This is a genomic window from Pseudomonas shahriarae (genome assembly GCF_014268455.2).
GTDB lineage: Bacteria > Pseudomonadota > Gammaproteobacteria > Pseudomonadales > Pseudomonadaceae > Aquipseudomonas > Aquipseudomonas shahriarae.
This window is the reverse complement of sequence record NZ_CP077085.1, coordinates 5,768,126-5,992,548: the sequence shown is the minus strand read 5'-3', so window position 1 is coordinate 5,992,548 and position 224,423 is coordinate 5,768,126. Positions and strand designations below refer to the sequence as shown.

The 224,423-nt window shown below is 61.5% G+C and carries 213 protein-coding genes, 1 other RNA gene, 1 pseudogene and 1 riboswitch (2 of these 216 running past the window's edge); of the genes and pseudogenes, 116 read left to right on the top strand and 99 right to left on the bottom strand.

Annotation, left to right across the window (positions count from 1 at the left end; translation table 11 throughout):
• From trxA to HU773_RS26990, 4 genes are all read left to right on the top strand, one after another.
• Positions 1–246, top strand: partial view of a thioredoxin TrxA gene (trxA, locus tag HU773_RS27005; protein WP_029289563.1) — the 3' portion only. It extends 84 nt beyond the left edge of the window; 246 of the gene's 330 nt are visible here — the last part of the coding sequence; its start codon lies off the left edge, out of view; the stop codon is at positions 244–246.
• 232 nt (positions 247–478) lie between these two features.
• The gene (rho, locus tag HU773_RS27000) at positions 479–1,738 is read left to right on the top strand and encodes a transcription termination factor Rho (RefSeq protein ID WP_003176825.1); all 1,260 of its coding nucleotides are present in this window, start codon (positions 479–481) and stop codon (positions 1,736–1,738) included.
• A 159-nt stretch (positions 1,739–1,897) separates the two neighbouring features.
• Entirely contained in the window at positions 1,898–3,364 is a 1,467-nt protein-coding gene (gene ubiD / locus HU773_RS26995; protein ID WP_029289556.1) for a 4-hydroxy-3-polyprenylbenzoate decarboxylase, read from the top strand.
• Entirely contained in the window at positions 3,364–4,332 is a 969-nt protein-coding gene (locus HU773_RS26990) for a CDP-6-deoxy-delta-3,4-glucoseen reductase (protein ID WP_057960948.1), read from the top strand. Before ubiD ends, HU773_RS26990 begins: the two co-directional genes overlap by 1 nt.
• A gap of 152 nt (positions 4,333–4,484) precedes the next feature.
• Here the strand turns inward: HU773_RS26990 and HU773_RS26985 are convergent, their stop codons facing one another.
• Positions 4,485–4,961 carry a hypothetical protein gene (locus HU773_RS26985; protein WP_057960947.1) on the bottom strand — a complete coding sequence of 159 codons (477 nt, stop codon included), beginning with the start codon at positions 4,959–4,961 and terminating at the stop codon, positions 4,485–4,487.
• Between the two features lie 396 nt (positions 4,962–5,357).
• On the opposite strand from HU773_RS26985, the gene HU773_RS26980 reads away from it, so the two are divergent.
• On the top strand, positions 5,358–6,023 hold the full coding sequence (locus HU773_RS26980; RefSeq protein WP_057440451.1) for a gamma-glutamylcyclotransferase: 666 nt from the start codon (positions 5,358–5,360) through the stop codon (positions 6,021–6,023).
• On the opposite strand, the gene glpT is transcribed toward HU773_RS26980, so the two are convergent.
• Together glpT and HU773_RS26970 are read right to left on the bottom strand one after the other, a co-directional pair.
• Positions 6,007–7,344: a glycerol-3-phosphate transporter gene (gene glpT / locus HU773_RS26975; RefSeq protein ID WP_057960946.1), complete on the bottom strand. Its 1,338-nt coding sequence runs from the start codon at positions 7,342–7,344 to the stop codon at positions 6,007–6,009. The genes HU773_RS26980 and glpT overlap by 17 nt on opposite strands.
• Positions 7,345–7,632: 288 nt before the next feature.
• Positions 7,633–8,613 (bottom strand): NADPH:quinone oxidoreductase family protein, encoded by a 981-nt coding sequence (locus tag HU773_RS26970; RefSeq protein ID WP_170059878.1) that lies wholly within the window; start codon positions 8,611–8,613, stop codon positions 7,633–7,635.
• Between the two features lie 149 nt (positions 8,614–8,762).
• On the opposite strand from HU773_RS26970, the gene HU773_RS26965 reads away from it, so the two are divergent.
• Positions 8,763–9,170: a flagellar basal body-associated protein FliL gene (locus HU773_RS26965; RefSeq protein WP_186624981.1), complete on the top strand. Its 408-nt coding sequence runs from the start codon at positions 8,763–8,765 to the stop codon at positions 9,168–9,170.
• A gap of 491 nt (positions 9,171–9,661) precedes the next feature.
• On the opposite strand, the gene HU773_RS26960 is transcribed toward HU773_RS26965, so the two are convergent.
• The 5 genes from HU773_RS26960 to HU773_RS26940 all read right to left on the bottom strand — a co-directional run bounded on the left by HU773_RS26960 (position 9,662) and on the right by HU773_RS26940 (position 15,581).
• Complete coding sequence (locus HU773_RS26960) at positions 9,662–10,102, bottom strand: hypothetical protein (protein WP_152987978.1); 441 nt, start codon at positions 10,100–10,102, stop codon at positions 9,662–9,664.
• Positions 10,103–10,247: 145 nt separating this feature from the next.
• Positions 10,248–11,366: an ABC transporter permease gene (locus HU773_RS26955; protein ID WP_057960944.1), complete on the bottom strand. Its 1,119-nt coding sequence runs from the start codon at positions 11,364–11,366 to the stop codon at positions 10,248–10,250.
• Positions 11,366–14,083: a ribosome-associated ATPase/putative transporter RbbA gene (rbbA, locus tag HU773_RS26950; RefSeq protein WP_186624980.1), complete on the bottom strand. Its 2,718-nt coding sequence runs from the start codon at positions 14,081–14,083 to the stop codon at positions 11,366–11,368. The genes HU773_RS26955 and rbbA overlap by 1 nt, the downstream gene beginning before the upstream one ends.
• The gene (locus HU773_RS26945; RefSeq protein ID WP_057440447.1) at positions 14,080–15,045 is read right to left on the bottom strand and encodes an HlyD family secretion protein; all 966 of its coding nucleotides are present in this window, start codon (positions 15,043–15,045) and stop codon (positions 14,080–14,082) included. Before HU773_RS26945 ends, rbbA begins: the two co-directional genes overlap by 4 nt.
• An 86-nt stretch (positions 15,046–15,131) precedes the next feature.
• Entirely contained in the window at positions 15,132–15,581 is a 450-nt protein-coding gene (locus HU773_RS26940; RefSeq protein WP_057960942.1) for an EVE domain-containing protein, read from the bottom strand.
• A 195-nt stretch (positions 15,582–15,776) separates the two neighbouring features.
• On the opposite strand from HU773_RS26940, the gene HU773_RS26935 reads away from it, so the two are divergent.
• The gene (locus HU773_RS26935) at positions 15,777–15,926 is read left to right on the top strand and encodes a hypothetical protein (protein WP_143110453.1); all 150 of its coding nucleotides are present in this window, start codon (positions 15,777–15,779) and stop codon (positions 15,924–15,926) included.
• A gap of 2 nt (positions 15,927–15,928) precedes the next feature.
• On the opposite strand, the gene HU773_RS26930 is transcribed toward HU773_RS26935, so the two are convergent.
• The 4 genes from HU773_RS26930 to HU773_RS26915 all read right to left on the bottom strand — a co-directional run bounded on the left by HU773_RS26930 (position 15,929) and on the right by HU773_RS26915 (position 17,354).
• Positions 15,929–16,564 carry a 5-formyltetrahydrofolate cyclo-ligase gene (locus HU773_RS26930; RefSeq protein WP_057960941.1) on the bottom strand — a complete coding sequence of 212 codons (636 nt, stop codon included), beginning with the start codon at positions 16,562–16,564 and terminating at the stop codon, positions 15,929–15,931.
• Between the two features lie 57 nt (positions 16,565–16,621).
• Positions 16,622–16,800: non-coding RNA, 6S RNA (gene ssrS / locus HU773_RS26925), on the bottom strand.
• 30 nt (positions 16,801–16,830) lie between these two features.
• Positions 16,831–17,148, bottom strand: a complete 318-nt coding sequence (locus HU773_RS26920; protein ID WP_053127819.1) for a cell division protein ZapA — start codon at positions 17,146–17,148, stop codon at positions 16,831–16,833.
• A complete protein-coding gene (locus tag HU773_RS26915; RefSeq protein ID WP_057440444.1) occupies positions 17,145–17,354 on the bottom strand; it encodes a TIGR02449 family protein in 210 nt (69 codons plus the stop codon). The genes HU773_RS26920 and HU773_RS26915 overlap by 4 nt, the downstream gene beginning before the upstream one ends.
• Positions 17,355–17,491: 137 nt before the next feature.
• Here HU773_RS26915 and HU773_RS26910 point away from each other — a divergent pair, with 137 nt between their 5' ends.
• The 9 genes from HU773_RS26910 (at position 17,492) to gcvH (ending at position 26,898) form a co-directional block, all read left to right on the top strand.
• On the top strand, positions 17,492–18,049 hold the full coding sequence (locus HU773_RS26910; protein ID WP_057440443.1) for a YecA/YgfB family protein: 558 nt from the start codon (positions 17,492–17,494) through the stop codon (positions 18,047–18,049).
• A 20-nt stretch (positions 18,050–18,069) separates the two neighbouring features.
• Positions 18,070–19,392 carry a Xaa-Pro aminopeptidase gene (gene pepP / locus HU773_RS26905; protein ID WP_057960940.1) on the top strand — a complete coding sequence of 441 codons (1,323 nt, stop codon included), beginning with the start codon at positions 18,070–18,072 and terminating at the stop codon, positions 19,390–19,392.
• The gene (gene ubiH, locus HU773_RS26900) at positions 19,389–20,576 is read left to right on the top strand and encodes a 2-octaprenyl-6-methoxyphenyl hydroxylase (protein WP_057960939.1); all 1,188 of its coding nucleotides are present in this window, start codon (positions 19,389–19,391) and stop codon (positions 20,574–20,576) included. The genes pepP and ubiH overlap by 4 nt, the downstream gene beginning before the upstream one ends.
• Positions 20,569–21,054: a DUF4442 domain-containing protein gene (locus HU773_RS26895; RefSeq protein WP_057444198.1), complete on the top strand. Its 486-nt coding sequence runs from the start codon at positions 20,569–20,571 to the stop codon at positions 21,052–21,054. The genes ubiH and HU773_RS26895 overlap by 8 nt, the downstream gene beginning before the upstream one ends.
• A gap of 9 nt (positions 21,055–21,063) precedes the next feature.
• On the top strand, positions 21,064–22,281 hold the full coding sequence (locus HU773_RS26890; protein ID WP_164844859.1) for a 2-octaprenyl-3-methyl-6-methoxy-1,4-benzoquinol hydroxylase: 1,218 nt from the start codon (positions 21,064–21,066) through the stop codon (positions 22,279–22,281).
• A 127-nt stretch (positions 22,282–22,408) separates the two neighbouring features.
• Positions 22,409–23,413 (top strand): extracellular solute-binding protein, encoded by a 1,005-nt coding sequence (locus HU773_RS26885; RefSeq protein WP_057440441.1) that lies wholly within the window; start codon positions 22,409–22,411, stop codon positions 23,411–23,413.
• A gap of 193 nt (positions 23,414–23,606) precedes the next feature.
• Positions 23,607–25,223, top strand: coding sequence for an ABC transporter permease (locus HU773_RS26880; protein ID WP_186624979.1), 1,617 nt, complete (start codon positions 23,607–23,609; stop codon positions 25,221–25,223).
• A 156-nt stretch (positions 25,224–25,379) separates the two neighbouring features.
• Complete coding sequence (gcvT, locus tag HU773_RS26875; RefSeq protein WP_186624978.1) at positions 25,380–26,465, top strand: glycine cleavage system aminomethyltransferase GcvT; 1,086 nt, start codon at positions 25,380–25,382, stop codon at positions 26,463–26,465.
• A gap of 49 nt (positions 26,466–26,514) precedes the next feature.
• Positions 26,515–26,898 (top strand): glycine cleavage system protein GcvH, encoded by a 384-nt coding sequence (gene gcvH, locus HU773_RS26870; RefSeq protein ID WP_057440440.1) that lies wholly within the window; start codon positions 26,515–26,517, stop codon positions 26,896–26,898.
• A gap of 42 nt (positions 26,899–26,940) precedes the next feature.
• On the opposite strand, the gene HU773_RS26865 is transcribed toward gcvH, so the two are convergent.
• From HU773_RS26865 to HU773_RS26840, 6 genes are all read right to left on the bottom strand, one after another.
• A complete protein-coding gene (locus tag HU773_RS26865) occupies positions 26,941–28,080 on the bottom strand; it encodes a DegT/DnrJ/EryC1/StrS family aminotransferase (protein ID WP_186624977.1) in 1,140 nt (379 codons plus the stop codon).
• Between the two features lie 164 nt (positions 28,081–28,244).
• Entirely contained in the window at positions 28,245–28,562 is a 318-nt protein-coding gene (locus HU773_RS26860; protein WP_057440438.1) for a DUF2388 domain-containing protein, read from the bottom strand.
• Between the two features lie 69 nt (positions 28,563–28,631).
• On the bottom strand, positions 28,632–29,078 hold the full coding sequence (locus HU773_RS26855) for an NfeD family protein (RefSeq protein WP_120734313.1): 447 nt from the start codon (positions 29,076–29,078) through the stop codon (positions 28,632–28,634).
• Between the two features lie 10 nt (positions 29,079–29,088).
• On the bottom strand, positions 29,089–30,009 hold the full coding sequence (locus tag HU773_RS26850) for an SPFH domain-containing protein (protein ID WP_027608388.1): 921 nt from the start codon (positions 30,007–30,009) through the stop codon (positions 29,089–29,091).
• Positions 30,010–30,084: 75 nt separating this feature from the next.
• A complete protein-coding gene (gene tfpB, locus HU773_RS26845; protein ID WP_186624976.1) occupies positions 30,085–31,836 on the bottom strand; it encodes a type IV pilus assembly ATPase TfpB in 1,752 nt (583 codons plus the stop codon).
• A gap of 84 nt (positions 31,837–31,920) precedes the next feature.
• Positions 31,921–32,256: an ACT-like domain-containing protein gene (locus HU773_RS26840; protein ID WP_057960933.1), complete on the bottom strand. Its 336-nt coding sequence runs from the start codon at positions 32,254–32,256 to the stop codon at positions 31,921–31,923.
• Between the two features lie 127 nt (positions 32,257–32,383).
• Here HU773_RS26840 and HU773_RS26835 point away from each other — a divergent pair, with 127 nt between their 5' ends.
• Positions 32,384–32,854 (top strand): Lrp/AsnC family transcriptional regulator, encoded by a 471-nt coding sequence (locus HU773_RS26835; protein ID WP_057440435.1) that lies wholly within the window; start codon positions 32,384–32,386, stop codon positions 32,852–32,854.
• A 94-nt stretch (positions 32,855–32,948) separates the two neighbouring features.
• Here the strand turns inward: HU773_RS26835 and HU773_RS26830 are convergent, their stop codons facing one another.
• Positions 32,949–34,316: a CYTH domain-containing protein gene (locus HU773_RS26830; RefSeq protein ID WP_120734311.1), complete on the bottom strand. Its 1,368-nt coding sequence runs from the start codon at positions 34,314–34,316 to the stop codon at positions 32,949–32,951.
• A 160-nt stretch (positions 34,317–34,476) separates the two neighbouring features.
• Between HU773_RS26830 and argE the strand changes: the two genes are divergently transcribed.
• Together argE and argA are read left to right on the top strand one after the other, a co-directional pair.
• Entirely contained in the window at positions 34,477–35,625 is a 1,149-nt protein-coding gene (gene argE / locus HU773_RS26825) for an acetylornithine deacetylase (protein ID WP_169960088.1), read from the top strand.
• 135 nt (positions 35,626–35,760) lie between these two features.
• Positions 35,761–37,059 carry an amino-acid N-acetyltransferase gene (gene argA / locus HU773_RS26820; protein ID WP_169989459.1) on the top strand — a complete coding sequence of 433 codons (1,299 nt, stop codon included), beginning with the start codon at positions 35,761–35,763 and terminating at the stop codon, positions 37,057–37,059.
• A gap of 71 nt (positions 37,060–37,130) precedes the next feature.
• Here argA and tauA read toward each other — a convergent pair whose 3' ends face one another.
• Positions 37,131–38,117, bottom strand: coding sequence for a taurine ABC transporter substrate-binding protein (gene tauA, locus HU773_RS26815; protein ID WP_120734310.1), 987 nt, complete (start codon positions 38,115–38,117; stop codon positions 37,131–37,133).
• A gap of 369 nt (positions 38,118–38,486) precedes the next feature.
• Between tauA and HU773_RS26810 the strand changes: the two genes are divergently transcribed.
• The 8 genes from HU773_RS26810 (at position 38,487) to HU773_RS26775 (ending at position 45,722) form a co-directional block, all read left to right on the top strand.
• Positions 38,487–39,812: an OprD family porin gene (locus HU773_RS26810; RefSeq protein ID WP_186624975.1), complete on the top strand. Its 1,326-nt coding sequence runs from the start codon at positions 38,487–38,489 to the stop codon at positions 39,810–39,812.
• 281 nt (positions 39,813–40,093) lie between these two features.
• Positions 40,094–40,732 carry a peroxiredoxin gene (locus tag HU773_RS26805; protein ID WP_057960929.1) on the top strand — a complete coding sequence of 213 codons (639 nt, stop codon included), beginning with the start codon at positions 40,094–40,096 and terminating at the stop codon, positions 40,730–40,732.
• Between the two features lie 316 nt (positions 40,733–41,048).
• Complete coding sequence (ssuE, locus tag HU773_RS26800) at positions 41,049–41,642, top strand: NADPH-dependent FMN reductase (protein WP_186624974.1); 594 nt, start codon at positions 41,049–41,051, stop codon at positions 41,640–41,642.
• Between the two features lie 93 nt (positions 41,643–41,735).
• Positions 41,736–42,704 (top strand): sulfonate ABC transporter substrate-binding protein, encoded by a 969-nt coding sequence (locus HU773_RS26795; RefSeq protein WP_057960928.1) that lies wholly within the window; start codon positions 41,736–41,738, stop codon positions 42,702–42,704.
• A 25-nt stretch (positions 42,705–42,729) separates the two neighbouring features.
• Complete coding sequence (gene ssuD / locus HU773_RS26790) at positions 42,730–43,878, top strand: FMNH2-dependent alkanesulfonate monooxygenase (protein WP_057960927.1); 1,149 nt, start codon at positions 42,730–42,732, stop codon at positions 43,876–43,878.
• 9 nt (positions 43,879–43,887) lie between these two features.
• A complete protein-coding gene (gene ssuC / locus HU773_RS26785; RefSeq protein WP_029289469.1) occupies positions 43,888–44,676 on the top strand; it encodes an aliphatic sulfonate ABC transporter permease SsuC in 789 nt (262 codons plus the stop codon).
• The gene (ssuB, locus tag HU773_RS26780; RefSeq protein ID WP_057960926.1) at positions 44,673–45,479 is read left to right on the top strand and encodes an aliphatic sulfonates ABC transporter ATP-binding protein; all 807 of its coding nucleotides are present in this window, start codon (positions 44,673–44,675) and stop codon (positions 45,477–45,479) included. Before ssuC ends, ssuB begins: the two co-directional genes overlap by 4 nt.
• Before the next feature lie 27 nt (positions 45,480–45,506).
• Entirely contained in the window at positions 45,507–45,722 is a 216-nt protein-coding gene (locus tag HU773_RS26775; protein WP_003213899.1) for a TOBE domain-containing protein, read from the top strand.
• Between the two features lie 106 nt (positions 45,723–45,828).
• Here HU773_RS26775 and HU773_RS26770 read toward each other — a convergent pair whose 3' ends face one another.
• Both HU773_RS26770 and HU773_RS26765 read right to left on the bottom strand, forming a co-directional pair.
• On the bottom strand, positions 45,829–46,461 hold the full coding sequence (locus tag HU773_RS26770; protein ID WP_057440428.1) for a TetR/AcrR family transcriptional regulator: 633 nt from the start codon (positions 46,459–46,461) through the stop codon (positions 45,829–45,831).
• 210 nt (positions 46,462–46,671) lie between these two features.
• A complete protein-coding gene (locus HU773_RS26765; protein WP_057440427.1) occupies positions 46,672–48,048 on the bottom strand; it encodes a glutamine synthetase family protein in 1,377 nt (458 codons plus the stop codon).
• Positions 48,049–48,326: 278 nt separating this feature from the next.
• Here HU773_RS26765 and HU773_RS26760 point away from each other — a divergent pair, with 278 nt between their 5' ends.
• From HU773_RS26760 to HU773_RS26725, 8 genes are all read left to right on the top strand, one after another.
• Complete coding sequence (locus HU773_RS26760; protein ID WP_057960925.1) at positions 48,327–49,115, top strand: gamma-glutamyl-gamma-aminobutyrate hydrolase family protein; 789 nt, start codon at positions 48,327–48,329, stop codon at positions 49,113–49,115.
• Between the two features lie 39 nt (positions 49,116–49,154).
• The gene (locus tag HU773_RS26755) at positions 49,155–50,513 is read left to right on the top strand and encodes a glutamine synthetase family protein (RefSeq protein WP_029289457.1); all 1,359 of its coding nucleotides are present in this window, start codon (positions 49,155–49,157) and stop codon (positions 50,511–50,513) included.
• A gap of 55 nt (positions 50,514–50,568) precedes the next feature.
• Positions 50,569–51,933 (top strand): aspartate aminotransferase family protein, encoded by a 1,365-nt coding sequence (locus tag HU773_RS26750; RefSeq protein WP_057960974.1) that lies wholly within the window; start codon positions 50,569–50,571, stop codon positions 51,931–51,933.
• A gap of 178 nt (positions 51,934–52,111) precedes the next feature.
• Complete coding sequence (locus HU773_RS26745) at positions 52,112–53,224, top strand: polyamine ABC transporter substrate-binding protein (RefSeq protein WP_057960973.1); 1,113 nt, start codon at positions 52,112–52,114, stop codon at positions 53,222–53,224.
• A gap of 241 nt (positions 53,225–53,465) precedes the next feature.
• The gene (locus tag HU773_RS26740; RefSeq protein ID WP_057440426.1) at positions 53,466–54,560 is read left to right on the top strand and encodes a polyamine ABC transporter substrate-binding protein; all 1,095 of its coding nucleotides are present in this window, start codon (positions 53,466–53,468) and stop codon (positions 54,558–54,560) included.
• 67 nt (positions 54,561–54,627) lie between these two features.
• Positions 54,628–55,770 (top strand): ABC transporter ATP-binding protein, encoded by a 1,143-nt coding sequence (locus tag HU773_RS26735; protein WP_029289449.1) that lies wholly within the window; start codon positions 54,628–54,630, stop codon positions 55,768–55,770.
• Entirely contained in the window at positions 55,767–56,687 is a 921-nt protein-coding gene (locus HU773_RS26730; RefSeq protein WP_057960924.1) for an ABC transporter permease subunit, read from the top strand. Before HU773_RS26735 ends, HU773_RS26730 begins: the two co-directional genes overlap by 4 nt.
• Positions 56,684–57,568, top strand: a complete 885-nt coding sequence (locus tag HU773_RS26725) for an ABC transporter permease subunit (protein ID WP_057440425.1) — start codon at positions 56,684–56,686, stop codon at positions 57,566–57,568. Before HU773_RS26730 ends, HU773_RS26725 begins: the two co-directional genes overlap by 4 nt.
• Positions 57,569–57,698: 130 nt before the next feature.
• On the opposite strand, the gene HU773_RS26720 is transcribed toward HU773_RS26725, so the two are convergent.
• Entirely contained in the window at positions 57,699–58,340 is a 642-nt protein-coding gene (locus HU773_RS26720; protein WP_057960922.1) for an HD domain-containing protein, read from the bottom strand.
• 258 nt (positions 58,341–58,598) lie between these two features.
• On the opposite strand from HU773_RS26720, the gene HU773_RS26715 reads away from it, so the two are divergent.
• On the top strand, positions 58,599–59,564 hold the full coding sequence (locus HU773_RS26715; RefSeq protein WP_186624973.1) for a GlxA family transcriptional regulator: 966 nt from the start codon (positions 58,599–58,601) through the stop codon (positions 59,562–59,564).
• A 25-nt stretch (positions 59,565–59,589) separates the two neighbouring features.
• Here HU773_RS26715 and HU773_RS26710 read toward each other — a convergent pair whose 3' ends face one another.
• Positions 59,590–61,959: a penicillin acylase family protein gene (locus tag HU773_RS26710; RefSeq protein WP_057960920.1), complete on the bottom strand. Its 2,370-nt coding sequence runs from the start codon at positions 61,957–61,959 to the stop codon at positions 59,590–59,592.
• 27 nt (positions 61,960–61,986) lie between these two features.
• Positions 61,987–62,562, bottom strand: a complete 576-nt coding sequence (locus HU773_RS26705; RefSeq protein ID WP_057960919.1) for a DUF6436 domain-containing protein — start codon at positions 62,560–62,562, stop codon at positions 61,987–61,989.
• Positions 62,563–62,673: 111 nt separating this feature from the next.
• Here HU773_RS26705 and bipL point away from each other — a divergent pair, with 111 nt between their 5' ends.
• Positions 62,674–63,615 carry a phospholipase BipL gene (gene bipL, locus HU773_RS26700; RefSeq protein WP_057960918.1) on the top strand — a complete coding sequence of 314 codons (942 nt, stop codon included), beginning with the start codon at positions 62,674–62,676 and terminating at the stop codon, positions 63,613–63,615.
• Between the two features lie 41 nt (positions 63,616–63,656).
• On the opposite strand, the gene HU773_RS26695 is transcribed toward bipL, so the two are convergent.
• A complete protein-coding gene (locus HU773_RS26695) occupies positions 63,657–64,409 on the bottom strand; it encodes a DUF2059 domain-containing protein (RefSeq protein WP_057440422.1) in 753 nt (250 codons plus the stop codon).
• Between the two features lie 131 nt (positions 64,410–64,540).
• Between HU773_RS26695 and HU773_RS26690 the strand changes: the two genes are divergently transcribed.
• Both HU773_RS26690 and HU773_RS26685 read left to right on the top strand, forming a co-directional pair.
• Positions 64,541–65,173 (top strand): 2OG-Fe(II) oxygenase, encoded by a 633-nt coding sequence (locus tag HU773_RS26690; RefSeq protein ID WP_057440421.1) that lies wholly within the window; start codon positions 64,541–64,543, stop codon positions 65,171–65,173.
• Between the two features lie 2 nt (positions 65,174–65,175).
• Positions 65,176–65,670 carry a 2-thiouracil desulfurase family protein gene (locus tag HU773_RS26685; RefSeq protein WP_057440420.1) on the top strand — a complete coding sequence of 165 codons (495 nt, stop codon included), beginning with the start codon at positions 65,176–65,178 and terminating at the stop codon, positions 65,668–65,670.
• A gap of 34 nt (positions 65,671–65,704) precedes the next feature.
• Here the strand turns inward: HU773_RS26685 and HU773_RS26680 are convergent, their stop codons facing one another.
• Positions 65,705–66,334, bottom strand: a complete 630-nt coding sequence (locus HU773_RS26680; RefSeq protein ID WP_120734304.1) for a transporter substrate-binding domain-containing protein — start codon at positions 66,332–66,334, stop codon at positions 65,705–65,707.
• Positions 66,335–66,468: 134 nt separating this feature from the next.
• On the opposite strand from HU773_RS26680, the gene HU773_RS26675 reads away from it, so the two are divergent.
• Positions 66,469–66,906: a DUF4399 domain-containing protein gene (locus HU773_RS26675; protein ID WP_057440418.1), complete on the top strand. Its 438-nt coding sequence runs from the start codon at positions 66,469–66,471 to the stop codon at positions 66,904–66,906.
• Positions 66,907–66,969: 63 nt separating this feature from the next.
• Here the strand turns inward: HU773_RS26675 and serA are convergent, their stop codons facing one another.
• Positions 66,970–68,199: a phosphoglycerate dehydrogenase gene (gene serA, locus HU773_RS26670; protein WP_029289418.1), complete on the bottom strand. Its 1,230-nt coding sequence runs from the start codon at positions 68,197–68,199 to the stop codon at positions 66,970–66,972.
• Between the two features lie 205 nt (positions 68,200–68,404).
• Here serA and HU773_RS26665 point away from each other — a divergent pair, with 205 nt between their 5' ends.
• The 4 genes from HU773_RS26665 to HU773_RS26650 all read left to right on the top strand — a co-directional run bounded on the left by HU773_RS26665 (position 68,405) and on the right by HU773_RS26650 (position 72,722).
• Complete coding sequence (locus tag HU773_RS26665; protein WP_057960917.1) at positions 68,405–69,799, top strand: D-2-hydroxyglutarate dehydrogenase; 1,395 nt, start codon at positions 68,405–68,407, stop codon at positions 69,797–69,799.
• A 24-nt stretch (positions 69,800–69,823) separates the two neighbouring features.
• Positions 69,824–70,489, top strand: coding sequence for a fumarylacetoacetate hydrolase family protein (locus tag HU773_RS26660; protein ID WP_057440416.1), 666 nt, complete (start codon positions 69,824–69,826; stop codon positions 70,487–70,489).
• A 264-nt stretch (positions 70,490–70,753) separates the two neighbouring features.
• The gene (locus HU773_RS26655) at positions 70,754–71,680 is read left to right on the top strand and encodes an SdiA-regulated domain-containing protein (protein ID WP_057960916.1); all 927 of its coding nucleotides are present in this window, start codon (positions 70,754–70,756) and stop codon (positions 71,678–71,680) included.
• A 121-nt stretch (positions 71,681–71,801) separates the two neighbouring features.
• Positions 71,802–72,722, top strand: coding sequence for an SdiA-regulated domain-containing protein (locus HU773_RS26650; protein WP_057960915.1), 921 nt, complete (start codon positions 71,802–71,804; stop codon positions 72,720–72,722).
• Between the two features lie 7 nt (positions 72,723–72,729).
• On the opposite strand, the gene HU773_RS26645 is transcribed toward HU773_RS26650, so the two are convergent.
• Positions 72,730–74,676, bottom strand: coding sequence for an autotransporter domain-containing protein (locus HU773_RS26645; RefSeq protein WP_057960914.1), 1,947 nt, complete (start codon positions 74,674–74,676; stop codon positions 72,730–72,732).
• A 362-nt stretch (positions 74,677–75,038) separates the two neighbouring features.
• The gene (gene rpiA / locus HU773_RS26640; protein WP_057960913.1) at positions 75,039–75,710 is read right to left on the bottom strand and encodes a ribose-5-phosphate isomerase RpiA; all 672 of its coding nucleotides are present in this window, start codon (positions 75,708–75,710) and stop codon (positions 75,039–75,041) included.
• A gap of 136 nt (positions 75,711–75,846) precedes the next feature.
• On the opposite strand from rpiA, the gene ilvA reads away from it, so the two are divergent.
• Complete coding sequence (ilvA, locus tag HU773_RS26635; protein WP_057440412.1) at positions 75,847–77,361, top strand: threonine ammonia-lyase, biosynthetic; 1,515 nt, start codon at positions 75,847–75,849, stop codon at positions 77,359–77,361.
• Between the two features lie 40 nt (positions 77,362–77,401).
• The gene (locus tag HU773_RS26630) at positions 77,402–77,815 is read left to right on the top strand and encodes a DUF2269 family protein (protein ID WP_057960912.1); all 414 of its coding nucleotides are present in this window, start codon (positions 77,402–77,404) and stop codon (positions 77,813–77,815) included.
• 112 nt (positions 77,816–77,927) lie between these two features.
• On the opposite strand, the gene HU773_RS26625 is transcribed toward HU773_RS26630, so the two are convergent.
• Positions 77,928–78,584: a histidinol-phosphatase gene (locus HU773_RS26625; RefSeq protein ID WP_057960911.1), complete on the bottom strand. Its 657-nt coding sequence runs from the start codon at positions 78,582–78,584 to the stop codon at positions 77,928–77,930.
• Between the two features lie 143 nt (positions 78,585–78,727).
• Between HU773_RS26625 and HU773_RS26620 the strand changes: the two genes are divergently transcribed.
• The gene (locus HU773_RS26620; RefSeq protein WP_053128161.1) at positions 78,728–79,207 is read left to right on the top strand and encodes an RNA pyrophosphohydrolase; all 480 of its coding nucleotides are present in this window, start codon (positions 78,728–78,730) and stop codon (positions 79,205–79,207) included.
• Between the two features lie 22 nt (positions 79,208–79,229).
• Positions 79,230–81,509, top strand: a complete 2,280-nt coding sequence (gene ptsP, locus HU773_RS26615) for a phosphoenolpyruvate--protein phosphotransferase (RefSeq protein WP_057960910.1) — start codon at positions 79,230–79,232, stop codon at positions 81,507–81,509.
• 99 nt (positions 81,510–81,608) lie between these two features.
• On the opposite strand, the gene HU773_RS26610 is transcribed toward ptsP, so the two are convergent.
• Positions 81,609–82,355 carry an NRDE family protein gene (locus HU773_RS26610; protein WP_057440409.1) on the bottom strand — a complete coding sequence of 249 codons (747 nt, stop codon included), beginning with the start codon at positions 82,353–82,355 and terminating at the stop codon, positions 81,609–81,611.
• Positions 82,356–82,568: 213 nt separating this feature from the next.
• Between HU773_RS26610 and lgt the strand changes: the two genes are divergently transcribed.
• Both lgt and HU773_RS26600 read left to right on the top strand, forming a co-directional pair.
• Positions 82,569–83,381, top strand: a complete 813-nt coding sequence (lgt, locus tag HU773_RS26605; RefSeq protein WP_057440408.1) for a prolipoprotein diacylglyceryl transferase — start codon at positions 82,569–82,571, stop codon at positions 83,379–83,381.
• Between the two features lie 51 nt (positions 83,382–83,432).
• Entirely contained in the window at positions 83,433–84,404 is a 972-nt protein-coding gene (locus tag HU773_RS26600) for a thymidylate synthase (protein ID WP_057960909.1), read from the top strand.
• Between the two features lie 114 nt (positions 84,405–84,518).
• On the opposite strand, the gene cadR is transcribed toward HU773_RS26600, so the two are convergent.
• Positions 84,519–84,968: a Cd(II)/Pb(II)-responsive transcriptional regulator gene (cadR, locus tag HU773_RS26595; protein ID WP_057440406.1), complete on the bottom strand. Its 450-nt coding sequence runs from the start codon at positions 84,966–84,968 to the stop codon at positions 84,519–84,521.
• An 85-nt stretch (positions 84,969–85,053) separates the two neighbouring features.
• Here cadR and HU773_RS26590 point away from each other — a divergent pair, with 85 nt between their 5' ends.
• The 7 genes from HU773_RS26590 to HU773_RS26560 all read left to right on the top strand — a co-directional run bounded on the left by HU773_RS26590 (position 85,054) and on the right by HU773_RS26560 (position 94,142).
• Positions 85,054–87,372, top strand: coding sequence for a heavy metal translocating P-type ATPase (locus tag HU773_RS26590; RefSeq protein WP_186624972.1), 2,319 nt, complete (start codon positions 85,054–85,056; stop codon positions 87,370–87,372).
• 16 nt (positions 87,373–87,388) lie between these two features.
• Positions 87,389–88,252: a LysR family transcriptional regulator gene (locus tag HU773_RS26585; protein WP_057960907.1), complete on the top strand. Its 864-nt coding sequence runs from the start codon at positions 87,389–87,391 to the stop codon at positions 88,250–88,252.
• A 237-nt stretch (positions 88,253–88,489) separates the two neighbouring features.
• Positions 88,490–89,554 (top strand): putative 2-aminoethylphosphonate ABC transporter ATP-binding protein, encoded by a 1,065-nt coding sequence (locus tag HU773_RS26580; RefSeq protein WP_057440403.1) that lies wholly within the window; start codon positions 88,490–88,492, stop codon positions 89,552–89,554.
• 1 nt (position 89,555) lies between these two features.
• Complete coding sequence (locus HU773_RS26575; protein ID WP_057440402.1) at positions 89,556–91,280, top strand: putative 2-aminoethylphosphonate ABC transporter permease subunit; 1,725 nt, start codon at positions 89,556–89,558, stop codon at positions 91,278–91,280.
• Between the two features lie 26 nt (positions 91,281–91,306).
• Positions 91,307–92,332, top strand: coding sequence for a putative 2-aminoethylphosphonate ABC transporter substrate-binding protein (locus tag HU773_RS26570; protein WP_057440401.1), 1,026 nt, complete (start codon positions 91,307–91,309; stop codon positions 92,330–92,332).
• A gap of 122 nt (positions 92,333–92,454) precedes the next feature.
• On the top strand, positions 92,455–93,588 hold the full coding sequence (locus HU773_RS26565; protein ID WP_169989455.1) for a TIGR03364 family FAD-dependent oxidoreductase: 1,134 nt from the start codon (positions 92,455–92,457) through the stop codon (positions 93,586–93,588).
• On the top strand, positions 93,588–94,142 hold the full coding sequence (locus HU773_RS26560) for a phosphonate degradation HD-domain oxygenase (RefSeq protein ID WP_120734300.1): 555 nt from the start codon (positions 93,588–93,590) through the stop codon (positions 94,140–94,142). Before HU773_RS26565 ends, HU773_RS26560 begins: the two co-directional genes overlap by 1 nt.
• Here HU773_RS26560 and HU773_RS26555 read toward each other — a convergent pair.
• A complete protein-coding gene (locus HU773_RS26555; RefSeq protein ID WP_057440398.1) occupies positions 94,139–95,506 on the bottom strand; it encodes a DUF3482 domain-containing protein in 1,368 nt (455 codons plus the stop codon). The genes HU773_RS26560 and HU773_RS26555 overlap by 4 nt on opposite strands.
• Entirely contained in the window at positions 95,499–96,878 is a 1,380-nt protein-coding gene (locus HU773_RS26550; protein ID WP_186624971.1) for a DUF2868 domain-containing protein, read from the bottom strand. Before HU773_RS26550 ends, HU773_RS26555 begins: the two co-directional genes overlap by 8 nt.
• 69 nt (positions 96,879–96,947) lie before the next feature.
• Between HU773_RS26550 and HU773_RS26545 the strand changes: the two genes are divergently transcribed.
• A complete protein-coding gene (locus tag HU773_RS26545) occupies positions 96,948–97,460 on the top strand; it encodes a dihydrofolate reductase (RefSeq protein ID WP_057440396.1) in 513 nt (170 codons plus the stop codon).
• 95 nt (positions 97,461–97,555) lie between these two features.
• Here HU773_RS26545 and HU773_RS26540 read toward each other — a convergent pair whose 3' ends face one another.
• Positions 97,556–98,947, bottom strand: coding sequence for an L-cystine transporter (locus tag HU773_RS26540; protein WP_057960902.1), 1,392 nt, complete (start codon positions 98,945–98,947; stop codon positions 97,556–97,558).
• Positions 98,948–99,189: 242 nt separating this feature from the next.
• Here HU773_RS26540 and HU773_RS26535 point away from each other — a divergent pair, with 242 nt between their 5' ends.
• The 3 genes from HU773_RS26535 to HU773_RS26525 all read left to right on the top strand — a co-directional run bounded on the left by HU773_RS26535 (position 99,190) and on the right by HU773_RS26525 (position 101,847).
• Positions 99,190–100,248, top strand: coding sequence for an HAD family hydrolase (locus HU773_RS26535; RefSeq protein ID WP_057960901.1), 1,059 nt, complete (start codon positions 99,190–99,192; stop codon positions 100,246–100,248).
• Between the two features lie 125 nt (positions 100,249–100,373).
• Positions 100,374–100,628: a helix-turn-helix domain-containing protein gene (locus tag HU773_RS26530; RefSeq protein ID WP_057960972.1), complete on the top strand. Its 255-nt coding sequence runs from the start codon at positions 100,374–100,376 to the stop codon at positions 100,626–100,628.
• Entirely contained in the window at positions 100,612–101,847 is a 1,236-nt protein-coding gene (locus HU773_RS26525) for a type II toxin-antitoxin system HipA family toxin (RefSeq protein WP_057960900.1), read from the top strand. The genes HU773_RS26530 and HU773_RS26525 overlap by 17 nt, the downstream gene beginning before the upstream one ends.
• A gap of 65 nt (positions 101,848–101,912) precedes the next feature.
• Here the strand turns inward: HU773_RS26525 and ilvD are convergent, their stop codons facing one another.
• The 3 genes from ilvD to HU773_RS26510 form a co-directional block, all read right to left on the bottom strand.
• Entirely contained in the window at positions 101,913–103,754 is a 1,842-nt protein-coding gene (ilvD, locus tag HU773_RS26520) for a dihydroxy-acid dehydratase (RefSeq protein WP_057440393.1), read from the bottom strand.
• 229 nt (positions 103,755–103,983) lie between these two features.
• Entirely contained in the window at positions 103,984–105,183 is a 1,200-nt protein-coding gene (locus tag HU773_RS26515) for an MFS transporter (RefSeq protein WP_169989453.1), read from the bottom strand.
• Between the two features lie 186 nt (positions 105,184–105,369).
• Complete coding sequence (locus HU773_RS26510) at positions 105,370–106,566, bottom strand: class I SAM-dependent rRNA methyltransferase (RefSeq protein ID WP_057960898.1); 1,197 nt, start codon at positions 106,564–106,566, stop codon at positions 105,370–105,372.
• A 279-nt stretch (positions 106,567–106,845) separates the two neighbouring features.
• Between HU773_RS26510 and HU773_RS26505 the strand changes: the two genes are divergently transcribed.
• Together HU773_RS26505 and mutM are read left to right on the top strand one after the other, a co-directional pair.
• Positions 106,846–107,658, top strand: a complete 813-nt coding sequence (locus HU773_RS26505; RefSeq protein ID WP_169960163.1) for an HDOD domain-containing protein — start codon at positions 106,846–106,848, stop codon at positions 107,656–107,658.
• A gap of 21 nt (positions 107,659–107,679) precedes the next feature.
• Complete coding sequence (gene mutM, locus HU773_RS26500; protein WP_057440389.1) at positions 107,680–108,492, top strand: bifunctional DNA-formamidopyrimidine glycosylase/DNA-(apurinic or apyrimidinic site) lyase; 813 nt, start codon at positions 107,680–107,682, stop codon at positions 108,490–108,492.
• Positions 108,493–108,614: 122 nt separating this feature from the next.
• Here mutM and HU773_RS26495 read toward each other — a convergent pair whose 3' ends face one another.
• The 5 genes from HU773_RS26495 to HU773_RS26475 form a co-directional block, all read right to left on the bottom strand.
• On the bottom strand, positions 108,615–108,866 hold the full coding sequence (locus HU773_RS26495) for a YfhL family 4Fe-4S dicluster ferredoxin (protein WP_003213796.1): 252 nt from the start codon (positions 108,864–108,866) through the stop codon (positions 108,615–108,617).
• 103 nt (positions 108,867–108,969) lie between these two features.
• Complete coding sequence (gene coaD / locus HU773_RS26490; protein WP_003176711.1) at positions 108,970–109,449, bottom strand: pantetheine-phosphate adenylyltransferase; 480 nt, start codon at positions 109,447–109,449, stop codon at positions 108,970–108,972.
• Between the two features lie 114 nt (positions 109,450–109,563).
• Complete coding sequence (locus HU773_RS26485; RefSeq protein WP_057960897.1) at positions 109,564–111,159, bottom strand: GMC family oxidoreductase; 1,596 nt, start codon at positions 111,157–111,159, stop codon at positions 109,564–109,566.
• Between the two features lie 57 nt (positions 111,160–111,216).
• The gene (locus tag HU773_RS26480; RefSeq protein WP_057960896.1) at positions 111,217–111,762 is read right to left on the bottom strand and encodes a hypothetical protein; all 546 of its coding nucleotides are present in this window, start codon (positions 111,760–111,762) and stop codon (positions 111,217–111,219) included.
• 28 nt (positions 111,763–111,790) lie between these two features.
• Positions 111,791–113,218: a coniferyl aldehyde dehydrogenase gene (locus HU773_RS26475; RefSeq protein WP_057960895.1), complete on the bottom strand. Its 1,428-nt coding sequence runs from the start codon at positions 113,216–113,218 to the stop codon at positions 111,791–111,793.
• Between the two features lie 147 nt (positions 113,219–113,365).
• Between HU773_RS26475 and HU773_RS26470 the strand changes: the two genes are divergently transcribed.
• Positions 113,366–114,037 (top strand): TetR/AcrR family transcriptional regulator, encoded by a 672-nt coding sequence (locus HU773_RS26470; RefSeq protein WP_029300622.1) that lies wholly within the window; start codon positions 113,366–113,368, stop codon positions 114,035–114,037.
• Between the two features lie 33 nt (positions 114,038–114,070).
• Positions 114,071–114,925: a sulfurtransferase gene (locus HU773_RS26465; RefSeq protein WP_120734295.1), complete on the top strand. Its 855-nt coding sequence runs from the start codon at positions 114,071–114,073 to the stop codon at positions 114,923–114,925.
• A gap of 23 nt (positions 114,926–114,948) precedes the next feature.
• Here HU773_RS26465 and HU773_RS26460 read toward each other — a convergent pair whose 3' ends face one another.
• From HU773_RS26460 to HU773_RS26445, 4 genes are all read right to left on the bottom strand, one after another.
• Complete coding sequence (locus HU773_RS26460) at positions 114,949–115,947, bottom strand: hydrolase (protein WP_057960894.1); 999 nt, start codon at positions 115,945–115,947, stop codon at positions 114,949–114,951.
• Between the two features lie 193 nt (positions 115,948–116,140).
• Entirely contained in the window at positions 116,141–116,758 is a 618-nt protein-coding gene (gene rsmD, locus HU773_RS26455; RefSeq protein WP_057960893.1) for a 16S rRNA (guanine(966)-N(2))-methyltransferase RsmD, read from the bottom strand.
• Complete coding sequence (locus tag HU773_RS26450) at positions 116,758–118,248, bottom strand: M16 family metallopeptidase (RefSeq protein ID WP_057440386.1); 1,491 nt, start codon at positions 118,246–118,248, stop codon at positions 116,758–116,760. Before HU773_RS26450 ends, rsmD begins: the two co-directional genes overlap by 1 nt.
• A complete protein-coding gene (locus HU773_RS26445) occupies positions 118,241–119,596 on the bottom strand; it encodes a M16 family metallopeptidase (RefSeq protein ID WP_057440385.1) in 1,356 nt (451 codons plus the stop codon). Before HU773_RS26445 ends, HU773_RS26450 begins: the two co-directional genes overlap by 8 nt.
• Positions 119,597–119,937: 341 nt before the next feature.
• Between HU773_RS26445 and ftsY the strand changes: the two genes are divergently transcribed.
• The 4 genes from ftsY (at position 119,938) to rpoH (ending at position 124,036) form a co-directional block, all read left to right on the top strand.
• Positions 119,938–121,365, top strand: coding sequence for a signal recognition particle-docking protein FtsY (gene ftsY, locus HU773_RS26440; RefSeq protein ID WP_186624970.1), 1,428 nt, complete (start codon positions 119,938–119,940; stop codon positions 121,363–121,365).
• The gene (ftsE, locus tag HU773_RS26435; RefSeq protein WP_003213784.1) at positions 121,362–122,033 is read left to right on the top strand and encodes a cell division ATP-binding protein FtsE; all 672 of its coding nucleotides are present in this window, start codon (positions 121,362–121,364) and stop codon (positions 122,031–122,033) included. The genes ftsY and ftsE overlap by 4 nt, the downstream gene beginning before the upstream one ends.
• The gene (gene ftsX / locus HU773_RS26430; RefSeq protein ID WP_057440383.1) at positions 122,030–123,052 is read left to right on the top strand and encodes a permease-like cell division protein FtsX; all 1,023 of its coding nucleotides are present in this window, start codon (positions 122,030–122,032) and stop codon (positions 123,050–123,052) included. Before ftsE ends, ftsX begins: the two co-directional genes overlap by 4 nt.
• 129 nt (positions 123,053–123,181) lie before the next feature.
• Positions 123,182–124,036 (top strand): RNA polymerase sigma factor RpoH, encoded by an 855-nt coding sequence (gene rpoH / locus HU773_RS26425; RefSeq protein WP_003176698.1) that lies wholly within the window; start codon positions 123,182–123,184, stop codon positions 124,034–124,036.
• Positions 124,037–124,184: 148 nt separating this feature from the next.
• On the opposite strand, the gene mtgA is transcribed toward rpoH, so the two are convergent.
• Complete coding sequence (gene mtgA, locus HU773_RS26420) at positions 124,185–124,907, bottom strand: monofunctional biosynthetic peptidoglycan transglycosylase (RefSeq protein WP_057960890.1); 723 nt, start codon at positions 124,905–124,907, stop codon at positions 124,185–124,187.
• 74 nt (positions 124,908–124,981) lie between these two features.
• Between mtgA and HU773_RS26415 the strand changes: the two genes are divergently transcribed.
• From HU773_RS26415 to trmB, 4 genes are all read left to right on the top strand, one after another.
• Positions 124,982–125,362 carry a DUF423 domain-containing protein gene (locus tag HU773_RS26415; protein WP_057440381.1) on the top strand — a complete coding sequence of 127 codons (381 nt, stop codon included), beginning with the start codon at positions 124,982–124,984 and terminating at the stop codon, positions 125,360–125,362.
• Between the two features lie 71 nt (positions 125,363–125,433).
• Positions 125,434–125,634, top strand: coding sequence for a sulfur carrier protein ThiS (gene thiS, locus HU773_RS26410; protein ID WP_162947777.1), 201 nt, complete (start codon positions 125,434–125,436; stop codon positions 125,632–125,634).
• A 55-nt stretch (positions 125,635–125,689) separates the two neighbouring features.
• Positions 125,690–126,484, top strand: a complete 795-nt coding sequence (locus HU773_RS26405; RefSeq protein ID WP_017845016.1) for a thiazole synthase — start codon at positions 125,690–125,692, stop codon at positions 126,482–126,484.
• Positions 126,485–126,493: 9 nt separating this feature from the next.
• Positions 126,494–127,219, top strand: coding sequence for a tRNA (guanosine(46)-N7)-methyltransferase TrmB (trmB, locus tag HU773_RS26400; protein ID WP_057440379.1), 726 nt, complete (start codon positions 126,494–126,496; stop codon positions 127,217–127,219).
• Positions 127,220–127,357: 138 nt separating this feature from the next.
• Here the strand turns inward: trmB and HU773_RS26395 are convergent, their stop codons facing one another.
• The 9 genes from HU773_RS26395 to HU773_RS26355 form a co-directional block, all read right to left on the bottom strand.
• A complete protein-coding gene (locus HU773_RS26395) occupies positions 127,358–127,681 on the bottom strand; it encodes a DUF3392 domain-containing protein (protein WP_029300493.1) in 324 nt (107 codons plus the stop codon).
• Positions 127,682–127,699: 18 nt separating this feature from the next.
• On the bottom strand, positions 127,700–128,902 hold the full coding sequence (gene hemW, locus HU773_RS26390; RefSeq protein ID WP_225923823.1) for a radical SAM family heme chaperone HemW: 1,203 nt from the start codon (positions 128,900–128,902) through the stop codon (positions 127,700–127,702).
• Positions 128,899–129,495, bottom strand: a complete 597-nt coding sequence (rdgB, locus tag HU773_RS26385; RefSeq protein WP_027606096.1) for an RdgB/HAM1 family non-canonical purine NTP pyrophosphatase — start codon at positions 129,493–129,495, stop codon at positions 128,899–128,901. The genes hemW and rdgB overlap by 4 nt, the downstream gene beginning before the upstream one ends.
• Positions 129,492–129,926: a DUF4426 domain-containing protein gene (locus HU773_RS26380; protein ID WP_029300487.1), complete on the bottom strand. Its 435-nt coding sequence runs from the start codon at positions 129,924–129,926 to the stop codon at positions 129,492–129,494. The genes rdgB and HU773_RS26380 overlap by 4 nt, the downstream gene beginning before the upstream one ends.
• A 21-nt stretch (positions 129,927–129,947) precedes the next feature.
• On the bottom strand, positions 129,948–130,568 hold the full coding sequence (gene metW, locus HU773_RS26375) for a methionine biosynthesis protein MetW (protein ID WP_029300485.1): 621 nt from the start codon (positions 130,566–130,568) through the stop codon (positions 129,948–129,950).
• Positions 130,569–130,575: 7 nt separating this feature from the next.
• A complete protein-coding gene (metX, locus tag HU773_RS26370) occupies positions 130,576–131,715 on the bottom strand; it encodes a homoserine O-succinyltransferase MetX (protein ID WP_057440377.1) in 1,140 nt (379 codons plus the stop codon).
• Between the two features lie 154 nt (positions 131,716–131,869).
• Positions 131,870–132,460, bottom strand: a complete 591-nt coding sequence (locus HU773_RS26365) for a YggT family protein (RefSeq protein ID WP_057440376.1) — start codon at positions 132,458–132,460, stop codon at positions 131,870–131,872.
• A gap of 9 nt (positions 132,461–132,469) precedes the next feature.
• Positions 132,470–133,288, bottom strand: a complete 819-nt coding sequence (gene proC / locus HU773_RS26360; protein WP_057960886.1) for a pyrroline-5-carboxylate reductase — start codon at positions 133,286–133,288, stop codon at positions 132,470–132,472.
• A 33-nt stretch (positions 133,289–133,321) separates the two neighbouring features.
• The gene (locus tag HU773_RS26355; RefSeq protein WP_057960885.1) at positions 133,322–134,008 is read right to left on the bottom strand and encodes a YggS family pyridoxal phosphate-dependent enzyme; all 687 of its coding nucleotides are present in this window, start codon (positions 134,006–134,008) and stop codon (positions 133,322–133,324) included.
• 57 nt (positions 134,009–134,065) lie between these two features.
• Here HU773_RS26355 and HU773_RS26350 point away from each other — a divergent pair, with 57 nt between their 5' ends.
• Positions 134,066–135,100: a type IV pilus twitching motility protein PilT gene (locus HU773_RS26350; RefSeq protein ID WP_170059529.1), complete on the top strand. Its 1,035-nt coding sequence runs from the start codon at positions 134,066–134,068 to the stop codon at positions 135,098–135,100.
• Positions 135,101–135,218: 118 nt separating this feature from the next.
• Here the strand turns inward: HU773_RS26350 and HU773_RS26345 are convergent, their stop codons facing one another.
• Complete coding sequence (locus HU773_RS26345; protein ID WP_057440373.1) at positions 135,219–135,854, bottom strand: C40 family peptidase; 636 nt, start codon at positions 135,852–135,854, stop codon at positions 135,219–135,221.
• Between the two features lie 249 nt (positions 135,855–136,103).
• Between HU773_RS26345 and HU773_RS26340 the strand changes: the two genes are divergently transcribed.
• A complete protein-coding gene (locus HU773_RS26340) occupies positions 136,104–136,532 on the top strand; it encodes an NINE protein (RefSeq protein ID WP_057440372.1) in 429 nt (142 codons plus the stop codon).
• 162 nt (positions 136,533–136,694) lie between these two features.
• On the opposite strand, the gene HU773_RS26335 is transcribed toward HU773_RS26340, so the two are convergent.
• From HU773_RS26335 to gshB, 7 genes are all read right to left on the bottom strand, one after another.
• Positions 136,695–137,966 (bottom strand): dihydroorotase, encoded by a 1,272-nt coding sequence (locus HU773_RS26335; RefSeq protein WP_057440371.1) that lies wholly within the window; start codon positions 137,964–137,966, stop codon positions 136,695–136,697.
• Positions 137,963–138,967 carry an aspartate carbamoyltransferase catalytic subunit gene (locus HU773_RS26330; RefSeq protein WP_057440370.1) on the bottom strand — a complete coding sequence of 335 codons (1,005 nt, stop codon included), beginning with the start codon at positions 138,965–138,967 and terminating at the stop codon, positions 137,963–137,965. Before HU773_RS26330 ends, HU773_RS26335 begins: the two co-directional genes overlap by 4 nt.
• Before the next feature lie 24 nt (positions 138,968–138,991).
• Positions 138,992–139,498 (bottom strand): bifunctional pyr operon transcriptional regulator/uracil phosphoribosyltransferase PyrR, encoded by a 507-nt coding sequence (gene pyrR, locus HU773_RS26325; protein WP_057444186.1) that lies wholly within the window; start codon positions 139,496–139,498, stop codon positions 138,992–138,994.
• A gap of 82 nt (positions 139,499–139,580) precedes the next feature.
• The gene (gene ruvX / locus HU773_RS26320) at positions 139,581–140,018 is read right to left on the bottom strand and encodes a Holliday junction resolvase RuvX (protein WP_005792259.1); all 438 of its coding nucleotides are present in this window, start codon (positions 140,016–140,018) and stop codon (positions 139,581–139,583) included.
• Complete coding sequence (locus HU773_RS26315; protein WP_057960883.1) at positions 140,018–140,587, bottom strand: YqgE/AlgH family protein; 570 nt, start codon at positions 140,585–140,587, stop codon at positions 140,018–140,020. The genes ruvX and HU773_RS26315 overlap by 1 nt, the downstream gene beginning before the upstream one ends.
• Positions 140,588–140,687: 100 nt before the next feature.
• Positions 140,688–141,587, bottom strand: a complete 900-nt coding sequence (locus HU773_RS26310; protein WP_115129202.1) for an energy transducer TonB — start codon at positions 141,585–141,587, stop codon at positions 140,688–140,690.
• A gap of 77 nt (positions 141,588–141,664) precedes the next feature.
• Positions 141,665–142,618, bottom strand: a complete 954-nt coding sequence (gene gshB / locus HU773_RS26305; RefSeq protein ID WP_029300457.1) for a glutathione synthase — start codon at positions 142,616–142,618, stop codon at positions 141,665–141,667.
• Positions 142,619–142,856: 238 nt separating this feature from the next.
• On the opposite strand from gshB, the gene pilG reads away from it, so the two are divergent.
• The 17 genes from pilG to madM all read left to right on the top strand — a co-directional run bounded on the left by pilG (position 142,857) and on the right by madM (position 161,605).
• On the top strand, positions 142,857–143,264 hold the full coding sequence (gene pilG / locus HU773_RS26300) for a twitching motility response regulator PilG (RefSeq protein ID WP_032858786.1): 408 nt from the start codon (positions 142,857–142,859) through the stop codon (positions 143,262–143,264).
• 44 nt (positions 143,265–143,308) lie between these two features.
• A complete protein-coding gene (gene pilH / locus HU773_RS26295) occupies positions 143,309–143,674 on the top strand; it encodes a twitching motility response regulator PilH (protein WP_057440367.1) in 366 nt (121 codons plus the stop codon).
• Between the two features lie 12 nt (positions 143,675–143,686).
• Positions 143,687–144,223: a chemotaxis protein CheW gene (locus HU773_RS26290; protein WP_057960881.1), complete on the top strand. Its 537-nt coding sequence runs from the start codon at positions 143,687–143,689 to the stop codon at positions 144,221–144,223.
• A complete protein-coding gene (locus HU773_RS26285; protein WP_057960880.1) occupies positions 144,220–146,271 on the top strand; it encodes a methyl-accepting chemotaxis protein in 2,052 nt (683 codons plus the stop codon). The genes HU773_RS26290 and HU773_RS26285 overlap by 4 nt, the downstream gene beginning before the upstream one ends.
• 110 nt (positions 146,272–146,381) lie before the next feature.
• Positions 146,382–152,237, top strand: coding sequence for a hybrid sensor histidine kinase/response regulator (locus tag HU773_RS26280; RefSeq protein ID WP_186624968.1), 5,856 nt, complete (start codon positions 146,382–146,384; stop codon positions 152,235–152,237).
• Positions 152,230–152,685, top strand: coding sequence for a chemotaxis protein CheW (locus HU773_RS26275; RefSeq protein WP_057440365.1), 456 nt, complete (start codon positions 152,230–152,232; stop codon positions 152,683–152,685). The genes HU773_RS26280 and HU773_RS26275 overlap by 8 nt, the downstream gene beginning before the upstream one ends.
• A gap of 565 nt (positions 152,686–153,250) precedes the next feature.
• Positions 153,251–153,502 (top strand): DUF6124 family protein, encoded by a 252-nt coding sequence (locus HU773_RS26270; RefSeq protein ID WP_186624966.1) that lies wholly within the window; start codon positions 153,251–153,253, stop codon positions 153,500–153,502.
• A gap of 121 nt (positions 153,503–153,623) precedes the next feature.
• Positions 153,624–154,346: a hypothetical protein gene (locus tag HU773_RS26265; protein ID WP_186624964.1), complete on the top strand. Its 723-nt coding sequence runs from the start codon at positions 153,624–153,626 to the stop codon at positions 154,344–154,346.
• 99 nt (positions 154,347–154,445) lie between these two features.
• On the top strand, positions 154,446–156,116 hold the full coding sequence (gene mdcA / locus HU773_RS26260) for a malonate decarboxylase subunit alpha (RefSeq protein WP_120734282.1): 1,671 nt from the start codon (positions 154,446–154,448) through the stop codon (positions 156,114–156,116).
• Entirely contained in the window at positions 156,117–156,974 is an 858-nt protein-coding gene (locus tag HU773_RS26255) for a triphosphoribosyl-dephospho-CoA synthase (RefSeq protein ID WP_057960875.1), read from the top strand. It begins immediately after the preceding gene.
• On the top strand, positions 156,974–157,273 hold the full coding sequence (locus HU773_RS26250) for a malonate decarboxylase subunit delta (protein ID WP_057960874.1): 300 nt from the start codon (positions 156,974–156,976) through the stop codon (positions 157,271–157,273). Before HU773_RS26255 ends, HU773_RS26250 begins: the two co-directional genes overlap by 1 nt.
• Positions 157,266–158,108, top strand: a complete 843-nt coding sequence (locus tag HU773_RS26245) for a biotin-independent malonate decarboxylase subunit beta (protein WP_057440361.1) — start codon at positions 157,266–157,268, stop codon at positions 158,106–158,108. Before HU773_RS26250 ends, HU773_RS26245 begins: the two co-directional genes overlap by 8 nt.
• Positions 158,105–158,884: a biotin-independent malonate decarboxylase subunit gamma gene (gene mdcE, locus HU773_RS26240; protein WP_128593394.1), complete on the top strand. Its 780-nt coding sequence runs from the start codon at positions 158,105–158,107 to the stop codon at positions 158,882–158,884. Before HU773_RS26245 ends, mdcE begins: the two co-directional genes overlap by 4 nt.
• The gene (locus HU773_RS26235; protein ID WP_128593395.1) at positions 158,878–159,474 is read left to right on the top strand and encodes a malonate decarboxylase holo-ACP synthase; all 597 of its coding nucleotides are present in this window, start codon (positions 158,878–158,880) and stop codon (positions 159,472–159,474) included. The genes mdcE and HU773_RS26235 overlap by 7 nt, the downstream gene beginning before the upstream one ends.
• Positions 159,471–160,376: a malonate decarboxylase subunit epsilon gene (gene mdcH / locus HU773_RS26230; protein WP_057960870.1), complete on the top strand. Its 906-nt coding sequence runs from the start codon at positions 159,471–159,473 to the stop codon at positions 160,374–160,376. Before HU773_RS26235 ends, mdcH begins: the two co-directional genes overlap by 4 nt.
• A gap of 66 nt (positions 160,377–160,442) precedes the next feature.
• Positions 160,443–160,835, top strand: a complete 393-nt coding sequence (gene madL, locus HU773_RS26225) for a malonate transporter subunit MadL (RefSeq protein ID WP_057960869.1) — start codon at positions 160,443–160,445, stop codon at positions 160,833–160,835.
• Positions 160,836–160,840: 5 nt separating this feature from the next.
• Positions 160,841–161,605 carry a malonate transporter subunit MadM gene (gene madM, locus HU773_RS26220; protein WP_057960868.1) on the top strand — a complete coding sequence of 255 codons (765 nt, stop codon included), beginning with the start codon at positions 160,841–160,843 and terminating at the stop codon, positions 161,603–161,605.
• Positions 161,606–161,738: 133 nt separating this feature from the next.
• Here madM and HU773_RS26215 read toward each other — a convergent pair whose 3' ends face one another.
• Positions 161,739–162,653 (bottom strand): LysR family transcriptional regulator, encoded by a 915-nt coding sequence (locus HU773_RS26215; protein WP_057440356.1) that lies wholly within the window; start codon positions 162,651–162,653, stop codon positions 161,739–161,741.
• 164 nt (positions 162,654–162,817) lie between these two features.
• Here HU773_RS26215 and trhA point away from each other — a divergent pair, with 164 nt between their 5' ends.
• Positions 162,818–163,435, top strand: coding sequence for a PAQR family membrane homeostasis protein TrhA (gene trhA / locus HU773_RS26210; RefSeq protein WP_057960867.1), 618 nt, complete (start codon positions 162,818–162,820; stop codon positions 163,433–163,435).
• Between the two features lie 138 nt (positions 163,436–163,573).
• Here the strand turns inward: trhA and HU773_RS26205 are convergent, their stop codons facing one another.
• Positions 163,574–164,476 carry a LysR family transcriptional regulator gene (locus HU773_RS26205; protein WP_057960866.1) on the bottom strand — a complete coding sequence of 301 codons (903 nt, stop codon included), beginning with the start codon at positions 164,474–164,476 and terminating at the stop codon, positions 163,574–163,576.
• Between the two features lie 106 nt (positions 164,477–164,582).
• On the opposite strand from HU773_RS26205, the gene HU773_RS26200 reads away from it, so the two are divergent.
• The 3 genes from HU773_RS26200 to HU773_RS26190 are packed head-to-tail and all read left to right on the top strand — an operon-like array spanning position 164,583 to position 167,114.
• Positions 164,583–165,824, top strand: a complete 1,242-nt coding sequence (locus tag HU773_RS26200) for a D-amino acid dehydrogenase (RefSeq protein ID WP_057960865.1) — start codon at positions 164,583–164,585, stop codon at positions 165,822–165,824.
• A 9-nt stretch (positions 165,825–165,833) separates the two neighbouring features.
• Positions 165,834–166,187 carry a RidA family protein gene (locus HU773_RS26195; protein ID WP_057444181.1) on the top strand — a complete coding sequence of 118 codons (354 nt, stop codon included), beginning with the start codon at positions 165,834–165,836 and terminating at the stop codon, positions 166,185–166,187.
• Between the two features lie 24 nt (positions 166,188–166,211).
• A complete protein-coding gene (locus HU773_RS26190; RefSeq protein WP_057960864.1) occupies positions 166,212–167,114 on the top strand; it encodes a transporter substrate-binding domain-containing protein in 903 nt (300 codons plus the stop codon).
• A gap of 68 nt (positions 167,115–167,182) precedes the next feature.
• Here the strand turns inward: HU773_RS26190 and HU773_RS26185 are convergent, their stop codons facing one another.
• Entirely contained in the window at positions 167,183–167,902 is a 720-nt protein-coding gene (locus HU773_RS26185) for a 16S rRNA (uracil(1498)-N(3))-methyltransferase (protein ID WP_057440352.1), read from the bottom strand.
• Positions 167,903–167,991: 89 nt separating this feature from the next.
• Entirely contained in the window at positions 167,992–169,398 is a 1,407-nt protein-coding gene (locus tag HU773_RS26180) for an adenosylmethionine--8-amino-7-oxononanoate transaminase (RefSeq protein ID WP_186624962.1), read from the bottom strand.
• Between the two features lie 274 nt (positions 169,399–169,672).
• Here HU773_RS26180 and HU773_RS26175 point away from each other — a divergent pair, with 274 nt between their 5' ends.
• Both HU773_RS26175 and HU773_RS26170 read left to right on the top strand, forming a co-directional pair.
• Positions 169,673–170,224: a cytochrome b gene (locus HU773_RS26175; protein ID WP_120734276.1), complete on the top strand. Its 552-nt coding sequence runs from the start codon at positions 169,673–169,675 to the stop codon at positions 170,222–170,224.
• 32 nt (positions 170,225–170,256) lie between these two features.
• Positions 170,257–170,835 (top strand): YceI family protein, encoded by a 579-nt coding sequence (locus HU773_RS26170; protein ID WP_057440349.1) that lies wholly within the window; start codon positions 170,257–170,259, stop codon positions 170,833–170,835.
• Positions 170,836–171,063: 228 nt separating this feature from the next.
• Here the strand turns inward: HU773_RS26170 and rhlE2 are convergent, their stop codons facing one another.
• The 4 genes from rhlE2 to ahcY form a co-directional block, all read right to left on the bottom strand.
• Positions 171,064–172,944, bottom strand: coding sequence for an RNA helicase RhlE2 (gene rhlE2, locus HU773_RS26165; RefSeq protein ID WP_169989446.1), 1,881 nt, complete (start codon positions 172,942–172,944; stop codon positions 171,064–171,066).
• Positions 172,945–173,167: 223 nt separating this feature from the next.
• A complete protein-coding gene (locus tag HU773_RS26160; RefSeq protein WP_057960862.1) occupies positions 173,168–173,971 on the bottom strand; it encodes a substrate-binding periplasmic protein in 804 nt (267 codons plus the stop codon).
• Between the two features lie 129 nt (positions 173,972–174,100).
• Positions 174,101–174,946, bottom strand: coding sequence for a methylenetetrahydrofolate reductase [NAD(P)H] (metF, locus tag HU773_RS26155; protein ID WP_057440341.1), 846 nt, complete (start codon positions 174,944–174,946; stop codon positions 174,101–174,103).
• A 175-nt stretch (positions 174,947–175,121) separates the two neighbouring features.
• Positions 175,122–176,531: an adenosylhomocysteinase gene (gene ahcY, locus HU773_RS26150; RefSeq protein WP_038444076.1), complete on the bottom strand. Its 1,410-nt coding sequence runs from the start codon at positions 176,529–176,531 to the stop codon at positions 175,122–175,124.
• Between the two features lie 21 nt (positions 176,532–176,552).
• A riboswitch (S-adenosyl-L-homocysteine riboswitch) is annotated at positions 176,553–176,660 on the bottom strand.
• A gap of 198 nt (positions 176,661–176,858) precedes the next feature.
• Here ahcY and HU773_RS26145 point away from each other — a divergent pair.
• From HU773_RS26145 to HU773_RS26135, 3 genes are all read left to right on the top strand, one after another.
• A complete protein-coding gene (locus HU773_RS26145; RefSeq protein ID WP_057440220.1) occupies positions 176,859–177,263 on the top strand; it encodes an acyl-CoA thioesterase in 405 nt (134 codons plus the stop codon).
• Positions 177,264–177,361: 98 nt separating this feature from the next.
• The gene (locus HU773_RS26140) at positions 177,362–179,293 is read left to right on the top strand and encodes a patatin-like phospholipase family protein (protein ID WP_120734274.1); all 1,932 of its coding nucleotides are present in this window, start codon (positions 177,362–177,364) and stop codon (positions 179,291–179,293) included.
• Between the two features lie 71 nt (positions 179,294–179,364).
• The gene (locus HU773_RS26135; RefSeq protein ID WP_057440222.1) at positions 179,365–180,252 is read left to right on the top strand and encodes a formate/nitrite transporter family protein; all 888 of its coding nucleotides are present in this window, start codon (positions 179,365–179,367) and stop codon (positions 180,250–180,252) included.
• A 1-nt stretch (position 180,253) separates the two neighbouring features.
• Here the strand turns inward: HU773_RS26135 and HU773_RS26130 are convergent.
• A pseudogene (locus HU773_RS26130) lies at positions 180,254–180,391 on the bottom strand (cation:proton antiporter); the annotation flags it as partial.
• A gap of 107 nt (positions 180,392–180,498) precedes the next feature.
• Here HU773_RS26130 and HU773_RS26125 point away from each other — a divergent pair.
• Together HU773_RS26125 and HU773_RS26120 are read left to right on the top strand one after the other, a co-directional pair.
• Complete coding sequence (locus tag HU773_RS26125) at positions 180,499–181,332, top strand: EamA family transporter (protein WP_057440225.1); 834 nt, start codon at positions 180,499–180,501, stop codon at positions 181,330–181,332.
• A 31-nt stretch (positions 181,333–181,363) separates the two neighbouring features.
• Positions 181,364–181,750 (top strand): MAPEG family protein, encoded by a 387-nt coding sequence (locus HU773_RS26120; protein ID WP_057960859.1) that lies wholly within the window; start codon positions 181,364–181,366, stop codon positions 181,748–181,750.
• A gap of 78 nt (positions 181,751–181,828) precedes the next feature.
• On the opposite strand, the gene mltA is transcribed toward HU773_RS26120, so the two are convergent.
• Positions 181,829–183,010 (bottom strand): murein transglycosylase A, encoded by a 1,182-nt coding sequence (gene mltA / locus HU773_RS26115; RefSeq protein WP_186624960.1) that lies wholly within the window; start codon positions 183,008–183,010, stop codon positions 181,829–181,831.
• Between the two features lie 127 nt (positions 183,011–183,137).
• Between mltA and HU773_RS26110 the strand changes: the two genes are divergently transcribed.
• Complete coding sequence (locus HU773_RS26110; protein WP_057440228.1) at positions 183,138–183,587, top strand: c-type cytochrome; 450 nt, start codon at positions 183,138–183,140, stop codon at positions 183,585–183,587.
• Positions 183,588–183,606: 19 nt separating this feature from the next.
• Here HU773_RS26110 and HU773_RS26105 read toward each other — a convergent pair whose 3' ends face one another.
• The 5 genes from HU773_RS26105 to HU773_RS26085 all read right to left on the bottom strand — a co-directional run bounded on the left by HU773_RS26105 (position 183,607) and on the right by HU773_RS26085 (position 188,663).
• Positions 183,607–184,002 carry a DUF1090 domain-containing protein gene (locus HU773_RS26105; protein WP_057440229.1) on the bottom strand — a complete coding sequence of 132 codons (396 nt, stop codon included), beginning with the start codon at positions 184,000–184,002 and terminating at the stop codon, positions 183,607–183,609.
• An 80-nt stretch (positions 184,003–184,082) separates the two neighbouring features.
• Positions 184,083–185,762 carry an NAD-dependent DNA ligase LigB gene (ligB, locus tag HU773_RS26100; protein WP_437181150.1) on the bottom strand — a complete coding sequence of 560 codons (1,680 nt, stop codon included), beginning with the start codon at positions 185,760–185,762 and terminating at the stop codon, positions 184,083–184,085.
• A gap of 98 nt (positions 185,763–185,860) precedes the next feature.
• Positions 185,861–186,208 carry a DUF1090 family protein gene (locus tag HU773_RS26095; RefSeq protein WP_057440231.1) on the bottom strand — a complete coding sequence of 116 codons (348 nt, stop codon included), beginning with the start codon at positions 186,206–186,208 and terminating at the stop codon, positions 185,861–185,863.
• Between the two features lie 249 nt (positions 186,209–186,457).
• Entirely contained in the window at positions 186,458–187,648 is a 1,191-nt protein-coding gene (gene metK / locus HU773_RS26090) for a methionine adenosyltransferase (protein ID WP_057960856.1), read from the bottom strand.
• Between the two features lie 19 nt (positions 187,649–187,667).
• Positions 187,668–188,663 carry an ArsR/SmtB family transcription factor gene (locus HU773_RS26085; protein ID WP_057960855.1) on the bottom strand — a complete coding sequence of 332 codons (996 nt, stop codon included), beginning with the start codon at positions 188,661–188,663 and terminating at the stop codon, positions 187,668–187,670.
• 260 nt (positions 188,664–188,923) lie between these two features.
• On the opposite strand from HU773_RS26085, the gene tkt reads away from it, so the two are divergent.
• The 6 genes from tkt to fba all read left to right on the top strand — a co-directional run bounded on the left by tkt (position 188,924) and on the right by fba (position 195,189).
• Positions 188,924–190,921: a transketolase gene (gene tkt / locus HU773_RS26080; protein ID WP_057440233.1), complete on the top strand. Its 1,998-nt coding sequence runs from the start codon at positions 188,924–188,926 to the stop codon at positions 190,919–190,921.
• Between the two features lie 138 nt (positions 190,922–191,059).
• A complete protein-coding gene (gene epd, locus HU773_RS26075) occupies positions 191,060–192,145 on the top strand; it encodes an erythrose-4-phosphate dehydrogenase (protein ID WP_057960854.1) in 1,086 nt (361 codons plus the stop codon).
• Complete coding sequence (locus tag HU773_RS26070; RefSeq protein ID WP_057440234.1) at positions 192,142–193,305, top strand: phosphoglycerate kinase; 1,164 nt, start codon at positions 192,142–192,144, stop codon at positions 193,303–193,305. The genes epd and HU773_RS26070 overlap by 4 nt, the downstream gene beginning before the upstream one ends.
• 29 nt (positions 193,306–193,334) lie before the next feature.
• Complete coding sequence (locus HU773_RS26065) at positions 193,335–193,559, top strand: hypothetical protein (RefSeq protein WP_057440235.1); 225 nt, start codon at positions 193,335–193,337, stop codon at positions 193,557–193,559.
• 60 nt (positions 193,560–193,619) lie between these two features.
• On the top strand, positions 193,620–193,955 hold the full coding sequence (locus HU773_RS26060; protein WP_057960853.1) for an MliC family protein: 336 nt from the start codon (positions 193,620–193,622) through the stop codon (positions 193,953–193,955).
• Positions 193,956–194,124: 169 nt separating this feature from the next.
• A complete protein-coding gene (gene fba, locus HU773_RS26055; protein ID WP_029297347.1) occupies positions 194,125–195,189 on the top strand; it encodes a class II fructose-bisphosphate aldolase in 1,065 nt (354 codons plus the stop codon).
• 286 nt (positions 195,190–195,475) lie between these two features.
• Here the strand turns inward: fba and HU773_RS26050 are convergent, their stop codons facing one another.
• The gene (locus HU773_RS26050) at positions 195,476–195,826 is read right to left on the bottom strand and encodes a hypothetical protein (protein ID WP_169990364.1); all 351 of its coding nucleotides are present in this window, start codon (positions 195,824–195,826) and stop codon (positions 195,476–195,478) included.
• A gap of 508 nt (positions 195,827–196,334) precedes the next feature.
• On the opposite strand from HU773_RS26050, the gene HU773_RS26045 reads away from it, so the two are divergent.
• Positions 196,335–196,796 carry a hypothetical protein gene (locus tag HU773_RS26045; protein ID WP_169990365.1) on the top strand — a complete coding sequence of 154 codons (462 nt, stop codon included), beginning with the start codon at positions 196,335–196,337 and terminating at the stop codon, positions 196,794–196,796.
• Between the two features lie 269 nt (positions 196,797–197,065).
• Here HU773_RS26045 and alr read toward each other — a convergent pair whose 3' ends face one another.
• Together alr and HU773_RS26035 are read right to left on the bottom strand one after the other, a co-directional pair.
• Positions 197,066–198,295, bottom strand: a complete 1,230-nt coding sequence (gene alr, locus HU773_RS26040; RefSeq protein WP_120734271.1) for an alanine racemase — start codon at positions 198,293–198,295, stop codon at positions 197,066–197,068.
• Between the two features lie 131 nt (positions 198,296–198,426).
• Positions 198,427–199,092, bottom strand: coding sequence for a polysaccharide lyase family 7 protein (locus tag HU773_RS26035; protein ID WP_057440238.1), 666 nt, complete (start codon positions 199,090–199,092; stop codon positions 198,427–198,429).
• A 318-nt stretch (positions 199,093–199,410) separates the two neighbouring features.
• On the opposite strand from HU773_RS26035, the gene HU773_RS26030 reads away from it, so the two are divergent.
• The 3 genes from HU773_RS26030 to HU773_RS26020 are packed head-to-tail and all read left to right on the top strand — an operon-like array spanning position 199,411 to position 202,394.
• On the top strand, positions 199,411–201,531 hold the full coding sequence (locus tag HU773_RS26030) for a putative bifunctional diguanylate cyclase/phosphodiesterase (RefSeq protein WP_186624956.1): 2,121 nt from the start codon (positions 199,411–199,413) through the stop codon (positions 201,529–201,531).
• Positions 201,532–201,573: 42 nt separating this feature from the next.
• Positions 201,574–202,080: a M48 metallopeptidase family protein gene (locus HU773_RS26025; protein WP_057440240.1), complete on the top strand. Its 507-nt coding sequence runs from the start codon at positions 201,574–201,576 to the stop codon at positions 202,078–202,080.
• Positions 202,081–202,097: 17 nt separating this feature from the next.
• Complete coding sequence (locus HU773_RS26020) at positions 202,098–202,394, top strand: winged helix-turn-helix domain-containing protein (protein WP_038444032.1); 297 nt, start codon at positions 202,098–202,100, stop codon at positions 202,392–202,394.
• A gap of 96 nt (positions 202,395–202,490) precedes the next feature.
• On the opposite strand, the gene HU773_RS26015 is transcribed toward HU773_RS26020, so the two are convergent.
• Entirely contained in the window at positions 202,491–202,943 is a 453-nt protein-coding gene (locus tag HU773_RS26015) for a GNAT family N-acetyltransferase (protein ID WP_057960849.1), read from the bottom strand.
• A gap of 257 nt (positions 202,944–203,200) precedes the next feature.
• Between HU773_RS26015 and HU773_RS26010 the strand changes: the two genes are divergently transcribed.
• Positions 203,201–203,938 carry a substrate-binding periplasmic protein gene (locus HU773_RS26010; protein WP_057440242.1) on the top strand — a complete coding sequence of 246 codons (738 nt, stop codon included), beginning with the start codon at positions 203,201–203,203 and terminating at the stop codon, positions 203,936–203,938.
• 78 nt (positions 203,939–204,016) lie between these two features.
• Here HU773_RS26010 and yccS read toward each other — a convergent pair whose 3' ends face one another.
• From yccS to betI, 11 genes are all read right to left on the bottom strand, one after another.
• Positions 204,017–206,200, bottom strand: coding sequence for a YccS family putative transporter (yccS, locus tag HU773_RS26005; RefSeq protein WP_057440243.1), 2,184 nt, complete (start codon positions 206,198–206,200; stop codon positions 204,017–204,019).
• A 219-nt stretch (positions 206,201–206,419) separates the two neighbouring features.
• A complete protein-coding gene (locus tag HU773_RS26000) occupies positions 206,420–207,598 on the bottom strand; it encodes a BaiN/RdsA family NAD(P)/FAD-dependent oxidoreductase (RefSeq protein WP_057440244.1) in 1,179 nt (392 codons plus the stop codon).
• A gap of 158 nt (positions 207,599–207,756) precedes the next feature.
• Positions 207,757–209,094, bottom strand: a complete 1,338-nt coding sequence (gene dbpA, locus HU773_RS25995; RefSeq protein ID WP_232545553.1) for an ATP-dependent RNA helicase DbpA — start codon at positions 209,092–209,094, stop codon at positions 207,757–207,759.
• Positions 209,095–209,225: 131 nt separating this feature from the next.
• On the bottom strand, positions 209,226–210,653 hold the full coding sequence (mdtD, locus tag HU773_RS25990; RefSeq protein ID WP_057960848.1) for a multidrug transporter subunit MdtD: 1,428 nt from the start codon (positions 210,651–210,653) through the stop codon (positions 209,226–209,228).
• 36 nt (positions 210,654–210,689) lie between these two features.
• On the bottom strand, positions 210,690–211,580 hold the full coding sequence (locus HU773_RS25985; protein WP_057444320.1) for an alpha/beta fold hydrolase: 891 nt from the start codon (positions 211,578–211,580) through the stop codon (positions 210,690–210,692).
• 255 nt (positions 211,581–211,835) lie between these two features.
• Positions 211,836–213,152 carry a TldD/PmbA family protein gene (locus HU773_RS25980; protein WP_186624954.1) on the bottom strand — a complete coding sequence of 439 codons (1,317 nt, stop codon included), beginning with the start codon at positions 213,150–213,152 and terminating at the stop codon, positions 211,836–211,838.
• A complete protein-coding gene (locus HU773_RS25975) occupies positions 213,152–214,594 on the bottom strand; it encodes a TldD/PmbA family protein (RefSeq protein ID WP_186624952.1) in 1,443 nt (480 codons plus the stop codon). Before HU773_RS25975 ends, HU773_RS25980 begins: the two co-directional genes overlap by 1 nt.
• A 127-nt stretch (positions 214,595–214,721) precedes the next feature.
• Positions 214,722–215,417, bottom strand: coding sequence for an RraA family protein (locus HU773_RS25970; protein WP_029297314.1), 696 nt, complete (start codon positions 215,415–215,417; stop codon positions 214,722–214,724).
• 246 nt (positions 215,418–215,663) lie between these two features.
• Complete coding sequence (betA, locus tag HU773_RS25965; protein WP_057440344.1) at positions 215,664–217,364, bottom strand: choline dehydrogenase; 1,701 nt, start codon at positions 217,362–217,364, stop codon at positions 215,664–215,666.
• A 124-nt stretch (positions 217,365–217,488) separates the two neighbouring features.
• Positions 217,489–218,961 (bottom strand): betaine-aldehyde dehydrogenase, encoded by a 1,473-nt coding sequence (gene betB, locus HU773_RS25960; RefSeq protein ID WP_057444317.1) that lies wholly within the window; start codon positions 218,959–218,961, stop codon positions 217,489–217,491.
• A gap of 111 nt (positions 218,962–219,072) precedes the next feature.
• Positions 219,073–219,666, bottom strand: coding sequence for a transcriptional regulator BetI (betI, locus tag HU773_RS25955; RefSeq protein ID WP_057440248.1), 594 nt, complete (start codon positions 219,664–219,666; stop codon positions 219,073–219,075).
• A 378-nt stretch (positions 219,667–220,044) separates the two neighbouring features.
• Between betI and HU773_RS25950 the strand changes: the two genes are divergently transcribed.
• Positions 220,045–221,982, top strand: a complete 1,938-nt coding sequence (locus tag HU773_RS25950) for a BCCT family transporter (RefSeq protein ID WP_225923893.1) — start codon at positions 220,045–220,047, stop codon at positions 221,980–221,982.
• 152 nt (positions 221,983–222,134) lie between these two features.
• On the opposite strand, the gene choV is transcribed toward HU773_RS25950, so the two are convergent.
• The 3 genes from choV to HU773_RS25935 form a co-directional block, all read right to left on the bottom strand.
• Positions 222,135–223,313, bottom strand: coding sequence for a choline ABC transporter ATP-binding protein (gene choV / locus HU773_RS25945; RefSeq protein WP_029300678.1), 1,179 nt, complete (start codon positions 223,311–223,313; stop codon positions 222,135–222,137).
• Positions 223,310–224,155, bottom strand: coding sequence for a choline ABC transporter permease subunit (gene choW, locus HU773_RS25940; RefSeq protein ID WP_057440251.1), 846 nt, complete (start codon positions 224,153–224,155; stop codon positions 223,310–223,312). The genes choV and choW overlap by 4 nt, the downstream gene beginning before the upstream one ends.
• A 66-nt stretch (positions 224,156–224,221) precedes the next feature.
• A protein-coding gene (locus HU773_RS25935; protein WP_057960844.1) for a choline ABC transporter substrate-binding protein crosses the window boundary here: on the bottom strand, positions 224,222–224,423 show its final stretch. Its footprint extends 746 nt past the window's final position; only the last 202 of its 948 coding nucleotides appear in the window; its start codon lies off the right edge, out of view — the gene reads right to left on this strand; it ends in the stop codon at positions 224,222–224,224.

The following is a 224,423-nucleotide window of genomic DNA, read 5'->3' as shown; positions in this document are numbered from 1 at the left end:
TACTGGGCTGAGTGGTGCGGTCCTTGCAAAATGATCGCTCCGGTCCTGGACGACATCGCAACCACCTACGAAGGCAAACTGACCATTGCCAAGCTGAACATCGACGAGAACCAGGAAACCCCGGCCAAGCATGGCGTGCGTGGTATCCCGACGCTGATGCTGTTCAAGAACGGCAACGTCGAAGCGACCAAGGTCGGCGCACTGTCCAAGTCGCAACTGGCTGCATTCCTCGACGCCAACATCTAAGCGTCGTCAAAAAGCCCCGCAAATTGCGGGGCTTTTTCGTAAAGCAGGGCTAGACGCTCTGAAATTCAGGTGGTACATTCGGCCCCGCACTGGTTTCTCCACTGCCCCCTGCAAGCCGTCGCCGACGCATTCCTTTCGATTAGTACGCGATCCTGTCGCCTTCTCTGCGGCGCGGCCTCATTAAGCCAAAAGCTTAATTCCCCCCCTCTATAAATGATTACGTCATTCCTATATGAATCTGACTGAACTCAAGCAAAAGCCGATTACCGACCTGCTCCAACTGGCCGAAGAAATGGGCATAGAAAATATGGCCCGTTCGCGCAAGCAGGACGTGATTTTCTCCCTGCTGAAAAAGCACGCGAAAAGCGGCGAGGAAATCTCCGGTGATGGCGTGCTGGAGATTCTCCAGGACGGCTTCGGCTTCCTTCGCTCTGCAGACGCGTCCTATCTCGCCGGCCCAGACGATATCTACGTCTCGCCGAGCCAGATCCGTCGCTTCAACTTGCGCACCGGTGACACCATCGTTGGCAAGATCCGCCCTCCAAAGGAAGGTGAGCGTTATTTCGCCCTGCTCAAGGTCGACACGATCAACTTCGATCGTCCTGAGAACGCGAAGAACAAGATTCTCTTCGAGAACCTGACGCCGCTGTTCCCGACCGTGCGCATGAAGATGGAAGCCGGTAACGGTTCCACCGAAGACCTGACCGGTCGTGTGATCGACCTGTGCGCTCCGATCGGCAAAGGCCAGCGTGGCCTGATCGTCGCACCGCCGAAAGCCGGTAAGACCATCATGCTGCAGAACATTGCAGCGAACATCGCGCGTAACAATCCTGAAGTTCACCTGATCGTGCTGCTGATCGATGAGCGTCCGGAAGAAGTCACCGAAATGCAGCGCACCGTGCGCGGCGAAGTGGTTGCCTCGACGTTCGATGAACCGCCAACCCGCCACGTGCAGGTTGCCGAAATGGTGATCGAGAAGGCCAAGCGCCTGGTCGAACACAAGAAGGACGTGGTGATCCTGCTCGACTCCATCACCCGTCTGGCCCGTGCCTACAACACCGTGATCCCGAGCTCCGGCAAGGTATTGACCGGTGGTGTCGATGCCCACGCCCTGGAGAAGCCGAAACGTTTCTTCGGCGCCGCGCGTAACATCGAAGAAGGCGGCTCGCTGACCATTATCGCCACCGCGCTGGTTGAAACCGGCTCGAAGATGGACGAAGTGATCTACGAAGAGTTCAAGGGTACCGGCAACATGGAACTGCCTTTGGACCGTCGCATCGCTGAAAAGCGTGTGTTCCCGGCCATCAACATCAACCGCTCCGGCACCCGCCGCGAAGAGTTGCTGACCGCCGACGACGAACTGCAGCGCATGTGGATCCTGCGCAAGCTGCTGCACCCGATGGACGAAGTGGCAGCCATCGAGTTCCTGATCGACAAGCTGAAAACCACCAAGACCAACGACGAGTTCTTCCTGTCGATGAAACGTAAGTAATACGACGTTTCAGGTCCGAAAGAATGGCGCCCCCAGGGGCGCCATTTTTTTTGCCTGAAATCTTTAACCACAGCTGGTGGGCAATTGCGCCGTCGATAGGGCTGCCAGCCGCCCTCAGAGCAGGTACGATGTACGCCTATTTTACGGGTGGCATGGTTAATGAAATTCAAGGATCTTCGGGATTTCGTGCAGCAACTTGAGCAGCGCGGAGAGTTGAAACGTATTCAGGTGCCGGTTTCCCCGGTCCTGGAAATGACTGAGATTTGCGACCGCACCCTGCGTAACAAGGGGCCGGCGCTGCTGTTCGAAAACCCCACAGGCTTTGATATCCCCGTGCTGGGCAACCTGTTCGGCACGCCCGACCGGGTGGCGTTCGGCATGGGGGCCGAGTCGGTCAGCGAACTGCGCGAGATCGGCAAGCTGCTGGCCTTCCTCAAGGAGCCCGAGCCGCCCAAAGGCCTGAAGGACGCGTGGTCGAAGCTGCCGATCTTCCGCAAGATCATTGCCATGGCGCCCAAGGTGGTCAAGGACGCGGTCTGCCAGGAAGTGGTCATTGAAGGCGATGATGTCGACCTGGCGATGCTCCCGGTGCAGACCTGCTGGCCCGGCGACGTCGGCCCGCTGATCACCTGGGGCCTGACCGTCACCAAAGGCCCGAACAAGGACCGCCAGAACCTGGGGATCTACCGTCAGCAAGTGATTGGCCGCAACAAGGTGATCATGCGCTGGCTGAGCCACCGTGGCGGCGCCCTCGACTTCCGTGAGTGGTGCGAGAAGCACCCCGGCCAGCCGTTCCCGGTTTCCGTGGCCCTGGGGGCCGACCCGGCCACCATCCTCGGCGCTGTGACGCCGGTGCCCGACAGCCTGTCCGAATACGCTTTCGCCGGCCTGTTGCGCGGCAATCGCACCGAACTGGTGAAATGCCGTGGCAACGACCTGCAAGTGCCGGCCACCGCCGAAATCATCCTCGAAGGCGTGATTCATCCGGGCGAGATGGCCGATGAAGGCCCTTACGGCGATCACACCGGCTACTACAATGAAGTCGACAGCTTCCCGGTGTTCACCGTCGAGCGCATCACCCACCGGGTCAAACCGATCTACCACAGCACCTACACCGGCCGGCCGCCGGATGAGCCGGCGATTCTCGGCGTGGCGCTGAACGAGGTATTCGTACCGATCCTGCAGAAGCAGTTCCCGGAAATCACCGACTTCTACCTGCCGCCCGAGGGCTGCTCGTACCGCATGGCCATCGTGACCATGAAGAAGTCGTATCCGGGCCATGCCAAGCGCGTGATGCTCGGTGTGTGGTCGTTTTTGCGACAGTTCATGTACACCAAGTTCGTTATTGTCACCGACGACGACATCAACGCCCGGGACTGGAACGACGTGATCTGGGCGATTACCACGCGCATGGACCCCAAGCGCGATACGGTGATGATTGATAACACACCCATCGACTATCTCGACTTCGCCTCGCCGGTGTCGGGCCTGGGTTCGAAGATGGGCCTGGATGCCACCCATAAATGGCCGGGTGAAACCACCCGTGAGTGGGGCCGGGTGATCGTCAAGGATGAAGCCGTGACGGCGCGTGTCGATGCGATGTGGAAAGAATTGGGAATAGATTGATGCGTGTAACCCTGCAACCTTCCGGCGCGGTCCTCGACTTGCAGCCGGGCGAGCGGATTCTTGAAGGTGCGCGGCGCCTGGGCTACGACTGCCCGCAGGCGTGCCGTAACGGTGTGTGCCATGTGTGCGCGGCGCTGTTGGTCGAGGGCCGGGTGCAACAGGCCGGCGAGGTGCGTGACCATGGCGAGTTCTACACCTGCATCGCCGAGCCGCTGGAGGATTGCATCGTGCTGTGGGATGGCGTGCTGGCGCCGGGGGAGTTGCCGGTGCGCACGCTGGCCTGCCAGTTGAGCGAGTGCGTGGAGCTGGGTGGCGATGTGTGGCGCGTGCGCCTGCGGGCCCCGGCCGGCAAAGCGGTGCGTTACCACGCTGGCCAGTACCTGATGATTGAGCGCGAAAACGGCGAGAAGTCGGCGTTTTCCCTGGCCTCGGCGCCCCACGCCGGGCGCGAGCTGGAATTGCATGTGCTGGTACGCGAAGACAGCGCCCGCAGCCTGATCGAGCAGTTGCAGCGTAACCAGATGGCGCGGGTCGAGCTGCCGTTTGGCGATACCCACCTGGCCGAGCTACCCGACGGCCCGCTGGTACTGATCGCGGCCGGCACCGGCATGGCGCAGATGCACAGCCTGATCGAACATTGCCGGGCCACGGGGTTCAAGTATCCGGTGCACCTGTACTGGGGCGTGCGTCGTCCTGAGGATTTCTATCAGGTCGAACATTGGGAACAGTGGCAGCAATTGCCCAATCTGTTCCTGCACAAAGTGGTCAGCGACCTGTGTGGTTGGGAAGGGCGCTGTGGCTTGTTGCACGAGGCGGTGTGCGAAGACATAACCGACCTCAAGGCCGTGCATGTGTATGCCAGCGGATCGCCGGCGATGATTTACGGCACGCTGGACGCGCTGGTGAATGCCGGGATGGATGCGCACCAGATGCGCGCTGACGTATTTGCCTACGCCCCTCGCTCCTGACCGCTACGAAAACATTCTCGTAAGCCGATCAAACTGTGGGAGCGGGCTTGCCCGCGATAGCGGAGTGTCAGCCAACAAATCTGGCACTGATACACCGCCATCGCGGGCAAGCCCGCTCCCACATTGAACTGTGTCTACTCAGGTGTGCGGCGTCAGAACCGCACGCCCGTGGTCACCATCGCCGCATTGAACCCCAGCAACACAAACTCCGCCGCCACCGGCCCGTAGTGCGCACCCACCGACGGAATGATCACCGGTGCCACGCCGTAGCGGTTCAGCGGGATCTTGTCGCGGTACTTGCCGCGATAGCCCTGGATCGCCCCGCCGGTCAGTTTCAGATACACCGGATAGTCGGCCATGTCGAAGCGCTTGCCGGCGTAGGCGTAGTACGAGCGTTGGCGAAACGAGTTGCGAAAGGTCGCACCGCCATACACCCACCCCGCAGCGTCATTGCGCTCCAGGCCGATCAGGTCTTGATGGTTATTGTGCTCGGGGTCCGGCGCAAAGTGCCGGGTGTAGACGCTGGTCTGGGCGTACCAGAAGCCTTTGTCGTCGTTGGCCGGCGCTTCGGCGGCCAGGGCGGTGGTGGCCAGCGCCAGGAGCAGCAGGCCGGAAAGTCGGTTTTTCATGGTGCGACCTCGATAGTCGGTGAATGCGCGGCTAAGTGGGTCGTGACGTGACGCTATTTTGAGGTCCCGTCGGGCATAAAGGCTGAACGGGCGCTGAAAATAGCGCGGTTTTGCGCGGCGAACCTGACGAATGGGGCCTATTGCTTATGCTTTTTCATATTTTTAAAAGGTATTGATTGCAAGGGGAGCGGTATGGGGAGCGGTCGACATATTGAAGTGCTGCGCGAGGGTGCGTCGGCCCGCTACGGGTCTGACGCGGTGGCCGGGGTGATCAACCGCCAGCAGTGGCGGCAACCTGGCCCATAGTACTTTTTCGCCTTACGGTTACAGCGGCGCGTTCTATTACGGTAAAGTCGCCTATAACTGGTAGTACACAGGAGACCTAAGCGATCTGCCATGACCGTTCTCGAATCCGAACTTCTGCAATTGGCTTACCCGCCGCGGCTTGATCTGGGGCCGCAACTCACTCACGAACAATTGATGAGCTCGATGCAGGCCACCATGGGTCTGCACAAGGGTGGGCCGGTCTGGCTGTTTGCCTATGGCTCGCTGATCTGGCGCCCTGAGTGTTCGGCAACCCAGCGCCTGCGCGCCCGGGTCCATGGCTATCATCGAGGCCTGTACCTGTGGTCCCACGAGCACCGGGGTACGCCGGAGTTACCGGGGCTGGTGTTTGGCCTGGATCGCGGCGGCTCGTGCAGCGGCTTTGCTTACCGCCTGCCGGAAGATCAACTGGAGGCCTCGCTCTATGCCTTGTGGCAGCGCGAGATGCCTTACCCATCCTATCGGCCACACTGGCTCAGTTGCCGGCTTGAAGACGGCAATCAGGTGCAGGCATTGGGTTTTGTGCTGGAGCGACACCTGCCCAGCTATGCCGGTAACTTGCCCGACAGCGTGCTGAACCAGGTGTTTGCCAGCGCTTGCGGGCGTTACGGCACCACTCGCGATTATGTCGAGCAGACCGTCAACGCCCTGCGTAGCCACGCCATGCCAGACAAGAATCTGGAGGCGCGGCTCAAGCGATGTGCCAAAGGCATCGCGGCGATTAACGTGCCGAGCTGACGCTATTGGTGTGCCACAGGGTTGGGATCAGGAACGCGATGGCCAGCAGGCACGCGCCGATCAGCAGCACAAAGCCGCCGTCCCAGCCGAAGTGGTCCACGGTGTAGCCCATGGCTGCACTGGCTGCCACCGATCCACCCAGGTAACCGAACAGGCCGGTAAAACCTGCGGCTGTACCTGCGGCTTTCTTCGGCGCCAGTTCCAGGGCCTGCAGGCCGATCAGCATCACCGGGCCGTAGATCAAAAAGCCAATGGAGAACAGCGCGATCATGTCGACCATCGGGTTGCCTGGCGGGTTGAGCCAGTACACCAGGGTCGCCACGGTCACCAGAGCCATGAACACAATGCCGGTCAGGCCACGGTTGCCACGGAAGATCTTGTCCGACATCCAGCCGCACAGCAGCGTGCCGGGGATCCCTGCCCACTCGTAGAAGAAGTACGCCCAGGACGACTTGTCGACGGTGAAGTGCTTGGCTTCCTTGAGGTAGGTCGGTGCCCAGTCCAGCACGCCGTAGCGCAGCAGGTAGACGAACACGTTGGCGAAGGCGATGTACCACAGCATTTTGTTGCGCAGCACGTATTTGACGAAGATTTCCTTGGCGCTGAATTCGTCTTCGTGGCTGGCGTCGTAGCCTTCCGGGTAGTCGTTCTTGTACTTCTCGATCGGCGGCAGGCCCACCGATTGCGGGGTGTCGCGCATGGTGATGAAGGCAAACGCCGCCACTGCCAAGGCCACGGTGGCCGGGACGTAGAACGCTGCGTGCCAGTCGTTGAACCAGGCCATGCCCAGCAGGAACAGCGGGCCGATCAGACCGCCGCCGACGTTATGCGCCACGTTCCACACCGACACCACGCCGCCGCGTTCTTTCTGCGACCACCAGTGCACCATGGTCCGCCCACTTGGCGGCCAGCCCATGCCCTGGGCCCAGCCGTTGATGAACAGCAGAATGAACATCATGGTCACGCTGGAGGTTGCCCAAGGCGCGAAACCGAAAATGAACATCACCCCGGCCGATACCAGCAAGCCAAACGGCAGGAAGTAGCGCGGGTTGGAGCGGTCGGACACCAGGCCCATGAGGAACTTGGACAGGCCGTAGGCAATGGCGATTGCCGACATGGCCAGGCCCAGTTGACCACGGGTATAACCCTCGTCGATCAGGTACGGCATGGCCAGGGAGAAGTTTTTGCGCAGCAGGTAGTAACCCGCGTAGCCAACGAAAATACCGGCGAAGATCTGCCAGCGCAGTCGTCGGTAGGTACTGTCGATCTTTTCTTCAGGCAGGGGTGCCTGGTGGGGGGCAGGACGAAAGAAAGCAAACATTCAAGAGCTCCAAATTTCTTGTTTTGACTGCGGATGCGAATGTTACAGTTTCGTTACCGAAAATAGCATCGCCTCTTATCTGCAAACACAGGAAACGGGAGTAATTGCATGTTCTTTTACGAACATGTCGCGAATAGATAAGTATAGGGCGTGATCAGATTCCTCACGGCACTTGAGATCAAATGTAGGAGCTGGCTTGCCTGCGATGGCGGTGGACCAGTTACCAAAGACGTAGCTGACCCACCGCCATCGCAGGCAAGCCAGCTCCTACACTAATTGCATTTCAAATCACTGGCGGACCTGCACGACCACCTTGCCCACTGCCTTGCGCTGCCCCAGGTCATTGATCGCCTGCGCCGCGTTGTCCAGCGGATACACCTGCGACACCAGCGGCTTCAACTTCCCCTCGGCATACCAACCAAACAGCTGCTGGAAATTCGCCGCGTTATCCTGCGGCTGGCGCTGGGCAAACGAGCCCCAGAACACCCCGACCACCGCTGCGCCCTTGAGCAGCGCCAGGTTCACCGGCAGCTCGGGGATACGCCCGCTGGCAAACCCCACCACCAACAGACGGCCGTTCCAGGCAATGGCGCGGATGGCCTGGTCAAACAGGTCGCCCCCTACCGGGTCATAGATCACATCGGCACCGTTGCCATCGGTCAGGCGCTTGATCTCATCCTTGAGGTTGCTTTCGCTGTAGTTGATCAATTCATCGGCGCCCGCCGCCTTGGCCACGGCCAGCTTGTCGGCACTGCTGGCGGCGGCAATCACCCGGGCACCCATGGCCTTGCCGATCTCCACGGCAGCCAGGCCCACGCCACCGGACGCGCCCAGTACCAGCAGGGTCTCGCCAGCGGCCAGGTGGCCACGCTGCTTGAGGGCGTGCATCGAGGTGCCGTAGGTCATGCTGAAGGCGGCAGCGGTGTTGAAATCCATGCTCGGCGGAATCGGCAGCACGTTATAGCCCGGTACCGCGACCTGCTCGGCAAAGCTGCCCCAGCCGGTCAGCGCCATGACCCGGTCGCCGACCTTCAGGTGGCTGACCTTTTCCCCGACTTCGCTGACCACCCCAGCCGCTTCGCCGCCCGGCGAGAACGGGAAGGGCGGTTTGAACTGGTACTTGCCCTCGATGATCAGCGTGTCCGGGAAATTCACCCCGGCGGCATGGACGTCCAGCAGGATCTCGTTCTTCTTGATCGCCGGGCTTTCGACGTCTTCCAACACCAGGGTTTCGGCAGGGCCGAAGGCTTTGCACAGCACGGCTTTCATCGGACTATTCCTTTTGGCGTATTGGCCGATAAGTGTAGGTGGGTAAGGTCACGGGTCAACGAGCATGCCCCGGCCTGATAAGTCGCCATAAGCTTGTGCTCTGCCTTGCTAGCGTTATGCTACTGGCAACCGAATGTGAGGAATGAACTGTGAAAGCGTGGATCCTGTTGATGCTGGCCCTGATGTTGCCGATGGCAGCCCATGCCGAAGAAGCCAAGGAAGGCGAAGCGCCGAAGGTCAGCTACTACAGCCTGACGCCGCCTTTTGTGGGCAACTACGCCCTGGATGGCGGTCCGAAACTGCGGGTGTACAAAGCGGATGTGGCCCTGCGTGTGACCGGCCCCGAAGCGGCGGCGGCGATCAAGGCCAATGAGCCGTTGATCCGCAACCAGCTGGTGGCGTTGTTTACCCAGCAGACTGTCGAGAGCATGGGCAGTGTCGAGGGTAAGGAAAAGTTGCGTCAGGAAGCGTTGAAGCAGACGCAACAAGTGATGAATGACGAGACGGGCAAGCCGGTGGTTGAGGATTTGTTGTTTAACAATCTGATTATCCAGTAACGCCCATCCTGTGGGCGTCGGCTTGTTGGCGATGGGGCCTTGAAGCTATCGACGCTCACCAGACCGTCACCGTCAGCAACCCGAACTTTGGCGCCAACCTCAGGAGGGGTAACGCCTCTGCACGATGATGATAAAGATTCAGAGGGTCGGTTGGTTTCTATTGTGGAGGTTTTTCTATCGCAAACGTTATGCTTTGGAGACGGAAATTGTGGGGCCTCCGCCTGATCCAGGATTATCGAATATAAAAGTAAAACGATAAGTTGTTCCTTTTGAAATATGGGTATCCTCGGAGGATATCCAGCTGTGCCAATTACCGCCCTTTATAGGTACTCTTGCCAGTACCACCCCACTGGGGCATATAACTTCAAATATCGGATTTCTGCTTTGGTTGAGTCCACTAAATTTATACTGGATCGTGGAGACAAGTCCGGATGGGCGGGAGTTCAATGAGTTTGGAAAACCAGCAACTAAGTTGCTGGTTATAATAGGGCTTATATATAGATTTTCACTCTTTTTCTATCCGTTCGCCATACCCCGTCGGGGGGCGCGTCGAAGACAAAGTAGAACTCGAATGTGTCTACTGTGTTAGATGTTGTGTATTTTGTTGACGACCCCCAAACGCGCCATTGGCCATCTTGTGGAGGGTGGACTGCTAGTATCGGGCCGCCGAAGGTAACAGAGTGAATCTCGAAACGCGGGTTTTTTCCCGTCACCGCACCTCGCTCAAACATATAGCGGAGCGCATGTATGATGTAAATGCCATTACTCCAAGTGGCTTCAACCTCGATGGCTCCTTTGTATCCATGTAATGAATATTCCCCTCTCACTGTTGTTACGCTGGTTGGGTTATTTCGGTCGACCTTAATCTCTATTGTTTCTGAGGGGGCTTCGTCGCTGGAGCCCTTCTTGTCCGAGTCTGATATGTCGCTCATTTTTTGCTCTCCCGAGAGTCTCGATGCAATGAATTTGCGGTCGATTGTTATAGTTAATAACGAGAGATAAACGCCGGCTACTGTCAGAATTGACAGTTTTTCATTTTGTTTTTTAATAAGCTCAGTGATTTTTATAAGTGAAAGTTTAAGAGGCCAGACTCTTCCTGAACCGCGCCAACGCCACCGCAAAAAACAACAAGCCAATCCCCGCCAGCGCTAGCAAATCCGGCCACACCACGCTCACCCCCGCATCGCGAAACAGAATCGCCGCACTCAAACTCACAAAATGTGTGGATGGCGAGCCCTGCATCACCCATTGCAACCATTCGGGCATGCTGTCCAGCGGCGTACTGCCGCCTGACAACAGCAGCATCGGAATAATCACCGGGATCGCCAGCAAGCCAAACTGCGGCGTCGAGCGGGCGAGGGTAGCGAGGAAGATGCCCAGGGCAGTGCTGGCAAACAGATACAGCGCGGTTACCAGCAGGAACAGACTCAATGAGCCGGCCAGCGGCACGCCGAGCATGCCCTTGACCACCACTTCCAGTGACAGCCAGGTACACAGCACCACCACCAGCATGTTGCTCCAGATTTTTGCCAGCATGATTTCCAGGGCGGTCAGCGGCAGCACCAGCAAATGGTCGAGGGTGCCATGTTCGCGTTCGCGCAGTAGCGCGGTGCCGGTCAGGACGATGGCGAGGATGGTGATGTTGTTGACGATCTGGATCACCGCCAGGAACCAGCCGCCTTCCAGGTTGGTGTTGAACAATGCCCGGGTGGTGAGGGTCGCCGGTGCGCGCTGGCTGGTGTCCGCCTGGCCGCTGTAGGTCAGCAATTCACGCTGGAAGATCCGCCCGATATAGCCCGCGCCCATAAAGGCCTGGCTCATCGCCGTGGCATCCACATTGACCTGAACGCTCGGCTGGCGGCCGGCCAGGAGGTCGGCCTGGAAATTGGCCGGCACGTTGATCACGAAAGTGTACTGGCCGCTGTCCATGACCTTATCCAACTGGTCGTAGGCCAGTGGCACGGCGGGCTGGAATTCTGGTGGTTGCAGGGCTTCGGCCAGTTGGCGTGACAATTGGCCATGGTCTTCATCGACAAAGGCCACGCTGGCGTTATGCACGCCAATCACTGAACCGGCCGCTGGCATATAAATGGCGACGGTGAAGGCGTAGAACAGAAACAGCAGCAACACGCTGTCGTGGCGCAAGCTGGTGAGCTCTTTGATTCCCAGGCGCAGGATATGGGCGAACTTATGCATCAGGCCTCCTGCTTCTTGAGCATCACCAGGCTCAGCCCGGTGAACCCCAGGAAAAACCCGAACAGCGCCAGGCACTGTGGCCACAGCTGGCGCAGGTCCAGGGCTTTGGTAAAGGTGCCGACGGCGACATCCAGGAAGTAGCCGGCGGGAAACAGCATGCCCATCAGCGCGGCCGCCCCTTCCAGGGACGAGCGCGGCACGATCAGCCCGGAGAACTGGATGGTCGGTAGGCTGGTGATGATCATGGTGCCGAGAATCGCTGCGATCTGGGTGCGGGTGAACGCAGAAATCAGCAGGCCCATGCTGGTGGTGGCCAGCACATACAGCAGGCCGCCAAACGCCAGGGTCACGCCACTGCCCTTGAACGGCACGCCGAACAGCCAGCGGTTCATCGCCACCAGCAGCGCCAGGTTGATCAGGCTGATAACCAGATACGGCGCCTGCTTGCCGAGGAGAAACTCCAGGCGGGTCAGCGGTGTGGCGTAGAAGTTAGTGATCGACCCCAGCTCCTTCTCGCGCACGATGCCCAGGGCGGTGAGCATGGCCGGGATAAACGCCAGGATCAGTGCCATCACGCCGGGGCCGATGGCATTTACGCTGACCACGTCCTGGTTATAGCGAAAGCGCGTCTCCAGTCTGGCGGCGGCGGGCTGGGCTCGCGGGGAGCTGTTGAGTTCCGCCAACTGCTGCAGATTGGCCTGGTGTACCGCTTCGACATAGTTGCGGCTGGTCTCGGCGCGAAACGGCATGCCGCCATCCAGCCAGGCGGCCACTGCCGGTTGGCGCCCGGCGTACAGGTCGCGGCCAAATCCGGGAGGAATCTCCAAGGCGAGTTTGATTTCCGAGCGTTGCAGGCGCCGGTGCAGCTCGGCCGAATCGCTGATCGACGGTTGTTCGGCGAAGTAGCGCGAACTGCGAAAGGCCTCCAGATAGGCGCGGCTTTGTGGCGTCTGGTCCTGGTCATACACGGCGAAGGCGAGCTTCTCCACGTCAAGGGAAATGCCGTAGCCGAAGATCACCATCATGAAAATCGCCCCGAGCAGGGCAAAGGCCATGCGCACTTTGTCGCGCAACAACTCCTTGCCTTCGCGACTGGCCACTGCCAGCAGGCGGGCCAGGCTGAAGCCGCGCTTGCTGACTGGCGGCGTGGTCGGAGTGCTGACGGTTGCGCTGGGCGCGGCGGCTTCTGGGGCTTCCTGGGCTTGTTCCAGACAGGTGACAAATGCGGCTTCCAGGGTCTCGCCGTGGAAGTGTTGCTGCAGGGCGTCCGGGGTGTCGCAGGCCAGCACCTTGCCGGCGTGCATCAACGAGATGCGGTCGCAGCGCTGGGCTTCGTTCATAAAGTGGGTGGAGAGAAAAATCGTCACCCCTTGCTCGCGGGACAACTCCACCAGCAAACGCCAGAAATCGTCGCGCGCGGCGGGGTCCACACCGGACGTGGGTTCGTCGAGGATCAGCACTTCCGGGCGATGCAACACCGCCACGGCCAGGGACAGGCGCTGGCGCAAACCCAGGGGCAGCTCGCCGGAGGGTTGTTCGGCGACACTGCCCAGGTCAAAACGCTGGATCAATTCTTCGATGCGCGGGCCGCTGTCGGCCTTGGGCAGGTCGAACAACTGTGCGTGCAGCACCAGGTTCTGGCGCACGCTGAGCTCGCCGTACAGCGAGAAGCTCTGGGACATAAAGCCCACGCGCTTGCGGGTTGCCAGGTCCTTGGCATTTACCGGGTTGCCCAGCAGTGTGGCGCTGCCTTCACTGGCCGGCATCAGCCCGGTGAGGACTTTCATGGTGGTGGTCTTGCCGCAGCCGTTGGAGCCGAGAAAGCCGAAGATCTCGCCACGGCCAATGGCGAAGCTGACCTTGTTGACTGCCGTAAAGTCGCCAAAGCGCAGGGTCAGGTCGTGGGCTTCGATGGCGATGTCGGTGTTGTCGTTTGCCCGAGGAGGGATCACCAGCGGCTGGTTGTTGTGCGCGCTGTCGCCCTGGAAATGGGTGAAGGCCTCATCCAGCTTGCCGCTGGGCGTGACCGCCGCCAGTTCGCGGCTCAGGCCATCGGCGATCAGCTTGCCGCGGTCGAGCATCAGGCAGTGCTCGAACTGCTCGGCTTCTTCCATGTAGGCCGTGGCCACCAGCAGCGTCAGTTGCGGGCGTTCGCTGCGTACGGTTTCTACCAGTTCCCAGAAGCGCCGGCGTGACAAAGGGTCGACGCCGGTGGTGGGTTCATCGAGGATCAGCAAGTCCGGGTCGTGGATCAGCGCGCAGCACAGCCCCAGTTTTTGCTTCATCCCGCCCGACAGTTTGCCCGCCGGCCGGTCGGCGAAGCGTGCCAGGTCGGTGGCCAGCAGCAGGTTGTGCATGCGCTGCTCGCAATCGGCTTTGGACAGGCCAAACAGGGTGGCGAAAAAACGGATGTTCTCGCTGATGGACAGCTCGGGGTACAGGTTGCCGCCCAGGCCCTGGGGCATAAACGCGATCAGCGGGTACAGGCTGTTGCGGTGGCGGCGGTCTTCGATGGAGCCGCCCAGCACCTGCAAGTCACCGTCCTGCAGTTTTTTCACCCCGGCGATCAAGCCCAACAGGCTCGACTTGCCCGCGCCATCCGGGCCGATCAACCCGCAGCGGGTACCGGCCGGCAGGCTGAAGGCGATGTCGATCAGCGCCTGTTGCTTGCCGTAGCGGTGGTTGATGCCCGTGGCGTGCAGCGCCAGCCCGGTCATTGCAGGTTGGCCGGCCAGTCCAGGTCGGCGGTGCGCACATAGCCGGCGCCGGGCATGCCGGGCTTGGCCTGGGGCACGGCGCTCGGTTGAGTCAGGCGCAGTTTGACGCGGAACACCAGTTTCTGGCGCTCGTCGCGGGTTTCCACTTCTTTGGGGGTGAACTGCGACTTGGCGGCGACAAAGCTGATTTTCGCCGGCAGGGGTTGATCCGGCAGGGCATCGAGCACGATCCGCGCTTCACTGCCCACGGTCAGGCGACCGGTGACGGAGGCGGGCAGGTAGAGGTTCATGTACTGGTCATTCGGATCTATCAGCAGCAACACGCGCCCGCCGGCACCGAGCACTTCGCCAGGTTCGGCCAGGCGCAACTGGATGATGCCGTCGATGGGCGCGCGCAGGCTGCTGTCTTCGATCTCGCTGGTCAGTTGTGCCACCTGGGCCTGGGCCGCACCGATGGCGGCCTTGACCGCATTGACCTGGGCCTGGGCTGCCGTCACCGCCGCATTGCCGGTGTTCTGCCGTGCCTGTTGCTGGTCGATCAGCTGTGCGCTGGCGAAGCCGCGGCGGTACAGCTCCTGGGTGCGCTTGAGTTCCTGGCTGGCCAGCAGGTTTTCGCTCTGGCGCAATTGCACGTTGGCTTCGGCGGCGGCGAAGTTCTCCTTGGCGCGCAGCACTTCGGCCTCGGCCTGGGAACGCTGGGCTTCGAGGGTGCGGGTGTCGATACGCGCCAGCAGTTGGCCCTTGAGCACTTTGTCGCCTTCATCGACCCGCACTTCAGCCAGGCGGCCGGGGATCTTGGTGGCGATCTGCACTTCGGTGGATTCCAGCCGGCCATTGCCCATGTTCAAACCTTCCGGCAGGCGGTCCAGGGTGGACTTCCAGTAGCCGAAGCCACCGGCGGCCACCAGCAATAGAATCAGGAGAAAGGCAAAGAAGTGCGAACTGCGATGTGACGTCGACATGGGTGCATCCTGCGGTGTTAGCGTCCTAGTTTGCCGGGATCGTAACCGATAGCCGTTGATACCGGTCAAATGAATACCGTTAGGCGTTAACGCAAGGCCATTACCGCCGCCCATTGCTGGGCCGTCACCGGCATCACCGACAAACGACTGCCTTTTTGCACCAGCGGCAGTTCGGCCAGGGCCGTCTGTTGCTTGAGGTAGCCCAGCCCGAGAACGTTGGGGAAGGTCTCGACATGCGCCACTGTAATGGCGCTCCATGGATTTTTTTCCGGGGTGGCCTTGGCATCGAAGTAATGGCTGTCAGCTTCCAGCGCTGTCGGGTCCGGATAAGCCGCCTCAATGATTTTCCCTACACCGGCAATCCCCGGTTCGGGGCAACTGGAGTGGTAAAAGAAGAACGCGTCACCCACGGCCATGGCCCGCAGGAAGTTGCGTGCCTGGTAATTGCGCACGCCATCCCAGCGCGCCTCGCCGAGTTTCTCCAGGCCCTTGATGGACAGCTCATCGGGCTCGGACTTCATCAGCCAATAGGCCATGGTTTTGCTCCTTTGCAGGGAATTGGGCAGGTTGTCTGTCAATTTCATGACAAACCGACGGTCGGTTGACGTCAAGGTTTGCGTGTTGGTTCACGTTACCGCAGAATGCCGGGATTTTAAGCTTGACGCAGCTGGAACGGACTACTTTGGAACGTTGCTGTCATCGTGTGTGATAGGCCTGAAGGGGGGCAATCGATGAAACGCAAACCGGATTTACTATGGATTTTGGTTATTTTGTTCGGTCTGGGCGTCGTGACCACCGGGTATGCGCAAAGCCTGTGGTCGAACAAGACCGAAGCCCCGGTTGAATTTGCACAGCAGCAGCCACAAACCTTCAAGCGTTGATGCTATTTCGGCGCCGTTGATTCCAGCGGCGTCCCCTCTGCGATATACCACTTCTTATCGGTAACGGTGCCATTCAACGGCACGTCCCAGCTGGCCTGTGCCAGTCGTTCGACTTTCTGACATTCATGGGCCAGGCCCAGCAGCGTCGGCTTGCGCCACGACGAGCGGCGCGCCAGGTACGCCAGGCTGCGATCGTAAAAGCCGCCGCCCATGCCCAGCCGCCCGCCCGCATCATCGAAACCCACCAATGGCAGCAGCACCAGGTCCAGTGCCCAGACCTTGCGCTGGCGCCCGATATTGACCTGTGGCTCAAGAATGCCGAAGCGATTGGGCGCAAGTTTTTCCCGGGGACGTACCCGTTGGAACACCATCTTGGTCCGTGGCCAGGCGCTGAGCACCGGCAGGTAGGTGGCCTTGCCCCGGCGCTGGGCAGCGCGCAGCAGCAAGCGCGGATCGATTTCGCCATCCGTTGGTAGGTATAAAGCAATATGTTTGGCCCGGCGAAACAGCGGGTGCTGTGCCAGTTGCCGATACAGGCCAAGAGCTGCCTGGCGCTGCTCGCCCGGCGTCAGGGCGCGGCGGGCATTGCGCAACATGCGTCGAAGTTGCGGACGGGAAAGCGGCGCAGGTTCGGTCATGGTGTTCGGCTCATAAAACAATGCCAGTCCGGGGACTGGCATTGAGTTTGGGAATTCAGGCTCCCCGACAGAACCGCTGTCGACTAAGCCCTTGAACCCGAAAGTTCAAGGTGGAAGAAGCAGTAGGCTTTAAGGCTTTCCGTCTAGCGGACATGCACACCAGCCCAACGTGCAACTTCCAGGGTAGTGCGAATCGGCTCCGGGACATCGCCGACTGGCAAGCACGCCAGGGAGTGGGGCGAGTATACCCCAAACAGACTCGGCAATCAGCCCTTGGGTACGTCTGAATCGCTGGAAAGCACCAGATCCACACGTTCCAGCAGGTCACGCACCTGCTCGCGTGTCGAGCCGCTGGCCTGTACGTCAGGGCGCTCCTGCTTATGCAGCAAATCGTGGGTAATGTTCAGGGCGGCCATCACGGCGATACGGTCGGCACCGATGACTTTGCCGCTGCTGCGGATTTCACGCATCTTGCCATCCAGGTAGCGGGCGGCGCTCACCAGGTTGCTGCGCTCTTCCTGGGGGCAGATGATCGAATACTCTTTGTCGAGAATCTGCACGGTGACGCTATTGCTTGAACTCATGAGTCTTGCTCCAGGGCCTTCAGGCGCGAAATCATCGACTCGACCTTACGCCGGGCGATTTCGTTTTTTTCAATGAGGTGAGCGCGTTCCTCGCGCCAGGTCTTTTCCTGAGCTAATAGGAGTCCGTTTTGACTCTTTAGTTGCTCGACCCGGGTAATTAGCAATTCGAGTCTGGCCATCAGCGCTTGCAAGTCGGCGTCTTCCATAGGGTTCCACTGGATTTGTCTGATGAATGGCAACTGCAGGATAAACGATCTGACGCCCTTGATAGTCGGGTGCGTCTGCCGGTGCTAGGATACAGCGCTTCATTCTAGACATCGCGCCGCCTGGCGCCTAGCTCATCATGCCTATTCAGAATTCCCCGTACGACGCTTTTTCCAAACTGCTGAGCTCCAGCGGTCACCCTTGCTCGCCTGCCGAACTGCATGGCGTGCTGCTGGGCCGTAGCTGCACCGGTGTCGGCTTTGACGCCGACAACTGGCTGGCCGACGTCGCCGAGCTGCTGGAAACCGAGCCTACCGAAAACGTGCGCAACGCGTTGATCGGCTTGCAAGAAATGGTTAAAGGCGAGCTGACCGGTGATGACGTCACCGTAGTCCTGCTGCTGCCAACCGATGATGCGCCGCTCACCGAGCGTGCTGCTGCACTGGGTCAATGGTGCCAGGGCTTCCTCCATGGCTTTGGCGTGAACGCCGGCGGCCTGGAGTTGAGCACCGACGCCAAGGAAGTGTTGCAGGACCTGGCAGCCATCTCCCAGGTGCAAGACGCCCTGGAAGAGTCCGAAGACGGCGAAGGCGACTATATGGAAGTCATGGAATACCTGCGCGTCGCGCCGCTGCTGCTGTTCACCGAGACCAAAAAGTCTGCTGAACCCGCAGCAGTCAAGCCGTCGCTGCACTAAGAGAGGGAACCCACCTGCCCATGATCCATATCCCCAAAGCGGAATACACCCGCCGCCGCAAGGCGCTCATGGCGCAGATGGAACCCAACAGCATCGCGATCCTGCCGGCCGCCGCCGTGGCGATCCGCAACCGCGATGTCGAACACGTCTACCGCCAGGACAGCGACTTCCAGTACCTGAGCGGCTTCCCCGAGCCCCAGGCAGTGATTGTGTTGATGCCTGGGCGCATTCACGGCGAGTACGTGCTGTTCTGCCGTGAACGCAATGCCGAGCGCGAATTGTGGGACGGCCTGCGCGCCGGTACCGAAGGCGCGATTCGCGAATACGGCGCCGACGATGCCTTCCCGATCACCGATATCGACGACATCCTGCCCGGCCTGATCGAAGGTCGCGACCGGGTGTATTCGGCCATGGGCAGCAATGCCGAGTTCGACCGGCACCTGATGGAGTGGATCAACGTGATCCGCTCCAAGGCGCACCTCGGTGCGCAGCCGCCGAACGAATTCGTTGCCCTGGATCATCTGCTGCACGACATGCGCCTGTATAAATCCGCCGCAGAAGTGAAGGTCATGCGCGAAGCCGCACGGATTTCCTGCGCGGCCCATATCCGGGCAATGCAGGCCAGCCGCCCGGGGTTGCATGAATTCAGCCTGGAAGCCGAGCTGGACTACGAGTTCCGCCGGGGCGGGGCGAAGATGCCGGCCTATGGCTCCATCGTCGCTTCGGGGCGCAACAGCTGCATCCTGCACTACCAGCAGAATGATGCGGTGCTCAAGGACGGTGACCTGGTGCTGATCGACGCCGGTTGTGAAATCGACTGCTATGCCAGCGATATCACCCGTACCTGGCCGGTCAACGGCAAGTTTTCCGCCGAGCAGAAGGCGATCTACGAAGTGGTGCTGGCCTCCCAGGAAGCCGCCTTTGCGCAGATCGCGCCGAACAAACACTGGAACCAGGCCCATGAGGCGACGGTGCACGTCATCACCGCCGGGCTGGTGAAGCTGGGCTTGTTGCAAGGTGAGGTGGACGAGTTGATCGCCAGCGAAGCCTACAAGGCGTTCTATATGCACCGCGCCGGGCACTGGCTGGGCATGGATGTGCATGATGTGGGCGAGTACAAGGTCGGCGGCGAGTGGCGGGTGCTGGAAGTGGGCATGGCCCTGACCGTGGAGCCGGGCATCTACATTGCCCCGGATAACCAGAATGTGGCAAAGAAATGGCGTGGCATAGGCGTGCGCATCGAGGATGACGTGGTGGTGACCAAGCAAGGCTGTGAAATTCTGACCGGTGGCGTGCCCAAGACCGTGGCCGAGATTGAAGCACTGATGGCGGCCGCCCGATGAGCCGGGTCAACCTGGCGATTATCGGTGGCGGCCTGGTGGGCGCCAGCTTGGCGCTGGCGTTGCAGGCCGGGGCCAAGGCTCGCGGTTGGAAGATCGTGCTGATCGAACCCTTTGCCCCCGGCGACAGCTACCAGCCGAGCTACGACGCACGTTCCTCGGCACTGTCCTTTGGCGCGCGACAGATCTACCAGCGCCTGGGTGTGTGGCAAGACATTTCCCGGCGCGCCGAGCCGATCAAGCAGATCCATGTTTCCGACCGTGGGCGCTTCTCTACCGCGCGCTTGTCGGCGCTCGAAGAGGGCGTACCGGCCCTGGGCTATGTGGTGGAAAACGCCTGGCTCGGGCAGTGCCTGTGGCAAGGCCTGGACAAGGACGTGATCAGTTGGCGTTGCCCTGCAGAAGTCAGCCGCATGGAACCGCTGGCCGACGGCTACCGCCTGACCCTCAACGATGAAACTGTCATCGAGTGCGATCTCGCGGTACTGGCCGATGGTGGCCGCTCCGGCCTGCGCGAGCAGTTGGGCATTGGCGTCAAGCAACGGCCTTACAACCAGAGCGCCCTGATCGCCAACATCACCCCCAGCGAAGCCCATAACGGCGAGGCTTTCGAGCGTTTCACCGACGAAGGCCCGATGGCCTTGCTGCCGCTGGCAGACAACCGTTGCGCACTGGTCTGGACCCGCGTCGGCATGGACGCCCAGCGCTTGGCGCAACTGGATGAACGCAGTTTTCTCAGCGAGTTGCAGGGCGTGTTTGGTTATCGCCTGGGCACCTTGAAACAGGTTGGCGCGCGCCACTTGTATCCGCTGACCCTGGTGGAGGCCGAGGAGCAAGTGCGCTCGCACCTGGTGATCCTCGGCAACGCGGCCCACAGCTTGCACCCGATTGCCGGCCAGGGTTTCAATCTGTCGCTGCGCGATGCCTATGCGCTGGCCGAGGCCCTGTTGGCCGGGCCGCAAGTGCCGGGTGACCTGGCGACCTTGCAGGCCTACCGCGAACGCCAGCGCCTGGACCAGCAGTTGACCGTGGGCTTTTCCGACCAGGTCACCCGCCTGTTTGGCAGCGGCCAGCCGCTGGTCGCCATGGGCCGCAACCTCGGCCTGCTGGGCCTGGACCTGTTGCCGCCGGCCAAGCGCTGGTTCGCCCGGCAGGCCATGGGCCTGGGCACGCGTCCCGATGCGTAAGTGGCTGACGGAGCGCCTGGGCAAGGCGCGGTTGTTGCGCTGGATCATGACCCTGTATCCGCCGTATCTGGGCGCAGGCGTCCGTGTGCAGCACATGAGCGCTGATTTTCGTCAGGTGAAGGTGCGCATGGGCCTGGGCTGGTACAACCGCAATTACGTCGGTACGCAATTTGGCGGCAGCCTGTACTCGATGGTCGACCCGTTCTACATGCTGATGCTGATGGAGAACCTGGGGCGCGACTACATCGTCTGGGACAAGGCCGCGACCATTGATTTCATCTCGCCGGGCAAAGGCCCGGTGTTTGCCGAATTCTCCATCGACCAGGCCTTGCTCGATGAGGTGCGACGGCAGACCGAGGGCGGCGAGAAATACTTGCCGCACCTCAAGGTGCAGATTCACGACGGCTCCGGCACCCTGGTGGCGCGAGTCGACAAAACCCTTTACGTGCGGCGCAAGCCGCCAGCGAGACAGGCATAAAGCATGGACATGCGCGCAGATGTGCTGATTGTCGGGGCCGGAATGGTCGGAAGCGCCCTGGCGCTGGCGTTGCAGGGCAGTGGCCTGCAGGTGCTGCTGCTCGACGGCAGCCCAATGAGCGTCAAGCCATTCGACGCCGATGCGCCGTTTGAACCGCGGGTGAGCGCCTTGTCGGCCGCCAGCCAGCGCATCCTCGACCGCCTGGGTGTGTGGGATGGCATCGCCAGCCGCCGCGCCAGCCCCTACGGCGAGATGCAGGTGTGGGATGGCAGCGGCACCGGGCAGATCCACTTTTCGGCGGCCAGTGTGCATGCCGAGGTGCTGGGGCATATCGTCGAAAACCGCGTGGTCCAGGACGCCCTGCTTGAGCGCCTGCACGACTGCGACCTGGGCCTGCTGGCCAATGCACGCCTGGAGCAGATGCGCCGCTCCGGCGATGACTGGCTGCTGACCCTGGCCGATGGCCGCACTTTGCGCGCGCCGCTGGTGATCGCCGCCGACGGCGCCAACTCGGCTGTGCGTCGCCTGACCGGCACCGCCACCCGCGAATGGGATTACCTGCACCACGCCATCGTCACCAGCGTACGCAGCAGCCAGCCGCACCAGCGTACCGCCTGGCAGCGCTTCACCGACCATGGTCCGCTGGCGTTCCTGCCGCTGGTACGAGATGGCCAGGAAGATTGGTGCTCGATCGTCTGGTCGACCACGCCAAGTGAGTCCGAACGCCTGATGGCCCTGGACGACGACAGCTTCTGCCGCGAACTGGAGCGCGCTTTTGAAGGGCGCCTCGGCAGCGTGGTCAGCGCCGACCCGCGTCTGTGCGTACCGCTGCGCCAGCGCCACGCCAAGCGCTACGTCGCCGAAGGCCTGGCGCTGATTGGTGATGCTGCCCACGTTATCCACCCATTGGCGGGGCAGGGGGTGAATCTGGGGTTCCTCGATGCCGCCGTGTTGGCCGAGGTGCTGCTAAAGGCGTGCGAGCGCGGTGAGCACTTGGCGGATGTGAAGGTGCTCAGTCGCTACGAGCGTCGACGCATGCCGCACAACCTGGCGCTGATGGCGGCGATGGAGGGCTTTGAACGGTTGTTCCAGGCTGACCAGTTGCCATTGCGCTGGTTGCGCAATGCGGGGCTGAAGATGGTCGACCAGATGCCCGAGGCCAAGGCGCTGTTTGTGCGCCAGGCATTGGGCTTGACCGGAGACCTGCCGGATCTGGCCAAGGCCTGAGGCCTTCTGTCGCACCTTAAATGGCATTCGTGCAACATCTCGTAACTCCTCCGGCCAGTGTTCGGTTGAGATGCTAAATGTGAGTCCTTATCATTTGCGCTCACTTTTCCTACGAGAGACCGCACCTATGTTGGCACCCAAGCGCCTCCTGACTGCCCTGGCACTCACCCTTATCGCCAGCACCACCGCCCAGGCGGCTGACGAAGTGGTGGTCTACTCCTCTCGTATCGACGAGTTGATCAAGCCGGTGTTCGACGCCTACACCAAGAAAACCGGGGTGCAGGTGAAGTTCATCACCGACAAGGAAGCGCCGCTGATGCAGCGCATCAAGGCCGAAGGCCAGAACGCCACCGCCGACCTGCTGCTGACCGTCGATGCTGGCAACCTCTGGCAAGCCGAGCAGATGGGCATCCTGCAGCCGTTCACCTCCAAGGTGATCGACGCCAACATCCCTGCGCAATATCGCGCTTCCAGCCACGCCTGGACCGGCTTGAGCCTGCGGGCGCGGACCATCGCGTACTCCACCGACCGCGTGAAACCGGCAGAGCTGACCACCTACGAAGCCCTGGCTGACAAGCAATGGGAAGGCCGCCTGTGCCTGCGCACCGCTAAAAAGGTCTACAACCAGTCGCTGACCGCCACCCTGATCGAGACCCATGGCGCAGAAAAGACCGAAGAACTCATTAAGGGCTGGGTCAATAACCTGTCCACCGATGTCTTCTCCGATGACGTCGCGGTATTGCAGGCAATCAACGCCGGGCAGTGCGACGTGGGGATCGTTAACACTTACTACTACGGCCGCCTGCACAAGCAGGACCCGAAGCTGGCAGTCAAATTGTTCTGGCCGAACCAGGGCGATCGTGGCGTGCACGTCAACCTGTCGGGCATTGGCCTGACCAAGTACGCCCCGCACCCGGAAGCCGCCAAGGCTCTGGTGGAGTGGATGACTACGCCTGAGGCGCAGAAGATCTTTGCCGACGTCAACCAGGAGTTCCCGGCCAACCCGGCGGTAGAACCCTCGGCTGAAGTGGCGAGCTGGGGCAAGTTCAAGGCTGACACCCTGCCGGTGGAAGTGGCGGGCAAGCGCCAGGCCGAGGCGATTCGCCTGATGGATCGTGCGGGCTGGAACTGAGTACAATTTGTAGGACGCCGCAGTTCTAGTGTGGGAGCGGCTTGTGTGGGAGCTGGCTTGCCTGCGATAGCATCACCCCGGTATCGCTGATAAACCGAGGTGTCTGCATCGCAGGCAAACCAGCTCCCACACAAGCCCGCTCCCACAGTGCTTTGTGCAGGTTTCCACATCATCCACTGCTTGAGAATTCCTTTTGGCCCACCCCGCCCAACGCCGCTGGTACCTGCCAGTCTTCACTGTCGCCGCCCTGGTGCTGCTGCCGTTGAGCGTGTTGTTGCTGTCCTGGCAAAGCATCGACACGCAAATCTGGTCGCACCTGTGGGACACCCAGATGCCGCGTCTGCTGGGCAACACCTTGACCCTGGTGCTGGGCGTCGGGGTCGGTGTAACGGTGCTGGGCGTGAGCCTGGCGTGGCTGACCAGCCTCTGTGAGTTCCCCGGCCGGCGTTGGCTGGACTGGGCGTTGATGCTGCCGTTTGCCATCCCGGCCTATGTCCTGGCGTTTGTCTTCGTCGGCCTGCTGGACTTCTCCGGGCCGGTACAAACCCTGCTGCGCGAGTGGTTCGGCACGGGCCTGCGCCTGCCGCGCGTGCGCTCCACCAGTGGCGTGATCATCGTGCTGGTGCTGGTGTTCTATCCCTACGTCTACCTGCTGGCGCGCACCGCCTTTCTGGCCCAGGGCAAGGGGTTGATGGAAGCGGCGCGGGTGTTGGGCCAATCACCCTGGCAGGCGTTCTGGCGGGTGGCCCTGCCCATGGCGCGCCCGGCCATCGGCGCCGGCGTGGCCCTGGCGTTGATGGAAACCCTGGCGGATTTCGGCGCGGTGTCGGTGTTCAATTTCGACACGTTCACCACCGCCATCTACAAGACCTGGTATGGCTTTTTCAGCCTGTCCAGCGCCGCGCAACTGGCGAGCCTGCTGCTGTTGGTGGTGATGCTGGTGCTCTACGGCGAGCGCCGGGCCCGTGGCGCCAGCCGCCCGAGCAACGAGCGACCGCGGGGCAAGGCGCTCTATCACCTGAGTGGCTTCAAGGCCGCCGCCGCCACTGGCTGGTGCGCCCTGGTGTTTGCCTGCGCCTTTGTCATCCCGATGCTTCAGTTGCTGGCCTGGTTCTGGCAGCGCGGGCGTTTCGACCTCGATGAGCGCTACGCCGGGCTGATCATGCATACCCTTTACCTGGGTGGCATGGCCGCGTTGATCACAGTGAGCGTGGCGTTGCTGCTGGCGTTTGCCAACCGCCTGGCGCCAACCCGCGCCATCCGCGCCGGGGTCAGCCTGGGCAACCTGGGCTACGCCTTGCCGGGTTCGGTATTGGCGGTGTCGATCATGCTGGCGTTCAGCTATTTGGATCGCGAGTTGGTGATCCCTGTGTCCAGTTGGCTGGGCGGTGCTGGCAAACCGTTGCTGTTGGGCAGCCTGTCGGCGCTGCTGATGGCCTATCTGGTGCGCTTCCTGGCCGTGGCCTACGGTCCACTGGAAAACAGCCTGGCGCGCATCCGCCCGTCCTTGCCGGAAGCAGCGCGCAGCCTGGGGGTCAGTGGGCCACGACTGTTTTGCAAAGTGTATCTGCCACTGTTGTTGCCCGGCACCTTGAGCGCCGCGCTGCTGGTGTTTGTCGATGTGCTCAAGGAAATGCCCGCGACCCTGCTGATGCGCCCGTTCGGCTGGGATACGCTGGCGGTACGCATCTTTGAGATGACCAGCGAAGGCGAGTGGGCGCGCGCCTCCTTGCCCGCCCTGACCCTGGTGTTGGTCGGCCTGTTGCCGGTCATCGGCTTGATCCGACGTTCGGCGCGACGAATCGGTTAGGTGTCAGTCCTACGGCTTGAGGCTACAATGCGCGGCATTCGGTGCGGCCCGTCTTTCGGGTTGGGTTGCTGATTGTGGCTGCAAGCCTTGTATTTCAAGGTGTGTAGCCCGAACAGCAACCGTCCGCACCTTCGCCACGCCCGGAAGGAGAAACCCATGGGACAGCGTACGCCTCTGTATGACCTGCATCTCGCCCTTGGCGCGAAAATGGTCGATTTTGGCGGTTGGGATATGCCTCTGCACTACGGCTCGCAAGTCGAGGAGCACCATCAGGTGCGCCGTGACTGCGGGGTGTTTGATGTTTCCCACATGACCGTGATCGATATCTCGGGCCTGCAGGCCAGGGAATGGCTGCAGTACCTGTTGGCCAATGATGTCGATCGTTTGCATGGCTGCGGCCATGCGTTGTACAGCGCCATGCTCAACGAGCAGGGCGGGGTGGTGGACGACATGATTGTCTACCGCACCGAAGAGGGTTGTTACCGGCTGGTGGTCAATGCGGCCACCCGCGACCAGGATATCGCCTGGATGCAGAGCCAGTTGGGCAGCTACCAGGTGCTGATGCGCGAACGCCCGGACCTGGCCATGCTGGCGATCCAGGGCCCCCAGGCCCGGCACAAGATTGCCGAGTTGGTCACCCAGTCTCGCGGCGTGTTGATCCAACAGCTCAAGCCTTTCGAGGGGCGTGCCGACGGTGACTGGTTTATCGCGCGCACGGGCTATACCGGCGAAGATGGCCTGGAAATCGTCCTGCCTGCCGATCAGGCCCCGGGTTTTTTCAACGACCTGGTAGGCGCGGGCATCTCGCCCATCGGCCTCGGTGCTCGCGATACCCTGCGCCTGGAGGCCGGCATGAACCTCTACGGCCAGGATATCCACCTGAATGTGTCACCGTTGGCCGCCAACATGGCCTGGAGCATCGCCTGGGAACCCGTCAGCCGCGATTTCATCGGGCGCGCCGCCCTGGAAGCCGAGCGTGCGGCCGGGGTGCAGCTCAAACTGGTAGGCCTGGTGCTGGAAGAACGCGGGGTTTTGCGCGCTCATCAAGTGGTTCGTATCGCCAATGTTGGCGAAGGAGAGATCACCAGTGGTAGTTTCTCTCCTACGCTAAGCAAATCCATTGCCCTGGCGCGTGTACCGATGGCAACCGCCGACCGTGCCGAGGTAGAAATTCGCGGTAAGTGGTACCCGGTGCGAGTGGTCAAACCGACCTTCGTGCGCCATGGTAAAACCTTGATCTAATCTTTTCCGGGCCAATGGCCGCTGACATTTCTTTTTGAGGACACAGACTATGAGCGATATCCCTGCCGCACTACGTTTTGCTGAAAGCCACGAATGGGCACGCCTGGAAGCTGACGGCAGTGTGACCGTCGGGATCTCCGATCACGCCCAGGAAGCATTGGGTGATGTGGTTTTTGTTGAGTTGGCTGAGGTGGGCAAAGTGTTCGCTGCAGGCGACGCAGCAGGCGTTGTGGAGTCGGTGAAGGCTGCTTCGGATATTTATTCGCCAGTGTCGGGCGAAGTGATTGCGGTCAACGAGGCCTTGGCCGATGCCCCTGAGTCGCTCAATGACAAGCCGTACGAGGCCTGGATCTTCAAGGTCAAGCCAAGCAATGCCGCCGAACTGGACAAGCTGCTGGATGCCGCTGGCTATAAAGCCGCCATCGGCGAATAACACCGCCCCCTGCAGGAGCCGGCAAGCCGGCTCCTGCAAAGGTCAGGGCTTGAGCGCCTGCTTCACCGCTGCGACAGCACGCTCCACATCCGCCTTGGTCATCGCTGTAAACATCGGCAACGACACAATCAAACGCCCGACTTTTTCCGCTACCGGGAACATGCCTTCCCTGAATCCCTGTGCCCGATACAAACTCAGCAAGTGGATCGGTGGGTAGTGATAGCCGATGCCCACGCCCTGAGCCTGCATGCGCTCCATAAACGTGGCGCGGGCCGGCAGGCCATCCCCACGCTCAGGCAGTACCAGTTGGAACAGGTGCCAGTTGCTGTTTTCAAAGTCCGCAGGCGGTAATTGTGCGCCGTACGTTGTCTCGAAGTCGCTGCCAAAACACTCGAAATAATGCCGGGCCAGCGCTTGGCGATGGGCAGTTATCTGCTCGATATGGGCAAACTGGCCCAGGCCAATGGCGGCGGCGATATCGGTCATGTTGAACTTGCCGCCCAATACATCCACGTCCAGGCCATCAAACCCGCTGCGGGTCACGCCTTGCAGGCGGTACTTCTCTGCCAGGCGCGCCTCCTCAGCATTGTTCAATACCAGGCAACCGCCTTCGGAACAGGTGATGTTCTTGTTCGCCTGGAAACTGAACGAGACAAAATCCCCGGTGGCGCCAATGCGCTGGCCATCCCAACGGGAGCCCAGCGCCTGGGCGGCATCCTCGATGATCCGCAGACCGTACTTGTTGGCCAGCGCGTAAAGCATCGGCATGTCCAGCGGCAGGCCGGCCAGGTACACCGGGATGATCGCCTTGGTGCGCGGCGTAATAGCCGCTTCCAGTCGGGCCAGGTCGATATTGCGGGTCACCGGATCAATATCGGCAAACACCGGCGTGGCGCCCACCTCCAGAATCACATTGGCCGTTGCCACCCAGGAAATCGGCGTGGTGATCACTTCATCCCCCGGCCCGACACCGGCGATGCGCAAGGCAATCTCCAAGGTGCAGGTGCCGGAGTTGAAGGTGCGTACCGGCCGGCCGCCAAAATATTCCGACAGCTGCGCTTCGAACGCCTGCACCTTGGGCCCGCTGGTGATCCAGCCGGAACGCAACACATCACCGACCGCCGCGATGGTGGCTTCATCAATGGTAGGTTTTGAAAACGGCAGGAAGGGCAGTTGGCTCATGACGTTGAAGGCATCCGTTTTAAGAAGAACTAAGAATAAAAGCTCATATCAACCCCGGCATCGTCGCACGGGGCAACTGAATATAGCCTGTCGTCCGTGAACGAATCGTCGAACGACGAGCGCAAAAAAGCCGCTTCATAAGCGGCTTTTTTGCGTGTCGTGTATTACTCGGCGGCGATGGCGTTCTTCGCCAGGATGGCGTTGGCCAGTTCCATGTCAGTGGCCTTCAGGCCGGGGTTGTCGGCACGCACTTTCTGCATGGCGGCTTCCAGGTAAGGGCCACGGATGCCGCCGTCGCTGGCGACGAAGCTACCGGCGTCGTCCTGGGCGGCGACTACCAGCTTGTGGTCCTTGAAGGTCAGGTACGTGGAGCCGGTGGTGGCGCCGGACGAGATGACATTACGCCAGAAGCTGTCGGCCATGGCCGATCCAACTGGGAGAGAGAGCACGGCGAGGGTGGCGACAGCATATTTGAGACGCATGATGGGTGACTCCGACTGGGTTATCTGAACGGTTTGATTGTAGATAACCCAGCCTAGTTCCATGACTGACTAAACAGTTTCGATCCGTAAAATCACGCCGTCCTGACCAATCACCCGTACTTGAGCCCCTGCAGGCGCATCGGGGCCGGTGACCATCCAGACGCCGTCACCGACCTTGATCTTGCCCCGGCCGTCGATAATTGCCTGATGCACCACAAAGGTGCGGCCAACCAGCTCCGATCCGCGCATATTCAGCCCTGGCTGGTCGCTGGCCTTGGCACTGCTGCGCTGGCGCTTCCACCAGTACACCGCCGTCAGTATGGACAGCACGGCAAACAGTAGCAGTTGCAGTTCCAGCCCAAGCCCCGGAATCAGGAACTTGAGTACGCCAACGGCCGCCGCCGCGATCCCCATCCACAGCAGATAACCGCCGGCACCAAACACTTCAAGAATCAACAGCACCGTGCCCAGCGCCAGCCAATCCCAGAACGACAGGTGTTGCAGGAATTCCCACATGGTGCCGGCCTCAGGCTTTCTTGTTGTCGAAGGTAGCCTTGACGATTTCGCCGATGCCGCCCACTGCGCCGATGACCTGGCTGGCCTCCAGCGGCATCAGGATCACTTTGCTGTTGTTGGCCGAGGCCAGCTTGCCCAGGGCATCAATGTATTTCTGCGCGACAAAGTAGTTGATGGCCTGCACGTTACCGGTGGCAATCGCTTCCGACACGACCTGCGTAGCGCGGGCTTCCGCCTCGGCCTGACGTTCACGGGCTTCGGATTCGAGGAACGCGGCCTGACGCCCCCCTTCAGCCTCGAGGATCTGCGCCTGTTTCTTGCCTTCAGCGGTCAGGATTGCAGAAGCCCGCAGGCCTTCGGCTTCGAGGATCTGGGCACGCTTGATCCGCTCGGCTTTCATCTGACCGGACATGGCAGCCATCAAGTCGGCAGGCGGGCTGATGTCCTTGATCTCGATACGGGTGATCTTGATGCCCCAGGGAGCAGTGGCTTCATCGACCGTGCGCAGCAGCTTCTCGTTGATGCCGTCGCGCTGGCTGAGCATGGCGTCCAGTTCCATGGAGCCGAGCACCGTACGGATATTGGTTTGCAGCAGGTTGCGGATCGCATGTTCGAGGTTGTTCACCTCGTAGGCCGCCTGGGCGGTGTTCACCACCTGGAAGAAACACACTGCGTCGATCTGCACCGTGGCGTTATCGGCGGTAATCACTTCCTGGGGTGGAATATCCAGCACGCTTTCCATGACGTTGATCTTGCGACCGATGCGGTCCATCACCGGAATGATGATATTCAGGCCCGGCTTGAGCGTATTGGTGTAGCGGCCGAAGCGCTCCACTGTCCACTGGTAGCCCTGGGGTACGACCTTGAAGCCCATGAATAGGATGGCAATGGCCAAGCCTACGAAGAGAAGAAGCACTGTTCCGATCTGCATAACGATTCCTTGTCTGGTGGTGGCGGTAACGCGAGGTCTGTCGATTGTAACGGGCTTGTCGCAGATAAGAACGGTTTACTCGTTCGCAGGCGTGACCCTTAACACTTCTTCCAGGGTGGTCAGCCCCGCCGCAACCTTGTGGGCGCCCGACAATCGCAGGCTGTGCATGCCGCCCTTGAGCGCCTCGCGACGCAATGCCTGCAGATCGGTATCGGCGCTGACCAGGGCCTTCGCCGCGTCATTCATCAGCATGATCTCGTAGACCCCGATGCGTCCACGATAGCCACTTTCCCGACACTCTGCGCATCCGTTGGCCCGGTATACGCTGGCGGGGGGCGGCGTGCAGGACTGGGTGGCGCTGCGCCAATCGTCCTGGTTCAGTGCCACCGGGCTTTTACAGTGCGGGCACAACCGGCGCACCAGACGCTGGGCCATGACCCCAATTAATGTGGCCTTGATCAAGTAATGGGGGATGCCCAGTTCCAGCAGGCGACTGATCGCGCTGGGGGCGTCGTTGGTGTGCAGGGTCGACAGCACCAGGTGGCCGGTCAATGCCGCCTGGATCGCCATTTCAGCGGTTTCCAGGTCGCGGATCTCGCCGATCATGATGATGTCCGGATCCTGGCGCATCAGCGCGCGGATGCCGCTGGCAAAGGTCAGGTCGATATTGTGCTGGACCTGCATCTGGTTGAAGGCGGGCTCCACCATCTCGATCGGATCTTCCACCGTACACAGGTTGACCGTGCGGGTCGCCAGCTGTCGCAGGGTGGTATAGAGCGTGCTGGTCTTGCCTGATCCGGTGGGGCCTGTGACCAGGATGATACCGTTGGCCTGGCCGGTCATATGTTGCCAGCGCTGCAGGTCATCGGCCGACAATCCCAACTGCGGGAAGTCCTGAAGCAGCACCTGGGGATCGAAAATCCGCATCACCAGCTTCTCGCCGAAGGCCGTGGGCAGGGTCGCAAGGCGCAGTTCCACTTCGATACCCGTGGGCGTCTTGGTCTTGACCCGGCCGTCCTGGGGTTTGCGCTTCTCGGCGACATTCATCCGGCCGAGGCTTTTCAGGCGGCTGACCACGGCGGTCGTGACCTGGGGCGGAAACTGATAGACATCGTGCAGCAACCCATCAATACGGAAGCGCACGCGGCCCTGGTCGCCGCCAGGTTCGATATGGATATCGCTGGCGCGCTGGCCAAAGGCAAATTGCAGCAACCAGTCGACAATGTTGACGATGTGCGCATCGTTGGCATCGGGCTCCCGGTCGCCGGCACCCAGGTGCAGCAGTTGTTCGGCAGGGACCGCCGTGGGGGTGGTCTGGTCGGCCCCGCTGACCGACCGGGCCAGCCGGAAGAACTCCTGGGTACAACTGCGGATCGTCTGGGGGTTGGCCAGTACGCGCTTGATCGAGCGTTTCAACACGTGGGCCAGGCCGGCCTCCCACTCTCGCAGGTACGGTTCGGCACTGGCCACCGTCACGCTGTCGCGATCAAGGGCGACGGCAAGGATATGGTGGCGCTGGGCGAAGGCGTGGGACATCAGGGGCACCATGCTTGCTACGTCGATTTTCAGCGGGTCGATGCGCAGATAGGGTTGCCCCACATGACTGGCGAGCCATTGCGTCAGTTGCTCCAGGGACAGCGCCATGCCGGGCCGGGCGGGATCGGGCAGTGACTGGTTGGCAAGCAATTCCAGCGGGTGCAAGCCATTGCCCGGGGTGCGCCGCAAGCGCTCGGCCAGGGCGTTGTCGAGCATGCCGTGGGCGGTGAGGGCGGGCAGCAGTTCGTCGAGGCAAAGCCTGCGATCCTGAAGTTCTGGCGCAGCGGGCATGGTGGTTTCCTGGGCGGTTTCAAGTGGTAGCGCCAAGGCTAGTCCGGTCCTGGTTGCTGTCGCCCCGAGGGTTGTTGCCGCTTTTTACTGCGCCACTGCCTGTACGGTTTGCAGCCTCGTGGATTCAACGGGTTGCAGTTCGAGCGAGCACACGCTGATCAGGTTACGAAGTTTTTCGCCGATCACCTGGGCGCGGTGCCAGCTCAGGCCATCCATCACCACGTCGATGTTCAGCAGGTCTTCGTCGCGTGTCACGCTCACCTGTTGTGGCACCAAAAACTGCAAGGCGAAGTAATTGAGGATCCGACACAGCACATCGGGTTCAGCCTCGGCGAGGATCTGATAGCGCGCCTGGCAATGGCTGTTGCTGACTGCCCAGGCGTCGAGGCGCGTGGCTGGGCTGGCGGGGACTGAATGCATGGCCGTTCTCCGAGTTTGACTGGAGAAATTTTTACATGGGCTGTGGGGTATTTCTTATCTATGTTGGAGTGATATGCCTTATAAATGAATCAGGCAATTCGCAGAATATGGATTGAAAGGTATTTTTATGCACAGTGAGTTGGATATCTACGACCGCCGGATTCTGGCGCTGCTCCAGGAAGACGCATCGCTCTCCAGCGCGCAGATTGCCGAACAGGTCGGCCTGTCGCAGTCGCCCTGCTGGCGACGGATCCAGCGGCTCAAGGAGGAGGGGGTGATTCGAGGCCAGGTGACGTTGCTCGACCGCAAGAAAATCGGCCTTAACACGCAGATCTTTGCCGAGGTCAAACTCAACGCCCACGGGCGTTCCAACTTCACGGAATTCACCGAGGCGATTCGCGGGTTCCCGCAAGTGCTGGAGTGTTATGTGCTGATGGGGTCGGTGGATTTTCTACTGCGCATTGTCACCTCGGATATCGAGGCATATGAGCGTTTCTTCTTCGAGAAACTGTCGATGGTGCCGGGGATACAGGAGGTCAACTCGATTGTGGCACTGTCGGAGATCAAGTCCACTACCAGTCTGCCAGTGTTGCGGTGAGAGGGCGGGTGTCATCGCGGGCAAGCCCACCTTCAAACCGGTCTACTTTAGAAAGCTCGGTCAAATGTGTGTGGGCTTGCCCGCGAAAGCAATCTTACATGCGCAACAAGGTCTTCCAGGCACGGTTCTGATACACCGCAATCACCTGATGCATCCGCGCATCCAGCGACTCATCGGTGATCGGCTGGTTGGCCAGTACCGCCAACTTGTTCAGTTCACCGTACAAGCGATCCAGTTCTGGAACCTCCAGCAGGTGACGGGCATGGTGCAGCCAGGCCTGCAGACGCTCGATGCGCGGCAGTTGCTCGGCCAGGTCTTCCGGCTGTTGCTGGTAGCGCGGCAGGCGCAGGGCGACGGCTTCGTCGGCCAGCAGACGTGGCAGCCAGTTGGCGACCTGGGCCGCACCTTGGCGGTTGCCGCGCACATTGCGCTCCAGGGTCCAGGTGCGGGCCAGCAGCCAGCGGGACGTGTTCAGTGAGAACAGGCCCCAGCGCACGTCGGTCAATTCTTCGAGGAACTGTTCCGGCGCGGCCTTGCGCACGTCTTCATCGTCTTCACCGGCCTGGACCAGCGGGCGCCAGTCTTCCAGCAGGGCGTCGAGGGCGCTGCGCAGTTCGCTGGTGGATTGGCGTGGCGCGGCCTGGCCAAGGCTGCCGATCAGGGCGCGCATTTCGGCGAGGTTGTCTACCCAGTCCTGCAACAGGCGCCAGTGCCCGTTGAAACGGTACTGTTCGGCCAGGCGCTGGCTGCTGCCCAGCAAATGCCAGGTCAGCGCGGCGAAGGCGTCGTCCAGGGGCATTTCTGGTTGCAGTTGCGGGGCCGGCAGGCTCAGGGAATAGCTGTTGGCGTCGAACAGGCGATAACCGCGCTCGGCCTTGCTGATATCGCAGGGCATCAGCGCCAGGGTCTGGGCCAGTTCGGCAGCCAGTTCCAGCAGGGCGGCAGGTTCGCCTTCGCGCAGCTCCAGCTCCAGCTCGCAGATTTCTTCCTTCTGCTTGCCGGCAATCACATGGCCCAGGTCCAGGGCGGCTTCGATCACCACCTTGGCCTTGCCACGGCCCCAGGCGATCTCGGCACGTTCACGCACGAAGTCGGTGGTGAAGATCGGCTTGAGGGTCTTTTTGTCCAGCTCGGCCAGTTGCTCGGGCCAGCATTCGCCGTCGAGTTTTTTCACGTCGAGCTTGGCCTTGGCCAGTTTCCAGTCGTATTCATTACGCTCCGACAAGCCGGCAACGCTGTGGCCGCGGGTCTTGAGGGTCTGGATCACTTCGTCGCCATCCTTGCGCAGGCGCAGGGCAACCTTGGCCTGGGCCAGGTCGCGCTCGGGGGTGTCGAAGTACTGGTTCATCAACTCACGGCGTTCCCAGCCACTTTTGTTGCGTTTTTTCAGGAGCGGGTGCTCACGCAGCGCGGCGAGGGTCTCGCGACTGACGCGGAGCTTGATTTCGGTTTCTTTTTGCATGGCCGGAACATCCAGGATCGGGAGTGCAGCCGGGAGAATAGGTGGCTGCCAAGGTCGTGCAGTGTACAGGACTGAGCCGGGCAACGTGCCGCAACGGGTTTATTGTGCAGCGCAGATGGTTCTATGATGGGTTTCATCTGTGGAAGTTGAGAGACAGCGCATGCCTTTACCGTCCATGAAAGAACAATTTGCCGCCCTGATTGCCGCGCCCTCTGTCAGTTGTACCCAAGCGTCTCTCGACCAGACCAACCGCCCGGTGATCGACTTGCTTGCCACCTGGCTCGGCGACCTGGGTTTTGCCTGCGATATCCAGCAAGTCAGCCCCGGCAAATTCAACCTGTTGGCCAGCTTCGGCAGCGGCCCCGGTGGCCTGGTGCTGGCGGGGCACAGCGATACGGTGCCGTACGATGAAGCGCTGTGGCAGACCGATCCGCTGAAGCTGACGGAAGTCGACGGCCGTTGGGTAGGGCTGGGTAGCTGCGACATGAAGGGGTTTTTCGCGCTGGCCATCGAAGCGGTCCTGCCGCTGTTGGATCAACCGTTCAAGCAGCCGCTGCTGATTCTCGCCACCTGTGATGAAGAAAGCTCCATGGCCGGCGCCCGCGCCCTGGCTGCAGCCGGACGCCCGCTGGGGCGTGCCGCGGTGATTGGCGAGCCCACAGGCCTCAAGCCGATCCGCCTGCACAAAGGCGTGATGATGGAACGCATTGATATCCTCGGCCGCAGCGGCCATTCGTCGGACCCGAGCCTGGGCCACAGCGCCCTCGAAGCCATGCATGACGCCATGGGCGAGCTGCGCGGCCTGCGCCTGGCCTGGCAACGGGAGTACCGCAACCCACAGTTCAGTGTGCCCCAGCCGACCTTGAATTTCGGCTGCATCCACGGTGGCGATAACCCCAATCGCATTTGCGGCCAGTGCTCCCTGGAGTTCGACCTGCGGCCCTTGCCCGGCATGGATCCCCAGGTGTTGCGCGAGGCCATCCGCCAGAAACTGCGGCCCATCGCCGAGCGCCATCAGGTGCAGATCGACTACGCGCCGCTGTTCCCCGAAGTACCGCCCTTCGAGCAGCCTGAAGACGCCGAACTGGTGCGGGTCGCGGAACGATTGACCGGTCATCGTGCCGAAGCAGTAGCGTTCGGCACTGAAGCGCCTTATCTTCAGCGCCTTGGTTGTGAAACCCTGGTACTCGGCCCTGGGGACATCGCCTGCGCCCACCAGCCGGGCGAGTACCTTGAAATGTCACGCTTGACGCCTACAGTGCGTCTATTGCGGGAATTGATTGAACATTACTGCCTCAAGCCTGCATAAATTAACCCCATTGCATCCCGTACTTAAAAGGAGAGCGAGCGTGTCGCCAAGCCTGTTCCGACGATAACCATCAGCCCGCTGTGCGTTTAGCGATTCATCCTTTTTTGGCTGCTTTTTATTACAGGCCCAGGTTTTATGCCCGAATACGTCAATTGGCTTCGCCACGCTTCGCCCTACATCAATGCCCACCGTGACTGCACCTTTGTGGTCATGCTGCCGGGTGATGGTGTGGATCACCCCAACTTCGGCAATATCGTCCATGACCTGGTGCTGCTGCACAGCCTCGGCGTGCGCCTGGTACTGGTGCATGGTTCGCGCCCGCAAATCGAAACCCGCCTCGCCGCTCGCGGCCTGACCCCGCATTACCACGATGGGATGCGCATCACCGATGCCGCGACCCTGGAGTGCGTGATCGACGCGGTCGGCCACCTGCGTATCGCTATCGAAGCGCGGCTGTCCATGGACATGGCGTCCTCGCCGATGCAGGGCTCGCGCCTGCGGGTGGCCAGCGGCAACCTGGTGACCGCGCGGCCTATCGGCGTGCTGGACGGCATCGACTACCACCACACCGGCGAAGTGCGCCGGGTCGACCGCAAGGGTATCAACCGCCTGCTCGACGAACGCTCCATTGTCGTCCTGTCGCCCCTGGGCTATTCGCCGACCGGGGAGATTTTCAACCTGGCCTGTGAAGATGTGGCCACCCGCGCCGCCATCGACCTGGGCGCCGACAAGCTGCTGCTGTTTGGCGCAGACCTGGGCCTGATCGACGAAAACGGCCGGCTGGTGCGCGAACTGCGCCCGCAACAAGTACCGGTGCACCTGCAGCGCCTGGGCAACAATTACCAGGCCGAACTGCTGGATGCGGCGGCCGAGGCCTGTCGTGGGGGCGTGGGGCGCAGCCATATCGTCAGTTATGTCGAGGACGGTGCGCTGTTGACCGAGCTTTTTACCCGCGACGGCGGCGGTACCCTGGTGGCCCAGGAGCAGTTCGAACTGGTGCGTGAGGCGGCGATTGAAGATGTCGGCGGCTTGCTGGACCTGATCAGCCCACTGGAAGAACAGGGCATTCTGGTACGCCGCTCCCGGGAAGTGCTGGAGCGGGAAATCGAGCAATTCAGCGTAGTGGAACGCGAAGGCATGATCATCGCCTGCGCTGCGCTGTACCCGATTGCCGACTCGGATGCTGGCGAACTGGCGTGCCTGGCGGTCAATCCGGAGTATCGCCATGGCGGCCGTGGCGATGAGCTGTTGGAGCGCATCGAAACCCGCGCCCGCACCCAAGGCTTGAAGACCTTGTTCGTGCTGACGACCCGCACCGCCCACTGGTTCCGCGAGCGCGGCTTTGTGCCGAGCAGCGTGGATCGCCTGCCGTCGGCGCGGGCCTCGTTGTACAACTTCCAGCGTAACTCGAAGATCTTCGAAAAGACCCTGTAAACACGGTATTCGGTACACCCAATACCTAATGTGGGAGCGGGCAAGCCCGCTCCCACATTCTTTGTCCGGGTTTATTCTTTGATGAATTTTCCGGTCACATAGGCCGAATAGTCCGGTAACACGGTCTCTACTTTCCCTTGTTCCTTAAGAAACTTCGCCGTCTCCCCAATGGCCTTGGCTGTCCCACCATTGAGCAAGGCGTCGGTTCGCTGCGCCTGTGCATCGGGGAAGGTGCTGCCTTCCAGCAGTTCCGGGATATCCGCAGCATTTGCACCTGTCAACCGAGCGATCTTTTGCACCGGGGCGGAATCCACCGTCCAGCTGCTTTTATTGGCGGCATAGTCGGCAAACGAATCCAGGGTGATCTTGGCAAACTTGGCCACGACCTCCGGATGTTTCTCGGCAAAGTCCTTGCGCACTACCCACACCTCGAACGTCGGCGCGCCCCATTGGCCCACCTCGGTGGCGTCGGTCAACGTCTTGCCGGTCTTGCGGATTTCTCCCAGGGCCGGCGACCAGACAAAGGCGCCGTCGATATCCCCGCGTTTCCAGGCTGCGGCAATTTGCGCCGGTTGCAGGTTCACCACTTTCACCTGGCGGGTGTCCAGGCCCCAGTGTTTCAAGGCCCCGAGCAGGCTGTAGTGGGATGTGGAGACAAAAGGAGTGGCAATGGTTTTGCCGATCAGGTCCTTGGGTGCGTCAATTTGGCTACCGTTACGCACTACCAAAGCTTCAGAACTATTGATTTGAGCCGATACGATGAACGCCACAATGGGTAGATTACGGGATGCGGCGGCCGCCAACGGGCTGGAGCCGAGATTGCCGATCTGCACATCGCCTGAGGCAATCGCGGTGATGACTTGCGGGCCACTGTTGAAGCGGCGCCAGTCGATTTTCTCGCCAATGGCTTGTTCGTAAAGACCATCGGCCTGGGGCACTTTGCTCGGATCAATGCCGGTCTGGTAGCCGATGGTGAGGTTGGCTGCCTGCACGCCAATAGAAAGTGTAAGCGATAGTAAAACTGTAACAAATTGACTAGAGGATGCGCGTTTGGCCATGATGGCGTCGCCTTTTTGATCGTGAGTGACGTGTGCAAGATTCTGCTCACACTAAACGATCTAAAAAATGGCCAACAAATACCCTTTGGGAATTAGCTTATGGAGCGATACCCCACTGCGGGCTAGTTGCTCCATGGAAAGTGTTATTCCTGAATAGTATGAAAAAGGATGAAATAATTCTTTTTGGGTGTATGAAAAACTCATTACCCTGCAAGGACCAAATCAACTGCGGTTAGACGAAAGTAGTAGACACACAAGGTTACGATTGACTTGTCAGTCACTATCTGGCGCTAATCGCGCATCTGTGGATCGAGGGCGTCAGACCCGAGACCAAAGAACTACAAAAATTAGAAACGAGAGGAGCGGTACATGAAGAAGTCCACATTGGCGTTCGCCATCGCGGCTGGGGTTTTGGCTCAGCAAGCAGGCGCCGCTGGTTTTGTTGAAGACACCAAGGCATCCGTCAGTTCTCGGACCCTGTATTTTGATAACGATCAACGCGAAGGCGGTGCTGACCAGCGCGAAACGGCCACTGGCCTGAAGTTCAACGTCCAGTCTGGTTTCACTGAGGGCACCGTTGGTTTTGGTATTGATGCCCAGGCATTGGTCGGCATTCACCTGGACGGTGGCCGTGGTCATCACCCAGACAACAACTCTTTCGTTCCAAGCGACACCGACGGTTCGGCTGTGAGCAATTGGAGCAGCGCGAGCGCCAACGTCAAAGCCCGCTTCTCCAAGACCGAAGCCCACCTGGGTGGCGCTCTGGCGCCAAACCTGCCGGTCGTGATCGCAAGCGATGGTCGTCTGCTGCCACAAACCTTTGACGGTGGCACTATCACCTCCAAAGAAATCGACAATGTAACGTTCAACGCCGGTCAGCTTGAGCACGCTACCGGGCGTGCTTCGACCAACAGCACGGGCCTGTCTGTTGCCGGTGCTAGTCAGGAAAGCAACCAGTTCCGTTATGGTGGTGCTGACTGGAAGGTCACCAAAGACCTGACCTTGCAGTACTACTACGCCAACCTGGAAGACTTCTATAAGCAGCACTTCCTGGGTCTGGTTCACGTCTACCCGATCACCGAAGGCCAGTCGTTCAAAACCGACGTGCGCTACTTCGATAGCAGCTCCGACGGTAAGAACGGTCAGGCTGGCTACCAGTTCAACAACAATGGTGGTTACGCGAAGGATGCTGGCGAGGTTAATAACAAAACCTGGAGCGCCATGTTCACCTACTCCCTGGGTGGCAGCGCGTTCATGGTCGGTCATCAGCGTGTCAACGATGACGGCGGTTTCGTTTGGTTGAACCAGGGCGGTGTGGTTGACGGCAATGGCCGTAACGAAGGTGCCGGGGGTTCCAGTTTCTACCTCTTCACCGACAGCATGATCAACTCCTTCGTGCGTGCGGGTGAAAACACCACCTTCGGCCAGTACTCCTATGACTTCGCTGCATTGGGCGTTCCAGGTTTGAAAACCTCGATTGCTTACCTGCATGGCGACAACATCAAAGCCAAGAACGGTGGCAGCGATCAGTCCGAGTGGGAACGCGATATGCGTGTCGACTACACCATTCAACAGGGCGCGCTGAAAGGTTTCGGTACTACGCTGCGTCATGGTGTCTACCGCGGTAGCGGTACCGGCATTCAGGATCAGGATCAGACTCGTCTGATCTTTAACTACACTTACAGCTTCCTGTAAGCCAAGTTAAGAAAAAAACCTCGCGATAAACGCGAGGTTTTTTTTTGCTCGTTTTGCACAAGTCAGGCTCACCCCCGCAAGCCCTTCCTGAATCCCTCTTTTTTACAGCGTCTCAAGGCCTTCTCGAACCATGGGTGCATGTTGGTCTACGCTTCTGCCGCGGTCCAGTGAACAGACTTTTAATATTCCTATATCGTCTAAATAAATTGATATTTATTCTTTTTAAAAATTCTTCAGCACAGGCACAGTGGTTCCCATAAGCACTCATCAGGAGCCACACCATGAGCCTCAGACTGGGCGATATCGCCCCCGACTTTGAACAGGATTCCAGCGCCGGCAAGATTCGTTTCCACGAGTGGCTGGGCGACAGCTGGGGTGTGTTGTTTTCCCACCCGGCGGACTTCACCCCGGTGTGCACCACCGAGCTGGGTTTTACCGCCAAGCTCAAGGACGAGTTCGCCAACCGTGGGGTCAAGGCCATTGCCCTGTCGGTGGATCCGGTGGACTCCCACCACAAGTGGATCGAGGACATCAACGAGACCCAGCACACCGTCGTCAACTTCCCGATCTTGGCCGATGCCGACCGCAAGGTCTCGGACCTGTACGACCTGATCCATCCCAATGCCAATGACACGCTTACTGTGCGTTCGCTGTTCGTGATCGACCCGAACAAAAAGATTCGCCTGACCATCACCTACCCGGCCAGCACCGGGCGTAACTTCCATGAAATCCTGCGGGTCATTGACTCGCTGCAACTGACCGACAACTACAAGGTCGCGACGCCGGCCAACTGGCAGGACGGTGATGAGGTGGTGATCGTGCCTTCGCTCAAGGATGAGGACGAGATCAAGAAACGCTTTCCCAAGGGCTATCGTGCGGTTAAGCCCTATCTGCGGCTGACCCCGCAGCCCAACCGGTAACCCGAATCCAATGTGGGAGCGGGCTTGCTCGCGAATGCGGTGGTTCAGCAAGAAATGTGCTGACTGATACGCCGCAATCGCGAGCAAGCCCGCTCCCACAAGTTAATCGCATTTCAGGACTTACATAGCAGGGGTTTTCAGGCCGTTTCGACGGCCTTTTTTTTCGCCCGCCGAATGCTCTTTCTCATATGCAATTTAAGAATAAACAAATGAATAAATAAGATTTATAGATATATAAATCTGCTGATATGGTCTGTTCCATCTTGGCGCCATCGCTGCACTGCGAACCGCCGACACTTGCTCAAGGAAACTCCAGATGCTGGTCGTAACACTTGGTGGCAGTCCCAGTCAGCGTTCCCGCTCCGGGGTCTTGCTGGATCATTCCCGGCGCTGGTTGCAGCAGCAAGGCGTGGAAGTGGTGAGTTATCAGGTGCGGGACTTCCCGGCCGAAGATTTGCTGTATGCCCGCTTTGACAGCCCGAAGGTGCTCGACCTGCTGGCCCAAGTGGCCAATGCCGATGGTCTGGTGATTGCCACGCCGGTGTACAAGGCCTCGTTTTCCGGCGCGTTGAAAACCGTCCTCGACCTGCTACCGGAACGGGCCCTGGCCCACAAAGTAGTGTTGCCCATGGCCACCGGCGGCAGCATTGCCCACATGTTGGTGGTGGATTACGCCTTGAAACCAGTGCTGTCGGCGCTGAAAGCCCAGGAGCTGCTGCACGGGATTTTTGCCGAAGACAGCCAGATCGCCTACGGCGAAGGCAGTGCCCAGGCGCAGTTGGTGCCGATCCTTGAGCAACGCTTGAGCGAAGCCCTGGAGCAGTTCTACAGCGCCATGGCTCGCCGCCCGCAACCGCTGGACCCCCATGTGTTGAATGAACGTTTGTTGAGTGCTCGCTGGAGCATCTAAGCCGAACCCGAATACCAGAAACCCTCACCTTACTCAGCCGCCAACGGCCAAGCAGGTGCAGCCACAACCCTCATCGTCAATTTGGAGAGCGCCATGCGCACTGTCATCTTGCGTCGGGGCCTGGTCGCACTGTTTGCTGCGGCTGTGTCCTTCGGCGCCACTGTTCAAGCCCAAGCCGCAGAAACCCTGCGGATCGGTTATCAGAAGTACGGCACCCTGGTGCTGCTCAAAGCCAAGGGCACCCTGGAAAAACGCCTGGCTGACCAGGGCGTGAACGTGCAGTGGACCGAATTTCCCGGCGGCCCGCAGTTGCTGGAAGGGCTGAATGTGGGCTCCATCGACTTTGGCGTCACCGGCGAGACTCCGCCGGTGTTCGCCCAGGCCGCCGGTGCCGATCTGCTCTATGTGGCCTACGAACCGCCAGCGCCGACCAGCGAAGCCATCCTGGTACACAAGGACTCGCCGATCACATCGGTGGCCGAGCTCAAGGGCAAGAAAGTCGTGCTCAATAAGGGCTCCAACGTGCATTACCTGCTGGTGCGCGCCCTGGAAGACGCAGGCCTGAAATACACCGACGTACAGACCGTGTTCCTGCCGCCCGCCGACGCCCGTGCCGCCTTCGAGCGTGGCAGTGTCGACGCCTGGGTCATCTGGGACCCGTACCAGGCGGCTGCCGAGAAGCAACTGCAAGCCCGCACCCTGCGTGACGCCACCGGCATTGCCGATAACCACCAGTTCTACCTGGCCACCAAGCCTTACACCGAAAAACACCCCGAGGTGATCAAGGCGCTGATTGAGGAAGTGCGCGCCGTGGGCGAATGGTCCAAGGCCAACCCCAAGGAAGTCACTGAGCAAGTCGCACCGCTGCTCGGCCTGCCGGCGGACATCACCCTGACTTCGGTGAAGCGCCAAGGCTACGGCGCGCTGTTCCTGACCCCGGCAGTGGTCGCCGCCCAGCAGAAAATCGCCGACAGCTTCTACCAACTCAAATTGATTCCCAAGCCCTTGAGCATCAAGGACGTGATCTGGACGCCACCTGCGAGCGTTGCCAAAGCGCCGTAATCCGATTTCTTCAGGAGACAACTCCATGAGCCTCACTATTTTCTGGTTCCTGCCTACCCATGGCGACGGCCATTATCTGGGCACCGCTGAAGGCGCTCGTGCCGTGGATCACGGCTATCTGCAACAGGTGGCCCAGGCCGCTGATCGCCTGGGCTTTGGCGGGGTGTTGATCCCTACCGGACGCTCCTGCGAAGACTCGTGGCTGGTGGCCGCCTCGTTGATCCCGGTGACCCAGCGTTTGAAGTTTCTTGTCGCTCTGCGCCCCGGGATCATTTCCCCGACAGTGGCGGCGCGGCAGGCGGCGACCCTGGACCGGCTGTCCGGTGGCCGGGCGCTGTTCAACCTGGTGACCGGCGGTGATCCGGAGGAGTTGGCCGGCGACGGTCTGTTCCTCAGCCATGAGGAGCGTTACCAGGCCTCGGTGGAATTCACCCGCATCTGGCGTCGCGTGCTGGAAGGCGAAACCGTGGACTACGACGGCCAGCACATCAGCGTCAAAGGCGCCAAGCTGCTGTACCCGCCGATCCAGCAACCTCGGCCGCCGCTGTATTTCGGCGGCTCTTCCGAAGCGGCCCAGGACCTGGCAGCCGAACAAGTGGAAATGGTCCTGACCTGGGGCGAACCGCCGGCTGCGGTGGCGGAAAAAATCGAACAGGTGCGGGCCAAGGCGGCCAAGCTCGGGCGCACCGTGCGCTTCGGTATTCGCTTGCATGTGATCGTGCGTGAAACCAACGAGGAGGCATGGAAAGCCGCCGACAAACTGATCTCCCATCTGGACGACGACACCATTGCGCGGGCCCAGGCATCCCTGGCGCGCTTTGATTCGGTGGGCCAGCAACGCATGGCCGCCCTGCATGGTGGCAGTCGCGACAACCTCGAAGTCAGCCCCAACCTGTGGGCCGGCGTCGGCCTGGTACGCGGCGGGGCCGGCACGGCGCTGGTGGGCGACGGGCCGACCGTGGCGGCGCGGGTCAAGGAGTACGCGGACCTGGGCATCGACACCTTTATCTTCTCTGGCTATCCCCATCTGGAAGAGTCGTACCGGGTCGCGGAGCTGCTGTTCCCGCACCTGGATATCGAACGTCCCGAGCTGCCGAAAAGCGCCGGCTACGTCAGCCCGTTTGGCGAAATGGTGGCCAACGACATTCTTCCCAAAGCCGCGTCGCAGAGCTGAGGCGCCGTCATGAACAGTCAGCGGATTTTGCATCGACTGGCACCGTGGGCGCTGCCGATCCTGTTGCTGGCGGTGTGGCAGTTGTCGGTGTCGGCGGGCTGGTTGTCGACACGGATTCTGCCGGCCCCCAGCGCGGTGATTGCAGCCGGGGTGCACCTGGTCAGCAGCGGTGAAATCTGGACGCACCTGGCCATCAGCGGCTGGCGCGCCGGCCTCGGTTTTGTGATCGGCGGCGGCATCGGCCTGGCCCTGGGGTTTATCACCGGCCTGTCGAAATGGGGTGAGCGCCTGCTGGACAGCTCGGTGCAGATGATTCGCAACGTGCCGCACCTGGCGCTGATCCCGCTGGTGATTCTGTGGTTTGGCATTGATGAAACGGCGAAGATTTTCCTGGTCGCCCTCGGCACGCTGTTCCCGATCTACCTCAACACCTATCACGGTATCCGCAACGTCGACCCGGCGCTGGTGGAGATGGCACGCAGTTATGGTTTGTCGGGCTTCAGCCTGTTTCGCCAGGTGATCCTGCCCGGGGCCTTGCCCTCGATCCTGGTGGGGGTGCGTTTTGCCCTGGGCTTTATGTGGCTGACGCTGATCGTTGCGGAAACCATCTCTGCCAGTTCCGGTATTGGCTACCTGGCGATGAATGCCCGGGAGTTCCTGCAAACCGACGTGGTGGTGCTGGCGATTGTGCTGTACGCGGTACTCGGCAAGTTGGCGGACCTTGCCGCGCGTGGCCTGGAGCGGGTTTGGCTGCGCTGGCATCCGGCCTATCAAGTGCATAAAGGAGGTGCGGCATGACCGCCCAACAACCTCCACGTCTGCTGCGGGGCATCCCGTTGGCGGTGCGCACATTGCGCAAGGCATTTGGCGCGCGGGAGGTGCTCAAGGGCATCGACCTGCATATTCCGGCGGGTCAATTTGTCGCCGTGGTCGGGCGCAGCGGCTGCGGCAAAAGTACCTTGCTGCGCCTGCTGGCCGGCCTGGATGAAGCCAGCAGCGGCGAGTTGCTGGCCGGCTCTGCAGCGTTGAGCGAAGCCCTGGAAGACACGCGGCTGATGTTCCAGGAAGCGCGCCTGCTGCCGTGGAAAAAGATCATTGATAACGTCGGCCTGGGCCTTAAGGGCAACTGGCGACCCCAGGCCATGGAGGCCTTGGAAGCGGTCGGCCTGGCCGAGCGTGCCGATGAATGGCCAGCGGTGTTGTCCGGTGGCCAGAAACAACGGGTGGCCCTGGCCCGCGCCTTGATTCACCAACCGCGCCTGTTACTGCTGGATGAACCCTTGGGCGCGCTGGATGCCCTGACCCGGATCGAGATGCAGCAACTGATCGAGAACCTGTGGCGCAAACACGGGTTTACCGTGTTGCTGGTGACCCATGACGTCAGCGAAGCCGTGGCCATTGCCGATCGGGTGATCCTGATCGAAGACGGCGAAATCGGCCTCGACCTGCACGTCGAACTACCGCGCCCGCGGGTCCGTGGCTCCCATCGCCTGGCGGCCCTGGAAACCGAAGTGCTTAACCGTGTGCTGTCACTGCCCGGCACGCCGCCTGAGCCGGAACCTGTTTCACCGTTGCCTACGCAGTTGCGTTGGGCGCACTAACTCACTTGTCCCTTGAGGAATAACACCATGACTATCAAAGCGATCAACGTGCGTAACCAGTTCAAAGGCACCATCAAGGAAATCGTCGAAGGCGACGTACTGTCGGAAATCGACGTGCAGACCGCGTCCGGTATCGTCACGTCGGTGATCACCACCCGCTCGGTGAAAGAGCTGGAGCTGGTGATTGGCAGTGAAGTGATTGCCTTTGTGAAATCCACCGAGGTGTCGATCGCTAAACTGTGATGATCGTTCCCACGCTCTGCATGGGAATGCACCCCGTGACGCTCTGCGTCACAAGAGCGGACGCAGAGCGTCCTATGAGGCGTTCCCACGCAGAGCGTGGGAACGATCATTGAGGGCGCTTGGGCAAAAACACCGGCAAATAAAGCCCCACATACGCATCAAACACCCGCATCCCTTCCTCCGCCATGCGCGGGGTGATCTGCCCATGCTGATGCACCGAGCGTGCATACACGCGGTCGCTCAGCTCCAGCGCCAGGGCAAACACGTCCACATCCGCCGGCAGCACCGGCACTTCAAAGTGGCGGTTGAACACTTGCTGCATCAAGTCCCCCAACTCCAGGTCATGCTGGCGGTCGGCCTGGGTCACTTCGGTGAGGCCGTGCTGGGCGAGGATCAGTTGGCGGGCGGCGGCGTCCTTGCTGTAGATCGCCAGCATGCGCAACTCCACCAGGCGCGACAGGTCGCGCCAGTGGTGCAGGCTGTCGTGGTCGATGGGGGCTTGCAGCGCGGCGCGGAAGGCGGCGTGAATGTCAGCGGTCAGGGCTTCGAGCAAGGCCGGGACGCTGGCGAAAAAGTGATACACCGATGACGGCGGAATCTGCGCCCGTTCGGCCACGCTGTAAATCGACAGACTGGCCACGCCTTCGGCGGCCAGCAGGGTGCGGGCAGCATCGAGGATCGCGTCGATCCGGGCCTGGCTGCGGGCGCGGGGTTTGCGAGGGGCGGCGGGGCGGGTCATGGATGTCTCCTACAGGGCAGCGGGCATTGTACGCGACCTTGATCGTTCCCACGCTCTGCGTGGGCACGCCTCTTAGGACGCTCTGCGTCCGCTGTTGTGACGCAGAGCACCACGGGCTGCATTCCCACGCAGAGCGTAGGAACGAGATAGCAGGCCATAAAAAACGCCGCAGGCCATAAGCCTGCAGCGTTCATTTGTTGCAGCATCCGCTTACACGGTATGCAGGTACCAGTTGTACTCAAGGTCGGAGATGGAGTGTTCAAACTCCTCCAGCTCACTTTCCTTACAGGCGACGAAGATATCGATGTATTTCGGGTCGATGTACTTGGCCATCACCTCGCTGTCGTCCAACTCGCGCAGGGCATCGCGCAGGTTGTTCGGCAGGCTTTGCTCGTTCTGCTCGTAGCTGTTGCCTTCCACCGGTGCGCCAGGTTCGATCTTGTTGGTCAGACCGTGGTGCACGCCCGCCAGGACCGAAGCCATCAGCAGGTAAGGGTTGGCATCGGCGCCGGCCACGCGGTGTTCGATACGGACGGCGTCGGACGAGCCGGTCGGTACGCGAATCGCCACGGTGCGGTTGTCCAGGCCCCAGCACGGCGAGTTCGGCACGTAGAACTGTGCGCCGAAACGACGGTAGGAGTTGACGTTGGGGCACAGGAAGGCCATTTGTGCAGGCAGGGTCTCCAGCACACCGCCGATCGCGTGACGCAATGCGGCGTTCTGCTCGGGATCCTCGCTGGCAAAGATGTTCTTGCCGTCTTTGTCCAGGATCGAAATATGCACGTGCAAACCATTGCCGGCCTGGCCTGGGTAAGGCTTGGCCATGAAGGTGGTGTCCATCTCATGGTCGTAGGCAATGTTCTTGATCAAACGCTTGAGCAGTACCGCGTAGTCGCACGCCTTGATCGGGTCGGCGACGTGGTGCAGGTTCACTTCGAACTGCGCCGGGGCACTTTCCTTGACGATGGCGTCAGCCGGGATGCCTTGCTCTTTGGCACCTTCCAGAATGTCCTGGAGGCAGTCGACGTATTCGTCGAGGTCGTCGATCAGGTAGACCTGTGTCGAGTGCGGGCGTTTGCCGGAAATCGGCGAGCGGGGAGGTTGTGGCCGGCCGTTCACGTTCTCCTGGTCGATCAGGTAGAACTCAAGCTCGAAGGCGGCGCAGATGGTCAGGCCCATGTCGTCAAACTTGGTTACAACTTGGCGGAGCACTTCGCGCGGATCGGCGAAGAAAGGTTCACCTTCAAGTTCGTGCATGGTCATCAGCAGTTGCGCGGTAGGGCGCTTTTGCCAGGGTTCATTGCACAGGGTGTCGGGGATTGGATAACAGATTCGGTCAGCATCACCGATGTCCAGACCCAGGCCGGTGCTTTCCACCGTTGAGCCATTGATATCCAGGGCAAATAAAGAGGCCGGCAAGTTGATGCCTTTCTCGTAAACCTTGTGGAGGCTGGTGCGTTCGATGCGCTTACCGCGCACCACACCATTCATATCCGCAATTAGAAGGTCTACGTACAGAACCTCAGGATGATCCTTAAGGAACGCGTTCGCTTCGTTAAGCTGAACGGCACGCGGGGGTACCGACATGATGCAACACCTTTGTTGTTAAAAATATCAATCATTGATCTTTTCTGGTTTCAGTCAACCCGAACGGCTTGCCGAAGTCAAGCGAGGCCTTTTTTGCCCTAAAAAAGCGCCTTGAGGGGTTTTTTGCGGCTTTTTTGGGCAGTTTTTCCAGTTTGACCGGCTTGGGACTAGCAGGCTTGAGCGGGCCGTGTTGTATTTTTTACGGGGGTGTTGTGTAAAAAAATGAACAAGGCTAAGCTCGATTCAAACCCATAACAGCAATAATACCGGGGTGCTTCATGTCTGGCCTGCCGTTAATCGGCGTCACCGCCTGCTCCAAACAGGTTGGTCTGCATGCTTATCACATCAGTGGCGACAAATACGTCCGCGCCGTGGCAGTCGCTGCCAAGGGCCTGCCATTGATTATTCCGTCCCTGGCGGAGCTGTTCGAACCGGCCAATATTCTTGACGGTCTGGATGGCATTCTCTTTACCGGCTCCCCTTCCAATATCGAACCCTATCATTACGACGGTCCGGCCAGCGCGCCCGGGACTGCTCATGATCCTGCACGGGACCAGAGCACCCTGCCGCTGATTCGTGCTGCGATTGCCGCAGGTGTGCCGGTGCTGGGGATCTGCCGGGGCTTCCAGGAAATGAACGTGGCCCTGGGCGGCAGCCTGCACCAGAAGGTTCATGAGTTGCCGGGTATGCTTGATCATCGCGAAGACGATACCCAGCCGCTGGATATCCAGTACGGCCCGGCGCACGCCGTGGCGATCACGCCGGGCGGGGTATTGGCGGGCCTGGGCTTGCCGGCCACGATCCAGGTCAATTCGATCCACAGCCAGGGCGTTGAGCGCCTGGCGCCGGGCCTGCAGGTCGAAGCGACCGCGCCGGATGGCCTGATCGAGGCTTTTTCGCTCAAACAGGGCAAGGCATTTGCAGACGCTTTTGCATTAGGAGTGCAATGGCACCCCGAATGGCAGGTAAGCTCCAACCCGTACTACCTCGCGATCTTCCAGGCATTTGGCGATGCCTGCCGAACGCGGGCGAAACAAAGAGACGCACACGCGTCAAACAACGCCTGACCTTTAATGGATGTCAGGAAACCCAGCCCAGAGGCATTTATGAGTAACAACCTCGACCAGCTCACCGATTGGTTGAAAGACCACAAGATCACAGAAGTCGAATGCATGATTGGCGACCTCACGGGGATCACCCGGGGCAAGATCTCGCCGACCAACAAGTTCATTGCCGAAAAAGGCATGCGCCTGCCCGAGAGCGTTCTGTTGCAGACCGTGACCGGCGACTATGTCGAAGACGACATCTATTACGAATTGCTCGACCCGGCCGACATCGACATGATCTGCCGTCCCGACCAGAACGCGGTGTTCCTGGTGCCCTGGGCCATCGAGCCCACCGCCCAGGTGATCCACGACACCTACGACAAGCAAGGCAACCCGATCGAGCTGTCGCCGCGCAACGTGCTCAAGAAAGTCCTCAAGCTCTACGCCGACAAAGGCTGGCAGCCCATCGTGGCGCCGGAGATGGAGTTCTACCTGACCAAGCGCTGCGAAGACCCGGACTTCCCGTTGCAACCGCCGATTGGCCGTTCCGGCCGCCCGGAAACCGGTCGCCAGTCCTTCTCTATAGAAGCGGCCAACGAATTCGACCCGCTGTTCGAAGACGTCTACGACTGGTGCGAGCTGCAGGAGCTGGACCTGGACACCCTGATCCACGAGGACGGCACGGCGCAGATGGAAATCAACTTCCGTCACGGCGATGCCCTGTCCCTGGCCGACCAGATCCTGGTGTTCAAGCGCACCATGCGTGAAGCCGCGCTCAAGCACAACGTGGCCGCCACCTTTATGGCCAAGCCGATGACCGGCGAGCCCGGCAGTGCCATGCACCTGCACCAGAGCATCATTGATATCGCCACCGGCAAAAATGTGTTCTCCAATGAGGACGGCTCCAAGAGCGAGCTGTTCCTGCACCACATCGGTGGCCTGCAGAAGTTCATCCCCGAGCTGTTGCCGCTGTTTGCGCCCAACGTCAACTCGTTCCGCCGCTTCCTGCCCGACACCTCGGCGCCGGTGAACGTGGAGTGGGGCGAAGAGAACCGCACCGTGGGCCTGCGCGTGCCGGATGCCGGCCCGCAGAACCGCCGCGTGGAAAACCGCCTGCCGGGCGCCGATGCCAACCCGTACCTGGCCATCGCCGCCAGCCTGCTGTGCGGTTATATCGGCATGGTCGAAGGCATCAGCCCGAGCGCCCCGGTGGTCGGTCGTGGCTACGAGCGACGCAACCTGCGCCTGCCGTTGACCATCGAAGATGCACTGGAACGCATGGAAAACAGCAAGACCATCGAGAAATACCTGGGTCACAAATTCATCACTGGCTACGTCGCGGTCAAGCGGGCCGAGCATGAAAACTTCAAGCGCGTGATCAGTTCGTGGGAGCGGGAATTCCTGCTCTTCGCCGTCTGATGCGCCGGGTGCGGCCAGGATGGGCCGCACCTTCACCTACTTTTTGGAGATTGGTATGTCCAGCAACAACCCGCAAACCCGTGAATGGCAAGCCCTGAGCAACGATCATCACCTGGCGCCGTTCAGCGACTTCAAGCAGTTGAAAGAGAAAGGCCCGCGCATCATCACCAACGCCAAGGGCGTTTACCTGTGGGACAGCGAAGGCAACAAGATCCTCGACGGCATGGCCGGCCTGTGGTGTGTGGCCATCGGTTATGGCCGCGATGAGCTGGCTGACGCCGCCGCCAAGCAGATGAAACAACTGCCTTACTACAACCTGTTCTTCCAGACTGCCCACCCGCCGGTGCTGGAACTGGCCAAGGCCATCGCCGATATCGCCCCGGCCGGCATGAACCACGTGTTCTTCACCGGCTCCGGCTCCGAAGGCAACGACACCATGTTGCGCATGGTCCGCCACTACTGGGCGATCAAGGGCCAGCCGAACAAGAAAACCATCATCAGCCGCAAGAATGGCTACCACGGTTCCACCGTGGCCGGCGCCAGCCTGGGCGGCATGACTTATATGCACGAGCAGGGCGACTTGCCGATCCCGGGCATCGTGCATATCGCCCAGCCGTACTGGTTCGGCGAAGGCGGCGACATGAGCCCTGAAGAGTTCGGGGTGTGGGCCGCCAACCAACTGGAAGAGAAAATTCTGGAACTGGGCGTGGACAACGTCGGAGCCTTTATTGCCGAGCCGATCCAGGGCGCCGGCGGTGTGATCGTGCCGCCAGCCAGCTACTGGCCGCGCATCAAGGAAATCCTCGCCAAGTACGACATCCTGTTTGTCGCCGACGAAGTGATCTGTGGCTTTGGCCGCACCGGTGAGTGGTTCGGTAGCGATTTCTACGATCTCAAGCCGGACATGATGACCATCGCCAAGGGCCTGACCTCGGGCTATATCCCCATGGGCGGCCTGATTGTGCGCGACGAAGTGGTGGCGGTGCTCAACGAAGGCGGCGATTTCAACCACGGCTTCACCTATTCCGGGCACCCGGTGGCTGCTGCGGTGGCCCTGGAAAACATCCGCATCATGCGCGATGAAAAAATTGTCAGCCGCGTCCATGACGAAACGGCACCGTATTTGCAGAAGCGTCTACGCGAGTTGGCGGATCATCCGCTGGTGGGCGAAGTGCGCGGTGTCGGCATGTTGGGTGCGATCGAGCTGGTCCAGGACAAGGCCACGCGCAAGCGTTATGAAGGAAAGGGCGTGGGTATGATCTGCCGCACCTTCTGCTTCGAAAATGGCCTGATCATGCGCGCCGTGGGCGACACCATGATCATTTCGCCGCCGCTGGTGATCAGCAAGGCCGAGATTGACGAGCTGGTGACCAAGGCTCGCCATTGCCTGGACCTGACTTTGGCGGCATTGCAGGGCTAAGTGCTAGGCTCAGGATGCAGCGGCTGCGGCTGTTGCATTCGGGTAATGATAAATGCGGGGCTTTGGTTGAAAGCCGGCCCCTGAACTTGCCAGACTGTCGCCCTGTTTTGTCGCCCTTCGACGGGCCATGAAACGTAGAAAAATGTGGCCCAAAAAAGAAAAATTGGAGCATGACCGAATGAAGGCATTAGGTTTGAAGAACGCCGGCAAGACCCTCCTGGCCTTGTCCCTGATGGGCGCAATGGCCGGCACGGCCCAGGCTGCCGACAAAGTGCTGCACGTCTACAACTGGTCCGACTACATTGCACCGGACACCGTAGCCAACTTTGAGAAAGAGTCCGGCATCAAGGTGGTGTACGACGTTTTCGACAGCAACGAAACCCTGGAAGCCAAGCTGCTGGCGGGCAAGTCCGGCTACGACATCGTCGTACCGTCGAACAACTTCCTGGCCAAGCAGATCAAGGCCGGTGTGTATCAGGAGCTGGACAAGTCCAAGCTGCCAAACTGGAAGAACCTCGACACCGACCTGCTCAAGGCCGTGGGTGATGCCAGCGACAAAGGCAACCTGCACGCATTCCCGTACATGTGGGGCACCATCGGCATCGGCTACAACCCGGACAAGGTCAAGGCTGCGCTGGGCGTCGACAAGATCGATTCGTGGGATGTGCTGTTCAAGCCCGAGAACATCGAAAAACTCAAAAGCTGTGGCGTGAGCTTCCTCGACTCGCCAACCGAAATGATCCCGGTGGCCCTGCACTACCTGGGCTACCCGACCGACAGCCAGGACAAGAAGCAACTGGCTGAAGCCGAAGCGCTGTTCCTCAAGATCCGTCCTTCGGTGGGTTACTTCCACTCCTCCAAGTACATCTCGGACCTGGCCAACGGCAACATCTGCGTGGCCGTGGGTTACTCGGGTGACCTGGAACAGTCCAAATCCCGCGCGGCTGAAGCCGGTGGCAAGGTTAAAGTTTCCTACGCCATTCCCAAGGAAGGCGCAGGCAGCTTCTACGACATGGTCGCCATCCCCAAAGATGCCGAGAACCTGGACGCCGCCTACCAGTTCATGAACTACCTGCTCAAGCCTGAAGTCATGGCTGAAATCACCAACAGCGTACGTTTCCCGAACGGTAACAAGGCTGCCACGCCGCTGGTGAGCAAGGATATCTCGGGTGACCCGAGCATCTATCCGACGGATGCAGTGAAAGCCAAGCTGTATGCAATCAGCGATCTGCCGGCCGCTACCCAGCGCTTGCTGACGCGCAGCTGGACCAAGATCAAGTCGGGTAAATAAGCCTTGATAGGTGTGGGAGGGGGGTTGGATGGGAGCGGGCTTGCTCGCGAAAGCGGCGTGTCAGTAGAGGCATATGCAGGCTGACACGCCGCCTTCGCGAGCAAGCTCGCTCCCCCACAAGCCCGCTCCCACCCATTAAATGACAGAAAGCTTTGCCGGATCGGTTTATCGAGGGTAAGTTGCGCGCCGGTTTTGTTGTCGGGCAACAACTTTGGGCCCAACTATTTAAGAGGACCTCCACTTGCCAATTTCTTTATTTCGCAAAGCCTTGCTGGTAGGGGCGGGTCTCACGTTGGCAGTCAGCGTGCAGGCGGCTTCGACTGTGCATGTTTATAACTGGTCGGACTATATCGGCCCCGACACCCTGGCCAACTTTGAAAAGGCCACCGGCATCAAGCCCGTCTATGACGTGTTCGATTCCAACGAAACCCTGGAAGGCAAATTGCTGGCCGGGCGCACCGGGTATGACGTGGTGGTGCCGTCCAACCACTTCCTGGGCAAGCAGATCAAGGCGGGCGCGTTCCAGAAAATCGATAAGGCGCAGTTGAGCAACTACGCCAACCTCGACCCGGCGCTGCTCAAGCGCCTGGAAAAGAACGACCCGGGTAACCAATACGCCGTGCCTTACCTGTGGGGCACCAACGGCATTGGCTACAACGTCGACAAAGTCAAAGAAGTGCTGGGTGTCGACAAAATCGACTCCTGGGCCGTGCTGTTCGAGCCGGAAAACATGAAGAAGCTGGCCAGTTGCGGCGTGTCCTTTATGGACTCGGCGGATGAAATGCTGCCAGCGGTGCTCAACTACATGGGCCTGGACCCCAACAGCACCAACCCGGCCGACTACAAGAAGGCTGAGGAAAAACTCCTGAAGGTGCGTCCCTACGTGACCTACTTCCACTCATCCAAATACATCTCGGACCTGGCCAACGGCAATATCTGCGTGGCCGCCGGGTTCTCCGGCGATGTGTTCCAGGCCAAGGCCCGCGCCAGCGAGGCAGGCAAGGGCGTAAACATCGCCTACGCGATTCCGAAAGAAGGCGGCAACCTGTGGTTTGACGTGCTGGCGATCCCCAAGGACTCGACCAACGTCAAGGAGGCCCACGCCTTCATCAACTATTTACTGCAACCTGAAGTGATCGCTCAGGTCAGTGATTACGTCGGCTACGCCAACCCTAACCCAGGGTCGGATACGTTGATGGAGCAATCAATACGCACCGACGAAGCGGTTTACCCACCGCAGGCGGTTCTCGACCGGACATTTGTCAACTTCGAGCTACCCCCGAAAGTGCAACGCTTGATGACCCGTAGCTGGACCAAGGTCAAGACGGGCAAGTAAGGCTCACACTATCTAAGGTTCGTCTGTATTGGACGTTCTGCACTCTTTTTTTCTGGGAGTTTCGTAAATGGCAGTTGCCTCCGGCGCCTATAAGAAAGCCCTCGAGGGCGACCAGACACCGAAAAAGGTGTTGGTCAAAATCGACCGGGTCACGAAGAAGTTCGACGAGACGATTGCCGTGGACGATGTGTCCCTGGAAATCAAGAAAGGCGAGATCTTCGCCTTGCTCGGCGGATCGGGTTCGGGCAAATCCACCTTGCTGCGCATGCTCGCAGGTTTCGAGCGCCCGACCGAAGGGCGGATTTTCCTCGACGGTGTTGATATCACCGATATGCCGCCCTACGAGCGGCCGATCAACATGATGTTCCAGTCCTACGCCTTGTTCCCCCACATGACCGTGGCGCAGAACATCGCCTTCGGCCTGCAACAGGACAAGATCCCCAAGGCCGAAGTCGAGGCCCGCGTAGCCGAGATGCTCAAGCTGGTACAGATGAGCCAGTACGCCAAGCGCAAGCCGCACCAGTTGTCTGGCGGCCAGCGTCAGCGGGTGGCCCTGGCCCGTTCCCTGGCCAAACGCCCGAAACTGCTGCTGCTCGATGAGCCGATGGGCGCCCTGGACAAGAAGCTGCGTTCGCAGATGCAGCTTGAACTCGTCGAAATCATCGAGCGCGTCGGCGTGACCTGCGTGATGGTGACCCACGACCAGGAAGAGGCCATGACCATGGCCGAGCGCATCGCGATCATGCACCTGGGCTGGATCGCGCAGATCGGCAGCCCGATCGACATCTACGAAACCCCCACCAGCCGCCTGGTGTGCGAGTTCATCGGCAACGTCAACATCTTCGACACCGTGGTGGTGGATGACGCCGAAGGCCACGCAGTGCTCAAGTGCGCCGACCTGGACCGCGATATCTACGTGGGTTATGGCATCGCTACGTCGGTGGAAGACAAGTCGGTGACCTACGCTATCCGCCCGGAAAAGCTGCTGGTCACCACCGAGATGCCGACCTGCGAGCACAACTGGTCCAGCGGCAAGGTGCATGACATCGCCTACCTGGGCGGCCATTCGGTGTTCTACGTCGAGCTGCCGAGCGGCAAGCTGGTGCAGTCCTTCGTCGCCAACGCCGAACGCCGTGGCGCGCGGCCGACCTGGGGTGACCAGGTCTACGTGTGGTGGGAAGACGACAGCGGCGTGGTACTTCGCTCATGAACATGAAGAAATTCAAACGGCGATTGCACCGAATAATTCCCAGCGGCAAGCAGGTGGTCATCGGGATTCCGTTCCTGTGGCTGTTCCTGTTCTTCATGCTGCCGTTCTTCATCGTCCTGAAGATCAGCTTTGCCGAAGCGGACGTGGCGATCCCGCCCTACACCGAGATCTACACCTACATCGAGCAGAAGCTGGAGGTGGTGCTCAACCTGGCCAACTACAGCCTGCTGGCCGGCGACGAGCTGTACATCGCCGCCTACCTGGGCTCGTTGAAGATGGCGTTTTTCAGCACGGCCTTGTGCCTGCTGATCGGCTACCCGATGGCCTACGCCATCGCCAGTGCGCGCAAAGAGATGCAGACCGTGCTGGTGCTGCTGATCATGATGCCGACCTGGACCGCGATCCTGATCCGCGTGTATGCGTGGATGGGCATCCTCAGCAACAACGGCTTGCTCAATGGCTTCCTGATGTCCATCGGCCTGATCAACGAGCCGTTGCAGATCCTCAACACCAATATCGCGGTGTATATCGGCGTGGTCTATTCGTACCTGCCGTTTATGATCCTGCCGCTGTACGCCAACCTGGTGAAGCACGACCAGAGCCTGCTGGAGGCCGCGTCGGACCTGGGTTCGAGCACCTTCAACAGCTTCTGGAAAATCACCGTGCCGCTGTCCAAGAACGGCATCATCGCCGGCTGCATGCTGGTATTCATCCCGGTGGTGGGCGAGTTCGTGATCCCGGAACTGCTGGGCGGCCCGGAAACCCTGATGATCGGTAAAGTGTTGTGGCAAGAGTTCTTCAACAACCGTGACTGGCCGGTGGCTTCTGCGCTGGCGGTGGTGATGCTGGCGATCCTGATCGTGCCGATCATTCTGTTTAACCGCAGCCAAGCCAAAGAGATGGAGGGCAAGGTATGAAGCGCTTCAGTTTCTCCAGCTTCATGCTGGTCGTAGGGCTGCTGTTCATCTACCTGCCGATGCTGATCCTGGTGATCTATTCGTTCAACGAATCGAAGCTGGTGACGGTGTGGGGCGGTTGGTCGATCAAGTGGTACGTGGGCCTGTTGGACAACACCCAGTTGATGGGCTCGGTGGCGCGCTCCCTGGAAATCGCCTGCTACACGGCAGTGGCCGCGGTGGCGCTGGGTACGTTGGCAGCGTTCGTGCTGACCCGTATCAGCCAGTTCAAGGGCCGCACGCTGTTTGGCGGCCTGGTGACCGCGCCACTGGTGATGCCGGAAGTGATCACCGGTCTGTCGCTGTTGCTGCTGTTCGTGGCCATGGCGCAGATGATCGGCTGGCCCCAGGAGCGTGGCATCGTCACCATCTGGATCGCCCACACCACGTTCTGTGCGGCGTATGTGGCGGTGGTGGTGTCGGCGCGCTTGCGTGAGCTGGACCTGTCGATCGAAGAGGCGGCCATGGACCTCGGTGCGCGGCCGTGGAAGGTGTTCTTCCTGATCACCATCCCGATGATCGCGCCGTCGCTGGCGGCGGGCGGCATGATGTCCTTCGCGTTGTCCCTGGATGACCTGGTACTGGCCAGCTTCGTCTCGGGCCCGGGTTCGACCACCTTGCCGATGGAAGTGTTCTCGGCGGTGCGCCTTGGGGTCAAACCCGAGATCAACGCCGTGGCCAGCCTGATTTTGCTGGCGGTGTCGCTGGTGACGTTCCTGGTGTGGTTCTTCAGCCGCCGTGCTGAAGAGCGGCGCAAGAAGGCCATCCAGCAAGCCATCGAAGAAGCGGCAGCGGATGGCTGGAAACAGCCGGATGTACGCCGGGCGCCAGCACCGGTCTAAACGCCGGAATAGGCTCAAAATGTGGGAGCTGGCTTGCCTGCGATAGCAGAGTGTCAGTCACTGAAGATGTGACTGAACCACCGCTATCGCAGGCAAGCCAGCTCCCACATTTGATTGCATTTCAAGTTGATTAAGCCGTCCACGGCGACTGGCGAATCACTTCGACAAAGTTCATCGGCTTGAACCCCGGTTCCTGATCCACCAGCACATCGGTCTTCACGTTGCCAAACGTGGTCTGCGGGCGATGGCGCAAACCGTCGGCAAACGCGCAGATGATGCACTCCTTGAACCCTTCACCCCGTGGATGCGCATGCACCACCGCCTCGCGCTGCACGTGGGTAAACGCGGCGTAGTCCATGCCCAGCACGTCCATCTCCACGCCAGCGGTCACCAGGGCGACGGTAGGGCGCAGGTGCTTGGGCACGCCTGGCGTGGTGTGCAGGGCGATGGACAGCCATACTTGCTCGATATCGTCATCGCTCAAGCCATAGGGCTTGAGAAAGGCGGCGGCCGCGTTGGCGCCGTCCACTTCAAAACGCTCGTCATCGCTGCGGTGCCCGTCCATCAGGCCCAGGTCATGGAACATCGCGCCGACGTACAGCAGTTCCGGGTTATAGGCCATCTGCTTGCGCTCGCCGCTCAAGGCACCAAACAGGAACACCCGGCGGGAGTGGTGGTAGAGCAGGTCGGATTCAATGTCGCGGATGTATTCGGTGGTGGCCTTGGCCAGGGCGCTGTCGGGGATTTGGATGCCGGCGATGGTGGTGCTCATGGTCATGATCCTCAAGAAAACGCGGGGTTGGCGCTGATGAGTGCAGTCTGATCGCCCAGTTGCCAGGCAACCACCACCGCAGGGGCGCGATCCCGGCCAATGTGCCTTCATATCGCGCCATGGTTGTACACGATCCAGTGTGGGAGCTGGCTTGCCTGCGATAGCATCGCCTCGGTACATCAGGTATACCCAGGGGATGCCATCGCAGACAAGCCAGCTCCCACAGGGTTTTGCGACAGTCCAGAGGAAGGTTTACCCATGCACAAGACCGTCGCGATCCTGATCTTTCCCGGCGTCCAGTCACTGGATGTGACCGGTCCCATGGATGTGTTCTGCGAGGCCAATCGCTTCCTGGCGCCGGAGGATCATTACCAGCTCGAAGTCATCGGCCAGGTCCAGGGTCAGATCGCCTGTTCCAACGGTCTGTCCTTGCAGGCCCACACCCATTACAGCGAAGCCCTGCAAGCCTATGACCTGCTGTTGGTCGCTGGCGGCCCGCAGTTGCCCTTCGAGGATTTCGGCCTGGCGTTCAATCAATGGCTGCAGTACGCCAGCGCCAGGGCCCGGCGCTTCGGTTCGATCTGTAACGGCGCCTTCATGCTGGCCCGGGCCGGATTGCTGGATGGCAAAACCGTTACCACCCACTGGAGCGACGCGGCTGATCTGGCGCGCCTATGCCCCTCGACTCAGGTCGACGCCGACCGCCTCTACGTGCAGGACGGCAACCTCTACACGTCGGCCGGGGTCACGGCGGGTATCGACCTGTCGTTGTACCTGCTGGCCCAGGACCACGGCCCGGAAGTGGCCCTGAGCGTGGCCAAGCGCCTGGTGGTGTTTACCCAGCGCAGCGGCGGCCAATCGCAGTTCAGCCCGTTTCTCACGCCCCACGCCGAAGCCACCTCGGCCGTGGCACAGGTGCAGTTGTATGTGCTGGCGAACCTGACCGGCGACCTGGGCATTGCTGATCTGGCCCGCGCGGCCAATATGAGTGCGCGCAATTTCTCGCGGGTATTTGCCCGCGAGGCGCGGATCACTCCGGCGGAGTTTGTCGAGCGGGCGCGGGTGGATGCGGCGCGGGTGCTACTGGAAAGCAGCACGGCGCCGCTGAAGACCGTGGCCTACCAATGCGGCTTTCGCGACGCCCAGCACCTGCGCAGTGTGTTCAATCGCCGGCTGGGGGTGACGCCGCAGCAGTTCCGACTCAACTTTGCGGCGCTGGTTTGAGCTCCCACATGTTTAGTGTGTTTCTTCAGGGCTGTTGTGGGGGGCGGGAGGGCAACAGTTTGAGGGTGCCACGGGTATTGGCCTGGACCTCTTCTTCATCAAAATGCGCCTGTTCGTACCCGCCTTCGATATAGGTCTCGGCCTGATCGGCATAGTGCTTGTCGAATGGCACGCCGCTTTGGCCCACCGGGTTGATGGTCAGGGCGTGAGCGGCGTCGGCGAAGTCCACCAGGCGCCGGGTGGACGGGCCGTAAGTCACCGGCCACGGCGCCGGGCCAATGATTGCCGACAGGTTGTTCGGCACTTCGTGGCTGCCCGGTGCGGCAAACGGCCCGACATTGACGATCTGGTCCAGCGGCTGCTTGATGCCCAGCGGATGGCCGTGGGTCAGGGTATGGGCCTTGCCCCACTGCCATTGTGCAGGGTCGTCGCCGAAGGTGCTTTTCAGATGGGCCAGGCTGTTGTCCCAGGCGCGCTTGACGGTCGCGGCGCGCTGCCCGTTCCACCACGGCGAATCGGCAGCGGCGGCCAGGCGCGGCAAGGCGGCGTCGACCACACGGGTGGTGATCAGGGTCTTGAACATCTCGTCACCCAGCTTGGGACGAAAGGCCGCGTCGGTCAGGTCGTATAACAGTTGGTTGAACAGCGTGGCCGGGATCGACTCCACCGGGTAATCACCTTTCCACGCGGCCAACTGTTCCAGCAACTTGAGTTCGGCGGGATCCTTGACCATCTCGCGCAGCACCGGCAACAGCGGCGCCAGCAGGCGTGGCCCGTAGGCGGTGGTGGTGCCCAGTTGCAGGGCCTGGCTGTTGTCCAGGTCCCATTTGACCTGGCTGTCGCTCAATTGCGCGTTCAACTGTTGGCCACGGTCCGCCAGGTTGTAGTAGCCGGGGATCTGCACGCCAGTAGGCGACACCGGCTGGGCATTGGCCGAGACCACGTAGCCACGGGCCGGGTTTTCTTCCTGGGGGTTGGCGCTGAAAGGGTAGAAGCCCAGCTTGTCGGCCTGGGCCGTGCTGCCATCGAGGATGAATCCGGCGTTGGCCCCGGCCGGGCGGATCGGCAACTGCGCTGCAGCCCACCAGCCAATATCGCCCTTGGCATTGGCCCACACGATATTCAGCCCCGGCGCATGCACCTTGGCCACTGCCATGCGGGCCTTGGCCAGGGTGTCGGCGCGGTTGAGCTGGTAGAAACCATCGAGGATCGGGTTTTCGGTATCGAGGAACGCCCACCACATGGCAATCGGCGTGGTGCCGGCATTGGCGCCGAGCACGTCGTTGATGATCGGGCCGTGGGGCGACTGGCGCAGGGTCAGCGTCACCGGGGCCTGGCCCTTGACCGCGATCTGTTGCTCGCTGGTCGTCATGTCGACCCACTGGTCGTGGTAGCGCACCTGGTTGGGGTTGTCCGGGTTGACCTGCTCGGCGATCAGGTCGAGGTCATCGTTCTGGAACATCGTCAGGCTCCAGCCGAACGCTTTGTTGTGGCCCAGGAACGCCACCGGCACCAGGGCGTTGTGATAGCCGTAGAGTTCAAAGCCGGGCGCCGACAGGTGCGCCTCGTACCACACCGACGGCACCGAGAAGCGGATATGCGGGTCGCCCGCCAGCAGCGGCTTGCCGCTCTTGGTGCGGTTGCCGCTGATGGCCCAGGCGTTGCTGCCTTCGAACTGCGGCAGGCCATTGTCGGCCAGGGTCTGCTCGCTGAGGCGGGCGATGGCACTCAAGCCCTGCCAGTCGGCGGCGGCCAGGCTCAGGTCGCCCTTGGGTTTCCAGTCGAGGTCAAACACCTTCAGGTAGTCGCTGCCCAGTTGGTCGCGCACGTAGGTCAGCAAGGGCTCTGTGCGAAAAGCCGCGGCAAAGCTGTAGGCCAGGTAGCCGGCGATGCTGATGGTGTCTTCGGCGGTGAACGGACGCTTGGGGATGCCCAGCACGTCAAACTCCATGGGGCTGGCGTGGCGGTCCTGATATTGGTTGATCCCGTCCAGATAGGCTTGCAGGGCCTTCCAGTGCGGTGACTGGCGGTCCATTTGCGCCGCGTAGGTGGTGGCGCGCTCGCGGATGCGCAGGCTGCGGAATAGCTTGTCGGTGTCGAGCAACTTGGCGCCGAGCACCTCGGCCAGCTCACCGCGCGCCAGGCGGCGCATGATTTCCATCTGGAACAGGCGGTCCTGGGCATGCACATACCCCAGGGCACGATACAGGTCGGCCTCGTTCTCGGCGCGGATATGCGGCACCCCACGGTCGTCGTAGCGCACCGTCACCGAGCCTTGCAGGTTGGCCAGCTCCACCGTGCCCTGGCGGGTCGGTTGCTTGCTGTAGACGTACCAGCCAGCCCCGAGGGCGATCAACACCAGCAGGGCCGCGAGACCCGACAAGACGCGCTTCATGAACGATCCTTATTATTAGAAGTTGGGCTAGGAGCCTTTTGGCCAGGAACAATAGCAGCCCACCGCCAGGGTGTGGGTCGCATTCACCGCCCGGCCGCCGTTGAGCGCCTGCAGGATCGGTTCGATAAAGCTGTTGCTCGAATTACAGGTCAGGCCCTCGCTGTACGGGCCGAAATACGCCAGTTTGCCGTTGCGGTCCCAGATGCCCACCGCTGGGCTGGCGGGCACCTGGTCGGCGCCGGGCAGGGCGGTGATGATTTTCATCGCGCCGAGGTTCTCGGGCAGTTGGCCGTGGCTGCCGGTTTTTTGCAGGGCATAGAACTCCACGCCCTGGGGCGCGTATTGCTCGATCAGTTCGCTCAGGTGCTGCTGGTTGCCGACATTGCACGGGCAGGCCGGGTCCCAGAAGTGCACCAGGCGGATCGGGCCGGGCCCGGCGAGGTCGTCGGGCAGGCGCAGCAGGTCGCCGGAGAACACCGCCGTATGCTCGCTGAATGCCCGCAGGTAGCGGCCCTGGAACCAGTCATACGCGGCCCACAGCACGGCGGCGCAGATCAGCAGGATCAGGCTGGCGAGCAGGGCAGAGCGGTAGGGTTTTCGCATTCAGAACAATCCTCGACGGTGGCGTAGCTTGCCATGCTTGCCCTGACAGATGAATATCGCGACTCGATATTCATCTGTTCACTGCTGTGAAGCCCTAGTCTGGAAGTACTTATGCCCGTTACCTTTGACCCCGATCATCTGCGCGAAAGCTTGCGGCCCCTGGTGGACGCGCAGCCGCTTTCGGCTGAGGCCAGGGTCTACCAGCGCTTCTACGGGCTGGACCTGGCCGCGCGCAAAACCCTGGTGGCCAGCCGCCTGGGGCGCTTCGAAGTGGATGGGTTCGAGGTAGTCAGCCAGGTCTGGTGGCCGGCGCAACCTGTGGCAACACTGTTTATGTTCCACGGTTTCTACGACCACATGGGGTTGTACCGCAGCGTGGTGGAATGGGGTCTGGACCAGAGCTTCGTGGTGATTGCCTGCGATTTGCCGGGCCATGGCCTGTCCAGCGGTGAGCGCGCCAGTATCGACGACTTCGCGGTGTACCAGCATGTGGTGCAGGGCTTGTTCGCACAGGCCGACGCGCTGCAGCTGCCCAAGCCCTGGCATCTGTTCGGGCAAAGCACTGGCGGGGCGATTGTAGTGGACCATCTGCTCAACCAGGGCGCCAGCAGCCCGGCGCAAGGCCAGACCTTCCTGTTGTCGCCACTGGTGCGGCCGCGTGCCTGGGGTTGGTCGCAACTGAGCTATTACCTGCTCAAGCCGTTCGTCAAAGGCATCGCCCGACGTTTCAGCGATAACAGCAATGACCCGGCGTTCCGTCCGTTCCTCGAAGCCGATCCGCTACAGCCCCGGCAGTTGCCGACCGCCTGGGTGGGCGCGCTGGCGCGCTGGATCAAACGCATCGAGGCCGCGCCGCGCAGCACGCGGCGGCCCCTGATCGTGCAGGGCGAGGAGGATATGACGGTGGATTGGCAGCACAACCTGCAGGTGCTGCGCGGCAAGTTTGATCAGCCGCAGATCCTGATGTTGCCCAAGGGCCGGCATCATCTGGCCAATGAACTGCCGCAAATTCGCGAGGAATACTTCAAGTTCCTCAGCGACCATCTGACCTGACGCAATCAAATCTGGGAGCAGGCAAACCCGCTCGCAGATTGTTACGGGGCCAGGCTTGAAGTGCTTTGCCCCACCGCCAGCCCGGCGCGGATCGCCGCCAGTGCCGCCTGGTAGTAAGCCTTGCCTTCTGGCGATTCGGCAAAGGTGGCGAACTCTTCCAGCTCCGGGTCCGACAGATCCCGATAGACGTACAGCAAAGTGTTGTTCAGGTCATTGCCGATCTGCTGCATCAAGCGCTCGCGCTGGCCGTTGAGCATGCTTTGCGCCTGACCGCCGCCCAACAGGCCGGGGATCATCTGGCTCAGGCTATCTGCGGCCACGCCGGCAATCGCCAGGCTGACCTCGGCCCCGGCTTCGCGGGCGGGCAGGGCCTGGGCCAGGTGGCCGATGATCAGGCTGCGGGTGGCGTCGGCCTGGATCTGCGGCAAACCCTGGGCGTTCTTGGCCAGCTGGTCACGGCGGGTCGCCAGCAACTCGGCGGCGACAATCTTGCGCCCCAGCGGCGATTGGAAAAACGCCAGCGCCGGTTTGGGGTCCGCCAGGTTCTGGCGCAACTGGGCTTCGGCGCGCTGATCCATGGCCTTGGGGGCGAAGCGTTTATTGCTGTTGTCCACCAGCGCCTGGTACACCGCCGGCGGCAAGCTGTTGCGGTAGCGCTGCTGGGCAGCACTCAAGGCGTCATTAAAATGCGCGCGTTGTTCCGGCCAGCCGGCGACCGCATACAACTGGTCATGGCTGTCTGCCCAGGCGGGCAATACGCAGAACATCAGCAAGGATAAAAACAAACGACGCATAGGGACTCCTGTCAGTCGGCCACTATTGTCCGTGTCGGGCGTAGGATTTGTCGAGAAGTCCTATCAGTCACCTGACTAAAGTGTGTTTAGGCGCTAGGCGGCGCTGTCGGTTTGCCAGGCGTATGGATACTATGCGCGCCATGCAAATATCCCCTGATGACCCGCTGCTGCTACGCATTGTCGACGACCTGGCCGTGAAGGGCTGGTCGCAGCAGAACATCTTCCTGCCAGAGGCTCTGACCCTGGAACTGGCGGCTGAGTGCCATAAACGTGCCGCTGAAGGTGAATTGGCACCGGCCGCTGTCGGACGCGGCCCGGCCCAGGAGATTCGCGAGGGGATCCGTGGCGACCATATCCAGTGGCTGGAGCCCGGCCAGGCAGCTATCTGCGACCGCTATCTGGCGTTGATGGACAGCCTGCGGCTGGCGATGAACCGTGGGCTGTTCCTCGGCCTGGAAGAGTTCGAATGCCACTTCGCCATGTACCCGCCGGGGGCGTTTTACCTCAAGCACCTCGACCGTTTTCGCGACGATGACCGGCGCATGGTCTCGGCGGTGGTCTACCTGAACCAGGACTGGCTGCCCGAGCACGGCGGCCAGTTACGCATGTACCTCAAGGACGGCGTTGAGCACGATGTGGACCCCGCCGGCGGTTGCCTGGTGGTGTTCCTGTCGGGGGAAGTGCCCCATGAAGTCCTGCCTGCCCACCGCGAACGCTTGTCCCTGACCGGCTGGTTTCGCCGGCGGGGCAACGAGCCGTTTTGAGCATGCAAAAGATTCTGGTCAGCCGCTGCCTGCTGGGGCATCGCGTACGTTACGACGGTGGGGCCAGCGGGCCGTTTGACCAACTTGCGACCTGGCAAGCCGAGGGCCGAGTGGTCGCGGTGTGTCCGGAAGTGGCCGGTGGCCTGCCTACCCCACGGCCATCTGCCGAGATTCCGGGCGGGCAGGGCATGGATGTGTGGGAAGGCCGCGCCCAAGTGTTGACCGCCAATGGCGAGGACTTCAGCGAAGCCTTCCTTGACGGCGCGCGCCAGGCCCTGGCTTTGGTGCAGCTTCATGGCATCCGCATCGCCGTACTCAAGGCCAACAGCCCGTCATGCGGCAACCTGCTGACGTATGACGGCACCTTCAGTGGGGTGAAAGTCACGGGCGAAGGCGTGACGGCCGCGTTGCTCAAGCGCCATGGGGTACTGGTGTTCAGCGAGCTGGAGCTGGTTGAGGCGGCTGCCGCCCTGGCCCAGCTCTCAAACCCGACCTAGATCCAATGTGAGGTTAGGCTTGTGCCCACATTGCTTATTGGGTGGGTTTGCTGGTGTCAGCCTCAAACCACTTTTCCGACAGCGCCGTCAGCCGCCCATCGGCCTTGATCCGCTCCAGTGCTTTGTCCAGGCTCGATTTGAACGCCGGGTTGCCCTTCTGGAAGGGGATCGCCAGGGTCAACGTCGCGTTGGCATTCACCGGGCGGCGCAGGTCCACACCTTCAGCGGGCTGCGCCTTGGCTATGAACTGGCTGCTCTTGAGCGCATCGAGGCTGCCCAGCAGGGGCTTTTGCTGCTTGTGTGCAATCAAGCTTGCGCTGGAATAGCTATACGGCGCGCTGAAATCGAAACGATCCTGCAGTTCAGGAGTCACAGCGATGTGGTTGATCGCCACGTCGTACTTGCCGCTTTCCACGCCGGGCAGCAAGTCGCTGTCGTCGGTGGTGATAAAGGAGGCGCGTACGTCCATTTCCCGAGCCAGTAACTCACCCAGTTCCACTTCAAAACCGGTGAGTTTGTCGCCTTCCTTGAAGTTGAAGGGCGGCGTGTCCGCTTCCAGGGCAATGCGCAGCTCCCCACGGTCAAACACGTCGTCGAACAGTTCGGCGTGAGCCAGGGGGCTCAGCAAAGGCAGCACAAGTAACAGGCCAGGCAGAAAACGCATGGTCACTCCTAAAGAATTCGAAGGTGCGAGACGCGGTTAAGGCTCGCTTTGCTATGGTGTCGAGTGCCTTGGACAACGTTTCGTCACTAAGTTGTCATAACCCTACAGATTTCACAGAAAAACTGGAGAAGTTAATGAAAGCCATTTTGTCTCGTGCAACCCTGGCCAGCCTGCTGCTGGGGGCTTCAATGCTGGCGTCTGCCGCAGATATCCCACGTACACCGGCGCCAAAGGGTGCTGAAGTGTTCATTGTTTCACCCAAGGATGGTGCTACGGTCGATAAGACCTTCACCGTCGAGTTCGGCATCAAAGGCATGGACCTGGAACCCATCGACAAACAGGTGCCAGGCGCAGGCCATCACCACCTGCTGGTCGACCAGACCCAATTGCCTGACCCAAGCCAGCCGATTCCGGCCACCGATACCGTGATCCACTTCGGCAAGGCGCAAACCAAGACCGAGCTGACCCTGGCCCCAGGCAAGCACACCCTGCAACTGGTGGCGGGCGATAACCTGCATCGTCAGTTCGAGCCTACTGTAGCCTCAAAAGTGATCACCGTTACCGTCAAGTAAGATTTGTTCAGACGAAAAAAAGGGAGCCCCGAGGGGCTCCCTTTTTCGTACACGCTTGAAACCTTAGAACAACACGCGGCTACGAATAGTGCCGCTGATGTGCTGCAGCTTCTCTTGCGCCAGGTCCGAGTACTCGGCGTCGACGTCGATCACCACGTAGCCGACCTTCTCGTTGGTCTGCAGGAACTGACCGGAGATGTTGATGCCGTTTTCCGCGAAAACCTTGTTGATCTCCATCATCACACCCGGGATGTTCTGGTGGATGTGCAGCAGGCGGTGCTTGCCAGGGTGAGCCGGCAGGGCCACTTCCGGAAAGTTGACCGAGGACACCGACGTACCGTTGTCGCTGTACTTGACCAGCTTCTCTGCCACTTCCAGGCCGATGTTGGCCTGGGCTTCAGCGGTGGAACCGCCGATGTGCGGGGTCAGGATGACGTTGTCCAGGCCGCGCAGCGGGCTTTCGAAGATGTCGTCGTTGGAGCGCGGCTCCACCGGGAACACATCGATGGCGGCGCCGATCAGGTGCTTGTCCTTGATCGCGTCGGCCAGGGCATCCAGCTCGACCACGGTGCCGCGTGCGGCGTTGATCAGGATCCCGCCCTTCTTGATGGCGCGGATTTCTTTCTCGCCGATCATCCACTGGGTCTCAGCGGTTTCCGGCACATGCAGGGTAACGATGTCGGACATGCCCAGCAGTTCGGTCAGGCTCGACACCTGGGTGGCGTTGCCCAACGGCAGCTTGGTCAGGGTGTCGTAGAAGAACACCTGCATGCCCAGGCCTTCAGCCAATACCGACAGTTGGGTACCAATGGAGCCGTAACCGACGATACCCAGCTTCTTGCCGCGGATTTCGAAGGAGTTGGCCGCGCTCTTGATCCAGCCGCCACGGTGGCAGGAAGCGTTCTTCTCAGGGATACCGCGCAACAGCAGGATGGCTTCCGCCAACACCAGCTCCGCCACGGAACGGGTGTTGGAGTACGGGGCGTTGAACACCGCGATACCGCGCTCGCGCGCTGCATTGAGGTCGACCTGGTTGGTGCCGATGCAGAAACAGCCGACCGCCACCAACTTCTTGGCGTGGTCGAAGATCTCTTCGGTCAACTGGGTGCGGGAGCGAATGCCGATAAAGTGCGCGTCGGCGATCTTTTCCTTGAGCTGGGATTCCGGCAGAGAACTGGTGATGTACTCAATGCTGGTGTACCCGGCGGCCTTTAGGACGTCGACGGCCGATGGGTGGACGCCTTCCAGAAGAAGGAACTTGATCTTGCTCTTATCGAGAGAAGTCTTGCTCATCTGCGTAAACCTGTATCCCGGAGAAAAATGGCAGGGAATCGGATCGCTTAAGCTGACCCGGACGGCAGGAAAGCCGTCACCGCAGAAACGCCCTTGGGCTCTGTCCTGCGGGGGCGGTATGCTAGCATACGCGCCCCGCTAAACACTCATTCCTGCGACGTGAAGCGTTCTCAGGATGACCATGAATTGTTCGAGAGTTCTGTCGATGACCCATCCTGCCCTGATTGATGAGCTAAAGACCCTGGTTGAGCCCGGCAAAGTGCTGACCGATGCCGACTCCCTGGAGGCTTACGGCAAGGATTGGACCAAGCACTTCGCCCCCGCGCCGACCGCTATCGTCTTCCCCAAGACCATTGAACAGGTGCAGGCCATTGTCCGCTGGGCCAACACGCACAAGGTGGCGCTGGTGCCATCCGGTGGGCGTACCGGTCTGTCGGCGGCCGCCGTGGCGGCCAATGGCGAAGTGGTGGTGTCGTTCGACTATATGAACCAGATCCTCGACGTGAACCTCACCGATCGCACCGCCGTGTGCCAGCCGGGTGTGGTCACCAAGCAGTTGCAGAACGTCGCCGAAGAAAACGGCCTGTACTACCCGGTGGACTTCGCCTCGTCCGGTTCCAGCCAGATTGGCGGCAATATCGGCACCAATGCCGGCGGGATCAAGGTCATTCGCTACGGCATGACCCGTAACTGGGTGGCGGGCATGAAGGTCGTCACCGGCAAGGGCGATGTGCTGGAACTGAACCGCGACTTGATCAAGAACGCCACCGGCTACGACATGCGCCAGCTGTTTATCGGCGCCGAAGGCACCCTGGGCTTTGTGGTCGAAGCCACCATGCGCCTGGACCGGGCGCCGAAAAACCTCACCGCCATGGTGTTGGGCACTGCTGACTTCGACTCGATCATGCCGGTACTGCACGCGTTCCAGAGCAAGCTGGACCTGACCGCCTTTGAGTTCTTTTCCGACAAGGCATTGGCCAAAGTCCTCGGCCGTGGCGATGTGCCGGCGCCGTTCGACACCGAGTGCCCTTTCTACGCCCTGCTGGAATTCGAAGCCACTACCGAAGAAGTGGCCAACCACGCCCTGGAAACCTTCGAACACTGCGTCGAGCAGGGCTGGGTGCTGGATGGCGTGATGAGCCAGAGCGAAACCCAGTTGCACAACCTGTGGAAGCTGCGCGAGTACATCTCCGAGACCATCTCCCACTGGACGCCGTACAAGAACGACATCTCGGTCACCGTGTCGAAAGTGCCGGCATTTCTCAAGGAAATCGACGCGATCGTCGGCGAACACTACCCAGACTTCGAAATTGTCTGGTTCGGCCATATCGGTGATGGCAACTTGCACTTGAACATCCTCAAGCCGCAAAACCTGTCCAAGGACGAGTTCTTCGCCAAGTGCGCCACCGTCAACAAGTGGGTGTTCGAGACCGTCGAGAAGTACAACGGCTCGATCTCCGCCGAGCATGGCGTGGGCATGACCAAGCGCGACTACCTGACGTACAGCCGTTCTCCGGTTGAAATCGAATACATGAAGGCAGTGAAAGCGGTGTTCGACCCGAACGGGATCATGAACCCGGGCAAGATCTTCGCTGTTTAACCATCACGAAAGAGGAAGCGGGCCATGAGCTATCAGCACAAGTACGTCGACGGCACCAACATCCACTTTCCACTGGGTAAAGTGGTCTGCATCGGGCGCAACTACGCCGAACACGCGAAGGAACTGGATAACCCGGTGCCGACCGAGCCTCTGCTGTTTATCAAGCCGGGCAGTTGCGTGGTGCCGTTGGAAGGCGGCTTTGCCATTCCAGCCGAGCGCGGTTCGGTGCATTACGAAGCGGAAATCGCGGTGCTGATCGGCAAACCCCTGTCGAAAACCCCGAGCCGTGAAGAAGTGCTGGACGCCATCTCCGGCTTCGCCCCGGCCCTGGACCTGACCTTGCGCGACAAGCAGGCCGAACTCAAGGCCAAGGGCCTGCCGTGGGAAATCGCCAAGTCCTTCGACGGCGCGGCGGTCATTGCCCCGTTCGTGGTGGGCAGCACCTTCCCGGACTTTACCGATATCGGCATTCGCCTGACCATCAATGGCCAGGTGCGCCAGGACGGTAACAGCGCGCAGATGCTCAACCCGATCGTGCCGATGATCCAGCACATGGCCGGTTGCTTCTCGCTGCAGGCCGGGGATGTGATCCTGACCGGCACCCCTGTGGGCGTGGGCCCGCTGCAAGTGGGTGACGAACTGGTGCTGGAATTGCCGGGTGTCAGTCGCTTCGAAAGCGCCGTACGCTAACCCCATCTCTCTGTAGGAGCCGGCTTGTGTGGGAACTGGCTTGCCTGCGATAGCATCCCCGCGGTGTGCCTGATACACCACGGTGCTTGCATCGCGGGCGAGCCCGGCTCCCACACAAGCTCGTACACAGATTATTTGTGCGTGCTGCGCACATCAGGGCTTTGCATTTTTTTCACACGCCATCCGGATAATCCTCGGCCATATGGCACCCAGGCGCTCTGAGCCCTGGGCCATCACCGACAGCCGATTATCTGGAATGCCTCCATGGCCGTACCCCTTTCTTCTGCGAATCCCACCCCGCGCCCGCGCCTGAATATGCGCTGGTACTCCTGGCTGTTGCTGGCCGGGGTGATCATGTACGGGGTTTCCTGGTTGATGCACTGGGATGACCGGGGCGCGTTATGGGTGTTGGAGCGCTTTGAAAGCCCGGTCGAACGCCGAGAAAGCGTCTGGCTTCCGGACTACCAGACGGTGATCGACGCCAAGCCATTGCCCGGCATGGAAAAGGACGAAGCGTCGGACCTGGCCTACAACCCGCAGACCAAAACCTTATTCGCAGTGATGGGCCGCAACCCGTTCCTGGTGGAACTCAGCCTGCAGGGCGATGTGCTGCGCAAGATTCCCCTGGTGGGCTGGAGCAACCCGGAAGGCGTGACGGTCATGGAAAACGGCGTGATAGGCATCGTGGATGAGCGCAGGCACAACGTGACGCTGGTCAAGGTGGATGCCGACACCCACGAACTGGCTTTCGCCGACTTCCCAAGCTACGACCTGGGCCCCTCCGAGAACCAGAACAAGGCATTCGAGGCCATCACCTGGGACAAACGCAATCAACAGCTGGTGCTGGGTATCGAGCGCCCGGCGCAGTTGTTTACCTGGGCCAGCGATGGCGGCCAGGTCCTGGCGGGCGACAAGCGGAAGTTGCCCAGCTCCGAACTGGATATCCGCAACCTCTCGGCCTTGAGTGTCGATCCGCGTACCGGCCACCTGTTGGTGCTGTCCGCCGACTCTCATCTGCTGCTGGAGCTGGACGAAAAGGGTCAGCAGGTCAGCTTCATGACCGTGCTGGGCGGCTTCAATGGCCTGAAAAGCACGATCCCCCGCGCCGAAGGCGTAACCATGGACGAAAACGGCACGCTGTACATGGTCAGCGAGCCCAATCTGTTTTATCGGTTCGATAAGCAGAAATAGCTGATTGATTACGTCGGACTCTTCTCTATGCGCGGCATTCCCCAGACATTGAGCTGCGTTTAAGTTTAAATTCAGACGGCTGTGATATTCATTTGCCAGTTTTGACTTTGAGCCAGCCTCCATGCGCCGATTTGCCCGCCCCAAACCTGCCCTTCTTATCCTACTGTTGATCGCCCTGGTTGCCGTGGGCGTGGTTGCCCAGCAGTTTCGTTTATTCGAGCGCGCCTGGTTCAACTGGCAGACCTGGCGCCAGCCGCTGGATGAACGCTCCATTGGCCTGGCGGACTATGAGGTGGTGCTGGAAGCCCAGGTGATTGAGGGCCTGGATGATGATGTCTCGGCGTTGACCTACGACCCGGTGCGCAAGAGCCTGTTTACCGTGACCAATCAAAACGCCGAACTGGTTGAACTGTCCCTGGACGGCAAGATCCTGCGGCGTATCAACCTGGTGGGGTTTGGCGATGCCGAAGCGGTGGAGTTCATCAGCGAGAACACCTATGTGGTCAGCGATGAGCGCCAGCAGCGGCTGATCAAGATTCACCTGGAGGACGACACGCAGTTTCTCGACGCGGCCGAGGCCGAGCAGATGACCCTGGGTGTGCACCTGAAGGGCAATAAAGGCTTTGAAGGGCTGGCCTATGACTCGGTGGGCAAGCGCCTGTTTGTCGCCAAGGAGCGGGACCCGATGCTGATCTACGAAGTGCACGGCTTTCCCCATTTCAAACCGGAAAAAACCTACTCGGTCCACGTAGTCAACAACCCCCGACGCGATGCCGGGCTGTTTGTACGCGACCTGTCCAGCCTGCAATACGATGAGCGCAGCGGCCATTTACTGGCGCTGTCCGATGAGTCGTACCTGGTGCTGGAACTGGATATCGACGGTCGCCCCTTGAGCAGCTTGTCGCTGCTCAAGGGGCGCAATGGCTTGAAAAAACGCGTGCCCCAAGCCGAGGGTATCGCCATGGATGACGATGGCACGTTGTACCTGGTGAGTGAGCCGAACCTGTTCTATGTCTTCAAGAAAAAGCCCGAGCAGCGGTAGGCGCGGGTCAGAACATCCACTGCACACCCAGCGAATAGCCGGTCTGGCTGCCTTCGGCATGGCCCAGGCGGCCGTTCACTTCGGCGTACACCCCAAGCTGTGGGGTGATCGCCAATTGGCTGCCGACCTGCGCGCGGCCGAAACTCTTGTCCACTGAACCCAGGCGTGCGGTGCGGGCCTGGCCGTCGGCGCGGGCGGTCAGGTCGAGGTCGTCGAGGCGGCCGTCGGCCAATTCCTTGACCCAGGCGATGTCGCCGTAGGGCATCAGGCTCAGGCCGTAAGGCAGGGCCACGGCACCGCGCACACGCCAGCCGAGGCTGGCTTCAAGGGAGTCGAAGGATTGCTCTTCATATTCGAGGGCGGTGCGCAGGTTCTGCTTCTCGTGGAACTTGTCGATGCGCGAGTGGCTGTAATCGAGCCCGGCAAACGGCCCGGTCTTGATCGCGCCCAGATCGAAGTCATAACCGCCGAGCACTCGGGCACCCAGGGACAGGGCGTCGGTCTCGCCAGTCAGTTGCTGGTTAAGCAGCACGGGGCCACCATTGGCCTGGATCAGCAGGTTGCGTTTTGAGTCGAAGCTGCTGTGGCCCACGCTCAGGTCACCGGCCAGCCAGGTCGGGCCGCCATCGTTCAACAGGGCGTAGACCGCAGCTTGCCAGGTGTCGCTTTGCAGCTTGCCACGGTGTTCCAGCTTGTCGCGGCCGTTGAGGTAGCTGAGGCTGGCGCCGATGTTCAGGCTGCTGCTCAGTTGATAGTCGCCCAGGGCATGCAGGCCCAGGCGCCGGGCCTCGGGGTTGGGGGCGGTGTCGAAGCCGCTGTCCGGGTTGTATTCGCCGTCCACGCCGATCTCGCCATCGAAACTGCCCACTTCACGGCTGGCCGATTGCAGGGTCAGCCAGCGCCGGTCATGCAGGCGCACCATGGCCTGGTGCTGGCGCTGCAGGTTGTCCTGCATATTGCGCGCAACTGCGCCGCCCGAGGTGGTGGAAGCCATCAAGTCGGCATTGGTCAGCTCCAGCACCAGGCGGCTGAGCAGGCGCGAATAGTCGCGCAGGCGCTGGTCGATGCGTTCCTGGCCGAAGGCGTTGGTCAGGACCGTCTTGTTGTCTTCATCGGGGTCGTGCCAGGTCGAGCCGCCGGGGATCGCCGGGTTGTCGGTCTGGGTGTAGCCGTCCAGGGCACCCAGTTCCCAGTTGGTGGCTTCCACATACAGGATTGGGATATTGAGCCCCTCGAAGGCTTCGCCGTCACTGCAACAGCCGGTGCCGGCGGGGTATTGCGCGTCCAGGCCGGGGTTGGTGAACAGGTTGATGTTCAGCTCCTTGGCGATCTGGAAGGTGTGCTCGCGCAATGAGGCGAGGGCCGGGTTGGCGGTGCTGTTCTGGCCGGCGTGGGCGTACATCATGTCGCCGGTGATCAGGCTGTCGAGGTTGATCATGGCCAGCATATTGGCGCGCTGGCTGGCGCTCAACGAATCGACAAAGGCCCTGGAGCCACGCAAGCCTTCCTCTTCGGCGCCGAAGCCGACGATCTGCAAGCCGTTTTCCAGTTGCAGGCCGCCGAGGTTCTTCGCCACTTCGGTCAGCACGCTGGCGCCTGAACCGTTGTCGTCCAGGCCTTGCAGGGCCGGGCGGCCGAAGTAGGTATCGAAGTGCGCGCCAATCACCACGTACTGCGGTTTGGTGCCGGCGGCGTAGGCCACCACGTTCTGCGAGGCGCGGCTGCCGCCATTCCAGGTGAAATCCTGGCGGCTGATGTCATAGGCGCTGCCCATCTGGCTCTGCATCCAGTCGGCGGCCCCGGCGAAGTTGGCCGTGCCGCGATAGCGGCCGGGGTAGTCGGTGATCAGCTTTTCCAGGGTGACATTGGCGTGCTCGCCATAGTCGTAGGCATGGGATTGAGTCGACAGCAGGGCACAGGCAACGCTGACAGCGAGGGCTAGGGGCTTGATCACAAGGTCTTCCTTGAGGTGGTTGAGGGAGTGGCTCGGCGGGACCGACTGCACAATGCGCGCCTCATTCCATGGGGCAAGCGCGAATTGGCGCGTTGTTGGAAGTGGGGGTCGCCTGGCTATAAGTTGTAACGGATTTGATACCAGATGCGGCGGGGGCTGCCGTGACCTGGCGCACAGATTGGGGCAGGCGGGGGAGGGGATGCTGCGAAAAGTAGCGGTTTTGTTACATGTCCATCGGATGGAGCGCGGTCAAAAATGTGGGAGCGGGCTTGCTCGCGAATGCGGTGTGTCAGCTAGCAAAATCGGTGACTGGCACACCGTATTCGCGAGCAAGCCCGCTCCCACAGGGGTTCTGTGTGTACTTAGGCCTTGAGGGTCTTCACGCCTTCACGGGTCCCCAGCAGCAGCACATCAGCAGGCCGTGCCGCAAACAAGCCATTGGTCACCACACCGACGATGGCATTGATCTGGGTCTCCAGCTCCACCGGGTTGGTGATCTGCATGTTGAACACGTCGAGGATGATGTTGCCGTTATCGGTCAGCACACCTTCGCGGTACACCGGGTCGCCGCCCAGTTTCACCAGCTCGCGAGCCACGTGGCTGCGGGCCATGGGGATCACTTCGACGGGCAGCGGGAAGTTGCCCAGGACCGGGACCAGCTTGCTGGCGTCGGCGATGCAGATAAAGGTCTTGGCCACGGCCGCGACGATCTTCTCGCGGGTCAGGGCTGCGCCGCCGCCCTTGATCAGGTTCAGGTGCTCGTCGCTTTCATCGGCGCCGTCGACGTAGAACTCCAGGTCGCTCACGGTATTGAGCTCGTACACCGGAATGCCATGGCCCTTGAGGCGCGCGGCGGTGGCTTCGGAGCTGGCCACGGCGCCGTCGAATGCGCCCTTGTGCAAGGCCAGCGCGTCAATGAAGCAATTGGCGGTGGAGCCGGTGCCGACGCCGACGATGCTTTTATCGTCGAGTTTAGGAAGGATTAAATCGACGGCGGCCTGGGCCACTGCCTGTTTGAGTTGATCCTGGGTCATGCGGGCTCCGGAACGGGCGGGGAGTAAAGAGGGGCGCGAGTATAACCCAACAAAACCTCTGGATTCGTGTGGTCGTCCGGCCAAAAGGCGGGTTAGACTCCTCGGCCCTGCCCAACCCGCCCAGTGATGCTTTCCGATGCTCGAACAGTACGTCAAAAAGATCCTCACCTCGCGCGTTTACGACGTTGCCGTGGAAACCCCGTTGCAGACCGCCCGCCAGCTCTCCGAGCGCCTGGGCAACAAGGTCTGGCTCAAGCGCGAAGACTTGCAGCCGGTGTTTTCCTTCAAGATTCGCGGCGCCTACAACAAGTTGACCCAACTGACGGCCGAAGAACGCGCCCGTGGCGTGGTCACCGCCTCGGCGGGTAACCATGCCCAGGGCCTGGCCCTGGCGGCCAAGGTGCTGGGGGTCAAGGCCACGATCGTGATGCCCAAGACCACCCCGGAAATCAAAGTCGAAGGCGTACGCTCCCGTGGCGGCAAAGTGGTGCTGCATGGCGACTCCTTTCCGGAAGCGCTGGCGTATTCGCTGAAGCTGGTCGACGAAAAAGGCTACGTCTACATTCACCCTTACGATGATCCGCACACCATTGCCGGGCAGGGCACCGTGGCGATGGAGATCCTGCGCCAGCACCCGGGGCCGCTGGACGCGATTTTCGTCCCGGTGGGCGGTGGTGGCCTGATTGCCGGTATCGCGGCGTATGTGAAGTACCTGCGCCCGGAGATCAAGATCATCGGTGTCGAGCCGGACGACTCCAATTGCCTGCAGGCTGCCATGGCCGCGGGCGAGCGCGTGGTGCTGCCGGCCGTGGGGATCTTTGCCGATGGCGTGGCGGTGGCGCAGATCGGCCAGCACACCTTCGATATCTGCAAGGACTACGTGGATGAAGTGATCACCGTCAGCACCGATGAAATCTGCGCGGCGATCAAGGATATCTACGACGACACCCGCTCCATCACCGAGCCTGCAGGGGCATTGGGCGTGGCGGGGATCAAGAAGTATGTAGAAACCCGTGGTGTCAGCGGCCAGACCTTTGTCGCCATTGATTCCGGGGCCAACGTCAACTTCGACCGCCTGCGCCATGTGGCCGAGCGCGCCGAGTTGGGTGAAGGTCGCGAGGCGATCATTGCCGTGACCATTCCCGAGCGCCCGGGCAGCTTCAAGGCCTTCTGCGAGGCTGTGGGCAAGCGCCAGATCACCGAATTCAACTACCGCTACCATTCCGGCAGCGAAGCGCACATTTTTGTCGGGGTGCAGACCCACCCGGAAACCGACCCGCGCAGCGCGCTGATTGCCAGCCTGAGCGAGCAGGGTTTCCCGGTGCTGGACCTGACCGAGAACGAACTGGCCAAGTTGCACATTCGCCATATGGTCGGCGGCCACGCGGCGCACGTCAGCAATGAACTGGTGTTCCGCTTCGAGTTCCCGGAGCGTCCGGGGGCCTTGTTCAACTTTCTTAACAAATTGGGCGGGCGCTGGAACATCTCGATGTTCCACTATCGCAACCACGGCGCGGCCGACGGCCGTGTGGTCGCCGGGCTGCAAGTGCCGGCCAACGAGCGCCATCTGGTGCCGGCGGCGTTGGCAGCGATTGGTTACCCGTATTGGGATGAAAGCGACAACCCGGCCTATCAGCTGTTCCTCGGTTGAGCGACTACGCTGATTGGGCGGCCTTTAAGGAATCGAGAGCATGGAATATCTGACAACCCTCAAGACGATCCACATGGTGGCAACGGTGCTGCTGTTGGCCAGTGGCCTGGCCCTGGCCGTGCTGAGCTGGCGCAAGCGCGCCGCTGGCCCGGCGGTTACGTTGCATCGGCCATGGCTGTTTGTCTGGTTGTTGATGGGCGTAAGCCTGGTGAGCATGCCGTTTACCGGCTGGTGGCTGGTGCACCTGGTCGGCTGGCCGTTGGGGCAGACGTGGATCCTGGGTTCCAGCGTGATCTACAGCGTCGCGGCGCTGGCCTGGTTCTGGCTGGTGGTGCGCCTCAATCGCCTGCGGCTGGGCGGTACGGGCAGTGCGAAGTTCACCCTGGCCCTGGCGATTGTCAGCCTGGTGGGGTTTGTGGCGATTGCCGGGTTGATGGGCGCCAAACCCGTTTAAGGCTGGAAACCGGGTCGCCTTCATTCGCGAGCAAGCCCGCTCCCACATTCGACTGCATTCCAAAGGTGGAACCCGATCAAATGTGGGAGCGGGCTTGCTCGCGAAAGCTTTATCAGCCGCGTAGGCTAATCACCGGCCAACCACGCTTCTGGGCCTCGGCCCGCAGATTTGCATCCGGATCCACTGCCACCGGGTGAGTCACCTGCTCCAGCAGCGGCAGGTCATTCATCGAATCGCTGTAAAAATAGCTGTCTTGCAGGCTAGAGCCGGTTTCTTCCAGCCACCGATTCAAGCGCGTCACCTTGCCCTCACGGAAGCACGGTACATCGGTGCTGCGCCCGGTGTAGCGGCCATCGGCCATCTCGCATTCGGTGGCGATCAGGGTTTCAACCCCCAAACGTGCGGCAATCGGCGCGGTGACAAAGCGGTTGGTGGCGGTGATGATCACCAGCGTGTCACCGGCGGCGCGGTGTTTGGCCAGCAGTTCCACGGCCTGGGGCAGGATGATCGGCTCGATGCAGTCGCGCATGAAGTCGCGGTGCCATTCGTCGAGCTGGGCCATCTCGGTGCTGCCGAGGATTTCCAGGCTGAAGTTCAGGTACGCGGCGTTATCCAGCTTGCCGGCCAGGTAATCCTGGTAGAACTCGTCGTTGCGGGTCTTGTAGGCAACGGCATCGAGGATGCCGCGTTCACACAGGTAATCACCCCAGGCGTGGTCACTGTCGCCGCCCAAAAGCGTGTTGTCCAAGTCGAATAAAGCCAGGCGCATTGCGGTTACTCGCTGAAAAGTCTGTAAAAAGGCGTCCAGAATACGGTCTTTTCACAAGAGTGCACATAAGGTAAGCAGCCTCGTTGCCGCTGCAACAAGCTTTGTGGAACAATGCGGCGACATGCGTTTGCGAGGTTGTTGCCGTGATCGACCCCGATGGTTTCCGTCCAAATGTCGGGATTATTCTTACGAATGATGCCGGACAGGTGCTATGGGCTCGCCGAATCAACCAAGATGCCTGGCAGTTTCCCCAGGGTGGGATCAACCCCGACGAAACCCCTGAAGACGCCCTGTACCGTGAGTTGAACGAAGAAGTCGGCCTGGAGCGCGAAGATGTGCAAATTCTGGCCTGTACCCGAGGCTGGTTGCGCTATCGTTTGCCGCAACGCCTGGTGCGTACCCACAGCCAACCGCTGTGCATCGGCCAGAAGCAAAAGTGGTTTCTCCTGCGCCTGATCTCCAACGAGCAGCGGGTGCGGATGGATTTGACCGGTAAACCGGAGTTCGATGGCTGGCGCTGGGTCAGTTATTGGTATCCGTTGGGCCAGGTGGTGACATTCAAGCGCGAGGTTTATCGTCGCGCTCTCAAAGAGCTTGCCCCGCGCCTTTTATCGCGCGACTGACGACGGAGTTCGACCCCGAGCCATGCTCAATACGCTGCGCAAGATCGTCCAGGAAGTTAACTCCGCCAAGGATCTCAAGGCGGCGTTGGGGATTATTGTGTTGCGCGTCAAGGAAGCCATGGGCAGCCAGGTCTGCTCGGTTTACCTGCTGGACCCCGAGACCAACCGTTTTGTGCTGATGGCCACGGAGGGCTTGAACAAGCGCTCCATCGGCAAGGTCAGCATGGCGCCCAATGAAGGTCTGGTGGGCCTGGTGGGGACGCGTGAAGAACCCCTGAACCTTGAAAACGCGGCCGATCACCCGCGTTATCGCTACTTTGCCGAAACCGGTGAAGAGCGCTACGCCTCATTCCTCGGCGCACCGATCATCCACCACCGCCGCGTTGTCGGCGTATTGGTCATCCAGCAGAAAGAGCGCCGCCAGTTCGATGAAGGTGAAGAAGCCTTCCTCGTGACCATGAGTGCGCAGTTGGCCGGGGTGATCGCCCATGCCGAAGCCACCGGCTCGATTCGCGGCCTGGGGCGCCAGGGCAAGGGGATCCAGGAAGCCAAGTTCGTCGGCGTGCCGGGTTCACCGGGCGCGGCGGTCGGTACTGCGGTGGTCATGCTGCCCCCGGCCGACCTGGACGTGGTGCCGGACAAGTCCGTCGACGACATCGACGCAGAAATCAAACTGTTCAAGACCGCCCTGGAAGGCGTGCGCGCCGACATGCGCAACCTGTCGACCAAGCTGGCCACCCAGCTGCGCCCCGAGGAACGGGCGCTGTTCGACGTGTACCAGATGATGCTCGACGACGCGTCCCTGGGTAACGAAGTCAAGACCGTGATCAAGACCGGCCAGTGGGCCCAGGGCGCGCTGCGCCAGGTGGTCACCGATCACGTCAACCGCTTTGAACTGATGGACGACGCCTACCTGCGCGAGCGCGCCTCGGATGTGCGCGACCTCGGTCGGCGCCTGCTGGCCTACCTGCAGGAAGACCGCACCACCAACCTGGTCTACCCCGACAACACCATCCTGATCAGTGAAGAGCTGACTGCCACCATGCTCGGCGAAGTGCCGGAAGGCAAACTGGTGGGCCTGGTCTCGGTGTTGGGCTCGGGCAACTCCCACGTGGCGATCCTGGCCCGGGCCATGGGCATCCCGACGGTGATGGGCCTGGTGGACCTGCCGTATTCCAAGGTCGACGGCATCTCGATGATCGTCGACGGGCACCGTGGTGAGGTGTATACCAACCCCAGCGAAGTGCTGCGCAAGCAATACGCCGAAATCGTCGAGGAGGAGCGCCAGCTGTCCCAGGGGCTCGATGCCCTGCGCGAACTGCCCTGCGTGACCCTCGACGGCCACCGTGTACCGCTGCTGGTCAATACTGGCCTGCTGGCGGACGTGGCGCGTGCGCAACAACGTGGCGCTGAAGGGGTGGGCCTGTACCGCACCGAAGTGCCGTTCATGATCAACCAACGTTTCCCGAGCGAGAAGGAGCAGCTGGCGATTTATCGCGAGCAACTGTCCGCCTTCCATCCGTTACCGGTGACGATGCGCAGCCTGGATATCGGCGGCGACAAGTCACTGTCTTATTTCCCCATCAAGGAAGACAACCCCTTCCTTGGCTGGCGCGGTATCCGCGTTACCCTCGACCACCCCGAAATCTTCCTCGTCCAGACCCGCGCCATGCTCAAGGCCAGCGAAGGCCTGAACAACCTGCGCATCCTCCTTCCGATGATCTCCGGCACCCACGAGTTGGAAGAAGCCCTGCACCTGATCCACCGGGCCTGGGGTGAGGTGCGCGACGAAGGCGCCGACGTGCCGATGCCGCCGGTTGGCGTGATGATCGAAATCCCGGCAGCGGTGTACCAGGCCAAGGAATTGGCACGGCAGGTGGACTTCCTGTCGGTGGGCTCCAACGACCTGACCCAATACCTGCTGGCCGTGGACCGCAACAACCCACGGGTGGCCGACCTCTACGACTACCTGCACCCGGCGGTGCTGCAAGCCTTGCAGAACGTGGTGCGCGACGCCCATGCCGAAGGCAAGCCGGTGAGTATCTGTGGGGAAATGGCCGGTGATCCGGCGGCGGCGGTGCTGTTGATGGCCATGGGCTTTGACAGCCTGTCGATGAACGCCACCAACCTGCCGAAGGTCAAGTGGATGCTGCGCCAGATCAACCTGAGCAAGGCCAAGGATCTGCTGGCGGAATTGATGACCATCGACAACCCGCAAGTTATCCACAGCTCGCTGCAGCTGGCCCTGAAAAGCCTGGGGTTGGCGCGGATGATCAATCCGTCTGCGACAAAAACCCTCTAGACCGCGGGGGGCCATCGCAGGCAAGCCAGCTCCCACACTTGGAATGCATTTCAAACTGTGGGAGCTGGCTTGCCTGCGATGACGGTGGCCCAGTCTCCACTAAATCCTCAGTTCCACCTCGCCCAGCCGCCCGCCATGGGGCCCAAAGCTGCGCTCAACCATGTGCCGCAGCCCATCGGCATGCACAATCAGCGCGGTACTCGCCCGCGTCCCGTAACTGGGGCTGGCGATAAACACACTCGATAACAGACTCTCCGTGGCCAACCCGACCCCGGTATCCGGCAGTTCGGCAAAGGGTGCGGTCTGCGGGTCGCTCAAAATCCCCAGCAAGGCTTCAGGCTGCGGATCATCCAGCACTTGGGCCAGTGCTGCCTTGGCCTTGAGCAGCTTTGGCCAGGGCGTATCCAGCCCGGCATTGGATAAGCCATAGATCCCGGCCGTCAGTTGGGTAGGCGTCGACTCATTGGCGTTGTAGTGCCACAGCTCTTGCGGCGTGCCAATCAGCAGGTTGAAGCCGGCATATTCAATTGATCTGCCGTTAACATCGGCTAAATAGTGGTCAATCGGCAGGGAACCGTGGAGAAAGCGCGCCACCAACTCGCCCCGGGACTTGCGCGCCGGTGGCTGGTGCGGGTCGCGGATATTGGTCAGCGCGGCAAACCGTCCGTCGGCGCCGATCCCCAGCCAGGTGCCCCCGGCTTCCTGGTCGCGACCGGCATACACCTGCGGTGTATCGGGCCACTGGGCCAAGGGCAGGCTGGGCCGGGCGTAGAATTCGTCACGGTTGGCCGCGACGATCAGGGGCTGGGCATGGCCCGGCCGCCAGGCGAAAACAATCAGGCACATAAGGCGATCCTTTTGTGTTTTGCTCACTCTACCCATAGATCCGCCGGCTATCCATCGTATCCAAGTTGGGCCAGATGCCTCCCATCCGTTAACATGCCAGGCTGCTTGGCGCGGGTGCGAACTTCTTCATTTGATCGAGCCGCTGTAACGCAGGCTTAATCGTCCACCGGCAAGGTCCGTGCGCAATAACGAATGATTTAACGAGGAGTCGCAATGCTGCCTTACCCGCAGATCGACCCGGTGGCCTTGGCCATCGGTCCGCTGAAAATCCACTGGTACGGGTTGATGTACCTGATCGGCATCGGCGGCGCCTGGCTGTTGGCTTCCCGACGCCTGAACCGCTTTGACCCGACCTGGACCAAGGAGAAGCTCTCCGACATGGTGTTCTGGATGTCGATGGGCGTGATTGTCGGCGGGCGCCTGGGTTATGTGTTGTTCTACGACCTGAGCGCGTACCTGGCCAACCCGACCCTGATTTTCGAGGTGTGGAAGGGCGGCATGGCGTTCCACGGCGGTTTTATCGGCGTGATGCTCGCGGCCTGGTGGTTTGGCCGACGCAATGGCAAGTCATTCTTCCAACTGATGGACTTTATCGCGCCGATGGTGCCGATTGGCCTGGGTGCCGGGCGTATCGGTAACTTCATCAACGCCGAATTGTGGGGCAAGCCGACCGACGTGCCGTGGGCCATGGTGTTCCCGCCGTTCAGCGACCCGGCGCAGTTGGCGCGCCATCCGTCGCAGTTGTACCAGTTCGCCCTGGAAGGCGTGGCGCTGTTCCTGATCCTCTACATCTACTCGCGCAAACCCCGCCCAACCATGGCGGTTTCGGGGATGTTCGCCCTGTTCTACGGGATTTTCCGTTTCATCGTCGAGTTCGTGCGGGTGCCGGATGCGCAGTTGGGCTACCTGGCGTTCGGCTGGCTGACCATGGGTCAGGTTCTCAGCATTCCGATGATTCTTGCTGGCCTGGGCCTGCTCTGGTGGGCTTACAACCGCCCGCAGGCGATCAAGACCAGCGCGCTATAAATTCGAACGCCGGGGCCTGAGGGCCTCGGCTTCACCGATACAGGTAATGTCATGAAGCAATATCTCGAGCTGGTTTCCCACGTCATCAACAACGGCACCAAGCAGGCCAACCGCACTGGCGTGAACACCATCAGCTTCCCCGGTGCGATGTTGCGCTTTGATCTGCAGGAAGGTTTCCCAGCCATCACCACCCGCAAAATGGCCTTCAAGTCGGCGATTGGCGAGATGTGTGGCTTTTTGCGCGGGGTGAATAACGCCGCCGAATTCCGCGCCCTGGGCTGCAAGGTGTGGGACCAGAACGCTAACGAAAACGCGCAGTGGCTGGCCAACCCGTTCCGCCAGGGCGAGGACGACCTGGGCGAGATCTACGGTGTGCAATGGCGCAAATGGCCGGCGTACAAACAGATCCCGTTGAGCAACCAGGCCGCTATCGAGCAGACCCTGGCCCAGGGCTATCGCCAGATCGCCGAAGGCGAGGAAGACGGTCAGGCCTACGTGGTGCTGTACAAGGCCATTGACCAGATTCGCCAGTGCGTCGACACCATCATCAAGGACCCGGGCAGCCGGCGCATCCTGTTCCACGGCTGGAACTGCGCCCAGCTCGATGAAATGGCCTTGCCGCCGTGCCACCTGCTGTACCAGTTCCACCCGAATGTCGAGACCAGGGAGATTTCCCTGACCCTCTACATCCGCTCCAACGACCTGGGCCTGGGCACGCCGTTCAACCTCACCGAAGGCGCCGCACTGCTGAGCCTGATCGGCCGCCTGACTGGCTACACGCCGCGCTGGTTCACCTATTTCATCGGTGACGCGCACGTCTACGAAAACCACCTGGACATGCTCAACGAACAGCTCAAGCGCGAGCCTTTCGCCGCGCCGAAACTGGTGATCAGCGAGCGCGTGCCGGAGTTTGCCAAGACCGGGGTGTACCAGCCAGAGTGGCTGGAGCTGATCGAGCCGAGCGATTTCTCGCTGGAAGGCTATGAGCACCATGCGCCGATGACGGCGCCGATGGCGGTCTAGTCGAGACCGTATCGTCTGCATCGCAGGCAAGCCAGTTCCCACATGTGACCGAGTACTTAGGCACATGTGGGAGTTGGCTTGCCTGCGATGGCGTCAACTCAGTCACCCCATTATCTAATGCCCGTGACTACGACCCACATGTGAATGCTCCGCCTCACTGGCCGCCACACTCCCACTGACCTCCAGCCGCTGCAAAATCCCACACTGGTCGATCTCCGGCCCTTCGCCACAGCGCTGGCGCAGGTCGATCAACTGTTTCTGCAAGGCCAGCAACCCATCAATCCGCGCCTTGACGTGATGGATATGCTCGTCGATCAGCGCATTTACATTTTCACACTGGTCCTGGGGACTGTCGCGCAGGCCCAGCAGGCTGCGGATTTCCTCCAGGGTCATGTCCAGGCTGCGGCAGTTGCGGATAAACGTCAGGCGCTCGGTGTGGGCCTGGGTGTACAGGCGGTAGTTGCCCTCGCTGCGCGCCGGTGGCGGCAGCAGGCCTTCCTTCTCGTAATAACGGATGGTCTCCACCGGGCAGTCGGTCAGTTTGGCCAATTCACCGATCTTCATCGCAGCAATCTCCAAAAGGGTGCTTGACCCTATAGTGGCTACAGGGTCTTTACTTGGCAACAGGCACCTTCATGGACGCGACACAATGAGCGAATCCCTGCGCACCCCGCACAAGCACGACCACAGCCACGATCATGATCACGACCATGATCATAGCCATCACGACCACGGCCATGATCATGACCACAGCCATCATGATCACGCGCAAAAGCTTGCCCCTGTGAAAGAGCATGATCATGGCGGCGGCTCCTGCTGTTCCGGCGCGGCAGCCCCCTCGTTGGTGACGTTGACGCAAACAACCAGCGCCAACGCGCGCCTGAGCACTTTCCGCATCGAGGCCATGGACTGCCCCACCGAGCAAACGCTGATCCAGAACAAACTGGGCAAGATGGCCGGTGTGCAGCAGTTGGAATTCAACCTGATCAACCGCATCCTCGGTGTCACCCACGACCTGCCGAGCACCGCGCCGATCGTCGAGGCCATCAAGTCCCTGGGCATGCAGGCCGATCCGATCGAGGAGGGCGTGCCGGCCGCCGCACCACCGGCCAAGAAGCACTGGTGGCCGCTGGCCCTGTCCGGCTTTTGCGCCCTGGCGGCGGAGGTGATCCATTTCACCGACGCGGCTCCGACCTGGGTGGTGGCACTGGTGGCGCTGGTGTCGATCCTCAGTGGCGGCCTCACCACCTACAAAAAGGGCTGGATTGCCCTGAAAAACCTCAACCTGAACATCAACGCGCTGATGAGCATCGCCGTGACCGGTGCGATCCTGATCGGCCAGTGGCCGGAAGCGGCGATGGTGATGTTCCTGTTTACCGTGGCCGAGTTGATCGAGGCCAAGTCCCTGGACCGTGCGCGCAATGCCATCAGTGGCTTGATGCAGATGACCCCGGAGCAGGCCACGGTGCGCCAGGCTGACGGTAGCTGGGTCGAACAAGAGGTCAAGACCATTGAACTGGGTGCCATCGTGCGGGTACGCCCCGGCGAGCGCATTGGTCTGGATGGTGAAGTCACCGCCGGCCAGTCCACCATCGACCAGGCGCCGATCACCGGCGAAAGCCTGCCGATCGAGAAAACCGTGGGCGATAAAGTCTTCGCCGGCACCATCAACCAGGCCGGTTCCCTGGAATACCGGGTGACCGCTGCCGCCAATAACTCGACCCTGGCGCGCATCATCCACGCAGTGGAACAGGCCCAGGGCTCGCGGGCGCCGACCCAGCGCTTTGTGGACAGCTTCTCGAAAATCTACACCCCGGCGGTGTTCCTGTTTGCCCTAGGCGTGGCCGTGATCCCGCCGCTGTTCATGGGCGCGGTGTGGTTCGACTGGATCTATCGCGCCCTGGTGCTGTTGGTGGTCGCGTGCCCTTGTGCCCTGGTGATTTCCACCCCGGTGACCATCGTCAGCGGCCTGGCGGCGGCGGCGCGCAAAGGCATCCTGATCAAGGGCGGCGTGTACCTGGAGGCCGGCTACAAGCTCGACTACCTGGCCCTGGACAAGACCGGCACTATCACCCACGGCAAGCCGGTGCAGACCGACTACCTGGCGTTGTTCCCCAATGTAGAAGACAACGCGCCGGCCCTGGCCGCCAGCCTGGCCGCGCGTTCCGACCACCCAGTGTCGCTGGCGATCGCCAATGCCGCTGTGGATAAAAAACTCCCGCTGCAGGTTGTGGATAACTTCGAGGCCCTGGCCGGGCGCGGGGTCCGTGGCGAGATCAACGGTGAGGTCTATCACCTGGGCAACCACCGCCTGGTGGAAGAGCTGGGCCTGTGCTCGCCGGCCCTTGAAGAAAAACTCTTCGCCCTGGAAAAACAAGGCAAGTCCGTGGTGCTGCTGCTCGACAAATCCGGCCCGCTGGCGCTGTTCGCCGTGGCCGATACGGTCAAGGACAGCAGTCGCGAAGCCATCCAGCAGTTGCACGACCTGGGCATCAAGACCCTGATGCTCACCGGCGACAACACCCACACCGCCCAGGCAATTGCCGCCCAGGTGGGCATCGACCAGGCCCAGGGCGATCTGTTGCCCACCGACAAGCTCAAGGCTATCGAGGACCTGTACGGGAAAAACCACCGGGTCGGCATGGTCGGCGACGGCATCAACGACGCCCCGGCCCTGGCCCGCGCCGAGATTGGCTTTGCCATGGCGGCAGCAGGCACCGACACGGCCATCGAGACCGCCGACGTGGCGCTGATGGACGATGATTTGCGCAAGATTCCGGCATTCATACGCTTGTCGCGACAAACGTCGAGTATCCTCAAGCAGAACATCGCCCTGGCGCTGGTGATCAAGGCGATCTTCCTGGCCGTCACCTTCATGGGCATGGCCACCATGTGGATGGCGGTGTTTGCTGACATGGGCGTGAGCCTGCTGGTGGTATTCAATGGTCTGCGCCTGTTGCGCAAATAGTCGATGAGAGGGTGGTGTGCTGAGTGCCGAGTTGAAGGCGTTTTACATGGTCGCCCGCCTGGGCAGCATTACCCAGGCGGCGAAAAAACTCGGCCTGAGCCAACCCACGGTGACCACCCAGATCCGCCATCTGGAAAGCCAGTACTCGGTTGAGCTGTTCTATCGCGGTGGCCGCCGCCTCACCGTCAGCGACGAAGGGGCGCGGCTGTTGCCGATGGTCAAGGCGCTGTTGCAGCAGGAGGCGGATATCGAGTTTTTCCTGCGCAACAGCGGCCAGGTCCAGGGCACGTTGCGCATCGCCGCGACCGCGCCCTATTACATCCTTGATCTGGTGAAAACCTTCCGCGAACGCTTGCCCCACGTGGAAGTGGCAGTGGAAATCGGCAACTCCCAGCAGGTCCTCGAAGCGCTGGATGATTACCGGGTGGACGTCGCCGCCTCCTCGCAATTGCTGGAAGACCCGCGCCTGATCCGCCGGGTGTTGGGCACCGACCCGCTGGTGCTGGCGGTGCATCGCAATCATCCGCTGGCCGTGCTGGAGCATGTGCCGCTCAGTGCGCTGGCGGGGCATACCCTGTTGATGCGCGAGGCAGGCTCGACCACCCGGCGCTTGACCGAAGAGATGCTCAAAGGCGCTGGCGTGGGTTATGGGCCGCTGCTGGAAATCGGTAGCCGTGAGTCGATCCGCGAGGCGGTGCTGCGCAATATCGGCATCAGCATCATCGCCCGCCAGGAAGTGCCCCATGACCCGCAACTGCGGGTGCTGACCATCGAGAATGCGCCGCAGATTCCTGAATACCTGTACTGCCTCAAGGAGCGTAAAGGTGCGCGGTTGCCGGCGGCGTTTCTGGGGTTGGCGCAGGAAATGTCGCCGCTCTGAAAGATTTTGGGTGGTTTTGAAATCGCCATCGCAGGCAAGCCAGCTCCCACATGTGAAGGTATTCACAGCTCCAAATGTGGGAGCCGGCTTGCCTGCGATAGCGGTAGACCCAACACCCCATGGCTCTGCCCCTACCCAAATCCACCAATACCACTATCACCCGCTTTTGCCTTCCTGCCACACCAGGGACGCATTTGCTGCCTAGCATGGCCTTCATCAGTTTGATGAGGTGCCACCATGAACACAGCCCAGCTCAACCCCGGCGCGCCGATGACGGTGCGTGGTATCCAGAAGCGCTTTGGCGCCTTTACTGCCCTGGACCATGTGTCCCTGGACGTCGCCGCCGGTGAACTGGTGTGCCTGCTCGGCCCCTCGGGCTGCGGCAAGACCACCTTGCTGCGCTGCATCGCCGGCCTGGAGCGCCAGGACAGCGGCGAGTTGTACCTGGGTGATCGTGACGTTTCCCTACTGGCACCCCAGGCGCGGGACTACGGCATTCTGTTCCAGTCCTACGCGCTGTTCCCCAACCTCAGCGTCGAGGCCAATATCGGCTACGGCTTGGCCGGCAGCGGGCGCGATGAAGTGCGCAAACGCGTGGCGCAGATGCTGGAACTGGTGGGCCTGACCGGCAGCGAAAAGAAATACCCCGGCCAACTGTCCGGCGGCCAGCAGCAACGGGTCGCCCTGGCCCGTGCCCTGGCGCCGGCCCCGTCGCTGTTGCTGCTGGATGAGCCGATGTCGGCCCTCGATGCCCGGGTGCGCGAGCACCTGTGCACCGAGTTGCGCCAGCTGCAACGCCGCCTGGGCATCACCACCCTGATGGTCACCCACAACCAAGACGAGGCCATGCTGATGGCCGACCGTATCGCCGTGATGAACAACGGCAAGGTCGAGCAGTACGCCACCCCTCAAGAGATCTACGACCGCCCGGCCACCCCGTTCGTGGCCGAGTTTGTCGGCCAGGGCAACTGGCTGCCCTTCAGCCGCAACAGCGCCAGCCACGCCCAGGTTGGCGGGATGAATGTGCGCCTGGCCGAAGACAGCGGCAAGGCCGCGTCGGGCCGCCTGTTCTGCAGGCCGGAAGCGATCAGCGTCAACCCGCCCGTACACGAAGAAAACCTGTTCCCGGCCAAGGTCCGCGAGATCACCTTCCTCGGCAACCGTTGCCGCATGAGCTTTGAACTGGACCAGTTGCCCGGCCATCCGCTGCTGGCCGAACTGGCGCCGGAAGCCATGCCACGCCTGGGCGCCCAGGATATCTGGGTGGCGCTGCCGCCGCGCAGCCTGCAGGTGTTTGCCTGAGATGGCCACTGATATGACCCTGCCAGTACCCGGCCGTGTGGCGCGTCAGGCTTCCCGTGCGCAAATCGGCGACCGTATCTTCGTACTGGGCGGCAAGCTACTGCTGCTGTGCCTGTTGGGCCTCGCCGTACTGCTGCCGTTGCTGGCGATCTTCTGGCGCGGTTTCAGCGCCGAAGACGGCCAGGGCGGCGGCCTGGTGGCGGCGCGTGAGCTGCTGACCAGCGCCAACTTCCACTGGCTGCTGGGCAACAGCCTGAAGGTTTCCCTGAGCGTCGCGATCATTGTCGTACCCCTGGCCTACCTGTTTGCCTACGCCTTGCAACGCACGCTGATCCCCGGCAAGACCCTCTGGCGCGGCCTGTCGTTGCTGCCGCTGATGGCGCCGTCGATGCTGCCGGGCATCGCCCTGGTGTACCTGTTCGGCAACCAGGGCATGTTGCGCGGCCTGCTGTCCGACAACATCTACGGCTTCTGGGGGATTGTCCTCGGTGAAGTGATCTACACCTTTCCCCATGCGCTGATGATCCTGCTGTCGGCGCTGTCCCTGGCGGATGCGCGGTTGTTCGATGCCGCCTCGAGCATGGGCGCCAGCCCGGCCCGGGCGTTTCGCAGCATCACCTGGCCGGCGACGCGCCAGGCCGTGTTCGCCGCGTTCTGCCTGGTGTTCACCCTGACCATCACGGACTTCGGCGTACCGGTGGTGGTGGGTGGTGACTATCAAGTGCTGGCGCTGGAGGCCTACAAGGCCGTGGTTGGCCAACAGCAGTTCGGTCGCGGCGCCTTGATCGGCATGGTGCTGCTGCTGCCGGCGTTGCTCAGTTTCGCGGTGGATACCTGGCTGCGCCGGCGCCACGGCGACTCCATGAGCGGCCGCGCCCAGGTGTTCCAGCCGGCGCCATCGCGTCTGCGTGATGGCTGCTACCTGGCGATTGTGCTGCTGATCTGCGCGGTGCTGCTGTTGGTGTTCGGCATGGCGGTGTACTCGTCGCTGGTGAAGTTCTGGCCGTACAACCTGTCGCTGTCGCTCAACCACTACCAGTTCAACGACACCGCTGGCGGCGGCTGGCTGGCCTATCGCAACAGCCTGACCATGGCGATCTGCACCGCACTGATTGGCAGCGTGCTGATCTTCACCGGCGCTTACCTGATGGAAAAGACCAAGGGGCAAAAGGGCTTGAACCTGGCGCTGCGCATGCTCAGCTTTGTGCCGATGGCGGTGCCTGGCCTGGTGCTGGGCCTGGGCTACGTGTTCTTTTTCAACCTCAACGGCAACCCGCTGCATGTGCTCTACGGGACCATGACGCTGCTGGTGGTGTGCACCATTGCTCACTATTTGACCACCGCGCAAATGACCGCCACCACCGCCCTGCGCCAACTCGACGCCGAGTTCGAAGCCGCCGCGCTGTCGCTCAAGGCGCCGCTGTACCGCCACTTTTTGCGGGTCACCGTGCCGATCTGCCTGCCGGCGCTGTTGGACATCCTGCGCTACCTGTTTGTCTCGGCGATGACCACCGTATCGGCCGCGATCTTTCTCTACAGCCCCGACACCATCCTTGCGGCGGTGGCGGTGCTGAACATGGACGACGCCGGCAACGTGGGCGGCGCGGCGGCCATGTCGACCTTGATTCTGTTCACTTCAGCCGGCGTCTCGCTGCTGCTGGCGTGGGCCTCACGCGGCTTGTTGCGCCGCTCCCAGGCCTGGCGCCAAACCGCGCCCGGTCAATAACTCTGCCCCACACAAGGAAACGCACCATGTTCAAGCCCCTGGCCCTCGCCGCTGCTGTGCTCACCGCGTTCAGCCTGAATGCCTTTGCTGCCAAGACCGAGTTGACCGTGTACACGGCCCTTGAAGCCGAGCAGTTGAAGACCTACAAGAAAGCCTTCGAAGCGGCCAACCCGGACGTCGAGATCAAGTGGGTGCGCGACTCCACCGGCATCATCACCGCCAAGCTGCTGGCAGAAAAAGCCCGCCCACAAGCCGATGCAGTGTGGGGCCTGGCGGCCTCCAGCCTGGCGATCCTCGATCAGCAAGGCATGCTGCAAAGCTACGCGCCGAAAGATCTGGACAAAATTGGCAAGAACTACCGCGACGCCGCCAACCCACCGGCCTGGGTCGGCATGGACGTGTGGGCTGCGACCATTTGCTTCAACACTGTCGAAGCCGAGAAACAGGGCCTGAGCAAACCGATCAGCTGGCAAGACCTGACCAAGCCTGAGTACAAGGGCAAGATCGTCATGCCTAACCCGGCGTCGTCCGGCACCGGTTTTCTCGACGTCAGCGCCTGGTTGCAGACCTTCGGCGAGAAGCAGGGCTGGCAGTACATGGATGACCTGCACCAGAACATCGGCCAGTACGTGCACTCCGGTTCCAAGCCGTGCAAGTTGGCGGCTTCCGGTGAGTTCCCAATCGGCATTTCCTTCGAATACCCAGCGGTGCAGCTCAAGCGCCAGGGCGCGCCGCTGGATATCGTATTGCCCAAGGAAGGCCTGGGCTGGGACATCGAAGCCACTGCGGTGATCAAGGGCACGGCCCACCCGGAAGCGGCACAGAAGCTCGCCGATTTCTCTGCAAGCCCCGCAGCGATGGAGCTGTACAAGGAAAACTTCGCCGTGCTGGCCCAGCCGGGCATTGCCAAGCCGCAGACAGAATTGCCGGCGGACTATGAGCAGCGCCTGATCAAGAATGACTTTGCCTGGGCCTCGAAAAACCGCGATAACATCCTGGCTGAATGGCGTAAGCGCTATGACGGCAAGTCGGAGAAAGTGGCAGGTCAATAATATTCGTTGGGGCTGATGGCCTCGTCGCCGGCAAGCCAGCTCCCACATTTGAAGGTGTTCACAATTCACCCTGTGGGAGCTGGCTTGCCGGCGATGAGGCCTCAAATTCAGGACATCACTTAATGACACACCACAGCGATCTGCTGATCATCGGCGCCGGCATCCTCGGCCTGTCCCATGCCTACGCCGCCGCCAAACGCGGCCTCAAGGTCACGGTGTTCGAGCGCACGGCCACGCCCCTGGGCGCCTCGGTGCGCAACTTCGGCCAGGCCTTGGTCACCGGCCAACCGCCGGGGCAGATGCTCGACCTGGCCCGGCAAAGCCGCGAGATCTGGGGCCAGTGGGCGCAACAGGCGAACCTGCAACTCAAGCGCAATGGCTCTTACCTGTTTGCCCGCACCGAAGCCGAAGAGCACCTGCTGGAGGCTTTTTGCGCCGGGCGCGCCAAGGCGCATGGCTACCGCGTCAACCTGTTGCAAGGCGCAGCGCTGAACGACTTGTATGGCGGCCAGTTCCGCCATCACCGCGCCGCGCTGCACGGCCTGGACGATCAGCAACTGTATTCCCGTGAGGCGCTGCCGGCACTGATCGAGTACCTGCGCTGCGACCTCAAGGTGGAGTTCCACTTCTCCACCCTGGTACGTGACATCGAACCGGGCCAGGTGCACAGCACCGCCGGCAGCTTTCGTGGCAAGCAGATCATCGTGTGCTCCGGCCACGACTACCAAACCCTGCTGGCCGAACAGATCGCCGCACTCCAGCCGCAAATCTGCCAACTGCAAATGCTGCGCGCCCGGCCCAAGGAGGAGCTGAACCTGCAACACGCGCTGCTGACCGGCCTGAGCTGCGTGCACTACGGCGCCTTTGCCGACTTGCCGGAAGCGGCGCCGGTGCAGGCGCAGATCCTGCGTGACACACCGCACCTGCATGAACATGGCATCCACCTGCTGATCAGCCCGACGCCCCATGGCGAGTTGATCATCGGGGATTCCCACCATTACGGCAGTGATCCTTCGCCATTCAACGCCGAACAGGTGGACAACTGGATGATCGAACTGGCCGAGCAGACCCTGGGCTGTCAGATTCAGGTCGTCGAGCGCTGGCAAGGCGTTTATGGCTCCCGTGGGCCGGGGCCGTTTTCGTTCCTGCGCGCCGCCGAGGGGGTCAGCGTGGCGTTGATGCACACCGGCGTGGGCATGAGCGTGGGGCCGGCGCTGGCCGAGCGCAATATCACTGAACTGTGGGGGCAGGCGTGATGAACGCTGAACAGGTGGTCGCTGAAGTCTTTGGCCTGTACGAGCAGCATGGCGCTGCCGATTACATTGGCGAGCCGGTGTCGCAGATCGAGCATATGTCCCAGGCCGCGCAACTGGCCATGGCTGAAGGCTTTGACGATGAAGTGGTGCTGGCGGCGTTCTTCCACGATATCGGGCACATCTGCGGCCAGGGTGGGGAGAATATGGGTGGCTACGGCGTGGTCAGCCACGAACGCCTGGGTGCCGATTACTTGCGGCGTGCCGGGTTCAGCGAGCGCCTGGCGAAACTGGTGGAGTATCACGTGCAGGCCAAGCGTTACCTGACCTTCAGCCAGCCGGACTACTATGCGCGCTTGAGCGAGGCCAGCCGCCGCACCCTGGGTTACCAGGGCGGGGTGATGACGGCCGACGAGGCCCGTGTGTTTGAGCAGGACCCGCTGTGTGCGGTGAGCCTGCGCATGCGCCACTGGGATGAGCAGGCCAAGGCAATGCACGTGCCGGTGCTCGACCTTGAGGTGTTGAAGGCCAAGGCCCGGCACCTGCTGGCGGCTTAAGCCTCGTCCAGGCGCTGGGCCAGGGCTTCGATCTGTTCCTGGCGCTCGGCCTGGCTCAACCGTGCATGGGGGTTGAGCGATGACCATTGCGGATGGGCACGCGCCTTGTGCAGGGCCTCAGGCAGTTTGCCTTCGCGCCAGCTCTTGTCCTGCGGGGTGTCGACCTTGATGCTGTGCATCGCGGCATGCCCCCGCAGGTTCAGGGCCTTGAGCAACTGGCGCTGGCGCAGGGCCAGCAGGCGCAACACGCTGTCATCCACGGTCAGCTCGCGCTGGCCCTTGATCTTGCCCAGCAAACGGCTGCCGTAGCTGCGCGCAGTTTGCAGGGCGCCCCCGGCAATCGCCCCGGCCAGGGCGGCGGCGCCCAGGGTCAGGCCGCCGACCAGCAAGTCCACACCGGCACCGGCCGCAGCTCCCGCGGCAATCCCGCCGCCGACCCGCACCCCCAGTTGCTTGAGGGTTTCGGGGTTGAACAAATCATCGCCCCAACGTCCGTCCAGCAGCGGCAAGTCGCTGGCAGCGGCGTCTTGCGCACGGAAGCCGTAGAGTTTGAGCAGGGCCTCGACGCAACGTTGTTCGCGCTGGCGCACGGCCTTGCGCAGATCGCTGACGGCCTGCTGTTCATCCTCGATGACCACGCTGCGCCGGCACGCGGCGCAGTCGATCAGCAGCTCGGCGATCAGGCGTGCGGCGCTTTGCTGGCGCGCCTGGCGTTGGGCCTCCTGGTCGAGAATCAGCCGCTCCAACTGTGGCCGTGAGCTTTCCAGCAACAGGGCCAGGCTTTCATACAGCCGCCGCTCGCCATCTTCTGGGGGCGCCACGCTGTCAAAGCGCACCAACGCATGCAGGCCCAGGCGGGCCAGGGCTTCGCGCCAGTCCGGCTCGCGGTGTTCGGCGCTGCTGACAAAGTTGAGCACCGGCAGCAGCGGTTTGCCGCAACTGGCCAGCACTTGCAGCTCGTCGCGGTACTTGGCCAGCACCGGTTCCCGGGCGTCGATCACGTACAGGCCGGCGTCGGACGCCAATAACTGGCGCAGCACCTTGGCCTCCTGCTCAAAGCGCTGGCGGGCTTCGCTGCCTTCGAGGAAGCGCGCCAGGCGGGCCGGGCCATCCAGGCGTTCGCCGGGGCGGTCGAGGCGCTCCAGGTAATCGAGCAGGGCGATGGCATCTTCCAGGCCCGGCGTGTCGTACAGCTCCAGCAAGGCTTCACCGTCCACCGACAGGCGTGCGCCTTCGACATGCCGGGTGGTGCTGGGGCGGTGGGACACTTCGCCAAAGCCCACGTCCCGGGTCAGGGTGCGCAGCAGCGAGGTCTTGCCGACGTTGGTGTGGCCGACCACGGCCAGTTTCAGGGGTTTAGTCATGGCCCGTCTCCAGCCAGGTGAGCGGCGCGCAGTCGGCGAAGGGGAGGTCCAGTTGCTGCAAGGCCGTGTGCCAATCGCCAAGGCGCTCGGCATCCAGCGCCTGGCCCGGTGGCGCTTGCAACAGCCAGACCCGGGTGGCGCTGGCGCTGCGGGCCAGCTCGCCAATCAGCGCGAGGCTGCCGCGATCCGGCGAGCGGCGCGGGTCGCAGGCGATCACCAGGCGTGCGGGTGGGAAGCGGGTCAGTTGCTCCAGTAGTTTGTGGCGAGACTCACGGCTGTCGAGGATGCCGGCGTCCTTGACCATGGCCGGAAGTTTGGGCGGCCAGGGGTGCTGGTCGTCGAGTTCGATGGCCACCAGCAGGGCGCCATCGCTGTGCAGTTCGCTGGCACCGCCGCTGACGTGGTGCAACTGCTCAGGCGCGGCATCGCTGACGCCAAGGCGTTCGCTGCTGGGCATCAAGGCATCGCGCAAGTGGCTGTAGCCGGGCAGGTTGAGGTCCAGGCCCAAGGCCGCGCGCCCGCGTTTCCAGCGCCATAGGCACAACAGGGCGAGAATCAACCGGGGCAGCAGGCCATAGACCAGCAACACCCCCACCAGCCACGCAGCCCAGGCCTGGCGGGCGCTTTCGATAGTCAGCGCCGAATCGCCGCTGGTGCGAATCATCTCCACGCTGGGCACGCTGAAGCCGAGCAGTGCGGGCAGGCTGCCCAGGGCCTGGGTCACGCTGACAAAGGTGTCGGCCCCGAGAATGGTGGTTTCCCAGACAAACCCGTAGCGCCGGGTGGCCATCAAGGTCAGCAGGATCACCAGCGTGCTGCACAGCGCCAGCAGCCACAGGCCATTGACCAGCACGCCGACCGCCCAGCGGTTGAGCTTCTGGCGTTGCAGCAGCAACAACAGCGCCGGCGCCAGTTGTGCGGCCTTGGCATCGCGGGCAAGTTTTTCGCTGAGCCACAACCACAGACGGCCGAGGCTGGCGCTGTGTTCGCCGGCAAACAACAGGCCCAGGGCCCAGCTCAGCAGCAGGATCAGGTTCAAGCCCAGCAGGCTGCCCAGGGCCCAGAACACATTGACCGGGGCCTGGCCGTTGCCCAGGGCGGCGAAGGCCAGGCCGGCGCCGCTGACGATGGCCAGCACCATCAGCACCATCAGCGCCAGGCGTGCGCCTTGCAGCCAGTGGAGCAGGGCGGCGCGCAGGCCGTCACGTTCGGCCAGCCACAGTGCGCGGTTTTGAATGCGCGTCGGCAGATCGCCGCCGTGGCTGCGGGCCAGGCGATTGGCTTCCTGGTCTTCCAGGGGGCCAGCGTGTTCTTCACGCAGGCGCACGGTTTCCGTCAGCCAGAGTGTTTGCAGAGGTGTAAGTGCAGTCACGCGCCATCCTGTTGTGTCAGTGAGCCTGGAGCATAACCGCTGGCCCGCGCCTCTGGTATTCTCGTCGCCATGAAAAAAACTCTCCCTTTAAGCCTGATCGCAGCCCTCGGTGAAAACCGCGTGATCGGCGTCGACAACAGCATGCCCTGGCATTTGCCGGGGGATTTCAAATATTTCAAGGCCACCACCCTGGGCAAGCCGATCATCATGGGGCGCAAGACCTGGGATTCCCTGGGTCGACCGTTGCCGGGTCGCTTGAACATTGTGGTCAGCCGTCAGACCGATTTGGTGCTCGAAGGTGCGGAAGTTTTTCCGTCCCTCGATGCAGCCGTGGCGCGGGCCGAGGCCTGGGCGTTGGAGCAGGGCGTGGATGAGCTGATGCTGATCGGCGGCGCGCAGCTGTATACGCAGGGGCTGGAGCAGGCGGATCGCCTGTATTTGACGCGGGTGGAGTTGAGCCCGCAAGGGGATGCGTGGTTTCCGCAGTTTGATACCCGCCAATGGAAGCTGGTGTCGAATGTGCAGAATCCGGCTGAAGGTGACAAGCCGGCCTATAACTTCGAAGTTTGGGAAAAAGCCTAAAAGCATCGCGGGCAAGCCCACTCCCACAGTTGACCGATTTTTACTGAAGAAACCGGTTCAACTGTGGGAGTGGGCTTGCCCGCGATAGCGGTCTATCAGGCCTGCGCCAACTCAGCATGCTCATCGGCATTGAGCAGCTCTTTATCCGTCTGCTGCATGATCTGGCTGGTAATCGCCCCCGCCGTCATCGAACCATTCACGTTCAACGCCGTACGGCCCATGTCGATCAGCGGCTCCACGGAAATCAGCAGCGCCACCAACGCCACCGGCAAGCCCATGGCCGGCAGCACGATCAGCGCGGCAAACGTCGCACCGCCGCCCACGCCCGCTACACCGGCCGAGCTCAGGGTCACAATCGCCACCAGGGTGGCGATCCACAGCGGGTCCAGGGGGTTGATGCCCACAGTCGGCGCCACCATCACGGCCAGCATCGCCGGGTACAGGCCGGCACAGCCGTTCTGGCCAATCGTCGCACCGAACGAGGCGGCGAAGCTGGCGATGGACTGCGGGATGCCCAGGCGGCGGGTCTGCGCTTCGATGCTCAGCGGGATGCTCGCCGCGCTGGAGCGGCTGGTGAAGGCAAAGGTCAGCACCGGCCATACCTTGCGGAAGAAGCGCAGCGGGTTGATCCCGGCCAGGGACAGCAGCAGGCCGTGGACCACGAACATCAGCCCCAGCGCCAGGTAGGACACCAGCACGAAACTGCCGAGCTTGATGATGTCTTGCAGGTTGGAACTGGCGACCACTTTGGTCATCAGCGCCAGTACGCCGTAAGGGGTCAGCTTCATCACCAGGCGCACCAGGCGCATCACCCAGGCTTGCAGGGTGTCGATGGCGTTGACCACTTTCTGACCTTTTTCCACGTCGTCCTTGAGCAGTTGCAGCGCGGCAACCCCCAGGAACGCGGCGAAGATCACCACACTGATAATCGACGTCGGCTTGGCCCGGGCCAGGTCGGCGAACGGGTTTTGCGGGATAAACGACAGCAGCAACTGCGGGATATTCAGGTCGGCGACCTTGCCTGCGTAGTCACTCTGGATCACCTGCAGGCGCGCCAACTCCTGGGTGCCGGCCACCAGGCCTTCGGCGGTGAGGCCGAACAGGTTGGTCAGGCCGATACCGATCAGCGCCGCAATGGCGGTGGTGAACAGCAGCGTGCCAATGGTCAGGAAGCTGATCTTGCCCAGGGACGCGGCGTTATGCAGGCGGGCCACGGCGCTGAGGATCGAGGCGAACACCAGCGGGATCACGATCATCTGCAACAGTTGCACATAACCATTGCCCACCAGGTCGAACCAACTGATCGAGGCCTTGAGTACCGGGTGACCAGCACCATAAATGGTGTGCAGGATCACACCAAAAACCACCCCGAGCACCAGTGCCAGCAGGACCTTCTTGGCCAGGCTCCAGTGGCTGTGACGGGTTTGGGCCAGGCCTAGCAGTAACGCCAGGAACACCAGCAAATTGAGAATCAGCGGCAGATTCATTGAAGCTCCAATTAAATGGCTGCCAGTCGCCTGAGCGTGCGACTGCGAACCGGAAAGCCTAACAGCTTGAAATATATTGATTTAATACCTTTATGGAATGACTACTGTCGTTTTTGGAATAAGGCTTTGGCGCCCAGACGTATGCCGGTGGCGGTATCAGGACGCAGACGGTCGTGCTGGTGCCGGGAACGGTCATAAGGATTTGTTAGCGTTTATGCCTTTCACTCAGGGAGAAAACGCACATGAAGCTCGCGCCGAGACTGTTTGCCGCCGCGCTATGCCTGGGGCTTGTCAGCCAGGTCATGGCCGCCACCGAGTTGAAACACTGGCCGGCACCCGCCGCCAAGCAACTCAACGAAATGATTGCCGCCAACGCCAACAAGGGCAATTACGCGGTGTTCGACATGGACAACACCAGCTACCGCTTCGACCTCGAAGAGTCACTGTTGCCGTACATGGAAAACAAGGGCCTGATCACCCGCGACAGTCTCGATCCGTCGCTCAAACTTATGCCGTTCAAAGACACTGCTGACCATAAGGAAAGTCTGTTCAGTTACTACTATCGCCTGTGCGAAGTGGACGACATGGTCTGCTACCCGTGGGTCGCCCAGGTGTTTTCAGGCTTTACCCTCAAGGAACTCAAGGGCTACGTCGATGAGCTGATGGCCTCCGGTAAACCGGTGCCGGTCACCTACTTCGAAGGCGACGTGGTGAAGAACATGGAGGTGCAGCCGCCGAAAATCTTCACCGGCCAGACCGAGCTGTACAACAAGCTGATGGAAAACGGCATCGACGTGTACGTGATGACCGCTGCCTCTGAAGAGCTGGTGCGCATGGTCGCCTCGGATCCGAAGTACGGCTACAACGTCAAGCCGCAGAACGTCATTGGCGTCAGCCTGTTGCTCAAGGACCGCAAGACTGGCGAGCTGACCACCGCCCGCAAGCAGATCAGCGCCGGCAAATACGACGAAAAGGCCAACCTCGGCCTGGAACTGACCCCCTACCTGTGGACCCCGGCAACCTGGATGGCCGGCAAGCATGCGGCGATCCTCACCTACATCGACGAGTGGAAAAAACCGGTGCTGGTCGGCGGCGACACCCCCACTAGCGACGGCTACATGCTGTTTCACGATGTGGACGTGGCCAAGGGTGGCATCCACTTGTGGATCAACCGCAAGGACAAGTACATGACCCAGATTAACGGCATGATGGCCAAGCATGCGGCGGCCCAGGCCAAGGAAGGGTTACCGGTGACGGCGGATAAGAACTGGGTGATCGTCAAGCCGGAGGCGATTCAATAAGGCCCCGCCACAGAGTTGCCAGGCTTTACCGTTGGGTGTAGAAAGGACCATCACGCTTTAATGCATTGTATGCGGTGCATTTGAGTGATTTTTCATGTTTTGCATTGTATAGGATGCAATTTAGCGTGGATGAATTAGGTCTTTTAATCAAACAATTGCGTAAAGCCGCTGGCCTCTCACAGACCCAGCTTGCGCAACGGCACGGGATGAGTCGTGCAACCATCTCTGGGATCGAGAACAACAGCATCCCGGAAGTGGGGATTCGCAAGGTTGCCGCGATCCTTGAGGGCTTGGGATACGAATTGACCGCGACTCCCAGGCGTCGGCGCATGACGCTCGATGAGCTGAAATCAGGACGCATCCATGACCAGGCACAATGACCGACTGTCCATCGGCACTGGTGGTGTGGTGGCAGGAACACTCGGCCGGAGCGAAGAAAACAGGCACGATTCGGTTTTCTCGTATAACGATGCGGTGGCCGAAGAGAATGCCGTCTCCTTGACGATGCCGGTGCGCCTGGAGAGTTACAACTGGGAGTACGGCATCCATCCGCTGTTCGAGATGCACCTTCCCGAGGGGTATCTCAAAGACGAGCTCGTGCGGCGTTTCAGCAAGTCAGTACGCGGCTTCGACGACCTGGCATTGCTGGGTATCGTTGGGCCACACCAGCTTGGCCGAATCAGCATTGTCCACGCTGGCGGTGAGGCATCGCTGCCGCAGATCAACCTGTCTGAACTGTTGGTCCATGACGGGGCAAACGATCTCTTCAGTGACCTATTGCGAACCTACGCCGCCTACTCCGGGGTTTCGGGCGTTCAGCCGAAAGTGCTGGTGCGCGATATTGACGAGATGGCGCCTGATATGGCGCGGTTTACCCACCGGGGTGTCACGCACCTGGTGAAGGCGTTCAATGAACAAGACTTCCCTCAGTTGGCGGCCAACGAGTTTTTTTGCATGCGGGCGGCATTGCACTGCGGCCTTGAAGTGCCGGTTTTTCAACTGAGCAAAAACGCGAAATTCCTTGTTGTGCAACGGTTCGACGTCAGTGATGGCGCCTACCTCGGGTTTGAGGATATGTGCGTTCTGTCAGGGTTGGCGACGCGCAGGAAGTACGACGGGACTTACCAGGGATGCGCCAGGCTGATCAAGTCTTATGTCACGCCAAGCCGGGTAACCAAGGCGCTGGAAGATTTTTTCATGATGGTGGCGCTCTCTGCCGGTATCCAGAATGGTGACGGGCACCTGAAAAACTTCGGTGTGCTTTATGAGAACTGTGCCGAAGAGGCTGACATCTGGCTCGCGCCGGCCTACGACCTGGTGACCACCACGGTCTACCAGGGCAGCGACATCATGGCCCTCTTGCTGGACGGTTCTAAGGCCTGGCCCAAACGCAAGATGCTGGTCCAGTTCGGTCGCCGTTCGTGCAATCTGACAGAGGCGCGCTGCAATGAGTTGCTCGCCAGGGTGCAGGATGGCATGAGCCGCGCAATGACGGAGCTTTTGGCCTATCGAAGTACTCATCCCGCGTTTGAAGGGGTGGCAGACAAGATGGTTGCTGCATGGTCGGCAGGTTTGGCCAGGAGTATCGCCCCGGGGTAATTTGCGCGATTTCTTCGGCGCAAAAAAATGCCCCGCACTTGGCGGGGCATTTTTATGGGCGGGGCTTACAGGCCGTCGAGCATGGCCTTGTTACGCACTGCACCCTTGTCGGCACTGGTGGCCAGCAGGGCGTAAGCCTTCAGGGCGGTGGTGACTTTGCGCGGACGCTTCTCCACCGGCTTCCAGCCTTTCTTGTCCTGCTCGACCCGGCGTGCCGCCAGTTCTTCATCGCTGATCAACAGGTTGATCGAGCGGTTCGGAATGTCGATCAGCACCTTGTCGCCATCCTGCACCAGGCCAATCGCGCCACCGGCAGCGGCTTCTGGCGAAGCGTGGCCGATGGACAGGCCCGAAGTACCGCCGGAGAAGCGCCCGTCGGTCAGCAGCGCACAGGCTTTGCCCAGGCCCTTGGACTTCAGGTACGAGGTCGGGTAGAGCATTTCCTGCATACCCGGGCCGCCTTTCGGGCCTTCGTAGCGGATGATTACGATGTCGCCTTCTTTCACTTCGTCGGCGAGGATGCCGCGTACCGAGCTGTCCTGACTTTCGTAGATCTTGGCGCGACCTTCGAACACATGGATCGACTCATCCACGCCAGCGGTCTTCACCACGCAGCCGTCGAGGGCGATGTTGCCGTACAGCACAGCCAGGCCGCCTTCTTTGGAGTAGGCGTGTTCGACACTGCGGATGCAGCCATTTTCACGGTCGTCGTCCAGGGTGTCCCAACGGGTCGACTGGCTGAAAGCAGTTTGCGTCGGGATGCCAGCCGGGCCTGCCTTGAAGAAGGTGTGCACGGCTTCGTCGTCAGTCAGGGTGATGTCCCACTTGGCGATGCCCTCGGCCAGGGATTTGCTGTGCACGGTCGGCAGGTCGGTGTGCAACAGGCCGCCACGGGCCAGGGAGCCTAAGATCGAGAAGATCCCGCCGGCGCGGTGCACGTCTTCCATGTGGTACTTCTGGATGTTCGGCGCGACCTTGCACAACTGCGGCACGTGGCGGGACAGGCGGTCGATGTCGCGCAGGTCGAAGTCGATCTCGGCTTCTTGCGCTGCGGCCAGCAAGTGCAGGATGGTGTTGGTGGAACCGCCCATGGCGATATCCAGGGTCATGGCGTTTTCGAACGCCTTGAAGTTGGCGATATTGCGCGGCAATACCGACTCATCGTTCTCGGTGTAGTAACGCTTGCACAGCTCGACGATGGTACGGCCGGCCTGCAAGAACAACTGCTCGCGGTCGCTGTGGGTGGCCAGGGTCGAACCGTTGCCCGGCAAGGCCAGGCCCAGGGCTTCCACCAGGCAGTTCATCGAGTTGGCGGTGAACATGCCGGAGCACGAACCGCAGGTCGGGCAGGCGCTGCGCTCGTATTCCGCGACCTTCTCGTCAGAAGCGCTGGAATCGGCGGCGATGACCATGGCGTCAACCAGGTCCAGGCCGTGGGAGGCGAGCTTGGTCTTGCCGGCTTCCATCGGGCCGCCAGAGACGAAAATCACCGGGATGTTCAGGCGCAGGGCGGCCATCAGCATGCCAGGGGTGATCTTGTCGCAGTTGGAGATGCAGACGATGGCGTCGGCGCAGTGGGCGTTGACCATGTATTCCACGGAGTCGGCGATGATCTCGCGGCTCGGCAGGGAATACAGCATGCCGTCATGGCCCATGGCGATGCCGTCATCCACGGCGATGGTGTTGAATTCTTTTGCTACGCCGCCAGCACGTTCGATCTCGCGGGCGACCAGTTGGCCCAGGTCCTTGAGGTGGACGTGGCCCGGTACGAATTGGGTGAACGAGTTGGCAATCGCGATGATCGGCTTCTTGAAGTCGTCATCTTTCATCCCCGTGGCACGCCACAGTGCGCGGGCGCCGGCCATGTTGCGGCCATGGGTGGATGTTTTCGAGCGGTAATCTGGCATTGGAGCACTCCGGGCGGCTAATCAAGTACTAAAGGGGAGTGAGCTTCTAATTGACGACTGGAACACCCGAAAAATGGCCGTGTGTCCGGAAGTTGCCACTCGCGTCGCGGGATCGCCGCTTGCTTGGGCCTCGAGCTCATAAACCCGCCGGGGGATGACTGGCGATGAATAGGGTCGATTCTACACCGCTGGCGTCGGGAGGGAATGGCGAGAAGCATGTCCCGGGGCTTTATCGCCCGACCCTCGTATTTGTCAGCCAGCCCCAGAGGCTGAAGGCGATGAAGCTTGCGGCAATGGTCATCAGCAAATGCGTTCCGGTTTGCGCAAGGGCGGCGCTGCTGATCGCGGCCGTGAGGAACATGATGCTGTTGCCCGCCGAGGCGGCCGTGCCCGCGCTGCTTGAGAACAACAGCATCGCCGCCGAAATCGCCGCCGGGCGCACCAGGGTCACGGCCAGGGCGCTGATCAGCATCGGGATCAGCAGGGTTATGGTGGTGATGGCGTCAAGGCTGACGATCAGCATCAGTAGCACACCGGCCACCAGCAGTAACCCCAGGCCGATATTGATTTGCCGGGACAGCGAGATGCGTTTTTGCAGAAACGAGGCCGCCACGCCGCCCAGCAGATAGGCCACGCCGTAGACCATCAGCACCAGGGCGTACTGGTATTCGGAGAGTTTCAGCCCATCCATGAACATCAGGGGGGTGACACTGATCAAGGCGAAGTAGCAGGCGAACACCAGTGCGGCGATCCACCAGTAGCGCAGGAAGTCCCGGTTGCCGGCCACGGCTTTCAAGGTGGCGATGATCGACACCGGTGCGCGATGGGGGCTGGCGGACTTGGACGGCAGGATGCACAGCGCATGGATCAACATGGCCAATGCCATCACTGCGAACCCGTAGAAGCTGCCTTGCCAGTCAAAGGTGGTTTGCAGCCAGGAGCCGATCAGCGGCGAAAGGGCGACGAACGAGCCGCTCAGGGTCATGTAATACAGGCGCACGCGAGCCCGGTCCTGCTCCTCGAACAGGTCTTCCACCAGGGCGTGGCCCAGCACGAAGAAGCCACAGCCCATGGCCTGCACGCTGCGAAACAGCAGGAAGGTCAGGTAGTCCGATGCCAGCGTGCAGCCTATCGCCCCGAGGATCGACAGTGTGATGCAGCCAAGCAGGACTTCCTTGCGCCCCCATTTATCCGAGAGTGGGCCGGCGATCAGTTGGGAGACCGAAAAAACCAGGGTAAACAGGCTGATGGACAGCGCGACATTGGCGCTGGGCGTGTCGAACCTGGCGGCGAGGGCCGGAAATGAAGGCAGCAGGATATTGATCGGGAAGAAGCTGATCAGGGCAATGCAGGTGATGAGGATGAAGCGGGAAAGATACTGGCGTTTGGCTGGGCCATCGAGGACGGGCGAGCAGGTGGAGTCAGACATTGTTTTTGTTTTCCGCAGTGAAGCCAGAAACCGATACTAGTCTGCAAAAAGTGGAATTCAATCAAAACCTTTGAAGGAAATTTCCTGGGGAGCGCGCGGCTTGCGACGGTAGGAAAAATCTTTCTGACACTGCACAAAAAAGGTGGGAGCTGGCAAGCCCACTCCCACCTTTGATCTGCATGTTACTTAGCTATTGGGCAACAACCGGCACGTAATGCTCTTGATGTAGCGCGTCTCGGCAATCGCCGGGTGCACCGGGTGGTCCGGGCCCTGGCCACCACGCTCCAGCATCTGGATATTGCGGTCCAGGTGGCGGGCGCTGGTCAGCAGGATGTTTTGCAGGTCGTCTTCCGGCAGGTGCATGGAGCACGAGGCGCTGACCAGGATGCCGTCCTTGCTGAGCAGGCGCATGGCTTGCTCATTGAGGCGGCGGTAAGCGCCTTCGCCGTTTTTCATGTCTTTTTTGCGTTTGATGAAGGCGGGTGGGTCGGCGACGATCACGTCGAAGCGCTCTTCGCTGGCTTTCAATTCTTTCAACGCTTCAAACACGTCGCCTTCGATGCAGGTCATCTTCTCGGCAACGCCGTTCAGCGCGGCGTTGCGCTCTACGCCATCCAGAGCAAAGGCCGAGGCATCGACGCAGAACACTTCACTGGCGCCAAACGCGGCAGCTTGCACGCCCCAGCCGCCGATGTAGCTGTACAGATCGAGAACGCGCTTGCCTTTGGCATACGGGGCCAGGCGTGCACGGTTCATGCGGTGGTCGTAGAACCAACCGGTCTTCTGGCCCTGGATCACCGGGGCTTCGAATTGCACGCCGTTTTCTTCCAGGGCAACCCATTCAGGGACCAGGCCGAACACGGTTTCGACGTAGCGGTTGAGGCCTTCGGCGTCGCGCGCGGCGGAATCGTTCTTGAACAGGATGCCGCTGGGCTTGAGCACTTGGGTCAGCGCGGCGATCACGTCTTCTTTATGGGCTTCCATGGTCGCCGAAGCGATCTGCACCACCAGGATATCGCCGAAACGGTCGACCACCAGGCCCGGCAGCAGGTCGGAGTCGCCGTAGACCAGGCGGTAGAACGGCTTGTCGAACAGGCGGTCGCGCAGGGACAGGGCGACATTCAGGCGGTGCACCAGCAGCGACTTGTCCAGCGGCAACTTGATGTCGCGCGACAGCAGGCGCGCGCAGATCAGGTTGTTCGGGCTCATGGCCACAATGCCCAGGGTCTTGCCGCCGGCCGCTTCGAGGATGGCCTGGTCGCCTGCCTGGAAGCCGTGGAGTGGGGTGGCGGCCACGTCGATTTCGTTGCTGTAGACCCACAGGTGGCCGTTGCGCAAACGACGATCGGCGTTGGCTTTGAGACGCAGGCTTGGCAGGGACATGACGTCGCTCCGGAAAAAAGAGCGGGAGTATACCCTTTGCGCGCCCGTTCATGTGGGAGCTGGCTTGCCTGCGATGCAGACGGCGCGGTGTATCTGACGTACGGCGGCGATGCAATCGCAGGCGAGCCAGCTCCCATATTGGATCGGGGTTCGGTTCGGGTTTTTGAGGTGTCGGTCAGCTTTGCTTAGAGGTTAGAATTCGCGCCTAGTCCAGAGTATGTACCTATGTCCCAAGAGCTTTCCGCCGAACAGATCCAACAGGCCCTGCAAGGCATCAGCGTGCCGCCCCAACCGCAAATCATGGTGGATTTGCAGATGGAGCAGTACATGCCCGATCCGGACCTGGAGGTGATTGCGCGGCTGATCTCCCAGGACCCGGGCCTCTCCGGCTCGTTGCTGAAAATCGTCAACTCGCCGTATTACGGCCTGAGCAACAAAATTGCCTCGATCCAGCGCGCGGTGAACCTGTTGGGCAGCCGCTCGATCGTCAACCTGATCAACGCCCAGTCGATCAAGGGCGAGATGAGCGATGACACCATCGTCACCCTCAACCGGTTCTGGGACACCGCCCAGGACGTGGCGATGACCTGCCTGACCCTGGCCAAGCGCACCGGCTCCCAGGCGGTAGACGAAGCCTATGCCCTGGGGCTGTTCCACGATTGTGGCGTGCCGCTGATGCTCAAGCGTTTCCCGGACTACATGAGCGTGCTGGAAGATTCCTACGCCAAGGCGGGGCCCGATTGTCGGGTGGTCGACACCGAGAACAGCGCGTTCCACACCAACCATGCGGTGGTGGGCTATTACACCGCCAAGTCCTGGCGCCTGCCGGAGCATGTGACCAACGCCATCGCCAACCACCACAATGCCCTGGCGATTTTCAGCGATGAGTCGGCGCGTAACAGCCCGCTGAAAAACCTGCTGGCGATCCTGAAGATGGCCGAGCATATCTGCGCGTCCTATCGGGTACTGGGCAACCAGACGGTGGACCATGAATGGGACAGCATCGGCCACCTGGTGCTGGATTACGTGGGCCTGTCGGACTACGACTTCGAGAACCTGAAGTTGTCGATCCGCGAGTTGGGCGCGCACTAACCTTTCTATCGCGAGACGAATATGCCTGAGCTGCCAGAAGTCGAAACCACCCGGCGCGGAATTGCGCCGCACCTGGAAGGCCAGCGGGTCAGCCGCGTGGTGGTGCGTGAACGGCGCCTGCGCTGGCCGATCCCCGAAGACCTGGATGTGCGCCTGTCCGGGCAGCGCATCGTGCTGGTGGAGCGGCGGGCCAAGTACCTGCTGATCAACGCCGAAGTCGGCACCTTGATCAGCCACTTGGGCATGTCGGGCAATTTGCGCCTGGTGGAAGTCGGTCTACCGGCAGCCAAGCATGAGCATGTGGACATCGAACTGGAGTCGGGCCTGGCCCTGCGCTACACCGACCCCCGGCGCTTTGGCGCGATGCTCTGGAGCCAGGACCCGCACAACCACGAACTGCTGCTGCGCCTGGGACCGGAGCCGTTGACCGACCTGTTTGATGGCGAGCGCCTGTTCCAGCTGTCCCGTGGGCGCTCGATGGCGGTCAAGCCGTTCATCATGGACAACGCGGTGGTGGTGGGAGTGGGCAATATCTACGCGACCGAGGCGCTGTTTGCCGCCGGGATCGACCCGCGCCGGGAGGCCAAGGGCATTTCCCGTGGGCGTTACCTGAAGCTGGCGATCGAGATCAAACGCATCCTCGCGGCCGCCATCGAGCGCGGCGGTACGACATTGCGCGACTTTATCGGTGGCGATGGGCAGCCGGGGTATTTCCAGCAGGAACTGTTCGTCTACGGCCGGGGTGGCGAGGCGTGCAAGGTCTGCGGGAGCGAATTGCGCAATGTGATGTTGGGGCAGCGGGCGAGTGTGTTTTGCCCCAAGTGCCAGAGCTGATTGTGTGTGACGGCGGTTGCCGTCATCGCGGGCAAGCCCGCTCCCACATTTTGCTTTGTGAATACCTTCAAGTGTGGGAGCTGGCTTGCCTGCGATGAGGCCCGCCCAGCCACCACAAGGTCTCAGGCCTTGCCGGTAATCAACCGGTACTTCTCCATCAACTGCTCTTCAGTCTCAGGGTGTGCCTCATCCAGGGGGATGCAATCGACCGGGCACACTTGCTGGCACTGGGGTTCGTCGTAGTGGCCGACACACTGGGTGCACAGGTTGGGGTCGATCACGTAGATCTCTTCACCCTGGGAAATGGCAGCGTTCGGGCACTCGGGTTCGCAGACGTCGCAGTTGATGCAATCGTCGGTGATGATCAGGGACATGGAAACTCCTGCCAGGGCGCTCTGCCAAGGCATCTGAAAAACTAATGCGCGCAATTGTGCCGCATTGGCGCCCGCAGTGCGAGCGGGCGCCGGTCGAGCGGTCTTACTTCTTGAAGCGCAGCGTCAGCGCATCGGCGACCGCAGGGTGCACAAACTTGGTGATATCCCCGCCCAATGCCGCGATTTCCCGGACCAGGGTCGAAGAAATGAACGAATAACGTTCCGACGGCGTAAGAAACAGGCTCTCAACGTCCGGCGCCAGTTGGCGGTTCATATTGGCCAGCTGGAATTCATACTCGAAGTCCGACACCGCCCGCAGCCCGCGCAGGAATACATTGGCGTTCTGCTCCTTGGCGAAGTGTGCCAGCAGCGTCGAAAAGCCCACCACTTCCACGTTAGGCAGGTGCTTGGTGACCTCACGGGCCAACTCCACGCGCTGTTCCAGGGGAAACAGCGGGTTTTTCTTGGGGCTGGCCGCGACCGCGATGATCACATGGTCGAACAAGCGCGAGGCGCGTTCGACCAGATCGCCATGGCCTTTGGTAATCGGGTCGAAGGTACCTGGGTACAACACTCGGTTCATCGCGTCGTCCTGGCGGAGTCCGTTGGGGAACCGGATGGTATCGCAGCCATCCCGGTCGGCCAAGTCAACTTATTCAGAAGAAAGCACTATAGACACCGCGAATACCTGGTTTTTTCATGCTGTTTTCAGACGTTCGGCCAGCGCCGTCGCCAGTTGCGCGGTCAGGCCGTACACCGAAAGCTGGGGGTTGGCGCCGATACTGGTGGGGAACAGCGAGCCATCGTGGATCGACAGGTTGCGCAGTTGGTGATGCCGGCCAAGGCTGTCGGCCACGGCATTTTTCGGCTCTTCGCCCATGGCGCAACCGCCCATCACATGGGCGCTGCCCAGGCAGGTGCGATGCAGCTCCAGGTTCAGGCCGTCGATCAGGCTGCGGGCCTCGGCCAGTGTGCTGACGTAGCGCGCATCGTGGTGCAGTGGCTTGACCGACTTGGCGCCGGCGGCGAACTGGATCTCGGCCATGCTATGAAACGCCCGGCGCAGGCCGTCCCAGGCGTAGGGCGAGACCTCATAGTCGAGCACCGGCGTGCCATCGCCGCGCAGGCCGACGCTGCCGCCCTGGCTGTCGGGGTGGAAGCCGTCCCGCAGCAGCGCCAGCATCGCGTGGGTCTTGGGCAACTGGCTCATGTCCAGGGCGTTTTGCGTGCCATACCCCCCGAACAACGTGCTGGCCAGCGCCGGGTGCAAGGGTGGCGCTTCGAGCTTGTAGGACATTTTACCGGTGGTGCCGTCCTGCCATTGGAAGTGGTCGGAGTAGATCGACTGCGGCGCGCCGTAGAACGGGTTGATCACCTCATCGAACAGCCCCGCGGAAAAATTCACCAGATGCAGGAAGGTGCGCTTGCCCAGGCGCGAATGCGGGTCGGGTGCGTCCGAGCGCATCAACAGCGCCGGGCTGTTGATGCCGCCGCCGGCCAGCACGTAATGCTTGGCTTTGACCGTGATCTTGCGGCCGGTGGGCGCGACGCAACGGGAGTCCATGGCCACGCATTCGAGGCTGGTGATGGTATCGCCACTGAACTTCAAGCGCTCGGCGCGGGCCAGGTAGAGCAACTCGCCGCCTTGCTCCAGGGTCGAGGGAATGGTGGTCACCAGCATTGATTGCTTGGCGTTGACCGGGCAGCCCATGCCGCAATAGCCCAGGTTGAAGCAGCCGCGCACGTTGCGCGGGATCACATGCCAGCTGTAGCCGAGCTTTTCGCAGCCTTTGCGGATCACATCGTTGTTGGGGTTGGGCGGCAGGGCCCAGGGTGCGATGCCCAGGCGCTGCTCCATCTTTTCAAACCACGGCGCCATCTCGGCGCTGCTGTGGCCCTTGACCGCGTACTCGCTGGCCCAGTGAGCCAGGGTCGGGTCGGGCGTGCGAAAGCTCGAGGTCCAGTTGATCAGCGTGGTGCCGCCCACGGCGCGGCCCTGCAGGATGGTGATGGCGCCGTCCTTGCTCATGCGCCCGATGCCTTCCTGATACAGGCTGGCGTAGGCCTCGTCTTCCAGCAGCTTGAAATCGCTGCTGGTCTTGAGCGGGCCTTCTTCGATCAACAGCACTTTGTAGCCAGCGGCGCTGAGGATTTCTGCGGTGGTGCCACCGCCTGCGCCGCTGCCGATGATCGCGACATCGGCCTCCAGCACCAGGTCCTGGTCGAGGGCGGCGCCGTTATGGGTCTTCCAGCCGCGGGCCATGCCATCGCGGAACACATCAGGTACGGGCATCAGCTTGTTCTCTTATTGTTATGGCTACGGAGTGGCTATCAACGTGGGTTACCCAGGCTAGATCCTCGGTGGCCCGGGGTACCCGCAATGGGCCCAGGACTCGGGCCGGAAGTACCAGGCCATGATCACCAGCTTGAGCAGCGAGCCCTGGCCCATGCGCAGCAGGTTGAGGAAGCTGTTTTCCCAGCGATGCAGGAAGTTGCGGATCTGCTCGCTGCTGGCGTTTTCCCAACTGCCCCAGATGCCGGTCAGCGGGCCACGGGTGACGGCCATGCCCAGTACGTCGAACAACTGCTGGGTCAGCTTGAACATCTCCGGTGACAGGTGCTGCAGGCTGTAATCGAGTTTTTTCAGGGTGTCTTCAATGCCTGCCGCCACCACCTCGGCGCTGGCCGCGCCTTCGAGCAACACCGGGATCACTGCGCGCAAAAACGGCAGGTCGCTGTTGCGCAACATGGCAAAGCCGCTGGCGGGGGTACTGCTGGAGCAGCCGCTGAGGCTGGCGCCAAGGCCGGCGGTGGCCAGGAAGGCGCTGGCGCACAGGCCGATTTTCAAGACGCCGCGCCGCGACAGCGCGGGTGATTCAGTCAGGCTAGGGTTCATTTTTATTGTTGTCCCGGTGGTAACGGTTTTAGCGCACGAACAGCTTCTGGATCAGTTTCTGGATGGCTTTGCCATACGGCGGGTAAATCAGCTTGGCCGCATTCAGGCGCTGCTTGATCAGCACCCCCTTGGCCTTGCTGAAGGTGAGAAAACCCTCATGGCCATGGTAGTGGCCCATACCCGACGGGCCGATGCCGCCAAACGGCATATCGTCCTGGGCCACATGCAGCAGGGTGTCGTTCAGGCACACGCCGCCGGAATGGGTTTCGTGGAGTACGCGATTCTGTTCGGCCTTGTTGTAGCCGAAGTAATACAACGCCAGCGGGCGCGGGCGCTGGTTGATGTAGGCAAAGGCCTGGTCGATGCCGCGATAGGGCACGATGGGCAGCACCGGGCCGAAAATCTCGTCCTGCATCACGGTCATCTCATCGCTGACATTCAGCAGCAGGCTATGGGCCATGCGCCGGGCCTGGCCCTGGTCGTAGAGCGGCAACAGGGTCGCGCCCTTGTCGGTGGCGTCCTTGATGTAGGCATTGAGCCGGGCGAGTTGTCGCTCGTTGATGATTGCGGTGTAGTCCGGGTTGTCGGCCAGGGTCGGATAAAACCCGCGTACCGCCTGGGTGTAGGCCTCGACGAAACCGTCCACCCGGTCTTCGGGAACCAGCACGTAGTCCGGCGCCACACAGGTTTGCCCGGCATTCAGCGCCTTGCCGAATGCGATCCGTTCGGCGGCGTCTTTGAGTGGTACATCGGCCGAGACAATGGCTGGGGATTTGCCGCCCAGCTCCAGGGTGACTGGGGTCAGGTGCTCGGCGGCGGCGCGCATCACATGCTTGCCGATGCTGGTGGCCCCGGTGAACAGCAGGTGATCGAACGGCAGCTTGGAGAACGCCATGCCCACTTCGGCTTCGCCGAGCACCACGCACACCAGGTCGTCGGGGAAAATTTGCGCCAGCAGGGTCTTGAGCAGTTGGCCGGTGGCGGGGGTGGATTCGCTGAGCTTGAGCATCACCCGGTTACCCGCCGCCAGCGCGCCGACCAACGGCCCTATGGCCAGGTACAGCGGGTAGTTCCAGGGCACGATCACCCCGATAACGCCCAGGGGCTGATAGATCACTTTGGCAGATGCCGGCTGGAAGGCTATACCTACAGCGCGGCGCGATGGTTTCATCCAGCCTTTGAGGTGTTTGCTGGCGTAGTGAATGCCGTGCAGGCTGGGCATCAGTTCGGCGAATAGGGTTTCATCGGCGCTGCGATGGCTGAAATCGTTGCTGATGGCCTCGATCAGCGCCTGGCGCTCATCGCTGAGCAGGTCACGCAATGCCTTGAGCCACTGCTGGCGCTGCGCCGCTGGCGGCATCGGGTTGGCCGCGTAGGCGCGGCGCTGGGCAGCGAACAGGTCCTGGAGCTGGTCCAGCGCCTGGGAATCTTGCAGGTAGGCAACATTGGCAGACATGGCGCAGTTCCCGAATATTATTGGAGTACCTGGGTTTTTAGAGTCATTGCTCTAATTTGTCAAATGCCTTCGCAGTAACATGCAGTTTTATCCTGGCAAGGATAGACCGTAAGATGTTTGCATCAGGATTCAAGAAGCCGATACCCCATGGCACCACGAGTAAAGACCAGCGAACGCATCGTGCAAACCAGCCTGGAGTTGTTCAACCAGCAGGGCGAGCGCAGCATCAGCACCAACCATATTGCCGCCCATATGGAAATATCCCCGGGCAACCTGTACTACCACTTCCCGAACAAGCAGGCGATTATCGCGGTGCTGTTTCGCGAGTATGAAGCCCTGGTGGACAGCTTCCTGCGCCCGCCCCAGGGGCGCGCCATGGTGGTCGAAGACAAGCGTTTCTACCTGCAGGCGGTACTGGCCGGCATGTGGCGCTACCGTTTTTTGCACCGTGACCTTGAGCATCTGCTGGAGAGCGACCCGGAGCTGGCCACCGGCTACCGGCGTTTCTCCCAGCGCTGCCTGATTCAGGGCGGCGCGATTTACCGGGGGTTTGTCGAGGCCGGGATCCTGAACATGGACCCGGTGCAGACCGAAGCCCTGACCCTCAATGCCTGGATTATCCTCACCTCCTGGGTGCGCTTTTTGTGCACCACCAACGAGAACTCCGCACACCTGAGCGCCGAGGCGATCAAGCGCGGGGTCTACCAGGTGCTGGTGCTGGAGGCGGGGTTTATCACGCCACAGGCCAAAGAAGCCGTGGACGCGTTGTTCAAGGAATTTTACGTGCCGTTAAGTCAGGCACTGGAAGAAGTGAAGTAGGCCCTTTCCCGAACGTATTTCCAGGAGTCCTTTATGCCGCTTGCACAACTGATCAGCCCGCAACAACTGGCCGAGCGCCAGCAGCACGCAGGCTTAGTCATCCTCGATTGCCGGTTTGTCCTGGAAGACCCGGATTACGGGCGTTGCAGCTATGCCGAAGGGCATATCGAGGGGGCACAGTATGCCGATCTGGAACGCCACCTCAGCGGGCCGGTGACTAAAGGCGTGACTGGACGCCATCCGCTGCCGGCACCCGAGGCGCTGGTCCAGCAGTTGCGGGCCTGGGGCATCCATGCCGACAGCGAAATCGTGCTGTATGACGATGGTCCTGGCGCATATGCCGCCCGTGCCTGGTGGCTGCTGGCCTGGTTGGGCAAGCGCGACGGGGTGTCGATCCTCGATGGTGGCCTGAAGGCCTGGCACAGCGCCGGTTTCCCTTTGAGCCTGGATGCGCCGGGCACCGAGCCGGGGACCTTTGCTGGCACTGCCGACTACGACCTGCTACTGGACGCAGAGCACCTGCAAAAACGCCTGGGCCAGCCGGGCCTGACACTGATCGACGCCCGGGCCTTGCCGCGCTTTCGCGGTGAGGTGGAACCCATCGACCCGATTGCCGGGCATATTCCCGGCGCGCAATGTGCGGCGTTCAGCGAGAACCTGGGCAGTGACGGGCGCTTCTTGCCGGTGGAGCAGCTCAAGCAGCGGTTTGCCGACAAGCTGCAAGGTCGTTCGCCGAATGAGTTGGTGGCGTATTGCGGCTCGGGCGTGACGGCGTGTCACAACCTGTTTGCCCTGAGCCTGGCGGGGTATCCGTTGGGCAAGTTGTATGCGGGGTCGTGGAGTGAGTGGATCAATGATCCGCAGCGGGCAATTGCTACTGGCGACTGATTTCACCAGGCAAGCCAGCCACATTATTTATCGAGTTGAGACAGCAGCCATTGCGGGATCCGCCGCTCCAGGTAGTACCCGGGCTGTTTCAGCGAACCATCGACAAACCCCACGTGACCGCCCTTGGCCTGCAATTCAAACTCGATGCAGTCCGACAGTTCACTGGCCTGGGGCAGGCTGTGGGCAAACACAAAAGGATCATCTGCCGCCTGGATGATCAGCGTCGGTGTGCGAATCGCCCCGAGGAAGTAACGGCTCGACGCCCGCCGGTAATAGTCCTCGGCACTCAGGTAGCCATGCAGTGGCGCAGTGACGCGCCCATCGAAATCCCAGAACGTGCGCATCTTTTCCAGGGAGCCCAGCTCGGCCAGGGTTTTCAGTGCTTCTTCGCGACCATCCTGTAGGAATTGGCGCTGCTTGACCCGGATATAGCCGAGCATCTCGCGCATGAAGTGCTTCTGATAGACCCGTGAAAAGCCCAGGCCGATACGGTCGGCGCACTGGTCCAGGCGAAATGGTACCGACACCGCGGCCGCGCCTTGCAGGCCGGAGTTGTCGCCGGTTTCGCCCAAGTGCTTGAGCAACACATTGCCGCCCAGGGAGTAACCCACGGCATACAGCGGCGCCAATGGGCGCTTGGCCCGCAGGTGCGCGATGGCGGCCGCCAGGTCTTCACTGGCCCCGGAGTGATAACTGCGGGCCAGCAGGTTGGGTTCGCCGGAACAACCACGCCAATTCAACGCGACACTGGCCCAGCCCTGACTGGCCAGGGCTTTTTGCAGGCCGGCGACGTAGGGCGAATTGGACGAGCCGGTCAGCCCATGCAGCACCAGTACCAGGGGCGCATGCGGGTCGTGGGGGCCGTGCCAGTCGAGGTCGAGGAAGTCGCCATCCTCCAGCCATAGGCGCTCGCGTTGGCGTTCGAGGTGGGTGGTGGGGCGCCAGAGCGGGCCCCACAACGTTTGCAGGTGAGGGTTGCCGAGGCCGAAGGCGGGGGTGAAGCGGTGGGAGGGTTGCGGCACGATGGGTGGTCTCGACACTGCTTTAATGTTGGCTGCGTATTTTGTGGCTGCGGCGGTGGCTGTGGCTATGGGGGTGGCTGTGGCGAGCGGGCTTGCCCGCGTTGGACTGCGCAGCAGTCCCATTTTCTAGGGTCGCTGCGCAACCCAACGCGGGCAAGCCCGCTCGCCACAGTAAAGTGGCTTGCCACGTTATTTAGTCAGCGGTCTGGACCGTACGTTGCCACAACGCGTAATACACCCGCCCGGATTTTTGTTCGCGGTGCAGGCGCCAGTTGCCCGGCAGGCCCAGGGTCGACGGCGCGGTTTCGCTTTCGGTGTAGACCCAGGCGTCATCGGCCAGCCACTGGCGCTCTTCCAGCAGCGCGCAGACGGTTGGCAACAGGTTCTGGTTGAACGGCGGGTCGAGGAACACCACGTCGAATGCACTGGCTGGCTGGGTTTCCAGGTAGCGCAGGGCATCGGCGGTTTGGACGTGACCGGTGGTGCAACGCAGGGTGCCCAGGTGTTCGCGCAGGCTGGAAACCGCCACGTTGCTCGCGTCCAGCGCCTGGCCCAGGGCGGCGCCACGGGACAGGGACTCGAGGAACAGCGCGCCGCTGCCGGCGAACGGGTCAAGCACCTTGGCCCCTTCGATGTACGGCGCGAGCCAGTTGAACAGGGTTTCGCGGACCCGGTCCGGGGTCGGGCGCAGGCCCACGACATCGGGGAAGCTCAGCTTGCGGCTGCGCCATTGGCCGCCAATGATGCGCAGCTGGCCCACACCGTTATGCACGTTATGGACAGGTTTTTTAGGGCGGGATGGACTAGCCATTAATGCTCCGGAACCCCGAGCGGCTGCTCGGCAGGTTTATCAGTGGGGGGCGGTAGTGGCTTTTGCGCGGTGGTGGGACCAGCGGTCACGATCACCATTTTATCGCTGCTCAAGTGCTTGTTCAGTGCAGCCTTGACCTGTTCGGTAGTCAGGGCCTGGGATTGCTTCATGAAATCTTCCAGGTAGTTGAGCGGCAGGTTGTAGAAACCCATGGCGCCCAGTTGCCCGACGATATCGGCGTTGCTTGCAGTGGACAGCGGGAAGCTGCCGGCCAGTTCGCGCTTGGCGTCATCCAGTTCTTTTTGCGTCGGCCCGGTCTTGAGGTAGTCGGCCAGTACTTGCTCCACCAGGCGCAAGGTGCCGCCGCTCATCTCGGCGCGGGTCTGCAGGTTGATCATAAACGGGCCACGCACCTGCATCGGCGAGAAGCCCGAGTACACGCCATAGGTCAGGCCGCGCTTCTCGCGCACTTCGCTCATCAAACGGGTGCCAAAGCCACCGCCGCCAAGGATCTGGTTGCCCAGGGACAGGGCCGCGTAGTCCGGATCGGCACGGTTGATGCCCAGTTGTGCGAACAACAGGTGCGTCTGCTTGGAGGGAAACTCGATATGCCCCAGGCCGGCCTTGGGCTCGGTCGGCTCGGCGATCTTCGCCAGTGCCGGGCCCTTGGGCAGGGATGCGGACACCTTGGCTGCCATGGCTTCGGCGTCGGCACGGGACAGGTCGCCGACCATCGCGATCACCGCGTTACCGGCGGCGTAGGCCTTGGCGTGGAATGCCTTCAGCTGTGCCTGGGTAATGGCCGGAACGCTCTCGGGCGTGCCTTCGCTCGGGTGCGCATAGGGATGATCGCCGTACAGGCGCTTGAACAGCTCGATGCTCGCCAGCTTGCCCGGGTTCTGCTTCTGGTACTCGAAGCTGGCCAGCAACTGGTTCTTGATCCGCGCCAGGGAGTCGGCCGGGAAGGTCGGCTGGCCGATCACCTGGTCAAACAGCGTGAGGGCGGCCTCGCGCTTGTCGGCGGCACTGAGGCTGCGCAGCGACACCAGCGCCATATCGCGGTAGGCGCCGTTGCTGAAATCCGCCCCCAGGCCTTCAAAACCGGCGGCAATCTGCCCCACATCCTTGCCCGGCACGCCTTCGTTGAGCATGGCGTTGGTCAGCAGGGCCAGGCCCGGCGTGTTGCCGTCCTGGCTGCTACCGGCAGCGAACAGGATGCGCATGTCGAACATCGGCAGTTCGTGGGCTTCGACGAACAGCACCTTGGCGCCTTCGGCGGTGTTCCAGGTCTGCACGTTGAGCTGGCGGTTGGTCGGGTTCTTGCCGTCCAGTTCTGCCAGGGATTGCAGGGTCTTGCTGGACTTGGCCTGCTCCAGCGCCGGGCTGGCAACGGAGTCGTCCGGGCGACCGATATACACCGCGACTGCCGCCACCAGAGTCACGACGATCAGGCCAGGCAGCACCAGGCGGTTGTTTTTGCGATCACTCATGAGTGCTCTCCTGTGGCATGACATGGGCGACACTCAGGCGTTCGCGGGTGAAATACGTGCGCGCGGCCTTCTGGATGTCTTCGGGCGTCACGCTTTGCAGTTCGGCAAGCTCGGTGTCCATGAGTTTCCACGACAGGCCGACCGTTTCCAGGGAGCCAATGGCTGTGGCCTGGCTGGTGATGGAGTCACGCTCGTAGACCAACCCGGCAATGACCTGGGCGCGAATACGCTCCAGTTCCTCGGCGGTCGGTGGCTTGGCCTTGAGTTCATCCAGCAGGCGCCAGAGCCCGGCTTCGGCCTGGGCCACGGTTTTCTTCTTCTGCTGGTTGGGGGTGGCGCTCAAGGTGAACAGGCTGTCGCCGCGGGTGTAGGCGTCGTAGCTGGTCGAGGCAGCCGACACCAATTCTTCACCGCGTTCCAGCTGGCTCGGGATGCGCGCGCTGTAGCCGCCATCGAGCAGTGCCGAGATCAGGCGCAGGGCGTTGACCGAGCGCTTGTCTTCGGCGGTGGCCAGGCCCGGTACGTTGAAGCCGAGGATGACGCTCGGTAGCTGCGTCTGCACATGCATGGTCAGCAGGCGTTCGCCCGGCTCGGCCAGTTCCAGGGGCTTTTTCGCCGGTGGCACGTCACGCTTGGGGATCGGGCCGAAGTAACGTTGGGCCAGGGTTTTCACCTCGTCCGGGGTCACGTCGCCGACCACCACCAGGGTGGCGTTGTTCGGCACATACCAGGATTGGTACCAGTGGCGCAGTTCCTCGACCTTCATGCGGTCCAGGTCGGCCATCCAGCCGATGGTCGGCGTGTGATAGCCGCTGGCCGGGTAGGCCATGGCCTTGAAGCGTTCGAAGGCCTTGGACATCGGATTGTCATCGGTGCGCAGGCGGCGCTCCTCCTTGATGACTTCGATCTCGCGGCTGAATTCGTCGGCCGGCAGGCGCAGGGTGGCCATGCGGTCGGCTTCCAGCTCCAGGGCCACGCCCAGGCGGTCGCGGGCCAGCACTTGGTAGTAGGCGGTGTAGTCGTCGCTGGTGAAGGCGTTCTCTTCGGCGCCCAGGTCGCGCAGGATCAACGAGGCTTCGCCGGGGCCGGTCTTGGAGCTGCCCTTGAACATCATGTGTTCCAGGGCGTGGGACAAACCGGTCTGGCCAGGGGTTTCATAGCTGGAGCCGACCTTGTACCAGACCTGCGAGACCACCACCGGGGCGCGATGGTCTTCGCGCACGACGACCTTGAGGCCGTTGTCCAGGGTGAATTCATGGGTGGGTTGTGGGTCGGCAGCCAAGGCTGAAAGGGGCAGACAAACTGTGCTGAGCAGCAGGCCTGCGGCGCGGCGGGCTAGAGCATTCATTCGTTTTTAAACCTGTTGGGCTGCCCGCTTGGTCTTAGCGTCGGCGGGCGAGGAGGTGCTAGGATACTGATCCGTATTAGCGGCGGCCACTGCGGCTGTCATATCGTTTCGGATCCAGTCGTCGTAAAGATGGAGTTATCCGTGGGTTTCCCCGGTTTTAATTCGCTTTTCGCCGATTTTATCGCTTCAGTCCTATATTGAATCGATTTGTTGAGGCTGTATTCACGCCTCACAAAATGCTGCGCATGAACAAGCTGGCTAAAAAACAGTCTGTTGCGCATCGAATATTATTTACCGAGGCGCCTCCTTGGCGCGTCGCTACCGTGAGATAGCCGTCCTCCATGTTTGGTTCCAACGACGACAAGAAGAGCCCAGCTGCGGCTGGCGAGAAAAAAGGCCTGTTCGGATGGCTGCGCAAAAAGCCGCAGGAAACCGTCGTCGAACAGCCGCAAGTCCAACCCGAGCCGGTGCCTGAGCCTGTTCTGCAAGCGGAACCGGCGATTGAGCCCGTGGCCGAGCCTGTCGTCGAGACGCCAGCGCCGGTGGTGCTGCCTATCGCCGAGCCGGTCTTGCAGCCGGAGGTGGAGGCTGCGCCAGAGCCAGAGCCAGAGCATAAGCCGTGGCCGCCATTGCCGGTGGCTGAAGAACCTGTTGCGTTGGTCGAGGATGTGCAGGCCGAACATGTGACGCCGCCGATCCCTGTGGTGGTGGAGCCGGTCCAGGTCGCCGTCGAGTCCCAGCCCGTTGTCGTTGAGCCGGCGCCGTTGGTGGTCGAGCCAGTGGTTGCCGAGCCCGTTGCGGTGGTCGCCGAACCCGTCGCTGTACCTGCTGAAACCAGTAAGACCGGCTTCTTCGCCCGCCTCAAGCAAGGCCTGAGCAAGACCAGCGCGAGCATCGGCGAAGGCATGGCCAGCCTGTTCCTGGGCAAGAAGATCATTGATGACGAGTTGCTCGAAGATATCGAGACCCGCCTGCTGACCGCTGACGTGGGCGTCGAAGCCACTGCCGTGATCATCCAGAGCCTGACCCAGAAGGTGGCGCGCAAGCAGCTCACCGACGCCGACGCGCTTTACAAGTCATTGCAGGCCGAACTGGCTGCCATGCTCAAGCCGGTGGAAGCGCCGCTGGTGATTACCGAGAAAAAACCCTTTGTGATCCTGGTGGTCGGCGTCAACGGCGCCGGCAAGACCACCACCATCGGCAAGCTGGCGAAGAAGCTGCAACTGGAAGGCAAGAAAGTCATGCTCGCCGCCGGTGACACCTTCCGCGCCGCCGCCGTAGAGCAATTGCAGGTGTGGGGCGAGCGCAACAAGATCCCGGTGATCGCCCAGCACACCGGTGCCGATTCCGCCTCGGTGATCTTCGACGCAGTGCAGGCCGCCAAGGCCCGCAACATCGACGTACTGATTGCCGATACCGCTGGTCGCCTGCATACCAAAGACAACTTGATGGAAGAGTTGAAGAAAGTCCGCCGGGTGATGGGCAAGCTCGACGCCGACGCGCCGCACGAGGTGCTGTTGGTGCTGGACGCCGGTACTGGGCAGAACGCCATCAGCCAGGCCAAGCAATTCAACCAGACAGTCCAACTGACTGGCCTGGCGTTGACTAAGCTCGATGGCACGGCCAAGGGTGGGGTGATTTTCGCCCTGGCTAAACAATTCGGGCTGCCGATTCGTTATATCGGTGTAGGCGAAGGTATTGATGACCTGCGCACGTTTGAGGCCGAACCCTTTGTCCAGGCACTGTTTGCCGAGCGGGAGCGTTCATGATTCGTTTTGAACAGGTGGGCAAGCGCTACGCCAACGGGCATGTCGGCTTGCATGAGCTGAGTTTCCGGGTGCGCCGTGGCGAGTTCTTGTTTGTCACCGGTCATTCCGGGGCCGGCAAAAGTACGTTGCTGCGCCTGCTGCTGGCCATGGAGCGCCCGACCACCGGCAAACTGCTGCTGGCAGGCCAGGACCTGGCCACCATCAGCAATGCGCAGATCCCGTTCCTGCGCCGGCAGATCGGCGTGGTGTTCCAGAACCACCAGTTGCTGTTCGATCGCACGGTGTTCAATAACATCGCCCTGCCATTGCAGATCCTCGGGCTGTCCAAGGCCGAGATCGTCAAGCGTGTGGATTCGGCCCTGGAGCGCGTGGCGCTGTCGGACAAGACCGACCTGTATCCCGGCGACCTGTCCACCGGCCAGCAACAGCGCGTCGGCATTGCCCGCGCCATCGTCCATCGCCCGGCCTTGCTGCTGGCGGACGAACCCACCGGTAACCTCGACCCGCGCCTGGCGGCGGAGATCATGGGGGTCTTTGAAGACATCAACCGCCTGGGCACCAGTGTGCTGATTGCCAGTCACGACCTGGCATTGATCGCGCGTATGCGCCATCGCATGTTGACCCTGCAGCGCGGGCGCCTGATCGGTGACGGGGAGGCTGGCGTATGAGTGCCACACGCAGCCCTAAAGTTTCCGAGCGCGTGGCGCCGAAAGCCGCCGACCCGCAACCGCAGAAAAAGAAACGCGACGATGATGACGGTCCTGACTTCAGCACCTTGCTGCACGCCTGGATCGAAAGCCATCGCGCCAGCCTGGTGGACAGCCTGCGCCGCCTGGGCAAGCAGCCGATTGGCAGCTTCTTCACCTGCCTGGTGATGGCCGTGGCGTTGAGCCTGCCGATGGGTTTGTCGTTGCTGCTGAATAATGTCGAGCGCCTGGGCGGTTCCTGGCAGCGCGCGGCGCAGATTTCCCTGTACCTGCAACTGGATGCCAGCGCCACTGAAGGCGAGGCCTTGCGCGAGCAGATCAAGAACCTGCCGGGTGTGGCGGATGCCGAGTACATCAGCCGCGACCAGGCGCTGGAAGAGTTCCAGCAACAGTCCGGCTTGGGTGAGGCGCTCAAGGAGCTGCCGCAGAACCCGCTGCCGGGGGTTGTGCTGGTCACGCCCAATGAAATCGACAAGACGGCCCTTGAAGCATTAAGACAAAAATTGGCTGAACTGCCCAAGGTGCAACAGGCGCAGCTTGATTTAGTGTGGGTCGAGCGTCTGGCGGCGATTCTCAAGCTGGGCGACCGGTTTGTCTTCGGCCTGACGGTGTTGCTGGTTTCTGCATTACTTTTGGTGATAGGCAATACCATTCGTCTTCATATTGAAAACCGCCGCACCGAGATAGAAGTGATTAAACTGGTCGGCGGCACAGACAGCTATGTGCGTCGTCCTTTTCTATATATGGGCGCGCTTTATGGCTTCGGTGCGGGGATTCTGTCCTGGGGCGTCCTGGCGTTTGGCCTGGATTGGCTGAACGACGCGGTAGTCGGCCTGGCCGGATTGTATGGCAGTGACTTTGCCCTGGCTGGCGTACCTGCGGCCGATGGTCTATCACTCTTGCTTGGCGCGGTGTTGTTGGGGTATATCGGTGCTTGGATTGCGGTCGCACGGCATCTACGTGAGCTGGCGCCGAAGTAGTTAATGTCAGATTAATGTGGTTTCGTTTGTATTGACCGTATCAGTGGTTTAGGGAACTTGTCCTACGGTTCCCGGTCAATTTTCGCAGTGCTGAACTGCACGAGTTATGTGAGTCGGAGGTTTTTTCGTATGACCACTTCTTTGCAACCTGCTTATGCTCTGGTCCCGGGTGCGAACCTGGAGGCTTATGTGCACACGGTCAACAGCATTCCATTGCTGACGCCTGAGCAGGAGCGTGAACTGGCCGAGAGTCTCTACTATGAGCAGGATTTGGGGGCGGCTCGGCAGATGGTGCTCGCCCACCTGCGTTTTGTCGTACATATCGCCCGTAGCTATAGCGGCTACGGCCTGGCCCAGGCTGACCTGATCCAGGAAGGCAACGTCGGCCTGATGAAGGCTGTAAAACGCTTCAACCCGGAAATGGGTGTGCGCCTGGTGTCGTTCGCTGTGCACTGGATCAAGGCGGAAATCCACGAGTTCATCCTGCGCAACTGGCGCATCGTGAAAGTGGCGACCACCAAGGCCCAGCGCAAGCTGTTCTTCAACCTGCGCAGCCAGAAGAAACGCCTGGCGTGGCTGAACAACGAGGAAGTCCACCGTGTGGCGGAAAGCCTCGGTGTGGAGCCTCGGGAAGTGCGCGAGATGGAAAGTCGCCTGACCGGCCATGATATGGCCTTCGACCCGGCCGCCGAAGCGGACGACGACAGCGCTTTCCAATCGCCGGCCAACTACCTGGAAGACCACCGGTACGACCCGGCGCGTCAACTGGAAGATGCCGATTGGAGCGACAACTCCAACCACAATCTGCACGAAGCGCTGGAAGTGCTGGACGACCGCAGCCGTGACATCCTCTACCAGCGCTGGCTGGCAGAAGAAAAAGCCACGCTGCACGACTTGGCGCAGAAGTACAACGTGTCGGCCGAGCGTATTCGTCAGCTTGAGAAGAGCGCGATGAATAAGCTGAAATTGTCGATCGCCGCCTAGCACGCTGCGAACGACCAAAAAAATGCCCCGATCGAAAGATCGGGGCATTTTTGTTCGTGCCCGAGAAACCTCAAGCCTTACGCGGTCCAGGGTGTAGGCGCTGGCTGGCCTGCGATCGCGGTGGGTCAGCCAGCCCTATTGGGTGGTGTCAGTTGGCCCTCGGCGCCTGCCGCGTACTGTTCAGCTCATTCAAATAGCCGGTACCACCCAACTGCCCCATCTGCTGACGAATCCAAGCCGCCCGCCGCGCCACATACGCCGTCGGATGGCTGGCACTCCACACCCGTGGATTAGGCAGTACAGCGGCCAGATAGCTGGCCTGCTGCCGCGAAAGTCCCTTGGCACCCACGCCAAAATGATGCCGCGCCGCCGCCTCTGCGCCAAATACCCCTTCATCCCACTCCACGCTGTTGAGGTACACCTCAAGGATCCGCTGCTTGGGCCACAGGATCTCGATCAACCCGGTAAACCAGGCTTCCAGGCCCTTGCGCAAATAACTGCGGCCGGCCCACAGGAACAGGTTCTTCGATACCTGCTGGCTCAGTGTACTGGCGCCGCGAATCGAACCACCGCGCTCGTTATGCAGCAAAGCGGCCTGGATCGCACCAAAGTCAAAGCCCCAATGCTGCGGGAAGCGCTGGTCCTCGCCGGCCATCACCGCGACTTTCAGGTCATCGGAGATCTCATCCCACGGCACCCAGGTCCGTTGCAGGTCAATGGGCTCGCTGTCGATCCAGGATTCGATCTTGCGCTCGACCATCAGTGCGGTGAACGGCGGCGGGACGACACGAAACAGCAGCACCAGCAAAACACTGCCGATGACAAACCATTTCACGACTTTGAGAAAACGACTGAAGAGGACACGCAGCATAGAGATGGCTTGGCCGAACCCGTTGAGCGGGCCATTATACAGACCCTGCCCAATGAGTCTGACTGGAGTTCCTCATGTTGCGTGGCTTTCTGATGCTGGCTGCCTTTTTCGGTTTTACCGGTGTTGCCCTCGGCGCATTTGCCGCCCATGGCCTGAAAAAGAGCCTGAGTGCTGAGTACCTGGCGATTTTCCACACCGGTGTGACCTACCAGTTGGTGCACGCCCTGGCGTTGTTTGGCGTGGCCTTATTGGCCGCGCATATGCCTGGGCGGCTGGTGCTGTGGGCCGGTGTGTCGTTCAGCATCGGTATCCTGTTGTTCTCCGGCAGCCTGTACCTGTTGACCACCATCGGCATCGGCAAACTGGGGATCATCACGCCGTTTGGCGGCCTGGCGTTCCTGATTGGCTGGCTGTGCCTGGGGCTCGCCGCCTGGCGCCTGCAACTGACCGCCTGACGCTTGTAGCTGACCTTCAGGTCACGATCAGGCTAGAATGCTGGCCCCTAAAAACGATGGCGGCCCGTGGCATGCGCATTCAATTGAACGGCGAATCCTATGAACTGCCCGACGGTGAAACCGTCGCGGCCCTGCTGACCCGTCTGGAACTGACCGGACGTCGCGTCGCAGTGGAGCTCAACCAGGATATCGTCCCGCGTAGCCAGCACACCGAAACCGCCCTCACCGAAGGCGACCAGGTCGAAGTGGTCCACGCCATCGGCGGCGGCTAGGCCCGGGGCAACTACCCGAATTCTGCAGAACCTCACCCCAACTCGAGGATTTCCCATGAGCATCGTTCGTAGCGACAAGCCCTTCGTCCTGGCCGGTCGTACTTACCAGTCGCGTTTGCTGGTAGGCACCGGCAAGTACCGCGACATGGAAGAAACCCGCCTGGCTATCGAAGCCTCGGGCGCCGAAATCGTGACAGTGGCCGTGCGCCGCACCAATATCGGCCAGAACCCGGGCGAACCGAACCTGCTGGATATCCTGCCGCCGGATCGCTACACCATCCTGCCGAACACTGCCGGTTGCTACGACGCCATCGAAGCCGTGCGCACCTGCCGCCTGGCCCGTGAGCTGCTCGACGGCCACAACCTGGTGAAGCTGGAAGTGCTGGCGGACCAGAAAACCCTGTTCCCCAACGTGATCGAAACCCTCAAGGCCGCCGAAACCCTGGTCAAGGAAGGTTTCGACGTGATGGTCTACACCAGCGATGACCCGATCATCGCCCGCCAACTGGCCGAGATCGGCTGCATCGCGGTGATGCCACTGGCCGGCCTGATCGGCACTGGCCTGGGGATCTGCAACCCGTACAACCTGCAGATCATCCTCGAAGAAGCCAAGATCCCGGTGCTGGTGGATGCCGGCGTCGGTACCGCGTCCGATGCCACCATTGCCATGGAGCTGGGCTGCGAAGCGGTGCTGATGAACTCGGCCATCGCCAACGCACAACAGCCGATCATGATGGCCGAAGCCATGAAACACGCGATTGTCGCCGGCCGCCTGGCGTATCTCGCCGGGCGTATGCCGAAAAAACTTTACGCCAGCGCCTCCTCGCCGCTGGATGGTCTGATCAAGTAAGAGCCATTGATGACTGAATCAAACGAAACGCCGAACCCCGTGGAAGAAGGCGACGAGTCCAAGCACCGCCGCATCAAGAGTTTTGTGATGCGTGCCGGGCGCATGACCGAAGGCCAGCAAAAGGGCCTCGACCAAGGCGCGCCGCTGTTCGTCCTGCCCCTGGCTGACGCGCCGGTGGACTTTGACCAGGTGTTTGGCCGTTCTGCCCCGCGCTCCCTGGAGATCGGCTTCGGCATGGGCCATTCCCTGCTGGAAATGGCTGCAGCGTCGCCCGAGCAAGACTTTATCGGTGTGGAAGTGCACCGTCCGGGCGTGGGCGCACTGCTCAACGGCGTGCTGACCCAGGGCCTGAAAAACCTGCGGGTCTATGACTGCGACGCGATCGAAGTGCTCAACCGATGCATCGCCGACAACAGCCTCGACCGCCTGATGCTGTTTTTCCCGGATCCATGGCACAAGAGCCGTCACCACAAGCGCCGTATCGTCCAGGCGTCCTTCGCGGAGCTGGTGCGCAGCAAACTCAAGGTCGGCGGCATCCTGCACATGGCCACCGATTGGGAACCGTATGCGGAGTACATGCTGGAAGTGATGAACGTCGCCCCTGGCTACCGCAACCTGGCCGAAGATGGTCAGTGCGTACCACGCCCGGCCGAGCGTCCGATCACCAAGTTCGAACGCCGTGGCGAGCGATTGGGGCATGGGGTTTGGGATTTGAAGTTCGAAAAGCTGGCGTAATCAGCTAGCAAGCTGAAATGCGATTAACTGCGGGAGCTGGCTTGCCGGCGATAGCATCACTTCGGTGTCACTGATACACCGAGGTGCTTGCATCGCAGGCAAGCCAGCTCCCACAGTTGTTTTGTGGTGGGCTTTGAGTCAGCGGCGGTCGGCAACCACGCCAATCAACACCAGCACCACCAACAGCACCGGTGCCAGGCTGTAGTTATTGAACTGGCTCAACCCCCGCACAATCCAGGGTGTGGCGTAGATCAGCGCAGCACCGCTGCCGATCATGCACAGCAGGGCCATCAACGGTACGCGCAAGGCGCCGGCGATGTTGCCCAGGCGTGCTTCGACCCAACCCTTGATATCGGCGCCGAATAGCACCAACAGGCAGCCTACCAGCGCCAGGGAGATTTCCGACAGGTTGCTACGGCTCCAGCGGGATACGGTGGCGAGCAGGTCGAGTACCAGATCCATTCGATTTCCTTAGAGCGATCAGCTCAAAAACTTCTGCAGCAGGTCATTGAGAAAGAGTTGCCCACGGTCCGTGGCCGCCAGGCGTGACGGTTCGACCTGCAATAAGCCACTTTGTTCGGCATCCCTGCGGGCTTGTTCCAGGCTGGCCAAGTCCAGGCCGGTGCGCTCGGCATACAGCCTGGCTTCGACGCCCTCGGTCAGGCGCAGGGCGTTCATCAGGAACTCAAAGGGCAATTCTTCATTGGTCAGCTCTTTCGACCCGGCCTGGAAGGTTTTTGCCGGGTTGAGGTAGTCCTTCGGTGCGCGGGTCTTCCAGGTGCGCACGATGCGCCCGTCTGGATGGCTGAGCTTGCCGTGGGCGCCGGCGCCGATGCCGATAAAGTCGCCAAAACTCCAGTAATTGAGGTTATGCCGCGCGGGCCGGCCCGGCTGGGCGTAGGCCGAGACTTCATATTGCGCGTAGCCGTGTTCGGCGAGCAGGGCCTGGCCGGCTTCCTGGATATCCCACAGGGTGTCGTCTTCCGGCAGCGTCGGCGGCTGGTTCCAGAACACAGTGTTGGGTTCCAGGGTCAGTTGGTACCACGACAGGTGGGTCGGCTTGAGCGCAATCGCCTGGCGCAGGTCGCCCAGGGCGTCGTCCAGGGATTGGTCGGGCAAACCGTGCATCAGGTCCAGGTTGAAGTTATCAAAGCCGGCCTGGCGTGCCATGCCGGCGGCGCGTACGGCTTCGTCGCCATTGTGGATGCGGCCCAGGGCCTTGAGCTTGTCCTGCTGGAAGCTCTGGATGCCAATCGACAGGCGATTGATCCCCAGCTTGCGGTAGGCGACGAACTTCTCTTGCTCGAAGGTGCCGGGGTTGGCTTCCAGGGTGATCTCGATGTCGCGGGCAAACCGGATACGTTGCTCCACGCCCTCCAGCAACCGCCCCAGCGCCGCAGCACTGAACAGGCTTGGCGTGCCGCCGCCAAAGAAGATCGAACTCAGCTCGCGACCATACACCGCGTGCAGGTCCTGATCCAGGTCCGCCAGCAACGCGTCGACATACTCTTCTTCCGGCAGCACCTTGCTGGCGGTGTGGGAGTTGAAGTCGCAATAGGGGCATTTACGCACGCACCACGGGATGTGGATGTACAGCGCCAGGGGCGGCAGCACTGGCAGGGCCGCCCGAGGTGTTTGCGCGCCACCGAGGATCAGGGGCTGCGCGGAGGTGTTCTGGGTCATTTCAAGCCCAGACGCTGGCGCAGCAAATCCATTGCGCGGGCGCGGTGGCTGATCTGGTTCTTGTCGGCGGGGCTCAGTTCGGCGCTGGACACATTGCGCTCCGGCACCCAGAACAGCGGGTCATAGCCAAACCCGTGCTCGCCGCTGGCCGCGTGCAGGATGCGCCCGTGCCACAAACCTTCGCAGAGAATCGGCAGCGGGTCGTCGGCATGCCGCACCAGGGCCAGCACACAGACAAACTGCGCGCCGCGCATCGCGTCCGGCACGTCCTTGAGGGCGTCCAGCAGCTTGGCGTTGTTCGCCGCGTCGCCTTTGCCGTCGGCATAGCGCGCCGAGTAGATGCCGGGGGCGCCGCCGAGGAAGTCCACGGCCAGGCCGGAGTCGTCGGCCAGTGCCGGCAGCCCGGAAATGCGCGCGGCATTGCGGGCCTTGAGGATGGCGTTCTCGACGAACGACAGGCCGGTTTCCTCCGGCTCCACCTGGCTGAACTCGCCAATCGAGCGCAGTTGCACCGATTCGCCGAGCATGGCCTGGAGTTCCTTGAGTTTGCCGGCGTTATGGCTGGCCAGTACGAGTTGTGTCAGGTTCATTATTCGGCCGGGAACAGTTCTTGGGTGAAACTGAAGCCGTGGGCTTTGCCACCGGTTTCAACATTGATGGTAAAGGTGCGGAACTCCTGCTGCGGCACCGAGTAGGGGGCGAGGTAGTAGATCGCGCCTTTTTCGGTGATTTGCTTGAAGGTCAGCATTTCACTCTTGCCGGTCAAGTCCTTGATCGTGCCGGTCACTTGGGCCGCCACGGGCTCCACGCCCTTGATCACCGAGACATTGATCATGCCCTTGTTCTTGCTGCGCACCACGCCCACGGCCTGGGCCGTCTCGGGTTGCAGGAAGCTGGAGGTGAAGGTGCTGTAGTGCACGGTGATATCACCAAACGCCTTCTGCCGATTGCTGTCGATAGGGCCGGCGGCCATGGCGCTGGCGCCAAGGCAGGCGGTGAGTAGAAAAATAGCCAGGCGACTCATGATCGTCCTCCTCGAAAATGGTTAGACGGCAATCTGATGATCGGTCAGGCCAGGACTGCTGACCCGATAAATCCCGATTTCACCTAAAAGATTAGGCCATAGCTTACTTGCCCAGCCGTGGCGATGCTGTTGATCGACGGCAAGGCGGTTGATCACCTTGGCTTCGCGCCCGCTGCACAGTGCTTCGAAGTCCTCGAAGGTGCAGAAGTGAATATTGGGCGTGTTGTACCAGGTGTACGGCAGGAAGTCCGATACCGGCATCCGGCCCTTGGTGGCCAGGTACCAGCGGCAGCGCCAGTGGCCGAAGTTGGGGAAGGTGATGATGCACTGGCGGCCGACGCGCAACATCTCGTCAAGGATCCGGTCCGGGTAATGCACAGCCTGCAGGGCCTGGGTCATCACCACGATATCGAAGCTGTTGCTGGCAAAGTTGCCCAGGCCCTTGTCCAGGTCCTGCTCGATTACGTTGATGCCCTTGGCCACGCACTGGGCGATGTTGTCCGGGTCGTTTTCCAGGCCATAGCCGGTGACTTGCTTGTTGTCGCGCAGCCAGCTCAGCAGTTCGCCATCGCCGCAACCCAGGTCGAGCACGCGGCTGCCGGCGGGGATCCAGTCTTGGATAATTTCCAGGTCGGCTCTCATGGCGTTCTCACAAAGTTATGCGGTTCATGTAATTGCTGAAGGCCTGCAGATAGCGCGGGATCGGGATCAGGAAGGCATCGTGGCCCTGCGGTGCGTCGATCTCCAGGTAGCAGACGTCTTTGCGCGCAGCCATCAGCGCATCCACCAGCTCCCGCGAACGGGCCGGCGAGAAGCGCCAGTCGGTGGTGAACGACATCACGCAGAACTTGGCCGTGGCGCCTTCGAAGGTCTTCGCCAGGTCGTCATCAAAGTTTGCCGCCGGGTCGAAGTAGTCCAGGGCCTTGGTCATCAGCAGGTAGGTATTGGCGTCGAAACGCCCGGAAAACTCCTCGCCCTGGTAACGCAGGTAGCTTTCGACCTGGAATTCGACGCTGTGGAAGTCGTAGTTGAGCTTCTCGCTCTTGAGCCCACGGCCGAATTTTTCGCCCATGGAGTCATCCGACAGGTAGGTGATATGTCCGACCATCCGCGCCAGCATCAAGCCGCGCTTGGGGATCACCCCGGCTTCCTGGAATGAACCGCCGTGGAACTCGGGGTCGGTGAGGATCGCCTGGCGCGCCACTTCGTTGAAGGCGATGTTCTGTGCCGACAACTTGGGGGCCGAGGCGATGGCCAGGCAATGGCGCACGCGGTCGGGGTAGGTGATGGTCCATTGCAGGGCCTGCATGCCGCCCAGGCTGCCGCCGATCACCGCTGCCCATTGTTGGATGCCCAGCAGGTCGGCCAGGCGTGCCTGGCTGTGCACCCAGTCTTCCACGGTCAGTACCGGGAAGTCGGCGCCAAACGGCTTGCCGGTTTCCGGGTTGAGGCTGCTGGGGCCGGTGGAGCCGTTGCAGCCGCCGAGGTTGTTCAGGCTGACCACAAAGAACTTGTTGGTGTCGATGGGTTTGCCAGGGCCGATGCAGCTGTCCCACCAGCCGGGCTTGCGCTCGTCGGCGCTGTGGTAGCCGGCGGCGTGATGATGGCCCGACAGGGCGTGACAGATCAGCACGGCGTTGCTGGCCGTGGCGTTCAACGCACCGTAGGTTTCATAGATCAGGTCATAGGCCGGCAGCGACCGCCCGCAGGCCAGGGCCAGGGGTTCGCTGAAGTGCGCCACTTGGGGCACGACCAGTCCAACAGAATCGGGGGGAAAGGCAGTTGGCATCGACCCTGCTCTCGTTTAAATGAGGCGTAAGTCTAAAGAGCGGGGGGCCTAGCGGCAAGCGAAGGCCTGCATGGATTCACTTCAAGACACAGTTACAAAAATGTGGGGGCTTGCCTGCCCCCACATGTTGTCCTGCGCAGCCCGCAAACAGTCGTCAGATCAGCAAGCGCAGGATGTCCGGCATCATGGTCATTGCCGCCAGGTTGTTGATCACCAGCATGTCCAGGAGCTTGAGCACCATGAACGCGAGGATCGGCGAGATATCCAGGCCGCCGAGGTTCGGCAGGATCTTGCGGAATGGCGCCAGGGCCGGTTCGCAGATCTGGTTGACCAGTTCGGCGCCAGGGTTATGGCTGCCCGGTGCGACCCAGGACAGGATCACGCTGATGATCAGTGCAAAGAAGAAAATCTTCAGGAACAGCGCGGTCACGCCGATCAGGGCCCAGACCAGCAGTTGCAGGAAGTTGCCCATGGTGCCGTAGGTCAGCAGCAGCGTCAGGGCCATCAGCGCCAGTTGCACCAGGATCGCCAGCACCAGCGACGACATGTCCAGGCCGAAAAGGCTCGGGATTACCCGGCGCAGCGGCTTGAGCAGCGGCTGGGTGGCCTTCACGGCGAATTGGCAGAGCGGGTTGTAGAAGTTGGCGCGTACCAGTTGCAGGACAAAGCGCAACAGCACGATCAGCAGGTAAAGGCTGCCGAGGGTTTGCAGTACATAGACGGCAGCGGTGTTCAAACCAATCATATTGGCTCCTTATTGACCCAGTTGTTCGGCAAGTTCAGCCGAGCGGTGCGCGGCGGCACCCAGTGCTTTTTCGACCAGGGCTTCAAAGCCCCCGGCCTGGAATGATTCGATGGCCGCCTGTGTGGTGCCATTGGGCGAGGTCACGCGACGACGCAATTCGGCCGCATCCACATCGCTGGAGACCACCATATGTGCGGCGCCGAGGGCGGTTTGCTGGGTCAGTTGCTCAGCGATTTCCCGTGGCAGGCCCAGCTTCACGCCGGCGGCGGTCATGGCTTCGACCAGCAGGAAGAAATATGCCGGGCCACTGCCGGACACAGCGGTGACGGCGTCCAGTTGCTGCTCTTCTTCCAGCCACAGGGCCACACCCACGGCCGACAACAGCTCCTGGGCCTGCTCACGCTGGGCGGCGCTCACTTGGGCGGTGGCGTACAGGCCGCTGACACCCTGGCGCAGCAGCGATGGGGTGTTGGGCATGCAGCGCACGATGGGCTGGGCGCCGAGCCAGTTGTTCATGCTGGCGCAGTTGATACCGGCGGCAATCGACACCACCAGTTGCTGCGGCGCCAGGTTTGGGCGCAAGGCTTCGCACACGGCTTTCATGGCCTGTGGCTTGACCGCCAGTACGATCACGTCGACGCCCTGGATGGCTTCGGCGTTGTCGGCGAAGGTTTCGATACCGTGTTCTGCGCTCACCCGGGCACGGGTCTCGGCGCCCGGATCGCTGGCGCGAATCTGCGAGGCTTGCAGGCCCTTGGCCCGCAGGCCACCGATCAGGCTGGCCGCCATGTTACCGGCGCCGATAAAGGCTATACGCGTGCTGCTCATGACAGGTCCTTACTCAGATGGAAGTCAGCCATTTCATGGCTGGCCGTAGTCGCGGGCACCAAACAGCGCGGTACCGATCCGCACCCAGGTGGCCCCTTGGGCAATGGCCGACTCAAGGTCATGGCTCATGCCCATGGAAAGTGTGTCGAGCCCCAGGTCCAGGCTCGCTTGCAAGTCACGCACTGCGGCAAACGCCGCATCTTGCTGTGCACGGTCGTCAGTGGGCTCGGGGATCGCCATCAGGCCGCGCAGCTTCAAGCGGGGCAGGGCCTGGATCGCCTCGGCCAGCGCTGGCAGGTCGGCGGGTGTACAGCCGGACTTGCTGGCTTCGCCACTGACATTGACCTGAATGCAGATATTGAGCGGCGGCAGGTCGGCCGGGCGTTGTTCGGACAGGCGTTGGGCAATTTTCAGGCGGTCCACGGAATGCACCCAAGCGAAGTTCTCGGCGATAGCGCGTGTCTTGTTCGATTGAATGGGGCCGATGAAGTGCCAACTCAAGGGCAGGTCGGTTAAATCGGCCTGTTTGCCCAGGGCTTCCTGCAAGTAGTTCTCGCCGAAGTCGCGCATCCCGGCGGCGTAGGCTTCGCGCACGGCTTGCGCGGGTTTGGTCTTGCTCACGGCCAGCAAGTGCACGCTGGTTTCATCGCGTTGCACGGCCTGGGCCGCGGCACGGATCCGCTCGGTAACCAGGCCGATATTGTCTGCTATGGTCGACATTAAAGTTGCGCCCGCGGATATGGAGTCCGCGGCATTCTACTGGAAATGGATAGCCCTATGGACATCACTGAACTGCTGGCCGCAAGCGTCAGCCAGGGCGCCTCCGACCTGCATCTGTCGGCAGGCTTGGCGCCGAGGATGCGCGTCGATGGCGAGGTACTGCCACTGGATTGGCCGGTGCTGAGTGCTACGCAAGTAGCTGACTTGCTCAGCCCGATCCTCCATAAACACCAGCAAAAGGATTTCGAAACATCTCTTGAAACGGATTTTTCCTTCGATTTGCCTGGCGTCGCGCGCTTTCGCGCCAACGTGTTCTGCCAGCACCGGGGGCTGGGGGCGGTGTTCCGTGCGATCCCCTCTCGGGTCCAGAGCCTGGAAGCCCTGGGGCTGGGGGACATATTCCGGCGCATCGCCGAATTGCCCAGAGGGCTGGTGCTGGTGACTGGTGCCACGGGCTCGGGCAAGTCCACCACCCTGGCGGCGATGGTCGATTACCTCAACAGCACCCGTCAGCAGCACATCCTGACCCTTGAAGACCCTATCGAGTTTGTCCACGAACCGCGTAAAGCGCTGATCAGCCAACGCCAGGTGCACCGCGACACCCACAGTTTCTCGACGGCCCTGCGTTCGGCGTTGCGCGAAGACCCGGATGTGATCCTGGTTGGCGAGTTGCGCGACCTGGAAACCATCCGCCTGGCCCTGACGGCGGCGGAAACCGGGCACTTGGTGTTTGGCACCCTGCACACCAATTCGGCGGCGAAAACCGTGGATCGGCTGGTGGATGTGTTTCCGGCGGGGGAAAAGGCCATGGTCCGCTCGATGCTCTCGGAATCGCTGCAGGCGGTGGTGTCCCAGGTGTTGCTGAAGAAAGTCGGCGGCGGGCGCGTGGCGGCCCATGAAATCATGCTCGGCACACCGGCGATCCGCAACCTGATCCGCGAGGACAAGGTGGCGCAGTTGTATTCGGCGATTCAGACGGGCGGGGCGCTGGGGATGAAGACGTTGGATATGAGCTTGAAGGGGTTGGTCAGTCAGGGACTGGTCAGGCTTGAAGAGGCCCGGGAGCAGGCGCGGGTGCCCGCAGATATATAGGATGTGGGAGCTGGCTTGCCTGCGATGCAGGCAACTCGGTGTGTCAGTCACACTGAGGTGATGCTATCGCAGGCAAGCCAGCTCCCACACAAGCCAGCATTCACATTTGCATTTACTGTTAGCGCTGCACAATCCGCAGGTTGTTCTGCTCTTTGGGCAGCACGCGCTTGGCAATCACGTAGTTCTTGTTCCAGAACGGCTTTTTCAGGGTGTCGATGCTGACCGACTTGCCACGGCGCGGTGCGTGGATAAAGCGGTCGTTGCCCAGGTAGATGGCAACATGGTTGACCTGGCGGCTCTTGAGCTTGAAGAACAACAGGTCGCCGGGCTTCAGATCCTTGCGATCGACCTTCTGCCCGTGGCCGCTGGCCATGGCGTTGGAGGTGCGTGGCAAATCCACTGCAGCCACATCATTGAAGGCGTATTTCACCAGGCCGCTGCAATCAAAGCCTTTACTTGGGCTACTGCCGCCCCAACGATAAGGGGTACCGAGCACGTTGACGGCACGGCTCAAGACTTTGCTGCTTTGCTGGTTATTGCTCGCTACCAGGCCCGGAACTGCTTTAACGTTGGCCTTGCTCAGCTGAGTCGGGCGCTTGACGGTGAGCTTTGCCGATTTGGCGGAGGTGGTAGTGGCGTGAACTTTAGGGGTAAAACCATTAACGTTCGGAAGTCGTTGCTCACGATTGGTGGCGTGGGCGGCCAGTGGCATCAATAGGCAAATGGTTAGCCATGTCTTTAAAAATGGTCGCATAAGGCAGGCTCTTGTTGGTTTGCGCGCAACTTTATAACAGCTTTTAGTGTCTTTCTCAGGCCGTCTGTCGACTGAACCTTGACGTCAAAATCAGGAAAACCGCGACGAACTGTCGCAATTGTCCTACACAAGTCAGGCGGTATAAGGCTTTGAGGGAAGCGACGATAACATTTGCCGTACGTCGGGTGCCTGTAAAAAAGTCACAAAGAAACCAGAAATATTTATCTATCGAGGCTAAAGAGGTCATTCATGAACACCTATCGACAGGATGTTTCGCAACAAGACACCCATAGCAAGGTGATCGGTTACCTGCTCTGGATCTTCGGTTTTACCGGGGCACACCGCTTTTACTACGGCAAGCCGGTGACCGGGACGATCTGGTTCTTCACCTTTGGTTTGCTGGGTATTGGCTGGCTGATCGACCTGTTCCTGATCCCGGCGATGGACCGTGAAGCCGACCTGCGTTTTACCGCCGGGCCGATCGAGTACAACGTGGCCTGGATTCTTCTGACGTTTCTTGGGGTGTTTGGCTTGCACCGCATGTATCAGGGCAAATGGCTCACCGGCCTGTTGTATCTGGTAACGGGCGGCTTGTTCCTGGTCGGCGTGCTGTATGACTTCTGGACGCTGAATACGCAGGTTTCGATCCGCAATGCCGAGCGGCTGGGCGGGCGCTAAGCCTGGCTAGGCTCATGTGGGCACGGTCAAATGTGGGAGCAGGCTTGCCTGCGATGCGGGCACCTCGGTATGTCAGTGGCACTGAGGTGATGCAATCGCAGGCAAGCCAGCTCCCACACAAGCTGGCTCCTACATTTTTGACCGTGCCCACTTTAGAGCGGATCAGGCCTGGTAGCTGATCCGTCCATCCACCAGGGTGTAGCGCACAGTCGCCGGCAAGCTATGGCCGATGAATGGGCAGTTTTCACCCCGAGACAGCCACTGCTCGCCAGCCACGGTGGAGCTGGCCGGATCAAACAGCACCAGGTCCGCCGCAGAACCCACCGCCAGCTTGCCCGCCGGCAGGCGCAGCGCTTGGGCCGGGCCTGAGCTCAGGCGTGCCAGCAGCGTTGGCAAGTCCAGCAACCCATCTTCCACCAGGGTCATCGCCAGCGGCAGCAGCAACTCGACGCTGCTGATCCCAGGCTCTGTCGCGCCAAATGGGGCCAGCTTGGCATCCCGCTCGTGGGGTTGGTGATGGCTGGAGATCGCCGAAACCACCCCGGACTTCACCGCTGCGCGCAAACCGTCGCGGTCGGCGCGGGTGCGCAGTGGCGGTTGCACGTGGTACAGGCTGGAGAAGTCGATCAACGCCTCATCGGTCAGAATCAACTGGTACAACGCCACATCGGCGGTCACCGGCAAGCCGCGGGCCTGGGCCTGGGCGATCAGGGCCACGCCCCGGGCGCTGGTCAGTTGGCTGAAGTGCGCACGCACCCCGCTTTGTTCCACCAGCAGCAGGTCACGGGCCAGGGCTACGGTTTCTGCGGTTTCCGGGATGCCTGCCAGGCCGAGGAAGCTGGCGGTAGGGCCTTCATGGGCCAGGCCGCCTTCAGCCAGGTCGTGGTCCTGGGAGTGGAAGATCACCGTCAGGTCGAAGGTGGCTGCATATTCCAGGGCACGGCACAGGGTGCGGGTGCTGCGGAAGCTTTCCAGGCCATTGCCGAAGGCCACGCAACCCGCGTCGCGCAGGGCAATCAGCTCAGCCAGTTGTTCGCCATCCAGGCCTTTGCTCAGGGCGCCGATGGGGAACACTTTGCAATTGCCGGCCTCGCGGGCACGGTCGAGGATCAGCTCGGCCACGGCCGAGGTGTCCAGTACCGGCTTGGTCTGCGGCGGGCAGCACAGGCTGGTGACACCGCCGGCAGCGGCGGCGCGGGTTTCGCTGGCGATGCTGCCTTTGCGGCTGTAGCCCGGCTCGCGCAGGGCGACGTTCAGGTCTACCAGGCCGGGAGCAGCCACCAGGCCTTTGGCGTCGATGCTCTGAACCGGGCTGAAACCGCTGGGGGCGGCGCCAATGGCAATGATCTTGCCAGCTTCCAGGTGCAGATCAGTGACTTGATCCAGGCCGCTGGCCGGATCGATGACTCGGGCGCCGAGAATGCTGAGCTTCACTGGGCGTTCTCCTGCTCGAATTGACGTTGGGCGGTTTGCCCGCTCATGGCCATGGACAGCACGGCCATGCGTACGGCGATGCCGTAGGTAACCTGGTTGAGAATCACCGAGTGCGGCCCGTCGGCCACCGCCGACTCAATCTCCACCCCGCGGTTGATCGGGCCGGGGTGCATGACAATGGCATCCGGCTTGGCACCGGCCAGGCGCGCGGTGGTCAGGCCGAACAGGCGGTAGAACTCGCCTTCGCTGGGCAGCAGGCCACCGGCCATGCGCTCGCGTTGCAGGCGCAGCATGATCACCACGTCCACATCCTTCAGGCCCGTGGCCATGTCGGTGTAGACCTTCACCCCGTATTGCTCGATGCCTACCGGCAGCAGGGTTTTCGGTGCAATCACGCGGATATCCGGGCAGCCCAGGGTTTTCAGGGCCAGCATGTTCGAGCGCGCTACCCGCGAATGCAGGATATCGCCGACGATGGCCACCGAGAGGTTTTCAAAGCCACCCTTGTGCCGACGGATGGTGAGCATGTCGAGCATGCCCTGGGTCGGGTGGGCGTGGCGGCCATCGCCGCCGTTGATGATCGCCACCTGCGGGCACACGTGCTCGGCGATAAAGTGCGCCGCGCCCGAGTCGCCATGACGCACCACGAACATGTCGGCCGCCATGGCCTCCAGGTTACGCAGGGTGTCGAGCAGGGTTTCGCCCTTGCTCGCCGACGAGGTGGAGACGTTCAGGGTGATCACGTCGGCTGACAGGCGCTGGGCTGCCAGTTCGAAGGTGGTGCGGGTGCGCGTCGAGTTCTCGAAGAACACGTTGCAAATGGTTTTGCCGCGCAGCAGCGGGACTTTCTTCACCGCTCGGCCGCCGACTTCAAGGAACGAGTCGGCAGTGTCGAGGATTTCGGTGAGCAATTCGCGGGGCAGGCCGTCGAGGGACAGGAAGTGTTGCAGCTGGCCCTGAGCGTTGAGCTGCAGCGGGCGCTTGGCATCTAGAGGCGTCATCGCGGGGACTCTTTACAAGGCGGTTTAAAGGGCGAGGTCTTGCAGTTCGAGTTCGAGCGGCGTGGGACCGGACAATTTTACCCGCTGCTGGGCTGAAAGCGACAGGGTCGCGCCCACCACATCCGGGCTGATCGGCAGTTCGCCAGCCTCGAGGTCTAGCAGGCAGACCAGGGTGATGCTGGCCGGGCGGCCGTAGTCGAACAGCTCGTTCATGGCGGCCCGGATGGTGCGGCCGCTCATCAGCACGTCATCAATCAGCACTAGGTGCTGGCCTTCGATCTCGAACGGCAGGGCTGACGGGCGCACTTGTGGGTGCAGGCCGTTCTGGCTGAAGTCATCGCGGTAGAAGGACACGTCCAGGGTGCCCAGGGGCGAGTCACTGCCCAGCTCTTGCAGCAACGCCTGGGCGACCCACACACCGCCGGTGCGGATGCCGATGAAGCGCGGCTCGCTGATGGCGCGGTGTTGCAGGTGGGCCTTGAGGCGAATCGCCATCTGGCTGATCAGTTCGGCGGGATTGGGCAGGCTCATGGTGGCTCCTTCAAGGGCTCGGCCAGCGTGACGCTGACAAAGTCCGGGCTCAAACGTAAGAAGACGCGGCAAGCCGCGTCAGTCAGGATTCAAATAAAGCAGTGTTTTCATCCAGCCAGCCCTGCAACAGCAAGGCGGCGGCAATGGCGTCGACCGGGTTGTCGCGGTAGCTGCCTTTCTGCCCGCCACGGTCGCGGCGCTCACCCTTGGCCTCGAAGGTCGTCAGGCGCTCATCGTGGGTATAGAAGGGCAGGTTGTAGCGGCCATTGAGGCGACGGGCGAACTTCTCGGCGCGCAGGCACATGTCGCTGGGGGTGCCGTCCATGTTCAGCGGCAGGCCGACCACCACCGCGTCGGGCTTCCATTCCTTGATCAGGGCTTCGACCTGATTCCAGTCCGGAATGCCGTTTTGCGCCTTCAAGGTACACAGCTCGCGGGCCTGGCCGGTGATGACCTGGCCCACGGCCACGCCGATCTGCTTGGTGCCGTAGTCAAACCCGAGGATCAGTCGCAAGGCCATCAGGCGTGCCCCGCCTGGCTGGTCAGCAGGTTGAGGTTGACCCCCAACTGCTTGGCCGCGGCATTCAGGCGCAGTTCGCTGGCGGTATTGAACAGAATGTCGGCATCGAACGGGCAGGTCAGCCAGGCATTATTGGCCAGTTCTTCTTCCAGTTGCCCGGCTTCCCAACCCGCGTAGCCCAGGGTAATCAGGCTCTGCTGCGGGCCGACGCCATCGGCGATGGCAAACAGCACGTCCTGGGAGGTGGACAGGGACACGCCCTCCAGGTCGACAGTGGCCTGGAACGTCGGGCCGCTGGGATGCAGCACAAAACCCCGGTCCGTCTGCACCGGGCCGCCGAAATAGATCGGCACTGCCTGGCAACTGGCGGGCGGGTCGATCTCCGGGCGCAGTTGCTCAAGGATATCCGCCAGGTTCAGGCTTTGCGGGCGGTTGACCACCAGCCCCATGGCGCCATTGGCCGTGTGCTCGACGATATAGGTCAAGGTGTGCGCAAAGTTCGGGTCGGCCATATGGGGCATGGCGATCAGGAATTGGTGCTTGAGGTAAGTCGGGCTGACATTTTTCATGTCCGCTAGTGTGGCGTTGGAGGGGCGAACTGACAAGCTGGGGATGTGTAGGAATACGGTTAGCGGATTTGTTTCCCGTGTAGGCGCGAGCTTGCAGTGGTCAGTTGCTGGAAAGCCGGTCGCCTTTGGCAAAACGCCAGGTGCGGATGATTTCCAGGCGGTCGATATCGTTCAGGTCACCGGTAAACGGGGCGAACGGTGCAGCCAGGCGCACGATGCGTTGCGCCGCCTGGTCCAGCAATGGCTGGCCGGAGGACTCCAGCACCAGCACTTCATACAGGGAACCGTCGCGGTTGATCGACACCAGCAGGCGCAAGTTGCCGTAGATCTGCTGGCGACGGGCCTCGTCCGGGTAGTTCAAGTTGCCGATGCGCTCGACCTTCTTGCGCCATTCGTCCTTATACCAGGCGCCTTTGTCGCGCATGGTGGAGGCGGCATTGAGCCGGTAGATGCGCGGGCGCTTGGCGTACAGCTGTTGTTCGTTGGCCAGTTCGGCTTCCAGGCTGGAGATTTCGCTGGAAAGCTGCGAGCTGTCAAATGTGGGGGCGGGTTTGCTTGGCGTAGGCTCGGTCTTCACGGCTTCGCGCTGGGTCACGGCCTTCTGGGGTTTTGGCGCAACGGTGGCGACGGCGGCCTTGGGCGCGGCCTGCTTGACCTCAGGCTTGGCCGCTGGAGGCGGGGTGACCTTATTGATCTTGTTGTCCTGGAAGGGCGCCACTTCGGTGGTCTTGGGCACCGCCTTTTTATCCAGGGTGCCGCTGCCCTGCTGATTGTCCTGGGCCAGGAAGTCAGCCTTTTCGGGCTTTTTTTCACTTTTGAAGGTGGCGAGGGTGATTTCCAGGGTTTTGCTGATCTGCTGGGGTTCGACGAAGGTGAAGCCCAGGCCAAGGATCAACGCCAAATGAATCAGCGCTGCCAGGAACAGGGTAAATCCGAGCCGATCAGCCGGGCGTACGCCGCTATGGGTGAATTGGGGGGGCAGGTCGGACGGAAGCGTCATAACAGGAAAACCAACATCGCGCGTCTCACGGGTGGCGCATGATAGCGCAATGTTGGTTTACATCTGGCTGTTCTATGTCACTTGGCTTGTAGCTTGTCGGCAATCGCTGCCATGAGCATTTCGCCGATATTGGTGCCGAACGCGTTGTCTATTTCGCGGATACAGGTGGGACTGGTCACGTTGATTTCGGTCAGGTGCTCGCCAATTACGTCAAGGCCTACAAACAGCAGGCCCTTTTCCCGCAGGGTCGGGCCAACCTGGGCGGCGATCCAGCGGTCCTTGTCGCTCAGCGGTCGGGCTTCGCCACGACCACCGGCCGCGAGGTTGCCACGGGTCTCGCCGGCCGCCGGGATGCGTGCCAGGCAGTAATCCACCGGCTCGCCGTCGATCATCAGGATGCGCTTGTCGCCGTCCTTGATCGCTGGCAGGTAGGCCTGGCCCATGATCTGCTGGGTGCCGAGGGCGGTCAGGGTCTCAAGGATCACCGACAGGTTCGGGTCGCCCGCGCGGTGACGGAAGATCGAGGTGCCGCCCATGCCGTCCAGCGGCTTGAGGATCACATCGCCATGCTTGGCGGCAAATTCACGCAATACATCGGCGCGGCGGCTGACCACGGTCGGTGGCGTGCACTGCGGGAACAGGGTGGCGAACAGCTTTTCGTTGCAGTCGCGCAGGCTCTGCGGCTTGTTGACGATCAGCACGCCGGCGCGCTCGGCCTGCTCCAGCAGGTAGGTGGAGTAGACGAACTCCATGTCGAACGGCGGATCCTTGCGCATCAGGATCACGTCCAGGTCGCTCAGGGGGCTGTCGATCTCGTCTTGCAGCTCAAACCACTTCTCTGGGTTGGCGAACACCTGCAAGGGGCGCATCCGCGCCCGCGCCTCGCCGTCGCCCTGGTAAAGGTCGCGCTGCTCCATATAGAACAGGGTCCAGCCGCGGGCCTGGGCGGCGAGCAGCATGGCCAGCGAGCTATCCTTTTTATAGGAGATGCTGGCGATAGGGTCCATGACAATGCCGACGCGAACGCTCATGGGGAATTCCTCTAACAAATAAGGGCGCATAAAAGTGGCGTCAGAGTGGCGCTGCGGCTGTTGTGGGTCAAGGAAAAACCACCTTGCCGGTCGGCCGATAGATTGCCTTCCCAGTCTGTGCTAAAAAGGCTGCCATGGCGTGTCGGCCCTTGCACGGCAAGGGTTTTGGCGCTGGTCCCAGGCCGCACCCGGCAGTACACACCGAAAACCGATTCGCTGTGGCGATGGTAGAGCAGATATGGAACAGCATTCCAACGCCTTGAAAGTGATGGTGATCGACGATTCGAAAACGATTCGCCGCACCGCTGAAACGCTGTTGAAGAACGTGGGGTGCGAAGTCATCACGGCCATCGACGGTTTTGATGCCCTGGCCAGGATCGTTGACCACCACCCGCACATTATCTTTGTCGACATCATGATGCCGCGCCTGGATGGCTATCAGACCTGCGCCCTGGTCAAGAACAACCCGGCGTTCAAGGCCATTCCGGTGATCATGCTCTCGTCCAGGGACGGCCTGTTCGACAAAGCCAAGGGGCGCATCGTCGGCGTCGATCAATTTTTGACCAAGCCTTTCAGCAAGGAAGAACTGCTGAGTGCGATCAAGGCCTATGTGCCGGGTTTCGCTGCAGTAGAACAAGCACATTGACCTAGCCCCCGGGGCTTGCGTCAACCAATGTAGTGGGGAAAACCATGGCACGCGTTCTGATCGTCGACGATTCGCCGACTGAAATGTACAAACTGACCGGCATGCTGGAAAAGCACGGTCACCAGGTCCTCAAGGCCGAAAACGGTGCCGATGGCGTTGCCCTGGCCCGCCAGGAGAAGCCCGACGCCGTCTTGATGGATATCGTCATGCCCGGCCTCAATGGCTTCCAGGCCACGCGCCAATTGTCCAAGGAGCCGGAAACCAGCGGTATCCCGATCATCATCGTCACCACCAAGGACCAGGAAACCGACAAGATCTGGGGCGCGCGCCAAGGGGCCAAGGCATACCTGACCAAGCCGGTGGAAGAAGACAAGCTGATTGAAGTCCTGAACTCGGTGCTCAAACCCTGACGGCACGTTCCCATGACCGAGTCGCAAACCGCCTTTGAGCTGCTGCTGGACATCGACCGCCGCTGCCGCCTGCTGGCCGCTGATTTGCCGTCCCAGGAAACCCGGTCGCACAGCTGGAGCGGCATCGGCTTTCGCCTGGGCGGGCATTGGTATGTGGCGCCCATGGGCGAAGTCGCCGAGGTGCTGCATGAACCGCGCTGCACCTTGATGCCGGGGGTCAAGCCCTGGGTCAGGGGCGTGGCCAACCTGCGCGGGCGCTTGCTGCCGGTGATCAACCTGTGTGGGTTTTTCGGCTATGAGCTGTCGGCGGCGCGCAAGCAGCGCCGGGTGCTGGTGATCGAGCACGAAGACACCTTTGTCGGCCTGCTGGTGGATGAAGTGGTCGGCCTGCAACACTTTGCCCAGGACCTGCTGCTTCCGGCATCGGCCAGCGTGCCCGCCGCCAGCGCCGCGTTTATCCAAGGCCAGTTCAGCGGCGACCCGCTGTGGCAGGTCTTCAGCCCCTTCGCCCTGGCCCAGGCCCCGGGCTTTCTGGATGTTGCCGCATGAGCACCGCCACCCCCGTCAAACCGCAGGAAGCCTCCCGTAGCCGTTCGCAGATCATCGTGCTGTTTATCGCGCTGATCATCTTCATCATGCTGCTGTTCGCCAACTTCGCGTACCTCAACACCCAGTCCACCTACGACAAGCAGTACATCGGCCACGCCGGCGAGCTGCGGGTGCTGTCCCAGCGCATTGCCAAGAACGCCACGGAGGCCGCCGCCGGCAAGGCCGCCGCGTTCAAGCTGCTGAGTGAGGCGCGCAATGATTTTGCCCAGCGCTGGGGTTACCTGAAAAAAGGCGACCCGGCCACCGGCCTGCCCGCGGCACCCGCTGCCGTGCGCAGCGAAATGCGCGCCGTGCAGCATGACTGGGAAGCCTTGCTGAAGAACACCGACGTGATCCTGGCCAGCGAGCAGACGGTGCTGTCCCTGCATCAAGTGGCGGCGACCCTGGCCGAAACCGTGCCGCAATTACAGATCGAGTCGGAAAAGGTCGTCGAGATCCTGCTGCAGCGCGGCGCGCCCGCCAGCCAGGTGGCGGTGGCCCAGCGCCAGTCGCTATTGGCCGAGCGCATCCTGGGAGCGGTCAACACGGTGCTGGCGGGAGATGACACGGCGGTCAAGGCCGCCGACGCCTTTGGCCGCGACGCCAACCGTTTTGGCCAGGTCCTGGCCGGTATGCTCCAGGGCAGTGCCGGCCTGAAGATCAGCGAGGTGCAAGACTCGGACGCCCGGGCGCGCCTGGCGGAAATTGCCGAGCTGTTCGAGTTTGTCTCCGGCTCCGTGGATGAAATCCTCGAAACCTCGCCACAACTGTTCCAGGTGCGCGCCTCGGCGAGCAACATCTTCAGCCTCTCGCAGACCCTGCTCGATGAAGCCTCGCAACTGGCCACCGGCTTTGAAAACCTGGCCGGCGGGCGCACCCTCGACACCATCGGCGGCTATGCCCTGGGCTTGCTGGCGCTGGCCTCGATTATCCTGATCGGCCTGGTGATGGTGCGCGAGACCAATCGTCAGTTGCGCGAAACCGCCGAGAAAAACGAACGCAATCAGAACGCGATCATGCGCCTGCTGGACGAAATCGAAGACCTTGCCGACGGCGACCTCACCGTGACCGCCTCGGTGACCGAAGATTTTACCGGCACCATCGCCGATTCCATCAACTACTCGGTGGACCAGTTGCGTGACCTGGTGGCGACCATCAACCTCACTGCCGGTGAAGTGGCCGGTGCGGTGCAGGAAACCCAGGCCACCGCCATGCACCTGGCCCAGGCCTCGGAGCACCAGGCCCAGCAGATCGCCGAAGCCTCCACGGCGATCAACCAGATGGCCCAATCCATCGACCAGGTATCGGCCAACGCCGCCGAGTCCTCGGCCGTGGCCGAACGTTCGGTGGAGATCGCCAACAAGGGCAACGAGGTGGTGCACAACACCATCCACGGTATGGACAACATCCGTGAACAGATCCAGGACACCGCCAAACGCATCAAGCGCCTGGGGGAATCGTCCCAGGAAATTGGCGATATCGTCAGCCTGATCGACGATATCGCCGACCAGACCAACATCCTTGCCCTCAACGCCGCGATCCAGGCGAGCATGGCCGGTGACGCCGGGCGCGGCTTTGCGGTGGTGGCCGATGAGGTGCAGCGCCTGGCCGAGCGCTCGTCGGCCGCCACCCGGCAGATCGAGAACCTGGTGCGGGCGATCCAGACCGACACCAATGAAGCCGTGATTTCCATGGAGCAGACCACCACCGAAGTGGTGCGCGGCGCGCGGCTGGCCCAGGACGCCGGGGTGGCCCTGGAAGAAATCGAAGGGGTGTCCAAGACCCTGGCCGCGCTGATCCAGAGCATCTCCAACGCGGCGCAGCAGCAAACCTCGTCGGCGGGGCAGATCTCCCTGACCATGAACGTGATCCAGCAGATCACCAGCCAAACCTCATCGGGCTCCACGGCCACCGCCGAAAGCATTGGCAACCTGGCCAAAATGGCCAGCCAGTTGCGCCGCTCGGTATCGGGCTTCACCTTGCCGCCCGTGCGCAAGACCGATGAATGACATGCCCTCTCAACACCTGCACAAAACCCCTGTGAGAGCTGGCTTGCCTGCGATAGCGGTGGGTCAGCTCACACATTTGTATTGCGGTGTTAACTCACTCCGGAGTCGTTATGGTTGACCGGCACGACTACGTCGCCCTCGAATGGGTCAAGGGCGAGATCGCCGATACCCTGAAGCAGGCCCGTGCGGCACTGGACGCCTTTGCCGACGACGCCAGCGAGCAAGCCCTCGCGCAGTGCCTGGAGGGCATTCATCAGGTCCACGGCGCCCTGCAGATGGTCGAGTTCTACGGCGCGGCACTGCTTGCCGAAGAAATGGAGCATCTGGCCCAGGCCCTGCAAGCCGGGCACGTCAGCCAGCGCGAAGAAGGTATCCGCCTGCTGCAACAGGCCCTCGGGCAACTGCCGTTGTACCTGGACCGCGTGCACAGCGCCCGGCGCGACCTGCCCCTGGTGGTGTTGCCGCTGCTCAACGACCTGCGCAGCGTGCATGGCAAAAGCCTGCTCTCGGAAACCAGCCTGTTCAGCCCGCAACTGCTGGTGATTGCCCCGCTGCCCGATGACGCCCTGGCCCAGCGGGCACCGGCCGACTTTGCCGAGCAACTGCAGCACTGGCGGCAAATGCTGCAACAGGGCCTGGCCGGGCTGCTGCGTGAAGATCACGGCCCGAGCAACCTGGAAGACATGGCACGGGTCTTCGCCCAACTGGAAGCACTGTGTCACGGCGCGCCATTGCTGCCGTTGTGGCAAGTCACCTCGGCGCTGGCCGAAGGCATGCTCACTGGCGTGATCGCCAATAGCCCGGCATTGCGCAGCCTGCTCAAGAGCTGCGACAAGGTGCTCAAGCGCCTGCAAACCCAGGGCATCGAAGGGATCAACAGCCCGGCACCGGACCAGTTGCTCAAGAGCCTGCTGTTTTATATCGCCAAAGTCACCCGGCCGACGCCGCGCATGCAAAGCCTCAAGGAACGCTACGGCCTGGATGAAGCCTTGCCCGACAGCACCGTGGTCGATGCCGAGCGCGCGCGCCTGGCCGGGCCGGACCGCAATGCCATGGGCTCGGTGCTCGGCGCGTTGTGTGAGGAGTTGGTGCGGGTCAAGGAACGCCTGGACCTGTTTGTGCGCAGTGACCGCCAGCACATCGCGGACCTCGACAGCCTGTTGGCGCCCTTGCGCCAGATCGCCGATACCCTGGCGGTGCTTGGCTTTGGCCAGCCGCGCAAAGTCATCATCGATCAGTTGGCGGTGGTCCAGGGCCTGGCCCAGGGGCAGCGCGAGCCCAACGACGCGGTGTTGATGGATGTCGCCGGGGCCCTGCTTTATGTCGAGGCGACCCTGGCCGGGATGGTCGGCACTGTCGAGCCGCAAAACCGTGAAGACAGCCGCCTGCCCACCACCGACCTGACCCAGATCCACCAGTTGGTGATCAAGGAATCGTGCCAGTGCCTCAAGCAGGCGCGGGAGTTGATCATTGACTGCCTTGAGGCGCAATGGGATACACAACGTCTGGAATCCCTGCCAGAGCTGCTGACCCAGGTGCGTGGCGCCCTGGCAATGATTCCGCTGCCCCGTGCGGCGAGCCTGATGCGTGGTTTTAATGACTACGTGGATGAGCAGTTGATGGTCCAGGACACTGCGCCCTCTGCGGCACAACTCGAGCATCTTGCCGACGTGCTCACCAGCCTGGAGCACTACCTCGAACGCATGCTCCAGGACCCGGATGCGCCCGGCGAACGTGTCTTGGACATCGCTTACGAAGGCCTCGCGGCGCTGGGTTACGCGCTGCTGCAGGCCCAGCAGACCTGGCGCCAGGAGCGCTCGGCGTTGAGCGATGAAACCACGGATAACACCCAGACACTGGCACAGGCGCTCGCCAGCCCGACGCCGCGCCTCAACCCGCCGGCACTGCAACGCCCGGGCAGCCTGTTGCCGCCACCGGCCGACGAAGAGTCGGTGGATGATGAACTGCGCGAAGTGTTCCTGGAAGAAACCGCCGAAGTATTGGAAGTGCTGCAGCGCTTGATACCCCAAGGCGCTGCCAGCCTCGAAGACAAGACCGCCCTGAGCGATATGCGCCGTGCCTTCCATACCCTCAAGGGCAGTGGGCGCATGGTGCGAGCCCTGGTGCTGGCGGAGCTGGCGTGGGCCGTGGAAAACCTGCTGAACCGCGTGCTCGAGCGGGTGGTCGCGCCGGGTGCCGAGGTCCAGGCCGTACTGGATGATGTGCTGGTGCTCTTGCCGGCGCTGATCGCCGAGTTCGCCGCCGACGCCCAGCGCCAGCGCGATGATGTCGACCTGCTTGCCGCGCGCGCCCATGCCCTGGCCAGTGGCGCGCCGTTACCCGAAGCCATGGAGCCGGACGACAGCGCACTCGACCCGCTGCTGCTGGAAATTTTCCGCAACGAAGCGCAGAGCCACCTGGACAGCCTCAACCAGTTTTTGCACCAGGCCACCGAACAGATGCCGCTGCCCGTCAGCGATGAGTTGCAACGCGCCCTGCATACCCTCAAGGGCAGCGCCTACATGGCGGGGGTGCTGCCCATCGCCGAACTGGCGCGGCCGTTGGACCACCTGACCCGTGAATACAAGGCCCATCGCTTGCCGTTGGACCTGGATGAAATCGAACTGCTGCTGGAGGGCGAAGCCTTGTTCCAGCGCGGCCTGCGCCAGTTGGACAGCGATCCTCTGGTGCCCATCAACGGCGCGGCCGACTTGATCAAGCGCACCCAGGCGCACCTCGACAGCCATCTCGAAGCGGTGCTCAATGCGCCGAGCGCCGGCCTGCGGGTCAAGCGCGACCCACACTTGATCAGCAACTTCCTGGCCCAGGGCATGGACATCCTGCTCGACGCCGAAAGCCTGCTGCGGCGCTGGCAGCAACACCCTGGCGAGCGCCAGGAACTCAGCGCATTGCTGGACGAGCTGACCACCCTGGGTGAGGGCGCGCACCTGGCCGACCTGCACCCGATGGATGAGCTGTGCGAAGCCTTGCTCGACCTCTATGGCGCAGTGGAAGAGAGCAGCCTGGCGGTCAGCGAGCGGTTTTTCCAGGAGGCCGAGCAGGCCCATGAAGCCCTGATCAACATGCTCGACCAACTGGCCGCCGGCCAGGAAGTCAGCCCGGCGCCGGCGCGCATGAAAGCCTTGCGCGAGTTGCTCGATGAAGGGCTGGACCCCAGCGCCACCGGCCTGATCAAAACCGACGGCAGCCGCGCATTGAGCATTGCCGAACTGGGGGCGGCCACCACGCAGTTGCAACAGGACTGGGCGGTGGACGATGAAATCGTCGAGATTTTCCTTGAGGAAGCGGTGGATATCCTCGACAGCGCCGGGCAGTCCCTCAAACGCTGGTTGCTGGAGCCCGACGGCGTGGCGCCGCTGTCGTCCCTGCAACGGGACCTGCATACCCTGCGCGGCGGCGCGCGCATGGCCGAAATCGGCCCGGTGGGCGATCTGGCCCAGGAACTGGAAAGCCTTTACGAGGGCCTGGTGGACCGGCGCTACAGCTACTCCGGTGAAATAGCGCAAGTGTTGATGGACAGCCACGAACACCTGGCCTTGCAGTTGGAGCAGTTGCAAGAGCAGCAACCCCTGAGCGACTCCAACGCCCTGATCAGCCGCTTGCGCGAGGTGCGCCAGAACGCTGCGCCGGTCGCGGCGCCCACTGCACCCGAGGCGCAGGGGGCCGGCAGTGATCCCGAGCTGCTGGATATCTTTCTTGAAGAAGCGGCCGACATCCTCGACAGCTCCGGCGCCGCGCTGTTGCGCTGGCAGGCCGAGCCCCAGGGCCGTCAGGAAGTCGAGACCCTGCTGCGCGACCTGCACACCCTCAAGGGCGGCGCGCGCATGGTCGAAATCGGCCCGATCGGTGACCTGGCCCATGAGCTGGAGTTTCTCTACGAAGGCCTGTCGGCGGGCTTGCTGGCGCCCACCAGCGAGCTGTTCGCGCTGCTGCAAGGCTGCCATGACCGTCTGGCGCAGATGGTCGAGGCGGTGGCGGCGGGGTTGCCGGTCGGCTCGGTGGAACGCCTGATCGAACGCATCAAAAGCCTGGTCCAGCCCAGCGAAGACCAGGCGGTACCGGTCGCCATGGTCGCCAGCAAACCGGAAGCGCCGGCAGCCAGCGAGCCGGGCGCGGACATGGTGAAAATCTCTGCCGAGCTGCTGGATGATCTGGTCAACCTGGCCGGTGAAACCTCGATTTTCCGTGGGCGTATCGAGCAGCAGGTCAACGATGCCCGCGCCGCCCTCAGCGAGGTGGAAACCACCATCGAGCGTATGCGCGACCAACTGCGCCGCCTCGATACCGAGACCCAGGGGCGCATCCTCAGCCGTCAGCACGCCGAAACCGAGCGCCTGGGCTATGAAGAATTCGACCCGCTGGAAATGGATCGTCATTCTCAGTTGCAACAGTTGTCCCGTGCGTTGTCCGAGTCAGCCTCGGACCTGCTGGACCTCAAGGAGACCCTCGACCAGCGTAACCAGGACGCGCAAAACCTGTTGCAGCAACAGGCGCGGATCAACACCGAGCTGCAAGAGGGCCTGATGCGCACGCGCATGGTGCCGTTCGAGCGCATGCTGCCGCGCCTCAAGCGTATCGTGCGGCAAGTGGCCGGCGAGCTGGGCAAGGACGTGGAATTCGTGGTCGGCAATGCCGAGGGCGAGATGGACCGCAACGTGCTGGAACGCATGGCTGCGCCCCTGGAACATATGCTGCGCAACGCCGTCGACCATGGCCTGGAATCGCGGGATGCGCGGTTGTTGGCGGGCAAGCCGGAGAAGGGCCGGATCACCCTGGACCTGAGCCACGAAGGCGGCGACATCATCTTCGACATGCGTGACGACGGTGCGGGCGTGCCTCTGGATGCGGTGCGGCGCAAGGCGATCAAGCGCGGCCTGCTGGACCCGGAGATGGAGATCAGCGACCGCGACGTGTTGCAGTTCATCTTGCAGCCGGGCTTTTCCACCGCCGAAAAAATCACCCAGATTTCCGGGCGCGGCGTGGGCATGGACGTGGTGCATGAAGAAGTGCGCCAACTGGGCGGCAGCATGGTGATCGACTCCACACCGGGGCAGGGCGTGCACTTTCGCATTCGCCTGCCGTTTACCGTGTCGGTCAACCGGGCATTGATGGTGCAGTGTTTTGAGGATCAGTACGCGATTCCGCTGAACACCATCCAGGGCCTGGTGCGCGTGCTGCCCAATGAGCTGGAAGGGCATTACCAACTGGACCCGCCGGTGTATGAATACGCCGGCCAGCACTACGAGTTGTATTACCTGGGCGAGTTGCTGCACACCGTGGCCCGGCCCAAGCTGTTGGGGCAAAGCCAGCCGCTGCCGGTGCTGCTGATGCAGTGCAACGAGCGGTACATTGCGGTGCAGGTGGACGACATGGCCGGTACCCGGGAAATCGTGGTCAAGGGCCTCGGCCCGCAGTTTGCGGCGGTGCAGGGGCTGTCGGGGGCGACCATCCTCGGCGATGGCCGGGTGGTGTTGATCATCGACCTGCTGGCGCATATCCGCGCCCTGGCCCCGGCCTTGCCGGCCCAGGCGGCGGACACCGCATTGGCGGTCAACGAGCCGCAGAAAAAACAGCGGTTGCTGGTGCTGGTGGTGGACGATTCGGTGACCGTACGCAAAGTCACCAGCCGCCTGCTGGAACGCAACGGCATGAACGTACTGACCGCCAAGGACGGCATCGACGCCATCGCCTTGCTTGAAGAACACACCCCCGACCTGATGTTGCTGGACATCGAAATGCCGCGCATGGATGGTTTTGAAGTGGCGATCCAGGTGCGCAACGACCCGCGGCTCGCGCGCCTGCCGATCATTATGATCACCTCGCGCACCGGCCAGAAACACCGCGACCGGGCCATGGCGATTGGCGTCAACGACTACCTTGGCAAGCCCTATCAAGAGTCGGTGTTGCTCGAAAGCATCGCCTACTGGAGCCCGAAACATGCTTGACCACCGCACCAGTCAACTCACCGGCTTGCTGCTGCCCCTGGCCGACCGCCACCTGTTGCTGCCCAACGTGGCGGTGGCCGAGCTGATCGACTTCCAGCGCGGCGAACCGGCCAGCGACGCCCCGCCGTGGTACTTGCGGCCAGTGACCTGGCGCGACCAGCAACTGCCCCTGATCAGCTTTGAAGCGGCCTGCGGTGGCACCAGCGTCGTCAGCGAACGCGCACGAATCGTCGTGCTCAACGCCCTGGGCGGGCGCCCGACATTGAAGTTTATTGCGCTGGTGATCCAGGGCATTCCCCGCTCGTACAAGCTCGACAGCCAACTGAGTTATGTGGACGTCCCCCTGTCGCCGCTGGAACTGGCGGCGGTACAGGTCGGCGAGCATGTGGCGAAAGTACCGGACCTGATGGGGCTGGAAGCGCTGCTGGTCGAAGCTGGCCTGGCCTGAACCCCCGTTCTCAGCACCTCTGAAGACCCAATGTGGGAGCTGGCTTGTGTGGGAGCTGGCTTGCCTGCGATAGCATCACCTCGGTTTAACTGACACACCGAAGCGTCTGCATCGCAGGCAAGCCAGCTCCCACAATGACCGTATTCATCATGCTTTGTCGGTGAGATGATTCAAATCCCAAAGGCGAGTGACGCGATGTCCGAGCAACAACCCCCAAAACCTGTAGGAATGATCGTGCGGCATGATTCCTTCAGATTTTTCCCGCACGTTTTCGCGCCGCCCATGAACTTGTCGCTCGCCGCCTTCGCGCCTAGGCTTGGTCGGTCATCGCAAAAAACGGTGACACGGACGTGCAAGTCCGGTTACATATCGGCGCACCAACGCCCATAGCCATTCAACGGGCATTTTTTTTGCCTGCTGTGTTTGTTATGGCGGCTGTGCGTGGGAGACCTTCGGGTCTGCCGGGGGCCGATATGCCCGGTCTTGCACACCTGCGCACAGCTGCCACCCGATTTGCGTGCAAGCAAGTGGTGTCAGTCTCCTTCACATATCGGAGATGTTCACCATGATCAAACCCACCCCCAACCCACCTACCTCATCCAGTATCTTCACCGTCAACCCACACCAGAACACCGAAACCCTGCTGGTCAACGCCAGCGAAACCCTCGCCTCCCTCAACGCCCTGGCCTGCGCCCTGGCCTTTGAGCTCAACGGCGCCCAGCGCGGCGTACTCCTGGCCATCCAACAAATGACCGAACTGGGCCAACTGCTGGTCGAGCGTGCGCTGGAGCAAATATCGCCTGCGGCCGCTGCGTAAAACTTGATCAGTCCCAGAAAGGGACCGTTCGTTCCCTTTTTGGGACTGATGCCTGCTCGGGTAAAGCCCCACGTAAATCCGCCGATAACCCAAGGAGTCTTTCGGTGGAAGCAACAACACAATGTGGCTATTTGACGTATTTGCCTGGCTGTACAACCTCACTCCGTTTACCGGTGCTTTGCTGTTGTGGTTCCTGGTGTTGGTGCTCACTGCCTGCGCGACGATGAAGTACCCGACACGGCGCGGCAAGCTCGTAGGCTTCGGGATTTCGGTGGTGGGCGCGGTGTTTATTCTGGGGTACCTGGAAACCCTCGTGCTTAGCGACACAGGCAAAGAAATCAAGGATGTTGTGATCAACCTAGTGGTCATGAGCCTCGGCGGTTTGGGCTCGGGCCTGCTTGCGGTGGCCATTTCGAAAAGGCCAAGCAAGGCCGAAATTGAACAGAGCCTTACAAGCATCCGGAACTGGGGCCTGACGGTCTTTGAATACCTGTTCGTGTTTATCCTGGTGTGTTCACTGGTGTTGGCTGCTATCTGCCTGCTCTTGTGGCTCCTGGATTGGCCCGTGGTGTCGGGGCAGGAAGTCACTGGCCTGTTGCTGGCTTTCCTGGGCGCAGCGTCGGGCTGTGCGATCGTCTCCTATCTGCGTCGGTTGATGAAGTGGGAACAGCTGGGCGTGGCCGTGTTGTTTGGGCTGTTGCTGTTTCTGCTGCCCGTGTACGTGCAGGCGATTTGGGGGCTGGTGAGCTGGAGCCTGGCGGCGGTGCTGGGGTTCCATGGCGTAGCGGGCATTGCGATGGGCTGGACCGTGTGGCGCCAGCGCATGGAATGGCGGCGCTCCTGACCGTTACTCCAACCGTAACAGTCCACCACCGAGCTTGATTGATACCCCCCCGATTCACTCCTATGGTGAGCTCCACGACAGCGAACCCGTGGAGCGATCATGACAACAACAATAACCCCCGACTCGCGCTGGACGCGGCGCCGCGACGAGAAGCGGCGGCGGCTCGGGCTGGTGCAGGCGTTTGCCGACGGGGCCGTGCTGCCCAGCGACCGGATCGTCGAGGCCCTGCAAGCCCTGATCCTGCCCGGCGACCGGGTGGTGCTGGAGGGCAATAACCAGAAGCAGGCTGACTTTCTCTCGCGCTCCCTGGCCAAGGCCGACCCGGCCGTGCTCCATGACTTGCACATGATCATGCCCAGCGTCGGGCGTTCCGAGCACCTGGACCTGTTTGAAAAGGGCATCGCACGCAAACTCGATTTCTCGTTTGCCGGCACCCAATCCCTGCGCATCAGCCAGCTCCTTGAAGATGGCCTGCTGGAAGTCGGCGCGATCCACACCTACATCGAACTCTATGCGCGACTGGTCGTAGACCTGATCCCCAACGTGGTGCTGTCCGCCGGCTTTATGGCCGACCGCGCCGGCAATATCTACACCGGCCCCAGTACCGAAGACACCCCGGCGCTGATCGAACCGGCGGCCTTCAGCGATGGCATCGTCATCGTGCAGGTCAACCAATTGGTCGACGACGTCAGCGACTTGCCCCGTGTGGACATCCCGGCCAGTTGGGTGGATTTCGTGGTGGTGGCCGACAAACCCTTCTATATCGAACCGCTGTTCACCCGCGACCCCCGGCATATCAAGCCGGTGCATGTGTTGATGGCGATGATGGCGATCCGTGGCATCTACGAAAAACACAATGTGCAGTCGCTGAACCATGGCATTGGTTTCAACACTGCCGCGATTGAACTGATCCTGCCGACCTACGGCGAGTCCCTGGGCCTTAAAGGCAAGATCTGCCGCAACTGGACCCTCAACCCGCACCCGACGCTGATCCCCGCCATCGAAAGTGGCTGGGTCGAAAGCGTGCATTGCTTCGGCACCGAACTGGGCATGGAAAACTACATCGCCGCGCGCCCGGATGTGTTCTTCACCGGTCGCGATGGCTCGTTGCGCTCCAACCGGATGTTCTGCCAACTGGCGGGGCAATACGCGGTGGACCTGTTTATCGGCGCCACCTTGCAGGTGGATGGTGACGGTCATTCGTCCACCGTGACCCGTGGCCGGCTCGCCGGGTTTGGTGGCGCGCCGAATATGGGCCACGACCCGCGCGGGCGCCGCCACGGCACCCCGGCCTGGCTCGACATGCGCCATGACGACGCCCCCGAAGCCTTGCTGGAACGCGGCAAAAAACTGGTGGTGCAAATGGTCGAGACCTTCCAGGAGGGCGGCAAACCGACCTTCGTCGACACCCTCGACGCGGTGGAAGTGGCGCGCAAAAGCGGCATGCCCCTGGCGCCGATCATGATTTACGGCGACGACGTGACCCACTTGCTCACCGAAGAAGGCATCGCCTACCTGTACAAGGCGCGCTCCCTGGAAGAGCGCCAGGCGATGATCGCGGCGGTCGCCGGGGTGACCGTCATCGGCTTGCGCCACAACCCCAAGGACACCGCGCGCATGCGCCGCGAAGGCCTGATCGCCTTGCCCGAAGACCTCGGGATCCGCCGCACCGATGCCACCCGCGAACTGCTGGCGGCCAAAAGCGTGGCCGACCTGGTGGACTGGTCCGGTGGCCTGTACAACCCGCCCGCCAAGTTCAGGAGCTGGTAAATGCACGCACTCAAACTGCACACACTGACCCTGGCCGAGCAACTGGCGGACCTGGCGGTCGAGGCGCTGATCGACGAAGCGGACCTGTCGCCCAAACCGGCGCTGGTGGATCGGCGCGGCAATGGCGCCCATCAGGATCTACACCTGGGCCTGATGCACGCCTCGGCGCTGTCCCTGTGGCCGGCCTTCAAGGAAATGGCCGAAGCGGCGATTGCCCTGGGTGAAATTGGCCTGCCGCTGCGCGAAGCCCTCGGCCGTATCGGCCGCGAAGGCGAGCAGGCGATGCTCGCCACTACCCAGGGCGTGAACACCCACCGTGGCGCGATCTGGGCCCTCGGTCTGCTGGTGGCCGCTGCCGCGCTGGACCCCACCTCCCGTCACGCCAGTGCCCTGAGCCTGCGGGCTGCGCGCCTGGCCCTGCTCAATGACCGTTTTGCACCGCAACCGCTCAGCCATGGCGCGCAAGTCGCGCAACGCTATGGCGTGCGTGGCGCCCGCGAAGAAGCGCAACTGGGCTTCCCCGCCGTGCTGCAACGCGGCCTGCCGCAACTGCATGCAAGCCGCCTGCAGCACCACGGCGAGCAGAACGCGCGCCTCGACGCACTGTTGGCGATCATGACCCAACTGGCCGACACCTGCGTGCTCTACCGCGCCGGCACCGACGGCCTGCAGGCCATGCAACTAGGCGCCCAGGCCGTGTTGGATGCGGGCGGCAGCGCGAGCCTGGCGGGGCGGCGTCGCCTCAATGAATTGGACCAGCAACTGCTGGCGCTGAATGCCTCCCCCGGTGGCGCCGCCGACCTGTTGGCCGCGTGCCTGTTTATCGACCGCATCGAGTCTTGCGACGGAGCGTTTTGATGGAAACCCTATCTTTTGAATTCCCCGCCGGGCAGCCGCCCAAAGGCCGCGCGCTGGTGGGTTGCGTCGGTTCCGGCGACCTTGAAGTGTTGCTGGAACCAGGTACGGCGGGCACCTTGAGCATCCAGGTGCAAACCTCGGTCAACGGCGCCGAGCAACGCTGGCAGCACCTGTTCCAGCGGATCTTCCAGGAACAGACCCCACCGGCCTTGAACATTCAGATCCACGATTTTGGCGCCACCCCCGGCGTGGTGCGTTTGCGCCTGGAGCAAGGTTTCGAGGAGCTTGGCCATGACTGATTTACTCAATAGGCACAGCTTCGTCGAACTCGGTGCCCGCCAGCGGGCCAAGGCCTTGCTGGATGCCGGCAGCTACCGTGAACTGATCGACCCGTTCCAGCGCGTGATGTCGCCGTGGTTGAGTCGCCAGGGCGTGGTGCCGCAGGCCGACGATGGGGTGGTGATCGCCAAGGGCACGCTCGACGGCCTGCCGCTGGTGATTGCGGCCATCGAAGGCAACTTCCAGGGCGGCAGCCTGGGTGAAGTGGGCGGCGCGAAAATCGCCGGTGCCCTGGAACTGGCCGCCGAGGACAACCGCAACGGCATTCCCACGCGGGCTGTGTTGCTGCTGGAAACCGGCGGCGTGCGCTTGCAGGAAGCCAACCTCGGGCTGGCGGCGATTGCCGATATCCACGCCGCGATTGTCGACCTGCGCCAGTACCAGCCGGTGATCGGCGTGGTGGCCGGCAGCGTGGGCTGTTTTGGCGGCATGTCCATCGCTGCTGGCCTGTGCAGTTACTTGCTGGTGACCCGCGAAGCACGCCTGGGCTTGAACGGCCCACAAGTGATCGAACAGGAAGCCGGCCTTGAAGAATACGACTCCCGTGACCGGCCCTTTATCTGGAGCCTGACCGGCGGCGAGCAGCGTTTCAACAGCGGCTTGGCCGACCGTTATGTGGCGGACGATGTGGCGCAGATCCGCCAGCAGATCAGTGAACTGTTGCAGCAAGGTTTGCCGGCAGTGCAACGCAGCCGTCAGGCCGACTATTACCTGGCGCGCCTGGCTGAGCTGGACGCCGAACCGCAGATCGAGCCGGCGACGGTTCGCGACCTGTATCAGGGAGAACGTCCATGAGAGGCTTGCAGTGGTTCAACGCATTGAGCGCCGGCGTAGCGCCAGTGGCGGGTTTGCCGGCGTCGTTGAAAGTCGCCGATGGCGTGCTCGGCGAGCAGGCCGTGCGCTTTATCGCGGTAGTGCCGGATGCTGCCAACCGCTTCCCGCGGGCGCGCCAGGGGGAAGTCGGTTTGCTCGAAGGCTGGGGCCTGGCCAAGGCGGTGGATGAAGCCGTCGCCAGCGGCGATCAACGCCCGATTGTTGCCATCGTCGACGTGCCCAGCCAGGCCTATGGCCGTCGCGAAGAAGCCCTGGGCATCCATCAAGCCCTGGCGGCGGCGGCAGACAGTTATGCCCGCGCGCGCCTGGCCGGGCACCCGGTGATCGGGTTGCTGGTGGGCAAGGCCATGTCCGGGGCGTTTCTCGCCCATGGCTACCAGGCCAATCGCCTGATCGCCCTGCGCGACCCTGGGGTGATGGTGCACGCCATGGGCAAAGCCTCGGCGGCGCGGGTGACCCTGCGCAGTGTCGAAGAACTGGAAGCCCTGGCCGCCAGCGTGCCGCCCATGGCCTATGACATCGACAGCTATGCCAGCCTCGGCTTGCTCTGGGAAACCCTGACGGTCAGCCAGATCGAACAGCCTACCGTCGACGACCTGGCGCGGGTCAGGGATTGCCTGGTGCAGGCGATCAAGGATGTGCAGAACAGCGGCGTGCGCGATTTGCGCGGGCGCCTGGGCGCCGCCAACCGTGCCGCGTCCAGCCATGTGCGCCAACTGCTGCGGGAACAATGGTGAACGCCCACGACTTGCTCTGGGGCATGACCCCGGCGCACCTGCCTGCTGACGCACCGGCCTGGGTACTGGCGGTGATCGGGGCGGGGCAGCCGGTGGTGGTACGCCGGGCGCTGGCCGAACCGGGCTACGTGGCGGTGGGGGTGCGTGGGCGTTTGCGCGAGCAGCGTTTTGCGGCCGTGATGCCCCTGGCGGCTGTGCAACGGCGAGTGACACCCGAGGCCCTGCGCGGGGTGATTTCGCCCCGGGATCTACCGGCGTTGCGCGCCCTCGATCAACTGCGGCCGGTGCTGGCGCAAGAGGCTTGGGGCGTGACCGGCAGCGCGGGGTTCGAGTTGGCCACGGGCATTGAAGCGCTGCATGCCCAGAGCGATCTGGATCTGCTGCTGCGCACTCCCGAGCGTCTTGATCGCGGCGATGCCGAGGGTCTGTTGGCGATTCTGGACACCGCGCCGTGTGCCGTGGACCTGCAATTGCAAACCCCATATGGCGCCGTCGCCTTGCGCGAATGGGCCGGCCCAGCGCGGCGTGTGCTGCTGAAAAACGCCAGCGGTGCGCACTTGGTCAGCGACCCTTGGCAGGCGGTGGCATGAGCAGCCTCCTGGTGTTTCCGGGGCAGGGCGCCCAGCGTCCGGGCATGCTCCAGCAACTGCCCGCCAGTGTCCTTGATGAGGCCAGTGATGCGTTGGTCGAAGATGTGCGCCAGCTCGATTCGGCGCACGCCCTGGCCAGCACCCGCGCTGTGCAACTGTGCCTGCTGATCGCCGGCGTGGCCCATGCCCGGCAATTGCAACGCATCCCGGATTACGTGGCGGGTCTGTCCATCGGGGCCTATCCGGCGGCGGTGATCGCGGGCGCCCTGGAGTTTGCCGATGCGCTCCGGCTGGTCAGCCTGCGCGGTGAACTGATGCAGCACGCTTATCCACAGGGCTATGGCATGACCGCACTGATCGGCCTGGAGTTATCCACCGTCGAAAGCGTGCTCGCCGAGGTCCACAGCACGCAAACCCCGGTGTACCTGGCCAATATCAATGCCGACAACCAGTGCGTGATTGCCGGCAGCGATACCGGCATGCAGCGTGTCGCGGATCGTGTCAAAGGCCAGGCCGTGGCCAAGCGCCTGGCCGTCAGCGTGCCGTCCCACTGCGCTCTGCTGGAGCAGCCGGCCGAGGCCCTCGCCGAGGCATTCGCCAAGGTTGCGCTCCATGCGCCGGCCATCACTTACCTGAGCAGTACCCGGGCGCGGCCGATCCGTGATCCCGCGCAGTTGCGCGACGACCTGGCGTTCAACATGTGCCGCATCGTCGATTGGCGCGGCACCGTGCAAAGCGCCTATGAGCGTGGTGTACGCCTGCAGATCGAACTGCCACCGGGCGCAGTCCTCACTGGCCTGGCGCGGCGTGTGTTTGAGCAAGGCACCGTGATCGCCTTCGAAGGCGCGCGCCTGGACACCTTGCAGGCCCTGCTGGAACAGGAGGGCCGCCACCACCGATAAAGCGTGAGCTTGGCTTTCGAAGCACAAAAACAACAATTTCGATCAAGCATCAAGAGGACTACCAGCATGATTATTTACGGTGTGGCGTTTCTGGCCTTGTGTACCCTTGCAGGCTTGTTTGTCGGCGAGCTGTTGGGCAAATGGATGGGCATTCCGGCCAACGTCGGCGGGGTGGGAATCGCGATGTTGCTGCTGATCGGCCTGGGCAGTTACCTCGGCAAGCGTGGCCTGTTTACCGGCAAATCCGAGCAGGGCGTGAGCTTCTGGGCGGCGGTGTACATTCCCATTGTGGTGGCCATGGCAGCCCAGCAAAACGTGTATGGCGCGATCAGTGGCGGCCCCATGGCGATCCTCGCCGGTGCTAGTGCGGTGGTGGTGGCATTTGCCCTGGTGCCGGTGCTGGTACGCATCGGCAACCGTGAGCCGGATGCGGTCGTTCCCACCAAGTCGGCAGGGTGAGCGCCATGTACGAATCCTTGATGAAAGTCATCACCGGCTACGGCCTGATCAGTGGTTTTGCGGTGATCGGCCTGACCATGTGGGTGTCCTACTGGATCAGCGACAACTTCACCAAAGGCCGCCTGCATGGCTCGGCCATCGCGATCCTGCTGGGGCTGGTGTTGTCCTATGTGGGCGGTGCGTTTACCGGCGGGGCCAAGGGCGTGGTGGATATCCCGCTGCTGTCGGGCATCGGCCTGCTGGGCGGGGCGATGCTGCGGGACTTTGCCATCGTCGCCACCGCGTTTGGTGTGAGCGTCGATGAACTCAAACGCGCCGGGTATGTGGGGGTGCTGGCGTTGTTTGTCGGCGTCGGTTCGTCATTTATCGCCGGCGTCGGGGTGGCCATGGCGTTTGGTTATACCGATGCGGTGAGCCTGACCACCATCGGCGCGGGTGCTGTGACCTATATCGTCGGGCCGGTGACCGGGGCGGCGATTGGCGCCAGTTCCGAGGTGATGGCACTGTCGATTGCGGCGGGGTTGATCAAGGCCATTTTGGTGATGGTAATGACCCCGTTCGTCGCGCCGCTGATCGGCCTGAACAGCCCGCGCAGTGCGGTGATCTTTGGCGGGTTGATGGGCACCTCCAGCGGTGTGGCTGGCGGGTTGGCGGCGACTGATCCGAAGCTGGTGCCTTATGGCTGCCTGACGGCGGCGTTTTATACGGCGCTGGGGTGTTTGTTGGGGCCTTCGTTGTTGTTTTTGATGATGCGGGGGTTGGTGGGGTAGGGCACAACATTTCGATTGAATGATCGGGCCTCATCGCGGGCAAGTCGCACCGCCGCCCCCGCATTTTGATGTGTGAATACATTCAAATGTGGGAGCTGCGGTGCGACGATTCGACTTGCCTGCGATGGCGGTTTCAAATTTGCCGATTGGCATACATCCGACACTCCGCCAACAACGCCAGTAAGTTCGGATCACGCTCCTTGGCCTTCAAGAACACCACGCCAATGTGCTGCTGCAACCGGTAGCGTGGCTGCAACGGGATCAGCTTGACCCGGTTCTCATACACCGCCGCAATCCTCCCCGGCAGCAGCGCATAGCCAACGCCCGAGCTGACCATGCTCAGCAGGGTGAAGATGTCGTTGACCTGCATCGCCACCTTCGGCTCGAAGCCCGCCTGCTTGAACACCCGTGCACCGTCCTGGTGGGTGGCGAAGCCTTGGGTCAGGGTGATGAAGGTGGCGTCGCGCACCTGGGCCAGGTCGATTTCCTGTTCGCGGTCCAGGGGCGAGTCGGCGGGGGTAGCGAGGAAGATGTCGTCGGAAAACAGCTGGATCTGCGCGCAGTCCGGCTCGACGGCCTGGTCGTCGAGGGAGATCAGGATCGCATCCACTTCCATGTTCTTGAGCTTGTACATCAGGTCGACGTTGGAGCCCAGGATCAGGTCGATATTCAGCTCGCTGCGCCTGATTTTCAGGCCCATGATCAGTTGCGGCACGGTCTTGACCGTCAGTGAATACAAGGCGCCGAGCTTGAAACGTTCGGCAGAGAAACCGGCGGCTTCGCGGGTCAGGCGCACGCTGTCGACCACCTCTTGCACCAACTTCTGTGCGCGTTCTTCGAGGACGTAGGCGCTTTCCAGCGGGGTGAGGTTGCGCCCTTCGTGTTTGAACAGCGGGCAACGCAGGGCGTTTTCCAGGGAGTGGATGGCCCGGTGCACGCTGACATTGCTGGTCTGCAACTCGGCGGCGGCGCGGGCCAGGTTGCCGGTGCGCATGAAGGCCAGGAAGATTTCCAGTTTCTTGAGGGTGAATTCTTCGTCGATCAGCATGGTGATGACTCTTATTCGAATGCGTTCGATTGTGCCCGCAAAACCCCGCTGCTCCCAGCCATGTAGCGCCATCTGTACCGCAGTCGTCATAACGGTCTTGCACTCTCGTCTGGCAGGCCTGAGCCTTATGGGGTAGACGCAGCAGTTTTGGAGGTCGGCGACACATGTATCACGGAGAACGATTCAACGCCTGGAGCCATTTGCTCGGCGCCGTGGCAGCCTTTATCGGCGCGGTGTGGATGTTGGTGGTGGCGAGTATGGACGGCAGCCCGTGGAAGATCGTCAGCGTGGCGATCTACGGGGTTACGCTGCTGGTGCTGTACAGCGCCTCGACGGTGTATCACAGCGTGCGCGGGCGCAAGAAAGCGATCATGCAGAAGGTCGACCACTTTTCGATCTACCTGCTGATCGCCGGCAGTTACACGCCGTTTTGCCTGGTGACCCTGCACGGGCCGTGGGGCTGGACGCTGTTCGGGATTGTCTGGGGGCTGGCGGTGATCGGGATCCTGCAGGAGATCAAGCCGCGTTCCGAGGCGCGCATATTGTCGATTGTGATTTATGCGGTGATGGGCTGGATTGTGTTGGTGGCGGTCAAGCCGTTGATTGCCGCGCTGGGCATGGACGGGTTTATCTGGCTGGCGTCGGGCGGGGTGTTGTACACGGTGGGGATTATCTTTTTTGCCCTGGAACACCGGTTAAGGCATTCCCATGGGATCTGGCACTTGTTTGTGATTGGCGGCAGCCTGCTGCATTTTGTGGCGATCATGCGCTACGTGCTCTGAAACTGTAGCCGCTGGCTTGTGTGGGAGCTGGCTTGCCTGCGATAGCATCACTGCGGTTTAACTGATGAACCGAGGCGCCTGCATCGCAGGCAAGCCAGCTCTCATAAAAGCCCAGTCCCACATGGGTTTTGTGGTGTTTTAGAGACGGTCTAACTGCTCCTGGGCACGGCTGCCAAAGATCTCCAACAGGCTCGCCAACATATGCGGCGGCGGTTCGTCGGCGCGGGTCAGGGCATACAGGGTGATGGGCAGCGGCGGGGCCAGGGGGCGGATGCAGGTGCTGTCGGTGGATGCACCCAGCGCGGTGAAAGGGTCGATCACCGCCAGGCCGGCGCCGGATTCGACCATGGCGCGGGCCAGGGAATAGGTCTGCACCGAGATCCGCACGCGCGGCGGCGGTTCGACCGCTTCCAGGTAGCTGTCGAGCCGCGCCGACAGTGGGTCGGCACTCGACAGGCCAATCAACGGCGCGCCCGCCAGGGCCATCAAGGGCAAGGGTTTGCCCAGTTCCGCTGCCGGCCAGAAGCCCCGTGGCGCCAGGGCTACCAACACGCCGTGGGCCAATGCCTGGGCCTTGAGCCCCGGATGGTCCGGGGACTTGAGGGTCAGCGCCACATCCATCTCGCGCATCAACAGGTTTTGCACCAGCTCACGGCTGTGGGCGCTGGACAGTTCGCAGGCGATGTCCGGGTAGCGCTGGGTCCATTCGCCAATCGCTGGCGGCAGCAGCGACAAGGCCAGGGCTGGCGTGGCGCCGATGCGCAGGCTTTGGCCGGGTGCGCGCCGCAGGTTCTGCGCCAGGCGCCGCACGCCTTGCAGGCTTTCGCTGACCTTATCGACTTCGCGCTCCAGGGCCAGGGCTTCCGGGGTGGGCTGCAGCTTGCCGCGGATGCGCAGGAACAGCGGGAAGCCCAATTGCAGCTCGGCATGTTGCAGCACCTTGGTCACCGCCGGTTGCGAGACATGCAGCAACTGCGCGGCGGCGCTGACCGAGCCGGTCTGGCGGATGGCCTGGAAGATTTCGATATGACGCAAGCGCATGACGAGTCCATAACCTTTGTTTATAGGTGGCCCATCTTTATTCATTGTCCGGCGCCTGTCACCTGCCCCTACCCTTGGACGCTCATTACAACGCTTGGGAATCGACATGGCTCAGCAGGTTTGCATCATTGGCGGTGGGGTCATCGGTCTGGCGAGTGCCTATGCCCTGGTGCGCGCCGGCATGGACGTGACGGTGGTCGAGGCCCGCGACAGCCTGGGCAGCGAGACCAGCTTTGCCAATGGCGGCCAGTTGTCCTATCGCTACGTTGCGCCGCTGGCGGACAAAGGTGTGCCGCTGCAAGCCATTGGCTGGCTGCTGCGCGGTGATTCACCCTTGAAGCTGCGCCCGCGCCTGGACCCGGCGCAATGGCGTTGGATGGCCTCGTTCCTCGGCGCCTGCCGGGCTTCGGTAAACAAGCGCAATGCCGGCCACTTGTTGCGCCTGGCCAGCCTGAGCCAGGGCATCTTGCAGCAGTGGCGCGAAGAAGACGGGCTGGACGGTTTCGACTGGAAACGCAACGGCAAGCTGGTGACGTTTCGCAGCCACCACACGTTTGAACACGCTCGCAATAAGGTGCTCGATCGCCTGCAACAGCAAGTGCTGTCGGCGGCCGATTGCACGCGCCTGGAACCGACCCTGGGGGCCACGGATTTTGTTGGGGGCATCTACACACCCAATGAAGAAGTGGCGGATTGTCATGGCTTCTGCCAGCAATTGGCGGCACGCCTGGAAGCGTCGGGTCGTTGCCGGTTTGTGCTGGGGCGCAAAGTCACGGGCATCCGCCATGCCAACGGCACGGTGCAGGCGATTGAGTTGGGTGGCGAGGTGATGCCGGTGCAGCACCTGGTGCTGGCGGCGGGGGTGCGCAGCCCCGAGTTGGCCTTGCCGGGCATTGCGTTGCCGCTGTATCCGCTCAAGGGCTACAGCCTGAGCGTGCCGATTGGCGAGCAGCACGCCGCACCGAAAATCAGCATCACCGACTATGACCGCAAGATCGTCTACGCGCGGATCGGTGAGCAACTGCGGGTGGCGGCGATGGTCGACATCGTCGGCTTTGATACGGGCCTTGAGCCCAAGCGCCTGGCCCTGATCAAGCGCCAGGCCAGTGAGACGTTCCCCTTGGCCGGCGATTACAGCCAGGCCATCGAATGGGCCGGCATGCGCCCGGCCACCCCCAGCGGCGTGCCGCTGATTGGCGTCAGTGTGTACCGCAACCTGTGGCTCAACCTTGGCCATGGCGCCCTGGGTTTCACCCTGGCCTGTGGCAGCGGCCAGCTGTTGGCCGAACTGATCGGCCGGCATACCCCTTCCATTGATATGCAGGGCCTCGCGCCCCGCGCCGCATAGGACACTGCAATGACCATCACCCGGATCAACAGCAATAGTCGCCTGTCGGGCGCCGTGACCTACCAGGACCTGGTATTCCTCTCCGGCCAGGTGCCGGGCGAGGGCCAGGACGTCGCCACCCAGACCCAAGAGGTGCTGGCCAAAATTGATGCGCTGCTGGCCGAAGCCGGCAGCGACAAGGATCATCTGCTCAACGCGACGATCTACCTGAAAAACATTCAGGAGGGCTTTGCGCCGATGAATGATGTCTGGTCCGCCTGGCTCACGCCCGGCCAGGCACCGACCCGCACCACCCTGCAGGCGGAGCTGGCACGCCCGAGTGTGCTGGTGGAAATCAGCGTCATCGCTGTGCGCCGCCCATAACAAGAAAACCAACGGAGAATAACAATGCAAAAAATCACGTTGATCGGCACTGCGCTGGGGCTGTTGTTGACTGCCCAGGCCCAGGCCAATGAAGCGCCGCTGACGGGCACCCTGGCCAAGGTCGCGAACGCCAAGAGCATCACCCTGGGCTATCGCGATGCGTCGGTGCCGTTTTCCTATGTCGGCGACCATACCGGCAAGCCCATGGGTTACTCGGTGGACCTGGCGAGCAAGATTGTCGAGCGTATCCAACAGAAGACCGGCGTGCCCCAGCTCAACGTGAAGTACAACCTGGTCACCTCCCAGACCCGTATTCCGTTGGTGATCAACGGTACCGTTGACCTGGAGTGCGGCTCCACCGGGGTGACGGCCGAGCGGCAGAAGCAGGTGGCGTTTTCCTATGGCTTTATCTATGTGAAGGGCCAGTTGCTCACTGCCAAGGACAGCGGTATCCAGCGCTTCGCCGACCTGCGCGGCAAGAATGTGGTGACCACTGCAGGCACCACCAACGAGCGCTTCCTCAAGAGCTACAACCACGAGCATAAGCTGGATATGTCGGTGATCAGCGCCAAGGATCACGGCGAAGCGTTCCAGATGCTGCAATCGGGCCGGGCCGTGGCGTTTTATATGGACGATGCGTTGCTCTACGGCGAGCGCGCCAAGGCCAAGGACCCGCACAAGTGGGTGGTGGTGGGCGAGGAGCAATCGCGGGAAATCTACAGCTGCATGGTGCGCAAGGACGACCCGCAGTTTCTGGCGGTGGTCAACGAGACCCTGGGCGAGCTGTACAGCTCGGGGGAAATCAATGGGATCTACCAGCGCTGGTTTGAACAGCCGATCCCGCCGAAGGGCTTGAACCTGGAATTCCCCATGACCAGCGAGCTGAAGGCGATTATTGCCAAGCCGGTCAGCGATCCGGTGGAGTAACCCACCCATCCCGATGTGGGAGCTGGCAAGCCAGCTCCCACCGTTTTGATTGGGTTTGCACAGTGGGGTTAGAAGTCGCCCCACAGTTGTTGCGCAACGGATAGCGCAACTACGGGCGCGGTCTCGGTGCGCAATACTCGCGGGCCCAGGCGTGCGGCGTGGAAGCCAGCATTTTGCGCGCTCTGGACTTCGCCATCGGTCAAGCCTCCCTCCGGGCCGATCAAAAACGCCAGGCTCGACGGTTTGGCATGGCTCACCAGTGGCTCGGCCACCGGGTGCAGCACCAACTTCAAATCCGCCTCAGCCTGTTTCAACCAGTCGGCCAGCAACAACGGTGGGTGAATCACCGGCACCGTGGAGCGCCCGCATTGCTCGCAGGCGCTGATTGCGACCTGGCGCCAGTGCAGCAGGCGCTTGTCGGCGCGTTCGTCCTTGAGGCGCACTTCGCAGCGCTCGCTGAAAATCGGTGTGATGGCGTTGACCCCAAGCTCGGTGGCTTTCTGGATGGCCCAGTCCATGCGCTCGCCACGGGACAAGCCCTGACCCAGATGAATGTGCAAAGGCGACTCCACCTGGCCGGCGAAGGCTTCAGTCAGTTGCACTGTCACGCGTTTTTTCCCGACTTCCAGCAGGCTGCCGCGAAATTCCTGGCCAGAACCGTCGAACAGTTGCACGGCATCGCCTTCGTTCATGCGCAGCACGCGGCTGATGTAGTGCGCCTGGGCCTCGGGCAACTCGTGGTCGCCAAGGCTCAACGGGGTATCGGTGAAAAAGCGGGACAGTCTCATTTCTGTTCTCGGGAAAATGCAAAACCTGTGGGAGCCGGGCTTGCCCGCGATGCGGCAGGCCAGGCGCCAGATTAATGGGGTGGGTTCAATCAGCCGGGGTCGCGAAAGCCTGGGTGGAAGTCCTTGGGTACGGCCACGCTGACTGTGCTGTTGGTGGCGATATCAATGCCTTCAGTGGCCACTTCAGCGAGGAAGTCGATCTGTTCCGGGGTAATCACGTACGGCGGCAGGAAGTACACCACACTGCCCAGCGGGCGCAGCAATGCGCCGCGTTCCAGGGCGTGCTCGAACACCTTCAGGCCGCGCCGTTCCTGCCAGGGGTAGGCGGTCTTGGTGGCCTTGTCCTGGACCATCTCGATGGCCAGCACCATGCCGGTCTGGCGCACTTCCGACACATGGGGGTGGTCCACCAGGTGCGCGGTGGCCGTGGCCATGCGCTGGGCCAGGGCCTTGTTGTTCTCGATGACGTTGTCTTCTTCGAAGATATCCAGGGTCGCCAGGGCCGCCGCACACGCCAGCGGGTTGCCGGTGTAGCTGTGGGAGTGCAGGAACGCGCGCAGGGTCGGGTAGTCGTCGTAGAAGGCGCTGTACACATCTTCGGTGGTGACCACGGCGGCCAGCGGCAGGTAGCCACCGGTGAGGGCCTTGGACAGGCACAGGAAGTCGGGGCGGATGCCCGCCTGCTCACAGGCGAACATGCTGCCGGTGCGGCCGAAACCCACGGCGATTTCGTCGTGGATCAGGTGCACGCCATACCGGTCGCAGGCTTCGCGCAGCAGCGTGAGGTACACCGGGTGGTACATGCGCATGCCACCGGCGCCCTGGATCAGCGGCTCGACGATCACCGCGGCGACGCTGTCGTGGTGGTCCGCCAGGGTCTGTTCCATGGCCTGGAACATGTTGCGGGAGTGTTCTTCCCAGCTCATGCCTGTGGGGCGCTGGTAGCAGTCCGGGCTGGGCACCTTGATGGTGTCCAGCAGCAGGGCCTTGTAGGTCTCGGTGAACAGCGGCACATCGCCTACCGACATCGCGGCGATGGTTTCGCCGTGGTAGCTGTTGGTCAGGGTGACAAAGCGCTTTTTATTCGGCTGGCCGCGGTTGAGCCAATAGTGAAAGCTCATCTTCAACGCGACTTCGATGCACGACGAGCCATTGTCGGCATAGAAGCAGCGAGTCAGGCCTTCGGGGGTGAGCTTGACCAGGCGCTCGGACAGCTCGATCACCGGCTGGTGGCTGAAACCGGCGAGGATCACGTGCTCCAGTTGGTCCACTTGGTCCTTGATGCGCTGATTGATACGCGGGTTGGCGTGGCCGAACACATTGACCCACCACGAACTGACCGCATCGAGATAGCGCTTGCCTTCGAAGTCTTCCAGCCATACGCCTTCACCGCGCTTGATCGGCACCAGCGGCAGTTGCTGGTGGTCTTTCATCTGGGTGCAGGGATGCCACAGCACGGCGAGGTCGCGTTGCATCCACTGGTTATTCAAGCCCATCTTTTAGTCTCCTCGAAGCGCTGCCACTGCCTGCGCAGGCAAAACAATCGCGCAAGCCTATGCAATGGTGGGCTGTGTCACAACCCATGGGCGGTGAATTGGCAGTAAATGTAGGACGGTCTGTCACGTTTGTGCTGAATAGTCCTTAATCCCTAGTTAATTTACTGTTCATAGGCTCAATATCGGATAAGTCGATCTTTTGAAGCGAAATTTTCCGCTTTATGTCGATAAGTAAAACGCTAGTCTTGGGCACGGCTCTTACGGGATTTGGGGAATGCAACTACGAAACACATCGACCCGCTACGGCTGGGTCAGCATCGTTATCCACTGGAGTGTGGCGCTGGTGGTGTTTGGTTTGTTCGCGCTGGGCCTGTGGATGGTCGGCCTCGACTACTACAGCCTGTGGCGCAAAGACGCCCCGGACTTGCACAAAAGCATCGGTATTACGCTATTCGCCGTGATGCTGGTGCGGATTGTCTGGCGCCTGCTCAGCCCGCCGCCGCCCGCACTGGCCAGCTATAGCCGCATGACACGTATCGGCGCGGCGTTTGGCCATGGGTTCCTGTACGTCGGCTTGTTTGCCGTGATGATTGCCGGTTACCTGATTTCCACCGCAGACGGTGTGGGGATCCCGGTGTTTGGCCTGTTTGAAATTCCTGCCGTGGTTTCCGGTCTACCGGACCAGGCAGACGTAGCCGGCCTGGTGCATTTTTACCTGGCCTGGGTGCTGGTGGTGTTTGCCGGCCTGCATGGCGTGGCCGCGTTGAAACACCACTTCATTGATCGTGACGCGACCCTGGTTCGTATGCTGGGGCGCAAAGCCTGATGTTCAACCTCGACTCACAAGGAATAGAAAGCATGTTGAAAAAGACTCTCGCCGCTCTGGCAATCGGTACTGCTCTGCTGTCTGCCGGTCAGGTGATGGCTGCTGATTACAAGATCGACAAGGAAGGCCAGCACGCCTTCATCGACTGGAAAATCAGCCACCTGGGCTACAGCTACATCCACGGTACCTTCAAGGACTGGGATGGTACGTTCAGCTGGGATGCCGCCAAGCCTGAAGCCAGCAAAATCGCCGTCGACGTGAAAACCGCCAGCCTGTGGTCCAACCACGCTGAACGTGACAAGCACATCGCCAGCAAGGACTTCCTGGACGTTGGCAAGTTCGCCGATGCCAAGTTCGTTTCGACCGCAGTTAAACCAACCGGCGAAAAAACGGCTGACGTGACCGGCGACCTGACCTTCCACGGTGTGACCAAGCCTGTGACCTTCAAGGCCACGTTCAACGGTGAAGGCAAGGATCCGTGGGGCGGCGAACGTGCTGGCTTCAACGCCAAGACTACGCTGAACCTGAATGACTTTGGCGTCAAAGGCCCTGGCCCGACTTCCCAGACTGTAGACCTGGACATCACGCTGGAAGGTGTCAAAACGAAGTAAATTCGCAGGCTGCATAAAAAACCGGATCGTGAGATCCGGTTTTTTTTAGCCTGGAATACGGTCAATGTAGGAGCTGGCTTGCCTGCGATAGCGGCAGGTCAGCCACCTGCGATGCAGGCTGAAGTACCGTCATCGCAGGCAAGCCAGCTTCTGCAGTTGATCGTTGTCGAGCCCATAAAAATGCCCCGGATCTTTCGATGCGGGGCATTTTTCATGGCGCTTTGAAAATCAGCGGTTGCGGGTCAGCAACGCTGGTTTTTCACCACGAGGGCGGCCTGGCAGTTGATCCAACTGCTCAGGTGTCGGGAAGCGATCGCTTTTCGACTCCTTGTGGATGATCTTCGGCGTCGTGCCGCTGCGCGGGTTCTGCACGGCAGGTTCCGAGGAGCGTGGCTGCTCATCACGTGCAGGGCGGCGGTTGCGCGACTCTTCGCGACGGGCCTGGCCATCACGCGGTGCGCCGTTACGCGGACCATTGCGCTTGGCCGGTGGGGTGCCGGTGGTGGCGCCGTTGCTGCTGCGCGGACCGTTCTGGCGACCCTGTGGCTGGCCGCCGGTGCGCGGAGCGCCCGCACCAGCGCCCGGTGCCGGGGCACCTGGACGACGACCACGGCCCTGGGCCGGTTTGGCCTGTGGCACGTAGTCCACGCGGTTACCGAAGTTATCCACGTCATCGTCGAGGAACTCGTCCGGTGCGCGGTCGGCTGCGGCGCGTGGCGGCTGGCTCGGCTGGCGCTGTTCGCGGGCCGGGGTGCCTTCGCGGGGCTTTTGCTCGCGGGCTGGGCGTTCGCCACGGCCGTTGGTAGGTGCCTTGTCTTTGCCACCTTTGTCCTTGCCTTTGTCGCGACGACCACCGCCACCACCGCCGCCGTTCGGGCCATCGCCCTTAGGACCACGTGGGTTGCGCGGGTTACGCACGTCCGGACGCTCGCGCACTTCCGGTTTTTCGGCTTCTACGGTGCTGGCATCGAAGCCCATCAGGTCGCCGTCGGCGATTTTCTGCTTGGTCATGCGCTCGATGCTTTTCAGCAGTTTTTCTTCATCCGGGGCGACCAGGGAAATGGCCTCGCCCGAACGACCGGCACGGCCAGTACGGCCGATACGGTGCACATAGTCTTCATCGACGTTTGGCAGCTCGAAGTTGACCACATGCGGCAGTTGGTCGATATCCAGGCCGCGGGCGGCGATATCGGTGGCGACCAGGATCCGTACGGAGCCGGCCTTGAAGTCGGCCAGGGCCTTGGTCCGCGCGTTCTGGCTCTTGTTGCCGTGGATGGCGACGGCGGTCAGGCCGTGCTTGTCCAGGTACTCGGCCAGGCGGTTGGCGCCATGCTTGGTGCGGGTGAACACCAGCACTTGTTCCCAGGCACCGGCGGTAATCAGGTGGGCCAACAGCGAGCGCTTGTGGCTGGCTGGCAGGCGGAACACCCGCTGCTCGATACGCTCGACCGTGGTGTTGGGCGGCGTGACTTCGATGCGCTCGGGGTTGTGCAGCAGCTTGCCGGCCAGGGCGGTGATGTCGTTGGAGAACGTTGCCGAGAACAGCAGGTTCTGACGCTTGGCCGGCAGGCGCGCGAGGACTTTCTTCACGTCATGGACAAAGCCCATGTCGAGCATGCGGTCGGCTTCGTCCAGCACGAGGATTTCCACGTGGGACAGATCGACGCTGCCTTGGCCACACAGGTCGAGCAAACGACCAGGGCAGGCGACCAGCACGTCAACCCCACGGGACATGGCCTGAACCTGGGGGTTCATGCCAACGCCGCCGAAGATGCAGGCACTGACGAACTTCAGGTCGCGGGCGTACAGCTTGAAGCTGTCATGCACTTGTGCGGCGAGTTCGCGGGTAGGGGTCAGGACCAGTACGCGGGGTTGGCGCGGGCCGTGACGCTGGGATTTGTCCGGGTGACCATTGGGGAACAACCGCTCCAGAATCGGGAGGGCGAAGCCGCCGGTTTTACCAGTACCTGTCTGAGCCGCGACCATCAGGTCGCGACCTTGCAACACGGCGGGAATAGCCCGCTGTTGCACCGGAGTAGGCTCGGTATAGCCCGCTGCCTCGATGGCGCGGACTAAAGCCTCGGAGAGACCGAGGGAAGCAAAGGACATGAGTAATCCTGTTTGTAGTTAGGGCTTGGCCCAAAGGGATAATCTTGCCGGGCGTGAATCGCGTTTAGAGGAACGCAACCCCGTCCGGTCCTGCTGGGGCTGGCAGGCACTCCAACGGCTCGCGCGGGCTGCAAAGCTGCGCAGTAGCGGGGTTGGATGCCTGTTATACGACCACAACGGCCGGGCGTAAGCCTGGCGGAAAGGCCGGAGTATAACAGAGCAATCACCGCGCGCCGCTTTCCTGCTGCTCAACGGTTTGCTCCAGCGGCGGCGAGGGGGCAGTTTTGGCACTGTTGCCGGCATATTTTGCACTCAGGGCGGCATAGGCGGGCTCTTGCTTGAAGCGCTTGAGCTCGGCACCAAAGCGCTGCACCAGCAAGTCCATGCCCGCGCCACGGCGTACGGCGAGGAATTGTTTCTGGCTGCTGATCACCGGCGACGCCTGGGTAACGTGGTGTTCCAGGCCTAACTCCTTGAGCACATGCTGGCCAACCCGGCGGTCGGTGATCACCAGATCAATCCGGCCACGGGCCAGTTTACCGAAGTTGGCCTCATGGCTGGGGGCCGGCTCGCGGGTAAACAGGGTGGATTCGCTGAACCCGGCGCTATACAGGTAGCCGGGGGAGGTGCCGATGGTCAGCCCTTTGAGGTCATCCAGGGTCTGGAACGGATGTGGGCGCTCGTTGGCGTAGAACATCACAAACTCAACCTGGGACAGCGGTTCGCTGGGATAAAGCAGCGCCGCGTCGCGTTCGTGGCTGTGGAAAATATCCAGCGCGCCATCGGCCAGGCCCTGGTCGAGCATGGCCAGGCAACGTTTCCAGGGCAGGAACTGCCATTGCACCTCGATCCCCAGGCGCTCGAACACGATGACGGTGGCCTCGTAGTCGAGCCCGCGCATCTGGCCGTTTTCTTCGTAGACGTAAGGGGCCCAGGGTTCGGTGACAATGCGCAATTTCTCGCCGTGGGCGGTCAGGCTCAGGCAAGTGAAAAGGACAGCGGTCAACAGCTGGAAAATGACGGGCATACCCTGAGGTTACGACTGTCGCAGGTTAAAGAGAAGCTCTGGATCGGGGATCTTCAGGTCGCAAACCTGAACTTTTATTGTGCCGCCGGGCCGGGAAGGAATCCCGGCTGGCGGTACAAAGGGGTAGCCTCAGCGTGGCAGCTTGAGGTTGTTCCAGATCGCCAGGCTCGGGTCAGCCTGGTTCAGGGTGTAGAAGTGCAGGCCCGGCGCGCCACCTTGCAGCAAGGTTTCGCACATTTCACTGATGACTTGCTCGCCAAAGGCCTGGATGCTTTTGACGTCATCGCCATAGGCTTCCAGCTGCTTGCGTACCCAGCGTGGGATTTCTGCACCGCAGGCGTCAGAGAAGCGCGCCAGCTTGCTGTAGTTGGTGATCGGCATGATGCCCGGCACGATTGGGATATTCACACCCAGGGCCTGCACGCGCTCGACGAAGTAGAAGTAGCTGTCGGCGTTGAAAAAGTACTGGGTGATCGCACTGTTGGCGCCGGCTTCGGCCTTGCGCACGAAGTTGCGCAGATCGTCTTCGAAATTGCGCGCCTGAGGGTGCATTTCCGGGTAGGCGGCCACTTCGATATGGAAGTGGTCGCCAGTCTCTTCACGAATGAAGCTCACCAGATCATTGGCGTAGCGCAACTCGCCGCTGGCCATGCCCATGCCGGATGGCAGGTCACCGCGCAGGGCGACGATACGCTTGATGCCGGCGGCCTTGTACTGGGTCAGCAGGCTGCGCAGGTCGGCCTTGCTGTCGCCTACGCACGACAGGTGCGGTGCGGCGGGCACTTTGGCTTCGCTTTCCAGTTGCAGCACGGTGTTGATCGTGCGATCACGGGTCGAGCCGCCTGCGCCGTAGGTGCAGGAGAAGAAGTCGGGGTTGTAGCTGGCCAACTGCTTGGCAGTCGCCATCAATTTTTCATGCCCAGCATCGGTCTTGGTCGGGAAGAACTCGAAGCTGTAGCGACGGTCTTGGGACATGGTCATACCCTTGGAAACTCAAAAAACCGGAAGACATACACCGTCAATGTGGGAGCGGGCTTGCTCGCGAAAGCGGAGTTTCAGTCAACATACCTGATACTGAAACATCGCTTTCGCGAGCAAGCCCGCTCCCACAGAAGCCTGCCCTCCACATGGAGAGCAGGCAACAGGCCGATCAGTAGCGGTAGGCGTGCGGCTTGAACGGACCTTCAACCGTCACGCCGATGTAGTCGGCCTGGGTCTTGGTCAGTTGCGTCACGACGCCGCCGAAGCCGCGGACCATTTCCAGGGCCACTTCTTCGTCGAGTTTCTTCGGCAGTACTTCCACGGTCAGGCGCTCGGCTTTCTGGGCGGGCGACAGGTCGGCGTATTTCTGGCCGAACAGGAAGATCTGCGCCAGTACCTGGTTGGCGAACGAGCCATCCATGATGCGGCTTGGGTGGCCAGTGGCGTTACCCAGGTTTACCAGGCGGCCTTCGGCCAGCAGGATCAGGTAGTCATCGTTCTGTGGGTCGAAATCGCCAGCGCCGGTACGGTGAACCTTGTGCACCTGAGGTTTGACTTCTTCCCATGCCCAGTTCTTGCGCATGAAAGCGGTGTCGATCTCGTTGTCGAAGTGCCCGATGTTGCACACCACGGCGCGCTTTTTCAGGGCCTTGAGCATGTTGGCATCGCACACATTGACGTTACCGGTGGTGGTCACGATCAGGTCGATCTTGCCCAGCAGGGCTTTGTCGATGCTCGCTTCGGTGCCGTCGTTCTGGCCGTCGATGAACGGCGAGACCACTTCGAAACCGTCCATGCAGGCTTGCATGGCGCAGATCGGGTCAACTTCGGAGACCTTGACGATCATGCCTTCCTGACGCAGGGACTGGGACGAACCCTTGCCCACGTCGCCGTAGCCGATCACCAGGGCTTGCTTGCCCGACAGCAGGTGGTCGGTGCCGCGCTTGATCGCATCGTTGAGGCTGTGACGGCAGCCGTACTTGTTGTCATTCTTGCTCTTGGTCACCGAGTCGTTGACGTTGATGGCCGGGATTTTCAGCTCGCCCTTGGCCAGCATGTCCAGCAGGCGGTGTACGCCGGTGGTGGTTTCTTCGGTCACGCCATGGACGCGGTCCAGGATGGCCGGGTACTTCTTGTGCAGCAGCTCGGTCAGGTCGCCGCCGTCGTCGAGGATCATGTTGGCATCCCAAGGCGCGCCATCTTTCAGGATGGTTTGCTCCAGGCACCACTCGTACTCTTCTTCGGTCTCGCCTTTCCAGGCGAAGACAGGGATGCCAGCGGCTGCGATGGCGGCAGCGGCCTGGTCCTGAGTCGAGAAGATGTTGCAGGACGACCAGCGCACTTCGGCACCCAGGGCAACCAGGGTTTCGATCAGCACGGCAGTCTGGATGGTCATGTGGATGCAGCCGAGAATCTTCGCGCCCTTGAGCGGCTGTTCAGCGGCGTACTTGCGGCGCAGACCCATCAGGGCTGGCATTTCGGATTCGGCGATAAAGGTTTCGCGACGGCCCCAGGCAGCGAGGGACATGTCGGCGACTTTGTAGTCGGTAAAACCTGCAGGCGTGATTACAGCGCTCATGAAGAGCCTCCATTCGTAGTGTGCGAATGGGCGCCGTTGTGCGTTTAGTATCCAGCCAGGACAACCCGGCCGGGCAACGCCCCATCCGAGCCTGACAGGCCAGGGCCTGCTGCAGCGCCCCTCGGACAGGTGGCGGGAGAACGGTATCAATCACAGATGACCGTTTTGAAGCGGTGGCGATTATAGCTGCCTGCGCCTGACTTCCCAAGCCTTTCTGTCGGGGGCATGAAGATCGTTCATGGTGCTGATAGGCAATGGCTCATAGAGCTTGGGCCGACGCTCTGCCATGATGTCGCCCATCATTCGGCAAGACGCTTTGGAGTGAACATGAACTTCCACACCCGCAAATGGGTAAAACCCGAAGACCTCAACCCCAACGGCACCCTGTTCGGTGGCAGCCTGTTGCGCTGGATCGACGAAGAAGCGGCGATCTACGCCATCGTTCAACTGGGCAACCAGCGCGTGGTGACCAAGTACATCTCCGAGATCAATTTTGTCAGCGCCTCGCGCCAGGGCGACATCATCGAGCTGGGCATCACCGCCACCGAGTTTGGCCGCACCTCCATCACCCTGACCTGTGAAGTGCGCAACAAGATCACGCGCAAAAGCATCCTCACCGTGGAGAAAATGGTCTTCGTCAACCTCGGCGAAGACGGTCTGCCGGCACCCCACGGGCGTACCGAGATCAAGTACGTGAAAGACCAGTTCCAGGATGACAACCTCACTGAGTAACCCCGGCCCGGCCTGATTTGATTTACCAAATCTGTCCGGGTGGATCGCTTCCAGGCTTTCTCTGCACTCAGGACCACATCCTGTAGAGAGAGCCCGCAATGAAAGTGACCGCCAACCCGGCTGCCAAGACTCAGCCGTCATCGCGGCAACCCCCGCCACCCCCCGCCCAAGGCACCAAGACACCCTTGGTCGAGGGCGTCGGCCCGCGAAAGCTGAGCCTGTTTCGAGACAGTAAGGGGCAGGTGGAGGTGGTGCTGTCACCCCCTGCGGTCAGCCATCTGGTACTCAGCGGCGGTGGTGCCAAGGGCATCGCCTTCCCCGGGATGGTCCAGGCCCTTGAAGAAACCGGAACACTGCCAGGCATCTCTGCCATTTCTGGTTCATCTGCCGGTGCGATTTCTGCAGCGCTGCTGGCCAGTGGCATGGGAGCCAAGGCCTTCGGCACGCTCTCAAACAGCATTGATCTGCCCAGCCTGCTCAACAGCCCCAACCCTGTGACGGCCTGGCTGCAAAATGCCGGGGCGAGCCTCGGCAAACTTGCCGGGCGCCTGCCAGGCCCGGCGGGCAACATTTCCCAATTGCTGCTGACCATGATGCCGCGCCTGCAAACCCAGGCGCACTCGCTCGAAGACCTGATCCGTAACGAGTCACGCAAGTCGATCCTGGCCCATATTGCCGCCATGCCCAGGGCAGCCCGCCCCGACGAAGTGATGAAAATCGCCGACAGGCTGAGCGCCGGAGGGGCACCGACCTTTGCTGATCTTGACGTGCTGAGCAGGCATATCCCGGCGATCAAACTACTGAACATCACGGGGACCGGCATGTTCGATGGTCGCCCGCAGTTGGTGGTGTTCAACGCCAGCCTGACCCCGGATATGGACATTGCCCGCGCCGCGCATATCTCGGGCTCCCTACCGGGACTGTTCAAAAGCCCTGCCGAGCAAGGCCATGGGTTTCAGGCGGTGGGTGAAACCACTTTTTTCCAGGACGGTGGCTTGGTGCTCAACACCCCGGCACCCGGGGTGATCGAGCGCTCGTTTCCCGAGAGCCCGCTGAGCCAGCCGGAGTCGTTGATCGTCAAATTCGAGTCCCAGGCTCCTGCATCGCAGAAAAAGAGCGGCAGCGTCATAAGCGCTGTTGCGGACAAACTGACAGGCACTGCCCATACGGCTGCAGGCGCCTATCAACAGCAACGCCTCAAGGAATTTAACGAGCAAACCGTGGTGCTGCCGCTCAAATCCGCCAAAGGTGACTTTAGTGGCCTGCTCAGTGGCACGGTCAATTTCACCATGACCGCCGAGCAGAAAAAGCATTTGCAGGCCCAGGCCCGGCAAGCGGTGACGCAGCACCAGGAGCAGCGCAGCAAGGTGCGTGAGCGGCACTTGTTCGAGTCATTGGACGACGCGGTGCTGGCGATGGACGATGCAATGCTTGCCAGCGTGCAAGTGGCACTCCAGAAGGATCCCGCCGCGGCGAATGTGCTGCGTTTTCGCAAGCAGGCACAGCAGGCATTGCAAGCCCTGGACGCAGCGATTACCGAGGCCAACAAGGCAGGCAATACTTTGGTCTTCACGCCTGGGTTGCTCTCTGCGCTGCGTAACCTGGATGCACTGGTTACCCGGCCCCAGCATATCGAGTGGTTGGGGCGGCGGCTTAACGCCCCTGGGCAGCATAACTTCCAGCAACTGTTGCAGGTGGTTGCCAAGCACAATCAGGGGGCTTCCACGCCAACCTCCAAGGTCATGACCAGTGCCGTGGCTCAAATGCAGCGACGGGATATTGCCGTAAAAGCCGACAACTTCACCCGCGAAGTCATCTACCCCTCCCTCTACCGTGCAGGCCAGACGGCCGCCAACGTCGAGCTTCTGCAGCGGGCCGCGCGCGACCTGGCCACGGCCACGACGCCGGCCGAGTTCAATCGGGTGCTCGACGACATCATTGAACACTATGGTGCGCGTAATAAACCCTGGTCCAAGCCACTGAGCTCGACCACCGTGGAAATGGCCAAGGCCTGGCGCATCCCGCTTTAGTTCTCCGGCCACTGAACAGCCACTGCGCCAGCGTGTCGTAGCTACAGGCACCCCTTGGACACTGGAACATCATGGCCACCCAAAAAGACGGCAAAACTCCCAACCTGTCGCAGGAAGAGCAGCAGGATGTGGACAAGAACCAACCGCCCAGGGCAGCGGTGCTGCATGAAATCATTCGCACCCAGGGCGACCAGGAACTGGAGCGCAGCGTCGCGGCGCTGTGGTGGTCGGCGCTGGCCGCCGGCCTGACCATGGGCCTGTCATTAATGGCCATGGGGCTGCTCAACTCACGCCTGCCAGGCGGTGAAGGCTTCAAGGTGATTGCCAGCTTTGGCTACTGCGCAGGTTTTCTCGCGGTGATCCTTGCGCGCCAGCAACTGTTCACCGAAAACACCCTGACCGCCGTGCTCCCGGTGATGAGCAAGCCGACCCTGGGCAATGCCGGGCGCCTGCTGCGGTTGTGGACGGTGGTACTGGTGGGCAACCTTTGCGGCACCTTGCTGGTGGCCTACGTGATGCTGCACCTGCCGATTTTCGACACCAAGACCGACCTGGCCTTCCTCGACATCGGGCGCAAGGTCATGGAGAACGACACGGGCCAGATGTTTGCCAAAGGCATCGTCTCCGGCTGGATGATCGCCACCATGGTGTGGATGATTCCGTCCATGGAAAGCGCCAAGATGTGGATCATTATCCTGATCACCTACCTGATGGCCCTGGGTGATTTCACCCACATTGTCGTCGGTTCGGCGGAGGTGTCCTATCTGGTATTTGCCGGCGAGCTACCGTGGAAGGACTTCTGGCTGGTATTTGCCGGGCCGACCCTGGCGGGCAATATCATCGGCGGCAGTTTTATCTTCGCGCTGATCAGCCATGCGCAGATTCGCAGCGAAGGCAGCCTGCCGGGCAAGCAGGCTGCGGACCCGAGGCATCCGCAGTCGATTGACAAGGATCAGTGATGTTCAGGCCTTGGAATAACAGGGAAAACGGCAGCGCCGTTACCATTACACCGATGGTGGGTGGCAGGCCGATAAAGCGGAAATTCACATAGGTGAGCAGGGTGGTGAGGCAAATGAAGGCTGCAACAAGTTCAAGCATCCGGGGGGCCATGGGATAGAGGGCGGGGTGCAGCGGGGTGGTTTTTAGTATAAACAGGTGCTGAAACATGAAGAATCAACTCTGACCATTCTGACAAGGGGCTCCCTGTGGTTGCGACAGCCTTGGTGCTGGTAGCGGCGCTGTTGCATGCGACGTGGAACACCTTGATCAAGTTCAGCGGCGAGCGCCTGTTGGTGATCGCCTGCATGGACAGCGTGGCCCTGTTGTTTGTTCTACTGGCAGTCGGATTTGTGTCGTTGCCGCCCCTGGAAATCTGGCCGTGGATCATCGCATCGGCCTTGTTCGAGTTGCTCTATCGCTACCTGCTGATCCAGGCCTACCGCGTTGGCGACCTGGGGCTGGTGTATCCGCTGATGCGCGGCTTATCACCGCTGGTGGTGCTGGCGTTGACCCTGGTGTTTGCCGGGGAAGTGCTCAGTACCCAGCAGATTGTCGGCATCCTGCTGATCCCGTTCGGCATGCTGTGCCTGCTGTGGCAGGGCGGTGGCGGGGAGCGGCTGCCCTGGTCGATGTTGCCGGTGGTGGCGCTGATCGGCCTGTGCATCGGCTGCTACACCTTCCTTGATGGCCAGGCGCTGCGGCGCTGGTCGCACCCGTTGGACTACCTGGTATGGCTGACCCTGCTCAGTGCCTGGCCCTTTCCCCTGCTGGCCATGGTGCGCAAGCGCGCGGCGTTCAGCCTGTTTTGGCGCACGCAATGGCGGTTGGGGCTGAGCGTGGGGTTGTGCGTGTTGTTGAGCTACGCTCTGGTGCTTTGGGCCATGCAGTTGGGCTCGATTGCCGAGGCCGCCGCGCTGCGAGAAGTCAGCGTGATCCTGGTGGTGTTGTTCGGTATGCGTTACCTGAAAGAACCTTTCGGCCGCTCCCGGCTCTTAGCCTGTGGGTTGGTACTGATCGGCATGCTCGTGATGAAACTCTAACCAGCGGATAAAACTAAAAAAGGAATGAGTGATGACTGTTGCTTTCTGGTGTGTGTTGATCGCAATTTTTCTGCCTTACCTGTGTACTGGCGTGGCCAAGTTCAGTGGTGGCAAATTCGGGCCCCGGCAGAACCATGACCCCCGGGCCTTCCTGGAAACCCTCGAAGGCTTTGCCAAACGCGCCCATAGCGCACAGCTCAACAGCTTTGAAGTGACCCCGGCGTTTGCCGCAGCGGTGATCATTGCCCACCTTGCGGGCAACGCGGAACTGGTGACCATCAACGTACTGGCGGTGCTGTTTATCACCAGCCGCCTGCTGTACATCATCTGCTACCTGGCGGACTGGGCGATCTTGCGTTCGCTGGTGTGGTTTGTGGGCATGGCGTTGATTGCGAGCTTCTTCTTCGTTTCGATCTAAGGCACGCAGCCAACCCTTGTGGGAGCTGGCATGCCAGCGATGGCGGATTTGAAACCGCCATCGCCGGTAAACCGGTTCCTACAAAGGCGCGTCCGGCACTTGAGGCAGCGCCGCACCCTTGGGCCACAGCATCCAGATCTGGCCTTGCTGCTTCATGTTCCCGGCCAGCTCGCCCGCTGCATCACCCGTGCCCCAGAACAGGTCGGCACGCACCTCACCGACAATCGCGCCCCCCGTATCCTGGGCCGCTACCGGCCGTACGATCGGTGCGCCATCGGGGCGGGTGGTGGACAACCACAGCAGGCTGCCCAGTGGGATCACCTTGCGGTCCACGGCCACGCTGTAGCCTGCGGTCAGTGGTACGTTCAGCGAGCCGCGCGGGCCTTCATTGCTGTCGGGCCGGGTGCTGAAGAACACGTAGCTGGGGTTGCTCGCCAGTAACTCCGGGATCCGCTCGGGATGGGCCTTGGCCCAGGCACTGATGGCGCCCATGCTCACTTCTTCTTTCTTCAACTCGCCTTGCTCCACCAGCCAGCGGCCGATAGGGCGGTAGGGGAAACCGTTCTGGTCGGCATAGCCCACGCGCAGTTGACGACCGTTCGCCAACTGGATGCGGCCCGAACCCTGGATTTGCAGGAATTGCAGGTCCATCGGGTGGGTCAGCCAGGCGATGGGCTTGGCGCTGGAGCCTTGCTGGTTGAGGGTGCCGGCATCGTCATAGGGCTTGAGTACCCGCCCTTCCAGGCGCCCACGCAGGCGTTTGCCCTTGAGCTCCGGGTAGATGCTTTCCAGGTTGACGATGATCAGGTCGTCTGGCACCCCGTACACAGGAACATGGGCGGTCTTGGTTTCGGTAAGGCTGCCGGGGTAGACCGGTTCGTAGTAGCCGGTGATCAGGCCATTGGGCGTGTTGTCTGCCGAGCGCAAGCCATACACCTCCAGCTGTTGCTTGAGGAAACCCCGGATATCACCGGCATTGCCCGGCACATTGGCCGCGGCAGCGCAGGTGGTGCCCCACACCGGATCGTTCTTCAGGCGTTGGCAGGCACTGCGCCAGGATTCGAAGCCGGCTTGCAGGTCAGCGTCCGAAACTTCCGGCAGGGCTTCCCAGGTGGCGCTGACATAGGTCGCCACGGCGTGGGGTTTTTCCGGCTCGGGCTTGGGGGTCGGGGCGTTGCCGCCGTCGCATCCGGCGAGCAGCGCGATCATCGGCAGAGCCCATGCCAGTCGGCGGCTCCAGGGGTTCAACAGGTTATTCATGCAAGTAATTCCCAAGGCGGTAGCCGGTACCGATTACGGCACAAGCGTCCATATTATTAATAGGGCTATTGGTCTTTCCGGGCGGGGCGGGGATACTGGCCGCCGTTTCCCGTGACCCTGAGCCACCATGACTTTTAAAAAACTGACTGTTGTATTGCTGGCCGCTTTGACGCTGACCGCCTGCGGCGGCGTGGATCCGAACTCGCCATTGGGCCAGCGCAAGGCCATCTTCAAGCAGATGCTCAAGACCGGCGAAGACCTGGGCGGGATGCTGCGCGGCCGTATTCCGTTCGACGGGGCGAAATTTGCCGAGGGTGCGGTCAAGCTCGACACCCTGTCCCATGAGCCGTGGAAGCACTTTCCAACGGTGCGCGAAGAAGATCACACCAGTGCCAAGGACGATGTATGGCAGAAACAGGCCCAGTTCCAGGAACTGGCGCGCAACCTTGAGGCGGCCACCGGTGAGTTGGTGATCGCCAGCCAGGTGCAGCCGTACAAAGCCAGTGACCTGAAGCCGGCCGTGCAGAAAGTCGAAGATGCGTGCAGCGCCTGTCATAAGCAGTTTCGCGACCATTGAGGCATCGGTCGGATGCGTCTTACTTGTCCAGGTCGTCGAGGGCTTGCTGTAGCTCTTTGCGCGACTCGGCGAGCTTGTCCTTACGCTTGTTGATCTTCTCGGAGTCGCCTTTTTTCATGGCCTTGTCGAGGTCAGCCTGACGACGGCTGACTTCGTGCTTGGCATCCAGCACCTTGTTCTCGCGTTCCTTTTTCAGGGAGGCGTCGGTGCAGTGGGCGGTGACTTCGCTCAAGGCTTTTTCCAGACCGGCTTGTTGCTCACTGTTGCCATGGGCCTTGGCTTGTTCGATCTGCAGGCTGATGGCCTGGCGCTTGGCAGCGCAACCGGTCAGTTGCGGGGCTGTCTCGGCAGCCAGCAAGGGAGTGGTCAGAAAACTGGTGACGGTCAACAGGGCAAGCGGTGCAAGAAACTTCATAAGAACTCCAAAATAAACAAGATCGTTGTCAGGTGGGCAGGATGATTTCTGCCGGTACCGATGAATGTAGCGGGCCGGGCCTAAAAGCCGTCGATCCCGGCAGCCCGTAGTGTTTCGCTCATGGCCACCACCTGAGGGTCGCGAAAAAAGGCGCTCAACTGCGCCGCGCGTCCCGGGCCGATTCCTGCCTCGGCCTGCCAGGCTTGCGTGTCGCGGGCGGCCAGGGCATGCCAGCCACCCACCAGGTTATTGCGGGCGGTCGGTGGAACCCCCAGCGCCATCAGCCATTGAGCGAACGGTCGCTGACGTGCGGTCTGCAGGCTCGCAAGCAGGCGCGTCGTGCTGCGGTCGCCGAATCCGTCAATGGTAGCAAGCTCTGTCTCATCAAGGTTCAACCAATCCACCAAACCGCTGATTTGACCGGCCTGGATCAAGGAGTTCCAGGTCTCGCGGCCAATGTGTGGCAGATCCAGCCCCTGCTTGCCACTGAGCCAGGTCAGTCGGGCCAGCAGTTGCTCCTCGCAGGCCGGGGCCAGACGCAAGCAGCTCAGGTGATGGAAGTCGCCCGCCACCGGGGCCGCGACATCGACCCGTGGATAGCTGCGCAGGATGACCTGGTCGAGCCTGGGAATCACTTGGCCGGCAAGGCTGATGGACACTTGGTCGCCGGGCCGGATATCGAGCTGTTGCCAGCGTTTCAACGAGCCGATGCTGACGCGCTTGATCTGGCGATCGTCGAGCATTACCGGGTGCAGTTCCAGGACCGGGGTGATACGGCCGGTGCGGCCGATCTTGAACTGCACCTGGCGCACATGGGCCAGGGCTGTGATGAACGGGTATTTCCAGGCAACAGCCCAGTAAGGCGTACTGGCCTGCCAGCGTTCGGCCGGGGCGCGCTGGCTTTGATGCAGCACCACGCCATCAGTGGCGAAGGGCAAAGGGTGCCCATGCCAGAACGCTCGCCAGTGACGGGCCTGCTCGAAGGTGTCGATGGGCTGGCTGTAGCGACGGCTGTCGGTAAAACCCCAGTGTGCAAGGGTGTCCAACTGCTGCTTGAGGTCCGCCGGCCCTTGCGGCCAGGCCCAGACAAACAGGCCGATGCCGGCGGCGTCGGCGTCATTGAGGTGTTGGCGGTTCATCAGCCCGGAGATTTTGCTGCGGGCATTCATGCCGCCCGTCTCCCCTTGTATATGGGCGTCCAGGCGCCAGTACAGCTCACCCTGCAAGAGCAGGTCGATGGCCTCGGGCAGTTGTTGCACAAGGCCGGGGATCTTGCGGGCCGAGTCCGTCCAGTCATGGCCGAACAGGCCGTCGCCGCGGCTGATCACCTGGGCCAGGCGACCCCCACGATAGACTAGGCTCACGGCCACCCCATCGACCTTGGGTTGTATCCACAGGTCGCTGCGTGTGCCGATCCAGTCTGCCACGGCGCGGTCGTTGACCAACTTTTCAAGGCCCGTGTGCGGGACGGGATGGGCGACAGTGCCCCGCGAGCTGGCCAGGGGATTTTGCGCAGGTGACGGCGCCTGTGCAAAGCAAGTCCGCCATTGCTCCAGGCGCATGCGGGCCTGGTCATAGAGCTCGTCGCTGACCAGGGATTGGCCGAGTCGGTGGTAGCTGTCGTCCCAGAGGTCGATTTGTCGTTGCAGGGCGGTGATTTCGTCCCGGGCCTTGTCGGCTTGCCAGTCCGGGCAGCCCTGCGCCCAAGCGACGATAGGGAAGAGCATCAATAGCAGGTAGGTCAGCAGGCGTGGTGTCATCATGAGCATCCTTGCTCTGAAGGGGCGCCCAGCCTAAAGCAAGCAAACGCCCATAAAAAAGCCCCGCAGGCGCGAGGCTTTTTACCGGGTGTTTCTGCTTACTTGAACAGACCGCCCAGGGCTTTCACGGTGTCGTTGCTGTCAGCCTTGGCCTGCTGCTTTTGCGCGGTTTCGTCGAGCTTGCCTTGGGACTCGCCGACTTTTTTGCAACCTTTGTTTACCTGGTCCAGTGCTGCCTGCATGGCCTTCACTTTCAGGTCTTCGCCATTGGCTTTGGCGGCGTCGACTTTGGCTTGCAGCTCCTGGCTCTGTTTTTCGCAGTTGCCGGTAGCGCCGCCCAGTTGGGAAGTCAGGGCGCCAGTCAGGCCGCTCAGGTCAGCGGCTTGCACTGGCAGGGCGAACAGGCTGAGCAGTACGGCGGCAGGAGCGAAGGTGGAAATACGCATGAAAAACCTCAATGTTCGATTGCCTGCGCACTTGGCTGTCCCGAGCAGGCGCAGTGCAGTATCCAATGTGGTTAAGGGCTCGGGAGGGCGCGAATTCTAGTGGGCCATCATTTAGCCTGCAAGGTTTGGATCCAATAAATGTGAACTATTTGCCAGGTTCGCCGTCGCGCTAACCCCCGCCCGCAAAAAAGCGCAACAAAAAGCCCCACCGGGAAAACCCGGTGGGGCTTTGGGTGCTACGTGCTGCGATTACAGACCGGCAGCGGTGCGCAGGTCGTCGGCGCGGTCGGTTTTTTCCCAGGTGAACGTGGTGAAGGTGTCGTCGCCGACGGTCTTCTGTTCAGGGGTACGACCGAAGTGGCCGTAGGCCGCGGTTTCCTGATACATCGGGTGCAGCAGGTCGAGCATGGTGGTGATTGCGTACGGACGCAGGTCGAAGATCTCACGCACCAGCTTGACGATCTTGTCATCGCTGATCTTGCCGGTGCCGAAGGTGTTCAGCGAGATCGACGTAGGCTGGGCCACACCAATGGCGTAGGACACCTGAATCTCGCAACGCTCGGCCAGGCCAGCGGCGACGATGTTCTTGGCCACGTAACGACCGGCATAGGCTGCCGAGCGGTCAACCTTGGAGGGATCCTTGCCGGAGAACGCGCCACCGCCGTGACGGGCCATGCCGCCGTAGCTGTCGACGATGATCTTGCGCCCGGTCAGGCCGCAGTCGCCCACCGGGCCGCCGATGATGAACTGGCCGGTCGGGTTGATGTGGAACTGGGTGTCCTTGCTCAGCAGTTCGGCAGGCAGCACGTGCTTGACGATCAGCTCCATCACACCTTCGCGCAGGTCTTTGTAGGAGACTTCCGGATTGTGCTGGGTCGACAACACCACCGCGTCGATGCCCACCACTTTGCCGCCTTCGTAACGGCAGGTCACCTGGGACTTGGCGTCCGGGCGCAACCAAGGCAGCAGCCCGGATTTACGGGCCTCGGCCTGGCGCTTGACCAACTGGTGCGAGAAGGTGATCGGTGCAGGCATCAGCACGTCGGTTTCGTTGCTGGCGTAGCCGAACATCAGGCCCTGGTCGCCGGCGCCCTGGTCTTCTGGCTTGGCGCGGTCGACACCCTGGTTGATGTCGGGCGACTGCTTGCCGATGATGTTCATCACGCCGCAGGTCGCGCCGTCGAAGCCGACGTCAGAGCTGGTGTAGCCGATGTCGGTGATCACGTCACGGACGATCTGCTCCAGGTCGACCCAGGCCGACGTGGTGACTTCACCGGCGATGATCGCCACGCCCGTTTTCACCAGCGTCTCGCACGCCACGCGGGCGAACTTGTCTTCAGCAATGATGGCGTCCAGCACCGCATCAGAAATCTGGTCGGCGATTTTGTCCGGATGCCCTTCAGACACGGACTCGGAGGTGAAAAGGGAATATTCGCTCATCTCGATGTTTTCCTGATATTTACCGATGGTGAGTGTCGCCAGTTGGCCGCTGAAAGTGGCGGACCTGAATCTGGAAACCATTACGTAAGCCTACATACAGGCTTTCCCCGGGAACGAGTCCCGCAGCGGTGGCCCAACGGGCCAGATCGTCCTGTTCAAACCCCAACCATAGATCACCGCAGGCCTCCCTGGCCCAACTCTGGTTGTGGCTGCATAAATCAGTTACTAGCAGGCTGCCACCCGGTTGCAGCAAACCGGCCATCTGCCTGAGAGCATCGGCCGGCGCGGCAAAATGGTGAAGGACCATGTTCAACACCACGCAATCGGCTTGCAGCCCGACCTCATTCAAGGCATCGGCCAGTTGCAGGCGGACGTTGCCCAATTGCTCGCGCTCGCACAGCTGGCGCGCCAGTTCCAGCATGGCCGGGCTGTTGTCCAGCGCCGTCACCTGGTGGAAGCGTCGTGCCAGGTCCGGCAGGAACCCGCCGTCGCCCGGGCCGACTTCCAGCGCCGTGGCACCTGGGTTGAAGCCCAGCTTGTCGAGCAGCGCCAATACGCTTTCGCGGTATTGAGGCAGCCCGGCAATCAGGTCCTGCTGGGCGCGGAACTTGTCTGCCACCCGGGAGAAAAAGTCCTGGCTGGCCGCAGCGCGTTGCCCGTGGACCTGGGCGATCCGCGACTGCACGTCAGCCGGCAGGGCCAGGTTGTCCACTTCTTCGAGCAATGCAGCGTGCAGCTTGCCACCCAGCAAATCGGTGTGGGGCAGGGCGCGACGGTAAAAAATCGCATTGCCTTCACGGCGGGTGGCCACCAGGTCGGCCTGGGCCAGCACTTTCAAGTGGTGGCTCATGCCGGACTGGCCAATGGCAAAGATCCGCGCCAGTTCCAGCACACCAAACGAGTCGTTGGCCAGGGCGCGCAGTACATTCAGGCGCAGCGGATCACCGCCGGCCTTGCACAGGGCCGCCAGCTCATCGCAATCGTCGGGGCGAATGGAAGGCGCAGGTAAGTTCATAAGGCCAGCAGTCTAGTGATGAGGTCAAATCCCCGCAAGGCCAATATCAAAAAGTTTTGATATTGGTCGATAATCGGTGGTTATAAGCAGGCGCTATAACCTTTAGACGAACGGCGGGAAGTGTTCTTGCCGCCAATGCAGTCCAAACCACAGGAAAAACCTACATAAGTCGGTATCTGTCATTGCCCCTGAGGCCTTGGCTGAGGGAAAATGCCGGTCCTTTTTTCCGTTTCTTTTATTCAACCTCCAGGAGATCAGCGATGCCCAGCCGTCGTGAGCGTGCCAACGCCATTCGTGCCCTCAGCATGGATGCCGTGCAAAAAGCCAACAGCGGCCATCCCGGTGCCCCAATGGGCATGGCGGATATCGCCGAGGTACTTTGGCGTGACTACCTGAAACACAACCCGAGCAACCCGTCGTTCGCCGATCGCGACCGCTTCGTGCTGTCCAACGGCCATGGCTCGATGTTGATCTATTCGTTGCTGCACCTGACCGGCTATGACCTGTCCATCGACGACCTCAAGCAGTTCCGCCAACTGCACAGCCGCACCCCGGGCCACCCGGAATTCGGCTACACCCCAGGCGTCGAGACCACCACCGGTCCCCTGGGCCAAGGCCTGGCCAACGCCGTGGGCTTCGCCCTGGCAGAAAAAGTCCTGGCGGCGCAGTTCAACCGTCCAGGCCACAATGTTGTCGACCACCACACCTATGTGTTCCTGGGTGATGGCTGCATGATGGAAGGCATTTCCCATGAAGTCAGCTCCCTGGCCGGCACCCTGGGCCTGGGCAAGCTGATTGCTTTCTACGATGACAACGGCATCTCCATCGACGGCGAAGTCGAAGGCTGGTTCACCGACGACACGCCAAAGCGTTTCGAAGCCTACAACTGGCAGGTGATCCGCAATGTTGACGGCCATGATCCGGAAGAGATCAAGACCGCCATCGAAACCGCGCGCAAAAGCGAACAGCCGACCCTGATCTGCTGCAAGACCACCATTGGCTTCGGTTCGCCGAACAAGCAAGGCAAGGAAGACTGCCACGGCGCCCCATTGGGTGACGCGGAAATCGCCCTGACCCGTGAAGCGCTGAAGTGGAACCATGGCCCGTTCGAAATCCCGGCTGATATCTACGCCGAGTGGGACGCCAAGGAAGCCGGTCGCGCCGCAGAAGCCGAGTGGGACCAGCGTTTTGCGGCCTACTCCGCAGAGTTCCCGGAGCTGGCCAACGAACTGGTACGCCGCCTGGCCGGTGACCTGCCTGCTGATTTCTCGGAAAAAGCCTCGGCCTACATCGCCGAAGTCGCGGCCAAGGGCGAGACCATCGCCAGCCGTAAAGCCAGCCAGAACACCCTGAACGCCTTTGGCCCGTTGCTGCCTGAGTTCCTCGGCGGTTCGGCTGACCTGGCCGGTTCCAACCTGACCCTGTGGAAAGGCTGCAAAGGTGTCTCGGCTGAAGACGCCAGCGGCAACTACATGTACTACGGCGTGCGCGAGTTCGGCATGAGCGCCATCATGAACGGCGTTGCCCTGCACGGCGGCCTGGTGCCTTACGGCGCGACCTTCCTGATGTTCATGGAATACGCGCGCAATGCCGTACGCATGGCCGCGCTGATGAAAAAGCGTGTGATCCATGTGTACACCCACGACTCCATCGGTCTCGGCGAAGACGGCCCGACGCACCAGCCGGTCGAGCAACTGACCAGCCTGCGCACCACGCCGAACCTGGATTGCTGGCGCCCAGCCGACGCGGTGGAATCCGCGGTGGCCTGGAAGCACGCGATCGAGCGCAAGGATGGCCCTTCGGCGCTGATCTTCTCCCGTCAGAACCTGCAACACCAGGTGCGTACTGACGCGCAGATCGCCGACATCAGCCGTGGTGGCTACGTGCTCAAGGACTGCATTGGCGAGCCGGAGCTGATCCTGATCTCCACCGGTTCCGAAGTGGGCCTGACCGTTCAGGCCTACGACAAGCTGACCGCCCAAGGCCGCAACGTGCGCGTTGTGTCCATGCCGTGCACCAGCGTGTTCGAAGCCCAGGACGCCGACTACAAGCAATCGGTCCTGCCGTTGCAGGTCAGCGCGCGTATTGCCATCGAAGCGGCGCACGCCGACTACTGGTACAAGTACGTGGGCCTGGAAGGCCGCGTGATCGGCATGACCACCTACGGTGAGTCGGCGCCGGCGCCAGCGTTGTTCGAAGAGTTCGGTTTCACCCTGGAAAACATCCTGGGTCAGGCTGAAGAGCTGCTGGAAGACTAAGTCAGTCTGCGTTGTCTGTACTGGCGCCATCGCGGGCAAGCCCGCTCCCACATTTGGATCTCGGTCTAATGTGGGAGCGGGCTTGCCCGCGATAGCGATGGAACATTCAACACTGAACGAACATTGATCGAGAACCCCATGCCTCAACCCCGTCCCTACAAAGTTGCACTCAACGGCTACGGCCGGATTGGTCGTTGCGTCTTGCGTGCGCTGTTCGAGCGAGGGGCGGCGGCCGGGTTTGAAATTGTCGCCATCAACGATCTGGCCGACATGGCCAGCATCGAATACCTGACGCGCTTCGACTCCACCCACGGCCGGTTCCCCGGCGAAGTGCGGATCGACGGCGATTGTCTGCATATCAATGGCAACTGCGTGAAGGTTTTGCGCAGTGCCACGCCCGAGGGCATCGACTGGGCGGCGCTGGGCGTCGACCTGGTGCTGGAATGCTCCGGGGCCTACCACACCCGGGCCGATGGCCAGCGGTTCCTCGACGCCGGCGCGCCGCGCGTGTTGTTTTCCCAGCCGATGGCCAGCGAGGCGGATGTCGACGCCACCATCGTCTATGGGGTCAACCAGGACTGCCTGACCGGTGACGAGTTGCTGGTGTCCAACGCCTCCTGCACCACCAACTGCGGTGTGCCGTTGTTGCGCCTGCTGGACCAGGCGATTGGCCTGGAGTATGTGTCGATTACCACTATTCACTCGGCGATGAACGACCAGCCGGTGATTGACGCCTATCACCATGAAGACCTGCGCCGTACCCGTTCGGCGTTCCAGTCGGTGATTCCGGTGTCCACCGGCCTGGCTCGTGGTATTGAACGCCTGCTGCCGGAACTTGCCGGGCGAATCCAGGCCAAAGCAGTGCGCGTGCCGACGGTGAACGTGTCGTGCCTGGATATCACCATGCAGACTGTCAGCGACACCGACGCCAGCGAGGTCAACCGGATCCTGCGCGAGGCTGCCACCAGCGGCCCGCTCAAAGGCCTGCTGGCGTACACCGAGTTGCCGCACGCCAGTTGTGATTTCAACCACGACCCGCATTCGGCCATCGTCGATGCCAGCCAGACCCGCGTTTCCGGCCCCAGGCTGGTGAATATCCTGGCCTGGTTCGATAACGAATGGGGCTTTGCCAACCGCATGCTGGATGTTGCGGAACATTATCTGCACATCGCTTCTTCAAAATTAGCCCTTCAAAATCAAGTAATTCAGGAACTGCGACCATGACCGTGTTGAAGATGACCGACCTCGATCTGCAAGGTAAGCGCGTACTGATTCGCGAAGACCTCAACGTCCCAGTCAAGGACGGTGTAGTCACCAGCGATGCGCGAATCCTGGCTTCGCTGCCGACCATCAAGCTGGCCCTGGAAAAAGGCGCGGCCGTGATGGTCTGCTCCCACCTGGGTCGTCCGACCGAAGGTGAGTTCTCCGCCGAAAACAGCCTCAAGCCTGTAGCCGATTACCTGAGCAAGGCCCTGGGCCGCGAAGTGCCGCTGGTGGCTGACTACCTGGGCGGTGTTGACGTCAAGGCCGGCGACATCGTGCTGTTCGAAAACGTGCGCTTCAACAAAGGCGAGAAGAAGAACAGCGACGAACTGGCCCAGCAATATGCTGCGCTGTGCGACGTGTTTGTGATGGACGCCTTCGGCACCGCGCACCGCGCCGAGGGTTCGACCCATGGCGTGGCCAAGTTCGCCAAGGTGGCCGCTGCTGGCCCGTTGCTGGCTGCCGAGCTGGATGCACTGGGCAAGGCCCTGGGCGCACCAGCCCAGCCAATGGCTGCCATCGTGGCCGGTTCCAAGGTGTCGACCAAGCTGGACGTGCTCAACAGCCTGAGCCAGATCTGCAACCAACTGATCGTGGGCGGCGGCATTGCCAATACCTTCCTGGCCGCTGCTGGCCATCCGGTAGGCAAGTCGCTGTACGAGCCGGACCTGTTGGACACCGCCCGTGCCATCGCGGCCAAGGTCAGCGTGCCGCTGCCGGTGGACGTGGTGGTTGCCAAGGAATTTGCCGAAAGCGCCGAAGCGACCGTCAAGCTGATCGCAGATGTGGCGGCTGACGACATGATCCTGGATATCGGCCCGCAAACGGCGGCCAACTTCGCCGAGCTGCTGAAAGCCTCCCGGACTATCCTGTGGAACGGCCCGGTCGGTGTGTTCGAGTTCGACCAGTTCGGCAACGGCACCAAAGTGCTGGCCAAGGCGATTGCTGAAAGCTCGGCATTCTCCATTGCCGGCGGTGGCGACACCCTGGCGGCCATCGACAAGTATGGCGTTGCTGAGCAGATCTCCTACATTTCTACCGGTGGTGGCGCGTTCCTTGAGTTTGTCGAAGGCAAGGTCCTGCCAGCCGTTGAAGTGCTGGAAAGTCGAGCCAAGGGCTGAGTCCCGCAGCCTGGAAAAGGAGCATTCCCATGATCAAGCCATTCGCGCTGGTGATTGCAGCAGGCCTGTTGGCTGGCTGCGGCAGCGCGCCCAAGGCGCCGGCAGACGACGCCCCAGGGGCTGCACCGCACAAGGGCTGCTACCAGGCCGACTGGCAGGCTGAAACCATGCCGGTGATCAGCAAGCGCATAGGGCCCGACGGTCTGGAGAAATACGATTCCCCGCCCAAAGGTAAGGAACAGGGTTGCCCTTGATGGGTCTGATTCACTAACCGACAGCAGTGGCGGCCTCGGGCCGCCGTTCGAGGATTGGCAATGAAAGGCGTTATCGCCCTGGCAGCACTGGCTCTATTGGCCGGTTGTGCCAACCTGAACATGTTCAACAAGGCACCAGCGCAGCAAGAACCATGGACCACCTGGGTATGCGACAGCCAGGCCCAGGTGAACTGGCGGTTTGTCGATACCGACCACAAGCAGGTGGATGTGCGCCTCGGCGGCTCCGACCTGGTGTATCGCCTCAAGGAAGATGTGGCCGCTTCCGGCGCGCTGTACAGCAATGAGCAACTGGCGTTTCACACAAAAGGTGAGGAAGGCCTGGTTTATTGGGTTGCCACCGATGATTTGATCGGCCGGGGCTGCAAGGCCCAGTAATACAGAGCACATGGGATCCGGTTCCAATTCGACAAAGATTGCGAACCGCACCCTGCAATAACGATTCAGCAGGCCAAGGCTCAACCCCTTGATCTGCAATAACTTGAATAGCAGCCGCCGCTACGGCAGGCTTGCACGATTAACGACCCTCGACCGGGAGAGAGACACAATGGCACTTATCAGCATGCGTCAAATGCTGGATCACGCAGCCGAGTTCGGCTACGGCGTCCCAGCCTTTAACGTCAACAACCTTGAGCAGATGCGCGCCATCATGGAAGCCGCTGACAAGACCGACTCCCCAGTGATCGTCCAGGCTTCGGCCGGTGCCCGCAAATACGCCGGCGCACCGTTCCTGCGTCACCTGATCCTCGCGGCAATCGAAGAATTCCCACACATCCCGGTGTGCATGCACCAGGACCACGGCACCAGCCCTGACGTATGCCAGCGCTCCATCCAACTGGGCTTCAGCTCGGTGATGATGGACGGCTCCCTCGGCGAAGACGGCAAGACCCCGACCGACTACGACTACAACGTGCGCGTCACCCAACAAACCGTGGCCCTGGCTCATGCCTGCGGCGTTTCGGTAGAGGGCGAGCTGGGCTGCCTGGGCTCCCTGGAAACCGGCATGGCCGGCGAAGAAGACGGGATCGGCGCCGAAGGCGTGCTGGATCACAGCCAGATGCTGACCGACCCGGAAGAGGCCGCTGACTTCGTCAAGCGCACCCAGGTCGACGCCCTGGCCATCGCCATCGGCACCAGCCACGGCGCGTACAAGTTCACTAAGCCGCCTACCGGCGACGTGCTGGCCATCGACCGCATCAAGGAAATCCACAAGCGCATCCCCAACACCCACCTGGTGATGCACGGTTCTTCCTCGGTACCGCAAGAATGGCTGGCGATCATCAACCAGTACGGCGGCGACATCAAAGAAACCTACGGCGTACCGGTTGAAGAAATCGTCGAAGGCATTAAGCACGGCGTGCGCAAGGTCAACATCGACACCGACCTGCGCCTGGCTTCCACCGGTGCGATGCGTCGCCTGATGGCCACCAACCCGAGCGAGTTTGACCCGCGTAAGTTCTTCGGCGCCACTGTGACTGCGATGCGTGATGTATGTATTGCGCGTTACGAAGCGTTCGGCACGGCCGGTAATGCTTCGAAGATCAAGCCTGTGTCGTTGGAAGCGATGTATCAGCGGTATTTGAAAGGTGAGTTGAACGCTAAGGTCAACTAAGCCTTAGCGTTTAGTCGCGTTGATGAGAAACCCGCCAAGAGGCGGGTTTTTCTATCTTTTCTTTAACTATTAGACGTTGCGCTCTTCGATTCGTAATGTAATATTTTTTCCCACAAGCCCGACGCTACCGCTCACTGTTCGAACAAAAGCGGACCATTGTCTGCCTGCGCTTGGTTCGAGTACGATTTTATTGTACAGTTCTATCTCGCCATCTTTGCAGATCATTTCCAAGTCAGAAACTACATTACCTGTAATGTCGCTAAGTGTTAGGTACTTTCCGTTTTTCTTAAAAGAAAATTGTTCTTTTTTCTCTTGATTTATAAGCGTTTACGTGTCCGTGGCTGGTGATTCCCAAATAGTGGCCAGGGAAAAAATTACCGTCTGCGCTGGTGGTTATGTACTCCCCATTGCCCACATGTTCAAAGTTAAATACTACTGCGATGCTATGTTCGCCTGTGCTCGCACACAGGTGGTTTGTTTTTACATAGTTAAGCACTGGGAATGGTATTCCGTCGGCGTATTTGGCGTGATCACCGCTTTCATATGTGCCGTTTTCAATTTTTTGGAAACCCAGCCTACAAGTGAGGGGGTATCCGGAAGTGTACATACGAGCAGTGAGAGAGCCTTCCTTGTTCATGATGTACCTCAACCTATATAGATGGATGGCCTTGCTTAGGCCTAGGGTATGACCAATTTTAAATATGTATTTTTTTGGAGTTGCTGTCAGAAATGACAGTGTTTAATGAAGTTTTGCGATAGGTGTTATAAGTGAAATTTTTAATGTACTTAACGAAGGCTGACTGTAAAAGGGGGGCTATTTAACTGCAAAATAAATTTGTTGCTAATATCTCTCCCTCTCCACCCTCCGAGCGCTTAGGGAAACCTGCAGCGATAAGGTTTTTTATGGGTGAAGACTTTTCATTTGAAAGTTTGTGCGTTGAGTTAGGTGTGTGCAAATAGACTGTTTTAAGATTTGGATGAAATATCCTTTGTGTGTTTAATGACGGAAAGTTCTAGGTTTTGCAGGATTTGACAGGTTGAATTTAATGGTTGTTGGTTTATTTTTTATTGTGTGGTTTTTAGCGATTTAGGGCGAGCCATAGAATGTATTTATTTTATTAACTTGTTTGGCGAGGTTTTAAGTCATGGAGTATGATTTTGTAAATCCACCCGTTGTAAGTGCTGAAACTAAAAATGCTTTGGAACGCCGGAAGCATCTGGAATCGATTAAAGGCACGGTGTGGGAAAAATATCCGCCGTTTGAAGGTGGTATGTCGAATAAACCTTTAACCCCTGAGGAAACAAAGCTGCTTCAGCAGTATGACGAGGAGCAGGCTGAATTTGATAGTCGTCACTACTACTTCGAAGAGTCCCCCACAGACGATCAAAGAATCACCTATATAATCGGGCATCGCGGTGGAGACGAGTTCCCAGGTTTTAAAGGCTCGGTTAGCTATGAAGAGTTAGCATCTGGGGTCTTGTCGCAATTAAGAGCCGGTACTTATAAGCGGGGAAGTGGTGCTGCTTATTCCTTGGCTGAATTTGAGAATAATGTGAGGAAGGCCTATGAAAAAGAGTTGAAATTTGGTTGGCTGCGAAAAAATTGATTTTTCGCAGCGGCATCGCCTAGTGGTGATGGGAGCTTCGCGCTCTTATAAAAAGTTGGACTGTAAAGGGGGAGGAACGATTTTACTTTTAAATAGATCTGGCCTCTTTATCTCTTGAGGTTCGGGTTTTTGTACTCGGAATTTGCAGGCACTCACAAACCAATGTGGGAGCTAGCTTGCCCGCGATAGCGGTGTATCAGTCGATAAATGGATGACTGATACGCCCTCATCGCGGGCAAGCCCGCTCCCACATTTGGATGGTGTTCGGCTTATTTATCGACCAGTATTTTGGGGTTTGAATTCCCCCACACCGTATAAAGGTCAGCCAACAACGCCCCATTGATATCCTCTACCTCCGCCTGGGTGGTCTGGACATTCCCCTGCTTGCCAAACAGCACCACCTCATCTCCGCTCTTCACGGTTGGCACATCCGTCACATCCACCATCAGCGTGTTCATCGACACCTTGCCCACCACCGGCACCCGATGCCCGTTGATCAGCACGATGCCTTTATTGGTGAACGCCCGGCGATAGCCGTCGGAATAGCCCACGGTGATGTTGGCCAGTTTTGAATCGCGCTTCAGGGTGTAGGTGCGGTCGTAGCCGACGGTGTTGCCTTTCGGGTAGCTGTTGACCGAGGCCACGTGGGATTTGAACTGCATCACCCGCTTGTATTCGGTAAACGACGGCACGGTGTCGCCAAACAGCAGGCCGCCGGGGCGCACCATGTCCAGGCGGGACTCGGGCACTTCCAGGGTGGCGAAGGAGTTGGCCGCGTGCAGGGTGATTTTACTGCGGTCCAGTTGGGCGACGTCGATCAGCCAATTGGCCTGCTCGTTGAAGGCCTTGAGACCGGTGCGTACGTCGGCGGCGTCTTCGACGGCGAAGTGGGTCATGATCGCCTTCACTTCCAGGTTCGGCACCTTGGTGATGGCTACGGCGTCGCGGCGGCCCTGGGCTGTGGTCATTTCTACGCCATTGCGGCTCATGCCACTGGAGTTCAGGCCCAGGTGTACTACCAGCGGGCGGCCATGATGTTCGGCGATCAGGCTGGCGCGCACGGCGAAGTCGAGGTTGCCCACCAGTTCTTCGACGTTGTACGGCAGCGCCGCTTCCAGTTCGCTCAGGGCGGCAGTACGCACGCGGATCAGTTGACCCTTGAAGCCGCTTTCGCGCACGACGCGGGCTTCTTCATTGCTGGCCACGCCCACGCAAGGCACACCGAGCTTGATCACCGATGGCATCAGCAGGCCAATGCCGTGACCGTAGGCGTCGGCCTTGAGCACGGCGCAGATTTTCGACTTGTCGGCGAGGCTGGTTTGCAGGGTACGGATGTTGTGTTCAAACGCGGCTTTGCTGATCTCAACCCAGGCGTTGCTGTCCTGGATACTGACCTGGGCCACCCCGTCGGTCATCGATAAGGGCGGGGCAGCGAAGGCCGGGTTTTGCAGCAGAACCATACCCATGGACAGGGCGAGTAGGGTGCGAGTGAAGGGCATTGATGAGTCTCCATGACTTTCTTATAGGTAAGCATTGCGCATGCGCGGCGCCATACTCGAATTGTCCTACAAAAAAGTCGAGACCCTGGGTCGCGGTTCTGTCCTAAAGCGTCGTGAGAATGATCAGACTGTCAGTTGTGATCAATATCCAGCTTGGCAAATGTCACCTTGCCGCCTTCCTTGCTGTCGCCACTGTTGTCTTGCACATATACGCCGGCCTTGAAGTACAACGGCTTCTTGCCCCAGGCGGCACCGAGGCGTTCGTTCCATTGGCCGTTGGCGGCCTCGATGCTCAGCAGGCCGGCTTTGTTCAGGTGGATGACGTAGGTGAAGTTGCGCTGCAGGGGCACATTCTCGGCCACGATAATCACCCGGCCTTTGCTGTCATCGGGGCGCATGCGCACCTTGGCGACGATGTTGCCGGTCTGGGTTTTTTCCTTGTATTGATATTCGACTTTGACCAGCGGTTTCTGGCTGTCATAGGCGTGAATCTGACCGATCACGATCTTGCCCGAGGAGGGCACCTGGTTGATGGCCAGGGTGGCGCGCAGGTAGTTGTCGGCCTCTGGGTAGGTCCAGTTGCGCAGCCGGCCGTCGGCATAGGTTTCCCGCAGTTCGCTGCGCGGGTAGATGGCGTTTTCGGTACGGGTACCGGTGACGGGGGACCAGAATTGCACGCTGCTGCCTTCGGCCTGGAAGTATTTGCCATTGAAACCACTGAGCAGTTTGGGGGTGTCGATGGTGGCTGGCGGGGTGCCAACAGGGATGCTCAGGTTCCAGGTGGACAGATCAATCATTGAGTGCGCCTTTGCTGTACGAAAGAAGGGTCAAAAGGCTTTGGCCCAAGGGCTGGCGCGTTCTTTATAAGCGGCTGGTAACGGTTTGTTAATGATTTTATGGCGGTTTATTGGCGCCAGTGGTCTGTCAAAAAGCCATCCTTCCCGTAATCCGTGGGCTGTAGGCGCTGACCGTTAGTCGGTTGTGTGGCCTTTGGCGCAATGATGGCATCGGCGCACCTTCTGCTTTATGGGATCCAAGGCTAGAGTGACTCCACATTGAATGTCCGGTTTTGTCGCAAAAATGACCGGAATGAACCCTCAAGGAAGAGATGCAGCATGGAATGCGCTCCAACCCCGGCCGAAGGCTGCTCAGTGCTCCTGGTGGTCGATGACTACCCGGAAAACCTGATCAGCATGCGCGCGCTCCTGCAGCGCGACGACTGGCAGGTGGTGACGGCAGCCTCCGGCGAGGAGGCCCTGGGGCTTTTGCTCGAAACTGACGTGGACCTGGTGCTGCTGGATGTGCGGATGCCGGGTATGGACGGCTTTGAAGTGGCGCGCTTGATGCGCGGCAGCCAGCGCACCCGCATGACCCCGATCATCTTCCTGAGTGCCACTGAGCAATCGCCCGCCGCAGTGCTGGAGGGCTATGCCAGCGGCGCTATCGACTACCTGTTCAAGCCCTTCGACCCGCTGATCCTCAAGCCCAAGGTCCAGGCCTTGCTGGAGCATCAGCGCAACCGGCGGGCCTTGCAGCGCTTGAGTCATGACCTGGAGCTGGCCCGGGCCTTCAATGCCTCGGTGCTCGACAACGCCGCCGAGGGCATCCTGGTGGTGGGCGAAGACGGGGTGATCAGCTACGCCAACCCGGCTATTTCGCGACTGCTCAACGCCACGGTGGGCGAGTTGCAAGGCCAGGCGTTCCTGGGCTTCCTGCAAAAACCCCATATGCCCGACTGGTTTGCCTGCGAGTTGTACACCGGCTACCTGCGCGGTGAAACCTGGCGCCTGCATGACGCGATCCTGCGCACGGCGCCCGGCCAGCAACTGCCGGTGGCCATGTCCTGTGCGCCCTTGCCCCGCGAACAGAAGGCCATGGTGGTGACCGTGCAGGACATGTCGCAAGTGCGCCATCTGCATCAGCAACTGGAGTCCCAGGCCGTCACTGACCCCCTCACCGGTTTGCTCAATCGGCGTGGTTTCTATCAGACCGTGGAGACGATCCTGTTGCGCAACGAGCGCAGCGAGCATGCCACGGTGCTGCTGTATATGGACCTGGATGGCTTCAAGCGGGTCAATGATTCCGTAGGGCACGATGCCGGCGACCGGGTACTGCGCTGGGTCTCGGAGCAATTGGCGCTGTGCCTGCGCAGTTGCGACATTCTTGGCCGCCTTGGTGGGGATGAGTTCGTCGCGTTGCTGGAACTGGAATACCCGGAGCAGGCTGCCAAGCTTGCCGAACAGTTGATCGAGCGGGTGTCGATCTGCCAGCAAGTGGACGGCCTGGAGGTGATGCTGGGGGTCAGTATCGGCATTGCCATCTTCCCCGATTGCGGCCGCGACCTGAGCGGCCTGCTGCGCGCTGCCGATATCGCCATGTACGAAGCCAAGCGCGCCGGGCGTCAGCAATATCGCTATTACGATCAGGAAATGAACGGCCGGGCCCGCTCGCGCCTGATGCTTGAAAGCAGTGTGCGCGAGGCCATCGACCATAAGCAGGTGACCTTGGTGTACCAACCCCAGGTGTCCCTGGTGGACGGGCACTTGCGCGGGGTCGAAGCCTTGTTGCGCTGGCAGCACCCGAGTGTCGGCGATGTGCCGCCCGGGTTGTTCCTGCCCTTGCTGGAGGAGGCGCGCCTGATCAGTCAGCTCAGCAGTTGGATCTTCCACCAGGTGGCGCTGGCGCGACACGCCTGGGCCCCGGTCATGAGTGACGACTGGGTGCTGAGCGTGAGCCTGAGTAGCAGCCAGTTCAATATGCCCAACCTGGCGACCCAGCTGCAGCAGGCACTGGAGCGACATGGGTTGCAGGGGCGGCAACTGGAAGTGGAAATAGCTGAAGAAAGCCTGATGCACAATATCGAAGAGTCCACCAAGCAGCTCAAGCAACTCCGGCGCCTGGGGGTGCGAATAGCCCTCGATGACTTTGGCTCGGGCAACTGCTCCCTGGCGCATCTGCGTGACCTGGAGTTCGACACGCTCAAGCTCGACCCCGGCCTGGTTGCCCGCGTACTCAACTCGCCACGGGAGGCCGCGCTGGCTCGCAGTATTATCGAGCTGTGTGGGCACTTCGGCTTGCTGGTGATTGCCGAGGGCGTGGAAACCCTTGAGCAATGCCACTGGCTGCAGGCCAATGGCTGCCAATTCATCCAGGGCCCGCTGGTGGCCCCGTCGCTGATGGCCGACGATATTTCCCAGTGGCCGCAGCCTTTCGCGCTGCGCGCAGGCCCCTGCTGAATTCGCTACACTGGCGGCCTCACGCCCCTGCCGTTCGAACCCATGACTGCGCTGAAATACCTCCAGGCCTATCCCGCCGCCCTGCAAGAGCAAGTGCGCCAATTGATCGCCAAAGATCAATTAGGCGACTACCTGCACCAGCGTTACCCCGAGCGCCATGCGGTGCAGAGTGACAAGGCGCTGTACAGCTACGCCCTGGCCCTGAAGCAGGAGCACCTGCGCAATGCACCGGCCATCGACAAAGTGCTGTTCGACAACCGCCTGGACCTGACCCATCGCGCCCTGGGCCTGCACACCACGATTTCGCGGGTGCAGGGCGGCAATCTCAAATCCAAGAAAGAGATCCGCATCGCCGCGTTGTTCAAGGACGCGGCGCCGGAGTTCCTGAAGATGATCGTTGTCCACGAGCTGGCGCACTTCAAGGAATCGGACCACAACAAGGCGTTCTACAAACTCTGCGAATATATGTTGCCCGGCTACCATCAGGTGGAATTCGACCTGCGGGTGTACCTGACCTATCGCGACTTGCAGGGCGCAGCGCGGGATTGAACCAAGAGGAAGCGAGCATGGATGTGAGCAAGACCAAGAGCAGTTTCTACCGCCGCCTGTATGTGGCGTATCTGATCGACAGCCAATTGGCCAGCAGCGTCCCGGCGTTGACCGAAGTGACCGGCATGCCCCGGCGCACGGCCCAGGACACCATCGCCGCGTTGGCGGACCTGGATATCGTCTGCGAGTTCGAGCAGGAAGACGGCGCCCGCAATCATGCCGGGCGCTATCGGATTCGCGATTGGGGGGCGATTGACCGTGGCTGGATCGAGCGCAACCTGGTGCAGGTCAAGCAGGTGTTGGGTTATCCCTGAAACTGGGTTGGCAGGTCTGACGCTATCGCGGGCAAGCCCACTCCCACATTTGATCGCAATCAACCTGTGGGAGCGGGCTTGCCCGCGATAGCATCCTCAAGCGCGCCGCATCCCAATATGCGGAATATCATCCTCCAGGTATTCCTCACCCTCGACCTTGAACCCATATCTGCCGTAGTACCCCTGCAAATGCGCCTGGGCTGAAAGAAAAATCGGTGTCTGCGGCCAGATATCGTCGATCTGCTTGAGGGTTTCCTCCAGCATCTGGTGGCCCAGGCCAGTGCCCCGGGCTGCCTCGGCCACCAGCACGCGGCCGATAACCACGTCACCGCCATGCAGCTCCGGGTCCAGCAGGCGCAGGTAAGCCACCAATTGGTTGTCCTTCCAGGCCATCAGGTGGTGGGTGTCGCCCTCCAGATCCTGATCGTCGATGTCCTGGTAGATGCATTTCTGCTCGACGACAAATACCTCTGCCCGCAGACGCAAAATGGCGTAGAGCTGTTCCTTGCCCAGATCATTGTGGTGCTTGCAAACCCAATCGACAGTCATCGTTCCATCTCGCATAAAGACCTGGCCTGGATAGTAATGCCCTGGCCGGCAACTGTCTTGGGGGGTGGCATAAACACCTGTGAAACCTTATTTTTTGTGAATGACGTCAATTTGCCATCATTGAGTGCTTTCGCGGTTCAGTTCTTTGTGTAATCTGCTGTACACCGCGAGCGATAAGCTACAGTCAGGTGCCTGGGCATTGTTCTTCCAGACGCCATTGCCCGCAAGGAACTGCCCGCTGTGCAAGGACATTAAGCATGCTGCGACTGTCTCGTGCCGTTGCTTTGCTGGTATTGCTGTTGCTGGTCCCGACGGTGGCCGCAGAACGTTTGCGCCTGGTGGCAGATGCATGGCCGCCGTTTACCGATGCGACCCTGCTCAATGGCGGGCTGGCCACCGATATCGTCAGCACCGCCCTGGCGCGTGCCGGCTTTGCCAGCGATTTCGAGCAAGTGCCGTGGGCGCGGGCGTTGATGGGGGTGGGCGACGGGCGTTATGACGTGTTGATCAATGCCTGGTACGACGAGGCGCGTACGCAGTTGGGGCAGTTTTCCGACGAGTACCTGCTCAACCGCGTGCGTTTTATCAAGCGCCGTGATGATCCCATCGAGTTCCAGAACCTGCAGCAACTGCATGACTATCCCGTCGCCGTGGTACGCGGCTACGCCTATTCGGCCGAGTTCGATGCCGATCCCCAACTGCAAAAAGTCCCGGTGCATAACTTCGCCATGGCCGTGCGCATGCTCGCGGCCCGGCGCGTGCGGCTGACGGTCGAGGATGAGTATGTCGCGCGTTTTCACCTGGCGCGGGAATCACCCAGGGTGCGCAACGCGGTGGAGTTCCTGCCCAAGACCTTGAGCGAGAACAGCCTGCATATTCTGGTCAGCCTGAAAAACCCCAGGCATGAGCAGATTGTTGCCGGGTTTGATCGGGAGATTGCCCGGATGAAGGCAGATGGCAGTTATGCGCGTCTTCTCAAGCAACACGGGATGTAGTGTTCTTGAGGCCGCGATCGCGAGCATGCCCGTATTCGCAGATCAAAATGTGGGAGCGGGCTTGTTCGCGATAGGGCTCTAAGCCGCACTGGTTTCCTTGATCAAATGCGCCGCCAGCGTGCGCAACGGCCCCAGTTGCCGACAGATCAATGCCAACTGCGTCTGCACCAGGCGCTGTGCTTCGTCGATCTCATCCGGCATCTGCTCCAGCTCCACTGCCAGCGCTTCCTCGGCATCGCTCTGCACCGCAATCGGCTGTTTGTTCGCCAACCCACTGGCGATTTCGTCGATGCTCGTGGCGAGGGTCTTGCCCGCGCCTTCGATCAGGTGCTCGCGCACATCGGCCGGTAGTTGGGTGTCGCGGTGGGCACCCAACCCCGACAGGTAACTGAGCAAGGTGTGGGACAGCACCAGGAAGCGGAAGCCAACGTCGGCTTCCTTACGGAAGTGCCCCGGCTCCATCAGCATATTGGCCAGGGTGGTGGACAGCGCGGCGTCGGCGTTGTGCGCATTGCGCCGGGCCAGGCGGTAGGCCAGGTCGTCGCTCTTGCCGGCGGCATATTGCTGCATGATCTGGCGCAAGTAGATGCTGTTACAGGTCAGGGTGTTGGCCAGCACTTTGTTCAGGCGCCGGCCTTGCCAGTCCGGCAGGAACAGGAACACCGCCAGCCCGGCGATCAGGCTGCCGAGCAAGGTATCGAACAGGCGCGGCAGGAACAGCCCATACCCATCGCCCACCTGGTTGAAGCAGAACAGCACCATCAGGGTAATGGCGGCGGTGGCCAGGGTGTAGCGGGTGGTGCGGTTGATAAAGAACACCAGCCCGGCGGCGATGGCGAACATCGACTGCACCAAGGGGTTAGGGAACAGATCGAACAGGGCCCAGGCCACCGTCAGGCCGATGGCCGTGCCGACGATCCGCTGGCCAAGCTTGCGCCGCGTGGCGCCGTAGTTGGGCTGGCAGACGAACAGGGTGGTGAGGATGATCCAGTAGCCCTGGGACGGGTGGATCAAATGCACCATGCCGTAGCCGACACTCAGCGCCAGGGGCAGGCGCAGGGCGTGACGGAACAGCAGCGAAGTCGGGGTCAGTTGGGTACGCAGGCGCGTCCACATTTCCTTGAGGTTGCGCGGCGAGCGGTCCAGCAGGCTGCTGTCGCTGGCATCTGCCAGGCTGTCGGGGTTGCTGGCGTCGCTGAGCAGGCGGTCGAGGGTCGACAGGTTGGCCGCCAGCGCGCGCAACGAACGCAGCAGGCCACGCCAGGCCGGGTTGCTCTGGATGCGCAGGTGTTCGAGGGAGGCATTCAGGTCGCCCAGGGCCTCGGCGAAGCTGGCGTCATAGACAAACGGCTGGCGCAGCTGGATCGACTCGGCGAGGGCCTGGCAGGCCTTGCCTTGCTGGCGCAGCAGGCGCTGGCAACGGAACAGCACATCGCTGTGGAAGAAGGCTTCGGCCAGGGCGTTGTAGGGGTAGTGGGAGGAACTGGCGCGCTCGTGGATGTCCTGGGCCAGGAAGTACAGCTTGAGGTAGCGACTGACCTTGGAACCCGGCCGGCCATTGCCGACACGGTGCAGGATGATTTCCTTGGCCGCATTGAGCGCCGCCACCACCCGGCCATTTTGTTGTGCCAGCTCCAGGCGCCGCGCTTCGACGTCCAGTTGGCGAATGGGCTCGAACAGCGATGACTTGAGCTTGAGGTAACGCCCCAGCTCGCGAAACAGCCGGGCCAGGCTCTGTTGAACCGGCTGGTTGGAAAACATTGCCTGCCACAGCACCGACAGCGCGCCGTACCAGGCGGCACCGGCCACCAGCAGCAAGGGTTCGTGCCAGAAGTCGGTGACGGCGCCGCCGCGCTGGTCCACGCCGATCATGGTGTAGACCGACAGAATCAAAGTGGCCGAGGCAATGGCGCCATAACGCTCGCCCAGGGCGCCGAGCATGGTCAGGCAGAAACTCGCCAGGGCGATGGCGATGGCAAAAATCCACGGGTAGGGAAACAGCAACTCCACCGACAGCGCCGCCACGCTGAAACACACCAGCGTCACCGCCAGCGCATTGAGGCGGCCCTGCCAGCTGTCATCGGTTTCGGCCAGGGCGCTGGCGATAATCCCCAGGAACAGCGGGATCAGCAGCGACATTTCATCCTGATACCAGCACAGCGCCATGCTGCCGGTGAGGGCGATAAACACCCGTACGCTGTAACTGAACTTATCCAGTGCCCAAAGGCGCCGCATGGACTGCTTGAACGAGGTCGAGGACATGAAGTCTGGGGTCTTCCGGGACGATGCCGCTAAATTGAGCCAGTAATGACGTCACGGCAAGCGTGGCGATCACATTCATAAGCAAAAATTGTTTTGGCACACCCCATCAAACTGTGGGAGCGGGCTTGCTCGCGAATGCGGAGTGTCAGTCGCTGAATGAGCTGACTGACCCACCGTATTCGCGAGCAAGCCCGCTCCCACAGTTGATCACATTACCGTTCAGGCGTACTGCGCCGCCGCATACCCCGAAGCCCAGGCCCACTGGAAGTTGAACCCGCCCAGGTGCCCGGTCACATCCAGCACTTCGCCGATAAAGTACAGGCCGGGGCTTTTCAGCGACTCCATGGTCTTGGACGACACTTCCCGCGTATCCACCCCGCCCAGGGTGACTTCGGCGGTGCGGTAGCCCTCGGTGCCGGCCGGGACCAATTGCCAACTGCCCAGCTTGGTAGCGATATCTGCCAGTTCGGCGTGGGTGTACTGCTTCATCGGTTTGGACACAAACCACGTCTCGGCCAGCAGGTTGGCCATCTTCTTGGTGAAGATCTCGCCCAGCAGGGTCTTGAGTTCGCTGTTGGGGCGCTCGGCCTGTTGCTGTTGCAGCCAGGCGTGGGCGTCGTGGTCGGGCAGCAGGTTGATTTCTACCGTGTCGCCGGGCTCCCAGTACGAGGAGATCTGCAAAATCGCCGGCCCGCTCAGGCCGCGATGGGTGAACAAAATGTTCTCGCGAAAGCTCTGGTCGTTGCAGCTGACCAGGCAATCGACCGAGGTGCCGGACAGCTCGCCACACAGTTCCTTGAGCTGATCGGTGATGGTAAACGGCACCAGGCCTGCACGGGTCGGCAGCAGTTCATGGCCGAACTGCTTGGCCACCTGATAACCAAAGCCGGTGGCGCCCAGGGTCGGAATCGACAGGCCACCGGTGGCAATCACCAGGGACTCGCAGCGCAACTCGCCGAGGGTGGTCTGCAGTTGGTAGCCGCTGTCGAGCCTGGCGATCTCCTGGATCGAGGTGTCCAGGTGCAGGCTCACGCCGGTCTGGATGCATTCGTCGAGCAGCATGCCGAGGATGTCGCTGGATTTGTTATCGCAGAACAGCTGGCCGAGCTTCTTCTCGTGGTACGGCACGCCATGCTTGGCCACCAGCCCGATGAAATCCCACTGGGTGTAACGGGCCAGGGCGGATTTGCAGAAGTGCGCATTGTGCGAGAGGAAGTTGGCAGGCTCGGTGTACATATTGGTGAAGTTACAGCGGCCACCGCCGGACATCAGGATCTTCTTGCCGGCCTTGTTCGCATGGTCGATCAACATCACCTTGCGCCCACGCCCGGCGGCGGTCAGCGCGCACATCAAGCCTGCGGCGCCAGCGCCAATGATCACAACTTCGGTCGAGCGCAAAACGGTGTCCTCACAAAATATTGATCTCAAATGCAATCAGAAATGTGGGAGCGGGCTTGCTCGCGAATACGGCTGTCAGCCACCCCATCTGGCGACTGGTACACCGCATTCGCGAGCAAGCCCGCTCCCACATTGGATCTCCATTGAATCGAAGAGCTTTACAGGATCCGCACGCGCAACGAACGGCCCTTGATCTTGCCGTCATTCAAGCGCTGCAACGCCTGCTTGGCGACGCTACGCTCCACTGCCACATAGGCCTGGAAGTCAAAGATCGCGATCTTGCCCACCTGGGCGCCCGGGATCCCGGCTTCACCGGTCAGCGCGCCGAGGATGTCGCCTGGGCGGACCTTGTCTTTACGACCGGCAGCAATGCACAACGTGCTCATCACCGGCAGCAGCGGCGCGCCGCCCTGTGATTTGAGGTTGCTCAGTTGATCCCAGTTCAGCGGGGCCTTTTGCAGCAGTTCGATGGCCTGGGCACGGTGTGCCTCGGACGGCGCCACCAGGCTGATGGCGATCCCGGTCTCACCGGCACGCCCGGTACGGCCGACGCGGTGAATGTGGATTTCCGAATCGCGGGCCAGTTCGACGTTGATCACCATGTCCAGCGAGTCAATGTCCAGGCCTCGGGCCGCCACGTCGGTGGCCACCAGTACCGAAGTACTGCGGTTGGCGAACATTGCCAGCACCTGGTCACGGTCGCGCTGTTCCAGGTCGCCATGCAGGCCGACTGCAGAAATGCCCTTGGCGGTCAGGTGATCCACGGTTTCCTGCACTTGCTGCTTGGTAAAGCAGAAGGCCACGCAAGAGGCCGGACGGAAGTGCGACAGCACCTTGGTCACCGCGTCCATGCGCTCTTCCGGGGAGATTTCGTAGAAACGCTGCTCGATCTGCTCATCGGAGTGGAACGCTTCGGCCTTGACCTGCTGCGGCGCGCGCATGAATTTGGAGGCCAGTTGCTTGATGCTCACCGGGTAGGTGGCCGAGAACAACAGGGTCTGGCGACGGGCCGGGGTCTTGCTGATGATGTCTTCGATGGCGTCGTAGAAACCCATGTCGAGCATGCGGTCGGCTTCATCGAGGATCAGCGTGTTCAAACCGTCCAGCACCAGCGAACCCTTGCGCAGGTGTTGCTGGATGCGGCCCGGGGTGCCGACGATGACGTGGGCGCCATGCTCCAGGGAAGCGATCTGCGGGCCGAGGGACACGCCGCCGCACAGGGTCAGCACCTTGATGTTGTCTTCGGCGCGGGCCAGGCGGCGGATTTCCTTGGCCACCTGGTCAGCCAGCTCGCGGGTCGGGCACATCACCAGGGCCTGGCAACCGAAGTAGCGCGGGTTGATCGGGTTCAACAGGCCGATGCCGAAGGCGGCGGTCTTGCCGCTGCCGGTCTTGGCCTGGGCGATCAGGTCCAGCCCCTTGAGGATCACCGGCAAGCTTTGCGCCTGGATCTGCGTCATCTCGGCATAACCCAGCGAGTCAAGGTTAGCCAGCATGGCGGCGGAGAGCGGCAAAGTATTAAAAGCGGTGGCGATGGTGGTCACGGGACAGGCTCTGCAAAAACAAAATGTCGCGCAGTGTACCAGCCCCGTGGGAATTTCCCTGCAAGTTCTAGACGAGACGCCGCCTAATGCTCAATGTCGTGCTCGCGGCTGACCACTCGTTTGCCGTCTTTTGGCGACAATTGCAAGAAGATCGCCGCCGCCAGCATCGCCATGATGCCCACGGTGAGGAACGTCAACTGGAACGCCTCGAGCACGGTGTTGACCCCATCGTTACCGGCTTGGGCAGTAAACCCGCCAAGCAGGGCACCGGCGCAGGCCACCCCCAGGCTCAGGGCCAGTTGCGCCACCACCGACAGCAGGCTGTTGCCGCTGCTGGCCTGGGCATCGTCGAGGTCGATCAGGGTCACGGTGTTCATCGCGGTAAATTGCAGGGAGTTGATCGCCCCCAGTACCGCGAGCATCGCCAGCAACAGCGGGTAGGGCGTCTGTTCGCTGACCAGGCCCATGCTCGCCAGCATCATGCCCAGCAGCAGGGTGTTGCCGGTGAGCACGACGCGATAGCCCAGGCGTTCGATCAACGGCCGGGCGACCGACTTGGCGACCATCGCCGCTGCCGCCAGGGGCAGCATGCTCATCCCGGCCTGGGACGGCGAGTAACCCAGGGCGATCTGCAGCAGCAACGGCACGAGGAACGGCAGGGCGCCGCTGCCCAGGCGCGCGAACAGGTTGCCGAGAATGCCCACGGCAAAGGTCCGGGTCTTGAACAGCACCGGCGAGAACAGTGGGTTTTCGATATGCCCGGCGCGCAGCCAGTAGGCCGCCAGGCACGCCATGCCACCGAACAGCAACAACATCACGCGCAAGTGCGGCAGGTGCAGCTCGCCCAGGCCTTCCATGGCAATGGTGATCAGCACCATTGCCGCGCCAAACAGCAAAAAGCCCAGGCTGTCGAAGCGAGTACGCTCGCTGCCGCGCAGGTCGGGGATGAATTTCCACACGGCGTAGCAGCCGATCATGCCCACCGGCAGGTTGATCAGGAAAATCCAGTGCCAGGTCAGGTACTGCACCATCCAGCCGCCCATGGTCGGGCCGAGCAGGGGGCCGAGCAGGCCGGGAATGGTGATAAAACCCATGATCCGCACCAGCTCCGAGCGCGGGTAGGCGCGCAGCACCACCAGCCGGCCCACCGGCAGCATCAGCGCGCCGCCCAGACCCTGGATCACCCGTGCGCCCACCAGCATGCTCAGGCTGCTGGACAGGGCGCACAGCAGCGAGCCGATGCTGAACAGCATGATCGCGCCGAAGAAAATCTTCTTGGTGCCGAAACGGTCGGCGATCCAGCCCGAGGCCGGGATCAGCAAGGCCACGGTGAGCATGTAGGCGATGATCACGCCCTGCATGCGCAGCGGGTTTTCCGCCAGGTCCTCGGCCATGGCGGGCAGTGCCGTGTTGAGAATCGTGCCGTCGAGCGACTGCATGAAGAAGGCAATCGCTACCACCCAGGGTAACCAGCGGGCGGTCTTGGCATCGAGCACGACACGATTCGGCATGAGATCCCTTTTTGTTAGCAGGCTATGGGTTGCCGATTATGCGCCAACCTCTGCCGATTTTCCCACTGGCGGTTCGTCTATATCAGCGATGGCCACGTCCTTGCCCACCAGGAAGTCGATCAGCGCGCGATGCACCGCCAGCGCCGCCTCCCGCGACTCCAGGTCGAGCAAATGGCCGGTGTGCTCGGCGCTGGCAAAGCTGCTGCGGCCCACGTATTGCTTGAACAGTTGGGCTTCATTGGCCGGGGTGTATTCGTCCAGCGTGCCGTTGAGAAAATGCACTGGGGTTTCGATCTGGCGCAATTGCGGCAGGTAGTTGCCATCGCCCAGGGCAAGCACCTGATGAATATGAAAGCGCGCCTGGCGGTACTCGGTGGTGGCCATGGTCGACAGGTGCCGATGGTTATTGCGCTTGAGCCGGCTGGAGAGGAATTTGCCGACGGTCTCATTGAGCAAGTGGCCGACGGCAGACTTGTCATCGGCCTCGATCAGCACCCGCACCCGCTCCACATATTCGAGCATTGCCGGGTTGAGATTGGGTGCCAGGGCCATCACCACCGAGCTTTCGATGGAAGGCGGGTTGTGCGCCAGGGTCAGCAGGGTCGAGATGCCACCCCAGGAGGCCGACACCAGGTGGTTGACCTGGAAACGCTCCACCAGCGCCCGCAGGATCTCGACTTCGTCGTCCTTGGTCACCAGGTCCAGATCGGTGTTGTGGGGGCGCGAATAGCCGGAAAACGGCAAGTCGAACATCAACACATTGAAATGCTCGGCCAGGCACTTGCTGGTGCGGGCGAATGAGCGGGTGGTGGACAGCGCGCCGTTGACCAACAGCACGGTCTTGCGTTGCGGATCGTTACCCAATTGCTCTACGTGAACGTTGTAGTGCTTGAACAACTTATCAATGACAAAACTTCCTTGGTACATGTCAACGCTCCGGCTCGCCCAGTCCCGGGCGAGGTCATGCATCATTTGCGAACAAATGGGTTGAGAGTGGCGGGATGCCACTAACCGTTATAACGAGGTTTTCGAGCGTCGACAACAGTCCGCCAACCAACGGGATGCTGCCAGGGAAGGTTCATCAGAACCCAGGGTATTCCCCTGTAGGAGCCAGCTTAAATTGTGGCAAGGCGCGCGCTTGTTGTGGCGAGAAGCCCCCTCGCCACAGCACAAGCCGGGCGTTTACAAGGTCAGGGTCAGGCGTTTTACCAACGCGCCCGGCAGCAGGTTGGACGAGGTGTTGCGCTCGCCATAGGTGCTGGCCGACAGCAGCAACTCGCGCTCGGCGGTCAGCGCTTCCAACTGCGACCCCAGCAGGTGGTAGACGCTATCGTCAAAGCGCATGGTGCTGACCGGTGCCTTGATCTCGCCGTCTTCGACCCAGAACGTGGCGAAGCGGGTCATGCCTGTCAGGCGCGCCGCCGGCTGGTCGGAGTAGTTCAGGTACCACAGGTTGCTGATATACAGGCCGGTGCCCAGTTGCTTGAGGATATCGGCCTGGGCCAGGCTGCCGGCGGCCATCTGCAAGGCGCTGGGGGACTCATCGCCGCTGGCGCCGTTGGTGCTCAAGCCGTATTCGGCGGCGCTGCGCGAGTTGACCAGTTGCCCTTGCGCCTGGCCATTGGCGATCAAGGTCACGTCGCTGCGCGGGTAACCGTCCCGGGAAAACGCCGGGCTCAGGGAGCCGGTGATCTGTTCGCCCATGCCCACCAGCGGGCTCAGGGCCTGGTCGCCGGCATACAGGCGCTGCAACGGGCTGCCCTTGCTGGCGATGGCCTGCGCAGAAAAACCACCCCAGGCGAGCATGCCGATGATTTCTTCCATGGCCGCCGGTGCCAGGTAGGCGCGGTATTGGCCGGGCGCCAGGGTGTGCAAGGGCCGGCCAAGAAACTCCAGTTGTTCGCGGGCTTGCTGCAAGCGCTGGGCAAATGCCGCGCTGTCCCAGGCATCGCCGGCGTAGCTGGCCTTGACCGCCTCGCCATTGGCATGGAACAGACTGAAATCAAAGTTGAAGCTATTGGCCTGGTGCCAGCCAAAAGCCCCCGACGAGCTGGCGAACCCGCGGCTGATCGGCCCGGCGGCATAGATGCCGACCAGGTCGAAACCTTGGGCGCCCTGGCTGATTTCGCCCAGGACTTGATCGAAGTCCGGCAGCGCCTGGGCCTGCTCGCTGCTGTTTTGCCAGGCCGTGTGATTGAGTAGCAGGTAAGGATCTTTGGGCAGCAAGGGCAAGGTGTCGCGCAATTGCTGCAGGCCCTCGGCCAGGCGCTGGCGGTCCACCTCGGGGGCGCCGGCCAGGGTGATGGCCAGGTCGGCGTGCCGGCCATCGTTGATCAGCTTGAGGTTGACGCTGGCCTGCTGTACCTGGCCGGCCTGGCGCACCTTGGCGTGGTTGAAACGCACGAATTCGGACGACTCCGCCGCGTAGCCCAGATGAAACTGTTCCCCATCGGCGATGGCCTGCTTTAGCCATTCCACCAGGTCCTTGAAAGCCTTCATCAGGAGTCTCCCCCAAACACATCCACATCGCTGAAGACACACGCCGGCGATGCATGGCCGACGCGGATCACTTGGTTCGGCTCGCCCTTGCCGCAGTTGGGCGTGCCCAGCACCTTGAAGGTGCTGGCATCGCCCACGGCACTGAGCTTGCGCCAGAACTGCGCGGAAATCGCCCGGTAGTTGGGGTTCTTCACCACGCCCTTGAGTTCGCCGTTCTCGATCAACTGGCCCCACTCGCAGCCGAACTGGAACTTGTTGCGCGCATCGTCGATCGACCAGGAACGGTTGGTCGACATCAGGATGCCGTGCTCGATGCCGCCGATCAGTTGCGCCAGGCTCTGGTCGCCAGCCTCGATATTGAGGTTGGCCATGCGGTCGATGGGTGCGCGGTTCCAACTGCTGGCGCGGCTGTTGGCTACGCCGCCCATGCCCGAGCGGTACTGCGACAGCGCCCCGCCCAGGGGCTTGAGCAGCAGGCCGTTACGGATCAGGAACTGCTTGTTGGCGGGCGTGCCGTCGTCGTCATGGGCGTAGCTGGCCAGTTGCTCGGGAATGTCCGGGTCAAAGGTCACGTTGAGCAGGTTGGAGCCGTATTGCAGGTGCCCGAAGTCGCTGGCCTTGACGAAGCTGGTGCCGGCGTAATTGCGCTCGTCGCCGAGAATGCGGTCCAGCTCCAGCGGGTGGCCGATGGATTCGTGGATCTGCAGGATCATCTGGTCGGGCATCAACAGCAGGTTCCGCGGGCCCTGGGGCGTGTTGGGGGCCAGCAGCAGTTGCAGGGCCTCGTCGGCCACCCGTGGCGCGGCGCCTACCAGGCCGAAGCGGCTGATCACATCAAAGCCGCCCTGCTGGCCAAAGTTGCTGCCGCCCAGGGTGCGGGTCTGGCTGTCGTTGCCGTGGTAGGCGGTCACATTGACGCCGGGGAACACAAAACGCTGGGCCTGGCGCAGTTGCGCGCCGGCGCTGTTGAGGTAGATCTGTTCAACGTGGGTGGTGCCCAGGCTGACTTCCCAGTTCACCAGGCGCTCGTCCCTGGGCACGGCCGCTGACTCTGCGCCGAGCAGTTGGTAGCAGTCGCTCAGGGACGGGAAGGCTTGATCGAGCTCTGGCGACAGGTAGTCGGCGATGTCGCTGGACACCGGCTGGTCGCGCAGGTCGAGCAGGGCATGGGGCTTGATCCGCCGGGCTTGCTGTTCGGCACGCTCGAGGGCCGCTTGCAGGCCGGCCAGGGAAATATCGTGGGTGGCCGCGTAGGCTTCGACACCGTTGAGGCGCACGGTGAGCATGGCGCCTTCGTTGCGGCTCAGGTGCGGCGGTTCGGCGACATTCTTGCGCACCGACAGGTACTGGCCGGACTCGCGCACGTAGCGCAGGGAGAAGAATTCGGCGCGGGTGCGCAGGGCGGCGAAATGTTGTTTGAGTTGCGGGTGTTTGTCGAACATGGGGCCTTCCTTGTGGGCGGTGATGGCTTTGAGGGCCCCATCGCAGGCAAGCCAGCTCCTACCTTTTGAATGTGCTCACAAATCAAAATGTGGGAGCAGGCTTGCCTGCGATGCTTTTGCCTTGGCTTTAGACCGGGCAACCCTTGGCGCGCAGGATGGCGTCAAAGCGGTCAGGGTCCAGGGTGCCGGCTTCGATGGCAGCCAGTGTGGCTTTCTCGCGGGCCAGCAGGTCATGGCAGCGCACCAGCAATTCCGGCAGTTCGCTGCGCGAGGCGGCGACCACGCCGTCGCCATCGCCGATCATCAGGTCGCCAGGGGCTACCAGCATGCCAGCGCAGGAGATCGGCACGTTGATCTCGCCGCCGCCGTCAGTGCTCGGGCCACGGTGTACGCCGCCGATGGCGTAGGCCGGCAGTTCGCCGGTTTGCCATTCGTCGAGGTCGCGCAGGGCGCCGTTGATCACCACACCGACAATGCCAGCCTTCAGGGCCATGGCGCGCATGATGCCGCCGAACACCGCGCGGGTCAGGTCGGCGCTGCCGTCGATCACCAGCACATCGCCCGGGCGGGCCATCTGCATGGCTTTGAGAATCATCAGGTTGTCACCGGGGCGCACCCGCACGGTGAGGGCGCTGCCGAGCATCGGTGCATTGCCGTGGAAGGCTTTCAGGCCCAGGCCACCGACGTTACGGCCCAGGCAGTCGCTGACGGCCGCCGCCGGGATCTTGCTGAATTCCTTCAGCCATTTCGGGTCCAGCGGTTCAACGTTTGGATTGATCAGGAAGCCGGTAGGCCATTTGCTCGAAGAAACGACATCAAACATGAGAAAGCCTCGTGGCCAGGCAGAAGCCGGCGTGTCGGTAGGAAGGTGAAACGTTTGCGCGAGGGACTAGATTAGGCCGGCGCGGGGGGTGGGATCAAGGGCGGGGCAGTGTAGGAAGAGTCTGGGAAGATGGGTGTTGGCTGGTCGGGTCTTATCGGGAGCAAGCCCCCTCCCACATTTTGATGTGTGAATACGTTCAAATGTGGGAGCGGGCTTGCCTGCGATAAGAGCGCCGCGGTGTAGCGGTTACTGCGCGGTCGGACCCACTTCACGCAACGGCTTGCCACGCACCGGCGCATCGCCGGCCACGTAGTAGTCCGCGGTGCTGCGCGGCAACTGGCGACCACGCATCTTGTCGGCGATTTTCTCGGCGATCATGATGGTTGGCGCGTTCAGGTTGCCGGTGGTGATGATCGGCATGATCGACGCATCGACCACCCGCAGGCCCTGCATGCCATGCACGCGGCCTTCGCCATCGACCACAGCCATTTCGTCGGTGCCCATCTTGCACGAGCAGGACGGGTGGAACGCGGTTTCGGCGTGCTCGCGGATGAACTTGTCCAGTTGCTCGTCGGTTTGCACGTCGATGCCCGGGCTGATTTCACGGCCACGGAACGCGTCCAGTGCCGGCTGCTGCATGATTTCACGGGTCAGGCGGATGCCATCGCGGAACTCCTGCCAGTCCTGCTCGGTGGCCATGTAGTTGAAGAGGATGCTCGGGTAGTCCCGTGGGTTCTTCGACTTCACTTGCACGCGGCCACGGCTCGGCGAACGCATGGAGCCCATGTGCGCCTGGAAACCGTGCTCTTTCACACCGTTGCTGCCGTTGTAGTTAATCGCGACCGGCAGGAAGTGGTACTGGATGTTCGGCCACTCGAATTCTTCACGGGTGCGGATAAAACCGCCCGCTTCGAACTGGTTGCTGGCGCCGATGCCGGTGCCGTTGAACAGCCATTCGGCACCAATGGCTGGCTGGTTGTACCAGAGCAGCGACGGGTACAGCGAGACCGGCTGGGTGCAGGCGTATTGCAGATACAGTTCCAGGTGGTCCTGCAGGTTTTCACCGACGCCTGGCAGGTCGTGGACCACCGGGATGTCGAGGCTTTCCAGGAGTTTGGCCGGGCCTACACCGGAACGTTGCAGCAATTGCGGCGAGGCGATGGCGCCGCTGCACACCAGCACTTCCTTGCGCGCGCGGGCTTCAACACGCTCTTCGGCGGCACCGATCAGGTAACGCACACCGACCGCACGCTTGCCTTCGAACAACACTTTGTCGGCCAGGGCATGGGTGACGATGGTCAGGGTCGAGCGCTTCTTGGCGGTGTCCAGGTAGCCACGGGCGGTACTGGCGCGACGGCCGTTCGGCGTCACGGTACGGTCCATCGGGCCGAAACCTTCCTGCTGGTAGCCGTTCAAGTCTTCGGTACGCGGGTAACCGGCCTGCACGCCAGCTTCAACCATGGCGTGGAACAGCGGGTTGTTACCGGCTTTAGGCGTGGTCACGCTGACCGGACCTTCGCCACCGTGGTAGTCGTTCGGGCCGATGTCGCGGGTTTCGGCCTTGCGGAAATACGGCAGGCAGTCGAGGTAGCTCCAGTCTTCCAGGCCTGGCAGTTTTGCCCAGTTGTCGTAGTCCATGGCGTTGCCACGGATGTAGCACATGCCGTTGATCAGCGACGAGCCACCCAGGCCCTTGCCGCGACCACATTCCATACGACGCCCGTCCATATGTGGCTCTGGATCGGTTTCGTAGGCCCAGTTGTAGCGGCGGCCTTGCAGCGGGAACGCCAGGGCGGCGGGCATCTGGGTGCGGAAGTCCAGGCGGTAGTCGGGGCCGCCGGCTTCCAGCAGCAAAACGGTGACGCCTTCATCTTCGGTCAGACGGGTCGCCAGGGTGTTACCGGCGGAGCCGGCACCCACAATGATGTAGTCGTATTCTTGGGACATAAATGCACCCTCTTTGGAGTTGGTCAGGTCGGGCCCCATCGCAGGCAAGCCAGCTCCCACAATCAGAATGTGGGAGCCGGGCTCGCCAGCGATAGCGGCCCCGCAGGCAATACAGAACTCGGGTTTAGAACACCGAGGCGTAGTCGCCCAGCTCAACCTGTACCGATTTGATGCGGGTGAAGTTGTTCAGCGAGCTGATGCCGTTCTCACGGCCAACACCCGACTGCTTGTAGCCGCCAACCGGCATCTTCGCGTCGGACTCGCCCCAGGCGTTGATCCAGCAGATACCCGCTTCCAACTGATGAATCACGCGGTGGGCGCGGTTCAGGTCCTTGGTCACCAGACCAGCGGCCAGGCCGAAGTCGGTGTCGTTGGCACGACGGATCACTTCTTCTTCGGTCTCGTAGGTGAGGATGCTCATCACCGGGCCAAAGATTTCTTCACGCACGATGGTCATGTCGTCGGTGCAGTCAGTGAACACGGTCGGTGCCACGAATGCGCCCTTGGCGAAGTCGCCGTCGGTCAGGCGGTCGCCGCCGCACAGCAGGCGTGCGCCTTCTTCCTTGCCCTTGGCGATGTAGCCCAGCACGCTTTCCATGTGGGCGAAGCTGACCAGTGGGCCGAAGTTGGTGTTTTCGTCTTCTGGGTTGCCAACGCGGATACGCGCAACACGCTCAACGATCTTGGCTTCAAAGGCGGCTTGCAGGTGCTTTGGAATGAACACACGGGTGCCGTTGGTGCAGACCTGGCCGGAGCTGTAGAAGTTGGCCATCATCGCGGTGTCGGCGGCGCGATCCAGGTCGGCGTCGTCGAAAATGATCAGCGGGGATTTGCCGCCCAGTTCCATGGTGACGTCTTTGAGCGAGGAGCTCGAAGCGCTGGCCATGACCTTCTTGCCGGTGTCGGTACCGCCGGTGAAGGAGATTTTCTCGATGCGTGGGTGCTCGGTCAGCCAGGTGCCGACTTCACGACCGCTACCGGTCAGAACGTTGAACACGCCATCCGGCACGCCAGCTTCGGTGTAGATTTCGGCCAGCTTCAGGGTGGTCAGCGAGGTGACTTCGCTTGGCTTGAAGATCATCGCGTTGCCGGCAGCCAGGGCTGGGGCGGACTTCCACAGGGCGATCTGGATCGGGTAGTTCCACGCGCCGATACCGGCGACCACGCCCAGCGGCTCGCGGCGGGTGTAGACGAACGAGGTGGTACGCAGCGGGATCTGCTCGCCTTCGATGGCGGGCACCAGGCCTGCGTAGTATTCCAGCACGTCGGCGCCGGTGACGATGTCGACGTACTTGGTTTCAGAGAAGGATTTACCGGTGTCCAGGGTTTCCAGGGCCGCCAGTTCATCGTTGCGCTCGCGCAGGATTTCCACGGCGCGACGCAGGATGCGCGAACGCTCCATGGCGGTCATGGCAGCCCAGATTTTCTGGCCCTTTTCGGCGCTGACCACCGCACGCTCAACGTCTTCGAATGTGGCGCGTTGCACGTTGGCGAGAACTTCACCGTTAGCCGGGTTGATGGCTTCGAAGGTGGCATCGCTGCCAGCGTCGCTGTAGCCGCCGTCAATGTAGAGTTTTTGCAGTTCGAAACGGGCCATAAAGTCCTCGCAAGTGCATAAGTGGTTGGCGTTAACCACCAAAAGGTGCAGCCATAAGGTTCTGGCAACACCGTTCAGTAGCCGTTCAGGGGTTGAGCGTTTATGTGTGCTCTAACTCACCTGCTTGGCCAATTGGAAATCCATGTATTCGTAAGCGATCCGTTGCGCCTGCTCCGTGTCGAAAGCGTCTCCCGACAGGGCGCCGCGCAACCACAAACCGTCGATCAAGGCCGCCAGGCCTCGGGCTGCGCTGCGTGCATCTTCCAGCGGCAGCACACGGCGGAACTGGCAGCACAGGTTGGAATACAGGCGGTGATCGTTGATCCGCTGCAACCTGTGCAAAGACGGGTGGTGCATGCTGGTGGCCCAGAAGGCCAGCCAGGTTTTCATTGCCGGGCCGTTGACCTGGCTGGCGTCGAAGTTGCCGCCGATAATCACTTGAAGGTGCGCCCGCGGGGTGTCTTCCTTCAATGCCTGCCGGCGTTCGTGGACATTCTCGATCAGCACATTCATCAGGTACCGCATCGTTGCGGCGATCAGGCCGTTCTTGTCCTGAAAGTAGTGACTGATGATGCCGTTCGAGACGCCGGCCAAACGGGCGATCAGCGCAATGCTGGCATCCCCCATCCCGACCTGATCTATGGCCGTCAATGTGGCTTCGATCAACTGCTGGCGGCGTATGGGTTGCATACCGACCTTGGGCATGTAGCACCTCTCCTTAGGCCTGCCGACGGGCGTAAACGTTCGTCGGCGTGAAGGCCAGTCTATTTTGTTTTGATTGAACGTTCAATCAACAAAGAATAAGATCTGCGACAAATGGTCGCTGCCTACAGGTATTTCCTACGTGTCGGCAGACGCATCTGACATCCGTAAAAACCCTTGAAACAGCCCATGACAGCGCGTTGCTGGGGTCTGGGGTTTTTCGGGATGTCTTTATAACACCCGTCCGTCGACTGCCGAAAAATCGATGGCGTGGGTCAAGCGCTGCCTTGTGTCCTCTCTCGCACTGCCCGGAGCCTCTGTGCCATGAGTTCTGCCTCTCTAATAAAGACCCCACCGGAAAAAGTGCGGGTCAACGGTTGGGTGTTCTACACCTCTACCGCGTTGATCCTGTTGTTGACCGCCGTTCTGATCATCGCCCCGCAAGAGGCCGGCAGAATGCTGGGAGTCGCCCAGACCTGGCTCTCGAAAAGCTTTGGCTGGTATTACATGGTGGTCATCGCCGCCTACCTGGTATTTGTGGTGGGCCTGGCGTTTTCGTCCTACGGCAAACTGAAGCTGGGCAGCAAGGCTGATACCCCGGACTTCAGTTACGGCGCCTGGGCCGGCATGTTGTTCTCCTCGGGCATCGGCATTTCGTTGCTGTACTTCGGCGCGTCCGAGCCGTTGGACCACTACTTCAACCCGCCCGAAGGCGCCGCCGCCACCCATATGGCCGCGCGCCAGGCGTTGCAGCTGACCTTCCTGCACTGGGGCCTGCATGGCTGGGCGATCTACGCGCTGGTCGGCCTGGCCGTGGCGTACTTCGCATACCGCCATAACCAGCCGCTGGCCCTGCGTTCGGCGCTGTACCCATTGATGGGCGAGCGTTGGGTCAAAGGCGCGGCGGGTCACGCGGTGGACGGCTTCGGCATGTTCGTGACCCTGCTGGGCCTGGTGACAAACCTGGGGATTGGTTCGATGCAAGTGTCGTCCGGGTTGGAAAACCTGTTCGGCATGGAGCACAGCAACACCAACCTGCTGATCGTGATCATCGTGATGAGCACCGTGGCGACCATCGCCGCCGTGTCGGGCGTGGAGAACGGCATTCGTCGCTTGTCCAACCTGAACATCGTGCTGTTCAGCGGCCTGCTGATTTTTGTGCTGCTGTTTGGCCCGACCCTGCACCTGCTCAACGGCTTTGTGCAGAACATCGGCGACTACATGAACGGTCTGGTGCTGAAAACCTTCGACCTCTACGTGTACGAAGGCGATGGTGAGAAGTCCGAGCGCTGGATGGGCCTGTGGACCCTGTTCTACTGGGCCTGGTGGATTTCCTGGGCACCGTTCGTGGGCATGTTCATCGCGCGTATTTCCCGTGGCCGTACGGTGCGCGAACTGGTGGCGGGCGTGCTGCTGATCCCGCTGGGCTTTACCCTGGCGTGGCTGTCGATCTTCGGCAACTCGGCCCTGGACCTGGTGCTCAACCATGGCGCCGTGGAGCTGGGCAAGACGGCGTTGGAGCAACCCTCCATGGCGATCTACCAGTTGCTGGAGTACTACCCGGCGTCGAAAGTGGTGATCGGCGTGTCGATCTTTGTGGGTTTTGTGCTGTTCCTGACGCCGGCGGATTCCGGCGCGGTGATGATGGCCAACCTGTCGTGCAAAGGTGGCAACGTGGATGAGGATGCGCCGCACTGGCTGCGGATCTTCTGGTCGGCGGTGATCACCCTGGTGACCATCGGCTTGCTGTTTGCGGGCAACTTTGAAGCCATGCAGACCATGGTGGTGCTGGCGGGCTTGCCGTTCTCGGTGGTGCTGATCTTCTTTATGTTCGGTTTGCACAAGGCCATGCGCCAGGACGTGGCCATCGAACAGGAGCAGGCGCAATTGGCCGAACGCGGCCGTCGTGGTTTCAGCGAGCGCCTGACTGCCCAGGACCTGCAGCCGAGCCAGGCCGTGGTGCAGCGCTTTATGGACAGAAAGGTCACCCCGGCGCTGGAAGAAGCCGCCGTGGCCCTGCGCGCCCAAGGGCTGGATGTGCAGACGCTGCTGGGTAAATCCAAGCGCTGCATTGGCGTGCGGATCGAGATGGAAGGCAACCCGTTTGTCTACGAGGTGAGCCTGGACGGCTACCTGGCGGCGCCGAGTGAGTCGATCGAGGCCGACGAGGAGCGTGCGCGCTACTACCGCGCCGAGGTTTACCTGCACAACGGCGGCCAGGAGTACGACCTGATGGGCTTCACCCAGGAGCAGATCACCCGGGATGTGCTCGATCAGTTTGAAAGCCATCGGCAGCTCCTTGGCCGTGTCTATAGCTGATGGTTGAAGGCGGGTGGTGTCGTCACTGACACCATCTGGTCAAAATGTGGGAGCGGGCTTGCTCGCGATTGCGGTGTATCAGTACCAGGTTCATTGACTGATACATTGCAATCGCGAGCAAGCCCGCTCCCACATTTGTTTTGTGTTGCCTTTTAGCCCAGGTTCTTGCCCAGCAGGGCGTGGTACAGCTCGCTGTCCCCCAGAATCCCCACCACTTTGTTGTTGTCGTGCAGCACCAGCTTGTTGCCGGTCTGGTAGCGAATCTGCAAGGCATCGCGCATGCCGATATTCGAATCCACCAAGGTCGGTAGCCGCCCCAGGCCTTCCACGGCTTGCCCCGGCGCCCAGTTCTGCAGGTTCATTGCCACGCCATTTTGCCGTGCGCCCTGGATGGTGTTGCCTTCGGCCAGGTCCAGCCACGAATCGCCGCCCGGATCCAGGCATACCGAGCCGTTGACCCGCTTGCAGTTGTCCAGGGTGCGCATCAGGCTGCGGCCGCACAACACGTTCAGCGGGTTGGTATGGGCGACGAAGGTGCGCACATAGTCGTCCGCCGGGTTCAGCACAATCTCTTCCGGCACGCTGTACTGGATGATCTTGCCGTCTTTCATGATCGCGATCCGGCTACCCAGCTTCAGCGCCTCATCCAGGTCGTGGCTGACGAACACGATGGTCTTGCTCAGTTTGCGTTGCAGCTCCAGCAACTCATCCTGCAGGCCTTGGCGGATCAGCGGGTCGAGGGCCGAGAAGGGTTCGTCCATCAGCAGGATATCGGCGTCCATCGCCAGGGCGCGGGCCAGGCCGACGCGCTGTTGCATGCCGCCCGAAAGTTCGTCGGGCTTCTTGTTGCGCCATTGGGTCAGGCCCACCAGCTCAAGCTTCTCGTCCACCAGCTTGCGCCGTTCCTTTTCGGGGCGGCCCTGCATTTCCAGGCCAAAGCTGATGTTTTCACGCACGGTCAGCCAGGGCATCAGGGCGAACTTCTGGAACACCATGGCGATGCGCTTGGTGCGCATCATTTTCAGCTCTGCCGGGGTGCATGAGGCGATGTCGATCTGGCGTCCTTCATGTTCGACAAACAACTGGCCACGGCTCACGGTGTTAAGGCCGTTGATACAGCGCAACAGGCTGGATTTGCCGGAGCCGGACAGGCCCATCAGCACGCAGATCTCGCCTTTCTCGATATCCAGGCTGGCCTTTTCCACGCCGACGATCTGCCCGGTCTTCTTCAGGATTTCATTGCGGTGCATTCCCTCGTCCAGCAGCTTGAGGGCTTCGCGTGGGTCTTTGGAAAAAATCACATCGACATTGTCGAATCGGATAATGCTCATGCATCACCCCCTACTTTGGCGTCGGGTTGTTTGCAGATGCGGTCGAGCATGATGGCCAGCAGCACAATCGCCAGGCCGGCTTCAAAGCCCAGGGCAATGTCGGCGGTGTTCAGCGCGTTGACCACGGGTTTGCCGAGGCCGTCGGCGCCCACCAGGGCCGCGATCACCACCATCGACAACGACAGCATGATGCATTGGGTAATACCGGCAGCGATGCTCGGCATGGCGTGGGGCAGTTCGATGCGCGAGAGCAACTGGCGGCGCGAGCAGCCAAAGGCCTTGCCGGCATCCATCAACTCTTGCGGTACATCGCGGATACCCAGGTAGGTCAGGCGGATCGGCGCGGCAATCGCGAACACCACCGTGGAGATCAGGCCAGGCACCACACCCAGCCCGAAGAGGGTCAGGGTCGGGATAAGGTAAACAAAGGTCGGCACGGTCTGCATCAAGTCGAGCACCGGGCGCATCACGGTGTAGAACATCGGTTTGTGCGCGGCAACAATGCCCAGCGGCACACCGATGACCACGCAGACCAGGGTGGCGAACAGCACCTGGGCCAGGGTCTCCATGGTTTCCTGCCAGTACCCCAGGTTGAGGATCAGCAGGAAGGAGGCAATCACAAATACAGTCAGCCCCCACTTACGTTGAATGTAGTGAGCAAGCAGCGCAATCAGACCGATCAATGCCAGCGGATTGAACCAGGTCAGCGCAAACGTCACGCCGTGGATCATCGTTTCCAGTGTCGATGCGATCGCGTCGAAATAATCGGCGCCGTTCTGCGTCAACCATTCGACGAAGGCAGCGATGTACTGGCCTAGTGGGATTTTCTGTTCAGTCAGCATGGTAGTGAATGTCCACATGCGAAGAGGGAAACATCCTGGGCCGGCGCGCCGGCCCAGGGTCAGCGGTTACTTGTCGAGGTAGGCTTTTACGGCGGCAAGTCCTGGTTTGCCATCAAGGGTGGTGACCCCGGCGAGCCAGGTGTCGAGCACTTGCGGGTTCTTCTTCAGCCAGGCCTTGGCGGCGGCGTCGGGTTTCATTTTGTCGTCGAGGACGTTACCCATCAGGGTGCTTTCCATGTCGAGGGTGAACACCAGGTTTTTCAGGAGC

Excerpts from the sequence above, each read along its gene's own strand:
- rho (WP_003176825.1), top strand. The coding sequence starts at position 479 with ATGAATCTGACTGAACTCAAGCAAAAGCCGATTACCGACCTGCTCCAA.
- ubiD (WP_029289556.1), top strand. The coding sequence starts at position 1,898 with ATGAAATTCAAGGATCTTCGGGATTTCGTGCAGCAACTTGAGCAGCGC.
- HU773_RS26990 (WP_057960948.1), top strand. The coding sequence starts at position 3,364 with ATGCGTGTAACCCTGCAACCTTCCGGCGCGGTCCTCGACTTGCAGCCG.
- HU773_RS26985 (WP_057960947.1), bottom strand. The coding sequence starts at position 4,961 with ATGAAAAACCGACTTTCCGGCCTGCTGCTCCTGGCGCTGGCCACCACC.
- HU773_RS26980 (WP_057440451.1), top strand. The coding sequence starts at position 5,358 with ATGACCGTTCTCGAATCCGAACTTCTGCAATTGGCTTACCCGCCGCGG.
- glpT (WP_057960946.1), bottom strand. The coding sequence starts at position 7,344 with ATGTTTGCTTTCTTTCGTCCTGCCCCCCACCAGGCACCCCTGCCTGAA.
- HU773_RS26970 (WP_170059878.1), bottom strand. The coding sequence starts at position 8,613 with ATGAAAGCCGTGCTGTGCAAAGCCTTCGGCCCTGCCGAAACCCTGGTG.
- HU773_RS26960 (WP_152987978.1), bottom strand. The coding sequence starts at position 10,102 with ATGAGCGACATATCAGACTCGGACAAGAAGGGCTCCAGCGACGAAGCC.
- HU773_RS26955 (WP_057960944.1), bottom strand. The coding sequence starts at position 11,366 with ATGCATAAGTTCGCCCATATCCTGCGCCTGGGAATCAAAGAGCTCACC.
- rbbA (WP_186624980.1), bottom strand. The coding sequence starts at position 14,083 with ATGACCGGGCTGGCGCTGCACGCCACGGGCATCAACCACCGCTACGGC.
- HU773_RS26945 (WP_057440447.1), bottom strand. The coding sequence starts at position 15,045 with ATGTCGACGTCACATCGCAGTTCGCACTTCTTTGCCTTTCTCCTGATT.
- HU773_RS26940 (WP_057960942.1), bottom strand. The coding sequence starts at position 15,581 with ATGGCCTATTGGCTGATGAAGTCCGAGCCCGATGAGCTGTCCATCAAG.
- HU773_RS26935 (WP_143110453.1), top strand. The coding sequence starts at position 15,777 with ATGAAACGCAAACCGGATTTACTATGGATTTTGGTTATTTTGTTCGGT.
- HU773_RS26930 (WP_057960941.1), bottom strand. The coding sequence starts at position 16,564 with ATGACCGAACCTGCGCCGCTTTCCCGTCCGCAACTTCGACGCATGTTG.
- HU773_RS26920 (WP_053127819.1), bottom strand. The coding sequence starts at position 17,148 with ATGAGTTCAAGCAATAGCGTCACCGTGCAGATTCTCGACAAAGAGTAT.
- HU773_RS26915 (WP_057440444.1), bottom strand. The coding sequence starts at position 17,354 with ATGGAAGACGCCGACTTGCAAGCGCTGATGGCCAGACTCGAATTGCTA.
- HU773_RS26910 (WP_057440443.1), top strand. The coding sequence starts at position 17,492 with ATGCCTATTCAGAATTCCCCGTACGACGCTTTTTCCAAACTGCTGAGC.
- pepP (WP_057960940.1), top strand. The coding sequence starts at position 18,070 with ATGATCCATATCCCCAAAGCGGAATACACCCGCCGCCGCAAGGCGCTC.
- ubiH (WP_057960939.1), top strand. The coding sequence starts at position 19,389 with ATGAGCCGGGTCAACCTGGCGATTATCGGTGGCGGCCTGGTGGGCGCC.
- HU773_RS26895 (WP_057444198.1), top strand. The coding sequence starts at position 20,569 with ATGCGTAAGTGGCTGACGGAGCGCCTGGGCAAGGCGCGGTTGTTGCGC.
- HU773_RS26890 (WP_164844859.1), top strand. The coding sequence starts at position 21,064 with ATGCGCGCAGATGTGCTGATTGTCGGGGCCGGAATGGTCGGAAGCGCC.
- HU773_RS26885 (WP_057440441.1), top strand. The coding sequence starts at position 22,409 with ATGTTGGCACCCAAGCGCCTCCTGACTGCCCTGGCACTCACCCTTATC.
- gcvT (WP_186624978.1), top strand. The coding sequence starts at position 25,380 with ATGGGACAGCGTACGCCTCTGTATGACCTGCATCTCGCCCTTGGCGCG.
- gcvH (WP_057440440.1), top strand. The coding sequence starts at position 26,515 with ATGAGCGATATCCCTGCCGCACTACGTTTTGCTGAAAGCCACGAATGG.
- HU773_RS26865 (WP_186624977.1), bottom strand. The coding sequence starts at position 28,080 with ATGAGCCAACTGCCCTTCCTGCCGTTTTCAAAACCTACCATTGATGAA.
- HU773_RS26860 (WP_057440438.1), bottom strand. The coding sequence starts at position 28,562 with ATGCGTCTCAAATATGCTGTCGCCACCCTCGCCGTGCTCTCTCTCCCA.
- HU773_RS26855 (WP_120734313.1), bottom strand. The coding sequence starts at position 29,078 with ATGTGGGAATTCCTGCAACACCTGTCGTTCTGGGATTGGCTGGCGCTG.
- HU773_RS26850 (WP_027608388.1), bottom strand. The coding sequence starts at position 30,009 with ATGCAGATCGGAACAGTGCTTCTTCTCTTCGTAGGCTTGGCCATTGCC.
- tfpB (WP_186624976.1), bottom strand. The coding sequence starts at position 31,836 with ATGCCCGCTGCGCCAGAACTTCAGGATCGCAGGCTTTGCCTCGACGAA.
- HU773_RS26840 (WP_057960933.1), bottom strand. The coding sequence starts at position 32,256 with ATGCATTCAGTCCCCGCCAGCCCAGCCACGCGCCTCGACGCCTGGGCA.
- HU773_RS26835 (WP_057440435.1), top strand. The coding sequence starts at position 32,384 with ATGCACAGTGAGTTGGATATCTACGACCGCCGGATTCTGGCGCTGCTC.
- HU773_RS26830 (WP_120734311.1), bottom strand. The coding sequence starts at position 34,316 with ATGCAAAAAGAAACCGAAATCAAGCTCCGCGTCAGTCGCGAGACCCTC.
- argE (WP_169960088.1), top strand. The coding sequence starts at position 34,477 with ATGCCTTTACCGTCCATGAAAGAACAATTTGCCGCCCTGATTGCCGCG.
- argA (WP_169989459.1), top strand. The coding sequence starts at position 35,761 with ATGCCCGAATACGTCAATTGGCTTCGCCACGCTTCGCCCTACATCAAT.
- tauA (WP_120734310.1), bottom strand. The coding sequence starts at position 38,117 with ATGGCCAAACGCGCATCCTCTAGTCAATTTGTTACAGTTTTACTATCG.
- HU773_RS26810 (WP_186624975.1), top strand. The coding sequence starts at position 38,487 with ATGAAGAAGTCCACATTGGCGTTCGCCATCGCGGCTGGGGTTTTGGCT.
- HU773_RS26805 (WP_057960929.1), top strand. The coding sequence starts at position 40,094 with ATGAGCCTCAGACTGGGCGATATCGCCCCCGACTTTGAACAGGATTCC.
- ssuE (WP_186624974.1), top strand. The coding sequence starts at position 41,049 with ATGCTGGTCGTAACACTTGGTGGCAGTCCCAGTCAGCGTTCCCGCTCC.
- HU773_RS26795 (WP_057960928.1), top strand. The coding sequence starts at position 41,736 with ATGCGCACTGTCATCTTGCGTCGGGGCCTGGTCGCACTGTTTGCTGCG.
- ssuD (WP_057960927.1), top strand. The coding sequence starts at position 42,730 with ATGAGCCTCACTATTTTCTGGTTCCTGCCTACCCATGGCGACGGCCAT.
- ssuC (WP_029289469.1), top strand. The coding sequence starts at position 43,888 with ATGAACAGTCAGCGGATTTTGCATCGACTGGCACCGTGGGCGCTGCCG.
- ssuB (WP_057960926.1), top strand. The coding sequence starts at position 44,673 with ATGACCGCCCAACAACCTCCACGTCTGCTGCGGGGCATCCCGTTGGCG.
- HU773_RS26775 (WP_003213899.1), top strand. The coding sequence starts at position 45,507 with ATGACTATCAAAGCGATCAACGTGCGTAACCAGTTCAAAGGCACCATC.
- HU773_RS26770 (WP_057440428.1), bottom strand. The coding sequence starts at position 46,461 with ATGACCCGCCCCGCCGCCCCTCGCAAACCCCGCGCCCGCAGCCAGGCC.
- HU773_RS26765 (WP_057440427.1), bottom strand. The coding sequence starts at position 48,048 with ATGTCGGTACCCCCGCGTGCCGTTCAGCTTAACGAAGCGAACGCGTTC.
- HU773_RS26760 (WP_057960925.1), top strand. The coding sequence starts at position 48,327 with ATGTCTGGCCTGCCGTTAATCGGCGTCACCGCCTGCTCCAAACAGGTT.
- HU773_RS26755 (WP_029289457.1), top strand. The coding sequence starts at position 49,155 with ATGAGTAACAACCTCGACCAGCTCACCGATTGGTTGAAAGACCACAAG.
- HU773_RS26750 (WP_057960974.1), top strand. The coding sequence starts at position 50,569 with ATGTCCAGCAACAACCCGCAAACCCGTGAATGGCAAGCCCTGAGCAAC.
- HU773_RS26745 (WP_057960973.1), top strand. The coding sequence starts at position 52,112 with ATGAAGGCATTAGGTTTGAAGAACGCCGGCAAGACCCTCCTGGCCTTG.
- HU773_RS26735 (WP_029289449.1), top strand. The coding sequence starts at position 54,628 with ATGGCAGTTGCCTCCGGCGCCTATAAGAAAGCCCTCGAGGGCGACCAG.
- HU773_RS26730 (WP_057960924.1), top strand. The coding sequence starts at position 55,767 with ATGAACATGAAGAAATTCAAACGGCGATTGCACCGAATAATTCCCAGC.
- HU773_RS26725 (WP_057440425.1), top strand. The coding sequence starts at position 56,684 with ATGAAGCGCTTCAGTTTCTCCAGCTTCATGCTGGTCGTAGGGCTGCTG.
- HU773_RS26720 (WP_057960922.1), bottom strand. The coding sequence starts at position 58,340 with ATGAGCACCACCATCGCCGGCATCCAAATCCCCGACAGCGCCCTGGCC.
- HU773_RS26715 (WP_186624973.1), top strand. The coding sequence starts at position 58,599 with ATGCACAAGACCGTCGCGATCCTGATCTTTCCCGGCGTCCAGTCACTG.
- HU773_RS26710 (WP_057960920.1), bottom strand. The coding sequence starts at position 61,959 with ATGAAGCGCGTCTTGTCGGGTCTCGCGGCCCTGCTGGTGTTGATCGCC.
- HU773_RS26705 (WP_057960919.1), bottom strand. The coding sequence starts at position 62,562 with ATGCGAAAACCCTACCGCTCTGCCCTGCTCGCCAGCCTGATCCTGCTG.
- bipL (WP_057960918.1), top strand. The coding sequence starts at position 62,674 with ATGCCCGTTACCTTTGACCCCGATCATCTGCGCGAAAGCTTGCGGCCC.
- HU773_RS26695 (WP_057440422.1), bottom strand. The coding sequence starts at position 64,409 with ATGCGTCGTTTGTTTTTATCCTTGCTGATGTTCTGCGTATTGCCCGCC.
- HU773_RS26690 (WP_057440421.1), top strand. The coding sequence starts at position 64,541 with ATGCGCGCCATGCAAATATCCCCTGATGACCCGCTGCTGCTACGCATT.
- HU773_RS26685 (WP_057440420.1), top strand. The coding sequence starts at position 65,176 with ATGCAAAAGATTCTGGTCAGCCGCTGCCTGCTGGGGCATCGCGTACGT.
- HU773_RS26680 (WP_120734304.1), bottom strand. The coding sequence starts at position 66,334 with ATGCGTTTTCTGCCTGGCCTGTTACTTGTGCTGCCTTTGCTGAGCCCC.
- HU773_RS26675 (WP_057440418.1), top strand. The coding sequence starts at position 66,469 with ATGAAAGCCATTTTGTCTCGTGCAACCCTGGCCAGCCTGCTGCTGGGG.
- serA (WP_029289418.1), bottom strand. The coding sequence starts at position 68,199 with ATGAGCAAGACTTCTCTCGATAAGAGCAAGATCAAGTTCCTTCTTCTG.
- HU773_RS26665 (WP_057960917.1), top strand. The coding sequence starts at position 68,405 with ATGACCCATCCTGCCCTGATTGATGAGCTAAAGACCCTGGTTGAGCCC.
- HU773_RS26660 (WP_057440416.1), top strand. The coding sequence starts at position 69,824 with ATGAGCTATCAGCACAAGTACGTCGACGGCACCAACATCCACTTTCCA.
- HU773_RS26655 (WP_057960916.1), top strand. The coding sequence starts at position 70,754 with ATGGCCGTACCCCTTTCTTCTGCGAATCCCACCCCGCGCCCGCGCCTG.
- HU773_RS26650 (WP_057960915.1), top strand. The coding sequence starts at position 71,802 with ATGCGCCGATTTGCCCGCCCCAAACCTGCCCTTCTTATCCTACTGTTG.
- rpiA (WP_057960913.1), bottom strand. The coding sequence starts at position 75,710 with ATGACCCAGGATCAACTCAAACAGGCAGTGGCCCAGGCCGCCGTCGAT.
- ilvA (WP_057440412.1), top strand. The coding sequence starts at position 75,847 with ATGCTCGAACAGTACGTCAAAAAGATCCTCACCTCGCGCGTTTACGAC.
- HU773_RS26630 (WP_057960912.1), top strand. The coding sequence starts at position 77,402 with ATGGAATATCTGACAACCCTCAAGACGATCCACATGGTGGCAACGGTG.
- HU773_RS26625 (WP_057960911.1), bottom strand. The coding sequence starts at position 78,584 with ATGCGCCTGGCTTTATTCGACTTGGACAACACGCTTTTGGGCGGCGAC.
- ptsP (WP_057960910.1), top strand. The coding sequence starts at position 79,230 with ATGCTCAATACGCTGCGCAAGATCGTCCAGGAAGTTAACTCCGCCAAG.
- HU773_RS26610 (WP_057440409.1), bottom strand. The coding sequence starts at position 82,355 with ATGTGCCTGATTGTTTTCGCCTGGCGGCCGGGCCATGCCCAGCCCCTG.
- lgt (WP_057440408.1), top strand. The coding sequence starts at position 82,569 with ATGCTGCCTTACCCGCAGATCGACCCGGTGGCCTTGGCCATCGGTCCG.
- HU773_RS26600 (WP_057960909.1), top strand. The coding sequence starts at position 83,433 with ATGAAGCAATATCTCGAGCTGGTTTCCCACGTCATCAACAACGGCACC.
- cadR (WP_057440406.1), bottom strand. The coding sequence starts at position 84,968 with ATGAAGATCGGTGAATTGGCCAAACTGACCGACTGCCCGGTGGAGACC.
- HU773_RS26590 (WP_186624972.1), top strand. The coding sequence starts at position 85,054 with ATGAGCGAATCCCTGCGCACCCCGCACAAGCACGACCACAGCCACGAT.
- HU773_RS26580 (WP_057440403.1), top strand. The coding sequence starts at position 88,490 with ATGAACACAGCCCAGCTCAACCCCGGCGCGCCGATGACGGTGCGTGGT.
- HU773_RS26575 (WP_057440402.1), top strand. The coding sequence starts at position 89,556 with ATGGCCACTGATATGACCCTGCCAGTACCCGGCCGTGTGGCGCGTCAG.
- HU773_RS26570 (WP_057440401.1), top strand. The coding sequence starts at position 91,307 with ATGTTCAAGCCCCTGGCCCTCGCCGCTGCTGTGCTCACCGCGTTCAGC.
- HU773_RS26565 (WP_169989455.1), top strand. The coding sequence starts at position 92,455 with ATGACACACCACAGCGATCTGCTGATCATCGGCGCCGGCATCCTCGGC.
- HU773_RS26560 (WP_120734300.1), top strand. The coding sequence starts at position 93,588 with ATGAACGCTGAACAGGTGGTCGCTGAAGTCTTTGGCCTGTACGAGCAG.
- HU773_RS26555 (WP_057440398.1), bottom strand. The coding sequence starts at position 95,506 with ATGACTAAACCCCTGAAACTGGCCGTGGTCGGCCACACCAACGTCGGC.
- HU773_RS26545 (WP_057440396.1), top strand. The coding sequence starts at position 96,948 with ATGAAAAAAACTCTCCCTTTAAGCCTGATCGCAGCCCTCGGTGAAAAC.
- HU773_RS26540 (WP_057960902.1), bottom strand. The coding sequence starts at position 98,947 with ATGAATCTGCCGCTGATTCTCAATTTGCTGGTGTTCCTGGCGTTACTG.
- HU773_RS26535 (WP_057960901.1), top strand. The coding sequence starts at position 99,190 with ATGAAGCTCGCGCCGAGACTGTTTGCCGCCGCGCTATGCCTGGGGCTT.
- HU773_RS26525 (WP_057960900.1), top strand. The coding sequence starts at position 100,612 with ATGACCAGGCACAATGACCGACTGTCCATCGGCACTGGTGGTGTGGTG.
- ilvD (WP_057440393.1), bottom strand. The coding sequence starts at position 103,754 with ATGCCAGATTACCGCTCGAAAACATCCACCCATGGCCGCAACATGGCC.
- HU773_RS26515 (WP_169989453.1), bottom strand. The coding sequence starts at position 105,183 with ATGTCTGACTCCACCTGCTCGCCCGTCCTCGATGGCCCAGCCAAACGC.
- HU773_RS26510 (WP_057960898.1), bottom strand. The coding sequence starts at position 106,566 with ATGTCCCTGCCAAGCCTGCGTCTCAAAGCCAACGCCGATCGTCGTTTG.
- mutM (WP_057440389.1), top strand. The coding sequence starts at position 107,680 with ATGCCTGAGCTGCCAGAAGTCGAAACCACCCGGCGCGGAATTGCGCCG.
- HU773_RS26495 (WP_003213796.1), bottom strand. The coding sequence starts at position 108,866 with ATGTCCCTGATCATCACCGACGATTGCATCAACTGCGACGTCTGCGAA.
- coaD (WP_003176711.1), bottom strand. The coding sequence starts at position 109,449 with ATGAACCGAGTGTTGTACCCAGGTACCTTCGACCCGATTACCAAAGGC.
- HU773_RS26485 (WP_057960897.1), bottom strand. The coding sequence starts at position 111,159 with ATGCCCGTACCTGATGTGTTCCGCGATGGCATGGCCCGCGGCTGGAAG.
- HU773_RS26480 (WP_057960896.1), bottom strand. The coding sequence starts at position 111,762 with ATGAACCCTAGCCTGACTGAATCACCCGCGCTGTCGCGGCGCGGCGTC.
- HU773_RS26475 (WP_057960895.1), bottom strand. The coding sequence starts at position 113,218 with ATGTCTGCCAATGTTGCCTACCTGCAAGATTCCCAGGCGCTGGACCAG.
- HU773_RS26470 (WP_029300622.1), top strand. The coding sequence starts at position 113,366 with ATGGCACCACGAGTAAAGACCAGCGAACGCATCGTGCAAACCAGCCTG.
- HU773_RS26465 (WP_120734295.1), top strand. The coding sequence starts at position 114,071 with ATGCCGCTTGCACAACTGATCAGCCCGCAACAACTGGCCGAGCGCCAG.
- rsmD (WP_057960893.1), bottom strand. The coding sequence starts at position 116,758 with ATGGCTAGTCCATCCCGCCCTAAAAAACCTGTCCATAACGTGCATAAC.
- HU773_RS26450 (WP_057440386.1), bottom strand. The coding sequence starts at position 118,248 with ATGAGTGATCGCAAAAACAACCGCCTGGTGCTGCCTGGCCTGATCGTC.
- HU773_RS26445 (WP_057440385.1), bottom strand. The coding sequence starts at position 119,596 with ATGAATGCTCTAGCCCGCCGCGCCGCAGGCCTGCTGCTCAGCACAGTT.
- ftsY (WP_186624970.1), top strand. The coding sequence starts at position 119,938 with ATGTTTGGTTCCAACGACGACAAGAAGAGCCCAGCTGCGGCTGGCGAG.
- ftsE (WP_003213784.1), top strand. The coding sequence starts at position 121,362 with ATGATTCGTTTTGAACAGGTGGGCAAGCGCTACGCCAACGGGCATGTC.
- ftsX (WP_057440383.1), top strand. The coding sequence starts at position 122,030 with ATGAGTGCCACACGCAGCCCTAAAGTTTCCGAGCGCGTGGCGCCGAAA.
- rpoH (WP_003176698.1), top strand. The coding sequence starts at position 123,182 with ATGACCACTTCTTTGCAACCTGCTTATGCTCTGGTCCCGGGTGCGAAC.
- mtgA (WP_057960890.1), bottom strand. The coding sequence starts at position 124,907 with ATGCTGCGTGTCCTCTTCAGTCGTTTTCTCAAAGTCGTGAAATGGTTT.
- HU773_RS26415 (WP_057440381.1), top strand. The coding sequence starts at position 124,982 with ATGTTGCGTGGCTTTCTGATGCTGGCTGCCTTTTTCGGTTTTACCGGT.
- thiS (WP_162947777.1), top strand. The coding sequence starts at position 125,434 with ATGCGCATTCAATTGAACGGCGAATCCTATGAACTGCCCGACGGTGAA.
- HU773_RS26405 (WP_017845016.1), top strand. The coding sequence starts at position 125,690 with ATGAGCATCGTTCGTAGCGACAAGCCCTTCGTCCTGGCCGGTCGTACT.
- trmB (WP_057440379.1), top strand. The coding sequence starts at position 126,494 with ATGACTGAATCAAACGAAACGCCGAACCCCGTGGAAGAAGGCGACGAG.
- HU773_RS26395 (WP_029300493.1), bottom strand. The coding sequence starts at position 127,681 with ATGGATCTGGTACTCGACCTGCTCGCCACCGTATCCCGCTGGAGCCGT.
- hemW (WP_225923823.1), bottom strand. The coding sequence starts at position 128,902 with ATGACCCAGAACACCTCCGCGCAGCCCCTGATCCTCGGTGGCGCGCAA.
- HU773_RS26380 (WP_029300487.1), bottom strand. The coding sequence starts at position 129,926 with ATGAGTCGCCTGGCTATTTTTCTACTCACCGCCTGCCTTGGCGCCAGC.
- metW (WP_029300485.1), bottom strand. The coding sequence starts at position 130,568 with ATGAGAGCCGACCTGGAAATTATCCAAGACTGGATCCCCGCCGGCAGC.
- metX (WP_057440377.1), bottom strand. The coding sequence starts at position 131,715 with ATGCCAACTGCCTTTCCCCCCGATTCTGTTGGACTGGTCGTGCCCCAA.
- HU773_RS26365 (WP_057440376.1), bottom strand. The coding sequence starts at position 132,460 with ATGATTGGTTTGAACACCGCTGCCGTCTATGTACTGCAAACCCTCGGC.
- proC (WP_057960886.1), bottom strand. The coding sequence starts at position 133,288 with ATGAGCAGCACGCGTATAGCCTTTATCGGCGCCGGTAACATGGCGGCC.
- HU773_RS26355 (WP_057960885.1), bottom strand. The coding sequence starts at position 134,008 with ATGTCGACCATAGCAGACAATATCGGCCTGGTTACCGAGCGGATCCGT.
- HU773_RS26350 (WP_170059529.1), top strand. The coding sequence starts at position 134,066 with ATGGACATCACTGAACTGCTGGCCGCAAGCGTCAGCCAGGGCGCCTCC.
- HU773_RS26345 (WP_057440373.1), bottom strand. The coding sequence starts at position 135,854 with ATGCGACCATTTTTAAAGACATGGCTAACCATTTGCCTATTGATGCCA.
- HU773_RS26340 (WP_057440372.1), top strand. The coding sequence starts at position 136,104 with ATGAACACCTATCGACAGGATGTTTCGCAACAAGACACCCATAGCAAG.
- HU773_RS26330 (WP_057440370.1), bottom strand. The coding sequence starts at position 138,967 with ATGACGCCTCTAGATGCCAAGCGCCCGCTGCAGCTCAACGCTCAGGGC.
- pyrR (WP_057444186.1), bottom strand. The coding sequence starts at position 139,498 with ATGAGCCTGCCCAATCCCGCCGAACTGATCAGCCAGATGGCGATTCGC.
- ruvX (WP_005792259.1), bottom strand. The coding sequence starts at position 140,018 with ATGGCCTTGCGACTGATCCTCGGGTTTGACTACGGCACCAAGCAGATC.
- HU773_RS26315 (WP_057960883.1), bottom strand. The coding sequence starts at position 140,587 with ATGAAAAATGTCAGCCCGACTTACCTCAAGCACCAATTCCTGATCGCC.
- HU773_RS26310 (WP_115129202.1), bottom strand. The coding sequence starts at position 141,587 with ATGACGCTTCCGTCCGACCTGCCCCCCCAATTCACCCATAGCGGCGTA.
- gshB (WP_029300457.1), bottom strand. The coding sequence starts at position 142,618 with ATGAGCGTTCGCGTCGGCATTGTCATGGACCCTATCGCCAGCATCTCC.
- pilG (WP_032858786.1), top strand. The coding sequence starts at position 142,857 with ATGGAACAGCATTCCAACGCCTTGAAAGTGATGGTGATCGACGATTCG.
- pilH (WP_057440367.1), top strand. The coding sequence starts at position 143,309 with ATGGCACGCGTTCTGATCGTCGACGATTCGCCGACTGAAATGTACAAA.
- HU773_RS26290 (WP_057960881.1), top strand. The coding sequence starts at position 143,687 with ATGACCGAGTCGCAAACCGCCTTTGAGCTGCTGCTGGACATCGACCGC.
- HU773_RS26285 (WP_057960880.1), top strand. The coding sequence starts at position 144,220 with ATGAGCACCGCCACCCCCGTCAAACCGCAGGAAGCCTCCCGTAGCCGT.
- HU773_RS26280 (WP_186624968.1), top strand. The coding sequence starts at position 146,382 with ATGGTTGACCGGCACGACTACGTCGCCCTCGAATGGGTCAAGGGCGAG.
- HU773_RS26275 (WP_057440365.1), top strand. The coding sequence starts at position 152,230 with ATGCTTGACCACCGCACCAGTCAACTCACCGGCTTGCTGCTGCCCCTG.
- HU773_RS26270 (WP_186624966.1), top strand. The coding sequence starts at position 153,251 with ATGATCAAACCCACCCCCAACCCACCTACCTCATCCAGTATCTTCACC.
- HU773_RS26265 (WP_186624964.1), top strand. The coding sequence starts at position 153,624 with ATGTGGCTATTTGACGTATTTGCCTGGCTGTACAACCTCACTCCGTTT.
- mdcA (WP_120734282.1), top strand. The coding sequence starts at position 154,446 with ATGACAACAACAATAACCCCCGACTCGCGCTGGACGCGGCGCCGCGAC.
- HU773_RS26255 (WP_057960875.1), top strand. The coding sequence starts at position 156,117 with ATGCACGCACTCAAACTGCACACACTGACCCTGGCCGAGCAACTGGCG.
- HU773_RS26250 (WP_057960874.1), top strand. The coding sequence starts at position 156,974 with ATGGAAACCCTATCTTTTGAATTCCCCGCCGGGCAGCCGCCCAAAGGC.
- HU773_RS26245 (WP_057440361.1), top strand. The coding sequence starts at position 157,266 with ATGACTGATTTACTCAATAGGCACAGCTTCGTCGAACTCGGTGCCCGC.
- mdcE (WP_128593394.1), top strand. The coding sequence starts at position 158,105 with ATGAGAGGCTTGCAGTGGTTCAACGCATTGAGCGCCGGCGTAGCGCCA.
- HU773_RS26235 (WP_128593395.1), top strand. The coding sequence starts at position 158,878 with ATGGTGAACGCCCACGACTTGCTCTGGGGCATGACCCCGGCGCACCTG.
- mdcH (WP_057960870.1), top strand. The coding sequence starts at position 159,471 with ATGAGCAGCCTCCTGGTGTTTCCGGGGCAGGGCGCCCAGCGTCCGGGC.
- madL (WP_057960869.1), top strand. The coding sequence starts at position 160,443 with ATGATTATTTACGGTGTGGCGTTTCTGGCCTTGTGTACCCTTGCAGGC.
- madM (WP_057960868.1), top strand. The coding sequence starts at position 160,841 with ATGTACGAATCCTTGATGAAAGTCATCACCGGCTACGGCCTGATCAGT.
- HU773_RS26215 (WP_057440356.1), bottom strand. The coding sequence starts at position 162,653 with ATGCTGATCGACGAAGAATTCACCCTCAAGAAACTGGAAATCTTCCTG.
- trhA (WP_057960867.1), top strand. The coding sequence starts at position 162,818 with ATGTATCACGGAGAACGATTCAACGCCTGGAGCCATTTGCTCGGCGCC.
- HU773_RS26205 (WP_057960866.1), bottom strand. The coding sequence starts at position 164,476 with ATGCGCTTGCGTCATATCGAAATCTTCCAGGCCATCCGCCAGACCGGC.
- HU773_RS26200 (WP_057960865.1), top strand. The coding sequence starts at position 164,583 with ATGGCTCAGCAGGTTTGCATCATTGGCGGTGGGGTCATCGGTCTGGCG.
- HU773_RS26195 (WP_057444181.1), top strand. The coding sequence starts at position 165,834 with ATGACCATCACCCGGATCAACAGCAATAGTCGCCTGTCGGGCGCCGTG.
- HU773_RS26190 (WP_057960864.1), top strand. The coding sequence starts at position 166,212 with ATGCAAAAAATCACGTTGATCGGCACTGCGCTGGGGCTGTTGTTGACT.
- HU773_RS26185 (WP_057440352.1), bottom strand. The coding sequence starts at position 167,902 with ATGAGACTGTCCCGCTTTTTCACCGATACCCCGTTGAGCCTTGGCGAC.
- HU773_RS26180 (WP_186624962.1), bottom strand. The coding sequence starts at position 169,398 with ATGGGCTTGAATAACCAGTGGATGCAACGCGACCTCGCCGTGCTGTGG.
- HU773_RS26175 (WP_120734276.1), top strand. The coding sequence starts at position 169,673 with ATGCAACTACGAAACACATCGACCCGCTACGGCTGGGTCAGCATCGTT.
- HU773_RS26170 (WP_057440349.1), top strand. The coding sequence starts at position 170,257 with ATGTTGAAAAAGACTCTCGCCGCTCTGGCAATCGGTACTGCTCTGCTG.
- rhlE2 (WP_169989446.1), bottom strand. The coding sequence starts at position 172,944 with ATGTCCTTTGCTTCCCTCGGTCTCTCCGAGGCTTTAGTCCGCGCCATC.
- HU773_RS26160 (WP_057960862.1), bottom strand. The coding sequence starts at position 173,971 with ATGCCCGTCATTTTCCAGCTGTTGACCGCTGTCCTTTTCACTTGCCTG.
- metF (WP_057440341.1), bottom strand. The coding sequence starts at position 174,946 with ATGTCCCAAGACCGTCGCTACAGCTTCGAGTTCTTCCCGACCAAGACC.
- ahcY (WP_038444076.1), bottom strand. The coding sequence starts at position 176,531 with ATGAGCGCTGTAATCACGCCTGCAGGTTTTACCGACTACAAAGTCGCC.
- HU773_RS26145 (WP_057440220.1), top strand. The coding sequence starts at position 176,859 with ATGAACTTCCACACCCGCAAATGGGTAAAACCCGAAGACCTCAACCCC.
- HU773_RS26140 (WP_120734274.1), top strand. The coding sequence starts at position 177,362 with ATGAAAGTGACCGCCAACCCGGCTGCCAAGACTCAGCCGTCATCGCGG.
- HU773_RS26135 (WP_057440222.1), top strand. The coding sequence starts at position 179,365 with ATGGCCACCCAAAAAGACGGCAAAACTCCCAACCTGTCGCAGGAAGAG.
- HU773_RS26120 (WP_057960859.1), top strand. The coding sequence starts at position 181,364 with ATGACTGTTGCTTTCTGGTGTGTGTTGATCGCAATTTTTCTGCCTTAC.
- mltA (WP_186624960.1), bottom strand. The coding sequence starts at position 183,010 with ATGAATAACCTGTTGAACCCCTGGAGCCGCCGACTGGCATGGGCTCTG.
- HU773_RS26110 (WP_057440228.1), top strand. The coding sequence starts at position 183,138 with ATGACTTTTAAAAAACTGACTGTTGTATTGCTGGCCGCTTTGACGCTG.
- HU773_RS26105 (WP_057440229.1), bottom strand. The coding sequence starts at position 184,002 with ATGAAGTTTCTTGCACCGCTTGCCCTGTTGACCGTCACCAGTTTTCTG.
- ligB (WP_437181150.1), bottom strand. The coding sequence starts at position 185,762 with ATGACACCACGCCTGCTGACCTACCTGCTATTGATGCTCTTCCCTATC.
- HU773_RS26095 (WP_057440231.1), bottom strand. The coding sequence starts at position 186,208 with ATGCGTATTTCCACCTTCGCTCCTGCCGCCGTACTGCTCAGCCTGTTC.
- metK (WP_057960856.1), bottom strand. The coding sequence starts at position 187,648 with ATGAGCGAATATTCCCTTTTCACCTCCGAGTCCGTGTCTGAAGGGCAT.
- HU773_RS26085 (WP_057960855.1), bottom strand. The coding sequence starts at position 188,663 with ATGAACTTACCTGCGCCTTCCATTCGCCCCGACGATTGCGATGAGCTG.
- tkt (WP_057440233.1), top strand. The coding sequence starts at position 188,924 with ATGCCCAGCCGTCGTGAGCGTGCCAACGCCATTCGTGCCCTCAGCATG.
- epd (WP_057960854.1), top strand. The coding sequence starts at position 191,060 with ATGCCTCAACCCCGTCCCTACAAAGTTGCACTCAACGGCTACGGCCGG.
- HU773_RS26070 (WP_057440234.1), top strand. The coding sequence starts at position 192,142 with ATGACCGTGTTGAAGATGACCGACCTCGATCTGCAAGGTAAGCGCGTA.
- HU773_RS26065 (WP_057440235.1), top strand. The coding sequence starts at position 193,335 with ATGATCAAGCCATTCGCGCTGGTGATTGCAGCAGGCCTGTTGGCTGGC.
- HU773_RS26060 (WP_057960853.1), top strand. The coding sequence starts at position 193,620 with ATGAAAGGCGTTATCGCCCTGGCAGCACTGGCTCTATTGGCCGGTTGT.
- fba (WP_029297347.1), top strand. The coding sequence starts at position 194,125 with ATGGCACTTATCAGCATGCGTCAAATGCTGGATCACGCAGCCGAGTTC.
- HU773_RS26050 (WP_169990364.1), bottom strand. The coding sequence starts at position 195,826 with ATGAACAAGGAAGGCTCTCTCACTGCTCGTATGTACACTTCCGGATAC.
- HU773_RS26045 (WP_169990365.1), top strand. The coding sequence starts at position 196,335 with ATGGAGTATGATTTTGTAAATCCACCCGTTGTAAGTGCTGAAACTAAA.
- alr (WP_120734271.1), bottom strand. The coding sequence starts at position 198,295 with ATGCCCTTCACTCGCACCCTACTCGCCCTGTCCATGGGTATGGTTCTG.
- HU773_RS26035 (WP_057440238.1), bottom strand. The coding sequence starts at position 199,092 with ATGATTGATCTGTCCACCTGGAACCTGAGCATCCCTGTTGGCACCCCG.
- HU773_RS26030 (WP_186624956.1), top strand. The coding sequence starts at position 199,411 with ATGGAATGCGCTCCAACCCCGGCCGAAGGCTGCTCAGTGCTCCTGGTG.
- HU773_RS26025 (WP_057440240.1), top strand. The coding sequence starts at position 201,574 with ATGACTGCGCTGAAATACCTCCAGGCCTATCCCGCCGCCCTGCAAGAG.
- HU773_RS26020 (WP_038444032.1), top strand. The coding sequence starts at position 202,098 with ATGGATGTGAGCAAGACCAAGAGCAGTTTCTACCGCCGCCTGTATGTG.
- HU773_RS26015 (WP_057960849.1), bottom strand. The coding sequence starts at position 202,943 with ATGACTGTCGATTGGGTTTGCAAGCACCACAATGATCTGGGCAAGGAA.
- HU773_RS26010 (WP_057440242.1), top strand. The coding sequence starts at position 203,201 with ATGCTGCGACTGTCTCGTGCCGTTGCTTTGCTGGTATTGCTGTTGCTG.
- yccS (WP_057440243.1), bottom strand. The coding sequence starts at position 206,200 with ATGTCCTCGACCTCGTTCAAGCAGTCCATGCGGCGCCTTTGGGCACTG.
- dbpA (WP_232545553.1), bottom strand. The coding sequence starts at position 209,094 with ATGCTGGCTAACCTTGACTCGCTGGGTTATGCCGAGATGACGCAGATC.
- mdtD (WP_057960848.1), bottom strand. The coding sequence starts at position 210,653 with ATGCCGAATCGTGTCGTGCTCGATGCCAAGACCGCCCGCTGGTTACCC.
- HU773_RS25985 (WP_057444320.1), bottom strand. The coding sequence starts at position 211,580 with ATGTACCAAGGAAGTTTTGTCATTGATAAGTTGTTCAAGCACTACAAC.
- HU773_RS25980 (WP_186624954.1), bottom strand. The coding sequence starts at position 213,152 with ATGAAGGCTTTCAAGGACCTGGTGGAATGGCTAAAGCAGGCCATCGCC.
- HU773_RS25975 (WP_186624952.1), bottom strand. The coding sequence starts at position 214,594 with ATGTTCGACAAACACCCGCAACTCAAACAACATTTCGCCGCCCTGCGC.
- HU773_RS25970 (WP_029297314.1), bottom strand. The coding sequence starts at position 215,417 with ATGTTTGATGTCGTTTCTTCGAGCAAATGGCCTACCGGCTTCCTGATC.
- betA (WP_057440344.1), bottom strand. The coding sequence starts at position 217,364 with ATGTCCCAAGAATACGACTACATCATTGTGGGTGCCGGCTCCGCCGGT.
- betB (WP_057444317.1), bottom strand. The coding sequence starts at position 218,961 with ATGGCCCGTTTCGAACTGCAAAAACTCTACATTGACGGCGGCTACAGC.
- betI (WP_057440248.1), bottom strand. The coding sequence starts at position 219,666 with ATGCCCAAGGTCGGTATGCAACCCATACGCCGCCAGCAGTTGATCGAA.
- choV (WP_029300678.1), bottom strand. The coding sequence starts at position 223,313 with ATGAGCATTATCCGATTCGACAATGTCGATGTGATTTTTTCCAAAGAC.
- choW (WP_057440251.1), bottom strand. The coding sequence starts at position 224,155 with ATGCTGACTGAACAGAAAATCCCACTAGGCCAGTACATCGCTGCCTTC.